This window comes from Streptomyces prunicolor NBRC 13075 (assembly GCF_000367365.1).
In the GTDB taxonomy this organism is placed as follows: Bacteria; Actinomycetota; Actinomycetes; order Streptomycetales; family Streptomycetaceae; genus Streptomyces; species Streptomyces prunicolor.
Window position 1 is genome coordinate 1 of sequence record NZ_BARF01000050.1, and the last position, 230686, is coordinate 230686.

General features: G+C 69.6%; 177 protein-coding genes, 3 pseudogenes and 1 riboswitch (1 of these 181 cut by a window edge). Of the genes and pseudogenes, 67 read left to right on the forward strand and 113 right to left on the reverse strand.

The genetic code is table 11. The features are described from left to right. Positions 1–160 precede the first annotated feature (160 nt). From SPR02S_RS22060 to SPR02S_RS22070, 3 genes are all read left to right on the forward strand, one after another. Positions 161–457 (forward strand): hypothetical protein, encoded by a 297-nt coding sequence (locus tag SPR02S_RS22060; RefSeq protein ID WP_019059172.1) that lies wholly within the window; start codon positions 161–163, stop codon positions 455–457. 179 nt (positions 458–636) lie between these two features. Then, positions 637–1785, forward strand: a complete 1149-nt coding sequence (locus SPR02S_RS22065; protein ID WP_019059173.1) for a phosphotransferase family protein — start codon at positions 637–639, stop codon at positions 1783–1785. Between the two features lie 6 nt (positions 1786–1791). Continuing rightward, positions 1792–3006 carry an acyl-CoA dehydrogenase family protein gene (locus SPR02S_RS22070; protein WP_019059174.1) on the forward strand — a complete coding sequence of 405 codons (1215 nt, stop codon included), beginning with the start codon at positions 1792–1794 and terminating at the stop codon, positions 3004–3006. 109 nt (positions 3007–3115) lie between these two features. On the opposite strand, the gene SPR02S_RS22075 is transcribed toward SPR02S_RS22070, so the two are convergent. After that, the gene (locus SPR02S_RS22075; protein ID WP_019059175.1) at positions 3116–3682 is read right to left on the reverse strand and encodes a hypothetical protein; all 567 of its coding nucleotides are present in this window, start codon (positions 3680–3682) and stop codon (positions 3116–3118) included. Positions 3683–3892: 210 nt separating this feature from the next. On the opposite strand from SPR02S_RS22075, the gene SPR02S_RS22080 reads away from it, so the two are divergent. Both SPR02S_RS22080 and SPR02S_RS22085 read left to right on the forward strand, forming a co-directional pair. Continuing rightward, positions 3893–5887: a sensor histidine kinase gene (locus SPR02S_RS22080; protein WP_019059176.1), complete on the forward strand. Its 1995-nt coding sequence runs from the start codon at positions 3893–3895 to the stop codon at positions 5885–5887. Next, the gene (locus SPR02S_RS22085) at positions 5887–6582 is read left to right on the forward strand and encodes a response regulator transcription factor (protein WP_019059177.1); all 696 of its coding nucleotides are present in this window, start codon (positions 5887–5889) and stop codon (positions 6580–6582) included. The genes SPR02S_RS22080 and SPR02S_RS22085 overlap by 1 nt, the downstream gene beginning before the upstream one ends. Before the next feature lie 21 nt (positions 6583–6603). Here SPR02S_RS22085 and SPR02S_RS22090 read toward each other — a convergent pair whose 3' ends face one another. Genes SPR02S_RS22090 through SPR02S_RS22100 form a run of 3 tightly spaced genes read right to left on the reverse strand, consistent with a single transcriptional unit; the run spans position 6604 to position 9667 of the window. Then, the gene (locus SPR02S_RS22090) at positions 6604–7197 is read right to left on the reverse strand and encodes a TetR/AcrR family transcriptional regulator (RefSeq protein ID WP_019059178.1); all 594 of its coding nucleotides are present in this window, start codon (positions 7195–7197) and stop codon (positions 6604–6606) included. 26 nt (positions 7198–7223) lie between these two features. Next, positions 7224–8906: a class I adenylate-forming enzyme family protein gene (locus tag SPR02S_RS22095; protein WP_019059179.1), complete on the reverse strand. Its 1683-nt coding sequence runs from the start codon at positions 8904–8906 to the stop codon at positions 7224–7226. After that, positions 8903–9667 carry an SDR family oxidoreductase gene (locus tag SPR02S_RS22100; protein ID WP_019059180.1) on the reverse strand — a complete coding sequence of 255 codons (765 nt, stop codon included), beginning with the start codon at positions 9665–9667 and terminating at the stop codon, positions 8903–8905. The genes SPR02S_RS22095 and SPR02S_RS22100 overlap by 4 nt, the downstream gene beginning before the upstream one ends. A 160-nt stretch (positions 9668–9827) precedes the next feature. Between SPR02S_RS22100 and SPR02S_RS22105 the strand changes: the two genes are divergently transcribed. Both SPR02S_RS22105 and SPR02S_RS22110 read left to right on the forward strand, forming a co-directional pair. Further along, entirely contained in the window at positions 9828–11048 is a 1221-nt protein-coding gene (locus SPR02S_RS22105) for an exo-beta-N-acetylmuramidase NamZ family protein (protein ID WP_019059181.1), read from the forward strand. A gap of 81 nt (positions 11049–11129) precedes the next feature. Then, the gene (locus tag SPR02S_RS22110; RefSeq protein WP_019059182.1) at positions 11130–12494 is read left to right on the forward strand and encodes a lipase family protein; all 1365 of its coding nucleotides are present in this window, start codon (positions 11130–11132) and stop codon (positions 12492–12494) included. Here the strand turns inward: SPR02S_RS22110 and SPR02S_RS22115 are convergent. Beyond that, positions 12483–15266, reverse strand: a complete 2784-nt coding sequence (locus tag SPR02S_RS22115; protein ID WP_026150763.1) for a penicillin acylase family protein — start codon at positions 15264–15266, stop codon at positions 12483–12485. The genes SPR02S_RS22110 and SPR02S_RS22115 overlap by 12 nt on opposite strands. 221 nt (positions 15267–15487) lie before the next feature. On the opposite strand from SPR02S_RS22115, the gene SPR02S_RS22120 reads away from it, so the two are divergent. After that, positions 15488–16090 carry a hypothetical protein gene (locus SPR02S_RS22120; protein WP_020684195.1) on the forward strand — a complete coding sequence of 201 codons (603 nt, stop codon included), beginning with the start codon at positions 15488–15490 and terminating at the stop codon, positions 16088–16090. Positions 16091–16235: 145 nt separating this feature from the next. Here SPR02S_RS22120 and SPR02S_RS22125 read toward each other — a convergent pair whose 3' ends face one another. Continuing rightward, positions 16236–17027 (reverse strand): G1 family glutamic endopeptidase, encoded by a 792-nt coding sequence (locus tag SPR02S_RS22125; RefSeq protein ID WP_019059185.1) that lies wholly within the window; start codon positions 17025–17027, stop codon positions 16236–16238. 239 nt (positions 17028–17266) lie between these two features. Between SPR02S_RS22125 and SPR02S_RS22130 the strand changes: the two genes are divergently transcribed. Both SPR02S_RS22130 and SPR02S_RS22135 read left to right on the forward strand, forming a co-directional pair. Beyond that, a complete protein-coding gene (locus SPR02S_RS22130) occupies positions 17267–18205 on the forward strand; it encodes a hypothetical protein (RefSeq protein WP_019059186.1) in 939 nt (312 codons plus the stop codon). Positions 18206–18255: 50 nt separating this feature from the next. Beyond that, on the forward strand, positions 18256–18984 hold the full coding sequence (locus SPR02S_RS22135) for a 3-keto-5-aminohexanoate cleavage protein (RefSeq protein ID WP_019059187.1): 729 nt from the start codon (positions 18256–18258) through the stop codon (positions 18982–18984). On the opposite strand, the gene SPR02S_RS22140 is transcribed toward SPR02S_RS22135, so the two are convergent. Beyond that, the gene (locus SPR02S_RS22140) at positions 18930–19667 is read right to left on the reverse strand and encodes a hypothetical protein (RefSeq protein ID WP_019059188.1); all 738 of its coding nucleotides are present in this window, start codon (positions 19665–19667) and stop codon (positions 18930–18932) included. The genes SPR02S_RS22135 and SPR02S_RS22140 overlap by 55 nt on opposite strands. A 100-nt stretch (positions 19668–19767) precedes the next feature. On the opposite strand from SPR02S_RS22140, the gene SPR02S_RS22145 reads away from it, so the two are divergent. Beyond that, on the forward strand, positions 19768–20859 hold the full coding sequence (locus SPR02S_RS22145; RefSeq protein WP_019059189.1) for an RNA ligase (ATP): 1092 nt from the start codon (positions 19768–19770) through the stop codon (positions 20857–20859). Positions 20860–20929: 70 nt separating this feature from the next. Here the strand turns inward: SPR02S_RS22145 and soxR are convergent, their stop codons facing one another. Next, positions 20930–21403, reverse strand: a complete 474-nt coding sequence (gene soxR, locus SPR02S_RS22150; protein WP_019059190.1) for a redox-sensitive transcriptional activator SoxR — start codon at positions 21401–21403, stop codon at positions 20930–20932. Between the two features lie 123 nt (positions 21404–21526). Here soxR and SPR02S_RS22155 point away from each other — a divergent pair, with 123 nt between their 5' ends. Continuing rightward, positions 21527–21988 carry a MaoC family dehydratase gene (locus tag SPR02S_RS22155; protein ID WP_019059191.1) on the forward strand — a complete coding sequence of 154 codons (462 nt, stop codon included), beginning with the start codon at positions 21527–21529 and terminating at the stop codon, positions 21986–21988. A 21-nt stretch (positions 21989–22009) separates the two neighbouring features. Here SPR02S_RS22155 and SPR02S_RS22160 read toward each other — a convergent pair whose 3' ends face one another. From SPR02S_RS22160 to SPR02S_RS22170, 3 genes are all read right to left on the reverse strand, one after another. Next, a complete protein-coding gene (locus tag SPR02S_RS22160; RefSeq protein WP_019059192.1) occupies positions 22010–22633 on the reverse strand; it encodes a TetR/AcrR family transcriptional regulator in 624 nt (207 codons plus the stop codon). 83 nt (positions 22634–22716) lie between these two features. Beyond that, on the reverse strand, positions 22717–22962 hold the full coding sequence (locus SPR02S_RS22165) for a YiaA/YiaB family inner membrane protein (protein ID WP_019059193.1): 246 nt from the start codon (positions 22960–22962) through the stop codon (positions 22717–22719). A 60-nt stretch (positions 22963–23022) separates the two neighbouring features. Beyond that, entirely contained in the window at positions 23023–24174 is a 1152-nt protein-coding gene (locus tag SPR02S_RS22170) for an acyl-CoA dehydrogenase family protein (RefSeq protein ID WP_019059194.1), read from the reverse strand. Between the two features lie 93 nt (positions 24175–24267). Between SPR02S_RS22170 and SPR02S_RS22175 the strand changes: the two genes are divergently transcribed. Continuing rightward, on the forward strand, positions 24268–24906 hold the full coding sequence (locus SPR02S_RS22175) for a TetR/AcrR family transcriptional regulator (protein ID WP_019059195.1): 639 nt from the start codon (positions 24268–24270) through the stop codon (positions 24904–24906). A gap of 104 nt (positions 24907–25010) precedes the next feature. Here SPR02S_RS22175 and SPR02S_RS22180 read toward each other — a convergent pair whose 3' ends face one another. After that, positions 25011–25943 (reverse strand): acetamidase/formamidase family protein, encoded by a 933-nt coding sequence (locus SPR02S_RS22180; RefSeq protein ID WP_019059196.1) that lies wholly within the window; start codon positions 25941–25943, stop codon positions 25011–25013. Positions 25944–26144: 201 nt separating this feature from the next. Between SPR02S_RS22180 and SPR02S_RS22185 the strand changes: the two genes are divergently transcribed. Beyond that, positions 26145–27092 carry a DMT family transporter gene (locus SPR02S_RS22185; RefSeq protein WP_019059197.1) on the forward strand — a complete coding sequence of 316 codons (948 nt, stop codon included), beginning with the start codon at positions 26145–26147 and terminating at the stop codon, positions 27090–27092. Between the two features lie 77 nt (positions 27093–27169). Here the strand turns inward: SPR02S_RS22185 and SPR02S_RS22190 are convergent, their stop codons facing one another. The 11 genes from SPR02S_RS22190 to SPR02S_RS22240 all read right to left on the reverse strand — a co-directional run bounded on the left by SPR02S_RS22190 (position 27170) and on the right by SPR02S_RS22240 (position 40714). Then, positions 27170–28252 (reverse strand): Zn-dependent alcohol dehydrogenase, encoded by a 1083-nt coding sequence (locus SPR02S_RS22190; protein ID WP_019059198.1) that lies wholly within the window; start codon positions 28250–28252, stop codon positions 27170–27172. 19 nt (positions 28253–28271) lie between these two features. After that, positions 28272–29660 (reverse strand): aldehyde dehydrogenase family protein, encoded by a 1389-nt coding sequence (locus tag SPR02S_RS22195; RefSeq protein ID WP_019059199.1) that lies wholly within the window; start codon positions 29658–29660, stop codon positions 28272–28274. A 121-nt stretch (positions 29661–29781) separates the two neighbouring features. Continuing rightward, on the reverse strand, positions 29782–30234 hold the full coding sequence (locus tag SPR02S_RS22200) for a DUF3574 domain-containing protein (RefSeq protein ID WP_019059200.1): 453 nt from the start codon (positions 30232–30234) through the stop codon (positions 29782–29784). 20 nt (positions 30235–30254) lie between these two features. After that, complete coding sequence (locus SPR02S_RS22205; RefSeq protein WP_019059201.1) at positions 30255–31589, reverse strand: ABC transporter ATP-binding protein; 1335 nt, start codon at positions 31587–31589, stop codon at positions 30255–30257. A gap of 174 nt (positions 31590–31763) precedes the next feature. Then, positions 31764–32558 (reverse strand): class F sortase, encoded by a 795-nt coding sequence (locus SPR02S_RS22210; protein WP_245607599.1) that lies wholly within the window; start codon positions 32556–32558, stop codon positions 31764–31766. Positions 32559–32771: 213 nt separating this feature from the next. Further along, positions 32772–33404, reverse strand: coding sequence for a hypothetical protein (locus SPR02S_RS22215; RefSeq protein ID WP_019059203.1), 633 nt, complete (start codon positions 33402–33404; stop codon positions 32772–32774). A 112-nt stretch (positions 33405–33516) separates the two neighbouring features. Further along, positions 33517–34755, reverse strand: coding sequence for an MFS transporter (locus SPR02S_RS22220; RefSeq protein ID WP_019059204.1), 1239 nt, complete (start codon positions 34753–34755; stop codon positions 33517–33519). Between the two features lie 53 nt (positions 34756–34808). Further along, positions 34809–36251: a CitMHS family transporter gene (locus SPR02S_RS22225; RefSeq protein ID WP_019059205.1), complete on the reverse strand. Its 1443-nt coding sequence runs from the start codon at positions 36249–36251 to the stop codon at positions 34809–34811. Between the two features lie 122 nt (positions 36252–36373). Then, a complete protein-coding gene (locus tag SPR02S_RS22230; protein WP_019059206.1) occupies positions 36374–38614 on the reverse strand; it encodes a molybdopterin oxidoreductase family protein in 2241 nt (746 codons plus the stop codon). 851 nt (positions 38615–39465) lie between these two features. Beyond that, a complete protein-coding gene (locus SPR02S_RS22235; protein ID WP_019059207.1) occupies positions 39466–40083 on the reverse strand; it encodes a TetR/AcrR family transcriptional regulator in 618 nt (205 codons plus the stop codon). A 64-nt stretch (positions 40084–40147) separates the two neighbouring features. After that, positions 40148–40714: a hypothetical protein gene (locus SPR02S_RS22240; RefSeq protein ID WP_019059208.1), complete on the reverse strand. Its 567-nt coding sequence runs from the start codon at positions 40712–40714 to the stop codon at positions 40148–40150. A 204-nt stretch (positions 40715–40918) separates the two neighbouring features. Here SPR02S_RS22240 and hmgA point away from each other — a divergent pair, with 204 nt between their 5' ends. From hmgA to SPR02S_RS22255, 3 genes are read left to right on the forward strand one after another with little or no spacing between them, the layout of a single operon-like run. Then, positions 40919–42235 carry a homogentisate 1,2-dioxygenase gene (gene hmgA / locus SPR02S_RS22245; protein ID WP_019059209.1) on the forward strand — a complete coding sequence of 439 codons (1317 nt, stop codon included), beginning with the start codon at positions 40919–40921 and terminating at the stop codon, positions 42233–42235. A gap of 60 nt (positions 42236–42295) precedes the next feature. Further along, the gene (locus tag SPR02S_RS22250; protein ID WP_019059210.1) at positions 42296–43048 is read left to right on the forward strand and encodes a GntR family transcriptional regulator; all 753 of its coding nucleotides are present in this window, start codon (positions 42296–42298) and stop codon (positions 43046–43048) included. Between the two features lie 12 nt (positions 43049–43060). Next, positions 43061–44227 (forward strand): type ISP restriction/modification enzyme, encoded by a 1167-nt coding sequence (locus SPR02S_RS22255; protein WP_026150764.1) that lies wholly within the window; start codon positions 43061–43063, stop codon positions 44225–44227. A gap of 37 nt (positions 44228–44264) precedes the next feature. On the opposite strand, the gene SPR02S_RS22260 is transcribed toward SPR02S_RS22255, so the two are convergent. Both SPR02S_RS22260 and SPR02S_RS56080 read right to left on the reverse strand, forming a co-directional pair. Further along, on the reverse strand, positions 44265–44807 hold the full coding sequence (locus tag SPR02S_RS22260) for a type 1 periplasmic-binding domain-containing protein (protein WP_019059212.1): 543 nt from the start codon (positions 44805–44807) through the stop codon (positions 44265–44267). Positions 44808–44861: 54 nt separating this feature from the next. Next, entirely contained in the window at positions 44862–46013 is a 1152-nt protein-coding gene (locus SPR02S_RS56080; protein WP_019059213.1) for a S8 family serine peptidase, read from the reverse strand. Positions 46014–46349: 336 nt separating this feature from the next. Between SPR02S_RS56080 and SPR02S_RS65725 the strand changes: the two genes are divergently transcribed. Beyond that, positions 46350–57215 (forward strand): LamG-like jellyroll fold domain-containing protein, encoded by a 10866-nt coding sequence (locus SPR02S_RS65725; RefSeq protein ID WP_026150765.1) that lies wholly within the window; start codon positions 46350–46352, stop codon positions 57213–57215. After that, the gene (locus SPR02S_RS63175; protein ID WP_019059214.1) at positions 57212–57640 is read left to right on the forward strand and encodes a hypothetical protein; all 429 of its coding nucleotides are present in this window, start codon (positions 57212–57214) and stop codon (positions 57638–57640) included. Before SPR02S_RS65725 ends, SPR02S_RS63175 begins: the two co-directional genes overlap by 4 nt. 251 nt (positions 57641–57891) lie before the next feature. On the opposite strand, the gene SPR02S_RS22280 is transcribed toward SPR02S_RS63175, so the two are convergent. Continuing rightward, positions 57892–58608, reverse strand: a complete 717-nt coding sequence (locus SPR02S_RS22280; protein WP_019059215.1) for a TetR/AcrR family transcriptional regulator — start codon at positions 58606–58608, stop codon at positions 57892–57894. A 63-nt stretch (positions 58609–58671) separates the two neighbouring features. On the opposite strand from SPR02S_RS22280, the gene SPR02S_RS22285 reads away from it, so the two are divergent. Continuing rightward, entirely contained in the window at positions 58672–59616 is a 945-nt protein-coding gene (locus SPR02S_RS22285; RefSeq protein ID WP_043258416.1) for a daunorubicin resistance protein DrrA family ABC transporter ATP-binding protein, read from the forward strand. After that, entirely contained in the window at positions 59613–60395 is a 783-nt protein-coding gene (locus SPR02S_RS22290; RefSeq protein ID WP_019059217.1) for an ABC transporter permease, read from the forward strand. The genes SPR02S_RS22285 and SPR02S_RS22290 overlap by 4 nt, the downstream gene beginning before the upstream one ends. A 4-nt stretch (positions 60396–60399) precedes the next feature. Here the strand turns inward: SPR02S_RS22290 and SPR02S_RS22295 are convergent, their stop codons facing one another. Then, positions 60400–62046 (reverse strand): amidohydrolase, encoded by a 1647-nt coding sequence (locus SPR02S_RS22295; protein WP_245607595.1) that lies wholly within the window; start codon positions 62044–62046, stop codon positions 60400–60402. 106 nt (positions 62047–62152) lie between these two features. Between SPR02S_RS22295 and SPR02S_RS22300 the strand changes: the two genes are divergently transcribed. After that, positions 62153–63349 (forward strand): CaiB/BaiF CoA transferase family protein, encoded by a 1197-nt coding sequence (locus SPR02S_RS22300; protein WP_019059219.1) that lies wholly within the window; start codon positions 62153–62155, stop codon positions 63347–63349. Positions 63350–63391: 42 nt separating this feature from the next. On the opposite strand, the gene SPR02S_RS60350 is transcribed toward SPR02S_RS22300, so the two are convergent. The 3 genes from SPR02S_RS60350 to SPR02S_RS22310 form a co-directional block, all read right to left on the reverse strand. After that, positions 63392–63658 (reverse strand): hypothetical protein, encoded by a 267-nt coding sequence (locus SPR02S_RS60350; protein ID WP_033286328.1) that lies wholly within the window; start codon positions 63656–63658, stop codon positions 63392–63394. A gap of 126 nt (positions 63659–63784) precedes the next feature. After that, positions 63785–64624 carry an anti-sigma factor gene (locus tag SPR02S_RS22305; protein WP_019059220.1) on the reverse strand — a complete coding sequence of 280 codons (840 nt, stop codon included), beginning with the start codon at positions 64622–64624 and terminating at the stop codon, positions 63785–63787. Continuing rightward, positions 64621–65163, reverse strand: coding sequence for a sigma-70 family RNA polymerase sigma factor (locus tag SPR02S_RS22310; protein WP_019059221.1), 543 nt, complete (start codon positions 65161–65163; stop codon positions 64621–64623). The genes SPR02S_RS22305 and SPR02S_RS22310 overlap by 4 nt, the downstream gene beginning before the upstream one ends. A 230-nt stretch (positions 65164–65393) precedes the next feature. Here SPR02S_RS22310 and SPR02S_RS22315 point away from each other — a divergent pair, with 230 nt between their 5' ends. The 4 genes from SPR02S_RS22315 (at position 65394) to SPR02S_RS22330 (ending at position 72232) form a co-directional block, all read left to right on the forward strand. Beyond that, entirely contained in the window at positions 65394–66935 is a 1542-nt protein-coding gene (locus SPR02S_RS22315) for a DUF4331 domain-containing protein (RefSeq protein WP_078622961.1), read from the forward strand. Between the two features lie 186 nt (positions 66936–67121). After that, positions 67122–68855 (forward strand): tetratricopeptide repeat protein, encoded by a 1734-nt coding sequence (locus SPR02S_RS22320; protein ID WP_019059223.1) that lies wholly within the window; start codon positions 67122–67124, stop codon positions 68853–68855. Then, complete coding sequence (locus tag SPR02S_RS22325) at positions 68852–70561, forward strand: urease accessory protein UreH domain-containing protein (RefSeq protein ID WP_019059224.1); 1710 nt, start codon at positions 68852–68854, stop codon at positions 70559–70561. Before SPR02S_RS22320 ends, SPR02S_RS22325 begins: the two co-directional genes overlap by 4 nt. 45 nt (positions 70562–70606) lie before the next feature. Beyond that, positions 70607–72232, forward strand: coding sequence for a serine/threonine-protein kinase (locus tag SPR02S_RS22330; RefSeq protein ID WP_019059225.1), 1626 nt, complete (start codon positions 70607–70609; stop codon positions 72230–72232). A 4-nt stretch (positions 72233–72236) separates the two neighbouring features. Here the strand turns inward: SPR02S_RS22330 and SPR02S_RS22335 are convergent, their stop codons facing one another. Beyond that, the gene (locus tag SPR02S_RS22335) at positions 72237–73043 is read right to left on the reverse strand and encodes an SGNH/GDSL hydrolase family protein (protein ID WP_026150769.1); all 807 of its coding nucleotides are present in this window, start codon (positions 73041–73043) and stop codon (positions 72237–72239) included. A gap of 319 nt (positions 73044–73362) precedes the next feature. On the opposite strand from SPR02S_RS22335, the gene SPR02S_RS22340 reads away from it, so the two are divergent. The 6 genes from SPR02S_RS22340 to SPR02S_RS22370 all read left to right on the forward strand — a co-directional run bounded on the left by SPR02S_RS22340 (position 73363) and on the right by SPR02S_RS22370 (position 82263). Beyond that, entirely contained in the window at positions 73363–74571 is a 1209-nt protein-coding gene (locus SPR02S_RS22340; protein ID WP_019059227.1) for a S8 family peptidase, read from the forward strand. 198 nt (positions 74572–74769) lie between these two features. Next, positions 74770–75195, forward strand: coding sequence for a hypothetical protein (locus tag SPR02S_RS56090; protein ID WP_245607596.1), 426 nt, complete (start codon positions 74770–74772; stop codon positions 75193–75195). 368 nt (positions 75196–75563) lie between these two features. Continuing rightward, positions 75564–76427, forward strand: a complete 864-nt coding sequence (locus SPR02S_RS22350) for a glycosyltransferase family 2 protein (RefSeq protein ID WP_026150771.1) — start codon at positions 75564–75566, stop codon at positions 76425–76427. Further along, positions 76424–77473, forward strand: a complete 1050-nt coding sequence (locus SPR02S_RS22355; protein ID WP_026150772.1) for a glycosyltransferase family 2 protein — start codon at positions 76424–76426, stop codon at positions 77471–77473. The genes SPR02S_RS22350 and SPR02S_RS22355 overlap by 4 nt, the downstream gene beginning before the upstream one ends. Before the next feature lie 145 nt (positions 77474–77618). Next, complete coding sequence (locus SPR02S_RS22365; RefSeq protein WP_026150773.1) at positions 77619–78419, forward strand: polysaccharide deacetylase family protein; 801 nt, start codon at positions 77619–77621, stop codon at positions 78417–78419. Continuing rightward, positions 78412–82263 (forward strand): lipopolysaccharide biosynthesis protein, encoded by a 3852-nt coding sequence (locus SPR02S_RS22370; protein WP_019059233.1) that lies wholly within the window; start codon positions 78412–78414, stop codon positions 82261–82263. Before SPR02S_RS22365 ends, SPR02S_RS22370 begins: the two co-directional genes overlap by 8 nt. A 43-nt stretch (positions 82264–82306) precedes the next feature. Here SPR02S_RS22370 and SPR02S_RS22375 read toward each other — a convergent pair whose 3' ends face one another. Continuing rightward, complete coding sequence (locus tag SPR02S_RS22375) at positions 82307–83722, reverse strand: GH39 family glycosyl hydrolase (RefSeq protein ID WP_019059234.1); 1416 nt, start codon at positions 83720–83722, stop codon at positions 82307–82309. Between the two features lie 197 nt (positions 83723–83919). On the opposite strand from SPR02S_RS22375, the gene SPR02S_RS22380 reads away from it, so the two are divergent. Next, on the forward strand, positions 83920–85014 hold the full coding sequence (locus SPR02S_RS22380; protein WP_019059235.1) for a DUF5925 domain-containing protein: 1095 nt from the start codon (positions 83920–83922) through the stop codon (positions 85012–85014). A 119-nt stretch (positions 85015–85133) separates the two neighbouring features. Here SPR02S_RS22380 and SPR02S_RS22385 read toward each other — a convergent pair whose 3' ends face one another. Then, the gene (locus SPR02S_RS22385) at positions 85134–85505 is read right to left on the reverse strand and encodes a GntR family transcriptional regulator (protein ID WP_026150774.1); all 372 of its coding nucleotides are present in this window, start codon (positions 85503–85505) and stop codon (positions 85134–85136) included. 71 nt (positions 85506–85576) lie between these two features. Between SPR02S_RS22385 and SPR02S_RS22390 the strand changes: the two genes are divergently transcribed. Together SPR02S_RS22390 and SPR02S_RS22395 are read left to right on the forward strand one after the other, a co-directional pair. Then, positions 85577–86506: a GNAT family N-acetyltransferase gene (locus SPR02S_RS22390; RefSeq protein WP_019059237.1), complete on the forward strand. Its 930-nt coding sequence runs from the start codon at positions 85577–85579 to the stop codon at positions 86504–86506. Continuing rightward, complete coding sequence (locus SPR02S_RS22395; protein WP_026150802.1) at positions 86487–86987, forward strand: ribonuclease FAU-1 family protein; 501 nt, start codon at positions 86487–86489, stop codon at positions 86985–86987. Before SPR02S_RS22390 ends, SPR02S_RS22395 begins: the two co-directional genes overlap by 20 nt. Positions 86988–87027: 40 nt before the next feature. On the opposite strand, the gene SPR02S_RS22400 is transcribed toward SPR02S_RS22395, so the two are convergent. After that, a complete protein-coding gene (locus SPR02S_RS22400) occupies positions 87028–87636 on the reverse strand; it encodes a class I SAM-dependent methyltransferase (protein WP_019059239.1) in 609 nt (202 codons plus the stop codon). 136 nt (positions 87637–87772) lie between these two features. Between SPR02S_RS22400 and SPR02S_RS65730 the strand changes: the two genes are divergently transcribed. Next, a complete protein-coding gene (locus SPR02S_RS65730; RefSeq protein ID WP_019059240.1) occupies positions 87773–87907 on the forward strand; it encodes a hypothetical protein in 135 nt (44 codons plus the stop codon). Between the two features lie 27 nt (positions 87908–87934). Here the strand turns inward: SPR02S_RS65730 and SPR02S_RS22410 are convergent, their stop codons facing one another. Continuing rightward, a complete protein-coding gene (locus tag SPR02S_RS22410; RefSeq protein ID WP_026150775.1) occupies positions 87935–88387 on the reverse strand; it encodes a GNAT family N-acetyltransferase in 453 nt (150 codons plus the stop codon). 197 nt (positions 88388–88584) lie between these two features. Here SPR02S_RS22410 and SPR02S_RS22415 point away from each other — a divergent pair, with 197 nt between their 5' ends. Next, positions 88585–89637, forward strand: coding sequence for a lytic polysaccharide monooxygenase auxiliary activity family 9 protein (locus SPR02S_RS22415; RefSeq protein WP_019059242.1), 1053 nt, complete (start codon positions 88585–88587; stop codon positions 89635–89637). Positions 89638–89705: 68 nt separating this feature from the next. On the opposite strand, the gene SPR02S_RS22420 is transcribed toward SPR02S_RS22415, so the two are convergent. Continuing rightward, positions 89706–90566 (reverse strand): esterase/lipase family protein, encoded by an 861-nt coding sequence (locus tag SPR02S_RS22420; RefSeq protein ID WP_019059243.1) that lies wholly within the window; start codon positions 90564–90566, stop codon positions 89706–89708. A 146-nt stretch (positions 90567–90712) separates the two neighbouring features. Continuing rightward, positions 90713–91156 carry a MarR family winged helix-turn-helix transcriptional regulator gene (locus SPR02S_RS22425; protein WP_019059244.1) on the reverse strand — a complete coding sequence of 148 codons (444 nt, stop codon included), beginning with the start codon at positions 91154–91156 and terminating at the stop codon, positions 90713–90715. 128 nt (positions 91157–91284) lie between these two features. On the opposite strand from SPR02S_RS22425, the gene SPR02S_RS22430 reads away from it, so the two are divergent. Continuing rightward, on the forward strand, positions 91285–91659 hold the full coding sequence (locus tag SPR02S_RS22430; RefSeq protein ID WP_019059245.1) for a cupin domain-containing protein: 375 nt from the start codon (positions 91285–91287) through the stop codon (positions 91657–91659). Between the two features lie 21 nt (positions 91660–91680). Here SPR02S_RS22430 and SPR02S_RS22435 read toward each other — a convergent pair. Beyond that, positions 91681–92073 (reverse strand): annotated as a pseudogene (locus tag SPR02S_RS22435) (MFS transporter); the annotation flags it as partial. A gap of 64 nt (positions 92074–92137) precedes the next feature. Here SPR02S_RS22435 and SPR02S_RS66165 point away from each other — a divergent pair. Both SPR02S_RS66165 and SPR02S_RS22445 read left to right on the forward strand, forming a co-directional pair. Then, a pseudogene (locus SPR02S_RS66165) lies at positions 92138–92278 on the forward strand (alpha/beta fold hydrolase); the annotation flags it as partial. Positions 92279–92443: 165 nt separating this feature from the next. Continuing rightward, a complete protein-coding gene (locus SPR02S_RS22445; protein ID WP_019059248.1) occupies positions 92444–92650 on the forward strand; it encodes a hypothetical protein in 207 nt (68 codons plus the stop codon). Positions 92651–92678: 28 nt separating this feature from the next. On the opposite strand, the gene SPR02S_RS65735 is transcribed toward SPR02S_RS22445, so the two are convergent. Further along, the gene (locus tag SPR02S_RS65735; RefSeq protein WP_026150776.1) at positions 92679–93200 is read right to left on the reverse strand and encodes an IS110 family transposase; all 522 of its coding nucleotides are present in this window, start codon (positions 93198–93200) and stop codon (positions 92679–92681) included. A 246-nt stretch (positions 93201–93446) separates the two neighbouring features. Here SPR02S_RS65735 and SPR02S_RS60370 point away from each other — a divergent pair. Then, positions 93447–93713, forward strand: a pseudogene (locus SPR02S_RS60370) (transposase family protein); the annotation flags it as partial. Positions 93714–93754: 41 nt separating this feature from the next. On the opposite strand, the gene SPR02S_RS60375 reads toward SPR02S_RS60370, so the two are convergent. From SPR02S_RS60375 to SPR02S_RS22555, 21 genes are all read right to left on the reverse strand, one after another. Then, the gene (locus SPR02S_RS60375; RefSeq protein WP_078622963.1) at positions 93755–93958 is read right to left on the reverse strand and encodes an acyl-CoA carboxylase subunit epsilon; all 204 of its coding nucleotides are present in this window, start codon (positions 93956–93958) and stop codon (positions 93755–93757) included. 130 nt (positions 93959–94088) lie between these two features. Then, positions 94089–94769: a sulfotransferase family protein gene (locus tag SPR02S_RS56100; RefSeq protein WP_158697851.1), complete on the reverse strand. Its 681-nt coding sequence runs from the start codon at positions 94767–94769 to the stop codon at positions 94089–94091. Positions 94770–94978: 209 nt separating this feature from the next. After that, a complete protein-coding gene (locus SPR02S_RS22465; RefSeq protein WP_026150777.1) occupies positions 94979–96208 on the reverse strand; it encodes a cytochrome P450 in 1230 nt (409 codons plus the stop codon). 396 nt (positions 96209–96604) lie between these two features. Then, entirely contained in the window at positions 96605–97759 is a 1155-nt protein-coding gene (locus SPR02S_RS22470; protein WP_026150778.1) for a phosphoribosylaminoimidazolecarboxamide formyltransferase, read from the reverse strand. Between the two features lie 30 nt (positions 97760–97789). Continuing rightward, positions 97790–97879: riboswitch (ZMP/ZTP riboswitch) on the reverse strand. Positions 97880–97956: 77 nt separating this feature from the next. Beyond that, on the reverse strand, positions 97957–98709 hold the full coding sequence (locus SPR02S_RS22475; RefSeq protein ID WP_026150779.1) for a thioesterase II family protein: 753 nt from the start codon (positions 98707–98709) through the stop codon (positions 97957–97959). Positions 98710–98750: 41 nt separating this feature from the next. After that, on the reverse strand, positions 98751–101627 hold the full coding sequence (locus tag SPR02S_RS22480; RefSeq protein ID WP_019059252.1) for a beta-ketoacyl synthase N-terminal-like domain-containing protein: 2877 nt from the start codon (positions 101625–101627) through the stop codon (positions 98751–98753). Positions 101628–101641: 14 nt separating this feature from the next. After that, on the reverse strand, positions 101642–101899 hold the full coding sequence (locus tag SPR02S_RS22485) for a hypothetical protein (protein ID WP_019059253.1): 258 nt from the start codon (positions 101897–101899) through the stop codon (positions 101642–101644). 1 nt (position 101900) lies between these two features. Beyond that, a complete protein-coding gene (locus tag SPR02S_RS58975; RefSeq protein WP_019059254.1) occupies positions 101901–102698 on the reverse strand; it encodes a class I SAM-dependent methyltransferase in 798 nt (265 codons plus the stop codon). Then, complete coding sequence (locus SPR02S_RS22495; RefSeq protein WP_020684198.1) at positions 102695–104116, reverse strand: AMP-binding protein; 1422 nt, start codon at positions 104114–104116, stop codon at positions 102695–102697. Before SPR02S_RS22495 ends, SPR02S_RS58975 begins: the two co-directional genes overlap by 4 nt. Positions 104117–104138: 22 nt before the next feature. After that, on the reverse strand, positions 104139–108764 hold the full coding sequence (locus SPR02S_RS58980; RefSeq protein ID WP_052347028.1) for a type I polyketide synthase: 4626 nt from the start codon (positions 108762–108764) through the stop codon (positions 104139–104141). A 22-nt stretch (positions 108765–108786) separates the two neighbouring features. Next, the gene (locus SPR02S_RS56115; protein ID WP_019059257.1) at positions 108787–114318 is read right to left on the reverse strand and encodes a beta-ketoacyl synthase N-terminal-like domain-containing protein; all 5532 of its coding nucleotides are present in this window, start codon (positions 114316–114318) and stop codon (positions 108787–108789) included. Next, positions 114315–122009: an SDR family NAD(P)-dependent oxidoreductase gene (locus SPR02S_RS62300; RefSeq protein ID WP_052347029.1), complete on the reverse strand. Its 7695-nt coding sequence runs from the start codon at positions 122007–122009 to the stop codon at positions 114315–114317. The genes SPR02S_RS56115 and SPR02S_RS62300 overlap by 4 nt, the downstream gene beginning before the upstream one ends. Further along, positions 122006–129574 carry an SDR family NAD(P)-dependent oxidoreductase gene (locus tag SPR02S_RS22515; protein WP_019059258.1) on the reverse strand — a complete coding sequence of 2523 codons (7569 nt, stop codon included), beginning with the start codon at positions 129572–129574 and terminating at the stop codon, positions 122006–122008. Before SPR02S_RS22515 ends, SPR02S_RS62300 begins: the two co-directional genes overlap by 4 nt. A gap of 20 nt (positions 129575–129594) precedes the next feature. Then, on the reverse strand, positions 129595–130344 hold the full coding sequence (locus SPR02S_RS22520; protein ID WP_019059259.1) for a polyketide synthase: 750 nt from the start codon (positions 130342–130344) through the stop codon (positions 129595–129597). Positions 130345–130369: 25 nt separating this feature from the next. Further along, a complete protein-coding gene (locus tag SPR02S_RS22525; RefSeq protein ID WP_026150780.1) occupies positions 130370–131134 on the reverse strand; it encodes an enoyl-CoA hydratase/isomerase in 765 nt (254 codons plus the stop codon). Beyond that, on the reverse strand, positions 131131–132393 hold the full coding sequence (locus SPR02S_RS22530) for a hydroxymethylglutaryl-CoA synthase family protein (RefSeq protein ID WP_078622965.1): 1263 nt from the start codon (positions 132391–132393) through the stop codon (positions 131131–131133). The genes SPR02S_RS22525 and SPR02S_RS22530 overlap by 4 nt, the downstream gene beginning before the upstream one ends. Before the next feature lie 16 nt (positions 132394–132409). Then, positions 132410–133630, reverse strand: a complete 1221-nt coding sequence (locus SPR02S_RS22535; protein ID WP_019059262.1) for a beta-ketoacyl synthase N-terminal-like domain-containing protein — start codon at positions 133628–133630, stop codon at positions 132410–132412. Next, the gene (locus tag SPR02S_RS22540) at positions 133620–133877 is read right to left on the reverse strand and encodes an acyl carrier protein (protein ID WP_019059263.1); all 258 of its coding nucleotides are present in this window, start codon (positions 133875–133877) and stop codon (positions 133620–133622) included. The genes SPR02S_RS22535 and SPR02S_RS22540 overlap by 11 nt, the downstream gene beginning before the upstream one ends. A 70-nt stretch (positions 133878–133947) precedes the next feature. After that, the gene (locus SPR02S_RS22545) at positions 133948–135207 is read right to left on the reverse strand and encodes a hydroxymethylglutaryl-CoA synthase family protein (RefSeq protein ID WP_026150782.1); all 1260 of its coding nucleotides are present in this window, start codon (positions 135205–135207) and stop codon (positions 133948–133950) included. A gap of 65 nt (positions 135208–135272) precedes the next feature. Then, a complete protein-coding gene (gene fabD, locus SPR02S_RS22550) occupies positions 135273–136133 on the reverse strand; it encodes an ACP S-malonyltransferase (RefSeq protein ID WP_026150783.1) in 861 nt (286 codons plus the stop codon). 11 nt (positions 136134–136144) lie between these two features. Next, positions 136145–137359 carry a cytochrome P450 gene (locus SPR02S_RS22555; protein WP_019059266.1) on the reverse strand — a complete coding sequence of 405 codons (1215 nt, stop codon included), beginning with the start codon at positions 137357–137359 and terminating at the stop codon, positions 136145–136147. A 772-nt stretch (positions 137360–138131) separates the two neighbouring features. Between SPR02S_RS22555 and SPR02S_RS56125 the strand changes: the two genes are divergently transcribed. The 5 genes from SPR02S_RS56125 (at position 138132) to SPR02S_RS22580 (ending at position 143924) form a co-directional block, all read left to right on the forward strand. Further along, positions 138132–139409, forward strand: a complete 1278-nt coding sequence (locus tag SPR02S_RS56125; RefSeq protein WP_043258418.1) for a tryptophan 7-halogenase — start codon at positions 138132–138134, stop codon at positions 139407–139409. Between the two features lie 37 nt (positions 139410–139446). Further along, the gene (lipP1, locus tag SPR02S_RS22565) at positions 139447–140391 is read left to right on the forward strand and encodes a LipP1 family hormone-sensitive lipase (RefSeq protein WP_019059268.1); all 945 of its coding nucleotides are present in this window, start codon (positions 139447–139449) and stop codon (positions 140389–140391) included. 134 nt (positions 140392–140525) lie between these two features. Further along, on the forward strand, positions 140526–141791 hold the full coding sequence (locus SPR02S_RS56130) for a cation:proton antiporter (protein ID WP_019059269.1): 1266 nt from the start codon (positions 140526–140528) through the stop codon (positions 141789–141791). Between the two features lie 16 nt (positions 141792–141807). Beyond that, a complete protein-coding gene (locus tag SPR02S_RS22575; RefSeq protein WP_019059270.1) occupies positions 141808–142443 on the forward strand; it encodes a 4'-phosphopantetheinyl transferase family protein in 636 nt (211 codons plus the stop codon). A gap of 65 nt (positions 142444–142508) precedes the next feature. Then, entirely contained in the window at positions 142509–143924 is a 1416-nt protein-coding gene (locus tag SPR02S_RS22580) for an NAD(P)/FAD-dependent oxidoreductase (protein WP_019059271.1), read from the forward strand. A 415-nt stretch (positions 143925–144339) separates the two neighbouring features. Here the strand turns inward: SPR02S_RS22580 and SPR02S_RS22585 are convergent, their stop codons facing one another. The 3 genes from SPR02S_RS22585 to SPR02S_RS22595 are packed head-to-tail and all read right to left on the reverse strand — an operon-like array spanning position 144340 to position 149322. After that, positions 144340–144897, reverse strand: coding sequence for a hypothetical protein (locus SPR02S_RS22585; protein WP_019059272.1), 558 nt, complete (start codon positions 144895–144897; stop codon positions 144340–144342). Positions 144898–144928: 31 nt separating this feature from the next. Continuing rightward, entirely contained in the window at positions 144929–148234 is a 3306-nt protein-coding gene (locus tag SPR02S_RS22590) for a CHAT domain-containing protein (RefSeq protein WP_019059273.1), read from the reverse strand. After that, on the reverse strand, positions 148231–149322 hold the full coding sequence (locus tag SPR02S_RS22595) for a hypothetical protein (protein WP_019059274.1): 1092 nt from the start codon (positions 149320–149322) through the stop codon (positions 148231–148233). Before SPR02S_RS22595 ends, SPR02S_RS22590 begins: the two co-directional genes overlap by 4 nt. A gap of 458 nt (positions 149323–149780) precedes the next feature. Between SPR02S_RS22595 and SPR02S_RS56135 the strand changes: the two genes are divergently transcribed. Beyond that, positions 149781–152690, forward strand: coding sequence for an AfsR/SARP family transcriptional regulator (locus tag SPR02S_RS56135; protein WP_245607597.1), 2910 nt, complete (start codon positions 149781–149783; stop codon positions 152688–152690). 589 nt (positions 152691–153279) lie between these two features. On the opposite strand, the gene SPR02S_RS22610 is transcribed toward SPR02S_RS56135, so the two are convergent. Continuing rightward, positions 153280–154260 (reverse strand): DNA polymerase Y family protein, encoded by a 981-nt coding sequence (locus SPR02S_RS22610; protein WP_019059277.1) that lies wholly within the window; start codon positions 154258–154260, stop codon positions 153280–153282. Then, positions 154257–157745, reverse strand: coding sequence for a DNA polymerase III subunit alpha (locus SPR02S_RS22615; protein ID WP_019059278.1), 3489 nt, complete (start codon positions 157743–157745; stop codon positions 154257–154259). Before SPR02S_RS22615 ends, SPR02S_RS22610 begins: the two co-directional genes overlap by 4 nt. 278 nt (positions 157746–158023) lie before the next feature. Between SPR02S_RS22615 and SPR02S_RS22620 the strand changes: the two genes are divergently transcribed. Beyond that, a complete protein-coding gene (locus SPR02S_RS22620; protein WP_019059279.1) occupies positions 158024–159106 on the forward strand; it encodes an ABC-2 transporter permease in 1083 nt (360 codons plus the stop codon). Continuing rightward, positions 159103–160302, forward strand: coding sequence for an AAA family ATPase (locus SPR02S_RS22625; RefSeq protein WP_019059280.1), 1200 nt, complete (start codon positions 159103–159105; stop codon positions 160300–160302). Before SPR02S_RS22620 ends, SPR02S_RS22625 begins: the two co-directional genes overlap by 4 nt. A 91-nt stretch (positions 160303–160393) precedes the next feature. Here the strand turns inward: SPR02S_RS22625 and SPR02S_RS22630 are convergent, their stop codons facing one another. From SPR02S_RS22630 to SPR02S_RS22685, 12 genes are all read right to left on the reverse strand, one after another. Then, positions 160394–161476: a S1 family peptidase gene (locus tag SPR02S_RS22630; protein WP_078622968.1), complete on the reverse strand. Its 1083-nt coding sequence runs from the start codon at positions 161474–161476 to the stop codon at positions 160394–160396. Between the two features lie 230 nt (positions 161477–161706). Continuing rightward, complete coding sequence (locus SPR02S_RS22635; protein WP_026150785.1) at positions 161707–162645, reverse strand: slipin family protein; 939 nt, start codon at positions 162643–162645, stop codon at positions 161707–161709. Between the two features lie 162 nt (positions 162646–162807). Then, positions 162808–163704, reverse strand: a complete 897-nt coding sequence (locus SPR02S_RS22640; RefSeq protein ID WP_019059283.1) for a S1 family peptidase — start codon at positions 163702–163704, stop codon at positions 162808–162810. Between the two features lie 241 nt (positions 163705–163945). Continuing rightward, the gene (locus tag SPR02S_RS22645) at positions 163946–164758 is read right to left on the reverse strand and encodes a DUF1684 domain-containing protein (protein WP_019059284.1); all 813 of its coding nucleotides are present in this window, start codon (positions 164756–164758) and stop codon (positions 163946–163948) included. A gap of 44 nt (positions 164759–164802) precedes the next feature. Then, positions 164803–166113 (reverse strand): NtaA/DmoA family FMN-dependent monooxygenase, encoded by a 1311-nt coding sequence (locus SPR02S_RS22650; RefSeq protein WP_019059285.1) that lies wholly within the window; start codon positions 166111–166113, stop codon positions 164803–164805. Continuing rightward, positions 166110–167186, reverse strand: coding sequence for an LLM class flavin-dependent oxidoreductase (locus tag SPR02S_RS22655; RefSeq protein WP_019059286.1), 1077 nt, complete (start codon positions 167184–167186; stop codon positions 166110–166112). Before SPR02S_RS22655 ends, SPR02S_RS22650 begins: the two co-directional genes overlap by 4 nt. A 115-nt stretch (positions 167187–167301) precedes the next feature. Then, complete coding sequence (locus SPR02S_RS22660) at positions 167302–169110, reverse strand: FAD/NAD(P)-binding protein (RefSeq protein WP_019059287.1); 1809 nt, start codon at positions 169108–169110, stop codon at positions 167302–167304. A 401-nt stretch (positions 169111–169511) separates the two neighbouring features. Next, positions 169512–170111: a GTP-binding protein gene (locus tag SPR02S_RS22665; RefSeq protein ID WP_019059288.1), complete on the reverse strand. Its 600-nt coding sequence runs from the start codon at positions 170109–170111 to the stop codon at positions 169512–169514. Further along, positions 170095–170451 carry a DUF742 domain-containing protein gene (locus SPR02S_RS22670; RefSeq protein ID WP_019059289.1) on the reverse strand — a complete coding sequence of 119 codons (357 nt, stop codon included), beginning with the start codon at positions 170449–170451 and terminating at the stop codon, positions 170095–170097. The genes SPR02S_RS22665 and SPR02S_RS22670 overlap by 17 nt, the downstream gene beginning before the upstream one ends. After that, a complete protein-coding gene (locus tag SPR02S_RS22675) occupies positions 170448–170876 on the reverse strand; it encodes a roadblock/LC7 domain-containing protein (protein ID WP_019059290.1) in 429 nt (142 codons plus the stop codon). The genes SPR02S_RS22670 and SPR02S_RS22675 overlap by 4 nt, the downstream gene beginning before the upstream one ends. Further along, the gene (locus SPR02S_RS56140) at positions 170873–173137 is read right to left on the reverse strand and encodes a sensor histidine kinase (RefSeq protein WP_052347030.1); all 2265 of its coding nucleotides are present in this window, start codon (positions 173135–173137) and stop codon (positions 170873–170875) included. The genes SPR02S_RS22675 and SPR02S_RS56140 overlap by 4 nt, the downstream gene beginning before the upstream one ends. Before the next feature lie 251 nt (positions 173138–173388). Then, a complete protein-coding gene (locus tag SPR02S_RS22685; protein ID WP_078622972.1) occupies positions 173389–174618 on the reverse strand; it encodes a DUF5685 family protein in 1230 nt (409 codons plus the stop codon). Between the two features lie 333 nt (positions 174619–174951). Here SPR02S_RS22685 and SPR02S_RS22690 point away from each other — a divergent pair, with 333 nt between their 5' ends. Then, positions 174952–175392, forward strand: a complete 441-nt coding sequence (locus SPR02S_RS22690) for a cell division protein SepF (protein ID WP_019059292.1) — start codon at positions 174952–174954, stop codon at positions 175390–175392. Between the two features lie 70 nt (positions 175393–175462). Here the strand turns inward: SPR02S_RS22690 and SPR02S_RS22695 are convergent, their stop codons facing one another. Together SPR02S_RS22695 and SPR02S_RS22700 are read right to left on the reverse strand one after the other, a co-directional pair. Beyond that, a complete protein-coding gene (locus tag SPR02S_RS22695; protein ID WP_019059293.1) occupies positions 175463–176653 on the reverse strand; it encodes an acyl-CoA dehydrogenase family protein in 1191 nt (396 codons plus the stop codon). Positions 176654–176956: 303 nt separating this feature from the next. Next, positions 176957–178564 carry an MFS transporter gene (locus tag SPR02S_RS22700; RefSeq protein WP_019059294.1) on the reverse strand — a complete coding sequence of 536 codons (1608 nt, stop codon included), beginning with the start codon at positions 178562–178564 and terminating at the stop codon, positions 176957–176959. Positions 178565–178824: 260 nt separating this feature from the next. Here SPR02S_RS22700 and SPR02S_RS22705 point away from each other — a divergent pair, with 260 nt between their 5' ends. Next, a complete protein-coding gene (locus tag SPR02S_RS22705; RefSeq protein WP_019059295.1) occupies positions 178825–180000 on the forward strand; it encodes a putative hexosyltransferase in 1176 nt (391 codons plus the stop codon). Between the two features lie 278 nt (positions 180001–180278). Beyond that, positions 180279–181319, forward strand: a complete 1041-nt coding sequence (locus SPR02S_RS22710; protein ID WP_026150788.1) for a phosphatase PAP2 family protein — start codon at positions 180279–180281, stop codon at positions 181317–181319. Between the two features lie 139 nt (positions 181320–181458). Here the strand turns inward: SPR02S_RS22710 and SPR02S_RS22715 are convergent, their stop codons facing one another. From SPR02S_RS22715 to SPR02S_RS22730, 4 genes are all read right to left on the reverse strand, one after another. Next, positions 181459–181674 (reverse strand): I78 family peptidase inhibitor, encoded by a 216-nt coding sequence (locus tag SPR02S_RS22715; RefSeq protein WP_026150789.1) that lies wholly within the window; start codon positions 181672–181674, stop codon positions 181459–181461. Between the two features lie 263 nt (positions 181675–181937). Beyond that, positions 181938–182939, reverse strand: coding sequence for a helix-turn-helix transcriptional regulator (locus SPR02S_RS22720; RefSeq protein ID WP_019059298.1), 1002 nt, complete (start codon positions 182937–182939; stop codon positions 181938–181940). A gap of 63 nt (positions 182940–183002) precedes the next feature. After that, a complete protein-coding gene (locus tag SPR02S_RS22725; protein ID WP_026150790.1) occupies positions 183003–184313 on the reverse strand; it encodes an ABC transporter substrate-binding protein in 1311 nt (436 codons plus the stop codon). Continuing rightward, complete coding sequence (locus tag SPR02S_RS22730; RefSeq protein WP_026150791.1) at positions 184282–184836, reverse strand: MTB12 C-terminal domain-containing protein; 555 nt, start codon at positions 184834–184836, stop codon at positions 184282–184284. The genes SPR02S_RS22725 and SPR02S_RS22730 overlap by 32 nt, the downstream gene beginning before the upstream one ends. A gap of 122 nt (positions 184837–184958) precedes the next feature. On the opposite strand from SPR02S_RS22730, the gene SPR02S_RS22735 reads away from it, so the two are divergent. The 3 genes from SPR02S_RS22735 to SPR02S_RS22745 are packed head-to-tail and all read left to right on the forward strand — an operon-like array spanning position 184959 to position 188949. Next, the gene (locus SPR02S_RS22735; protein WP_019059301.1) at positions 184959–185435 is read left to right on the forward strand and encodes a hypothetical protein; all 477 of its coding nucleotides are present in this window, start codon (positions 184959–184961) and stop codon (positions 185433–185435) included. An 8-nt stretch (positions 185436–185443) separates the two neighbouring features. Beyond that, a complete protein-coding gene (locus SPR02S_RS22740; RefSeq protein ID WP_019059302.1) occupies positions 185444–188317 on the forward strand; it encodes an ABC transporter permease subunit in 2874 nt (957 codons plus the stop codon). Further along, positions 188314–188949 (forward strand): ATP-binding cassette domain-containing protein, encoded by a 636-nt coding sequence (locus tag SPR02S_RS22745; protein WP_019059303.1) that lies wholly within the window; start codon positions 188314–188316, stop codon positions 188947–188949. Before SPR02S_RS22740 ends, SPR02S_RS22745 begins: the two co-directional genes overlap by 4 nt. 105 nt (positions 188950–189054) lie before the next feature. Here the strand turns inward: SPR02S_RS22745 and SPR02S_RS22750 are convergent, their stop codons facing one another. Further along, positions 189055–189783 carry a LysM peptidoglycan-binding domain-containing protein gene (locus SPR02S_RS22750; protein WP_019059304.1) on the reverse strand — a complete coding sequence of 243 codons (729 nt, stop codon included), beginning with the start codon at positions 189781–189783 and terminating at the stop codon, positions 189055–189057. Between the two features lie 502 nt (positions 189784–190285). On the opposite strand from SPR02S_RS22750, the gene SPR02S_RS22755 reads away from it, so the two are divergent. Both SPR02S_RS22755 and SPR02S_RS22760 read left to right on the forward strand, forming a co-directional pair. Further along, the gene (locus tag SPR02S_RS22755) at positions 190286–191074 is read left to right on the forward strand and encodes a DUF8842 C-terminal domain-containing protein (RefSeq protein ID WP_020684199.1); all 789 of its coding nucleotides are present in this window, start codon (positions 190286–190288) and stop codon (positions 191072–191074) included. A 37-nt stretch (positions 191075–191111) separates the two neighbouring features. Then, a complete protein-coding gene (locus SPR02S_RS22760) occupies positions 191112–191537 on the forward strand; it encodes a hypothetical protein (protein WP_019059306.1) in 426 nt (141 codons plus the stop codon). Positions 191538–191673: 136 nt separating this feature from the next. Here SPR02S_RS22760 and der read toward each other — a convergent pair whose 3' ends face one another. The 6 genes from der to SPR02S_RS22790 all read right to left on the reverse strand — a co-directional run bounded on the left by der (position 191674) and on the right by SPR02S_RS22790 (position 196821). Then, on the reverse strand, positions 191674–193149 hold the full coding sequence (gene der, locus SPR02S_RS22765) for a ribosome biogenesis GTPase Der (RefSeq protein WP_026150792.1): 1476 nt from the start codon (positions 193147–193149) through the stop codon (positions 191674–191676). Positions 193150–193224: 75 nt separating this feature from the next. Beyond that, a complete protein-coding gene (locus tag SPR02S_RS22770; RefSeq protein ID WP_078622973.1) occupies positions 193225–193812 on the reverse strand; it encodes a lysophospholipid acyltransferase family protein in 588 nt (195 codons plus the stop codon). Positions 193813–193865: 53 nt separating this feature from the next. Then, the gene (gene cmk / locus SPR02S_RS22775; protein WP_019059309.1) at positions 193866–194561 is read right to left on the reverse strand and encodes a (d)CMP kinase; all 696 of its coding nucleotides are present in this window, start codon (positions 194559–194561) and stop codon (positions 193866–193868) included. Positions 194562–194844: 283 nt separating this feature from the next. Beyond that, positions 194845–195939: a prephenate dehydrogenase gene (locus SPR02S_RS22780; protein WP_019059310.1), complete on the reverse strand. Its 1095-nt coding sequence runs from the start codon at positions 195937–195939 to the stop codon at positions 194845–194847. Then, positions 195936–196304: a chorismate mutase gene (aroH, locus tag SPR02S_RS22785; protein WP_019059311.1), complete on the reverse strand. Its 369-nt coding sequence runs from the start codon at positions 196302–196304 to the stop codon at positions 195936–195938. Before aroH ends, SPR02S_RS22780 begins: the two co-directional genes overlap by 4 nt. 97 nt (positions 196305–196401) lie before the next feature. Continuing rightward, positions 196402–196821, reverse strand: a complete 420-nt coding sequence (locus SPR02S_RS22790; RefSeq protein WP_019059312.1) for a YidB family protein — start codon at positions 196819–196821, stop codon at positions 196402–196404. A 195-nt stretch (positions 196822–197016) separates the two neighbouring features. Here SPR02S_RS22790 and SPR02S_RS22795 point away from each other — a divergent pair, with 195 nt between their 5' ends. From SPR02S_RS22795 to SPR02S_RS22810, 4 genes are read left to right on the forward strand one after another with little or no spacing between them, the layout of a single operon-like run. Next, positions 197017–197670 (forward strand): hypothetical protein, encoded by a 654-nt coding sequence (locus SPR02S_RS22795; RefSeq protein ID WP_019059313.1) that lies wholly within the window; start codon positions 197017–197019, stop codon positions 197668–197670. A 27-nt stretch (positions 197671–197697) separates the two neighbouring features. Beyond that, entirely contained in the window at positions 197698–198282 is a 585-nt protein-coding gene (locus tag SPR02S_RS22800; RefSeq protein WP_019059314.1) for a DUF6529 family protein, read from the forward strand. A gap of 56 nt (positions 198283–198338) precedes the next feature. Beyond that, positions 198339–198752, forward strand: a complete 414-nt coding sequence (locus SPR02S_RS22805; RefSeq protein ID WP_019059315.1) for a Rieske (2Fe-2S) protein — start codon at positions 198339–198341, stop codon at positions 198750–198752. A gap of 21 nt (positions 198753–198773) precedes the next feature. Further along, complete coding sequence (locus SPR02S_RS22810; RefSeq protein WP_019059316.1) at positions 198774–199466, forward strand: nucleotidyltransferase domain-containing protein; 693 nt, start codon at positions 198774–198776, stop codon at positions 199464–199466. On the opposite strand, the gene SPR02S_RS22815 is transcribed toward SPR02S_RS22810, so the two are convergent. The 13 genes from SPR02S_RS22815 to pyrG all read right to left on the reverse strand — a co-directional run bounded on the left by SPR02S_RS22815 (position 199455) and on the right by pyrG (position 213132). Next, a complete protein-coding gene (locus SPR02S_RS22815) occupies positions 199455–199865 on the reverse strand; it encodes a type II toxin-antitoxin system VapC family toxin (RefSeq protein ID WP_019059317.1) in 411 nt (136 codons plus the stop codon). The two genes, SPR02S_RS22810 and SPR02S_RS22815, sit on opposite strands and share 12 nt — an antisense overlap. After that, on the reverse strand, positions 199862–200185 hold the full coding sequence (locus SPR02S_RS56145) for a type II toxin-antitoxin system Phd/YefM family antitoxin (protein ID WP_078622970.1): 324 nt from the start codon (positions 200183–200185) through the stop codon (positions 199862–199864). The genes SPR02S_RS22815 and SPR02S_RS56145 overlap by 4 nt, the downstream gene beginning before the upstream one ends. A 62-nt stretch (positions 200186–200247) precedes the next feature. Continuing rightward, positions 200248–201270: an ADP-ribosylglycohydrolase family protein gene (locus SPR02S_RS22825; protein WP_026150795.1), complete on the reverse strand. Its 1023-nt coding sequence runs from the start codon at positions 201268–201270 to the stop codon at positions 200248–200250. Further along, a complete protein-coding gene (locus tag SPR02S_RS22830) occupies positions 201267–201995 on the reverse strand; it encodes an NUDIX hydrolase (RefSeq protein WP_019059320.1) in 729 nt (242 codons plus the stop codon). Before SPR02S_RS22830 ends, SPR02S_RS22825 begins: the two co-directional genes overlap by 4 nt. A gap of 163 nt (positions 201996–202158) precedes the next feature. Then, positions 202159–203358: a pseudouridine synthase gene (locus SPR02S_RS22835; RefSeq protein ID WP_019059321.1), complete on the reverse strand. Its 1200-nt coding sequence runs from the start codon at positions 203356–203358 to the stop codon at positions 202159–202161. After that, positions 203358–204014, reverse strand: a complete 657-nt coding sequence (gene scpB, locus SPR02S_RS22840; RefSeq protein WP_019059322.1) for an SMC-Scp complex subunit ScpB — start codon at positions 204012–204014, stop codon at positions 203358–203360. Before scpB ends, SPR02S_RS22835 begins: the two co-directional genes overlap by 1 nt. Further along, a complete protein-coding gene (locus tag SPR02S_RS22845; protein ID WP_019059323.1) occupies positions 204011–205054 on the reverse strand; it encodes a segregation and condensation protein A in 1044 nt (347 codons plus the stop codon). The genes scpB and SPR02S_RS22845 overlap by 4 nt, the downstream gene beginning before the upstream one ends. Positions 205055–205072: 18 nt before the next feature. Then, positions 205073–205624 carry a hypothetical protein gene (locus tag SPR02S_RS22850; protein ID WP_043258420.1) on the reverse strand — a complete coding sequence of 184 codons (552 nt, stop codon included), beginning with the start codon at positions 205622–205624 and terminating at the stop codon, positions 205073–205075. Next, positions 205609–206745, reverse strand: a complete 1137-nt coding sequence (locus SPR02S_RS22855) for a ParA family protein (protein ID WP_078622971.1) — start codon at positions 206743–206745, stop codon at positions 205609–205611. The genes SPR02S_RS22850 and SPR02S_RS22855 overlap by 16 nt, the downstream gene beginning before the upstream one ends. Before the next feature lie 401 nt (positions 206746–207146). Further along, positions 207147–208262, reverse strand: a complete 1116-nt coding sequence (gene ald / locus SPR02S_RS22860; RefSeq protein WP_026150797.1) for an alanine dehydrogenase — start codon at positions 208260–208262, stop codon at positions 207147–207149. A gap of 142 nt (positions 208263–208404) precedes the next feature. Then, entirely contained in the window at positions 208405–210492 is a 2088-nt protein-coding gene (locus tag SPR02S_RS22865; RefSeq protein WP_019059327.1) for a tetratricopeptide repeat protein, read from the reverse strand. Between the two features lie 204 nt (positions 210493–210696). After that, on the reverse strand, positions 210697–211323 hold the full coding sequence (locus SPR02S_RS22870; protein WP_019059328.1) for an NUDIX domain-containing protein: 627 nt from the start codon (positions 211321–211323) through the stop codon (positions 210697–210699). Positions 211324–211449: 126 nt separating this feature from the next. After that, the gene (gene pyrG, locus SPR02S_RS22875) at positions 211450–213132 is read right to left on the reverse strand and encodes a CTP synthase (protein ID WP_019059329.1); all 1683 of its coding nucleotides are present in this window, start codon (positions 213130–213132) and stop codon (positions 211450–211452) included. Between the two features lie 533 nt (positions 213133–213665). On the opposite strand from pyrG, the gene SPR02S_RS22880 reads away from it, so the two are divergent. From SPR02S_RS22880 to SPR02S_RS22895, 4 genes are all read left to right on the forward strand, one after another. Then, entirely contained in the window at positions 213666–215468 is a 1803-nt protein-coding gene (locus SPR02S_RS22880) for a glycoside hydrolase family 15 protein (protein ID WP_019059330.1), read from the forward strand. Between the two features lie 56 nt (positions 215469–215524). Then, positions 215525–215734, forward strand: coding sequence for a DUF6243 family protein (locus tag SPR02S_RS22885; RefSeq protein WP_019059331.1), 210 nt, complete (start codon positions 215525–215527; stop codon positions 215732–215734). A 113-nt stretch (positions 215735–215847) separates the two neighbouring features. After that, positions 215848–217230 carry an FAD-binding oxidoreductase gene (locus SPR02S_RS22890; RefSeq protein ID WP_019059332.1) on the forward strand — a complete coding sequence of 461 codons (1383 nt, stop codon included), beginning with the start codon at positions 215848–215850 and terminating at the stop codon, positions 217228–217230. A gap of 43 nt (positions 217231–217273) precedes the next feature. Beyond that, a complete protein-coding gene (locus SPR02S_RS22895; RefSeq protein WP_019059333.1) occupies positions 217274–218920 on the forward strand; it encodes a PucR family transcriptional regulator in 1647 nt (548 codons plus the stop codon). Positions 218921–218931: 11 nt separating this feature from the next. Here the strand turns inward: SPR02S_RS22895 and SPR02S_RS22900 are convergent, their stop codons facing one another. The 6 genes from SPR02S_RS22900 to SPR02S_RS22925 all read right to left on the reverse strand — a co-directional run bounded on the left by SPR02S_RS22900 (position 218932) and on the right by SPR02S_RS22925 (position 225323). Further along, positions 218932–220071 carry a glycosyltransferase family 4 protein gene (locus SPR02S_RS22900; protein ID WP_019059334.1) on the reverse strand — a complete coding sequence of 380 codons (1140 nt, stop codon included), beginning with the start codon at positions 220069–220071 and terminating at the stop codon, positions 218932–218934. Between the two features lie 438 nt (positions 220072–220509). After that, positions 220510–221259, reverse strand: a complete 750-nt coding sequence (locus tag SPR02S_RS22905; RefSeq protein ID WP_019059335.1) for a hypothetical protein — start codon at positions 221257–221259, stop codon at positions 220510–220512. A gap of 177 nt (positions 221260–221436) precedes the next feature. Next, positions 221437–223155, reverse strand: a complete 1719-nt coding sequence (gene recN / locus SPR02S_RS22910; protein WP_043258436.1) for a DNA repair protein RecN — start codon at positions 223153–223155, stop codon at positions 221437–221439. Positions 223156–223279: 124 nt separating this feature from the next. Beyond that, the gene (locus SPR02S_RS22915) at positions 223280–224185 is read right to left on the reverse strand and encodes an NAD kinase (RefSeq protein ID WP_019059337.1); all 906 of its coding nucleotides are present in this window, start codon (positions 224183–224185) and stop codon (positions 223280–223282) included. Beyond that, on the reverse strand, positions 224182–224997 hold the full coding sequence (locus SPR02S_RS22920) for a TlyA family RNA methyltransferase (RefSeq protein ID WP_026150798.1): 816 nt from the start codon (positions 224995–224997) through the stop codon (positions 224182–224184). The genes SPR02S_RS22915 and SPR02S_RS22920 overlap by 4 nt, the downstream gene beginning before the upstream one ends. Positions 224998–225011: 14 nt before the next feature. Further along, positions 225012–225323: a hypothetical protein gene (locus SPR02S_RS22925; protein WP_026150799.1), complete on the reverse strand. Its 312-nt coding sequence runs from the start codon at positions 225321–225323 to the stop codon at positions 225012–225014. Between the two features lie 42 nt (positions 225324–225365). Between SPR02S_RS22925 and SPR02S_RS22930 the strand changes: the two genes are divergently transcribed. Next, positions 225366–225713, forward strand: a complete 348-nt coding sequence (locus SPR02S_RS22930; protein WP_019059340.1) for an SCP2 sterol-binding domain-containing protein — start codon at positions 225366–225368, stop codon at positions 225711–225713. Between the two features lie 5 nt (positions 225714–225718). On the opposite strand, the gene SPR02S_RS22935 is transcribed toward SPR02S_RS22930, so the two are convergent. Genes SPR02S_RS22935 through SPR02S_RS22950 form a run of 4 tightly spaced genes read right to left on the reverse strand, consistent with a single transcriptional unit; the run spans position 225719 to position 229807 of the window. After that, positions 225719–226627 (reverse strand): ABC transporter ATP-binding protein, encoded by a 909-nt coding sequence (locus SPR02S_RS22935; protein WP_019059341.1) that lies wholly within the window; start codon positions 226625–226627, stop codon positions 225719–225721. Further along, positions 226624–227679, reverse strand: a complete 1056-nt coding sequence (locus SPR02S_RS22940) for a FecCD family ABC transporter permease (protein WP_019059342.1) — start codon at positions 227677–227679, stop codon at positions 226624–226626. The genes SPR02S_RS22935 and SPR02S_RS22940 overlap by 4 nt, the downstream gene beginning before the upstream one ends. Beyond that, positions 227676–228719 (reverse strand): FecCD family ABC transporter permease, encoded by a 1044-nt coding sequence (locus SPR02S_RS22945; protein WP_026150800.1) that lies wholly within the window; start codon positions 228717–228719, stop codon positions 227676–227678. The genes SPR02S_RS22940 and SPR02S_RS22945 overlap by 4 nt, the downstream gene beginning before the upstream one ends. A gap of 59 nt (positions 228720–228778) precedes the next feature. Next, complete coding sequence (locus tag SPR02S_RS22950; RefSeq protein WP_019059344.1) at positions 228779–229807, reverse strand: HAD hydrolase-like protein; 1029 nt, start codon at positions 229805–229807, stop codon at positions 228779–228781. A gap of 72 nt (positions 229808–229879) precedes the next feature. On the opposite strand from SPR02S_RS22950, the gene SPR02S_RS22955 reads away from it, so the two are divergent. Next, positions 229880–230686: the 5' portion of a DUF1015 domain-containing protein gene (locus SPR02S_RS22955; RefSeq protein ID WP_019059345.1), read on the forward strand. It continues 486 nt past the right edge of the window; only the first 807 of its 1293 coding nucleotides appear in the window; its start codon is at positions 229880–229882; its stop codon lies off the right edge, out of view.

The window sequence follows — 230686 nt, forward strand, 5'->3', positions numbered from 1 at the left end:
GCCGTACCGCCACGCCCCCGACCCCACCACGCACCTGCGGGCGCCCCCACCCACCACCCCCGCGCGGGCGCCACGCACCCCGGATCACCCGATATGGGCGATTCCCGTGGCAGCCTGTCCGTCGTCACAGTCACAGCCCGCACTTCCGAAGGTGAGCACCATGACCACCCTTCACCTGGAGCACTCCGCCCACACCCACGCGCACGGCCCGGACTGCGGCCACGCCACGGTGCCGCACGGCGACCACGTCGACTACGCGCACGACGGCCACCTGCACCGCGAGCACGGCGGCCACTGGGACGAGTGCGAGCCCGGCGGCCACGTCGCCCACCAGGAGCACGCGCACCAGCACGGCCAGGACTGCGGATACGAGAGCGTCCTGCACGGCGACCACATCGACTACGTGCACGACGGCCACCGCCACGCCCAGCACGACGGCCACTGGGACGACCACTGAGCCGACGCCCGCGGCCCGCAACGGCCCGGAACCACCAACCCACACAGCTCCCCGTCGCCCGGCGCGGGGAGCTGTCGGCATATCGTGGCCCCGGTCACGTTTCACTCACCCACTGGACGACATACCGACCGGTCGGCATGATGGGTGGAGACCTGTTCCTCTGCTCGTAGGAGTGATGTATGAGCCCCGACCACCCGCCCGGACTCGATCTCGACCGGCTGCGCGGTCTGCTCGACCGCGAGCGGCCCGGCCTGGTGACCGGTGCCCTGTCCGGCCGGCTGATCGAGGGCGGACGGTCGAACCTCACCTACGCGGTCACCGACGACACCGCGAAGTGGGTCGTACGGCGCCCCCCGCTCGGCCACGTGCTGGCCACCGCGCACGACATGAAGCGCGAGCACCGCGTGATCAGCGCCCTGCACCCGACGAACGTGCCGGTGCCGAAACCCATCCTCCTGTGCGAGGACGACGAGGTGCTCGGGGCGCCGTTCTACGTCATGGAGTTCGTGGAGGGCACCCCGTACCGCACCGCAGACGACCTCGCCCCGCTCGGCGCGGACCGCACCCGGGGCGCGGTACTCGAACTGGTCGACACCCTGGTCGAGTTGCACGCGGTGGACCCCGCACAAGTAGGCCTCGCGGACTTCGGCCGCCCCGAGGGCTTCCTGGACCGCCAACTGCGCCGCTGGGGCAAGCAGTTGGACGCTTCTCGCAACCGGGACCTGGCCGGGGTCGAAGAGCTCCACGCGGCCCTCGGCCACCGCCTCCCCAACTCCCCCGCACCAGCGGTGGTCCACGGCGACTACCGCCTCGACAACGTCCTGATCGGCACAGCGAGTGAGCCGGAGGGGCGCGCCGGTGTCGAGAGTCCGAACGCGCGGAGGCCCGAAGGGCTGAGCACGATCGGGCTCTCGACACCGGCTTCGGCGCCCCGGAGGGGAGCGGAGCCAAAAAAGGGCGTCGACAAGATCAAGGCGATCCTCGACTGGGAGATGTCCACCCTCGGCGACCCGCTCACCGACCTGGGCCTGCTGGTGATGTACAGCATCCCGCTGGACCTCCCCAACTCCCCCATTTCCACGACCGCTTCGGCCCCCGGCCACCCCACCCCGGCCGAGCTGATCGAGCGATACGCCGCGCGCTCGGGGCGCGACGTGTCGTCGGTCGCCTGGTACACGGCCTTCGCGTGGTTCAAGCTCGCCGTGATCCTGGAGGGCATCCACTACCGCTACACCCTGGGCCAGACGGTCGGCCGCGGCTTCGACCGCATCGGCGAGCTGGTCCCCGTCTTCATCGAGCACGGCCTGACCACCCTTCAGGAGGGCTGATCCACCATGGACTTCGCGTTCGACGCACACACCGAGGAACTGCGCGCCAAGCTCCTGGCCTTCATGGACGAGTACGTCTACCCGGCCGAGCCGGTCGCCGAGGAACAGCGCGCACAACTCGCCTCCCCCTGGGACACCCCCGCGATCGTTGGGGAGTTGAAGGCGGAGGCACGCAAGCAGGGCCTGTGGAACCTCTTCCTTCCCGACGCCGAGTACGGCGGCGGGCTCACCAACCTCCAGTACGCCCCCCTCGCCGAAATCACCGGCCGCTCCCCCCACTTGGCGCCCACCGCGCTGAACTGCGCGGCACCGGACACCGGCAACATGGAGGTGCTGTACCAGTTCGGCGACGAGCAGCAGAAGAAGCAATGGCTGGAGCCACTGCTCGCAGGCGAGATCCGCTCGGCATTCGCGATGACAGAACCAGAGGTGGCCTCCTCGGACGCCACCAACATCACGACCCTCATCGAGCGGGACGGCGACGACTACGTCATCACGGGCCGCAAGTGGTACATCTCCGGGGCGATGAACCCGGACTGCAAGATCTTCATCGTGATGGGCAAGACGGACCCGGACGGCGCGGACATCCGCCGCCAGCAGTCCATGATCCTGGTCCCGCGGGACACCCCGGGCGTCACGGTCAAGCGCGCGATGCAGGTCTTCGGCTACGAGGACCACTCCCACGGCGGCCACGCCGAGGTGATCTTCGACCACGCGCGCGTGCCGGCGACGAACCTGATCGGCGAGGAGGGCGGCGGCTTCGCCATCGCCCAGGCGCGGCTCGGCCCGGGCCGTATCCACCACTGCATGCGGCTGATCGGCATGGCCGAGCGGGCGATCGAGCTGATGTGCCAACGCGCCGTCTCCCGCGTCGCGTTCGGCAAGGCGCTGGCCCAACAGGGCGTCGTCCACAACTGGATCGCGGACGCGCGGGTGGCCGTGGAGCAACTGCGGCTGCTGGTCCTGAAGACGGCCTGGATGATGGACACGGTCGGCAACAAGGGCGCCCACGCGGAGATCCAGGCCATCAAGATCGCCACCCCGCGTACGGTCGTCGGCATCCTCGACAAGGCGATCCAGCTGCACGGCGCGGGCGGCGTGAGCCAGGACTTCCCGCTGGCCGAGCTGTACGCGAGCGCCCGCACCCTGATGCTGGCCGACGGCCCGGACGAGGTGCACCAACGGTCGCTGGCACGCCGGGAGTTGAAGAAGTACCTGTAGCACGCGAGGAGTTGGAGGGGCGCGCACCCGGTGTGCGCACCCCTCCAGCCCTGTTCCCCCGAGGTAGCCCCGTCCCCCCGAGGCCGCCCCGTTCCCCCGAGGTGGATGGTCAGTTGGGCGTGCTCGCCTTCAGCGTCCAGCCCTGTCGGCAGGTGTGGCCGAAGGTGCCGATGTCACAGCCCTCGACGGTGAAGACGTAGGCGCCGGTGTTCCGCTCCAGCACCCGGATCCGGCCGGCGGTCCCGCCCCCGAACTCCCGCTGGGTGCCCCCGGGGTCGGAGGCACTGGTCCAGCGGACCAGGAACCTGTCGTAGCGGTGCTCCGGGGCCGTCGTACCCCAGTTGAAGTAGGCGTAGCCGCGGTCCTCCCACGCGGCGACGACCATGTTCGAGCCCTGGCGCGGCGACCAGGTGGCGGTGCCGTAGGTGAAGTACTGGCGCTTCCCGGCGTACACATTGTTCAGGTAGACGTCCCTGGTGCCACTGGTCGGGCAGCCCAGCCAGCCACCGGCCCCGCCGAGCGCGCTCCAACGCTGGTAGATGTGCGGCTCGTTCACCGCGGTACCGCACGCGGCCCGGGCGGGCGTCTGCGCCGCGGCCGGTACGGCCGCCGTGCCGCCGAGCGCGAGCAGGGAGCCCAGGACAACGCCGGTGAAGCGCCGCTTCGTTGACAGCATGATGTTTCCCCCGTTGATTCTTGCGTCGGTTCCTGCGGTGGTTCCTGTCGACCGGTCCTGCGGTGTGCCCGCCGTCCCGCTGCTACGAGCATCACGGCACCGACGGCCGGGAGTTGAGGGGAAGCCCTCGGGCGGCGCCGGGGACCTCTCCCGGGTGGACCGGGAAGCGTTCCCGGGACACCCGGGCGCCGCGCCCCCACGATGGGACGCATGGACGACCGCGACGGGCGCACCCGGCCACGTACGGCGACGGCGTACGTGCTGCTGGGGCTGGCGGCCCTCCAAGTGGCGGTCGGGGCGGTCGCGTTGGCGGCGGCCGGGGTCTCCGCCGCGGACGTGATCCGCTACGACATGGTCGTCGACCTGGCGGTCGGTCTCACCTACCCGGTCTGCGGCACGGTGATCGCGCTGCACCGGCCGCGCAATCCCATCGGCTGGCTGCTGATCGCGTACGGTCTCGGCCACGCGTTCACGGGTCTGTCGATCGGGCTGGCCGTCGAGGGCCTACGGCTGGGCTGGTCACCGGAGTTGCTGCACGCGCTGACCACCATCGGCCGCCACACCTGGATCCTGGGCAGCTCCACGGCGTTCGTGCTCGTGTTCTTCCTGTTCCCCGACGGCCGGCTGCCCGACCGCCGCTGGCGCTGGGCCCTGGTCGCCCAACTCCTGTCCTCCCCGCTCGACTTCGCGATCTGGGCGCGCGACGACTGGGGGCTGTACCACGGCACGCCGGCCCAGCCGTCGTACCTCCCGGTGCCGGACGGCTGGATGCCCGTCCTGCGGGACATCGAGACCGCGAAGGCCTGCCTGGTGCTGGCCGCCGTGTTCGCCGTCTTGGCCGTGCGTCACCGGCGCGGCGGCGAACAGGACCGCCGCCGACTCCTGTGGCTGATCGCGGGGTTGCTGCCGCTGGCGTTGAGCGTGGCCCTCCAGATCATCGGCTTCCCGGCGGTCTACACGTCCTGCTGCACCCTGTTCCTGCCGACCGCCATCATGATCGCCGTGGTCCGCGAGGAACTCCTCGACATCCGCCTGGTCGTCTCCCGCAGCCTGCTCTACGGCGCGCTCACGGTCGGCGTGATCGTCACCTACGTCGGCCTGGTCACCTCGGTCCAGTCCCTCCTCAACCCCGACCCCGCGCTGCTCGGTCCGGCCCTGATCACCGTCACCCTCGCCGTCGCCTTCGAACCCGCCCGCCGTCTGGTCCAACGCATGGTCGGCCACGCCCTGTACGGCGACCGGCACGACCCGGTGCGCGCGGTCTCCCGCATCGGCGAACGGCTGGCCGGCACCGGCGTCGGCGCGGTCCCGGAGGCGGTGGGCGAGGCGCTGCGGCTGCCGTACGTGTGCGTGGAGTCGAAGTCCGGGGTGACGGACGGGAGTTGGGGCGAGCCCGGGGAACACATCCACGCCATACCGCTCGACTACGACGGCCGCACGGTCGGCGCGCTGGTGATCGGGCTGCGCCCCGGCGAACAGCAGCCCGACACCGCCGACTTGGCGGTCCTGGAGCTGCTCGCGGTACCGCTGGCCGCAGCACTGCACGCCACCGACCTCACCCGCCAGCTCCAGCACTCCCGCGAACGGATCGTCGCCGCCCGTGAGGAGGAACGGCGCCGGATCCGCCGCGACCTGCACGACGGGCTCGGCCCGACCCTCGCCGGAGCCGCCTTCCAGGCCGACGCCGTACGCAATCTGCTCACGTTCGATCCGGAGCGGGCGGCGGAGCTGCTCACCGAGTTGCGGTCCGAGGTCGGGGGCGCGGTCGCGGAGGTGCGGCGCCTCGTGGACGGGCTACGGCCGCCGGATCTGGACCAGTTGGGGCTGCTGGGCGCGTTGCGGGAGCGGGCGGTGCGGCTGTCCTGGCGGGCGGACGGCACCCCGGTCCAGGTGCGGGTCCGGGCGCCGGAGCGGTTGCCTGCGCTGCCCGCCGCCGTCGAGGTGGCCGCGTACCGCATCGCGATCGAGGCGCTGACCAACGCGGCCCGGCACGCCCGGGCCTCCCGCGTGGACCTGCACATCGAGATCGGCGACGGGCTGCGCCTGGAGGTGTGCGACGACGGTTCGCCGGTGGACGAGGAGACCGCGTGGACGCCGGGCGTGGGCATCACGTCGATGCAGGAGCGCGCGGCGGAGTTGGGCGGCCGGTGTGTGGCGGGGCGGGGGCGGGTGGTGGCGACGCTGCCGTTGGGAGAAGTGACGTGATGGAACGAGAACCCGGCGGCGAGGACGACGAGGACGCGCTGCGGGTCGTCCTAGCCGACGACCATCCCGTGGTCCGTACCGGGCTGGCCGCGCTCCTTGAGTCCGTGCGGGACGGCACCCCGCGCGTGCGGGTCGTCGGGGTCGCCGCGAGCGGGCGGGAGGCGGTACGGGCGGCGGTGACCCTGCGCCCGCACGTGGTGGTGATGGACATCCGGATGCCCGACCTGAACGGCATCGAGGCGACCCGGGAGATCGGCCGGGTGGCGCCCCGGGTGGCCGTGCTGATGCTCACCATGGTCGAGGAGGACGACTCGGTGTTCGCCGCGATGCGGGCGGGCGCCCTGGGCTATGTCCTCAAGGGCGCGGGCCAGGACGAGATCGTCCGGGCGATCCGGGCGGTGGCCGCGGGCGAGGCGATCTTCGGCCCCGGTGTCGCGAGGCGCGTGCTCGGCCAGCTCAGCCGGCCCCCGGACCGCCCCGACCCCTGCCCGACACTCACCCCGCGCGAACGGGACGTACTCGCGCTGATCGCCGACGGCCAGCCGAACTCGGCGGTGGCCACCCGCCTGGGTCTGTCACCGAAGACGGTCAGCAACCACATGTCGGCGGTCCTGGCCAAGCTGGGCGTCACCGACCGCGCGCAGGCGGCGGCCTGGGCCCGGGAGGCGGGGCTCACCCACCCACCGGAAGCGTGAGGACGTACTCGTGCGGGCGTACTACGGCCGCAGCGCCCGCATCAGCAGGTCCGCCAGGTGGTCGGCGACCTCCTGGGGCGTCAGCGGGCCGCCGGGGCGGTACCAGGTCGACAGGTGGTGGACCGAGCCGAAGTGGTAGTCGACGACGAGGTCGGCCGGGGTCGCCGTGGAGAAGACGCCCTCGCGCTGGCCCTCCTCGACCAGCCCGCGGAAGCGCTCGTGGTAGCGCCGGCGCTCGGCACGCACCTGCTTGTTCTTCTCCGGGCTGAGGTGGTGCATGGACCGGAAGAAGATCGACGCGTCGTCGAGGTTGTCGATCGTCGTCACGACGACGTCCGCGGCAGCGGCCCGCAGCCGCTTCTCGATCGGCTCGTCGGCGTTCGCGAACACCTCGAGGCGCTCCTGCTGGACGCGCAGCACGCGCGCGTACACCTCGTGCAGGAGGTCGTCCTTGGAGCCGAAGTAGTGGTACAGCGCCCCCTTGGTGACGCCCGCGGCCTCGACGATCTCCTGCACTGAGGTGCGGTCGTAGCCTTGTTCGGCGAAAAGCCGGGTGGCGGCGGCGAGGAGCCGCTGCGGGACAGGAGCCCCGTCTCCGTCGGTCGTCCTGGGCACTGCCGCCACCTGCCTTTTCTGGCTGTTCACTCGCTGTCGTGCGACCGGGAACGCAGTTCCCGCCGGAGGATCTTCCCACTTGCCGTCTTCGGCAGGTCGGGCAGGATCTCCACCTGGCGGGGGTATTTGTAAGCGGCCAGTCTCTCCTTGCAGTACACGGCGAATTCATCGGGGTCGGTTTCGGCGCCCGGCCGGAGACTGATGTACGCCTTCACGGTCTCGCCCCGATACCCGTCAGGGATGCCGACGACGGCCGCCTCGCGCACCGCCGGATGGGTGTACAGCACGTCCTCGACCTCGCGCGGCCACACCTTGAAGCCGGACGCGTTGATCATGTCCTTCTTGCGGTCGACGACGTACAACCAGCCCTGCGGGTCCATGAACCCGATGTCACCGGTGCGCAGCTCACCGTCCGGGAAGGTCTCGGCGGTGGCGTCGGGGCGCCGCCAGTACCCGGGCACGACCTGCGGCCCGCGCACGAGGATCTCGCCCTGCTCCCCGAACGGCACCTCCTCGCCCTGGTCGTCGACGATCCGTACGACCGTGTTCGGCCCCGGCGCTCCGACGGCCAGCGTCCCGGAGACCGGGTCGACGGGCGCCTCCAGGTCCTGCGGCACGGACGCGCAGGGCGCGGTGCACTCGGTGAGGCCGTAGCCGTTGCGGATGTACGGCCCGAAGTCGGCCCGGAACTTCTCCACCAGGGCGGGCGGCAGGGGCGCGCCGCCGGAGGAGATGTTCACGAAGGACGAGAAGTGGTCGGGTGTGACCGCCGGGTGCGCGGCCAGCGCCATGAAGGCCGTCGAGGGGCCGACGGTGTAGGCCGGCCGGTGTTCGGCGAACGCGTCGAGGACGACGCCCGACTCGAAGCGGTACGCGAGGACGAGCAGGCCCGCGCTGTTGAGGCACGCGGCGAGTTCGCAGACCATCCCGGTGATGTGGAACAGCGGAGCCATCGCGAAGTACACGGGAGCCTCGGGCAGCCGCAGGCCCGTCCGCTGCCGTTCCGCGTTGGTCATGATGTTGCCGTGGGTGTTGGTGGCCCCCTTGGGGGCGCCGCTGGTGCCCGAGGTGTAGCTGATGAGCGCGATGTCGGACGGACCGAGGTCACGGCCCTCGGGTGCCGGGTTCCCCTGCCGGGCGACGGCCACCAGGTCCTCGGCGTCCTCCGCCTGCGGGAGCCGCTCGAAGGTGAGCACGCGCGCGTCGTTGCGGGTTTGGAAATCCAACTCGCACCCGGTGAGCACGATCGGCACCGGCGAGCCGCTCTCCGCGACCGCGGCCACCGTCTCGCGCAGATACGACTCCCAGGCCCGGTCGGAGCAGATCAGCGCGGTCACCTCGCCGTCCCGCAGGACATGGGTGACCTCCCCCGACTTGTACATCGGGTTGACGGGGACGACGATCGCGCCGGCCTTCCAGGCACCGAGCAGCGCGAGCACGAAGTGCGGCGAGTTCTGCAACAGGATCGCCACCCGGTCGCCGCGCTCCAGGCCACGGGCGGCGAGATACCCGGCGACGGAGTCGCTCAGCTCGTCGACCTCGCGGTAGCTGAGCCGCCCGTCGAAGTAGGCGAGCGCGGCGCGGTCCTGGTGCTCCGCGGCGACCGCGCGGAACGCGTGCACCAGGGAGTCAGGAGGGCTGATCGGCGCCTTCTGCGCCTCGTTGAGCAGCCCCAGCCAGGGCTTGGCGGCATACAGGGAGTCGGTCACTCTCCGGCCTCCCACTTCTGCTGAATGTGGTTCATGGTGGTCAGCCAGCGATCCGGCTCGGTGGCCCGGGCCTGGTAGTACCCGGCGACCTCAGGATGCGGCAGGATCAGGAACCGCTCCTCCGCGATCCCCTTCATCAGCGCGTCGGCGACAGCATCGGGCTCAATGGCGGTCGGCTGAAGCACCAGGTCACCCGCGCTGCCGGTGGCGGCCAGCATGTCGGTACGCACACCCTGCGGACAGATCGCGTGGACCTTGATCCCCCGGTGCCGATACGTCAGCGACAGCCACTCGGCGAAGGCGTACGCACCGTGCTTGGTGACGCTGTAGGGCGCGGCCCCGATCATGGTCAGCAGCCCGGCCGCGGACACGGTCGACACGAACCGCCCACCGCCCCGCTCCAGCCACCCCGGGATCAAGGCCTCGGCGGCCCGCACATGAGCCATGACGTTGACGTCCCAGGCCAGCGCCCAGACGTCTTCCCCGGCCGCTTCCGACCCACCGGAGCCGACCCCGGCGTTGGCGCAGTAGATGTCGACGGCCCCACCGAGAGCGTCCCGGGCTTCCCCCACAACAGCCGAGGCATCCCCGGGTACGGCGATCGCCCCGATCTCATCGGCGACGGCTTTCACACGGTCGGCATCAAGGTCGTTCACCACGACCCGGGCCCCTTCGGCAGCGAACCGCCGCGCAAGCGCAGCCCCGATGCCACCCCCGGCCCCCGTGACGACTACCCCGGCACCCTGAACGGCTTCCACCATCGGTCTCCTTCGACTGCGGCTCCACTGCCCAGCCAGACTAACCGGTCGGTATGTAGCACCGGAAGGGCAGGCGCCCCGACAGGGGCGCGGGGAACGGCGCGAGCAACCACAACGGACCCGCACCCTACGAACGACATGCGGCAGCCCCTACCGTGCCCACATGCCCCTCACCAGAAGGACCCTCCTGGCAGCAACCCCGGCGGCAACCCTCACCCCAGCAACCACCAAACCCCGCGCCCTACGCACCGGCTTCGAACAACTGGCCGCACACGACTACGCCCAGCTCAACGGCCAACGAACCGGCATCGTCACCAACCCCACCGGCATCACCAGAGACGCCCACCACATCGTCGACGTCATGCACGCAAGCCCCCACGTGAACCTCACCGCGGTCTTCGGCCCAGAACACGGCTTCCGAGGCACCGCACAGGCCGGCGGCTCCGAGGGCTACTACACCGACCCGGCAACCAAACTCCCGGTCTACGACACGTACTTGAAGAGCGGCCAGCCACTCGCCGACATCTTCAAGACCGCCGCAGTGGACACCATCGTCTTCGACATCCAGGACGTAGGCGCCCGCTTCTACACCTACATCTGGACCCTCTACGACTGCATGGAGGCGGCCCAACTCGCCGGCAAACGCTTCGTCGTCCTCGACCGCCCCAACCCGGTGACCGGCCGCGCCGCCCAAGGCCCGGTCCTGCACAGGGAGTTCGCGACCTTCGTAGGCCGACAGCCGATCGCACAGGCACACGGCATGACGGTCGCCGAGCTGGCGCGGCTGTTCAACGGGGAGTTCCTGACAAAGCCCGTCCCCCTGGAGACCGTACTGATGACGGGCTGGAAGCGTTCGGAGTTCTACGACGCCTGGTCGCTACCGTGGGTACCACCGAGCCCCAACATGCCGACGCCGGACACCGCGCTCGTGTACTCGGGGACGTGTCTCTTCGAGGGCACGAACCTGTCCGAGGGCCGCGGCACCACCCGCCCCTTCGAACTGCTCGGCGCGGAGGGCATCGACGGGCGTTGGGCGGCTGCGGCGAATCAACTCGGGCTGCCCGGCGTGCACTTCAGGGAGGCCTACTTCGCGCCGACCTTCTCCAAGTTCCAGGGCAAGACGGTCGGCGGAGTCCAGACCCACATCCACGACCGGGCCGCGTACGACCCCGTCCGCACCGGCATCGCGCTGCTGGTGACCGCCAAGAAGGTCTGGAGCGGGTTCAGTTGGCGCTCGGACAACTGGATCGACAAGCTCACCGGGTCCGCCCGGGTGCGCACGGCGATCGACGCGGGGGCCGGTACCGACGAGGTGGTGGCGGGCTGGCAGGCGGAGTTGAAGGCCTTTCGGCGGGTTCGAACTGAATACCTCCTCTACAAGTGAGTCGTGACGTATGGCCAATCTTCACCGGTAGCGGGACGATGCGCCCACATCGCACCACTACGGGGAACGAGGAGGCCGGTCATGGCGGATCCGGCGATGAGTGTGAGCCCTTACTGGGAGTTGACCTTCGACGCCGACGGGGACGTCGACCAGGGAGAACGCGACCGGCTGCTGAGCGAGGTGCGGCAGCGCGGGGTGAGTGACCTGATCGTCTTCTCGCACGGGTGGAACAGCCGACGCGCCGGCGCGACCCGGCTCTACAGCCGCTTCTTCGCCCCGATTCCCCGCCTCGCGCCGAAGGCGAGGATCGGGTACGTGGGCGTCATCTGGCCATCCATGGAGTTCCCGGACCAGCCGATTCCGGATTTCCCGCGATCGACCGTGGCCGCGACCGAGCCCACCGCGGCTCCGGCGCTCGACGCCGACACCCGGCACGCGCTCCTCGACACCTTCCCCGGCAAGGCGCCGGTGATCGACCAGATCGCCCGGATGCTGGACCAACAGCCGTCGCAGGACGCCGAGTTGGAGGAGTTCGGGCGGCTGGTGCGGACGCTGGTGGACGTGGTGGTGCCGGGGCCGCAGGCGTTGTTCGGCGCGGACACGCTGGCGGAGGGGGTGCCGCAGTGCGAGCCGCGGATGTTCGCGGTCGGGTGTACGGCCGAGGTGTGCGAGCAGTTCGCGCAGGCGCTGGCTCACCTCGCGGCCCCTCAATCCCCGGGCCCGGTAACGGAGTTCGCGCTGCCGAACCCGTGGAAGGGGGCACGGGAGCTGCTGCGGCAGGCGGCGTACTTCGCGATGAAGAGACGCGCGGGCACGGTCGGTGAGCGGGGGCTCGGTCCGGCGATCGGACGACTCTCGGCGGTGGCGCCGGAGGTGCGGGTGCATCTCGTGGGGCACAGTTTCGGCGGGCGTCTGGTGTCGTTCGCGCTACGGGGTCTGCCCGAGGGAGTGCACTCGGTCAAGTCGGTGACGTTGCTCCAAGGAGCCTTCTCCCACTACGCGTTCGCAGCCCGGCTGCCGGACGACCCGCGTACCGGCGGTGTGCTCCAAGGCCAGCAGAACCGTGTCGACGGACCCCTCGTGTGCTGTTACTCGCACTGCGACTCGGCGCTCGGCACGATCTATCCGCTGGCCTCGCGGATGGCGGACGACGACTGTTCGTTCGCCGCCGTGGACATCGGCCGGGTGCTGGGCGACAAGTGGGGCGCGATGGGCCACGACGGGGTGCAGGCGGTGCCGGGCACCCGTTCGCTGAGTCTGGCCGAGGCACTCAACTCGCCGCTGCCCGCGTCGGGTTGTGTGAACGTCGACGCCTGCGCGGTGGTGTGCCACGGCGAGCCGCCGACCGGGGCGCACAGCGACATCGTGCACCCCGAACTCGCCTGGGTGGTGCTGGCGGCGGGCCGGATAGACCGGCCCGCCGCCGCTACGGCGTCACCGGTGTGAGGTGAACTCCACCACTTGCTGGAAGGTGGGCCGGTTCTGCCAACTGATGTTGTAGTGCTTGATGCCGCCGAGCGTCCGCTGGACGATCGAGTCGGCACACCACTGGTCGCCCGCCGAGCACAGGGTGTCCCCGGGGTAGACCGTGGCCGCGGTGGCACCGGCCGCCGTCTTCAGCGTGCTGATGAGGATGTCCCGGCAGGCGCTGAGGCTGCCGCCGCCGCAGTACTGCGCGGCGAGCGGCCCGGACACGGTCTGCCCGAGCACCGACCGGAGGTCCTTGTCGACATAGCTCCACCAGCCGTACTGGAAGGAGCTTCCGGCATGCGACCCGGTCGGGCCGTGCGCGGCCGACGGGGTCTCGTCGATGTACAGGTTGTTGGTGAGCGCGGTGTACAGGGTGTCACCGAGGCCGGGTTGGAACTCGGCCTTCACCAGTGCGGGCCACCAGGCGTCCAGGATCCGGATGGCGTCGGCGTTGGCGTAGGTCTTGGAGCCTGCCGAGGTCTCGGTGCGTTTGCCGCCGGCGGTGAGCCAGGTCTGCAGCTTGGTGACGGCCGCGGCGGCGGTGGTGTCGGTGACCGTACTGCTGTTGATCACCTTCAGCATGTCGGGCAGGACGTCCTCGGCGCGCAGGTCGGTGAGCGAGGCGTCGGACATGGCCTTCACCAGCGAGGATCTGGTGACCCCGTCGGCCGCGACGAGTTTCTTCACCCGGTCGTCGATGAGATTGCCGCGATGGACGGACCCGTCGCCCCAACTGGCCGTCGTGTAGTTGAGGGCCTGTTTGTTGTTCCAGGAGATGTAGTAGTCCTGGTCGATGGAGTTGGGGTGCGCGGAGGCCGGGGTGTAGTCGGACGTGTTGGTGGTCGGGTCCCAGTTCTGCCACTCGTAGGCGGCCTGGCCCCAGATCGGGAACTCGGGGTCGACACCGCTGGCCCGCACCGGGTTGTTGCCGCTGTTGTAGTACGCGGTGTGCGAGGAGTCGGCGTAGAACCAGTTGAACGTGAAGTTGATGTGCTGCGCGGCGCTCTGGAAGGTCTGCGGACTCTTCACGTAGTCCGGGTCGTTGAGCATCTGGAAGCCGATGATCGAGTCGGCCTCATGCATGTAGGACGAGCGCAGGGTGGTGTAGGCGACCTTCTTCCCGCCGACGGTCGCCCGGTACTCGACGGGTCCGTACTCGGTCTTCCACACTCTCATCGTGTACGACCCCGCGGCGGTGCCGTCGGCTGTGGTGGGCGTCCAGGAGTTCTTCTGCTCGATCTCCTCCATCGGCGTGCAGGTGCCGTGGAAGAGGTAGTGGTAGTCGTCCTGGCAGAGTTCGACGGCGTAGGTGTCGATGATGTCCTGGCCGGAGGTCGTGGCGGACCACGAGTAGTCCTGGCCGCGGCCGAGTTCGACGTACATGCTCAGGCCCGCGAAGGAGGCGCCGCGGGCGCTGATGCCCGGGCCCTGGATCTCCTGGAGCATGAGCAACTGGGGTGCGAAGTAACCGGTCTGTGGTCCGAAGACGGCGATCGGGTGGCCGCTCGCGGTGTATTTGCCGCTCACCACAAGGGCGTTGGACATACCGCGCTTGGCGGAGCTGAGGGCGGTCGCGGTCGCCGCGGCGGAGGCGGCGTCGGCGCTCTGGTTGGCGCCGGTGCCGGTAGCGTCGTAGATGAGTGGCTCGGTCGTCACCGAACCGGCGTCCGGGAGCGCCTCGCCCTGGGCGGTGGTGGGCTTGGTGCCGTACGGGAAGCTCTCGCCGTTGTGGAGGGTGAGCGCGGCTTCCGGGTCGTTGCGTTCGCGGAAGGACTCCCAGACCTTGGTGCCCTGTTCCACGCCGTACTTCTCCTGGGCGGCGAGCAGGGAGATCGCGTTGTTGACCTCGCCGCCACCGCCGGAGCCGAAGAGGGTTCCGATGACGGAGGCCAGCGCGACCAGGTCGGTGATCTTGAAGTGGTCGATCGTGCCGGCGTTGGTGATCGAGTCCTTGTGGCCGGTGAGGACGTACTCGCCGGGGAAGTAACGACCGCTGTCCGAGGCGTCGATGTAGGCGTTGATGCCGGCCAGATAGGCGTTGGCGTCGGTGAGTGCCTGCTGGCCGCGGGTGCCGTTGTTGTTGACGGCGTTGTCGATCTGGGACTGCAACTCGGCCTCGGTGTACGGGGCGTTGCGGTAGAACTCCTGCTCAAGTCCCTGGTTGGAGGCCGCGCCGCCGGCGAAGGTGGTCAGCTGGCCGCGTCCCACGTGCCGGAAGACGTCCATCAGCCACAGCCGGTCCTCGGCCGCCGCGTAACCGGCGCCGTACTCGGTGCCGTAGCGCGTTGTGCCTGTGATGTGCGGCACACCGGTCGCCTTGTCGCGGACGATCGTCACGTCGGTGCGGCCGCTGGGGTTCTCGGTCGAGGCGACGTTGGCGGCGGGGACCCCGAACGACGCGTCGTTGAAGAAGGTGTTGATCTTCGCGTCGGTCAGCGTGGAGGCGCCCGTGGCCAGGTTGGCATAGGGCCCGAGCTGGTCTTCGGCATGGCTGGGCTGGGTGCCGAAGACCTGGTTGAGGAGGATCTGGGCGAGGGTGGCGTTGCCGTTCTCGCCGGCCGGGAGGATGTCCGAGCACTGGCCGCCGCAGTAGTCGTTCGAGGCGGTCGCCGCCACGGCCGTCCCCTGAGCGAGGGGAGACAAAAGGGCGGCAATGAGGGCACATACGGATGCGGCCTTCAGGAACCCGGGGAATCCCCCGGGAGTTCTCAGTCTGTCGAGCAAGTTACGCGGGGTGCGCCGTGGCATCGCAGCTCCTACCGACGGGGGTGGTGCGGGACGTTACCGCCGGTATCCCCGAGATTGAAGATGAACATGCGTCAAGTTTTGGATCCGGGCAAGTGGCTTATGGAGGCCATCGGAAATCGGATGGAGCCAAATCGCTTGTCGATACGTCTATTCAGCGACGTCCGTTCGACGACGCCGAGGTGACCGAAGTACAGGTGCAGGTGTGACGGAGGTGCAGGGCGATGGCCGGTTTCCGGAGTCTGGCGAGACAGGTGCGAGACCCTCGATGCGATCTGGCGCTACGGCGCTACTCGCTGCGCAAGTGCCTTGAGCGGTTCGCCCCTTACGGGCACAGGGCGACCTGGGACCACTTGAGCTCCCGGGCCGGGTTCGGACCCGAGGACCGCTCCCCCGACCCGGCGCGGCTCGTGGCCGCACTGGACGAGCTGGAGGAAGCGCGCAAGGTCTGGCTCGCCTACGAGGTCGGGTTCGCCGAACGCCGCAAGAAGGAGAAGCACGACGGGCTCCGCCGCCCGGGCACCGTGGACGACTGGCACCGGCTGACCTGGGGCGGCTTCGGTGTCGCCTGGTGCGACGACCCACGACTCCATCCCCATGAACCACTGGCCGAGGTGCTGCGACGGCTGATCGCCGCCCTGGAGCGCGAACCGGGTTCCGTGTGCCCGGTGTGCGCCGGGGAGCGCCTCCTGTGGAAGTACGACCTGGCCCACGAACCCTCCTCGGGCCCGGTCTGCACGGACTGCGGCATCGTCGTACCGCGTCCGGTGCTCACGCCCGAGGCCCTGGCATACGCCAGGCGGGGACGGCTGCTGATGTCGGCCTGAACCGGGTCAATCGAAGAAGGGCGCCAGGGGTGCGCCGGGGATGCCGCACCCCCTTTTTGACCCAGCCGGTTTGCGCTTGCCGGTGCAACGGCCAAGGCTGCCGACGGCGTTCCGTCGACAGCCCCGAACTGGTGTGCCGCAGGCGTCAGTTGGCCTTCCAGGCGTCGGAGAAGCTGCCGCCGGAGATCGAGCCCGGCTGCGCCCGCACGGCCGAGCTGCTGCTCTTCGTCATGACGATCTCGTTCGGCGAGTACGTGTCCAGGTTGCTGCCGTTGGCCTTGGCGCCGGTGAAGGTCACGGTGCCGAAGTTGGCGAGGCTCGCGACCGAGCCGCCGACCTCGGGGGCCTCGGCGATGACCTCGGCGGAGGCGTTCTTGAAGCCGGACGAGCCCGCGTGCGTGGTCGTCTTCGTCCAGCCCTCGGTGGAGTCGGCGAGGGTCATGGTGAAGGTGGAGCCGGTGTAGGTCACGGTCGCGGTGAACTTGTCGCCGCCCTTGACGGTGACACCGGAGTACGCGCTCTCGGACGCGGGCAGCACCTCCCACCAGGCGCCGTAGGTCGCCTTGCCGCCGATGCAGTCGGCTTCCGTACCGGTCTGCTCCAGCGCGGAGTTGCTGTAGCCGTCGAGGCCTACCCAGAACGAGGAGTACGTGGTGGCCGAGGAGCAGCTGACGCTCGGCTGGGTCCAGGACGAGGTGACCGAGGTGTACGCGCCGGTCGAGCCGGTGGCCGCGTAGCCGGACCAGTTGGTGGACGAGACGGTGGCGTTGACCTTGCCGGGCTGCGCGAGCCCGTGCAGCGTGTGACTCTCGTGGCTGGCTATGGCCTGGGTGAGCTGGGCGGGGGTGTTCGATGCGGCCAGTGAAGGCGTGGCCAGGGCGGCGGTGAGGGCGGCGGCGGTGACGAGAACGAACCCGGCGGAAGATCTCGGGGACATGACTCTCCGTCATTCGAGAGGGGTGGGGGGCTGCCGTGACGGCAGTGGACAGCAGCTTCCGCGAGGCTTCATGGGCATGGCAAGACAGACAAGAGCGTTCAGTCTTGCGGGAATTGAGGGCGCAACAACTGAGAAATCTGACAGGTTCATTCAAATTTGATCAATCGCCGGGCAAGACTGACCAAACTTCAGGGCAACGCTCTTCCGCCCCACGGCAGCCCTGACTTGAGCTGGAGTACGTGACTTCCAGACCGGGGTACCTGACGTCCGGCACCGAGTCGATGCCGTTCCACGAGGCGCTGCGCGCGGCCATCGCGGCCAGCGGGCTGAGCCTGGACCGGCTCCAGGACCGGCTGCTCCGACGGGGCACCCCGGTGGCGTCCGCGACGCTCAGTTCCTGGCAGTCCGGGCGCTACCAGCCCGAACGGCAACGGTCGTTGGCCGCCCTCGCCGTACTGGAGGACGTCCTACGGCTGCCGCCCGGCGCGCTGACCGGACTGCTCGGGCCGCCTCGGCCGCGCGGTCGCTGGCTGCCGCCGGACGGGGACCACCCCGATCTCGCCCGGGCCTGGTCGGACCACCACGACCTCACCGCCACCCTCGCCGTGCTCGACACCCGCTGGGACGACAGCCTGACCCGGCTCAGCTGTCACAACCGCCTGGACGTGGACGCCGACCGACGCGTGCGGTCGATGACCAGCCGGCGCCTGCTGCGCGCCGAGGCGGACGGTGCGGACCGCTGGATCGCCCTGTACCGCCTGGACGCGCCCGGGCCGTTGCCGCGCTTCCGCCCGGCGGCACCGGCCCGGCTCGGCACGGTCGTCGAACTCCCCGAAGAGGGGCTGGTGGCGGCCGAGTTGCTCTTCGACAGCCCCTTGGCGCGCGGCGGGACGGTGATCGTCGACTACACCGTCGAGCACCGTGATCCACGCCCGTACTCCCAGCGCGTGGAGACCACGATCCACGTCCCGATGCGCGAGCACCTCCTGGAGGTCCGCTTCGCGAAGTCGTGTCTGCCGCGCGCGTGTTACTCGTTCCGCACGAACGGGCTCGACGCCTTTCCGGATGCCGCGCGCCCCAGGGAACAACGGCTTCGGATGGACGCTTCGGGGGCGGTGCACGCGGTGGCGTTGGCGGCGGGGCCCGGTCGGGTGGGGATCAGGTGGGTGTGGGGATGAGGAGGATGGGGTCGGGGGCGGTTGTCAGTGGCGGGTGACACCATCGAGGCATGGTGCAGGTCTGTCTCAACGGGGCCCGTGGGGTCGCCGACGGCTGGATGGTGCCGGTCTCGCCCGGGGCGTTGGCCGATGCCGCGGTCGAAGCTGTCGCGGCGGGGGCCACGGATGTCCACCTCCATCCCAAGTCCCCTTGCGGGCACGACACGTTGTCGCCGCGCGTCCTCGCCGTGACGCTGGACGCGATACGGGCGCGGGTGTCCGTGCCGGTCGGCGTGACCACGGGCGCCTGGGCCGAACCGGACCCTGCGGCACGGGTGGAGCGAGTGCGCGGGTGGACGGTGCTGCCCGACCACGCCTCGGTGAACTGGCACGAGCCCGGTGCCGAGGAGGTCGCGGCGGCGCTGCTGGACCGGGGTGTCGGAGTGGAGGCGGGCATCTGGTCGGGGACGGAGGGCGCCGCCCGGTTCGCCGTCTCACCGCTGCGCGCGAAGGTGCTGCGCGTCCTGGCGGAGGTGACGGACCCGGACGCGGACACCGCCGAGGCGACCGCGCGTGCGCTGCTTTCCGACCTCGGCGAGGCTCATGGCCGCCCAGTGCTGCTGCACGGTGAGGACGGCAGCGCCTGGCCGGTGCTCCGGCTGGCGGGGCGGCTGGGGCTCGCGACGCGCATCGGCCTGGAGGACACGTTGCTCCTGCCGGACGGGGAACGGGCTTTGTCCAACGCTCAGTTGGTCGCCGAGGGGTTGGTCCAGTACGGGTGGGCCCAGCGCTCGTCGTAGGGCAGGGCGAGGAGTTCGGCGCGCGTGGCGAGGTCGGGCTGGCCGTGCGTGCGGAGGCGGGCGGCGCCGGGGCCGGCCAGCCAGGTGCGCAGGTCCGCCAGACCGGCGTCCTCGCTGTCGTCGTACCACCAGGTGAACGGGGAGGCGTCGGACAGCAGGTCGTCGAGCCAGGTGTCGGTGCAGGCGGCGAGGTGCGTGTCGGCGACCGGACCCTGGACCCATCCCTCCAGGAAGGGGGTCACGGTTCGAGCGATCGTGGCGCAGGTCTCAAAGGTGTCGTCGATGCCGTAGGGCGGCTCGGGCGTCGTCAGGGTGTCCTGCCACCAGGCGTGCAGGAAGGCATCGATCGCGGTGACCTGCTCGGCCGGCCAGGAACGCCAGTCCACCCGGCTCAACCCATGGGCGCCGTAGCCGACCGTCCCCAGAGTGCCCTCCGCCATCGCCCGTGCGGCCTGCGGCAGCAGGCGTCGCATCGCGGCCGGGTGGTCGTCGAAGTGGTCGGGCACCTCGAAGAGGTAGTACCGCACCACGTCCAGCGGCACGCGGGTGTACGGCGTGCGCAGATACGCGGTCTCCTCGGGCACGTGACAGAAGCCGCAGCCGGTCTCGCCCGGACTCGCGAAACCGTTGAAGACCGTCTCGATGTCCGCGAGGGCAGTGATGAGTGCTGGCGACAGGGGCATGGATCCTGAAGCTAGCAGCCGCATAATCGGTCGCTCCACCCCTTTCCGATCAGGACAGTTGAGGGCGATGAAACCCAACTGAGGAACCCGAGGAGTCCCGATGTCGACGCTGCGCGTCACCGCCGAAGTGCTGACCGTCCATGAACACCCGAACGCCGACGCCCTCGAACTGGCCCAGGTCGGCCTGTACCGAGCCGTTGTCGCCAAGGGCGCGTACCGCACCGGTGAGACCGCCGTCTACATCCCCGAGCAGTCCGTGCTCCCGGCCGACCTGATCGAGGAGTTGGGGCTCACCGGACGCCTCGCGGGGAGCAACGCCGACCGGGTCAGGGCGGTGCGGCTGCGCGGTGAGCTGTCGCAGGGCATCGTGTGCCGGCCGAAGGCCCTCGCCGACGTGGATCTGGCGCGGGCCGCCCTGGACGGCACCGACTTCGCGGAGCGGCTCGGCATCGTCAAGTGGGTACCGCCGATCCCGCCCACCATGAACGGTGACGTCGAGTCCGCGCCCGATCTGCTGCCCTGGGTCGACATCGAGAACATCCAGCGGTTTCCCGGGATATTCGAACCGGGCGAGGCTGTGGTCCTGACCGAGAAACTCCACGGCTCCGCCTGCCTGTTGACCTACTTCACGGAGAACGGGGACGGGGACGAGGACGGGCACGGTCGCGTACAGGTCTCCTCCAAGGGCTTCGGCGCCAAGTCCCTTGCCCTGAAGGAGGATCCGCGCAATCTGTATTGGCGAGCCGTCCGCGGCCACGGCGTCCCCGAGGCCGCCGCCCTCCTCGCCGAACGGCTCGGTGCGCGCCGAGTGGGGATCTTCGGCGAGGTGTTCGGCGCGGGAGTGCAGGACCTGACGTACGGCGCCGACGGGCGCCGCGAGACGCTCGGGTACGCCGTGTTCGACGTGTCCGCCGAGATCGACGGGACCGTGCGGTGGCTGGACCCGGCCGAACTGCTCGACGGGGAGCTGCCGTTGGTGCCACGGCTGTACGAGGGGCCGTACGACATCGAGCGGGTGCTGGAGGTCGCGAGCGGGCGGGAGACCGTGTCCGGGCGGGGGATGCATCTGCGGGAGGGGGTCGTGATCCGTCCGGCGACGGAGCGGTACAGCGCGGTGACCGGTGGACGGGCGATCGCCAAGGCCGTCAGCCCGGCGTATCTGACGCGGAAGGGCGGCACCGAGTACGAGTGAACAGGCTGTCCGGCGGCAGCGGCACGTGTGCCGCCGGACAGACCGGCTAGTCCTGCCCCTGCCCCTGCCTCTATCCCTTTCCGTTTCCGCCCCGTTCGACCATCAGGCGTGAACCCGCGCCCCGTTCGCCGACCACGTCGTCCGGGTTGGACAGGACGCAGTTCGCCAGGGACAGGCAGCCGCAGCCGATGCAGTCGGTGAGGTGGTCGCGGAGCCGGTTGAGCTGCTTGATGCGCTCGTCGAGTTCGGAGCGCCAGGCCTCGGAGAGGCGGGCCCAGTCCTCGCGGGTCGGGGTGCGCTCCTCGGGGAGTTCGGCGAGCGCCTCGCGGATGGTGGCCAGCGGGATACCGACGCGCTGGGCGGCCCGCACGAAGGCGACCCGGCGCAGGGTGTCACGGGTGTACCGGCGCTGGTTGCCCGTGGTGCGGCGGCTGCTGATCAGGCCCTTGGCCTCGTAGAAGTGCAGGGCGGAGACGGCGGCGCCGCTGCGTGCGGAGAGTTGGCCGACGGTCAGCTCGTGGATCTTCTCGGGGATCTGAGGCACCTGTCAGAGCCTACCCACCGCGTCACACCCGCGGTCCGTTGACAGCGGCCCCGCATCCGACCATGCTAAGCAGTTGCTTAGGTATGCGATGACGCTGGATGACGTGAGAGGCCGGGACAGGACATGGCAGAGCCGAGGATCTTCACCTCCGTCGACGACCTGCGGGCGGCGGTCGGTGAGCAGTTGGGGCACACCGACTGGCTGGAGATCGACCAGAAGCGGATCGATCTGTTCGCGGACGCGACGGGCGACCACCAGTGGATCCACATCGACCCGGAGAAGGCGGCGGCCGGACCCTTCAAGACGACCATCGCGCACGGCTACCTCACCCTGTCGCTGCTCCCGCTCTTCGGACCGCAGCTGATCAAGGTCGAGGGCGTGAAGATGGGCGTCAACTACGGGACGAACAAGGTCCGTTTCCCCGCCCCGGTACCGGTCGACTCCCGGCTGCGCGCCACCGCGAAGATCACCGGCGTCGACGACGTACCGGGCGGCGTCCAGGTGACCGTCGCGTTCACCGTGGAGCGCGAGGGCGGCGACAAGCCGGTGTGCGTGGCCGAGTCGGTGTCCCGCTACTACCTCTGACCAACGCCCTTGGCAGGGCGGCTACTTGGACCCCACCATCCGCAGCACGAGGTCGGCGTACAGCGCGCCGACCTCGTCGGGTGTCCGGGGGCCGTCGAGGCTGAACCAGCGGGCCACGTCGATGCACAGCGACAGGATCGCGAGGGTCGTGCCCTTCACGTCCGGCACGTCGAAGGAGCCGTCCGCCACCCCGTCCTCGACGATCCCGCGCACTTCCGCGTCGACCTGTCGGCGCAGCGCGAGGATCTCGGCGCGGGCGTCCGGGCCGAGCGAGTCGAGTTCGTACTGCACGACCCGCGCGGTGGTACGCCCGCCCGCGTGCCAGCGCACGAAGGAGCTCACGGCGTCGGCGAGCCGCTCGGCGGCACTGCCCTCGCGCCCCGCCGCCGTACGCAGGATCTCCAGGGCCTTCTCGTGGCCGATCCTGCTGATGCGGTGGAGCAGCTCTTCCTTGGTCTTGTAGTGGATGTAGAGCGCGGCCGGGCTCATCCCGGCGCGGCCCGCGATGTCCCGGGTGGTCGTCGCGTGGTAGCCGCGCTCGGCGAAGGCCTCCACGGCGGCGATCAGCAGTCGCCGGGCCGCGTCGGGCGTGACCTCCGCCCAGGCCTGCGGGTCGCCCGCGGTGGTCTCCTCCGCCGTACTCATCGCTCGTGAACCCCTCTCGATGCCCCTCGATGGCATGGGCTCCACCATACCGCCGAACCTGAGCGAGCGCTTAGTCTGCCCGCTCAGAGCTTTTCGAACGGGTTGTAGGTGGTGCGCGCCGCGTCCTGCCGGTCCCGGATCACCTTGGCGAGGGTGAAGGAGGAGGTGACCAGGTACAGGACGGCGATCGCGAGGAAGGCCCGTACCCAGGCGTCGGCGTGCAGCTTGAAGATGCCGATGGCGGTCGCCGCGATGGCGACGGAGAAGGAGGCGACTGCCTGGCCGTAGAAGGCGGCCGTGTTCTGCGGTTTGCCCGATGCTTCGCTCATGGGTCAAGCGTCGGCGGCCACGGCCCGCGGAGTATCCGCTCAGATACTCAACTCACGTACTCAGAACGCCGAAACGCCCGTCAGCGCTCGCCCGATGAGCAGTTTCTGGATCTGGCTCGTGCCCTCGTAGAGGGTCATCACGCGGGCGTCGCGCAGCAGCTTTCCGGCCGGGTACTCGTCGATGTAGCCGTAGCCGCCGAAGACCTGGAGCGCGTTGTTCGCGGCGCGGACGGCCGCCTCCGAGGCGAAGAGCTTGGCCTGGGAGGACTCGGTGGCGAAGGGCAGGCCCCGGTCGATCAGGTCGGCGACCCGCCAGGTCAGCAGGCGGGCCGCGTCCACGTCGACGGCGATGTCGCTGATCAGCTCCTGGACGAGCTGGTGCTGGGCGATGGGCTTGCCGAACTGCTCGCGCTCACCGGCGTAGCGGAGCGCCACGTCCAGTGCGGCCTGGGCGATGCCGACGCAGCCCGCCGCGACCGACATACGCCCCTTCGCCAGCGCCGACATGGCGACCGAGAAGCCCTTGCCCTCGGGGGCGAGCATCGTGGAGGCGGGGACGCGGACGTCTTCGAGGACGAGTTCGGCGGTGGCCTGGCCGCGCAGGCCGAGCTTGCCGTGGATGGCGCGGCGGGTGAGGCCGGGGGTGTCGGTCGGCACGAGGAAGGCGGAGACGCCCTGGTGTCCCGGGGCGTCGGTCGAGCGCGCGAAGAGGAGGACGACGTCGGCCCAAGTCCCGTTCGTGATGAACATCTTGGTGCCGTTGATGACGTAGTCGTCGCCGTCGCGGACCGCCCTGGTGGTGAGGTTGCCCGCGTCCGATCCCGTGCCGGGTTCGGTGAGGCCGAAGCAGCCGACGTACTCGCCGGAGGTGAGCCCGGGCAGCCAGCGGCGCTTCTGCTCCTCGCTCCCCCAGCCCGCGATCGACTTGGCGACGAGGCCCAGCGACACGGACACGATCCCGCGCACGGAGGAGTCGCCGCGGCCCAGTTCCTCGGTGACCAGGCAGTACGCGAGGTGGTCGCCGCCCGAGCCGCCGTACTCCTCGTCGATCGTCAGCCCCAGGAAGCCGACGCCGCCGAGCTTCTTGACGATCGAGCGGTCGACCTCCTCCGCGCGGTCCCAGGCGATGACGTGCGGGGCGATCTCGCGGTCCACGAAGTCCTTGGCGAGCCGCCGTACGGCCTCCTGCTCCTCGCTGAGCTCCAGGTTCATTGCGCGTCACCCCAAGTGAAAGGCCGTACATCGACTGCTGCACATTTAAATTAGCACTGCTAGTTTTACTCTCGCAGCCCTACTATGTGCGCCATGGCCCGACCGCGCAAGCCCCTCCTCAGCACCGACCGGATCGTCGAGACGGCGCGGGTGCTGGTGGACGCGGAGGGGTTGGCGGCGGTCTCCACGCGGCGGCTCGCGGCCGAGTTGGGGGTGAGTGGGCCCTCGCTGTACAACCACTTCCGCACGAAGGATCAGATTCTGGAGGCGGTCGCCGACTCGGTGAGCGCACAGGTCGATCTGTCGATGTTCTCGGACGGGCGGGACTGGCGTACGGCGCTGCATGACTGGGCCGTGTCGTATCGGTCCGCGTTGCGTGACCATCCGAACATCGTGCCCGTGCTGGCCACCGGGCCTGGGCGGCGGCCGGCGGGGTTGCGGCTTGCGGACGCGGTGTATGGGGGGATGGTCGATGCGGGGTGGCCTGCGGCGCAGGCCACGTCCATCGGGGCGTTGATGCGGTACTTCATCATGGGGTCTGCGTTGGGGTCGTTCGCTGGGGGTTTTGTGGACGACGAGAGTGCGTACGACCCTGCGGACTATCCGCATCTTGGGCAGGCGCATCTTCTTGCTGAGCAGCAGGAGAAGATCGACGAGCGGGCTTTCGAGACGGGGTTGGCTGCGCTGCTGGATGGGTTGGCGCGGCAGTTCTCGGAAGTGGTCGGTCGTTAGGGGCGGCTTCGGGGGTGGGGGCTTCTGTGGTTTGCCGAGTGCGCGTGCATTGGGGCTGGTCGCGCAGTTCCCCGGCCCCTAAAAAAACCAGCGCCTCCCTTGTTTCATCGTGCCCGGAGGATCGCCTTTGGTAGGTGGGCCGTGACTATCCAGTTGGGGGCGTCCACTACCTCTGTGATTCTCAGGTCTACGGCGACGCTGCACAGGACGTAGGCGTCGATCGGGGCGAGGCCGTAGTGGGTGCCCAGGTGGTCGATCATGGCTCGGGTGGCGTCCTGGGCGGCACGCATGAGGTCGGGGGCCACGCCCATCGTGGCGTAGTGGCCGGCTCGGGCGGTGTCTGTGTGGAGGGGGCCCGTTGTCTCGAATTGGGGGGCCGGGATTCGGCGGCCCTTGTGCAGGCGGATGCGGGCCGCGCCCGACAGGGACGCCTCGATCGCGCTGACGCACAACTCGCCGTCGCCCTGGGCCGCGTGGGGATCGCCGAGGCTGAGGCGGGCGCCGGGGACCTGGACCGGGAGGTAGAGCTTGGTGCCGACGACCAGGTCCTTGCAGTCGACGTTGCCGCCGAAGTGGCCCGGGGGCAGGACGCTTTGGGGTTCGGTGACGTCCGGGCAGACTCCAACTACCCCACAGAAAGGGCGGATTGGGATGTCGGCCACGTCGAGGAAGTTGGCCGTGTCTCCGGCGGTCAGGTCCCAGAGGTGGAGGTGCGCTTCGGGGAAGTCCTCGGTGAGCAGGCCGAGTCCGGGGAGTACGGCCGTCCAGCCCCAGTCGACCGACCTCAGCTCCAGGAACTCCACCTCCAGGACGTCGCCCGGCTCGGCGTCCTTGACCATGATCGGTCCGGCGAGCGGATAGACCCGGTCCCAGTCGAAACCGGCTACCGCCTCGACCGTCGACGTCGGGTCGAACTGTCCGTCCGTTGCCTCGGTGAGGTCGAACGACACCGTGTCGCCGTCCTCGACCTCCAGCACGGGCTCGTGGTCCGGCGACCACAGGCGATGCACTTGCTTCGGTACGGAGTGGTGGCTCATCGGACCCGTCCTCACCTGTCGGTACGTGTCGGCGCGTGGCGGCGCGTGGCGGCGCGTGGTTCGGACTCTGCCCCTCGGCCGGGTCCGCCGTCAAGCCTCATAGGCAATAAAAACGACCCCATAGGCATCGCACACGTCCCCCGACGATCACGTCCGATTTCCGCCAGCGGTGTGGTCCTGTCGCCGCCTAGTCTCGGACGCATGACCACACCCCCGCGCCGTACCGAACGGGCAGCCGCCGCGGCCGCTGTCGTCACCGTCGTGCTGTGGGCCTCCGCCTTCGTGTCCATCCGGAGCGCCGGGTCCGCCTACTCGCCGGGCGCGCTGGCGCTGGGGCGGCTGGCGAGCGGGGCGTTGGCGCTGGGGGTGATCTCACTCGTACGACGGGAAGGGGTGCCGCCGCGGTCCGCGTGGCGGGGCATCGCGATCTCGGGCGTGCTGTGGTTCGGGTTCTACATGGTCGTCCTGAACTGGGGCGAGCAGCAGGTCGACGCCGGTACCGCCGCACTCGTCGTGAACATCGGGCCGATCCTCATCGCCCTGCTCGGCTCGCGGCTGCTCGGTGACGCGATGCCGCCGCGGCTGCTGGCGGGGATGGCGGTGTCGTTCGCGGGTGCGGTGACCGTGGGTCTTTCGATGTCGGGCGACGGGGGTTCGTCCGTGCTCGGTGTGGTGCTGTGTCTGCTCGCCGCGGTCGCGTACGCCGGTGGGGTCGTCGCCCAGAAGCCGGCCCTGGCCCGGGCGAGCGCGCTCCAGGTGACGACGTTCGGGTGTCTCGTCGGGGCGGTGATGTGTCTGCCGTTCGCCGGGCAGCTGGTCGGGCAGGCCGGCGACGCGCCCCTCTCCGCCACCCTCAACATGGTCTACCTGGGCGTCTTCCCGACCGCCCTCGCCTTCACCACCTGGGCGTACGCCCTCGCCCGGACGACCGCCAGCAAGATGGGCGCGACCACGTACGCGGTGCCCGCGCTGGTCGTCCTGATGTCGTGGCTGGCGCTCGGCGAGGTACCGGGGCTGCTCACGCTGGCGGGCGGGGTGCTGTGTCTGGCGGGCGTGGCGGTGTCGCGGTCCCGGCCGGGCGCGAAGGCGAGGGCCAGGGCGAAGCGGGCTGCGGCCACGGATGAGCCGCAGCCCGAACAGGTGCCGTAGGCAAGGGAGTTCAGCCCGAACAGGTGCCGTAGGCGAGGGCGTTCAGCCTGAGCCGACGGTGCTGCGGACAAGGGCGGTCAGAAGATGACCAGCGCCCGTCCACCCTTCCCCGCCACCATGTTGTCGAACGCCGCCGGGATCCCCTCCAGCGCGATCCGTTCCGTCACCAGCGCGCCCAGGTCCAGGCGTCCGGCCCGGACGTGTTCGGCGAGTACCGGCAGGTCCTTCGCCGGGTCGGAGTTGCCGTAGACGCAGCCGCTCAACGTCCGTCCCCAGTGGAAGAGTTCGAGGGCGTTGAAGGTGACCTGTTGGTCCTTGCCGCCGATGCCTACGACTGTCGTACGTCCACCTCTGCGGGTGGACTCCCAGGCGGTGCGGATGGTGACCGCGCGGCCGACGCACTCCACGGCGACGTCGACGCCCTGCTTGCCGGTGAGGGCGCGGATCTCTCGGGCCGTGTTCTCGGAGGCGACCACATAGTCCGTCGCCCCGGCCGCGCGCGCCAACTCCTCCTTCTCCGGGGAGACATCGACGGCGACGATCGTCGTGGCGCCCGCGATCCGGGCCGACTGGAGGGTCGACAGGCCCACCCCGCCGACGCCGAACACCGCTACCGTCTCGCCCTCCCGGACCCGCGCCGAGTGGTGGATCGCGCCGTAGCCGGTGAGGACCGCGCAGCCGAGGAGGGCCGCGTCGGTGAGGGGGATTCCCTCCGGGAGGGGCAGGACGCAGGACGCCGATACGACCGTCTCCTCGGCGAACGCGGCCACATTCAGGCCGGGGTGCAGGTCTCTGCCGTCGGAGCTGCGGTGGGCGTAGACGTCGGCGGCACCGTTGAGCGCGTTGGCACAGAGCCAGACCTCGCCGAGGGTGCAGGCGTGGCAAGTCCCGCAGGACGGGGCCCAGTTGAGGATGACCGGGGCGCCCGGTGAGACGTGCGTGACACCCTCGCCCACGGCTACGACCGTGCCCGCGCCCTCGTGGCCCAGGACCGCCGGGACCGGCACGCGCATGGTGCCGTTGCTGAGTGACAGGTCGGAGTGGCAGACCCCGGCGGCTGCGAGGCGGATGCGGACCTGGCCGGGGCCGGGGTCCGGGAGGTCGATCTCGGCGATCTCCAACGGAGCGCCCACTGCGGGCAGTACGGCGGCGCGGACCATGTGAGTCCTCCTAAGGGGTCTAGAACTGAAGGGACTTGGTCTGGAGGTACTCGGACAGCCCGTGCGCGCCCAGTTCCCTGCCGACACCCGACTGCTTGTAACCCCCGAACGGGGCACGGGGGTTGAAGCGCCCGCCGTTGATGTCCACCTGCCCGGTCTCCAACCTCCGTGCGAACGCGACCGCTTCGGCCTCCTCGCCGGCCCACACCGCGCCCGCGAGGCCGTAGACCGTGCCGTTGGCGATACGGACGGCGTCGTCCTCGTCGTCGTAGCGGAGGATGGAGAGGACCGGGCCGAAGATCTCCTCCTGGGCGATCGTCATGTCGGGGGTGACGTCGGCGAAGACCGTCGGGCTGATGAAGTAGCCCTGCGGGGACGGGGATTCGAGGCCGCCCGCCACCAGTCGCGCGCCCTCCGCGACACCCTTCTCGATGTAACTGCGCACCCTGGCCTGCTGCTTGGCGTTCACCACCGGGCCGATGCGGGCGCCGTACTTGGCGGCGGCCGTCGCGGCCAGTTCCACCGCCTCGTCGTACTGGTCGCGGTGGACCAGCATGCGGGTCCAAGCGCTGCATGTCTGGCCGGAGTTGGACATCACGTTGGCGACGCCGACGTTGACGGCCTTGGCGAGGTCGGCGCTCGGGAGGATGACGTTGGCGGACTTGCCGCCGAGTTCGAGGGCGACCTTCTTCACCGCGGCACCCGCCGTCGCGCCGATCCGGCGGCCCACCGCCGTGGAGCCGGTGAAGGAGACCAGGTCGACGCCCGGGTGCTCGGCGAGGGCCTGTCCGGCGATCGGGCCGAGGCCGGTGACGAGGTTGAAGACACCGGCCGGGATGCCCGCCTCGTCGACCGCCTCGGCGAACAACTGGGCGGTGAGCGGGGTGTCTTCGGCGGGCTTGAGCACCACCGTGCAGCCTGCGGCGAGGGCGGGGGCGACCTTGGCGACGATCTGGTGGAGAGGGTAGTTCCACGGGGTGATCGCGCCGACCACGCCGATGGGCTCCTGGTAGACCGTCGAGTTGCCGACCTTCTCCTCGAAGGCGTGGGTCGCGGCGAGTTCGGCGTACGAGCCCGCGACCGCGATCGGCACGCCCGCGTGGACGGCCTGCGAGAAGGCGAGCGGTGAGCCGAGTTCGGCGGTGACCGTCTCGGCGATCTCGTCCTTGCGGGTCACCAACACGTCCCGCAGTGCGGCGAGTCGGGCGGCTCGTTCAGCGGGCGGGGTCGCGGCCCAGCCCGGGAGGGCGGCACGGGCGGCTCGTACGGCGGTGTCGACATCGGCCGCGGTACCGGCCGGGACGCGGTCGATCACCTGCTCGTCGACCGGGTTCACCACGTCGATGGTCTCCCCGCTCGCGGCGGGGCGCCAGGCGCCGTCGATGTACATGCCGTCGTGTGCCTTCATCGTGCTGCCTCCCGGGCGTGACGTCGTCGTCCGCCTCACAAACTAGCGGTGTTAGTTTTCCGGCGCCAGAGACCCCGGGTCACAGACGCGCGGAGACCGCGGAAGCCGGGGTGCGGTTACCTCAGAAATCGACCCGGGTCCGGCCATCCACCCGGGCCACCGCCTCCTGCCCGAACGCCTTCTCGTACGCCCGCCGGACCTCCTCGATCTTCCGGTCGCTCGCGCCCGCCGCCGCCACCGGATACAGCAGGATCAACTCGTACGACCGCTCCTTCTCGATCTTCCCGTTCGCGTCCCGCCACTGCCCGCGCCCGTTCTGCACGGTCAGCCCGTTCGGGAAGTCCGGCGTGACCTCCTTGTCCACGAAGGCCATGAACTGCCGGTCGGTGACGGCCGGTCCACCGTCCGGCCGCTCGGTGCCGAAGAAGAGCTGCGTCTCGATGTACGGCGTTCCGCGCGTCGGCGCGGGAGCGGCCTCTGTGTCGAGGCCGGCGTAGGCGGTGGGAGCCGCGGCGGCCAGGAGGAGGCCGGCGGTCGCGAGGGCTGCCCGGTTTCGGGTGAAGTGCAGGGTCATGCACCTATCCGTACCGGGCGTCACTCGTCCAGGTCGGGCAGCCGCGCCGGAGCCGGGGAGATCCGTTCGCCGTGCTGGTCGAAGACGAACAGGTGGGCGATGTCGACGAGGAGCGGGACCTGCATGCCGTGCCGGAGTTCGATGTCGGGGGTGGTGCGGACGACGAGGTCGCCGGGGAGGCGGCCCTCGGGCGGTACGAGGTCGGGTCCGGCGCCGGCCGTGTGGTCCAGGGTGTCGACCGGTCCGGCGCGCAGGACGCCCGCGCGTTCCCGTAGCCGGTTGATGACACTGCCCTCGCGTCGGCGGCGTCTGACCGGGCGGGCGGGGCGCGGGGCCTCCAACTCCGGTACGACGGCGGGTCGGGAGCCGGTGTTGAAGTGGACGAGGACCTCGTGGCCCTGGAACTCCACGTGCTCGACGAGGCCGCTGATCACCACCTCGCCGGGGCGTGCCGCGGCCGGCTTGGCGATGCGGATGGCCTCGGAGCGCAGGCCGACGATGACCTCGCGGCCCTGCTGGACGCGGAGCAACTGGTGGTCCAGGCACAGGGGTTCGGGCAGCCGTAGGTACTGCTTGCCGAGGCTGATGGTCATCGCGCCGTCCAACGGGGCCCGGACCAGGCCGCGCAGGAGGTTGATGCGCGGGGTGCCGATGAAGGCGGCGACGAAGACGTTGCGGGGCAGGGCGTACACCGAGCGCGGGGTGCCGACCTGCTGGAGGACTCCGCCGCGCAGGACGGCGACCCGGTCGCCGAGGGACATGGCCTCGGCCTGGTCGTGGGTGACGTAGACCGTGGTGACGCCCAACTTGCGGGTGAGGGAGGAGATTTCGGCGCGCAGGTGGTTGCGGAGTTTGGCGTCGAGGTTGGAGAGCGGTTCGTCCATCAGGAACGCGGAAGGGTGGCGGGCGATGGCCCGGCCCATGGCCACGCGCTGGCGTTCGCCGCCGGAGAGCTGGCTGGGGAAGCGTTCCAGGAGGTCCTCGATGCCCAGCATGCGGGCGGTGGCGTCCACACGGGGGCGGGGGTCCTCGCCGGGGGTCTCGATGCGCAGCGGGAAGCCGATGTTGTCGCGGCTGGTCATGCTCGGGTAGAGGGCGAAGTTCTGGAAGACCATCGCCATGTCCCGTTCGGAGGGGGCGAGTTCGTTGGCGTACTCGCCGTCGAGTCTCAACTCGCCCTCGTCGATCTGCTCCAGGCCGGCGATCATTCTCAGCACGGTCGACTTGCCGCACCCGGACGGTCCGAGCAGGACGAGGAACTCCCCCGGCGCGATGTCCAGCGACAGCCGGTCCACCACGCGGGGGCCTCGCGCGTAGGCCTTGCTCACGTCGTGCAGGGAGATGGCGCGTGTCATGACGAGTGCCCCCGGGGGCTCACTTGGGCGACGGTGCTCCGCGGTCCGGACACCTCGCACGGGTCGTACGAGGCTTGTGAGTCACGGAAGCTAACGGAATGTGCGCACCCGGGGGAAGAGACGGGACGGGATCGGGCGGTTCGGTCCGGGTGGTGAGAAAACGGACGGTCATCTTCAGCCAGTTCGGGCGCGCTCCCGGATCGCGGTGAGATGCGCGAAGACGACGGTGTTGCTCGCGTAGCCGGTCCTGCGGTCGTAGCTGCCACCGCAGGTGATGAGCCGCAACTCGGGGCGGCCCCGGGCCCCGTACACCTCCCGGTCGGGGAAGTGCGCCTTCTCGTACGTCTTCACCGCGTCGACCGCGTAGACGGCGGTCCGGCCGTCGGCACGCCGGACCTCGATCAGGCGGCCGGGCTTCAGTTCGTCGAGGCCGGCGAAGACGGCGGGACCGGTCATGGTGTCGAGGTGGCCGACGGCGACGGCGGTGCCCTGCTCGCCCGGGGACGGCCCGTCCGCGTACCAGCCCACCCGCTTCGGGTCGTCGTCCGGCGGCGCGGACATCCGGCGGTCGTGGCCGAGACGGAGGGGCATGACCGGGGCGTCGACGTCGAGGTAGGGGATGGCGAGGGCGGTCGCACGGGAGCCTGGGAGGGGGCGGGGCGAAGGTGCCGGGCGAGCGGGGCCGGCCACTGGGTGTGCGGGGCGGCCAGGGGGAACCACGGGGCGTGCGGGGCGGCCCGGAGGAACCACGGGGTGTGCGGGGGACGGCCGTTGGCCGCCGCGCGCGTCGGTGCGGTTGTCCGGGGTCGCCGGAGCCGCCCGGGTCGGACCGGAGGTGCCCTTGGCCGACGGAGCCGCCCGGACCGGGCCGGGGGCGCCCTTGGCCGACGATGCCGCCCGGACCGGGTCGGTGGTGTCCGTGCCGCCGGCGCAGCGGGCACCGCCGACCATCACCACGACGGTCAGCACGAGGGTCCGGATGAGCCGGTAGGCGCGCGTCCGGTACCAGGGCGGGCGGCGCCGCGCTGTGCGCGTGGTGGTGCGGCCGGGTGCCTCGCGGGAGGTGCGACCGGCGGGCCGCCGACCGTCCGTGGCCGGTCGCGGCCCGGGGCGCGGGCGCGTGGGGTCAGCGCTCCGCGCCCCGGTGGGGCGCGGAGCGGTGCTGGAGTTCATCGCATCCGCTCAGGACGCGCCGTGGGGACGGCGACGCAGCCGGAACCAGACCACCCCGCCGACCGCGGTCAGGCCCACCGCGGCGGCACCCGCGAGCGGGGACAGGGCCGCGTCCCGGGCCAGCCCGCCGCCGCCTGCGGGCGGACCCCCGTTGGGACCGCCCGTGCCGCCGCCGGTCCCGCCGCCGGTGCTGCCACCAGTGCTGCCACCAGTGCTGCCGCCGGGCGGCGGCGACGGGCAGTCGACCTGGAAGACCTTGTGCTTGCCCGCGCCGTTCTCGCCGACGAAGTTCCAGGTCAGCTTGTACATGCCGTTCGGCAGCTGCGCGACGGGCATGGTGTGGCCGGTGCCGGTCGTGAGCGTGATGGAGCCGGAACGGGTCGCGCCGCCCGGGATCGACGGCTGGGTCTCGATGGACCAGGTGACCTCTTGGACCGTGTCGAAGTTGAACGCGTCGAGGTAGAAGTCGCAGACCTTGGGCTGGTTGCGCTGGTCGGTGAAGGGCGTGCCCACCTCGTGGATCTTGACGTCTCCGTTGTCACCGGGGGCGGCGACGGCGGCGGGCGCACCGCAGACGACGGTTGCCGCGGCGGCGAGAACCGCCCAGGCGGCGGCTCTACGGGGCAGGAATGAGGTCGGCATGAACAGCCCTCCGAATCAGGTGATTATCGTACGAATTACTCCTTAACCTGATTCCCTTTCACGTCCGGCCCGGCGAACGTGTGCGCAACGCCGTACACACCGTCAGATATCGCTAGATATCGCTCTTCCGGCTCAAGGACGGACCGGCCCGCCGCATCCCGCCGGAAGCCGCACGCCCCTCGGACGATCTGCCTGGTGAGCGCAGCGCGACCCCCGCCGACAGCACCAGCAGCGCGCCGAGCATCACGAACGGCGCGGCCACGCCCGCGACTCCGGCGACGAGACCGGCGCCGGCGGGCGCGGCGACCTGGCCGAGGCGGTTGCCGGTGAGGCGTAGGGCGAGGGCGGTGGAGCGGGCGTCGTCGGGGGCGGCCTGGACGACCGTCGTCATGGAGAGAGGCTGGCCGACTCCCAGGCAGAAGCCCAGGATCGCGAGCATCAGGCCGATGGCCCAGACCGGGATCGGCAGGGCGATGCCCGCGCACAGGACGCCCGCCAGGAGGCAGGTCGCGGTCAACAGCACTGCCCGGCCCAGTAGTTGGAGCAGCGGGGTCAGGACCAGTCGGCACGCGATGGTGGCCGCCGCGCGGATGCTGAGCAGGACGCCGATCACGGAGGGCGCGATGCCCCGGTGCTCGCCGACCACCGGGAGGTAGGCGGTGAGGATGTCGGTCGCGGAGAGCACGGAGAGGCTGATGAAGATGCCCGCGGGTACGCCCCGGGCGCCCAGGATGCTGCGCATGGGCACGCGGTCGCCTTGCTCCGTACGGGACTTGACGGTCGTACGGTCCTCGATGCGCCACAGGGACGTGAACGACACGGCGGCGCCCGCGCCCGCGACGAGGAGGGCGAGCGCGCTGCTGCCGGCCATGTCGGAGCCGCCGATCAGGGCGCCCGCGGCGATGGGGCCGATGAGTTGGCCGAGGGAGGCGCCGATGGTGAAGTGGCCGAAGTTGCGGTCCTGTTCGTGCGGGGCGGACTGGCGGGCCACGAGCGACTGGGCGCCGATCACGAAGCAGAGGTGACCCAGACCCATCACGCCGCTCCACATCGCCATCACCCAGAGGGAGTTGGCGAGTCCGCTGAGCGCGCAGCCGCCGGAGATGAGGACCACGCCGACGGGCAGCAGGGGTGCGCAGCGGCCGTGGTCGGTGCGGCGGCCGAGCGGTACGGCGGCGAACAGCGGGAGCAACGCGTACACGCCCGCGATGACGCCGATCGCCCGCTCGTCGGCGCCGAGCGCGAGGGCCCGGTAGGAGACGGCGGGGCGGGCCATCGACACCGCCCCCTGCGTGAAGCTGAAGGCGATGACGAGGCGGAGCAGCCAGCCGCGGTTCCTGCCGGGCGTCATGACGAAGTCCCTTGTCCCGTGGGTCGGATGATGCCGAGTCAGATGACTCCGGGTCAGATGATGCCGAAGAGGATTCCTGCCCCGAGGACGACGAGCGATGTCAGGGCGGCCCACTTGACGACGAACCTGGTGTGGTCGCCGAACTCGACCTTGGCCATGCCGACCAGGACGTACACAGCGGGCACCAACGGGCTGGACATGTGCAGCGGTTGACCGACGAGGGAGGCGCGGGCGATCTCCAGGGTCGAGACGCCGTGGGCGTTTCCGGCCTCGGCGAGCACCGGGACGATGCCGAAGTAGAAGCCGTCGTTCGACATGAAGTACGTGAGCGGGATGCTGAGCACGCCGGTGACGAAGGCCATGTGCGGGCCCATGCCGTCGGGGATGTTGTCGACCAGCCAGGTCGCCATGTGGTCGACCATGCCGGTGCCTTGGAGGACACCGGTGAAGACGGCGGCGGCGAAGACCATGCCGGAGACGTTGAGGACGTTCTCCGCGTGGGCGCCGAGGCGGGCCTTCTGGTCGGGCATGTGGGGGAAGTTGACGGTCAGGGCGAGGGCGGCGCCGAGCAGGAAGAGGACCGGGATCGGCAGCCACTCCATGATCATGGCGACGAGCAGAGTGACGGTGAGCAGCGCGTTGAACCAGTAGAGCTTGGGACGCAGGGTCGCGCGGTTGGGGTCGAGGCCCTGGAAACCATCGTCCTCGTCGGGGAGTTCGGCGTCCGCGTCGGTGCCGGAGCCCGAACTGCCGGTGGCCTTGGGGTCGTTGCCGACGCCCGGACCGCCGGTGCCCTTCTCGGCGCTCTTGCCCGTGCCGGCGCCCACGAGGACCGTCTCCGACTCGGCGGACTCCTCGACGAGCACCTCGTCCAGCGTGAGCACGCCGAGCCGCTTGCGCTCGCGGCGGCCGAGGACGTACGAGAGGACGAGGACGGCCAGCATGCCCACGGCGAGCGCCGGGATCATCGGGACGAAGATGTCACTGGCGCTGACCTTGAGGGCGGTGGCGGCGCGGGCGGTGGGGCCGCCCCAGGGGAGCGTGTTCATCACGCCGTTGGCCATCGCGGCGACACCGGTCATCACGACGAGGCTCATCTTCAGGCGTTTGTACAGCGGGTACATCGCCGAGACCGTGATCATGAAGGTGGTCGAGCCGTCGCCGTCCAGGGAGACGATCGCGGCGAGGACCGCCGTACCGACCACGATGCGCAGCGGATCCGCCTTGCAGAACTTGAGGATCCCTCGCACGATCGGGTCGAAGAGACCCACGTCGATCATCACGCCGAAGTAGACGATCGCGAACATGAGCATCGCCGCGGTGGGCGCGAGGCTGGTGACGCCGTCGATGACGTAGTCGCCGAGCTTGCCGCCCTTTCCGACGAAGACGCAGAACAGCGCCGGTATCAGCACGAGCGCCGCGATCGGCGACATCTTCTTCAGCATGATCAGGACCAGGAAGGTCGCGATCATGGTGAAGCCGAGGATGGTCAGCATGAGTGGAACACCTAACGTTCGCCTTTGAACTCCCACCAGGGGCGGCGGTCCGACGACGTTAGGTCGCGCAAAGCTCCGTTAACAAGATGTTGACGCGCGAGCAATAAGCGCAAAAGTCCAGGTCACAGCGGTGTGGTGAGCGCGGCGACCTCCACGGGCACTCCGTTGAGCACCGCGTTGCCCGACAGCGGGTCGAGTTGACTGCCGTCGAGCAGCTGGTTCACGTTGACGCCCGGATCGGCGGCGGCGTGGCTGAGCCGGGTGCCGGGACGGTCGTGGCCCCAGCCGTGCGGAAGGCTCACCACACCCCGGCGCAGGGCGTCCGTGATCTCGGCGGGGGCGGTCACCTCTCCCCCGGCGCCCTTGACACGGACCGGCGCCCCGTCGACCACGCCGAGGCGCTCGGCGTCCTCGGGGTGGATGTGCAGGGTGCAGCGGTTGGTGCCGCCGGTGAGGGCGGGCACGTTGTGCATCCAGCTGTTGTTGGAGCGGAGGTGGCGGCGGCCGACGAGGACCAGCCCGTCGGCACGGTCGCTCATCGCCTGCCGGAGCCGGGGCAGGTCGTCGACGATCGGCTGCGGCAGCAGTTCGACCTTGCCGCTGCGGGTCTTGAGCGGCTGCGGCAGGCGGGAGGCGAGCGGGCCCAGGTCGATGCCGTGCGGGTGCGCGAGGAGTTGTCGGAGGGTGAGCCCGTCGGGCCGTACGCCGAAGCCGTCGCCGTAGGGGCCGAGGCGCAGCATCATGTCCAGTCGGCGCTCGGGGCCGGTGTCGCCGGTGAGTCGGTCGGCGACCTCGTGCGGATCGCGGCCGTGGACGGGCGAGTTGGGGTCCATGACGGCCTTGCCGAGGGTCTGGTCGATGACCATCGTGTCGACGGCGGCCGGGTCGGCGCCGGGCATGCCGGTCGCGGCGAGGATCAGCCGGGCGAAGATCTCGGTCTCGGCCATCCGGCCGGGCTCCAGCGGGATCGCGGGGCGGGTGTAGCGGACCTGGTTGCGGACGGCGAGGGTGTTGAACGCGAAGTCGTGGTGCGGGCTTTGGGAGGGCGGGGGCGGCGGCAGTACGACGTCGGCGTGGCGCGCGGTCTCGTTGAGGTACGGGTCGACGCTCACCATGAAGTCCAGTGAGCCGAGGGCCTTGTCGAGGCGGGCGCCGTCCGGTGCGGAGAGCACGGGGTTGGCGGCGGAAACGATGAGGGCGCGGATCGGTTCGCCCTCGGCGGTCGCGGTGTCGATCTCCTCGGCGAGCGCGGAGAGCGGCAACTCCCCTTTCGCCTCCGGGTATTGACTCACCCGTGAGTGCCAGCGCCCGAGCGCGAAGCCGCGGCCCGGTCCGGCGGGCCGGGGTGTCCGGTCGGTGGCGGCCTGCGGGAAGAGGGCGCCGCCGGGACGGTCGAGGTTGCCGGTGAGGATGTTGAGGACGTCGACGAGCCAGCTGGCCAGGGTGCCGTGCGGGACGGTGCAGCTGCCGATACGGCCGTACACGGCGGCGGTTGGCGCTGCGGCGAGTTCGCGGGCGAGGGCGCGGATCTCGTCGGCGTCCACGTCGCAGGAGCCGGCCACGGCTTCCGGGGTGAAGTCCCGTACGGCGGAACGGAGTTCGTCAACACCCTCCACACGTGGGGCCAACTCGCCCAGTTCCACGAGGTGTTCGTCGAAGAGGACGTAGGTCATCGCGGCGAGCAGCAGGGCGTCGGTGCCAGGGCGGACCGCGATGTGGCGGTCGGCGAGCTTGGCGGTGCGGGTGCGGCGCGGGTCGATGACGGTGAGGGTGCCGCCGCGGGCCTTGAGCGCCTTGAGCTTGCCGGGGAAGTCGGGTGCGGTGCACAGACTCCCGTTGGACTCAAGGGGGTTGGCGCCGATGAGGAGGAGGTGGTCGGTGTGGTCGAGGTCCGGTACCGGGATCGCGTTGGCGTCGCCGTAGAGCAGACCGCAGGAGACGTGTTTGGGCATCTGGTCGACCGTGGACGCGGTGAAGACGCTGCGGGTGCCGAGGGCGCCGAGCAGGACCTGGGGGTAGAGGGCGCCGGCCATCGTGTGCACGTTGGGGTTGCCGAGGACGACACCGACGGCGTGCGGGCCGTACCGCTCGACGACCGGGCGCAGGCCGGCGGCGACCGCGTCGAACGCCTCCGTCCAGGTGGCCTCGCGCAACTCGCCGTCCCGCCGGACGAGGGGGCCGCGCAGCCGGTCGGGGTCACCGTCGACGGCCCCGAAGGAAGCGCCCTTGGGGCAGATGAACCCCCGGCTGAACACATCGTCGCGATCACCTCGGGCACCGGTCACCCGGGTGCCCTCGATGGTGAGCGTCAGCCCGCAGGTGGCTTCACACAGGGGGCAGATGCGCAGGGCAGTGCGGGACACGGGGCCTCCAAGGGCGTCGTTGCCTCTTGGCGGCGAGCATACCGAGCGGTATGGGCGGTGGCGAGGGGGTGAGGGGGGTGAGGTCGGAAACCTGCGGGGGTGGGGCGGGGGGCGCGGGCTCGGCCGGAGGGGCGGATGGGTGCCCGGGCGGATGGGTGCTTGGCCGGAGGGGCGGGCGAGCGCTTGGCCGGAGGAGCGGGCGGGCGTTCAGCCGCGAGGCGGGCGAGCCTTCGGGCGTTCGGCCGGAGGCCGATCCGGCTGCCCTCGCCCGGCCCAGGAACCTCCGGCACCCGCTGCTGGGCAGGTGCGCGGCCCGAAGCCCGCCCGGTCGCCGCCGAGAGCCGGTCACCCGGACCGGAGGTCAATCCAACACCCGCCGCGGGACAAGTGCGCGGCGAAGCCCGACCAGTCACCGCCGAGAGCCGGCCGCCCGACCGGAGGCCAATCCAACACTCGCCGTGCGGGGGCAAGCGCACCGCCCGAAGTCCGACCGGTCGCCGCCCAGAGCCGGCCACCCGGACCAGAGGTCACCCCAAGACCCGCTGCTGGACAAGCGCACGACCCGAGGCCCATCCGGTAGCCGCCGAAAACCGGCCGCCCGACCGGAGGCCAATCCAACACCCGGTGCGCGAGGCAAGCCGCACGCCCCGAAGCCCATCCGGGACCCGCCGAAAGCCGGCCGCCCGACCGGAGGTCGATCCAACACCCACCGTGCGGGGGCAAGTACACGGCCGGAAGCCCATCCCGTAGCCGCCCAGAGCCGGCCACCCGGACCGGAGGTCGATCCAACAGCGCGCGCCCCTATGCCCGCCCGGTACCCGCGGAGCGCTACGCGGTGCCCGGACCGGAGGTCAGTCCAGTACCCGTGCCAGATACGCCCGCAGCAACTCCCGCGTCTCCCCGATGACCTTCTCGTCGCCCTCCGGAGCGACCCGGAACGCCAGGTGGACGAGGGCGTCGGCGGTCTCCACGGCGATCAGGAAGGTGCGGCGGAGATCCTCGTCGGGTTCGCGGGCGAGGTAGCCGGAGAGGAGGTCGGTGAGGCGGTCGGCGACGCGGATGTTGGGTTCCGCATGGCCCGAGCCGATGGGGATCTGGTTGCCGAAGTCGACGAGGGAGAAGCCGGGCGCGGTGCGCTTCATCGCGAGGTACTCGTCCAGGACGGCGTCCACCGCCGTCCGCCAGCCCTCGGCGCCCGACTCCTTGAGGCGCTCGGTGACCCGCTCCGTGTAGCGCTCCAGGTTGCGCTGGGCGAGCGCGTCGGCCATCGCGCGCTTGTTCCCGAAGAAGCGGTAGACCGAGCCGATGGGGACACCGGCGCGCAGCGCCACCGCCCGGGTGCTCAGCGCGTCGTAGCCGACCTCGTCGAGCAGGTCGGCGCAGGCGTCGAGAATCCTGGTCAGCCGTTCGGCGCTCCGCCGCTGCACGGGCGCACGCCGGAGCGATGTCGTGTGGGGCACGGGCTTCATCATGCCTTTCCGTCGCGGTCAGGTGAAGCTCGTACCTGAGTACGGAATTGGGTGTCCGTAGCACTCATTTCGATCCCTGCGCCGACGTGGAGCCGGAGCTGGGGACCTTGCTGCCATCGGGCGTGGCCTGCGCCACGGACGCCGTGATGTCCGCCGTACTCTCCACCGGTTTGCCGTGTACGGCCCACACGGTGCCGTCGTCGGCGTAGAGGCGCGCGGTGACGTGGTGGGTGCCGTGCGGGACGAGGTCGGCGGCGAGGCGGTACTCGGGGACGCGGAGGCGCGCGACGGTGCGGCCGTCCACCAGGAGGCGGACGGTTCCCCGGCCGGCGACCGCGACCGACTTCGCGCCGGCGGGCGAGAAGTGGAAGTCGTGGAACGTCAGCGTCACGTCCCAGCTGTCCTCGGCCGCGTCGGGCTCCACCTCGATACCGACCTCCGGCGCGCCCTTCTTGCCCACCTCGCGGTAGTGCCGGCCCTGCTCGTCGGTGTCGTCGAGGACCTTGCCCACCGGCGACGGCGACACCCTCGCGCCCTTCCGCCCCTGGGTATCACCGGAGCCGCAGCCCGCCGATCCGGCCAGCAGCAGGGCACAGACCGCGAGCGCGGTGAGTGCGCGCGACCACGACATGCGGGGGAGAGTAGAACACCGGTCCGACAGCCGGATCCCCCTGGAGGCTGGTTCTTGGTCTCCGTGAGTCGGATTTTCCGGCCGCACCCCTCATTCTTTCCGGCCGCGCCCCTCTTCTTTCCGGCCGACCCCTCCCCGTCCTCTTGCGCCCGCGAAACCGCAATCCTACGGTGATGCATAGGAATCAGACGGCAGGGAGCAGGCATGAGCGGGGACGCACGCAAGACCGCCGAGGGGCTGACCCACCTCACCGGTTTCGGCAACGAACACAGCTCGGAGGCGGTGCCGGGCGCCCTGCCCGAGGGCCGCAACGCCCCGCAGCGCGCCCCGCTCGGCCTCTACGCCGAGCAGCTCAGCGGTACGGCGTTCACCGAACCGAGGGCGCACAACCGCCGCTCGTGGCTGTATCGCGTCCGCCCCTCGGCCGCGCACCCGGCGTTCACCCGGGCCGACAACGGCTCGATCCTTACGGCGCCCTTCACGGAGACGGTGCCCGACCCGAACCGCCTGCGCTGGAACCCGCTCCCCGACCCCGCACCCGGCACCGACTTCCTGGCCGGCCTGTGGACCCTGGGCGGCAACGGCGACGCGACCCAGCGCACCGGCATGGCCGTGCACCTCTACCACGCCGACTCCTCGATGGACCGTGTCTTCAGCGACGCGGACGGCGAGCTGCTGATCGTCCCGGAGCACGGCGGGCTGCTGCTGCGCACGGAGTTCGGGCTCCTCCATGTGGAGCCGGGACATGTCGCGTTGATCCCTCGTGGGGTGCGCTTCCGTGTGGAGCTACTGGATGCTTCAGCCCGCGGATATGTGTGCGAGAACTATGGGGCGCCCTTCCAACTCCCCGACCTCGGCCCGATCGGCGCCAACGGCCTCGCCAACGCCCGGGACTTCCGCGCGCCGGTCGCCGCGTACGAGGACGTCGAGGGCCCGGTCGAGGTGGTGAACAAGTTCTGCGGCAACCTCTGGACGGCGACCTACGACCACTCGCCCCTCGATGTCGTCGCCTGGCACGGCAACCATGTGCCGTACGCCTATGACCTGCGCCGGTTCAATGTGCTCGGCTCCATCTCCTACGACCACCCCGACCCGTCGATCTTCACGGTGCTGACGTCCCCGTCGGACACCCCGGGTCTGGCCGGTGTGGACTTCGTGGTCTTCGCGCCGCGCTGGCTGGTGGGCGAGGACACGTTCCGGCCGCCGTACTTCCACCGGAACGTGATGAGCGAGTACATGGGGCTCATCGAGGGCGCCTACGACGCGAAGGCCGAGGGTTTCGTGCCGGGCGGTGGCTCACTGCACAACATGATGTCGGCGCACGGCCCGGACCGGGAGACCTTCGACCGCGCCAGCGCCGCCGAACTGCGACCGCAGAAGATCGACGACGGCCTGGCGTTCATGTTCGAGACCCGCTGGCCGGTGACGGCGACGGCCCAGGCGGCGCACGCCGATCACCTCCAGCAGGGCTACGACGAGGTGTGGCAGGGCCTTCAACGTCACTTCCGCCCCTTGCCCTGACAAATCCCCACCGGTTCACGTCCCTTGCACCGATGCCCCCCTACCGGTACGGATGGCCCCGTGACCTCCTTCGCTCCGGACTCGATCGTCCTGAACCGCAAGCTGCCGCTCTGGTACCAGGTGTCGCAGTCGCTGCGCGCCTCGATACTCGGCCGCTCACCCCGGGACCCGTTGCGGCTGCCCACGGAGGAGCAACTCGCGGGGCACTACGGCGTCAGCGTGCTCACCATGCGGCAGGCACTGAAGGAGCTGGAGGACGAGGGCCTGATCACCCGGCACCGCCGCCGGGGCACGTTCATCGAGCCGGACGTCCAGCGGGCCACTCCCGTACGGCTGTTGGGCTCGGTGGACGCGATCGTCGCCCAGCAGTCCGGCATGACGACCGAACTCCTCGACCACGGCAAGGCGCCCGTACCGCCCGAACTCGCCGAGTACTTCCCGGACTTGCCCGAGGTGGCGACGTACCACCGTCTCCGCAGCGACGAGAAGACCGGCGAGCCCACCAACCACGCCCGCAACCACATCCGCCCCGAACTCGCCGCCCGCCTCGTCTTGGACGACCTGATCCGCTGGCCGATGACCAAGGTGCTGCGGGACGTCGTCGGCGCGGACATCAGCCGCATCACGGACACGGTGGAGGCCCGCCTCGCCGACCCGGAGACCGCCCGCCTCCTCCAAGTCCCGCTCCTCAGCCCGATCCTGCACTACACGGGCATCACCTACGACACACAGGGCAGAGTCCTGGACGTGGCAGTCATCCACTACCGGGGCGACCGTTTCTCCTTCTCGGTCACGCTCGACTCCGCGAACTGACGTCGTCGTACGATGCCAGGCGTGACGCACGACGACGCTCCGCTGCTCGCGGACCTCATGCCGTGGTCCGTCGCACCGATCCGGCTCGGCCGGGGGTGGCCGACGGCACCTGACCCGGCAACCCTGAAAGCCCGCTGGGACGCCCTGGTGAAGGCCGAAGTCCCCGACCGGGAAACCCTGTTCGAGCCGACCCGCTCACGCACCCTGCACTCGGCGGTGTCCCAACTCCCCGGCCAGCCCAGCGGCACGGAGAAACTCATCCGGGCCACAGGCCCCTCCCCGGACCCGATCCGCGTCCTGCACGCCCCCTTCGACGAGCAGTGGCTGATCCCCGACCACCGCCTGATCGACGTGGCCCGGCCGGAGTTGTGGCGGGTGGCGGACGAACGCCAGATCTTCGTGGTGGAGACACCGGGCGTCCCCGGCACCTCCGGCCCCCTCCTGCTCGCGTCCACGATCCTCCCCCTGGTCCGCCCCGGCCGTGTTCACCCGCTCTACCGACGCCCCAACGCCGAGGAACCGAACCTCGCCCCGGGCCTGCTGCCCCACCTCGCAACCCACCTCGGCCACTCCCCCACCCCGGCGGACGTCCTCGCCTGGACGGTGACGACAGCCCGCCCCGGCCCGGCCGTACCCCTGACCCGGGACCCCGAACTCTGGGCACGTGGCGTCGAGTTGGGCCACCGCATCCTCTGGCTGATGCGCCGCAACGGCGACCGCCCCAAACTCCCCGGCGGCCGACGCCCGTACGTCCGCGCCCCGTTGCCGCCCCTCCCCCTCACCCTTCACTACGACCGCGACGAGGAGACCCTGCACCTCGATGAGGGCCGCATCTCCCCGGTACCGCCCGAGTCCTGGGACTTCGAGGTGAGCGGGGTACGGGTACTGGAGCAGTGGTTCAACTCCCGGACGGCGGAGGCCGATCCGGGCACGCTTGCGGCGATCCGTCCCCCCACCTGGCAACAGACGTGGACGTCGGAACTGCTGGAGCTGATCACAGTGTTGGCGCTGCTGGCGGAACTGCGCCCACAGCAGCAGGAGTTGGAGGTGACGGACCAGATCACGGCGGCCGAGCTGCGCAAGGCAGGCGTCCTCCCGGCACCGGAGTGGACCCGCCACCCCGCATCGGTCCTCGACCACCACGAGGAGGGCCCGGAGGGCCAGTTCGCACTGCTCTAGCCCCAAAGCCGTACAAACAGGGCTGGAGGTGTGGTTGTCAGGCGTCGGGTGGGGTGAGCCTCGCGATGAGGCTTTCGACTTTCGCCGACAGGCCCTTGCTGTCGTCCGTCGCCGCGACGGACGCGATGCGCGGGTGGCTGGAGGCGCCACCGACCAGGGCGAACCGCTGGTGCGGGTTGGCGGTGGCGGCGGCCTCGGTGGCTGGTTTCATACCGGTGCCGACGGCGATGATCAGACCGCAGTGCTGCTGAACGGCACCGTTGATGTACGGCAGTGCGGCCTTGGCGTCGATGGTCGGCGTGGGGAATCGCTGGGCGTTGACGTGACCGGCCCGGGCGGCCTGCTGCATGCCCTGCCAGGCGGCCCGGGCGAGCCCGGCGTCGGTGGCGTTGGTGGGCGAGACGAGCAGGCAGGCGCGGAAGTTGCGGGAGACGTTGTCCGCCCGGGGGCTCGGGGCGTCGTTCCCGGTCAGGAGTATGGAGAGCGTCACGACGACGACGGCGGTCACGGCGCCACCGCCGACGAGGACCGGGCGTCTGCGGACACCGCCGACGAGGCGCGCGATGGTCGGAACCGGCATGGCGATGATCCTTGCTGCTGGTCGGTGGCGGGGTCGGGAGCTGGGGCACCGGGCTCAGGAGGTGCGGCGGCGGCGCCGGAACACCGCGAGCCCACCCGCGGCGATCGCCACCGACGCGGCGGCGATGCCGCCGACGGCCCAGGGCAAGGCGGCGCTCTGCCGTGCGGACTGGGCCGCCGTGCCGCCGACGGCAGCGATCAGCGGGTTGGTACGGGCGGCCGGGGCCGGGGCCCGCAGGGCCTTCAGCGGGTTGACGACGCCGTATCCGAGCTGGTCGTCGCGGCCGTGGACGCCTCCCGCGCCGGTCGGCCGGTCGGCGGTGGTGATGAGCCGGGCGATGATCTGCCCGGCGCTCTCCGAAGGAAACGCGGCGCGTAGCAGTGCGGCGGTGGCGGAGACATAAGGAGCGGAATAGCTTGTTCCGTCCTTGGTGAGATAGCCGCCGCTGTTGTTCGTCGAATAGATGCCGACTGCCGGGGCGGCCAAGGATATGTACGAGCCCGATTCGCTGGTCGGCCAGAATGCGCTGTCCTGAGTTGTTCCGGAAACGGCGACGACCCCGGGGAACGCGGCCGGATAACTGACCTGGTTCCCCGCCCGCCCGTCGTTGCCCGCTGCCGCCACCACGACGATGTCGTGCGCGACCGCGTAGCCGACGGCGTCGCGGAGCTGCGGGTCGGCCACGTCGGTGGTCATCGAGATATTGATGACCTTGGCTCCGTGCCGGGCGGCGTAGACGATGCCCTCGGCGAGCGCGAGCGGATCCGCGGCGCCGTCGGTGCTGATCCGGACGGGCAGGATCGACGAAGCGGGGGCCAGCCCTGCCATGCCGTGCCCAGTGCCGCCGGTTGCCGCGATGACTCCGGCGACCGATGTGCCGTGCGAGTCGTCGGAGACATCGATCTGGCCGTTGGCCGCCTGGCGGGTGATGTCCGTACCCGGCAGCACCCGCCCGGCGAGGTCGGGGTGACTGGCACCGACGCCACTGTCGACCACCGCCACGGTGACACCGGCTCCCCGGCTGCGCCCCCAGACCTTCACCGCGTCGAAGTGCTGTGCGTCCAGCGGCCATTCGGCACTGAGCGGCGTCACACCCGCCAACGGCGCGGCGGACGCGCCGGTCGCGGACAACGCCGACAGGACGAGCAGCGGCAGCAGAACGCCGTACGACAACGCCCGTAGGGTGCCGGTCCGTTGTGGTCCCATCCCCGCCGACCGTCCTCTGTCCGCCATTCAGCCCCGGCCCCCCGCCGGGGGAGTCAGCTTCTCCCGCGAACGGGTCGTCACATCCCTCGAAATAGCAAAGAAATGCTCGCGGAATGATCAATGCCGGGTCGGTGTTGAGGAAATTTGGACGATATGGCACGAGATGAATGACTGTCCGGATTCGGTTCCGTACTGATAGAAGGTCCCCCAACCGGCCTGGCACCCAAGGGGCTTGTGGTTCTTCTGGGGGGTAGAACAACGGTGGGTCATTTCTGGATATCCGCTCGTCGTGCGCCGGGTTCGTTAAGGGCGACGGCGTTTTTGGCGGTTACCGCGTTGGTCGTCACCTATGGCGGGCAGTCGGCGGTGGCGTTGCCGGTTTCGGCGGCGGCGCCTGTCACGCCGGTGCAGCAGGGTGGTTCGGCGGCGGGCAAGAAGCACGCGGTTTCCGCGTCGGCCACGGCGAGCAAGGCGAAGTCGAAGGTCGGCGCCTCGGCGACCGGTCCGGTCAAGGGTGCCGTGCCGGCCTACAAGCCCCATGCCGAGCAGGGTGATCCGGCCGGCTCGGGCAGCCGGGTGCACAAGGCACCCAAGCCGGTTGCCGACGTACCGGCACCGGCGCGCAAGAAGCCGCAGGGCTTCAGTGCGTCCACCAGCGTCGAGCAGCCCAAGCTGGACACCGCGACCACCACCGTGTTCAAGAACGCCGACGGTACGTACACCGCCCAGATCCACACCCATACCGTCAACGAGCGTCGCTCCGACGGCAGTTGGGCCCGCATCGCACCTTCCACGACCGACTCCGCTCCCGCGACCGGCTCAGCGACGCCGAGCGCTGCCGCGTCGCCCGGTGCATCGGACGCATCCGACGCGTCGTACCGGACGCTGACGCCCGCCGCCGCCAACCCGACCGGCCAGGGCGCTACTTCGGCCACGACCTACGTCGAGTCCGGGGTGACGCAGAACTTCAACGGCAACGGGCAGTTGTACGTGGGCCAGTACCTCAGCCACACCTACAACTCCTACCTGCAGTTCAGTGGTTTCAAGACGCAGTTCGCGAACGACTACATCGTCAACTCCACGCTCTGGCTCGACACCGAGTTCTCGGGCAAGGACACCAGCGGCACCTGTTCGGTCCAGCCGGTGAACGTCGCCGCGGTAGGCGCCACTTGGGATCCGACGAAGATCAATACCTATCCGGGTCCGGCGGCCGGTGCGCAGATCGGCAGTGCCTCTTTCGCCGCCGGGACCGACTGTGCCAACGGCCGCCAGTGGGAGGGCGTCAGCCTGAACACCGCGACGGCGATGAACTGGGCGCACGGCTGGGCGGCCAACTACGGGCTGCAACTCAGCGCCCCCAACACCGCTGCCGGGGCGAAGGAGTTCTACGCGGACGACGCCTACCTCGCGGTGGAATACACGCCGAACGGCGCCGGAGCCTCGTACTCCGAGGTCAGCTACGCCTCGCCGTGGAACAACCAGCCCGGCTGGGGCAAGGTCACCGTGCAGAACCGGGGCACCGCGACCTGGACCCCGACCAACGGCTACAAGCTCTCCTACCAGCTCTACACCGTCTCCGGCACCACCCGCACGCTGCTCACCACCCCGGCCTCGACCCCCGCCGTGATGCCGTCGACGGTCGCGCCGAACCAGCCGGTCACCGTCACCGCCGCCGTCCCCGCGCTCACCGCGGGGGTGACGTATCTGATCTGCTGGGACATGGCGTACAACGGTGTGCTGTTCTCCACCTACGGCGTCCCGCAGACCTGTTACTCGCTGCCGGTGGTCAACAACCCGCCGATCATCGACACCTTCACCCCGGGCAACAACGGTTCTGTCTTCAGCCTCACCCCCACCCTCGGTGTCACCGGGCACGACCCGGACAACTACCCGGGTACCGCGCTCAGTTACTCCTTCGCGGTCTACGCCAACGGTTCGACCACCGCGCTGGCGACCTCGGGGGCGATCGCCACCTCGACCTGGGTGGTGCCGGCGGCCAAACTCGCCTGGGGCGGCACGTACTACTGGACCGCGCTGGTCAGCGACGGCAACGCGACTTCCCTGTGGTCCGCACCGGACTACTTCAACATCCCTTCCGCGCCACAGCCGTTGGTGACCGCGCACCTGGGCGTCGCCCCGTACGACACGACCGTCAAGGGCGTCGACCCCCAGATGGGCGACTACTCCACCCAGGCGACCGACCTGTCGGTGGGCGCGGTGGCCGACGGCCCGGCGCTGAACATCGAGCGGACCTACAACAGCCTTGACCCGGGCGTCTTCAAGGCGTTCGGTGCGGGCTGGTCGTCGATGCTGGACATGCGGGCGACGCCGGACTCCGACGGTTCCGGCAGCATGGTGATCACGCTCGCCGACGGCCGGCAGGAGCGCTTCGGTGCCAACGGTGACGGCACCTACAGCCCCCCGGCCGGTGACTACGCGGTCCTGACGGTCCCACCGGACGGCTACGGCGTCTCGGGTTTCGCGCTGACCGAGAAGTCCGGCATGCGCTACATCTTCACCGTCGGGGCCACCGACCCGGTCACCGGTCAGCCGTACTGGGGCCTGTCCGAGTTCGGCAACCGCAACGGCCACGGAGTGGACTTCGACTGGAAGACGGTCACCCTCACCCTGCCCGGCGGCACCACCACCGCCGTCAAGGAACCGGTCCAGGCCGGATACGGCTTCAACCAGGACAACGGTTACAACGACGGCGCCACCAACAGTGCGCCCGACACGGACATCCTTCTCGAACTGACCTGGGGTGTACAGCAGTTGACGGCGACGGACGGCGCTGTCAAGAACGTCCCGCATGTCGTCTCGGTGACCGACCGCACGGTCGCCGGGGTCACCCACCCCTGGACGTACGCCTACAACGCCGCGAACTACCTCACGGGTGTGTGCCCGCCGGCGACCAGCACCACCACGTCCACGGCCTGCACCGGCTACACGTACACCTCGGGCACCAGTTCCGGATCGCACTTCGCCTCGATGGTCCAGGACTCCAACCCGACCGACTACTGGCGGTTCGGTGACGCCACCGGTTCCACGACCGCCGCCGACAGTGTCGTGGTCAACCAGGGCACCACCAACGCCACGCTGGCCAATGTCACCCTCGGTCAGCCCGGCCCGCTGGCCGGATCGCCCGCCACCGCCGCGTCGTTCAACGGCACCAGTTCCTATGCCGCGCTGCCGGACAACCTGGTGGCGGCCGGCAGCAACCTCGCGGTCGGCATGTGGTTCAACACCACCCAGGCCGGGGGCACGCTGTTCTCGTACCAGAGCGGGAAGCCGGGCACGGCCGTCACCTCCGGTTACGTCCCGTCGATCTACATCGGCAGCGACGGCAAGCTCCGCGCCGAGTTCTGGAACGGGCATGCCGCACCGATGACCTCACCGACCGCGGTCAACGACGGCAAATGGCACTACCTGGTGCTCTCCGGCGCCCGGACCGACCAGACTCTCTTCCTCGACGGTGCGCAGGTCGCCACCCTCACCGGCGCCACCATCACCTTCGGCGCCTGGCCGTACACCACGGTCGGCGCGGGTGAACTCACCGGCTCCTGGCCGGCCAGCCCGACCGCCAACGCGCTGGGCTTCTTCAACGGCAAGATCCAGGACGTCTCCTTCCTGCAGCACCCGCTCGGTCTCCCCGCCGTCCAGCAGGAGTACGCCTCCGGGACGCTCGCCGCCGACGAGCTCACCGGCACCCAACTGCCTTCCGGCAAGACCGCGTTGGCCGTCACCTACAACGCGCTCACCGACCGCGCGGCGACCGTCACCGACGCCGACGGCGGTACCTACCGGCTCGCCTCCCCGGTCACCACGGGCAGCAGCGCCGCCTACTACGGCGCCGTCCGCGGCACCCGGCCCTCGTACGACTACCCGATGACCGAGCAGGCCGGTCTCACCGCGGTCAACCAGTACGGCATCGACAAGGCGGCCGACAGCGCCACCGACGGCATCTACAACGACGTCATGCTGGGCGAACCCGGTATCTTCGGCCCCGGCGGGGACACCGCCGCAGGTTTCAACGGCACCTCCTCGTACCTCTCGCTGCCCTCCGGCGCCCTGGACGACAGCACCGGGAACGCCACCGTCGCCCTGTGGTTCAACACCAAGCAGGCCGGCGGGGTGCTCTTCTCGTACCAGAACGGCCGGACCGGCTCGGTGCCCACCAGCTACACCCCGGCCCTCTACATCGGCTCGGACGGTCTGCTGCACGGCCAGTTCTGGGACGGCACCACTTCCCCGATGGCGTCCAAGGCCGTTGTCAACGACGGCAATTGGCACCTGGTCGAACTCAGCGCCACCGGCACCACCCAGACCCTGTGGCTCGACGGCCAGAGCCAGGCCACCCGCGCGGGCAAGTCCATCGCGGGCCAGGCGGCGACCTGGGGCGAGACGACGGTGACCGTCGGCGCCGGGTACATCGCAGGATCCTGGCCCAAGCTCCCCACCGCCAACGCCCAGGGCTACTTCAACGGTGAGATCGGTCAGGTCGGGGTCTACAAGACCGACCTCGACCTGACCGGAGTCGAGGCCGCGCTCGGCCTGTACCAGGCCAAGGGCTCCGCCACCACCCTGATGCCGTCGACCACGGTCACCGTCACCGATCCCACCCAGGGCACCGAGAAGTACGCCTTCGACCCGGCCAGCGGCAACCGCACCACCTCCGTGACCGACGCGCTCGGCGGCACCACCAGTTACGCCTACGACTCCCTCGGCTTCCAGGACGCGAGCACCGACCCCGACGGGCACACCGTCACCCGCCGGCACGACGTGTACGGCAACGTACTGACCACCACCACCTGCCGTGCGGCCAACTCCTGCCAGACCTCGTACTTCAGCTACCACACCAACGCCGCCAACCCGATGGACCCGCTCAACGGCAAGGTCCTCTACGCCGCCGACGCCCGCTCCGGAGCCACCGGGACCGCCGACCCGGCCTACCGCACGGCCTACACGTACACCCCGTTCGGCGCCATCGCCTCGGTGACCACGCCCCCGACCTCGGACTACCCGAGCGGACGGACCGTCAAGTACAGGTACTACAACAACAACGAGACGTTCACCAACACCCTCGGCGTCGTCACCAACGAGCCCTACGGGATGCTCGCAACGGTCACCGACCCCAGGGGCCAGGTCACCAGGTTCACCTACTGCTACGGACAGGTCTGCAGCGAGACCGACCCCTCCGGCGAGACCACCTACTCCAGCCACGACGTGTTCGGCCGGCTGACCACCAAGGCGGTCAGCTCCGACACCTACCCGGTGACCTTCACCTACTACGGGGCGCCGGTCGGCGGTGTGCAGACCCATTACACCTACGACGCCCTCGACCGGGTCTCCACCGTCACCGACCAGGCCACCACCGACGCCGTCACCAGCACCGTCCACACCCCGAAAACCACCTACAGCTACGACGCCGACGGTGACCTGACCGGCAGTTCGACCGCCGACACCACCGGCCTCGACGCCACCCGCAGCACCGGCTACGTCTACGACGACCAGAACCGGGTCATCACCGCCACCGACCCGGCGAACCTGGCGACCCACTACACGTACGACACCTCCGGCCGGACCACCACCCGCACCGACCCCGGCGGGACCACCTACAGCTACGGCTACTCGGCGACCGGGCAGCTGCTCACCACCACCCTGAACGGCTGGACCGGCGACCCGACCGCGCCCTCCGGCGCGCAGGACCTCGTACTGGAGTCGCGGGCCTACGACCCGGCCGGGCGGCTGGCCTCCGTCACCGACTCCATGGGCCGCACCACCGGCTACAGCTACTTCGACGACGACCGGCTGCAGTCCGAGACCGTCGCCTCCGGCACCGCGTCCGCCGTCACCGACAAGGCGTACGACTACGACGCGGCCGGCAACCGCACCTGGGAATGCGACGTCTGGACCGGCACCTCCTGCACCCGGCAGACCACGTACTCCGTCGACGCCGCGGACCGCACCACCAGCACCGCCGTCGACCCCACAGGCGTCAACCGGGTCACCGCCAACACCTTCGACCCGGACGACAACGTCCTGTCCCAACTCCTCACCGGCGACGGCCAGACCCGCCAGGTCGGCTACTCCTACGACGCCGCGGGCAACACCACCTCGCAGTCCGTACGCACCGACGCCACCGGGCCGACCGGCTACTGGCCGCTGACCGACGGCGCGGTCAACGCCGCCGACTCCTCCGGCAACGGCTTCACCGGCGTCCCGGCCACCGGGGCGACCTGGGCGCCGCCCGGTGGCAACTACGCGCAGTTCAACGGCACGTCGGGTGCCGTCCTGACCAGCGGAACCCCGGTGGTGGACACCTCCAAGGCCTTCAGTGTCTCCGCGTGGGCGTACCTCAGCGCCACCAGCACCACCAAGGACTTCACGGTCGTCAGTCAGCAGGGCGCCCAGAACAGTGCCTTCCAGCTGGAGTACAACCACACCACCAAGTCCTGGGCGTTCGTCCGAGCCGCCAACGACACCGCCACCTCGGCCAGTTACACCGCCGCGGCGAGCGCTCCGGCAACGGCCGGGGTATGGACCCACCTGGTGGGCGTGGAGGACGGGCTCGGCGGGATGAGCCTCTACGTCAACGCCGCCGAGGTCAGCGGGATCTGCACAGGCTGCACCGGCCCGGTGTCGGATCCGACCCCGATGGCCAGCACCGTCGGTGTCGCGATCGGCCGGGGCAAGGCGGCCACCGCGTCCGTCAACTACTTCGCCGGCCGGATCCGCGACGTCCAGCTGTACGGACGCCAGCTCACCCAGAACGAGATCGGCGAGCTGTACACCTCCGCCACCACCAGCGGCCAGTCCGCCGTCTCCGTCGGCGCCGCCGGCTGGTGGAAGCTCGACGACGGCGAGAGCCCGACCGCCGCCGACTTCTCCGGCACCGGCAACGTCGGCACGGTCAACGCATCCACCAACTGGTCGTCCGACAACGGCGGTTCGGCCGTCTTCGCCGGAGCCGGGCAGATCGCCACCGCCGGCAATGTCGTCAACACCGCCAAGAGCTTCTCGGTGGCCGCCTGGGCGAAGATCACCAGCACGCCCACCGGCAGCTGGCAGACCGTCATCTCCCAGCAGGGTTCCAAGGCCGCCGGTTTCTCGCTGGACTACAACCCCACCGCCGGCCGCTGGGCCTTCGACCGGGCGACCACCGACGTGGCCGCGCCCACCCTGGCAGGCGCCAACTCCACCGCGGCGCCCGCCCTCAACACCTGGACCCACCTGCTCGGCACATACGACGCGAGCACCGGCAAGATGACGCTCTACGTCAACGGCGTCGCCCAGGGCACCGCGACCGACACCACCCCCATCGCCAGCACCGGCGCACTGGCCATCGGCCGCGGCTACGCCGCCGGGGCCGCCGCCCAGTACTTCAACGGCTCGATCAGCAAGGCGCAGGTCTACAACCGCGTCCTCACCGCCGCCGAGGCGAGCTCGCTCTACAGCGGCGGCGGCACCGCCGGATCCGCACCGCTCACCACCACCTGGACGTACGACCAGCGCGGCCTGCCCACGACCGAGACGGACCCGCGCGGCAACGCGGCCGGGGCGGTCGCCGCGGCCTACACCACCACCGCCGCCTACGACGAGGCCGGCCGGCTCACCACCACCTCCTCGCCCCCGGTCAGCACCGAGACCGGCGGCGGCGCCGCCCAGCAGACCGTGGCCGTCACCAGCGACGGCTACAACACCTTCGGCGACCAGGTGGAGTCCAACGACCCCGACGGCCGGATCGTCACCACCACCTACGACGCCGACAGCCGGGTACTCGCGGTGTCCCAGCCCGCGTACACCGCGCCCGACGGGTCCGGCGGCGTCACCCCGACCACGTCCTACACCTATGACGCGCTCGGCGAGGTCCTGACCGAGACCGATCCGCTGCACAACCAGGCGTCGTACACCTACGACCAGCTCGGTGACCAGGTGCGGCAGACCCTGCCCGGCGGTCGCGTCACCCATACCGGCTACGACACCGACGGCGAACCGCTCAACACCACCGACCCGACCGGCGCCAGGACCGAGGCCACCTACGACCCGCTCGGCCGGCAGATCACCGCCACCCAGGTGGAGCGCACCCCCACCACCGCGGCCTACACCACCACCTACGGCTACGACGCACTCGGCGACCTCACCTCGGTCGAGGACCCGCTGCACAACGTGACCACCACGGGCTACGACGCGGTCGGCGAACCGGTCACCACCAAGGACCCGGTGGGCAATGTCACCGGCTACACCTACGACGCCACCGGCCAGGGCCTCACGACGACCGCCGCCGACGGCGCCAGGACCACCCAGGGCTACGACCTCGCCGGGCGGCTCACCTCGACCACCAAACTGGACGCCTCCGGCGCGGCGCTCAGCTCCACCGCCTACGCCTACGACGGCGCGGGCAACGAGACCTCGGCCACCGACGCCCGGCAGCACACCAGCACCGCCACCTTCGACGCGCTGAACCGGATGCTGAGCCAGAGCCAGCCCGCCGACGCCACCACCTCCATCAAGACGTCCTTCGGCTACGACGCGGCGGGCGGCCGCACCCGCTACACCGACGCGGACAACAACGTCACCCTCTACACCTACAACTCCCTCGGCCTGCCGGAGAGCAACATCCTGCCCAGCGTCACCGGGCTCACCTCCGCCGCCGACCGGACCACCACCACCGCCTACGACGCCGACGGCAGAATGCACACCGCCACCCGCCCCGGCGGGGTGGTCGTCACCGAGGGGTACGACGCCAACGGCGAGCTGACCTCGCAGACCGGCGCCGGCGCGGAGGCCGCCACCACGACCCGCTCCTACGGCTACGACGCGGCCGGCCGCCCCAACTCGGTCTCCGCGCCCGGGGGTTCGGACACCTTCAGCTACGACGACCGCGGGCTCATCGTCGCCATGGCCGGACCTTCCGGCACCGCGAGTTACACCTACGACGGCAACGGCCAGATCGCCTCACGTACCGACAAGGCCGGTACCGCGGCCTTCGGCTACGACGCCGACCAGCGGGTCAACAGCGAGACCGACCCGCTCACCGGCACCACAGCGACCCTGAGCTACAACACCGTCGGCCAGGTCAAGACAATCGGCTACGGCACCGGCGGAGCCACCCGCGCCTACGACTACACCGCGCTCCACCAGCTCAAGTCCGATGTCCTGACCTCCCCGTCCGGCAGCACCGAGGCGTCGGCCGCGTACACCTACAACCCCGACGGCCAGGTCGCCACCGTGACCACCGCCGGCACCGCGGGATCGGGCACCAGCACCTACGACTACGACTACGCGGGCCGCCTGAAGTCCGCGACCACCGGCTCCGGCACCACCGGTTACGGCTACGACGGCAACGGCAACCGCACCGCCGCCGGCTCCGCCACGGCCACCTTCAACGCCCGCAACCAGCTGACCTCCGTCGCCGCCGGCTCCGCCACCACCACCTACGGCTACACCGCGCGCGGCACCACCGCGAGCGTCAACTCCTCGGGCAGTACGACCAGTTACAGCTCCGACGCCTTCGACGACGTCACCGGCTCAAGCACCGGCGCCGCCTACTCCTACGACAGCTTCGGTCGGCTCGCCACCGCCTCCTCCGGCGGCCGCAACGCCACCTTCAGCTACGACAACGGAACCAACACCCCGGTCTCCGACGGTTCCCAGAACTTCGGCCGGGACCCCTACGGCGGCCTGCTCTCCACCTCCACCGCCGCCGGCACCGGCGCCGCCTTCGCCCTGTCCGACAGCCACGGCGACATCACCGGCACCTTCACCGGTACCGGCAGTGCCCTGACCGGCTCCACCGCCTACGACGCCTACGGAAACCGCACCGCCTCCAGCGGCAACCAGACCGACCTCGGCTACCAGGGCGGCTGGACCGACTCCGCCACCGGCCAGGTCAACACCGCGACCCGCTGGTACGACCCCGCCAACGGCGCCTTCACCAGCGCGGACTCCGCCACCAACGCGCCCACCCCGGCGGTCAACGCCAACCCGTACGCCTACGGCAACGACGACCCACTGGACAACACCGACACCAGCGGCAACGACGCCTGCGCCAGCGACGACATCAAGGCCCAGGAGGAGGCCTACGAGCAGATGCAGGCCTGGCTCAAGAACTACCAGGCGGGCCAGATGGGCCGGATGCTCGAATGGTCGCAGGAGCAGTGGGCGATCGGGGCGGCGAAGGCCAACGCCGAGCGGGCCAAGAACGCCGCCGACGAACGGGCGCTGCACCAGCAACAGGACGCGTGGGAGAAGCAGTTCAACAAAGACTTCGACGACGCGATGAACCAGGACTACTCCAACGCCGGCTCGCACTCACCGGGGTCGCACGACACGGGCTCGAGTCCCAAAAACAATGTGACTGTCACCCTCGGCGACGGCAAGCTGCACACCGTGGGCAACGGCGGGGCCCTGTTCTCCGGCTCGTCCGGCTCGCACAGCACCGCGTACATGGTCGGCGGAGCGGTCGTCCTGGCGGGCCTCGCGATCGCCGCCGGCTTCTTCTTCGCCCCCGAGGCGGCGGTCGCCGGCGCGGTCTTCGTCCTGGCGGCCTCGGTCAGCGACGACTGCGGCGCCAACGGCATCCCCACCCGCCCCAAGAACCAGAACCTCGGCGGCACCAACTCCACCCCGATCCTCGGCACCACCCCCGCCGAGGACGCCGCGGCGGCAGCCGGCCACGACGCCACCAGCTCGACGGCGGCGGACGACGACGGCGTGACAACCACGCAGACCGCCGCCGGTGGCGCCGGTGCCGGCAGTGGCGATCCGGGTTCGACCGCCCAGTGCAGCCCGGAACCGGACGACGGGGGCGACTGGGTCGATCCGAATACCATCAACTTCTCGCAGCGGACGGTGAACCCGAACGACTACGTATCATCGATGCTGGACGGAAGCTGGGACTGGAACCGGCCCGGCACGGCCCTGCGGGTGATCGAGCGGGGCGGGCAACTGGTCAGCTACGACAACCGGCGTCTGGACGCGGCTCGGGACGCCCGTGCGCAGAACCCCGACTACCGGGTCAAGGTGGAACGTGTCGATCCATCAGCGGCGAACCCTGAGAAGACGAGCGGCAAGACGTGGGACTGGAGTTTCGAGGACCGTATGAAGAAGCCGTACAACAGGGACGAGAACGGCTGTCGTGTGCCATGGCAGGGGCTGAACGAGCAACCCGAACACGTAGCGAACCCGACGCGCAAGCGATGAAGGGGATCACGGAGTTGTGGCGAGCGGGAGAGGCACCCGCCTGGGACGGCCTGTTCCGCGCGGACGGCTCCGCTCGCGCGGTGGAGGTGGACAGCGCGGCGCTGTCATGGTTCGAACTCGGTGCCCCGCTGGACTTCGAGACGTGGCTGGCCGAAAACCCCGAGACCCTGACCTCGATCGACATCCACCCTCAGGGCCTCGCCGAAATCCCGGACGGATCCGGCTATGTCTGCTGCGGCGACGGTTCGCACGGCTCGGAGGGGTTCTTCGCCCGACTCGACCGGGACAAGAATCCCGTGTGGGTGGTCTCGCTGGGCGACTCCAACCCCTTCGTCCGTGCCACGGTCGAAGGGTCCATGGCCACCTTCACCAACAACCTGGGCAACTCGATCACGGTGGATCTCGCCGATCCGGATTTCGCGTGACCGAATCCGATCCCGCCGGACGCTCGACAACCACACCTCCAGCCCAGTCCATACGGCTTTGGCGCTAGGGCCTGTCCGGCGGATCCTGTCGCAGACGCGGGGTGTGGTGCGCACATCTGCGGCGTTGTCGTCGGTTGCCAACGCTCCGCGTTGCCGCCCTCCTCCGCCTTGCAGCTGCACGCACCACACCCCGCTCACCGGCACTGATCAAGCCCCGCCGATTTCCTGCGACCTGATCCGCCGGACAGGCCCTAGCCCCGCTCGGGATCGAAGGCGTCCAGGACCTTCGCCAACGCCATGTCGAACACCGCGTCCAGATCAATCGGCCCCGGATCCTCCATGAACGCCGCAGCCATCCGCGGATACGCCCCACCGGCGATCTGACTCCCCAAGTACGCGATCCGCACCGCGTTCTCCTGATCCTCCGACCACGGCAACGACCGCGACCGCTCAGCAGTCGCCAACTCATTCGTCACGTACATCGTCACGACCCCGTTGAGCAGCCCGACGAGTTGCATCTTCATGCCGTAAGTCGCCTCGACCGGATCAAGACAGGCGAGGCAATGCTCCAGGTACCGCAGCGCATTGGGGCTGAAGCCGTACACCGGTGACATCAACCGCGGCAGCCAGGGATGCCGATGCATCAGCGTCCGCGCCTGATGAGCGACCCGGATCATGTCCGCCCGCCAGTCCCCCGACGGCGCCCACTCCTCGTGCTCGCCGCTGACCGCGTCAACCATCAGCTCGTACAGGTCCTCCTTGCGGGGGACGTAGTTGTACAGCGACATCGTGCCGCAGCCCAACTCGGCCGCGACGTGCCGCATGGAGACCGCGTCCAGCCCCCCACCGTCGGCGATCCGCACCGCCGCCGCCGCGATGTCCGCGCGGCGGAACGCCGGCTTCGGCCCCCGCCCCGCACGCTCGGGGCGCGCCCAGATCACTTCGGGTACGGCCGCTCGGTCCGCCATTGATCATCACCTCACTCACCATCGTAGTTACGTACACCGTACGTAGTGCGCTATGGTCGACCCATGACTACTACGTACGCTGTACTTAGTGAAGGTCTGGAGAAGCGCTTCGGCGCTGTGCACGCCGTGCGCGGGCTGGACCTGGCGGTGGCGCAGGGCACGGTCTGCGGAGTCCTCGGGCCCAACGGCGCGGGCAAGACCACGGCCGTACGGCTGCTCACCACGCTGCTGCGGCCGGACGCGGGTTCCGCGCGGATCGCCGGGCACGATCTCGTCCGGGAGGCTTCGGCCGTACGGCGTCGGATCGGCGTCACCGGGCAGTACGCGTCGGTCGACGGCGACCTCACCGGCCGGCAGAACCTGCGCCTGTTCGCGCGGCTGCACCGGGTGCGGGGTCCGGCGGACCGGGCCGGTGAGCTGCTGGACCGCTTCGGCCTGACCGAGTCCGCCGACCGGCCCGCGTCCACCTACTCGGGCGGGATGCGCCGCCGCCTCGACCTGGCGGCGAGTCTCATACGACGCCCCGACGTGCTGTTCCTCGACGAACCGACGACCGGGCTCGACCCGGCCAGCCGGAACCAGATCTGGGACGCCGTACGGGACCTGAAGAGGGAGGGTACGACCGTGCTGCTGACCACGCAGTACCTGGAGGAGGCCGACCAACTCGCCGACGACATCGCCCTGGTGGACCGGGGGCGGATCGCGCACAGCGGTTCACCCGCTCAACTCAAGGCGCTCATCGGGACGTACGCCGAAGTCGTCGTCGCGCACGCGGACGCTCTCGCGAAGGCGGCCGGTGTCCTCGACCAACTCACCGGCGTCCAGCCGTCGTTCGACCACGAGCGGAACGCCGTCGGCGCGGTCACCGGCGATCCGACACTCACCCTCCCCCGGCTGGTCCGCGAACTCGACGCGGCGGGCGTGCCGTTGCTCGACGCGAGCATGCGACCGCCGACCCTCGACGACGTGTTCCTCCGCCTGACGGACAGCAAGGAGCCCGTGGGATGAGCGCCTTGGCGTACGACGGCACCGCGATGCTCGGCCGGCAGTTGCGGCGGGTGCGGAACAACCCGGCGCTGGTGATCCTCACCCAGTCCATGCCGATCACGATGCTGCTGTTCTTCGGGTACGTCTTCGGCAGCGCGCTCGCGATGCCGGGTGACGCGTACCGCTCCTACCTCGTCCCCGGGTTGCTGGTCGCGACCGCCGCCAACGGGATCATGACGGGCATGTTCCAGGCCGCCCAGGACTCGCACCGGGGCGTGACGGACCGCCTCCGCACCCTGCCGATGAGCAGGGCGGCCGTGCCTCTCGGGCAGGCGACCGCCGACCTGGTCGTCACGGCCGCCGGTACCGTGCCGTTCCTGCTGGTCGGTCTCGCGGTGGGCTGGCGGATCGAGGGGTCGGCGCTCCAAGCCGTCGCTGCCGTGGGCCTGTTGCTGCTGTTCCGGTTCGCCTGCGCCTGGGTCGGCATCCTGCTCGGGCTGGCCTCCCGCAGCGAGGAGGCGGCCGGTCAGCTCGGCAGCGCGACCTTCATGCTGCCGCTGCTGTCCAACGCGTACATCCCGACGGACCGGCTGCCGGGCTGGCTGCGCACCCTGGCCGAGTGGAACCCGATCAGCGCGGTGACGACGGCCCTGCGGTACCTGTTCGGCAACTCCCCCGTCCCCGAGGGCGCCGCCTGGCCGGTGGCCCATCCGATCGCCGGGTCGCTGGCTTGGTGCGCCGCGCTGATCGCGGTGTTCGCACCGCTCGCGGTGCGCCGGTACGCGCACAACGACCGGTGAACCGCTAGTACTGAGGCGGCAGTTCGGGCCCCAGAGACGAGAACTTCTCCTGGGACACCACCCGTTGGGGCGGCCAGGTGATGTTGCCCGGTGGCCAGCTCTGGCCGGTCTTCTCCAGGAACCACTCCGGCGGTTCGTACATGGGCGGTTCGTAGCCGTCGGGCAGGGCGGTCCGCCATGCGACGCCCTCCGTGCGCTGCTTGAACTCGTCCTTGATCGCCCTGAGTTGTTCCGGCTGGGTGAGCAGGTCGATCGCCGTCGCCGTGAGATAGCGGGCGGCGGCGATGACGACTGCCCGGCCGGGGGCCGCCGCCGCGCAGGACGTGAGGGCCCAGGTGTGCAGCTTGGTGCCGATCGGGGCGAGGGCGGCGCCCATGGAGACGGTCGGTACGTTCCAGCTGATGTCGGCGACGTCCGTCGAGCCGCCGCCGAGGAACACCGGGTTGGGCGGGGCGAGTTCGGCGATCTCGGTGTGCATGCCCTGCTGGGGCAGCCCGAGCGACTCCTGGAGGTCCCGCGCCAACTGCTGTGCCTCGTCGGTGAATTCGGGTGGGCCGAGCTGTCGCATGTTGTCGTACATCAGCTCCGCGAAGGCCCTGGAGGGGAGTTGGTTCCAGCAGGCGGCGGTGATGCGGTGCCGTACCGAGGTCTGCGAGGCCTTCGCCGCCGCCTCGGAGACGGCGATCACCTTGTCGAGGAGGACTTGGACCCGGGCGGGGCTGCCCTCACGGACGTAGTAGCTGATCTCCGCGATCTCGGGCGTGACGTTCGGGATGTCACCGCCGTTGTTGATCACCCAGTGGAGGCGTCCGCTCGGCGCCAGGTTCTCCTCGCGCAGGAACTCGGAGAGGGTCGCCATCATCACGGCCGCGTCCAACGCGCTCTTGTTGCCCAGGGGATGGCCGCCGTGCCCGGCCACGCCCAGGAAGGTGAACGTCACCGCCGTCATCGCGGTGCTGGTGCGCCAGCCGGTGGCGTTGGAGGTCGAGGGGTGCCAGTCGAGGAAGGCGTCGAGGCCGTCGTAGACGCCCTGGCTGACCGCGTAGGTCTTGCCGATCAGGTTCTCCTCGGCGGTCGAGCCGAAGAACCTGACGGTGACGGGGAGTTGGTGTCGCTGCGCGGCCTGCGCCACGGCCGCCGCGGCCGCTGCCGCCGCCGTACCGAGGACGCAGTGGCCGCAGCCGTGGCCGGGGCCGTAGCCCGGCGCGAAGGGGTCGTGGACGTACTCGCGCGGGTCGTGGTGGCCGACGCCGCTGTGCTGGGAGAGGCCGGGCAGGGCGTCGTACTCGCCGCTGAAGCCGAGGACCGGGCCGCCGGTGCCGTGGGAGTAGGTGGCCGTGAAGGCGGTGGGGAAGCCGGCCGTGCCGAACTCGACCTGGAATCCGGCCCGTTCGAGGAAGGCGGCCTGGGCGAGGGACGACTTCCATTCGCGCAGGCTGAGTTCGGCGTTGTCCCAGATCTCGGAGTTGAGCCCGGTGATGCGGTCCGTGTGCTCCCTGATCCAGTCCAGTGCGGTCGCCTTGGCGGGGCTGTCCCGGGCGAGGCCCGTGGGTGGGACGTAGGTGGGCGCGGTGGTGTGGGCGGAGGCCGCCATCACCGGGTCGGTGGCGGTCGTCGTCTCGTGGTCGTGCTGATCGTGCAGGTCACACACGGGCACCTCCGGCGGCGCGGACGGATACACCGGCCGATCGGTGCACCGGCCACAGGAATCATCCTTCCCGCATGACAAAGCTGTCACCCCGGGACATGATCCCCGCATGAACGCCCTCCCGCCGCCCCTAGCGGGCATCACCGTCGTCGCCGTCGAGCAGGCCGTCGCCGCGCCCTTCGCCACCCGGCAGCTCGCCGATCTCGGCGCCCGGGTGATCAAGGTCGAGCGGATCGACGGGGGTGACTTCGCGCGCGGTTACGACACGGCGGCCGGCGGTCTCGCCTCACACTTCGTGTGGTGCAACCGCGGCAAGGAGTCCATCGCCCTGGATCTGAAGGATCCGCGTGGGCTGGACGTCGTACGCCAACTCGTCGCGGGTGCGGACGTGTTCGTGCAGAACCTCGCGCACGGGGCCGCGGCCCGGCTCGGGCTCGACGCAGCGACGCTGTGTGCGGCGCAGCCGCGGCTGGTCGCCGTGGACATCTCCGGGTACGGCCCGAGCGGCCCGTACGCCGACAAGCGGGCCTACGACATGCTCGTGCAGTGCGAGGCGGGGCTGGTGTCGGTGACCGGGACGCCGGAGCAGCCGGTGAAGGCGGGGATTCCGGCCGCCGATATCGCGGCGGCCATGTACGCCTTCTCGGGGGTGCTCGCGGCGCTCGTGCGCCGGGGTGCGACCGGGCGCGGTGGGCCGGTGGAAGTGTCGATGCTGGACGCGCTCGCGGAGTGGATGGGACATCCGCTGCATCACGCGATGCACGGCGGAACTCCCCCGGCGCGCACGGGTCTTGCGCACGCCGTCATCGCGCCGTACGACGCCTATGCCACGGCGGACGGCGGACGGGTGCTGTTGTCGGTGCAGAACGACCGGGAGTGGCGGCGGCTCGCCGAACAGGTCATCGGGAGACCGGAGTTGGGGACCGATGCCGACTTCGCGACGAACGCGGCGCGGGTCGTGAACCGGGAGCGCACCGACGCCCTCGTCGGTGCGGCGCTGGGTGGGCTCGGCGCCGACGAGGCCGTGGGGCTGCTGGAGCGCGCGGGTGTGGCCTGCGCGCGACTGAGGGACGTACAACAGCTGGCGGAGCACCCGCAGTTGGCGGCCAGGGAGCGGTGGCGGGAGGTGGGTTCGCCGGTCGGGCCGCTGCGGGCGCTGCTGCCGCCGATCACCTTGCCGGGCGGAGGTGAGGCGCGGGTGGGCGATGTGCCCGCGCTCGGGGAGCACACCGAGGCGCTGCTGCGTGCCGTGGGGATGGCGGACGTAGAGATCGCAGCACTGCGCCGGGACGGTGTGGTGGCCTGAGCGCGGGCCCCCGGCAACTCCCCGGGGACACCGAGGAGTTGCTCAGCGACCGCCGAACAGTGAACGGCGCAGTCTGCGCAGTGGCGCGAAAAGCTTGACGCGGCTCACTCGGGTACCTGTGGCGCTGCGTTCCTGCGTGGTGTCACGTGAGGTGAGCTCACGCATCAACGAGGTCGCCTCTGCCGTCTCGCGCTGCGGGACGACAGGGCCGCCCAGCACCGAGAGATGGCGGTCGAGGCGCGAACTCGTCGCGCTGCTCCCGCACGTGATCGCAGGGACCCTTGCCCTGCTGCGCACTATCTGTTCCATGTCACTCCCCACCCGTACGAGTCCACCCGGCCCGGGCAGGGTAACCCTATCGCCCCAACCGAGCACTCGTGTATCGAGGTCTCAGGATTCACCTTCCCCGTAAGGGTGTTGACGACCCCTCCTTGATTACTCTCCGAATCCAACCGATTTCAGGGCGAGTTGGACAACTGGCTGCGTTGTGGGCTGTGCTGAGCCTCCGTCGGGCTCCACGGTCACTGCGAGTGATGTTGCAGTTTTGTCGAGTCCGGTGGTGACCAAGGGCGTGTCGTCCTTGAAGAGCCCGAGGGAGCGCGGTTGCACATCGGGGCGCATCAGCCACAGTTGGCGCACGCGCCCGCTCGGCGGTGCGCCGTATCCGCTCAGGGTGACGACCGCGCGCCCCTCCGACGCGGACGCGATCACGCCGATGCTCCGGCCCGCGCTGTCCGCGCCGGTGGTCGCGCGGGCGTCGGGAGCTGCGAGAACGTGGGCGATCTCACGTGACTGCGCCTGCTCGGCGTTCAGCTTGTCCTGGGTCTGGTTGGCCTGCACGGCGAACAGCGAGGCAACGACGAGCGCGGCGGTGGCCGTCGCGGTGGCGAACGGCACGAAGAACGGCCGCCGTTGGGGCGCGCGGGCGCGCGAGGTCTGCGGCTGTGTGCCCCACACATGTGCCGGCAGCCGGGGTGTGTACTCCCGCGCCTGTGGTTCGCGCACATGTTCCCGCAGCGGCCCGGGCTCCTGCGGGGTCTGCCGTACGGCGGCCAGCACGCGGTCGCGCATGGCGAGCGGCGGCTGGGCCACGGTGGACCAGGCGAGGCGGACCGCGTCCTCGGTCATGGCCCGCACCTCCTCGGCGCAGCGGTCGCAGCCCCTGAGGTGCTTCTCGAACTGGCGGCGCTCGTCGGGTTCGAGGGCGTCCAGAGCGTAGGGGGCGGCGAGCGAGTGGGGATCCCCCCGGCCGAACAGTCGGGCGAGGATGCTCATGCGACACCTCCCAGGCAATCGCGCAGCCGGGTGAGTCCGTCACGCATGCGGGTCTTGACCGTGCCGAGCGGCAGCGAGAGCCGCTCGGCCACTTCACGGTACGTATAGCCGTCGTAATAGGCGAGGGTGACGGACTGCCGTTGCAGGGCGGTGAGCCGGTCCAGGCAGCGGCGCACCAACTGCCGTTCCAGGCCTGCCTCGACCTCCTCGGTCACCTGGTCGAAGGCGGGGTGGTGGGAGCGGCGGGCCTCGCGCTGCTCGCGTTCGCCGGCCGCGCGGGCGCTGCGCACCCGGTCGACGGCCCGGCGGTGGGCGAGGGTGAGGACCCAGGACAGGGCGCTGCCCCGGCCGGGGTCGAAGCGGGCGGCGGACCGCCACATCTCCAACAGCACCTCCTGGGACACCTCTTCGGACTGCGCCGGGTCGCGCACCACCCGGCGCACCAGTCCGAACACCGGCCCGGACACCAGTCCGTACAGCTCCTCGAAGGCCCGCTGATCACCTGCCGCGACCTGCACCAGGAGCTCGTCGGCCTCCACCCGTCCCCCACTCTTCGACCGCACGCGGCCCATCCCCTCATCACATCCCGTCACACGAGGCGTTCGTAGCGAACACCTCTACGGATGGGTTACGGATCAGCTTGCCCAAAACGCGGGTCAAGGGACGGATTGGAAGGCGCCAAAAAAAACTTTTCAGGTTTGACCAATCCGCCCCGGCACCTGCTCCGAATCCCCGAGCGTCAGGCAAGTTGGCACTGAGGACGGACGGCATGACACCTATCTCCAGGAGCGGTGCGGGGCGCAGGAACATCGCGGCCCTCATATGCGGCGCGCTGGCCGCTGGCGGGCTCGCGGCCGCCGGTGTGGCCGCGCTGGAACCGGGAGTGGCCGCGGCCTCCTCCCACCGGGAGGCTCCCCTCATCTCGGGGACCCCGCAGTACGACAACACGGACCTGTACGCGTTCGTCAGCCCGGACAAGCCGGACACCACGACGATCGTGGCGAACTGGATCCCGTTCGAGGAGCCCGCCGGCGGCCCGAACTTCTACCAGTTCGCGGACGACGCCCAGTACGACCTGCACATCGACAACAACGGTGACGCGCTGGACGACTTCATCTTCCGCTACACCTTCAGCACGCAGATCAAGAACAAGAAGACGTTCCTGTACAACACGGGTCCGGTGACCAGCCTCACCGACCCGGACCTCAACATCACGCAGTCGTACGACATCGAGCTCATCAAGCTCAAGAAGGGCAAGAAGGTCTCCGAGACGAAGGTCGCCGACGACATCCCGGCGGCGCCCTCGGACGTCGGCGACGCGTCGATGCCGGACTACGCCAAGCTGCGCTCGCAGGCGATCTACAAGACGTCGAACGGCGGCGCGACCTTCGCGGGTCAGGCCGACGACCCGTTCTTCGCGGACCTGCGCGTCTTCGACCTGCTGTACGGCGGCAACCTGAGCGAGGTCGGCAACGACACCCTCAAGGGCTACAACGTCAACACGATCGCCCTCCAGGTGCCGAACGACCTGATCCGGCAGTCCAAGTCCCGGCCGACCGTGGGTATTTACTCCACGACCCAGCGCAAGAACGCCAAGGGCTACTACACGCAGGTCTCGCGCCTGGGCAACCCGTTGGTCAACGAGGTCGTCAACCCGCAGAAGGACAAGGACAAGTTCAACGCGTCGGAGCCCAAGGACGACGCGCAGTTCCTGAAGAACGTGACCGAGCCGGAGATCCCGAAGCTCATCGAGTCGATCTACAAGATCAAGGCGCCGGCCGAGCCGCGCAACGACCTCGTCAGCGTGTTCCTCACGGGCGTCAAGGACCTCAACACGCTCCAGCCGTACGCGACTCCGTCGGAGATGCTGCGCCTCAACACGTCGATCAAGCCGGCCGCGCACCCCAAGCGCCTCGGTGTCCTGGACGGCGACACCGCGGGCTTCCCGAACGGGCGTCGGCTCACCGACGACGTGATCGACGAGGCGCTCCAGGTCATGGAGGGTGAACTGGTCGGTTCCAAGAACGACTTGGGCGACGCCGTCGACAAGAACGACAAGGGCTTCGAGAAGTACTTCCCGTACGTCGCCGAGCCGACCTCGGGTTCACGCGGCCCGCTCGCCAAGGGCACGACCAGCGGCAGCGACGTCAAGAACCAGCTGGGCGACGCGTTGCAGCCGGCGGGTTCGTCCTCCGGCACGGACAACATGATGCTGATCGTCGCCTCGGCGGCCTCCGGTGTCGCCGGTGTCCTGCTGATCGGCGCGGGCGTCGCGTGGTGGCGCCGCCGGATGACCCACCGCCCGTACTAAACCCCCCGACTGGCGCGGCCCGCACTTCACCTTCCCCCACGGTGCGGGCCGCGCCACCCCGTGTCGCGACTTCCCTGAGCGGTACGGCACGCGACTTCCTTGAGCAGTACGGCACTTGACCCACGTATCCCCACGTATCCACCGATCCGCAGATCCACGGAACCACCCAGGCGATGGAGGAACGGCATGGCCCCGCGCGAGAACGACAACAAGCCGCCGAAGGACGAGCAGCCGGCGGCGACCCAGCGGGAGTGGGAGCGACTGTGGGAACAGGGCGACGACTCGGGGGGCGAGGGCGGGGGCAGCACGAAGGAGGACGTCGGGCCGGAGGGTGAGCGGGACGCGGACACAGAGGCAGACACCGAGGCCTCCGAGGATGCGGTCGACGACACGGACCAGGCCTCAACCCCCGTGCACGGCAACGCCGATGAGCCGGGCCACTCCCACGACCACGATCATGACCATCACCACAATCACGATCACGATCACGATCACGCCGATGGATCCACCACCCCCCACAGCCACACACCCCCCGCGCTCCCCCACCTCGACGACGAACGCATCGCCGCCGTACGTCGAATAGCCGCCGCGGGCCGCCGCTGGCGGACTGTCCAACTGGCCGGTTGTGCCGCGCTGTTGGCCGTGGCGATGACCGCCGGGGCCATTGCGATGGGGGCGGCCAAGGACAGTGGGGCCACCGGGGTCGCCGCCGCGTCGAGTGCCGTGTCACCGGAGTTGCTGGCCAGCGGGAGTCTGGACGCGAGTATCACCGCGCTGCAGGCCCATCTCAGGACGCAGCCGAAGGACTTCGACGGGTGGGCGACGCTCGGGCTGGCGTATGTCGAGCAGGCCAGGACGAAGGGCGACCCGTCCCGGTACCCGCAGGCGCAGGCCGCCTTCCAACGGTCGTTGAAGATCTCGCCCGACAACGAGAACGCCCTTGAGGGCCGTGCCGCGCTCGCGGCAGCCCGGCACGAGTTCAAGGAAGCCTTGGCCTACGCGGACCAGGTGCTGAAGGAGAACCCCTACAGCGAGCGCGCCCTGTGCTCCCGTATCGACGCGCTCGTCGAACTCGGCCGCTACGCCGACGCGTCGAAGGCCGCCGACCTCGCCGACGCCCGCAAGCCCGGCGTCCCGGTCTTCACCCGGTACGCGTACGTGCACGAACTGCGCGGCGATGTCACCACGGCCCGCCGGGTCCTGGAGCAGGCTCTTGCAGCCGCGACCTCCCCCGGCGACATCTCGTACGTGGCCGGCACGCTCGGCCAACTCGCCTGGAACCAGGGCGACTACAAGACCGCCCTGAACGACTACGGCCGTGCCCTCGCCGCCGACGAGAACTACCTCCCCGCGCTGGAGGGCCGCGCCCGCACCCAGGCCGCCCTGGGCGACCGCGCCGACGCCATCAAGGGCATGGAACTGGTCGTCTCCCGCTACCCGCTGCCCCAACCCCTGGTGGAACTCGGCGAGTTGTACGAGAGCCGGGGCGCCGAGGGCGACAAGGCCAAGGCCGACGACCAGTACGCCCTCGTCGACGCCTGGATCGCCCTCGCCCGCGCCAACGGCGTCAACGCCGACCTGGACACCGCACTCGCCGCCGCCGACCACGGCGACGTCAAGTCGGCCCTGAAGGCCGCCCGCGCCGAGTGGGCCCGCCGCCACACCGTGCACACCGCGGACGCCCTTGCCTGGGCCCTGCACGTCAACGGCCTCGACAAGGAGGCCCTCCCCTACGCCCGCCAGGCCACCGCCACGAACTACCACAACGCCTCGTTCATCTACCACCTCGGCATCATCGAGCTCGCCACCGGCCACAAGGCGGACGGCCGCGCCCACCTGACCAAGGCCCTGAAGCTGAACCCGGGCTTCTCACCGCTGGGCGCGAGCAAGGCCCGTAAGGCGTTGGAGGCAACCAAGTGACGCCGGTCCGCCGCCTCCAGGTGACGCCCGCCCGACGGCCCCAAGTGCGGGCCCTCCGCCGCCTGTTCGCCTCCGCCGCGGCCGTCCTCACCGCCGCCGGCGCGCTCCTGCTCGTCCCCACGGCGAGCGCGAGCGCGCACCCTCTCGGCAACTTCACCGTCAACCGCTACGACGGTCTCGTCGTCGCCCCGGGCGAGCTGCGCGTCACGCACATCGAGGACCTCGCCGAGATCCCGGCGACCCAAGTCAAGCCGGAGATCAAGCGGTTGGGCATGACCGAGTGGGCCCGGCAGCGCTGCGACAAGGCCGCCGAGGGCAGCAAGGTCACCGTCGACGGCCGTACCGTCGCCCTCACGCCGGGCAGCAGTACCGCGCGGCTGCGGCCGGGGCAGGCCGGGCTCAACACCCTGCGGGTGGAGTGCAGTTCGAACGCCGCGCTGCCCAAGGGGAGCACGGTCACCCTGGGCTTCCACAGTGCGGGGCTGACCACCGGCCCGGGCTGGCGGGAGATCACCGCGCGCGCCGACCGGATGACGCTCACCAAGTCGGACGTGGCGAAGAAGTCGATCTCGCACGAACTCACCAGCTACCCCAAGGACTTGCTCTCCTCCCCCGCCGACACCACGACCGCGTCCCTGCACGCGCGCCCCGGCGGCCCGGCCCTCACCGACGCCGACCAGTCCACGTCGGAACCGCCCGCCGCCTCCGTGCTGCCGCGCGGCGCCGACCGCTGGACGGAGGCCCTGAACAACCTGGTGGCCCGCCACCACCTCACCGTCGGCTTCGCCGCCCTCGCCCTGCTCATCGCGATCGCCCTGGGCGCGATGCACGCGCTCGCCCCCGGTCACGGCAAGACCCTGATGGCGGCCACGGCAGCCGCGCGAGGCGGTCGCGCCCGCCTCAAGGACGTCCTCCCGCTCGCCGCCTCGGTCACCGTCACCCACACCCTCGGCGTGGTCGCCCTGGGCCTCCTGGTCACGGCCGGCTCCGCCGCGACCCCCTCGGTGATCGCCTGGCTGGGCATCGCGAGCGGCGTCCTGGTCCTCTTCGCGGGCGCCAACCTCGTACGCCGGGCATGGCGCAACCGCCCACGCCCGCAAGCCCATTCACACCCGCACCCCCATCCCCACGACCACCCGCACGAAACCGCCGAGACCCCCGAGCGCGCTCTCGTCCTGGTCTCCGCCCACACCGAAGCCGCGTCCTCGGCCCCCCACGCGCACCCCCACCCGCACAGCCACGACGATGACCACACCCACGGTCACAGTCATGACCACGACCACGGCCATGACCACCCCCATCCCCACGACCACGCCGTGGAACACACGCACGGCGGCTTCACCCACACCCACGAGACCGCCCCCACCGTCCGCGGCACGATCCTGCTCGGTTTCGCCGGTGGGCTGGTGCCCAGCCCCTCCGCGGTGGTCGTCCTCGTGGGCGCCGCGGCGCTCGGTCAGGCCTGGTTCGGGCTGCTGCTCGTCGTCGCGTACGGCGTCGGTCTCGCGCTCACCCTCACCGCCGCCGGATTCGCCGTCGTCAAGCTGGGTACAGGGATGAACCGAGTGCTGGACCGGCGTCCCCGCTGGACCACCAGCCCCATCGCGGTGCTGGTCCGCCGGACCCTGCCGCTGGGATCGGCGTTCGTCGTCGTGGCCCTCGGGGTCGGACTGGTGCTCAAGGGGGCGGCATCAGCGCTCGGCTGAGTTACGTTTGGCGAGAATTCGCCCGGCTGCGAATGGGGGGAGCCCATGTCCGAAGATCCGGGCACTGAACGTGTGATCGCGGGCCGCTACCGGCTCCTGTCCCCCCTCGGTGAGGGTGGGATGGGCACCGTGTGGCGGGCCCGCGACGAAGTGCTGCAACGCGAGGTCGCCGTCAAGGAGGTGCGCGCGCCCGGCGGACTGGCCTCCGACGACGTGGAGCGGATGTACGCCCGCCTTGAGCGCGAGGCGTGGGCGGCGGCCCGGGTCGCCAACCGCAACGTCGTGACGGTGTACGACGTGGCGACGGAGGACGGCCGCCCGTGGATCGTCATGGAGCTGGTGCGGGGCGTGTCCCTGGCCGATCTCCTGGACGCCGAGGGGCCGTTGACGCCGCAGCGGACCGCGCACATCGGTGCCGAGGTGCTGGCCGCGCTGCGGGCCGCGCACGACGCCGGGGTACTGCACCGGGACGTGAAGCCGGCCAACGTGCTGATGTCGAACGACGGTCGGGTCGTACTGACCGACTTCGGTATCGCGATGGTCGAGGGCAGTTCGGCGCTCACCATGACCGGCGAGGTCATCGGTTCGCCCGAATTCCTCGCCCCGGAGCGGGCGTTGGGCCGCACACCGGGCCCCGAGTCCGATCTGTGGGCGCTCGGTGTACTGCTGTACGCGGCGGTCGAGGGCCACTCGCCGTTCCGCCAGAACACCCCGCTGAGCACCCTGCGCGCGATCGTCGACGAGGAGCTGCCGACCCCGCAGCTGGCGGGACCGCTCACCCCGGTCATCGAGGGCCTGCTGCGCAAGGACCCGGCCGAGCGGCTCTCCGCCGAGCAGGCGGAGCGGGATCTACGGCTGGTCGCGGCGGGCGGCACTCCTCGCGCGTCCACGGCGCCGACGACGCCGTACACACCGACGATGGCGGGGTATCCGCAGGACGGTTACTCCCAGCAGGACTCGCGGACGCCGCCGCAGCCGGTGCAGGGCTTCGGGCCGCCGCCCGACTCCTACCCGACGCCGACGGCCGCGGCCGAACCGCATCAGAACCGGCGGGCGGCCGTCGTGATCATCGCGGGTGTGCTCGCGCTGGCCCTGGCGATCGGTGGGCTGACGTACGCGCTGCTGAACCGGAACAACGACGCGGACACGAACGCGGGCAAGGGCACCAGCACGCCCAAGAGCCAGCCCTCGGACAAGACTTCGCCCACTGCGAGCAGCCAGACCACGGCCGCGAGCGATACGCCGAGCCCGAGTGCCAGCAAGTCGTCCTCGGCGCCGCAGTCGGTGAAGGTGTCGGTGGAGGGCGCCAACACCGAGTACTCCGGCAGCTGTCCGCCGCCGAACGCGAAGGCGCCGACCTTCACGGCGAGCATCACGGTGGGGAAGCTGCCGGCCCAGGTGTCCTACCGGTGGGTGACGAAGACCGGTTCGGTCTCCGACCCCGGCTGGAAGACGCTGTCGTTCCCGTCGGGCGGCGGGAAGACCAAGCAGGACCGGGTGTTCCTGACGACGTACTCGAACAGCGGGACCTTCAGGAACGAGATCAGTGTCGAGATCCGCAGCCCGGTGAAAGAGGAGTCCAACTCGGTGCCGTTCTCGGTGACTTGCGTGGCGGAGACCCCGTCGGACGGGGCCTCCCCCTCGGATTCGGTATCACCCTCTGACGAGTGAGACGTCAGACCGCGCCGGTCAGGACCGGCAGATAGCCGCCGGACTGGCCGGCCGCGGTCGGGTGGTACGACTCGGTGATGCTCAGCAGGTTGAGGCTGTGCAGCCAGGAGCTGCCGGAGCAGATCTCGTGGCCGGTGAACTTGGTGCGTACGTCGCCGAAGGTGAAGCCGTGGTCGGCGGCGCGCTTGGCGAGGGCGGCGTCGAGGTAGTCGGCCGCGCCGTTGATGCCGGAGCGCTTGGTCGCGGAGAGGCCGAGGCAGGTGGTGCCGAGTTTGTAGAAGCGCGGGTAGCCGAGCACGACCACGTGCGCGGCGGGGGATTTGGCGCTGATCGCCGAGTAGACCTTGTCGAGGAGGCCGGGCAGCGTCGAGTCGACGTACGCCTTCGCGGTGGCGATCCGGCTGAGACAGGCGCTGTCGGACTGCAGGACACAGGTCGTCATGACGTCGCTGAAGCCGGCGTCGTTGCCGCCGACGCTGATCGAGACGAGGGCGGTCGAGGTGCTGAGGGTGCCGAGCTGGTTGGCGAGAACATCACCCGTACGAGCGCCCGAGCAAGCCTTGAAGTCGAACGTCGAGGGTGAATGCGCGGCCGCCCAGAGGTAGGGGTACGCCTTGGTGCTGCGGTCGCAGGACCCGCTGGAGCTGATCTTGCTGCCCGCGCCGACCCCGGAGGAGTAGGAGTCGCCGAGGGCCACATAGCCGCCGGTGGCGGCGAGTTGGGACGCCTGCGCCATCGTCGCCCCGGTGAGGGCGCATGCGGTGGCGAGGAGGAGCGAGGTCACGTATGCCGTAAATCGGGAACGTCTCATGGAACCTCCCTTAGCAGGATCTCTGCCACAACTGTCGTACCAACTACGCGCATTGACGGGAAGTGTCCATGCCAACACAGAAGCTGACAGAGAAGTCGACGGGAGACCGAGGGAGGGTCCGACGAGCGTTTGATTACGTGCTCATGACAGCTCTGTGACAGGCCGTCAACTCCCTTGAACCACACCGGTTCATGACCCAGGCTTTGCTCAGCCTTGGTGCGGAACGCAACGCTCCACGGCCGTGCGCGCGTCAACGCGCGCATCCCCACAGTCGCGCGCCGACCCGGGCGCGCACCGCCTGGAGGAGGACTCCCTCGTAATGGCACTCCTGCGTAGCAACAAGCTCCGGCTCGCCGCGATCACCGGCGCCGCCACCGCCGCTCTCGTCGGCGGGCTCACCGCACTCCCCGCCCAGGCCGCCCCGGCCACGGGCACGGTACTGGCCGCCGGCTCCCCCACAGCCGTCGACGGCAGCTACATCGTCACCCTCAAGAAGAGCGCCGGCCTCAAGGCGTCCTCGGCCGCGGGCAAGGGCCTGGTCAAGGAGTACGGCGGCACGGTCACCAAGACGTTCGGCACGGTGCTGAACGGCTACTCGGCGAGCCTCAGCGCGACCGAGGCGAAGAGACTCGCCGCCGACCCGGCGGTCGCCGCGGTGGAGCAGAACCAGCGCGTCCACCTGACCGATACCACCCAGTCCAGCGCGCCCTGGGGCCTGGACCGCATCGACCAGGCCGCACTGCCGCTCTCGGGGACGTACACCTACCCGGACAGCGCGGGCACCGGCGTGACCGTGTACGTCATCGACACCGGCGTCCGGATCACCCACACCCAGATCAGCGGCCGTGCCGCGTACGGCTACGACGCGGTCGACGGCGACACCACCGCCTCCGACGGCAACGGCCACGGCACGCATGTGGCGACGACGATCGCGGGTTCGACGTACGGCGTCGCCAAGAAGGCGAACATCGTGGCGGTCCGGGTGCTCGACAACAGCGGCTCGGGTACGACGGCCGGGGTGATCGCGGGCATCGACTGGGTGACCTCGAACCACACCACGCCGGCGGTCGCCAACATGTCGCTCGGCGGCTCCGCCTCCACCTCGCTCGACACGGCGGTCGCCAACTCCATATCCAGCGGCGTGACTTACGCGGTCGCGGCGGGCAACAGCGCCGCCAACGCCTCCTCGTACTCCCCCGCCCGGGTCTCCACCGCGATCACGGTCGGCGCCACCACCAGCACGGACGCCAAGGCCAGTTACTCCAACTACGGTTCGATACTGGACATCTTCGCGCCCGGCTCGTCGATCCTGGCGGGCTACAACACCAGCGACACCGCCACCGCCACCCTGTCGGGCACCTCGATGGCGACCCCGCACGTGGCGGGCGCGGCGGCCGTCTATCTCTCGGGCCACACCTCGTCGACTCCTGCCCAGGTCGCCACGGCCCTGGTGAACGGCGCCACTTCGGGTGTCGTGACCAGCGCGGGCACGGGTTCACCGAACAAGCTGCTGAAGCTCGTCCCGTAACACCCGGCCGCACCACGTTCACCCGCTCCACCGCTCCGCCCGAACAACCGTTTCCCCGGAGGCAGCACACGCCTCCGGGGAACATCCATTCGGGGATGCGCGAGAACCGGTGCAAGCGGCTTCCGCACCTTGACGTGCCCGGTCGGGCTGCGCGACATTGAAGTCCGGCATCCGGCGCGCTGGGGGGCAAAGTCGCCAATGCAGACCTTACGTATCAAGATGCCATCCGTCGCTGACACCGAGCGGGCACGGCCAGGACCGGGGAGGGATCTGGCACCGCTGCTCGCGGGCGCGGCAGTCGCCGTGGGCGGGGTCGGGGCGCTGCTCGCGCTCGTCGACTCGGGATCACCGTTGCGCGGTCCGTTCGCGCTGTTCTTCCTGTTCGCGGCGCCGGCCTCGGCAATTGCCGCGGTGTTGCGCGGACTTGATCCCTTCGGCCGTGTTCTCACCTCGGTGGCGGGCGCGGCGGTCGTCGACATGCTGGTGGCCCAGGGAATGCTGGCCGTGCACCGGTGGTCGGTCGACGGCGGAATCATCACGGTGGCGGTGATCAGTGGCCTGATATCGCTATCGGTATTCATACGGCATATGCCGGGCCGTACAACGGCTGACAAAGTTGTGTAACGGTCAAACCAACAAAAACGTGAGGCCTCGTTCCAGGCCTTGCCATACAGGTTCAATTGTCAATACCGTCGTACATCTCACCCGCACTGGTTCATCATCTAGCGGCTCTAGGGGAGGGCTCAAGGACCGCGATGGATCCGGGGCGGGGCGCGGTAGGGGGGTGCCGTGCTCGGTGACCGTATTTGTGACCGAGTCGTCCGCGCGGCCGGCTTTCATGTTTTCCGGGGGTCGACCAGTTTTGCCAGCTCACCATGCGTGCACGGAGATCCATTTCTCCGTGGCGCCCGTGAGAACCCCCCTTTCGAACCGGAGCACAGAGCCGGGCCGCCCAGGGGCGGGCGGTCCGCCGGACGAGAGGGACCAGACTCGTGAGTTCTGTTCTGCGCCCAGCTGCATCGGGCCAAGATCCATTAATGTCGGCCATTTACCGGCCCATCTCCTCTCACCTGGCGATCACACCGCCGGTGAGTGTGGTGATTCCCGCCATGAATGAGGCGGAGAATCTCCCCTACGTCTTCAAGACACTGCCCGCGTGGATTCACGAAGTGGTTCTTGTGGACGGCAATTCCACCGACAACACCGTCGAGGTGGCCCGCGAGCTGTGGCCCGGGGTCAAGGTCGTCGAACAGCAGGGCAAGGGCAAGGGGGATGCCCTGATCACCGGATTCGAGGCGTGCAGCGGCGACATCATCGTGATGGTCGACGCGGACGGCTCGGCCGACGGCCACGAGATCGTCAGCTATGTCTCCGCCCTCGTCTCGGGCGCGGACTTCGCCAAGGGCTCCCGCTTCGCCAACGGCGGCGGCACGGACGACATGACGTTCATCCGCAAGCTCGGCAACTGGGCGCTGTGCACGATCGTCAACCGCAAGTTCGGCGCCCGCTACACCGATCTCTGCTACGGATACAACGCGTTCTGGCGGCACTGCCTCGACAAGATCGACCTCGACTGCACCGGCTTCGAGATCGAGACCCTGATCAACATCCGGGTGGTCAAGGCCGGCCTCAAAGTGCAGGAGATCCCCAGCCACGAGTACCTCCGTATCCACGGCACGAGCAATCTGCGTGCCGTGCGGGACGGGATCCGGGTGCTCAAGGTGATCCTCAAGGAGCGCTCCAACCGGCGTGCGCTGCGCCGTCGTTCGCACTCCACGATGATCGACACGCTCGACCCGCAACGCGATCCTCAACTCGACGCCCAGCTCAACTCGGTCCGGGGAGAGGTGTCTTGAGCAGTCCCGACATCTCTGTCGTGATCTGCGTCTACACCGAGGACCGCTGGGAGGACATCCTCGCGGCGGTCTCCTCGGTGCGGGCGCAGTCACGGCCCGCGCTGGAGACGTTGCTGGTCGTCGACCACAACCCCGCTCTCCTGGACCGACTCACCAGGGAGTACAAGGACGTCGAGGAGACCGGTGAGGTCCGCGTGCTGGCGAACGCGGGCCCGCGCGGGCTGTCCGCGGGCCGCAACACCGGTATCGCCGTCTCGCGCGGCGAGGTCATCGCCTTCCTCGACGACGACGCCGTGGCCGAGCGGGAGTGGCTGCGGTACTTCGCCGAGGCGTACACCGATCCGAAGGTGATGGCCGTCGGCGGTCGCACGATGCCGATCTGGGCGTCGGGCCGCCGACCCGCCTGGTTCCCCGAGGAGTTCGACTGGGTGGTGGGCTGCACGTACAAGGGCCTGCCGCCGGGCCGGGTCCGGGTGCGCAACGTCCTCGGTGGCAACGCCTCGTTCCGGCGTACGGCGTTCGACGCGGCCGACGGTTTCGCGACCGGCATCGGACGCGACGGCGACAAGCGTCCGCTGGGCGGCGAGGAGACGGAGCTCTGCATCCGGCTCACGCGGGCCATACCGGACGCGGTGCTGCTGATCGACGACCGGGCGGTGATCCACCACCGGGTGCCCGCGGTGCGCGAACACTTCGGATACTTCCGCACGCGTACGTACGCCGAGGGTCTCTCCAAGGCGCTGGTGGCCCGAAGTGTCGGCGCCGACAAGGGACTTGAGTCGGAACGCCGGTACACGACCCGGGTCCTGCCGGCCGGGGTCGCGCGCGGCCTGCGCGACGCCGTGCTCGCCCGACCGGGCGGCGCGGGCCGGGCGGGCGCGATCGTCGCCGGGGTGTTCACGGCGGCGGGCGGGTATGTCGTCGGCAGCGTCCGGGCCCGGCGCGGCGGAGCGACCTACGCGGTGGTGGAGATCGAGGGGGACGCACGCGAGCGCGGGGGCCGGCGTGGGCGTGGAGGCGGTAATGAGCGCGGGGGTCGGACATGAGCGTGTGGGTCGGACATGAGCGCGGGGAGGCACGCGGACGCGGGGACGCACCCGGACGCGGGGAGGCACCCGAGCATGGGGACGCACCCGAACACGCGGACGCGCCCGGGCGCGGTGGCCGCAACGAGCGCGGCGGGGGGCGACCATGAGTGACACACCGGTGCCGATCCTGATGTACCACTCGATCGCCGCCGCCCCGAATGACGCCACCCGCGAACTGTCCGTCGCGCCCGAGGCATTCGCCGAGCAGCTGGCACTTCTCGGCGACCTGCACTTCACTCCTGTCAACACGGCTGATCTGGCCGCGAGTTGGCGCTCCGGCAAACCGCTGCCCGAGCGGCCGGTGCTGATCACCTTCGACGACGGCTACGAGGGTGTGCACCGGCACGCGCTGCCCGCGCTGGCCCAACACGGCTTCGCGTCCACCCTGTTCGTCTCCACCGGCTGGATCCGGGGCGCCCACGACACCGGCGGCGGCCTGGACACCATGCTCGACTGGGACCAGGTGCGTGAACTCGCGGGCGCGGACGTCGAGATCGGCGGCCACAGTCACACCCACCCGCAGCTCGACCAGCTCGACGACGACACCCTGCGCACGGAACTGGTCCGCTGCAAGGAGATCGTCGCCGACGAACTCGGCGCCGTACCCGTCTCGTTCGCGTATCCGTACGGCTACTCCAGCCGCCGGGTGCGCCAGGCGGTACGGGAGACCGGGTTCGCGCAGGCGCTCGCCGTCGGCAACGACCTCGCCCGGCGCCGACAGGGACCGTACGCGCTGCGGCGGGTAACCGTGCGCCGCAGTACGGGAGTCGAGGAGTTCGAGCGGCTCGTCGAGGGCCGTGCGATCGCCCGCAACTTCGCCAGGGACCGTGCCCTCACCCAGGGGTACGCCATGGTCCGCAGAGCTCGACAGGTCCGCCGGAAGGCCATCCGTTCCCGTGTCTGACACGACCACCACCCAGGACGCGGCGCCCGAGACCGAGGCGCCCCAGCAGACGGGGCGCCGACTGCGCCTGCCGGGAAGGAGCAAGTCCCCCGGCGGCAGCCCGCTGTTCCGCAACGCCTACGCCCTGATGCTCAACACCGGGATCTCCGCGGTGCTGGGGCTGGGCTACTGGCTGATCGCCGCCCACTACTACTCCCCGTCCGCGGTCGGCCAGGGTTCGGCGGCGATCGCCGCGATGAAGCTGCTGGCCGGGCTCACGGCGGTCACGCTCACCGGCGCCCTGGCCCGCTTCATCCCGGTCGCCGGACGCGCCACCGGGCGCCTCATCTTCCGTACATACGCGGGCAGTTCGATCGTCGTCGCGTGCGGGGCCGGGATCTTCCTGCTGACGCTGGACGACTGGGGACCCTCGTACCGCTTCCTGCACGGGCCGATCCCCGCGCTCGGCTTCGTCGTCGCGGTCGTCGCCTGGAACGTGCTCACACTCCAGGACGGGGTACTGACCGGGCTGCGCAACGCGCCCTGGGTGCCGGTGGGCAACACGGTGTTCTCCGCGGTGAAGTTGGCGCTGCTCGTCGCGCTGGCGTCGGTGCTCGCCGCGAGCGGTGTCTTCGTGTCCTGGGTCGCCGCGATCGCGTTCTCCGTGGTGCCGCTCGGCTGGCTGGTGTTCCGGCGGCTGGTGCCCCGGCACATCAAGGCGACCGAGGAGCACGCGAAGCCGCCGACTCTGCGGGAGATCGGCAGGTTCCTCGCCGGGGACTACACCGGCTCGCTGTTCTCGCTCGCCGTGGTCTATCTCGTGCCGGTGATCATCGCCTCGCAGGTCAGCTCCGAGGACAACGCGTACTTCTACATCACCACGACGATAGGCGGCACGGTCAACCTGCTCGCCATCAACATGGGCGCCTCGCTGACCGTCGAGGGCTCCCACGATCCGGCACGCCTGGCCGCCAACACCCGTGCGGCGATCAAGCGGATGGCCCGGATCATGCTGCCGATCTGCGGGCTGCTGTTCATCGGAGCGCCGTGGATCCTGGGCGTGTTCGGCGCGGGCTACGCGGACGCGGCGACGCCGCTGCTGCGCTGGTTCGCGGTGGGCGCGCTGCTGCGGGTCCTCATGGAGACGTACTTCGCGGTGCTGCGCGCGCAGAGCCGTACCGGTGGACTCGCCTGGCTGCAGGGCCTGTTGTGCGTCCTGGTGCTCGGTCTGACGCTGCTGCTGCTGCCCCGCATGGGCCTGACCGGCGCGGGCGTCGCCGAGATCTCCAGCCTCGCGGTGATCGTGGCGATCGCCGCGCCCAAGCTGTTCAAGACGCTCCGGGCGGCGCCGGCCGCGGAGTTGCCCGAGGACGCGGCACCGGACGGCGACCTCGCCGACCTGGGCGCGCGCGAGGTCCCGGCCACCGCATCGCGCCGTCGTGGCCCGGCCTGGGCGCTCGACTCCGACACCCTCGCGCTCGGCATCCACGTCGACTTCGACCACCTGGAACGCCGGCCCGACGTACGCCCGGGCCCCGGCACCCCGCCCACCGGCACGCCCATCGTGTCCGGCGAGCAGCGGCCGACCTGGGCGCTCGGCATCAAGCGGTCCGAGATCGTGGGCCTCCCGGTGGAGGAACGGGAACCCGGTTCGGAGTCCTCGGTGAGCCCGTCCGCCGAACCGGAGGTGGACGCGCCGTTCGAGCCCGCCAACGGCTCCGACCGGGTGGTCGTACCGGAGGAATCGCTCGTACGGGAACAGGCCCGGGAGGACGCGGCGGCGAAGGAGCGGAAGGCGCAGGAGTCCGAAGTGCCGCCGCCCGCACGGCCGTTGTCCCTGCGTGAGCGTCTGATGCCCACGCGCCCCGGTGTCGTCCTCGGCTGTCTGCTGGTCGCCGCGCTGCTCCTGTACTGGGTGCCCGCGGCGCGGCTCGGCGAGTCCGACCTGGACCGCATGGGCGGGCTGGGCCTGATCTCGGTGCTGCCGCTGCCCACGCTGGTCGGCGCCGCGCTGTTGATCGTGGTATTCGCCGCGCTGCTGTGGCTGGGCCGCGAGCACAAGGCGCTGCTGCTGATCACCCTGCTCGCGACGGTGGTCTCGCTGCACGCGCTGCCCGCGGTGATCGAGCCCGAGCCGCGTTTCCCGACGGCGTGGCAGCACCTCGGGTTCATCGACTACATCGACCGCACCGGGTCGGCCGTACCCGACCTGGACGCGCGCTGGAGCTGGCCGGGCTTCTTCGCGGTGGCCGCGTTCGTCGGCAAGGCGTGCGGGATCACCGACTGGACCGAGGTCATCCGCTGGTGGCCCACTGCCATCCAACTCGCCTATCTGGCACCGATGTTCCTGCTCGTGCGCTCGCTGCGGGCGAGCTGGCGGGCGAAGTGGACCGGCATCTGGATCTTCGTGCTCAGCGGCTGGGTCGGCCAGGACTACTTCTCCCCGCAGGGCTTCACGTTCCTCCTCTATCTGGCCTTCGTGGCGATCCTGTTGGTCTGGTTCCGGGCACCGCACGTCCTGTGGACGAGGATCCGGCCCGGCGAGGCGGAGGTCGAACCCACCGACCGGCGCCAACAGGCCGTCCTGCTCCTGGTGTTGATCGGTCTGTTCGCGGCGAGCGTCCCGGCCCACCAGCTCACGCCGTTCGTGATGCTGGGCGTGCTCACGGTCCTTGTCCTGATCGGCCGCTCCGAACTCCGCGGCCTGCCCATCCTGTTCGGGGTGCTGGTCGCGGTCTGGCTCGGCTTCATGGCGGAGCCGTACTGGTCCGGACACTTCAACGACCTGTTCGGCGGGGTCGGCGGCGTCGGCAGCAATGTCTCGACCTCCGTCTCCGGCCGTATCCAGGGCGGCAGTTCGACCCACAAGCTGGTCCTCTACACCCGCGTCCTGCTGGCCGGCGGCGTCATGGCCTTCGCCTGCTGGGGCTGGTGGCGCCGCCGCGACCACAAGTACCGCGAACGCTCCCTGCTCGTCCTCACCTTCGTCCCGTTCCTGGGCTTCGGCATGCAGTCCTACGGCGGCGAGATGGCGCTGCGCGTCTTCATGTTCGCGGTGCCGGGCGCGGCCCTGCTCGCGGGCCTCGCCCTCTTCCCGCGCACCGGCGCCACCGCCAAGGAGCGCGAGAAGGACCGGATGAGCCTCGCCCCGCTGGCCGCCCTGCTCGCCGGGCTGCTGCTCATGAGCGGCTTCCTGGTGGCCCGTTGGGGCAACGAGGGCTTCGAACGGGTGCGGCCCGGCGAGGTCGCCGCCATGAACTACGTGTACGCCCACGACAAGCCGACGGTACGGCTGCTGTGGCTGAGCGACGACACGGTCAACGACGTGACGCCGGCGATGCCGTGGGGCGCGAAGGACATGGAGCGGGTCAACTACGTTCCCACGCTGGCCCCTTCGGACCCCGTACTGGTGTCCGGTCTGGTCAAGGCGCTCAAGGACGCGGGCCCGAACTCGTATCTGATGCTCAACAAGAGCCAGGTCGTCTCGCTCCAGCTGGACGCGGGCTACTCGGCGGCCTGGGAGTCCCGGCTCATCCAGAACCTGGACAACCGGCAGGAGTTGAAGAAGGTCCTCGTCAACGCCGACGTGACCATGTACGCGCTGCGCGAGCAGCCGCCCGGCGCGGTCCCCAAGCCCGATCCCGGGCCGATCGGACCGCAGATCACCTGGACGCCGTGGTCGGTGGTCGGCGCGCTCGCCGCGCTCGCCCTGATCCTGATGCTGACGGCCCGCGAGGTCGTCCGGGTCGCGGTGCGGCCGAGTGTGCGTCAACTGCGATGGATGCAGAGCAGTTTCTGGTTCTCACTGCCCCTGCTGGCGGTGGTGCTGGCCTCGCTGGTGCAGCGGTTCCTGACGATGAAGTGACCGTGCGGCAGCGGAGTTCCGGGGTTCTACGGGGTCAAGTGGCTTATCGCGTAAGCCACTTGACCCCGTAGGCCGCCATGTCGAACCCCTTGCCGTCGACCTTCGCGCTGATCTGCCGGTCCAGGGTGTTCACGACCAGGATCGTCTTGTCGGTGGCGAGGACCCGAACGTTGGGCACGTCGTCGGCGGCGACCGACACGGTCTCGTACGTCGTGCCCGGCCCGAAGGCCGCGTCGAAGCGGGAGACCAGGTCGTACATGGGGAGTTGCTTCCCGCCGTCGGAGCTGTCGGTCGGCGTCCACAGGCAGCCCGCGCACTCCGTGCCCTTCTCCTCCTCCGGGTTCCAGTAGAAGGCGGAGGTGGCGCCGCCCTTGGCCATGGCGATCATGCCGGTGGCCTGGACGGCGACACGGTGGGTCTCGGACCAGCCCTTGCGGTCGTCGTTGCCGTCGGCGGGCTCTACGTAGTACTCGGCCCACCACAGCGGCAGATCGTGCGTCTGCTCACGGACCCACTTGCTGACAGCGGTGAGTTTGTCGGTGGCCCCGAACTCGTTCGGCAGCAGGTCGTCGTCGTTGGTGTAGCTGGAGCCGTCGACGACCACGAAGTCCGCGCCGACCTTGTTCTTGTTCCAGTAGTCGAAGGCGTCGATGATCCGCTGGTCCATCGCGCCCCAACTGCCCTTGAAGGTGCTGGAGGCGTTCGCGTCGCGCGGGTCCACGCTGTCCATCACGAGGTACGGACCGCCGACCATGATCTTCGGGTTGACCTTCTTCAGCGCCTTGTAGACCAGGTTGTAGAGCTGGGTGTAACCCTCGTAGTCCCAGCGCTGTTCGGCGTCGTTCCAGAAGCCCTTGAACTCGTTCCACACGATGAAGTGGGTGACGTCCGGATACCGCTTGGCGACCGTCGCGGCGAGCGCCGCGTAGTCCGCGTAGTGCTCGGGCTTCGGCGCCGTCTCCAACGAGGCCTGGCTCCAATTGGTGTTGTCGACACCGGACTTGCCGCCCTTCATCCAGTCCGGGGAGCAGCACAAAGTGATGACGGGGGTGCCGCCCGACTTGCGCATGAAGTCGACGCGGCGGTCCAGGGCGCCGAAGTCGTAACGCCCCTTCACCGGCTCGGGGTTGTCGGCGCCCCAGCCCATGATGGCCTGGTCCTGCGGAAGTTGGGACTTCGCCAGCAGCCCCTCGACGCGCTCGGTCGCGGTGTCGCTGCCCTCGTCGGCGCTGTACTGGGTGTGGGTGAAGCCCCAGCCGACCTCCGGCCGGTCCTCGTCGGGCGGGCTCGCCGGAGTGCCGTGCACCTTGTCGCCGTCGCGCGAGGTGCCCGTGGTGCTGCCGCCGCCGGGCAGCGTGTTGATCAGGGTCACGATCAGGGCCAGTGCGGCCACACCCACGCCGAGCAGCGCGGTGAGCCGCCACCGCAGTGCCCCCGAATTCCACCCATGACGTCCCATCAAGGGCAACAGTAACGTCGGTTCCGGGCGGTGGGGCAGGTCTCCGCGTGCACAGCCTTGTAACAGGAAGGAGGGGACACGCGGCGGACACAAGCAGGACACATCGGATGCATCGGGCGCACCTGACGGAGCCGACACTCGGGGGCGCACTGCGGAAAGCGGGTGCACGGGGCGTCCGTGTGCCGGATCATGGCCCCATGTCCGCTAACCCACACGACGCTCTGCCGATCAGGCTCAACGTCGACGACTCCGACTCCCCGTCCGACGTCGTCGACGCGCTGTTCCTCGGCCGCTTCGCGACGGGCGAGCAGCCGTACTCGCACGCGGCGAACATCGACCGCGTACGGTCCGGGGCGACCCTGCTCCCGCCGGGCGCCCGTGTGCTGCGCGCCGCCCGCGACGACGACCGCAGCGCGACGCTGGCCGAGGGCGACGGCTGGACCCTGCTGATCTCCCGCTGGAACCGGGGCGCCGACGTCACGGTCACGGCGACGACCGAGGAGCTCGCCGAGAAGGTCCTCGACCAGGCGACCGACGGCGCGGCCGACGAGCCCGAACCGCAGCCGGAGAACGTGACGATGGGGTTCTGGTACGTCTCCCCCAGGCGCGGCCCGCACCGGACGACCCGGCAGATCTCGGCGGGCACATGGGACGAGGTGCGCGCCAATTACACGCGTCCGGTGGCCGATGCGATGGACACCCTGATGAAGACGACCCCGGAGGACATCGCGGGCCGGCTGCTGTTGCTGCACGGCCCGCCGGGCACCGGCAAGACCTCGGCGCTGCGCACGCTGGCCCGTTCCTGGCGGGACTGGTGCCAGGTGGACTGTGTGCTGGACCCGGAGCGGCTGTTCAGCGACGTCGGCTATCTGATGGACATCGCGATCGGTGAGGACGACACGACAGGGAAAGGGCGTTGGCGGCTCCTCCTCCTTGAGGACTGCGACGAGTTGATCCGCGGCGAGGCGAAGCACACGGCGGGCCAGGCCCTGTCCCGCCTCCTGAACCTCACGGACGGCCTCCTCGGTCAGGGCCGCAACGTCCTGGTGGGCGTCACCACCAACGAGGACCTGGAGCGCCTCCACCCCGCCGTGGTCCGCCCCGGCCGCTGCCTGGCCCGTATCGAGGTCGGCGCGCTCACCCGCAAGGAGGCGGTGGACTGGCTCGGCACGGAGGAGGGCGTGGGCCGCGAGGGCGCGACCCTGGCGGAGCTGTACGCGCTGCGCCGGGGCACCCAGCCGACGTCGGTACCGGACCAACGGGAGGGCGCGGACGCGGGGTTGTACTTGTGACGCCACCGGCTGCGCTACGCCTCCTAGCCCGCCGGCAACCCATCCAATACGGCTGCCATTCATTTCCGCCGCAGCGGCGCTCAGCCGCAACGGCGCACAACGGCGGTGCCGAACTCCCCTCACCCCTCCCCGTAAGCCGCCCGCAGGGCATCCCGCACAGCCGCCACCGCATCCCCCTCCGCAAGCCCCAACCGCCGCGCCTTCTCCGCATATGCCTGCGCAGCCAACGACGCTTCACGCTCAGCCGCCGAGCCCGCGGCAGCGACAAACGTTCCGTTGCGTCCGCGCGTCTCGATCACTCCGTCCGCCTCCAGGGCCCGGTACGCCTTGGCGACGGTGTTGGCGGCGAGGCCGAGCGACTCGGCCAGCCCTCGTACGGTGGGCAGCCTGTAGCCGACCGGCAGTGCTCCGGACCGGGCCTGCTTCGAGATCTGGGCGCGGATCTGCTCGTACGGCGCCGCACTGTCATCGATGTGGATCTTCAAAGTCACGGCCCGATTGTCCCGCACTCCCCGGAAAATGAGAGGCACTCCGGCTCGGCTCCGCCGTAGCGTGCGACCCCATGACCGTGATCGTGCGCGACCTTCGCCCCGACGTCCGAGCCGACCTGGACAGCTTCGTCCAGGTCCGCCGCGTCGTCCTGCCCTTCATGGTGTTCACCCCGGAGTCCGTCGCCTTCGACATCGCCCACGCCCATCCGGAGGCCGCGCTGCGCAGGCTGGTCGCGGAGGAGGACGGCGAGATCATCGGCACGGCCCAGGTGGGCATCGCCTACGACAGCCCGGAGCCGGGCCAGGGCTTCGTCAACGTGCATGTGCACCCGGAGCACACCCGCCGGGGCGCGGGCGGACTCCTGGTCCGCACCGCCGAGGAACACCTGGCCGGCGCGAACGCCACCCGGCTCCACGCCTGGGTCCTGGACGACCCGGCCAACCGCGCCATCGCCGAACACTTCGGCTATACGGCGAGCCGTTCCGCGCGCTTCCTCCGCCTGGACCTGACGCACGGCACGCTGCCCCCGCTCCAGGATCCACCGCCGGACGTGGAGATCCGCCCGGGCTCGGACTTCGCCGCCGACCCGCGCCCCCTGTTCGCCCTGGACGCGGAGGCGTCGCGGGACGAACCCAGCGACATCGACACCGAGTTCAGCGACTACGAGGCCTGGCTGGACGAGACCTGGCGACACCCCCTGTTCAGCGCCGAGTTGACGTCCGTGGCCGTCGTCGACGGACGCCCGGCGGCCTTCAGCGCGGTCCGCGCGGACGGCGGCACGCGCTACTTCACCGCCATGACCGGCACCGCCCGCGCCCATCGCGGCCGGGGCCTCGCCAAGCTCGCCAAGAACGACTCCCTGCACCGCGCCCGCGCCGCCGGATACAAGGAGGCGTTCACGGGCAACGACGCCGGCAACGAGCCGATGCTCGCGATCAACAGATGGTTCGGCTACGAAATCTGCGCCGCGGAGGTGCGCTATGTCCGTGAACTCACCTGATCCCACCCGCCAGTTGGACGTCGTCCTCGTCAAGGCGGGCCGTACGAAGATCCGTTACGCGGCGGAACTGCTCTTCGACGACGGCGTCCGCCTCGCCGTCCGCGCCCCGTGGGCCGGTGACGGCGTCCGCGACTTCGGCTTCGTCCGGTTCGAGCGAGGCGACGTGTTCACCGAGTACTACTGGCGGGACCGGTGGTACGCGGTGAAGGAAGTCCGGGACAGCGCCGGGCAATTGAAGGGCTGGTACTGCGACATCACCCGCCCCCCCACGCTCTCCGGCGCCGAACTCGTCGTAGAGGACCTCGATCTGGACCTGTGGGTCTCCGCCGACGGGAGCGACGTACTGCGGCTGGACGAGGACGAGTTCGAGGAGAGCGGGCTGGCCGGGTCGGACCCCACGGCCGCGGCGGCAGCCGTGGGGGCGCTCGACGAGTTGGAGAGGCTGGCCCGTGCGGGCGGGTTCGACGCGCTGCTGGCATGACGTCCGGCGCGCTGTCGGTGTGACGGCGGGGCGGGCCGGGCTACGGCACGGCCACCACCGCGTACCGCTCGTCATCCACGGCCCTGCCCCACAGCAGCGGGTCGTCCGAGAGCCGCTCCACCCGCACGTGCCCGGCGTCGGACACCAGGGGTGCCAGGAGCTCCGTGAGACGGTCCGCGGGTATACCGGCCGGGCTGACCGTGCCCCACACACCCTCGACCAGCACGAGCCGCCCGCCGGGGCGCAGCAGCCCGCGCCAGTGCCGCAGGACCCGGGCCGGGTCGGGCAGGCTCCACAGCACATGCCGTACGAGGACGACGTCGAAGCGCTGCTCGCCCACCGGCGGCGCCGCCGCGTCACCGATGAGGAACGCCGCGTCACGGCCGGCCAGCTTCGCGCGGGCGAGGTCGATCATCGCCGGGGAGAGGTCGACGCCGGTGACGTGGTGCCCCTGCTCGGCCGCGAGGAGCGAGAGGCTGCCGGTGCCGCAGCCGAGGTCGAGGATGTCGGCGGGGCCGGCGGGCAGCCAGCCGCGCAGCCGGTCGGCCCAGGCCCGCCGGATCTCCGGGTCGCGCAGGCCGTGATCAGGCTCTTCGTCGAAGGCGGCGGCCTCCGCGTCCCAGTCGTAGTTCGCTACAGGTTCACTCATGCGCCCAGCGTGACACCCGCCACTGACAGTCCCATCGTGACAGCGACCACAGACAGATCCCCGCCGATGAGTCACCCTCCCGGGAACGGTCCACCCCGCGAGAACACGAACCCCGGGTGGACACAAGGAGGCAGCCATGCGCCGCGTGACCGTGCAGAAGCCCCTGAGGAAGTCGGACACCCGTCGGGTACGGGACGAGACCGACGAGCGCCCTGTAGAGCGCCCCGAGGTCCGAAAGGACATCGCCCGCACGTGGTGGCCGGACGGCTGAGCCCGACCTGCCGCCTGTCTGCCGCGGTCAGTGCAGCCGCTTCCGGTAGTGGACGCGGTCGTACGGCCCGTCCGTGCGCCGCTCCACGACCTCGTACCCGAGCCTCGGGTAGATCTCCTGGTTCTCCCACATCAGCGCGTTGGTGTAGAGCCTGACTTCCGGCAGGCCGAGCGCACGCGCGCGTGCGTCCACGAAATCCAGGAGCAGCCGCCCCACGCCCCTGCCGTGCGCCTCGGGGTGGACGGCGATGCTGTCGAGGAACAGGTGATCCTCACGCTCCTCGATCACCACCAGCCCGATCACGGGCTCCCCCGTGACGTACACGCGCCCGGCGACCACATTCGCCATGTGGTCCGCCTCCATGGGCTGCGGCACCACACCGATGCGCGGAATGTAGTGGCGGTACGCCATGTCGGTCACGGCCTTCACGGCGGGCACATCAGCGACGACGGCGACGCGAACCCCGTCCCGTCCACCCATCTGCACCACATCCCTCTCCGCGCTCACCGAACCATCCCTCCCTGAGCCCTCAGTTAGCCCTGCCTTAACGCCACCATAAGGATCTCCCTCCCCCGTCTCCAGCAGGCGATTTCGCGGTTTCCAGGGGCTAGCTTCTGATCACCCCCACGGGATCCGTCCCCCGCGCCGCGCACCGTCCGAGGAGTTGGAGTTCCGCCATGCCCGCACGCCGTAAGGCCGCCGCTGTCGCCGTCCTCGGTCTGACCCCGCTCGCGCTGACCGCGCTCGGCGCGGCGCCCGCGGTGGCGCACGGTTCGATGGGCGACCCGGTCAGCAGGGTCGCGCAGTGCTACGCGGAGGGGCCGGAGAGCCCGAAGTCGGACGCGTGCAAGGCGGCGGTCGCGGCCGGGGGCACGCAGGCGCTCTACGACTGGAACGGCATCCGGATCGGCGACGCGAGCGGACAGCACCAGACGCTGATCCCGGACGGCAAGCTGTGCAGCGCGAACAACGAGGAGTTCAAGGGCCTCGACCTGGCCCGCGCCGACTGGCCGGCGACGAGCGTGAGCAGCGGCTCGTACACCTTCAAGTACCGCGTGACCGCCCCGCACAAGGGCACCTTCAAGGTGTACATCACCAAGTCCGGCTACGACCCCGCGCAGCCGCTCGCCTGGGCGGACCTGGACCTGGAGCACCCGGTCGCGACCTCCACCGACCCGGTCGCCTCGGGCGGTTTCTACACCTTCTCCGGCACCCTGCCGCAACGCTCCGGCAAACAACTCCTGTACGCGATCTGGCAGCGCTCGGACAGCCCGGAGGCGTTCTACTCCTGCTCGGACGTCAGCTTCGGCGGCAGCGGTAACGCCGGCGGCAGCGGCACGGGGGCCAACGGCGGTGGTACGGCGGGGAGTTCGAGGGGCAGTTCAACGCCCACCCCGGCCGCTCCGACGACTCCGGCACCCACCGCCTCCGCGCCCTCCAGCCAACAGATCGCGGCCGGCGCCGACAAGTCGACCGTCGAGCACCACGGCCACGGGGACGCGGACGCGAGCACCTCGGCGGAGCCGGTCGCCGCGACGAACCAGCCGATCACCGAGGCCAACGAGCCGCAGACGGCGGGGAGTTCGAAGAACCTCGCCGAGACCGGCGCCAACAACAGCTCGCCGTATCTCATCGTGGGCGGCGCCGCCTCCCTGGCGCTCGGCGCCGCGGCCCTGTTCGCCTCGGTCCGCCGGCGCGCGACCAACGGCGGTGGACGGCACGGCCGTTAGTACGGCTGTGCAGGGGGCGGGGCCTGTCCGGCGGCTCAGGTCGGACAGGCCCCGCGGTGTGCGTACGGTCAACTGAGCGCCGACAGGCAGTTGGTGGTAGTGGCGTGTGCCGGATCGAGGGCGTTGGCGACCTCGTGGAAGGCGATCCGGTCGGTGAGCCCGAGCAGGGCGTGCTCGGAGAGATCGACTGAACACAGGTTCTGGATCAGCACGTTGTGCACGTCGGACCCACTCAGGAACTGACTCGTGTAGGACGTGACGACCTCGTCGTACCTGGTGGCGATGACCGTGTAGTGGACGCCGGGGACGGTGTCGCCGCCCGCGTTCAGCTTGGTGAGGAAGGCCGAGCCGGCGACCTGGTCGGCGAGGGCGGGAGCGGCCGAGGCGATCACGTCCTCGGCGCCCGGGAAGTACGGCAGGAGTTTGGTGAGGCCGTCCAGGGTGGTGCCGTGGTTGTCGGGCGCGATACCGACGAAGGTGTCCACCTTGGCGGCGCCGCCGAGGAACTTGAGGTAGTAGCGGGGCATCATGCCGCCCTGCGAGTGCCCGACGAGGTCGACCTTGGCGGCGCCGGTCGCGGCGAGCACCTTGTCGACGTAGACCTGGAGCTGTGCCGCCGACTCGTCGATGGGGCCGAGGCCGTATACGAGGGGGACGCCGGGGAGTTGGCCGTAGTCGAGGGAGAAGACGCAGTAGCCGCGGGCCTCCAGGTAGGGCGCGAGGGCCAGCCAGTTGTCGGTGCCGTTGGCGAAGGTGCCGTGTACGAGGACGACGGGGTCGGGGTGGGCGGCGGAGGGCTCACAGCTGTAGTCGTTCCAACCGGTGCTGGACGCGGTCGACGCCTGGGCGGTGGCGGCGGGTACGGCGACGGCCGCGGCGGTCAGCAGCAGTGCGGTCAGGGGTCTGAGCACTCGTTTCCAGGGCAGCATCGTGTGATCTCCTTGCGGCTCAAGGGAGTTGCGACGGCCTTACGCCCTGTGATCCGGATCACAAGAATGCTGTTCACTCGTCAAGTTACGAGCGAGTAGGTGAAGTGTGAAGTTACGCGTCAGTAAAAACTTCCAGCGATAGCCAGTCACCAGGCGGGCCTGAAGGGACCGTAGGGCGCAATTCGCCGCAAACGGTCACACAACACGCGCACTTCACCCTCACCCAGCAGTTCGATCCAGGGCTGCACGGCCTCCAGCGCCGCTTCCTCCGCGGCTCGCGTGCAGGCCCAGCCCAACTCCGTGAGCACGACCAGCCGAGCGCGCGCGTCACCGGGGTGCGGACGGCGCTCGACGTACCCCTTGCGCACGAGTTCGTCGACGAGCTGACTCGCGGCCTGCTTGGTGATGCCGAGGTGCGCGGCGAGATCGGTAGCCGTCGCACCGTCCGGCGCGAGCCGCGCGAACGCGAAGCCGTACGCCGGACGCCCCTCGAACCCACGGGCCACGACCCCGTCGTTGATGCGCTTCGTCAGGTCACCCGCGGCGGCGAGCAGGGCGGCGGTCAGGGCGATGGCCTCGGAGTTCTCCACGACGGCATTGAAACACCCTTGACGAACCGGTCAAGCTGCTTGACCATGTTGGCTCATATGGTCAAGCAGCTTGACCATCCAAGCGTCCGGCCACCCGGCCGTCCGGCCGTCCATTTCTGGAGGCAGCCATGCCCGTCGTCCACCCGTCCGACGCCGTCGTCCACGAGATCCACGGCGCCCGCTTCGTCTCGTACGCCCACCCCTCCACCGGCAGCAAGGAACTGTGCGCCTGGCGCGGCGAGATCCCCGCCGGCACCAAAGCCACCCTGCACACCGTCAACCGCGAGGAGATCCTGCACATCCTCGAAGGCGAGCTGGTGATCACGCTCGACGGCCGCACCGAGCGGGTCGGCGCGGGTGACACGCTGATCATCAACCCCGGCGCGACCTTCGGCGCCGAGAACCCCACCGACCGGACCGCGGTCACCTGGGTCACCACGACCATCGGCCTGGAGGCGGAGCTGGCGGACGGCACGCGCGTCGTCGCACCGTGGGCCAACTGACGTACGGACAAGGGGCCTTGGTCACATGCGGACGAGAGGCGCGCTCGGTTCGCCGCTCTCGGGGCGGCCCTTGTGGAACGTGAGGGCCGCGATCACGGCGCCGGTGACGAAGAGGCCGGCCGACCACCAGTAGGCGGTGGAGTAGCTGTGCAGCTGGGCCTGGGCCACGGTGGCCCGGGTGGATGACCTGCCGACGAGGTAGGCGGTCGCGGCGCTCGCGGCGAGGGTGTTGAGCAGGGCGGTGCCGATGGCGCCGCCGACCTGCTGCATCGTGTTGACCGCCGCGGAGGCGACCCCCGCGTCCTCGACCCCGACCCCGTGGATGGACAAGCTCATGGCGGGCGGCAGTGACAGGCCGATGCCGGAACCGATCAGGAGCAGTCCGGGCAGCACACCGGCGGCGTAGCCGCCGCCCACCACGAGCGTCGCCGCCTGGCACCGGAAGCCGTCCTGGTACGCGGTCTCGAAGGACGACCGCACCATCGACCCCGACCTGGAGCGCTTCATGGCCCACCGTATGAACGCCACGACCATCGAGGTCGACTCCGGCCACCTGTCGCTCGTGACGCACCCGGAAGCGATCACCGGGCTCATCCTGCGCGCCGCGGCGAACAGTTGACGCCCCTGCGCCCCTGCGCCCATGCCCCCAACACCCCGGTCGGCACGACGTTCCCGTTCCGTAAGGTTTTCGACCGCCCCAGCCGCACCGAACGGGACGAAGCTGAGCGATGAACGCGGACGGGTGCCGTCCGCGTGACGTATCGGTGCGGGGAATGGAGTGACCATGGTGGTCCGTGGTGTCGGCGGGATCATCCTCGTCGTGCTCGGCGCGGTCTGGATCGCGCAGGGTGTCGGCGCGATGAACGGCTCGGCCATGTCCGGCCACGGCCAGTACGCGGTACTGGGCGTGGTGGTCGTGCTGATCGGGCTCTTCCTGCTGCTGCGGGCCTGGCGGGTGCGGAAGAACCCCGACCTGCACCAACGCCCTTGAGCGCAGGGACGGTTGTGGCCGGAAGAGGTCAGTCGGCCAGCTCCGCCGGGCGTACCGCCTCCGGTCCGAAGCGTCGCCGGGCACGGTCCGCGGCGGCTTCGACCGCGCGGGCGCGCGCGTCTGCCGGATCCATGGAGAGCTGACGGTAGGCACTGCCGGCCGACCGCAGCTCGTCGGCACGGAGCACGAAGGCGCGGACACGGGCGCGTTGCAGTCCGAGGGAGGTCAACAGGCCCAGGGCGGTGGCGTCGCCGACGCGCAAGGGGCACAGGTCTCGGCGGATGCGGACCTGGTCGGCGATGACGGCGGTATCCTCGGCGTCCGGTTTTGTCTTCGCCGTGGTAGCTCTCGGAGGCGCGCGGTGGATGGCCCGGCCGGATATGCAGTGCACCGGCTGGCCATGGTTGAGGAGGGTCGCGATGGCCAGCGCGGCTCCGCCGTCGGCCAAGTCCATTACGTCGGCGAGGAGTTCGAGGAGTTCGGGTTCGTCGTTGGCGACGCAGTGGTGATGGGTCTTGCCTGCGTCGATGCCGGCCCATATCGCGGCCATGTGGTGCCTCCGTGCAGGGGTGTTGCTGGTGCCGGCCACGGACGGCCTCGCTGTCGATTCCCTACCGAGCGATCATTCGCAATTCCCAATTGGCAGCCGAGTCGTCGTGGGGCGCCGAACGGCCAATCACTGAGCTTCTTCGAGTTGACCACCGATCAGGTGACGGTCCACGAAGCGCGACGAGCGAGGCCCCCGGGCTGTTGATCGAGGTGTCTGACGTCTCAACCACGCTGCTCGGGGGCCTCGTTGGTCATCCGTCCTGCCGCACTCGACCTGCCTCATGCGCTCGTGGAGTGGGGCACCATGCTCATCGTCACCCGGCGAGGTGACCGCCGCTGTTACTTCCCACCGCACCATCGTGCCCTGGTCGCACCGGTCCAGCTGCTCCGGCACACCACCCTCACGCAGATCGCGGTCGGCTTCGGCATCTCCGTCGGCACCGCCCACGCCTGCACCACGGCCGTCATCGACCTGTTCGCCGACCGTGCGCCCGGGCTGCTGCGCGCCCTGCGCCGTCCCCCTGCGAAGCCGCGAAGGAAAAGCCCCAGGGCACATCAATTCTGCCAGCTGTGTGGGGCGCAGAAGCCCAGATTTCGATCCAGACGGCGCCAACTGGCCTTGGTGGACCGAGGATTGGCCGGGGCTCGTATGAACTGTCGGGCTGCACAAGCGATCAAGACCGTGGTGATCGCCGCAAGCTCCTCGGGTTGAGCGTGGCCCTTCTCAACACGAAAGAAGTGGCCCTCAGAAAGTGGCATGAAGATCGGCCTCCGCCTTCTTCGCCTGACTCTTCAAGGGAATGAAGTGCCGCAGCGGGTTGCCGTGCATTCGCGGAATTACCGGCCTCCACCGGGTCCCACCAATCCTGTTCGGCAACCCGCCATGGAGTCATCGATTCTCGGTGCCTCGATCCTCAGTTCCCCTGTTCGGCCCACCGAGACCGCTGCCGGAGCCGGCAGAGAATGCCTTTCGGTCGTTCAGCCGAGGGAAGGGTTCATCGGGGACAGGCACGTCGAGAAAGTCGCACAACGGACCCCATCCCTGACTGATTTCGAAGACGAGCAATCGACTGGCCGATATTTCCCGGCATACCGCATCATTGTGCTCGGCAAATACTTTCTTGGCGTGCTCTTCGTCGGCGAACCGGCCATCGAAGATTCCCTCCCAGACGACCGAATTCGTCAGATTCTTGATCCGTGTGAGCCGAACGTCTTCCTGGGCCTTACGGGGCGGCTGGGCCAACACGCCTTGATAGATGCTGTTGAAAACGCTTTCGTACCAGCGTTGCGGGTCACGGGTGGTGAGGATGACCTTGGCCGACGGGTAGAAGTCGGCAAGTTCCCGCCAGAACCGAGATCCCGGCCAATCCACCGTGGACCTGTACGGGCCGTAGATCTCTTGCCAGTCGACGCCCTCCCCGCGGGCAGCACGCTCCCAATGCGAGATGGTCTCTTGGTGACTGAATACCTCCTGCATGTGATGACAAGGTCCACAGCCGAGACGCTCAAGTGCAGCTTTAAGGGAAAGCGTTCCCGTGCGGCCGAATCCAGCACCGATGATTTCGAGCATCTATACCTCACAGGTAGGAACAACAGAAGGCGGGCGACACAGAGGAAATCGAGCCGAATGAGGTCGCATCCCGACGAATACTTCAGACGCGATTACGACGGAAGGAACAGATCGTGGGTCAGATTCAGGAACTCACCGACCAGATGGATCTGACACACCCTCAGGCACGGCGCCTACGGCATAGCACCGTCGACCTGAAATGACGCACCTTACCAACTCACTGGGATTTCGTTAATTCCGTAGATCCCTGCGTCTTTCTTGAAAGAGAGCTCTGAGACCGGAGCAGCAAGCCGCAGGTCAGGAATCCGGGCGAAGAGAGTGTTGAGCACGATCTCCAACTCCGCTCGGGCGAGGTTGTGCCCGAGGCACTGGTGAACTCCATAACCGAACGCGACGTGGTTCCGGTCGCCACGACGCAGATCCATCACGTCCGGGTTCTCGAATACCTCGTCGTCGCGGTTGGCCGCGCCGAACCCGAGCAGCACACCCTCGCCGGCACGAATGACGCAGTCTCCGATTTCGATGTCGGCCAGCGCTACCCGAGGCATGGTGTCGAACACGCTGAAGTACCGCAGCAGCTCTTCGAGTGCAGTGTTGGTTGCAGCGGGGTCGGCCTTGATCACTTCGAGCTGCTGGGGGTGCTCCAATAGCCACGTCACACTGAGCGAGATCATGCTGGCCGTGGTCTCGTACCCACCCATCAGGAGCAGGAGAGCCACACCTATGAGGGTCTCGTGTGTGAAGACCCTCGTCTTCTCGTTTCGGGCCATCAAACGACCGAAGAGATCGTCACCCGGCGTTTTCTCTTTAGCGGTGACCAACTCGTCAATATACTGCCGCAGTTCCTCCACCGCACGGTGTCGCTCACTGGGAGGCGTTGAACGACTCACCATTACCGCGGTGCAGCCCTGGAAGAACTCACGGTCACTGTAGGGCACACCAAGCAACTCACAGATCACCTTGGATGGCACCGGCAGGGACAGCGCCTGGACCAGATCGACAGGGCGGGGGCCGGCCAGAAGATCGTCGATGCACTCGTCGACTATCTCCTGAATACGTGGGCGCATTGAGCGCACTCGCTGAAGAGTGAACTCGGAAGCGAGCATCCTGCGGCTGTGCGTGTGCTCTGGCGGATCCAGCCCTATAAGGGCTTTACCGAAGACGTCGAACACTCGCCTTGTGCGCTCGGGTATCGGAAACATAACCGGCGTGCCCTCATGATCCCGGTTGGAACTCATCCTGGGATCCATGAGCAGCGTGCGCACGTACTCATGGCGTGTGACGAACCAGGCCAATCGTCCGGTCGGAAGAGTGACACGAGTGATCGGCTGTTCTTTGCGCAGTTCGGCGTACCGCCCCGGAGGTGCAAACGGACAGCCCCTGTTCATGGGAAAAGCGGGGGGTCCAGCGGTAACCTGGCCGGACTTAGCGTCGTTCATGACCACCCTCACATTTGTCTGTGCCTCAGGATCGGAGTCGCAGCATCCAGCAAATGGAACCACTGCCATATCGGCAGACAAGCAATGTGTTGGATCTAGAGCCCAAATAGCGCCACACATACACGCAGACGGTCAGCGTCGATGAAAATGATGCCGCTATCAAATTCCGGCATGTTGCGTCATGCGATACGCGCGCCAGGAAATAGGTGAAATCGATGAACCGCGACTGACTCAGCGGCCGGATCAGTGTATCCGAAATTCTATTCCTGTGTACAGGCTTCCCGCATTGACTCTCGGAAACATGTTCCCGACATCGGCAGCCGACTTCTACGCGACGCTTTGGGCGCGTTGCAGAAGTCGGCCAACAAGACGCTCCCTGTGAGTTCTGGGAACTTCTTAGTGATGGAACAACCTCAGCCCCGTGCGTGTCAGAACAATCTGGTGCTCGCGGCAGGCGTCCTCGACATCTCCGGACCTGACCGACCCTCCAGGTTCAGCGATGTATGCCACGCCGTGCCGATGCGCGTGGTCGACGTTGTCACGGAAAGGGAGCGCTCCATCAGATGCGAAGGCCACACCGGAGAGGCGCTGCGTCCACTGCGCCCGCTGATCGGCGGTCAGCTCTCCCCCCGGTTCGAACAGCGCCTGCTCCAACCGCTTGTTCTCATCCGGCGTCAGGTCTCCCTCGATGAAGCGGGTCTGCCAGTTGATCTGATCCTGGCGCCGGACGCCCGGCCGGAACGTCAGGGACCGTACGGTCGGATGCCGCCGCAGCCACCACGTGTCCACCTTGGCGCCGGCCAGCCGCGTGCAGTCGACCCTGGACTGTTGGCCCGCCCCGACTCCCAGCGTCATACCGTCACGCACGTAACACACTGAATTGGACTGGGTATATCGCAGCACCGCCAGCCCCAACAGCAGGTCCTCCGCGGCCTGCGCGGGAAGCGAACCGCCCACGACGGGCGCAAGCAGATCCGTAGACAGGCGAACCTGATCCCGGTCCTGCTCCAGGCGCATACCGAAGACTTCCCGCGCCTCCCGTCGCGGAGGCACGAAAGACTCGCTCGCCTCCATGACCAGGAAGCGGCCCTTCTTCTTCTTGCTGAGCCGCTCCACCGTGCCGGGTTCATAGCCGGGAGCAACGATGCCATCACACACCACACTCGCCAGCAGCTCAGCGAGTTCGGCGTCGACCGGGTGTGACACAGCCGCGAAGTCGCCGTAGGACGACTTCGGATCAGCATCCCGCGCACGCAGATACGCGCTGGTCACGCTACCGACGCCGTCAGTGATCCCATGCAGACCGGCGATGACTTCGTCGATCGGCCCAGATACGGCCGCTCCTGCGGGCGAGACGTGCTTGAAGGACGCGGCCGCGGGCTTGCCGAGCGCCTGGCCCGCCTCGTGCACGAGCTGCCAAGCATTCAGTGCATCCAGCACGTTGATGAAGGACGGTTCGCCGTGCAGCAGCCTGATCGGTTGGCTGTCCGGCGCCAAAGGCGTCGCTTGCGCCGCCGACTGTTGCGGGTTGATCCCATAACGCAATTTCATGTCAGAGCCTCCACAGCGGGACATCGCTGAAAGAGGCGCCCAGGCGGTCGACGCTCACACCAAATCTCGTCTCGGACGCTCCCCGGTGGTGCTCCACCTACGCCAGTCGCGACCGGCCGCAAGTCTAGCCGTAGTTGCTGCGCCGGAGCCATCCAGGCTGCCGCTGCGGACCTCATCAGCTCCCCTTCCCGATCTGTTCACAGCTTCGCGAGATACTTCGACACGATCTCGATGACCGCAGGTGCCTGTTCGTTCAGGTAAAAGTGCCCGCCGGGAAACTCCGTCAGTTCGAAGCGACTCACGGTATGAGTGCGCCAAGCCCGCACTTCTTCGAGGGTGGCGCCCGTGTCGCGGTCGCCGAAGAACGCATAGATCGGGCATTTGATCACCGAACCCGACTGATGCACGTAGGTCTCAATTGCCTTGTAATCGCTGCGAATTGCAGGCAGGAACAAACGCAGTACGGAGCTGTCCTCCAGAAGTTGAGAATCTGTTCCGTTCAGCTTTTTGAGCTCTGCCATCAACTCGTCGTCGCTGTACAGGTGCACTGTGCCGGTGCGGTGTCGCGACGGGGCACGGCGTCCAGAGGCGAAGAGCGCGAGAAGAGGCACCGCATCGCCTTCAAGGCGCCTGGCGACTTCGAATGCCAGTGTTGCCCCCATGCTGTGTCCGAACAGAGCCAGGGGAAGGTCCCGCCACGGTTCGAGCGCATCGACGATGCAGTCGGCGAGCGTTTCCATGTTGTCTACGCTGCTCTCCCGAATACGGTCTCCCCTGCCCGGATACTGGACCGCGAGCACATCCACGGAAGGAAAGAGTTCCGCCGATATCGGAAAGTAGTAGTTGGCGGAACCACCGGCATGTGGCAGACAGATCAAGCGCGTACGGGCTTCGGGCGCCGGATGAAAACGCCGTATCCACGCGTTCTGCCCTGTTGCAGCGGATGACATGTGATTCACCACATCCTCGGCTTGCTTCGCTGCGTGCCCAGTCACAACTGCAGCATCCGTTCGGCTTGTTCGAGATCCAAGTGTCCGCTCTGCACCTGACGAAGCACGTCATCAACGTCGAAGTCGGAGGTTTGCGCATCGCTCGACTTCTGGCCGGTGCCCCTCTGCGCCAAGTGAACGGCGAATTCACGGATGGTGGAGTGCTCGTAGACGGCTGCCACCGGCAGACTCGTTCCGTAGCGTGTGTTGACCGTGTTCATCCACTCGACAGCGATGATCGAATCGAGGCCTATATCCACGAACTTGCTGTCGACCGCCACATCTGCCTTCGCCATATAAAGCGCCTCCGCGAGGCTCTCCGTGAGTTCCGCCTCCAGCGAGGCCGTGTCCGACGCCGGGTGACGGACCGAAACGTCGCGTACCGCTTCCTCGGCAGGCAACAGCACCGCCTGGGGCGCTACGGCGGTCCCGGTCGACGGGTCGTACACCCCGGTCAGCTCGCCGGCCAAAGCACGAACCGACGGGAAGTCATAGACATGGCTCGTCGACAGAGCGGCACCGAATCGGTCATTGACTGCGCGGATCCATTCCACGGCGATGACGGAATCCAGTCCAACGTCGATGAACTTCTGATCGACGCCGACCTCGTTGGGCTCCATGTACAGCACCTCAGCCAAGCTCTGCACCAACTGCCGCTCCAGCTCCGCCCGGCCTCCCCGATCCGGTGCCGCCTTGCGCGTGCGCTGCCTTGTCGGCGTCGCAACCGGTATCCCACGCGATGCCAGGCGCGAGATGTCCCGCACCTCGTCCTTCTCCCTGTCGCCGTCGGCCTCCGCCAGGGACAGCAATTGAACGCCTCGCGGTTTTTCCGCGGTGAACCCGCGCTTCGAGGCGGATACCACAGCCGCCGGAGGCTGCAGGGCGGTGCCGTTGGTCACGGCAGTACTCATAACGGGCCCACTCGGACGCGGCTCCGGGCGCTCGCCACTCGCGGCGGTTGCGTCCCGAGACCGCAGAGGCCGCTCGCTGCCGGCGGAAGAGCCCGGAATCCAGTGCTTCCGCCGCTGAAAGGGGTATGCCGGCAGATGCAACCGCCGCGGTGCCTCGTCGGCGTAGAGCAGGTTCCAGTCGATGTCGCAGCCCAGCGTCCACAGCTCGGCGACCTTGGCCAGCTTCCTCTTCTCGATCCAGGACCGAAACATCGCAGTGGCGTCCTCGTCTCCTGCGAGGAGGCTCAGCCGCTGGTCCTGCCCCACCACTCCCTGCCAGATGTCGGGGGCCTGCCGGTCATGCACGAACGCGTCCAGTCGCGCCATCAGGTCGGTGCGATCGGCCGCGAGGAAGACCGCTCGATGTGCCATGGCCTCACGTCCGACCTGCAGGGTGTACGCGATGTCCCGGAGCACACCGGGCCCCGCTCGGTCCTGACCGGCCGGCACCAGCCCTGCCCCTTCGGGGCCACGCAGGTCATTGAGCAGGTTTCGGGCCATCAGGCGCAGTTGCTCGCCGTCCTTGGCCGACAGCGGTACCAGGCGGAGCACGTCGGCTGCTTCGTCCACCGGCGCACTCGTCTCCGGCTCCCCGCTGCCGGACCGCGGTTCGTACGCCTCCAGCAGCACATGGGCATTGGTGCCGCCGAACCCGAATGAGCTGACTCCCGCCCGCAGCGGAAGCGGTTCACCGTCCGTTCCCCGGCCGGGCTCCCACGGCTGGGTGCGTTCGACGATGTAGAACGGGCTGTCGTCCAGTTTGATCAGCGGGTTGAGCCGGTCGAAGTGGAGTGTGGCCGGCAGCGTCCGGTGCTCCATCGCCGCGATGACCTTCAGCATGCCGGCGATCCCGGCCGCGGACTCCAGGTGTCCGAGGTTGGTCTTGACCGATCCCAGTCCGCACGACGAAGGCTTCGCCGTTCCCCCCTCTTCCCTCTCGGTCAAACGGCTGAAGGCGGTCTTGAGGCCATGGATCTCAATGGGGTCGCCCAAGGGAGTGCCTGGGCCATGGGTCTCGATGTAGCTGATCGAACTCGCCGCGACACCGGCCTCCGCGTAGACCGAGCAGATCAGATCCGCGTGGGCCTGCGGATTGGTGATGGTCAGGGAGTTGGTTCGTCCACCATGGTTGGTGCCGATTCCCTTGATGACGGCGTGGATGGCATCGCCGTCCGCGAGCGCGGTGGCCAGCGGTTTCAGCATGATGACAGCGCCGCCCTCGGCACGCACATATCCGTCGGCCGACGCGTCGAACGCTCTGCAAAGACCGTTGTCGGACAGCATGCCATTGCGCCTGAGTGCCGCGAATCGCCGTCCGGACCAGCACAGGTTCACGCCGCCCGCCAGGGCGTGGTCGCAGTCGCCGCGCTCAAGCGCGCGCACGGCCTGGTGGACGGCCACCAGCGAACTGGCACAGGCCGTGTCGACCGTGAGGCTGGGACCGTGGAAGTCGAACCAGTAGGAGATGCGGTTCGCGATAATGGCCGACGACGTCCCCGTCGGTACACAGGCGTCGGATACGTCGGCCTGTTTTTCCAGCAGCTCCGTGTAGTCGGTGTTGGCGACTCCCATGAAGACCCCGGTCCTGGAGCCTTGCAACGCGGCGGCCTGATATCCGGCGTCTTCAACGGATTTCCAGGCAAGCTCCAGGGCGAAGCGCTGCTGGGGGTCCATGTACATGGCCTCCCTCGGCGAGATGCCGAAGAAAGAGGCGTCGAACGCGTCCGCGTCCGCGAGGAATCCCCCTCTGATACGGCTCGCTTCACCGTCGGAGGCCGAGAACGACTCGTCGCTGTCTCTGCGAGCTGCGGGCAGATCGCTGATCACGCACTGCTCGTCCACCAACTGACGCCAGAGATCGGCCAGGGACTCGGCCCCAGGAAACCGGAGACTTACCCCGACGATGGCAATGCCTTTGTTCTCGGTCATGTCTTTCATGCCACTCATATGCCGACCTGCTTCTTCCGTACGAAGTCGACGATCCCGGAGAGCGACACAAGTACGTTCATGAACAGATCTTCGTCTGTCATCGCCGCACCGATATCCTCCTGCAGAAACTTGATGATCCGCAGGTAGTCCCGCGACTCGACGACGCCTTCCCTGAAGAGGTCTGTATCCGCGGTGACCGTGTCGTCGAACGTCACCAGTAGTTCCTCCTGCATGAACGTACGGATCCGCTGCTCCAGCACATCGGAATGCATATCAGTTCCCCTCGCCGCGCGACTTCCGTGACTGCACGATCTTTCTGCCCTTGATGGTGCAGACTCGTCTCTTCCAGAGAAGCCTTCCGTCCTTTTCGACGAAGGAGGAGGCGATATCAGGGTCCGCCAGGCCTTCGTCGAGGAGCCGTGCAGTCTCACGCCGGATCTCGCTGGTTTGCGCGACATGGCCGACGTAGTCATGGAAATCCAGCAGCGATTCCGACTCGAAGAGGGCTTCCAGCTTCATACCGCTGTCCCGATACAGATCGAAGAAGTCACGCTTTGTGTATGTACGGTGGTGACTTCGGTCCACGAGAATTTCCATCCGCTCGAAGAACCGGTCCGTCTTCTCCTCGTCGTAGGCCATGATGTCCTGGATGCAGACGACGCCGCCGGGCCGGCAGCACCGGACCATTCCGGCGAACACCTCCCGGTGGCGAGCCATGTGGTGGAAGGCCGACCGCGATACCACCATGGAGAAGGTGTCGTCCTCGAAGCCGAGGTTCTCCACGTTCCGGTGCACAAACCTGGCGTTGTCCAGTCCTCGCTCGGACGCGTTCTTCCTGGCCACGGCGATCATCCCGGCCGAGATGTCCACGCCGGTCACCGAGCGGGCCAGCGTGGCCGCGTGGAGGGCGAAGGCGCCCGTCCCACAGGCGACATCCAGCAGTTCGTCCTCCTGCGTGACACCGCAGAACTCCGCGAGCCCGCGCAGCATCTTCTCGTCGCGTGTGACCGACCAGGAGTCGAAGTGCTCCGCTCCTTCGTCGAACTGTGCGATGACGAGCCTGGTGTTCATCGCGAATCCCCTTCGTCCGCCGACCCGAACATCTGCGCGTAGGCGGTCTTTCCATGGGCGGTTTTCGGTATCGCCGCCACCTCGATGAGGCGGACCTGTCCGGGATCGATGTGAAACATCCTGCGGAGCAGTTGCTTGACGGAACGCGCTGCGGAGATGTCCTCGAGCGCGATCGACAGCTCCTCGTCCTTGCCTCCGCAGACGCAGGTGAATCCCGCCTGCTGCAGTTGACGCTCGATCTGGTCGAGATCCGTCCGTACCCCGGACATTTTGACGAAGCGACTGCGTCGGCCGACGATGTAGTAATCGCCGTCTTGGTCGAAGTAGGCGATGTCTCCGGTATCGAGGCAGCCGCCCAAATCGTCACCCTTGGACAAGTCGGCACGGTTACGGGCGTAACCCAGCATCACGTTGGCACCCTCGTAGTGAAGGTTTCCATGCGTGTGCGGTTCCGAAACCGCGAGCCCGTTCGTGTCCCTGAGATAAAGCTTTCCGTCGGGAATCGCGGCTCCGATGCTCTCGCTCTTGTCCGGGTGCAGGTCGGCACGCAGATAGGCGATACGGGCGGTGGCCTCTGTCTGTCCGTACATGACGTAGAAGCCGGCAGACCGTTTCTTTGCTTCCGCCGCGTAACGCTCGACGGTCTCCGCCCGCAGCTTTCCGCCGGCCTGGGTGAAACTACGCAGACTCGGCAACTCCATGTGGGCGAATCGCAGGGTGTCGAGCATGTCATATGTGTAGGGGACGCCGGAGAACGACGTGGCTCTGTGCTCGCGGAAGAAATCCCAGAATTCCCGCTTTACCAGGGAGTCGTCCGTCAGCAGCAGGGTGCCGCCCGCCCACAGATGGCTATTGATGACGGACAGGCCGTACGAGTAACTCATCGGCAGACTGGTGATGGCCCGTTCCGACGCGTCCAGTGTCAGGTATTCCGCGATGGAGCTCGCGTTGGCGTTGAGACTGCGCCTCGACAGCCGTACACCTTTCGGTGAGCCGGTCGACCCGGAGGTCAGGAGCACGGCGCTCAGCCGCTCGTGCAGATCCGCACCGCCCGGCGCGTGGTCGGTCCTTACGAGTCGGTAGGAACCCGCGGTGAAAAGCGGTACGCCGTCGCTCGGGCTCTCCTCCCACACGTACTCGGGCCGGTACGCCTCCCTCACCTGGCGCACCAGATCGTCGCCCACGGAACGGTCGACCGGCAGCACGACGTGGTTCGCCGCGATGCCCCCCAGATATCCGACGAGCGACTCGATGCGGTTCCTGGTCCGCAGCAGGATCAAGGCCCGTCCGACCGACGGCAGGGCGGCTCCGAAGGCGGTCACCATGTCGTGCAGTTCGCGGTACGAATACCGCGTGCCGCAGGCGTCGACGACCGCCGTTCGGTCTCCGTACCGGTGCAGATCCTGGTAGATGTCCATCTGTACCTCCTCGGCCATGGGCCTAGACCAGTCCCAGACCGTGCTGGATGTGGTGTAGCAGCAGGCGCTGGTCCTGGTCCTCGCCGAGGAAGAGGTGGTCGCCCGAGAGCAGGTGGAATGTGAAGGCGCCGTCCGTGATCTCACGCCATGCCGTCATGTGTGTCTGGTCGACCCTGTCGTCCCGCAGACCGTGAAATGCCGTGACGGGCACGTCGAACCGAGCCCCGTCGAACTGGAAGCTCTGGACCAGCTTCAGCTCCGCGAGCCGCGACGGCAGCAGCAACTCGGCCAGCTCACCGCTGAGGTCCGCCTCCGACGTCAGGACCTGCAGGATCTTCTGCTTTTGCGCCGCGGTGGCCGAGAGCAGATCGTCCGGCGCCGGAATGTCGTCGAACCCGATCTCCTTGAAGAGGTTCCGCGTCAAGGTGATCATCGGGTTCGGGTAGACCGGCGGCGCCGAGTACGCGCCGACGAACAGGTGGTGCGGTGTGTTCTCGTGGGTCTGCCACAGCCGGTACGCCAGCCGGTACGCCAGGAGCCCGCCGGCACTGTGGCCGTAGAGGGCATAGGGCCGGTCCAGTTCCGGCGACAGCACCTCGGCCAGGGTGTCGATGGCCGTGTCGACGTCCTCGAAAGCCCGTTCCTTGATCCGGGACTCCTTGCCGGGAAGCTGGACCGGGCACACCTCCACCTCGTCCGGCAGCAGTCGCTGCCAGTCGCGGAAGACGGAAGCGCCCCGCCCCCGCCCGTACGGGAAGCAGAACAGCTTGAACCGCGCCGACGGGTTCGGCTTTCGCAGGGCGATCCAGCGTGTGCTGCGCGCTGCCCTGCCGACGGACTCCGAAGCGGTCCTGGACCCGTCGGTACCATCGGCCGGCCGCTCGCGCGGGCGCTCGACGATCCGGACCATCGGCAGAACCGTCCTGGTCAGATCGTGCACGCTCGGCCCCTCGATCAACAGCGCCAGCGGCAGCTGGATACGAAGTTCGGTGTCCAGCGTTTTCTTCGCGCCCACTCCGACCAGCGAATCCATCCCCAGGTCGGCAAGCGGCTCCTCCGCGTCGAGCTCGCCCTGCTCCATCTTCATGAGGTCCGCGAAACACCGGCGCAGGTAGTCCTCCAGCACACGGGGCCGGTCGGCGACCGCGGCGTCCCCGAGGCTCAGCATGATCTCCGAGAGCTCGTCGTCGAAGGCTGATGCCTCGGAGGGCTGTTCGGACAGCTGCTGGAACATCTGGTCGTGCCGGGCACTCAGGCCCTTCATGGTGCCGCTTTCGATCCGCCCCACGACCATGCCGTCCTGGTCCAGCAGATCGAAGCGCCCGTGCAGCTCACCGGACCCGGAGTCGTAGCGCTCGACGGTGGCGTGGCACCACAGCTCCCGGGAGGCGTCCGCGGCGTGCCAGGCGATGTCACGCCACTCGGTGACCATGAACCGCGTGTCCGCCTCGACGTTGTCCGGCAGTGCGGCGTGGAAGAGTTGTGCGCACGCGTCGTAGACCCCCGGATGTGCGCCGATCGTGAAGGTGCGCGGCGTCCGGGCGGTGTGCGGCGTCGCAAGCCGTGCCAGGGCCTCACCGTCCCCCTGCCAGAGGTCGGCTATCCACTGCACCCCCTCACCCAGTTCGAGGCGCCTGGTGCGAGCGACCTCCGCGTAGAACTCGGAGCCCGGCCGTCGTTCTGCAAGATCCGCTGTGCGCGCTTCGATGGACCGGGAGCCACCGAGCACCGGTTCGTCCTCGTGCAGCCGAACGGTGCCTTGCGCGTGCTTGCTCCAGTTCCCCAGGGTGCCGGTGCGGCAGTAGAAGACGAATGACGCCTCGTCCTGCTGCTGCTCCAGGACGAGCATGATCTTGTTCTCGCTCTCCTCCTGCAGGAGGAGAGCACTGATGAACGCGAGCGAGCGCACCGTGCAGGCCCGGTCGAAGGTCTGTCGAACCGCCCGGCTGAGCATCTCCAGGTAGTAGCCGACGTGCAGCACCCCGTGCGTGGCGCGCACATCCGGTACGGCGTCCATCGGCAATGTGAACTCGACCTGGGTCTCCTTGAGGGGAGACGGAAGGACACGCCCGTCCAAGACGTCCTGGTCCCGCTCGGCCACGACCGGGGCCGCGGGGTGGGCAGGAGCCGTCTCGATCCAGTAGCGCTTGCGCTGGAAGGGGTAGGTAGGGACGGCGACCCTGGTCCGCCGGTAACCCCGGTCGAACCCCTTCCAGTCGACGTCGAGGCCGGCCTCGTACAGCTCGGCGAGCGCGTGCGCGAGGACGTCCCACGGGTCGGACGAGGAGGGGAACGGGAGGTGGAGACGATCCGACGAGACGAGGCGGGCGGCCATCGCGTCATCGGTGGCCTCCGCGCCGATCCCGAGGTAACCGTCGTACCCCTGGGCCATGAGCTCGTCGATGCCCGCCTCGGGCCGCGTCCCCGCCGGCACCACGCTCGCCCAGTGGGCGGCGGAGAGCGCGTCCTGCTTCGTCAGGGCCTGTCCCGTCGTCGCGGTCAGCACCCGGAGCTGCGGAACGTGGAGGGTGGCCTCGGACCCGGTACGCGCGAGCTCGGTTCCAGCGACGAGGAATCCGAGAGCGGTGGGCATGTCCATCACCCCCGCCGCGCAGGCGGCGACGAGTTCACCGGTCCCCCGGCCCAGCACCGCGCGAGGGCGCACACCCCAGCTCTGCCACATGGTCAACAAGGCGTACTGGAGGGCGAAGGACTCGATGTCCCTGCTGCCGCGGTCCTCCGGGGCGACGGCCGGCGCACCGGGGGCCGAGCCGTTCGGCTTCGCCGACCAGTGCTCGACGAAGCCGGTCCCGGTGAGTTTCCTGACCGCCTCATCGCAGGCCTGCGCTGCGGCCCGGAACTCTGGTTGGCTGTGGAACAGGTGACTCGCCAGGCGCCTGTCGCCACGCCCGTTGAACAGGACGGCCAGTTTCGGTGCCTGCCTGCGGTTCCTGCTGCCCTCGTCCCCCGCCGCGCCGTCGCGTACGGCGTCGGACACCCGCTGCTTCAGCTCTCGCGTATCCGCGGCGACGAAGGAGAGGCGGTGCGGGAAGTGGCTGCGACCCACGTTCGCCGTGTGACAGATGTCTGCCAGGGCCGGCTTGTCATCGGCGTCCAGCAGCGGCTCGTACGCGGTGGCGAGGTCGAGCAGGGCGCCCTTGTTCTTGGCCGAGAGGGTCAGGATGTGCAGCGGACGCTCCCCCGTGGCCCCGGACGGGCCGGCTTGGCCAAGCGCGTCGTCGGCCGCTCCGGCGACGGTCTCGGGCGCCTCCTCGAGGATCGCGTGCGCATTGGTCCCGCTGAATCCGAAAGAGCTGATCGCGGCGATTCTGGGGCGGTCCTCCGCTTCCCAGGGGACACACGTCCGAGGCACGTTCGCAGGGATGTCCGGCAGCCGTATTTTCGGGTTGAGAGTGTTCAGATGCAGATTGGGGGGAATCTCCCGATGCTGCAGACACAGCACCAGTTTGATCAGACCCGCGACGCCGGCAGCGCCTTCGAGATGGCCGATGTTGCTCTTCACCGAGCCCACCTGCAGCGGTGCCTTCCGCAAGGGGTCGCCACCGAACACATCGGTCATCGCCTGGAACTCGATCGGGTCCCCCAGGGCCGTACCGGTACCGTGCGCCTCGAAGTAGCCGACCTCGCTGGGCAGCACGTCGGCCCGGGTCAGGGTGGCGCGCATGAGCTCCCGCTGCGCCGATCCGTTCGGCACGGTGAGACCGCTGCCGGGCCCGTCCTGGTTGACGCCGCTTCCCCTGATGACGGCCAGCACCGGATCCCCGTCCCGGATGGCGTCGGAGAGCCGTTTCAGCACGACAACACCGCAGCCTTCGCCGCGCCCGTAACCGTCGCCGTCCGCATCGAAGGTCTTGCAGCGTCCGTCCCTGGAGAGCGCCCCCATGTCACAGAGGGAGGAAAAGCCCTGGGACGCCAGCAGCAGGTTCGCTCCGCCCGCGAGGGCAAGGTCGGACTCACCGCTGTTCAGGCTCGCGCACGCCAGATGGACGGAGACGAGCGAGGACGAGCACGCCGTGTCGATCGAGATCGACGGACCGTGCACCCCCAGCACATAGGAGATGCGCCCGGAGGTGATGTTGGACATCGACCCGGTCAGCGTGTACGGGTTGCCGAACTGCTGGGCTCGAGGCAGGCCGGCGTACTCCGAACCGATCTGTCCGACAAAGACGCCGGTCTGGCTTCCCCTGATCCCCTCCGGGGAGATTCCCGCCCGTTCCAGCGCCTCCCAGGCGACTTCGAGCAGAAGCCGCTGCTGCGGATCCATCTCGATCGCCTCGCGGGGCGAGATGCCGAAGAAGTGCGCGTCGAACCGGGTCACGTCCTCGCGCAGGAACCCGGCTTCCTTGAGATAGATCTTGCCCGGTGTCTCCGAGTCGGGCTCATAGACGTCCTCAAGACGCCAGCGGTCCGCGGGGACTTCGACGACGCCGTCTCCCCCGTCCCGCAGGAACTTCCAGAAGGTGTCCGGGTCACTGCACCCACCGGGCAGCCGGAAGCCCATGCCGAGGATGGCGATGGGTTCCCTCGGCGGCGTCTTCGTTTCCAGCTCTGCCGTCAATCGCTTGATCGTCTCCAGCGACCGCGACAGAAGTGCCCTGTAGTCATCGGGCTTCACCTCAACAGCCATGTCCGTGTCCCCTCGCAGTCCGCTATCGGATGTCGCCCAGCTGCATGAGCAGCTCCCTCAGTTCCCCTGCCACCTCCTCGAGTCCGGGTTCCTCCGGAGGCGTGTCCGCCGACGTCGTCTCCGACGGGCTGACCGGAGCCGGGTTCGTCCGGTGCGCCGCACCTGCTTCAAGGTCTGTCCAGGGGACGAGCCCCAGCAGGTACTCGGTCAGCGAGGCGACAGACGGGTGGTCGAAGATCGCGGTGTCGGGAATCGTGAGAGCCAGCTGCTCCTCGATCAAGGACCGGAACTTCTCGACCATGACGGATTCCATGCCCATGTCGAAGAAGCCCTGGTTCATCTCGGGCACCTCGGCGGGCGGGTAGTCGAGCAGGTCCGCAAGCCGCTCCTGCATGAACTGACTCAGGATTTCCTCGCGTTCGACGACCACTGCCTCGACGAGCTCCGACAGCAGCTCCGAAGTCTCCTGCTCGGCCGACAGCGATGACTGCTCCGGTGGCCGCGGGGCTGTCGGGGCCGTCTGCGCGGGAGCCGCCGCCACCTGTACCGGAGGCTCGGTCACCGCTGCCGAGGCCACCGGCGTTGCCGGAGCGGCCGTCGCACCTGCCGGCCAGTAGCGGTCGCCCGCGAAGGGATAGGTGGGCAGAGGCACTCGGCCGGGCTTGGGACCGCGGTAGTAGGTGTCCCACTCGATCTCCGCGCCCTGGACCCACAGCCGCGCGACCCGCTCCATCGCCGACGGCGAGTCGAGCGACTCGGGCACGGCCGGGTGGATGTTCTGCCCGGTGTCACCGGCGAGGACATCCACCCGGCCGGTGTGCACCAAGGTCTCGCCGTCGACGGTGTGGTCCTTGAGGAACAGTTCCAGCTTGCGCGCAATGTCGTCCCGGTCAGCGGCGACAAAAGCCAGCCGGAACGGATGCGGGTCACGCCCCGTCTGCAACGTGTAGGCGATGTCCGTCACACTCGTGGCCCGATCCGACGTCCGCAGGACATGCGTCCTCAGCGCTTCGGAGTACGCCCTGAGCCGGTCCGCCCGCTGGGCGGAGAGCACGATGACGGCCGGTCCGCTCTCCGGTGCGTCCTTGTTTCCGGCCCGGTGGCGGTCGGCGTCGTACTCCTCGACGATCACGTGAACGTTCACCCCGCCCGCGCCGAACGAGCTGATCCCGGCGCGGCGTGGAACGACCGTTTCGCTGTCCTCGATGTCGACGACCGGCCGCTTCCAGTCGGCCGTCACCCGCTGAACATGGAACGGCGACCCGACGAAGTCGATGCCGGGGTTCAGCTCCTCCGCGTGGATGAGCGAGGCGGCGAGCTTCTTGTGCTTCATCTGGAGGAGCACCTTCGTCAGCTGGGCGATGCCGGCCGCGGCCTCCAGGTGCCCGATGTTCGACTTCGTCGATCCGATGGCGCAGAACTGCCGGTCGGCCGTGTCCCTGCGGTACGCCTCCGTGAGGCCGCTGATCTCGACCGGATCGCCCAGCTTGGTCCCGGTGCCGTGCGCCTCGACGTAGCTGATCGTCCGGGCATCGACGCCCGCCCGGTCCAGCGCTTCCCGGATCACCTCGGCCTGCGCCGTCGGGTTCGGCACGCTGTAGCCGAACGTCCTGCCGTCGTTGTTCACGGCGGTGCCCTTGATGACGGCGTAGATGTGGTCGCCGTCGGCCTCGGCGCGCGCCAGAGGCTTCAGCAGCACCGCGCCGACACCCTCGCCGGGCACGTAGCCGTCCCCGTCCTTGCCGAAGGCACGGCAGTGCCCGTCGGTCGACGCGAACTGCGCCGCGCACAACGACACGTACTTGCTCGGATGCAGGGAGAGGTTGACGCCGCCGGCGATCGCCATCGCGCTCTCGCCCCGGCTGACGCTTTCACACGCGAGGTGCAGCGCGACGAGCGAGGACGAACAAGCGGTGTCGACGCACATGCTCGGGCCACGCAGGTTGAGGACGTACGAGACACGATTGGCGATCGAGTAGGTCTGCGAGTTGACCGGGGGACCCGCGTCCGTCGCGAAGCCCTGGATCTGGTGCAGTTGGTAGTTGTTGTACGTCGCGCCGACGAACACGCCGACGGAGGCCCGGCCGTCTCCGGCCCGGCTGTCGCTCAGCCGCTCACGGGAGTAGCCGGCATCCTCGAAACAGGCGGCCGCGGTCTGCAAGAACAGCCGTTCCTGTGGATCCATGAACTTGGCCTCGCGCGGCGATATCCGGAAGAACGCCGCATCGAACCTGTCCACGTCCTGCAAGAACCCACCCCACTTGCAGTACATGTCTCCGCTCTTGCCGTGCGATGCGCCGCCGGAACGGTCGTAGTCGCGGGGGTCCCAGCGCTCTTTGGGAATCTCCACCACGCAGTCCCGGGCGAATTCCAGATTGACCCAGTACTCCTCCAGCGTCTCCGCCTTCGGGAACCGCCCGCTGACCCCGATGACCGCGACGTCGTGGGACGTCGGCGCGGCAACGGGCGCGGGCCGCTCCTCGACGGAGGGCTGCGGAACTACGATCACCTCCTGGTGATCGCTGATGTACCGCGCGAGGTCTCCGATGTTCTTGTACTTGAAGAACGCCTCGGCCGGGATGGTGCCGCAGAATTCCTCAAGGCGTTCGAGCAGCCGGTGGACGACGAGCGAGTCGACGCCGATGTCGGCGAAGGCGGTGCGCGTTGCCAGCCGCCGGCGTGGGATGCGCAGCAGCTCGGAGAGCTCGGCGATCAGCAGCTCGACCACCTGGGACAGCCGGTCTGCGGCGTCGGTTGACGCCGCGGGAGCGGATTCCCGGGGTTCCGCCGCCGGCGGAGCGGGTTCCGGCCGGGCGCCCGGCGCCTCGGCAGTACGCAGGGACCGGCGAAAGGCCGGCAGCCAGTACCGCTCCTCCGCGAAGGGGTACACCGGCAGATGAATACGACGGGGTACCGCATCGCCGTACAGCCGGTTCCACTCGGGCCGCTCACCGGCGAGCCAGCGCTCGGCGGGGTGGACGAGTTCCTGGCCGCCCGGGTTCGCCGTCCGCAACCCGGGTGTCCTGCCCTCCAGGTATCCGGTGAGCGCGTCCAGCAACTCCTCACGAGTGCGTGCCACCAGCGCGAGCCTGCGCTCCATCGTCTCTCGCCCTGCCTGCAGGGTGTAGGCCAGTTCGGCGAGGTCGAGCGAGGGGGAGTTCTCCAGCGTCCTCGCGACGGCGCTCGCGTAGCGCCGTAGTTGCTCGTCCGTCTGCGCGGAGAGAACCAGCAGGACCGGGGTGTCACAACCGGCCCGGTCGCGTGCCTCGGTGCTCGCGGCCCGCGGTTCGTACTCCTCGATGACGAGGTGGGCGTTGGTCCCGCTGAAACCGAAGGAACTCACGGCGGCACGCCGCGGTGCGCCGCCGGGCGGTTCCCACGGCTCCAGAGACGTGTTCATGTAGAACGGGCTGTTCTCCATGCGGATGTGCTCATTCACCGTCGACAGATGGATCGTCGGCGGGCGCATCCGGTGTTCCATCGCCAGCAGGACCTTGATGACGCCGGCGACACCGGCGGCTGTGAGCAGGTGCCCGATGTTGCTCTTCACCGAGCCCAGGGAGCAGAAGCCCTCCTTGTCGGTGTAGGAGCGGAAGGTATCGGTCAGCGCCTCGACCTCGATCGGGTCGCCCAGCTTGGTGCCGGTACCGTGCGCCTCGACCATGGTGATCGATTCCGGGTCGATGCCGAAGCGGTCGTAGACGTCCTTCTCCAGGAGGGTCTGCGAACTGCCGCTGGGGGCAGTGATCCCGTTCGTCTTTCCGTCCTGGTTGACGCCCCAGCCGCGGATGACGCCGCGTATGGGGTCACCGTCCCGGACGGCGTCGTCCAGACGCTTGAGGAGCAGGACGCCGACGCCTTCACCCGGCACGAAGCCGTTGGCCCGGCTGTCGAAGGTGAAGCAGCGGCCGTCCTCGGACAGCATGCCTGCCTTGCTCGCCATGACGTGCGTCGACGGCCCGGACAGTACACAGACGCCGCCGGCCAGGGCAAGATCGCTCGTGCCCAACACGAGGCTGTTGCATGCCTCGGCCAGCGCCACACCCGAGGAGGAACAGGACGTGTCGATGGCCAGGCACGGCCCGTTGAGGTTGAGGAAGTACGCGATGCGCGAGCTGAGAATCGCGCAGGAGGCTCCCGTGAACCCCTGGGGGTTCTCGCCCTGCGTCATGAGGAACTGGCCGTAGTCACTGGGCCCGCATCCGACGAAGACCCCGCAGCGGCTGCCGGAGAGGGACGACGGAAGGATGCCGGCGTCCTCGATGCAGTGCCAGCCGGCGGCGAGGAACACCCGCTGCTGCGGGTCCATCTGTTCCGCCTCGGCCGGGGAGATGTTGAAGAACAGGGGATCGAAGCAGTCGGCCTTCTCCAGGACCCCCATCCACGTGCTGTGCGTCTTGCCGGGCGTCTTCGGGTCGGGGTCGAAATAGGCCGCCTGCGACCAGCGTGTCTCGGGGATCTCCGAAACACAGTCCCGGCCGGTCGCCAGATTGGTCCAGAAGGTGTCCAGATCCTCGGCCATCGGGAACCGGCCCGACATGCCTATGACCGCGATGGCCGGAGCGCTCTCCGGTCCCGTCGGCCGAGTTGACGGCACTGTGGAGGACAGGGCGGGCTGCTTCGGGTGCGGCCGGGCCGCCGGGGCGACCGGCTGAGTCCGAGGCGTGCTCACACCGTCGAACAGGGCGTCGATCCTGCTTCTGACCTCCGGCTGGTCGACGAAGGTCAGGTCGTGCATGCGAAGTTCACGCTCGAGCGTGTCGGCCAGTCGCTCCCGCAGAGGCGCTGCCATGAGGCTCTTCAGCCCGATCAGCGCGTCTCGCGGTGCCTCGGCCAGTTCCCCGGCCAGGTCCAGCGCGGTCGGCAGCACCTCGTTCCTCGGCACCACCGGGAACGGTACGCCACGCGCCTGGAGCTCCGCGCCGCGGAACTTCCGGCCCGTGAAAAGGATCTCCCGGGCCAGGGCGGCCCCGAACCGTTCGGGAAAGACCAGTGTCGCGCCGGCTCCCGGCGTGAAGCCGTACTTCATGTAGTTGCTGGTGTAGTAGCTCTGGCTGCCGAGGACGGCGAAGTCGCAGAACATCCCCATCGCCCAGCCCGCGCCGACGGCATGTCCCTGCATCGCCGCGACGACCGGCAGAGGGCAGTCCAGAGCCAGGGTGTAGACATCGCTGTCGGTGAACCGGACCCGGCCTTCCTGGATGGCCAGCAGGCCCTCCTTCGTGCCGCCGGACGCGAAGTAGCCGTCGTATCCGGTCAGGACCACGACACGGCAGCGCTCGTCCGCCTGGACCTCGCCGAACACCCGGCCCAGGCCGGACAGCAGGGATTGGGAGAAGCTGTTCTTGTGCTCCCGGTCCTCCATGGTCACGAGCGCGACACCGGGCCGGACCAGACGCCAGTGCACGGCCTCCTCGCCGCTCGCTTCCGGGTTGGCGGGCACCTGCCGAGGCTGTTGACCGGTGCCCGCCAGGAGGGCCCGTAGCTCGTGCTCGGCCGTCTCCGGGCTGATCTCGCCGGCCCGCAGGGCGTGAAAGATGTCCTCGGCGGTCATCGGGCCCCCTTGCTGACCAGGCTCTCGAAGAGCTCGCCGGCGACGTCGATCTCCACTCCGCCATGCCGCACCCGTTCGATGAGCGTGCGCAGGGAGTCCTCACCGCCGGGATCCTGCTGCCGGTCCGGTGAGGCGGCGCCACGTGCTGCCGGCGCCGCGGACACCTGCTTCCACAGGAAGCCGGTGAACTCCCGGATCGTGGGATAGCTGTAGATCCTGGACGCCGTGATCTCCAGCCCGTACCGCTTGTTGAGCTCCTGGATCCACTCCACGCCGATGATCGAGTCGAGTCCCAGGTCGACGAAGTTCTTGTCGGGGTCGATCTCGCCGCGCTTGACCACCAGGATCTCGGAGAGGCTGGACGTGAGTTCGTCCTCCAGTTGCTCCGCGGAGATCTCCGGCACGCTCGGCGCCACGAGCGTCGGCTCGGGGGCGACAGTGACCGGGGAGCGCGGGGGCGCGGGTGCGGGAGCGGGAGCGGGCGCGGGCGCGGGAGCCGGGGCGGGAGCCGGGGCGGGAGCCGGGACCGGGGCGGTGGCATCGGGGCGCGGTCGCTCCTGTGCCGGCTCGGGTGCGGAGCGGGTGGGCAGCGGGGAGAGCCGGACGCGCGGACGGTGCGGTGACGCTGCCTTGTCGGGCTCCGCCGTTACGGACACCGGCTCGGCCGGCACGGGAGCCGTCTCCTCCGGTACGTCCCGCCGTGTGTCCTGATCGGCCGTGGCCTCCCCCGCACCGGGTGCGTCCCGGACCCAGTAACGCTCCTTGGCGAACGGGTAGGTCGGCATGCTCATGCGATAGGGCAGGTCGTCGCCGTACAGCTCGGTCCAGTCCAGCTTCAGGCCGATGGCCCACAGGGCAAGCACCTTGCCGTACCTGCCCTTCGCGAGCATCGCGTCCACAGCGGGGCTGAGGTCGTCGTCCGCCAACAGCGCGCGCAGCTCCTGGTGCCGCTTGGTCTGTCCCTGATACAGGCCCTCGATGGCTTTCTCGCCATTCAGGTATGCCTGGAGCCGCGTCTCCAGCACCGCGACGCCGTCCACAGTCGTGGCCAGCCGGTATTCCATCTCCTCGCGTCCGATCTGCAACGTGTACGCGGCGTCGACCAGGCAGTCGTCGGTCACCGCTCCCTCGCGGACCGCCTCCAGCAACTGGACTGCGCCGGCCCGGAGCTGCTCTTCGTTGCGTGCCGAGAGGACGATCAGCGCGGGGTGTTCCCGCGTGGCCCGGGTGCGGGACGGCCGTGCGGAGCCGGTGTACTCCTCGATGAGGACGTGCGCGTTGGCCCCGCCGGCACCGAAGGACGACACGCCCGCGACCCGGGGCCCCTCCGTCGCCTCGCCGTCGCGGACGACTGCCGGCCGCCGCCACTCGCCGAGCTGCCGCTGCACCGTGAACGGCGTCTGCTCGAAGCGGATGTTGGGATTCGTCTGCTCGGCGTGGAGGCTCGGCACCAGTACTCCGTGCTGCATCTGCAGCACGACCTTCATGAGACCCGCGATACCGGCGGCGGCCTCCAGGTGGCCGATGTTCGACTTCACCGAGCCGATCGCGCAGAACGCGTTGTCCTCGGTGTCACCCCGGAACGCCTGGGTGAGGCCGACCACCTCGATCGGGTCTCCGAGGTCGGTGCCGGTCCCGTGCGCTTCGATGTAGCTGACCGAGCGGGCATCGATGCCCGCCTTGTTCAGCGTTCTGCGAATGAGGTCGCGCTGGGCCGTCGGGCTGGGCACCGTGTAACCGTGCGTCTGCCCTCCGTGGTTCACCCCGGTGGCCGGGATGACCGCGTAGATGTGGTCGTGGTCGGCGATCGCGTCGGACAGGCGCTTCAGGACGACGGCCCCGACGCCCTCTCCTGGCACGTAGCCGTTCGCGGAACTGCCGAAGCTCTTGCAGCGTCCGTCGACGGACAGCATGCGGTGCGAGCAGAGGCCGACGTAGTTGGACGGGTGGAGGTACAGGTTCACACCGCCCGCGATCGCCATCTCGCAGTCGCCGCGGTGGATGTTCTCGCATGCCTCGTGCACGGCGACCAGTGAGGAGGAGCACATCGTGTCGATGGGCATGCTCGGTCCGCGCAGATCGAGCAGATACGACACGCGGTTGGCCGCGGAGGCGAACGACGTGTGCAGTTCCCCTCGCCTGCCCTCGTTCGCGAACTCGGGTCCGTACAGATTGAAGCCGGTCTTCGTGATGCCCGCGAAGACACCGACGTTGCGGTCGTAGCGCTGTGCCAGCTGCTCCTTCGTGTAGCCGGCGTCCTCCATGGCCTCCCAGGACGTGGAGATGAAAAGCCGCTCCTGCGGGTCCATGCCGAAGGCCTCGCGCGGTGACATCCGGAAGAACAGGGGGTCGAACTCGGCGAAGCTTTCGACGAAGCCACCCCACTTGCCGTAGCTCTTGCGCTGCTCGACCGCCTCTGCCGGATCCGGGTGGTAGAAGCCCTCCAGCTCCCACCGGTCGCCCGGAATCTCCGTGATGCAGTCCCGGCCGGCCTCCAGGTTCTCCCAGTACTTCTTCAGGCTGTCCGCCTGCGGGTAGCGCCCGGACATACCGATGATGGCGATGGGCTCCCGGACCTCCTTCGTACGCCGGGCGGACGACTGCCGCGCCGACGGCCCGGCCGCCATGGGCGTGGTCTCCACCGGCGCGGCCGTCACCGTTCGCGTCGTCAGCGGCCCGGACGTGACTCGGGGGTCCGCCGACGGTCCGTCGGTGGGCGTCACGGCGGACGTGCCCGTCCAGGCCCGGCAGGCGGCGGGATACTCGGCGAGCAGGTAGTCGGCGGCCTGGGCGATGGTTCGCCGCTCGAAGAACAGCGTCTTGGGCAGATCGCCGAACCCGTCCTCCAGCGCCCGGTTCCATCGGGTGATCATGACGGAGTCGATGCCGTACGACTCCAGCGGCTCGTAGTGGTCGATGGCATCACCGGCCAGCTTGGCGATCCTGGCCAGCTGACTCTTCAGCCGGTCGACGACCTTCTCCCGGACCGCGTCCTCGTCGAAGGCGGTTGCTCGGACAGGTTCGGACCGCAGGTGGGTGCCGGCCGCGGAGTTCACATATTCCATGATCTTTTCCCGGGATCCCGCGAAGACGGCCAGCCGGTCGCAGCCCATGGCGAGGCCACAGTCCAACGCCTGCATGGCGGCCTTCGTCTCCAGTGCTACCGTGCCGGTCTTCTCCCGCAGCCACTCCTCGCTCTCCTCGTCCACGCCCATCCCGCCGTCGCGCCAGAGCGGCCAGTTCACGGACAGGGTGTGACCGCTGCGCCGGCCCGAGGCCACGAGGCGGTTGCGGTAAGGGGCGTAGGCGTCCATGAATCCGTTGGCCGCCGCGTAGTCGGCTTGGCCGACGTTGCCGAAGGCGGACGACACCGAGGAGAAGAGCACGAAGAAGTCGAGTTCCAGCGCCCGGCTCGCCTCGTCCAGGTTCACCACCCCCCTGACCTTTGGCGCCAGTACTCGGCGCACGTCGTCGGCGGTCTTGCTCAGCAGGAATCCGTCGCTCAGCACACCCGCGCAGTGGACGATGCCGTCGAGTCGGCCGAAACGGCTGCGCAAGCCCGTCATGAGCTCCTCGACGTCCGGGCGGCAGGCGACGTCGAGCGTGCGGTAGTCGACCCGGGCCCCATGGGCTCTCAGCGCCTCCAAGGCCTCCAGCCTGCGCGGGTCCGGATCGGAGCGTCCGGTCAGGACGAGTCGCGCGCGGGGCTCCCGGCGCACGATCTCCTCGGCGACAAGCAGCCCCAGGGCTCCCGCCCCACCGGTGATCAGATAGACGCCGTCCGGTTTCCACCGGGGCTCTGCCGTACCGGGCCGGGCGGGCTCGGCCTCGCGGTGGGCGGCGACGAGGCGGCGCCCCTGCTCGTAGCGGACATGGCGAGCGTCAGGGAGCGCCGCGTTCTCTTCGAGGACGGCCGCCAGGCGGTCCGACTCCGCGCCGGTCTCGATCAGCTGGCCGACCAGCTTCGGGTTCTCCAGAGTCGCCGTTCTGACCGCTCCGGCCAGACCGGACAGACACGCGTCGGGGCCGACTCCGGGCACGACGATCTGCACCAGAACGCGCCCGGTCACGCCTCCCCGCAGAAGCTCCTGCAGTTCCTCGGTCAACCGCAGCGCGTAGTCCTCGAACCGCCCGTCCATGGAGCGCTCGGACGACTGCAGGACCTTGACCCGCCGGGTGCCGTCCGCAGCCGGCATCAGCCGTGAGGGCGCCGCCGGGTCGTCCCCACACAGGATGACGAGGTGATCCGTCCAGCGGACGCCGGCATCCGGAGCGGTCGCCGGTGCTTCCCTCCAGTGCGGCAGCAGGAGCAGCGGAGGCTCCTGCGGCGCCGCGGGCTCGCGCACGCTCACCGGCTGCGGCGCCGCGGGCCGGTCCGTGTGCCGGGGCAGCCAGTACCGCTCCTTGGCAAACGGGTAGGTCGGGAGCGGAACGCGGCGCGGGCGACGGCCGTCGTAGAGGCGCGACCAGGGGATTGCGCCCCCCTTCACCCACAGCTCCAGGATCTCGGCGTACCGGTGGCTCCGGAGGCACTCCTCGATGGCCTCCGGTCGTGCCCCTTCCACACCGGAGACGTCGGTGGTGGGTGCGTCGCGTTGTACGGACCCTCGGTACAGCGCCGGATCCTCGTCTCCGTCGAGATGCCGCTGGAGCGCGGAGACGAGCTCGCTCCGGGAGCGGGCCACGAAAGCCAGCCGCGCCTTCATCGCCTCCCTGCCGGTCTGCAGGGTGTACGCGAGGTCCGCCGTGTCGTAGTCGTCGAGCGAGCCGTCCCGCAGTGCGGTCAGCAGCCTGTCTGCCCCCAGGCGCAGCCGTTCCTCGTTCCTGGCGGACAGGACGAAGACCGATGCCGCCGCAGGCGCCTCCCCCGGGGTGCGGTCGCGCGGCTCGTGGGCCCGGTACTCCTCGATGACAAGATGGGCGTTGGCACCCCCGGCGCCGAAGGACGAGACTCCCGCGATCCGCGGATACTCGCGTTCTTCGCCGTCGACGGTGAGCCTCGGCCGGATCCAGGGCGCCGGTTCCTGCTGCACCGTGAACGGTGTGTCCGCGAAGTCGATCTCGGGGTTGGGCGTGCGCGCGTGCAGGGAGGGCGCCAGCTCGCCGTGCTTCATCTGCAGCAGCACCTTGGTGACACCGGCTATCCCGGCCGCGCTCTCGCAGTGCCCGATGTTGGTCTTGACCGAACCGATCGCACAGAACTGGTTGTCCGGGGTGTGCCGCCGAAATGCCCTGGCGAGAGCGGCGACCTCGATCGGGTCGCCCAGTGCCGTCCCTGTCCCGTGGGCCTCGACATAGCTGACGGTGCGCGCGTCGCAGCCCGCGGCCTGCAGGCTCTCGGAGACCAGCTCCAGCTGTGCCTTGAGGTTCGGCACGGTGTAGCCGTTGGTCCTTCCGCCCGCGTTCAGCCGGCTGCCCTTGATGACGCCGTAGATGGTGTCGCCGTCGGCCACCGCCTGAGCGAGCGGCTTCAGCACCACCGAGCCGACGCCCTCGCCGTCGACGAATCCGTCGGCCTTGTCACCGAACGCCTTGCAGCGGTCGTCCGGCGACAGCATGGTCATCGACGTGAGGCGCAGATAGTGCACCGGATCCACGATCAGATTGACCCCGCCCGCGATCGCGCATTCGCAACTGCCGTTGTTCAGGCTCTCGACCGCCAGGTGGATCGCCGTCAGCGACGACGAGCAGGCCGTGTCGACGGCAAGGCTGGGGCCGTGGAAGTCCAGCGAGTACGACACCCGGTTCGCGATGGACCAGTAGTTCGCCCCCGAGGGGTAGTTGCCGTTCATCACCCCGACGAAGACGCCGACCCGACGGGTGCCGGAGAGCGCCGCCGGGGTGTAGCCGGCGTCCTCGACGGAGGCGTAGGCGGTCTGCAGGAACAGGCGTTCCTGCGGGTCCATCATCTCGGCCTCGGCCGGGGAGATACGGAAGAACAAGGGGTCGAACGTGTCGATGTCCGTGAGGAAGCCGCCCCACTTGGTGTACATCGCGTCGGGGTCGCCCGGCGCGTCCCGGTAGTACGTCCGCCAGTCCCAGCGGTCGGCCGGGATCTCCGTGACGCAGTTCCTGCCCTCCCGGATGTTCGTCCAGAACTGGTGCACGTCCTCCGCGCCCGCGTACCGTCCTGCGAGCCCTATGACGGCGATCGCCTGCGAACCCGTTGGGGGCTCCGAGGTCCGTGTGCTGCCGGATGGGCCGGTGGCGGGCGTCTCGCGGGCCGGCTCCCGGGGGGCGGGCACGGTGCCGGGCTGTGCCGGCTCCTGCGCCGCGAACATCTCGGCGAGAGCGTCCGCACGGAACTCAGCGAAGTACTCAGCGAGTTCGTCGATCGTCTGGTACTCGAAGAACAAGGTGCTGCTCACCTTGCCGAGCGTCCTGCGCAGCCGGTTCGTCAGCTGCACCACCACCAGCGAGTCGATCCCGTACGTCTGCAGTGGCTCGGCCGCGTCGATCCTGTGTGCCGGCCGCTTCAGCGTTTCGGCGACGAGCGTGGTGAGGTACTCCACGCACCGGCTCTTCAGGGTGTCCTTGGCGACGGAGACTCCGACGGGTGCGCCGGCCGATGCCGCGGCGCGGATGGAGGCGTCCGGGGCAGTGCTGCCGGAGGGGGTGTGCACGGTGACGCGCCGCCGCACCACGCCGTCGCTCACGGCGCAGATCAGCTGCTGTCCCGCGTCCGCCTCCGGAACCTCGGGGAACGAGGCGGGGTGCAGCCCCTCCTCGCGCAGCACCCGCTTCCAGGTCTCCGGCGCGAGTCCCGGGCAGCCCGGAAGGCGCAGTTCCGGGTCCTCCGCGCGCCACCAGCCCTCCAGCAGGCCGAAGGTCAGGTGGGCGAAGAGCGAGTTGCCCACGAGTTCGTTGGCCACGAGTACGCCGCCGGGCTGCAGGAGTGCCTTGGCCTGCCGCAGTGTGTCGCGGATGGACCGGGTGGCGTGCAGCACGTTGGCCGCGATCACCACGTCGTAGCCACCGGCCTCCAGGCCCTGTTCCTCGGGTGCCGCCTCGACGTCGAACAGGCGGCAGGCGACGTAGGGATGTCCGGGGACGAACTCCCGCTCGGCGTGCAGGAGGAAGGCCTGTGACACGTCGGTGTACGTGTACTCCCGCATCCGGTCGCGCAGGGGGTGCAGCGCGCGAAGCACGGCACTGCTGGTCGCGCCGGTACCCGCTCCGATCTCGATGACACGGAAGGTGGCGCCGGGATCGTCGCGCAGCCGGCGTGTCAGGTGCGCCAGAACCTGGTCGGCCAGTGCTTCCCGCCCGGCGTCGGCCTCTGGGTTGTCCCGGTAGACCGCCTCCACCAGTTTCAGGGAGGAATCGGGGAAGAGGACCTCCACCGCCGGGGTGTCACCGGTCAGGACCGACCGCAGCGCGCGCACGGTGCGGTCCACCAGGGCGACCTTGCCCCGCAGATGGGGAACCTCCAGCCATTCGTCCCGGCCGCACTCCCACTCGTGCCACAGGGCGTCCACGTCCGTGGTGGTGCCGCCGTCGAGAAGGCTCTCGCGGCGCAGCACCCGGAGAGTCTCCTCGGTCCAGCCCCGGTGGGCCCCCGATATCCCGGCATCGCCCATGACCACGACGGGGTCGGCGTCCGGCCCGAGTCGGGCACCCATGGCGGACAGTTCGGCTCGCACCAGCCGTGCGAGCAGGCGCTCGAGGCGCCCTTCGTATCGTTCGGTCATGATTGACACCGCCCCGCTCCGGCTCCGTTGCGCATCGACGCGCTCGCCGACGCGGCGATGAAGCCGGCCAAGTCGGCAAGGGTCGGGTAGTCGATGAAGATCGCTTGCGGCAGATTGATCCGGAACTCGTCACCCACCCGCGTGGCCAGCGTGGTGAGTGCCGCCGGACTGAACCCGTAGTCGCTCAACTGCCGCTCCTCGTCGGATGGTTGAATGCCGCCGCCGATCTGGGTGTTCGCCAGGTCCCGCAGCCGTCCGAGCACATCCGGCGGTGTCGGGCCCCGGTCGTCGGATTCACCCACGCCCGGGTACACCGTCACCGTCTCGGAGATGTCGATCGCATCGACGCGGTGCGGCGCCGCCTTCAGCAGGGCAAGCTGGTCGAAGGGCGAGGAAAGCAGCAGCTCCAGTGCCCGCATGGCCTCATCGGGCTCGATCGAGCCGATGCCCTCACGCTCCATGCGCTCCCGGTACGCCGTCGAGGCCACCGCTCCGACGCTCCCCCAGTAACCCCAGTTCATGACTTTGACAGGGCACGCCCATTCCCGGGCGAGACGGTCGGCGAAGGCATCCTTGAACATGCAGCCGGCCGCGTAGTTGGCCTGCCCCGCGGCCTTCGTGAAAGAGATCACCGAGGAGAAGAACAGGACGAAGTCCAGCTCCGCGTCGGCGAACACCTGGGCCATGCGGACGCTGACGTCGAGCTTGCCCGCGTAACCGGCACGGAAGCGTTCCTCGGTCATCTGCGCCAGGCTCTGGTCCCGCAACGACAGGGCCGAGTGCACAACGCCGTGAATCGTGCCGAAACGCCATCTGACCGTTTCACAGGCACGCCGCAGCTCTGCCTCGTCGGTGCCGTCCGCCCGCAGATAGAGGGGGGCAGGTCCGAAGGACGCCAGCCGGTCGATCTTCCGCTCGATCACGGGATCACTGTCGCGACGCCCGATCCACACGACCTGGGCCCGATACGTTCTGATCATGTACTCGGTCCAGGCCTCGCCGATCCCGCCGGCGCCGCCGATCACGACATACACACCGCCGTGGCGATAGCCCGTGCGCCGACCGGGTGCCGCGCCCTGGAGCGGGATCAGTTTCCGCCTGCGCCACTGCTTCCCGCGCCACGCGTACACGTCCGAGCCGGTGCTCCGAAGGTGCCGGAGCTCCTCGGCCGGCCACTCCTCGTGCAGGGGCAGGTCGACGGCTCGGACACGCCAATCCGGGTACTCCTTGACCAGCGAACCGACCAGGCCGTGGACTCCGGCATGCGTCGGGTCGACGGCTTCCGCGCGATCGGTCGCCTGCGCCTGTTCCGTGACCACCGTCCAGAGCAGGTCGCGGTGGCCGTAGTCGAGTGCGAGCACGGCCTTGACGATCCGGAACAGCTGGATGACGCCAATCTCCTGGTCCTTCGGCATGGTGTCCCAGCCGGCCGCCGGGGCCGCGGGGCCGGGTGCGGTCCACAGCAGGTGAGCGATCGGGCCGCAGGCCCGCAACTGCGCGCTGATCCGGTCGACGGTGGCGTCCTCGGCAAGCACCAGCGGCTGCGCTTCCGGGAACGCCCGCGCCAGCCTTCGTACGGCCGTCGGGTCCCCGCCCGCGACGACCGTCCGCCCCGGGCCCGGCAGGTCGTGGACCTCGCTCGCCGGCCTGACGGTGTCCCACATGGGGACGGCCGTGATCGTTTCGATGTCCCGTGCGCCCGCCTCGGAAAACCCGTCCTTCCAGGCTCGGGAGGAGGCACCTGTGATCCGTACGCACACGGTGCCGTCCGCGTCGCACAGGTCCACGTCGAACTTCCGCAGCCTGCTTGTGGCAGTCGTACCCTCGCTGAGCCGTACCCGGGCCCACATCGACGGCCGGCACCGGCTGAGGATGTCCACCGACTCGAACGCGAACGGCATGACGGGTTCCCCGAACCCGGCAAGGTCCGTCCGGAGCCCGACAGTGGCCTGCAGCGCGGAGTCGAGCAGGCTCGGATGGAGGACATACGCGTCCCCGGTCTCGCGTACGGACGGCGGCAGTCCCACCTTCGCAAGTGCCTGCGTCTCGCCCCCGAGGACGTATTCGATCCCCTGGAAGGCCGGGCCGTACTCCATCTCCGCCGCACGGAACATCCCGTAGCACTGGTCCGCCGTCAGTCGGCCGGCGTCGCAACCGGTCCGGACGGCGTCCAGGTCCAGGCGCGCCGAGCCGCCGCCGTCACCGGTCAGCGGGACGGCACTGCCCTGGCAGTGCAGTACGGCCTGCTCACCGGGTTGCCCGGTGAGGGTGTACACAGCGAAGTCGAGCCTGTCCGTCCGGCCGGTGTCCGCGAGCGTGAGAGCCACCTCGACGTGCGTACCGGGGCCGGACGCCTCGATAGGCGTCAGCCATACGACGTCCTCCAGCCGTAGGCCTTCACCGGACGGGCCGGACGCCTGGCCGCTGCGCCGCACGGCCTCCCGGACCATTTCCAGGTACGCCGCGCCGGGCAGGATCCGCCGCCCCTTGACCTCGTGCTCGGCGAGGAAGAACTCCTCCCCCGTGAACATCGCCCGGAACCTGGGCCCTTCGTCGTCGGACACATCCGTGTGCAGCAGGGGATGGTGAACCGGCAAGTCCGTGGGCGGCAGGGGACGAGCAGGTTCGTCCGTGACGGGACCGGTGGCTTCGGCCGGAATCCAGTACCGGTCCTTGGCGAAGGGGTAGGCGGGCAGGGAGACGATGGCCGGCCGGGTGTCGTAGAGCGCCTCCCAGTCGATGCCGTCACCGCCGACCCAGCCTGCCACCAACCGGGCACAGTGCTCGCGCGCCGACTCCCCCGGTCCTGCCGACGCCTGGCCGACGCTGACGCCCGCAGGCCGGCCGGCCGCGCCGACCCGGCCCCGGTGGACCCACTCGTCGTCGTGGCCGGCTCCGAAGGCGCGCAGCACCGTCTCGAGTTCGCTCACCGAGCGGACGACGACGCCCATCCGGTCCCGCAGCGCCTCGCGCCCGGTCTGCAGCGTGTAAGCGATGGCGGGCAGGTCCTCGTCGCCGAACGCCGCGTCCCGGAGTGCGTCGGCGAGCCGCCGCGCGTGCTCCCGCAGCCGGTCCTCGTCCCTGGCGGACAACACGACCGCCACCGGCTGCCCACCGCGGACGACCGCAGGTGCCTCACCGCTGCCGGGTATGTACTCCTCGACGACCACGTGGGCGTAGGCACCCGATATTCCGAAGGAGCTGATGCCCGCCCTCCTCGGGACGCCCTCGGGGCTGGCCCACTCCGCGTTCTCCGACGCCGCGCGCAGCGCCGTGCCCTCCCACTTGATGAGTTCGTTGGGGGTCTTCAGGCCCGGCAGTGCGGGAATCCGGCGGTGCCGCATCTGCAGCACGACCTTCAGCAGGCCCGCAAAGCCCGCGGCGCCCTCGGTGTGGCCGATGTTGGCCTTCGCCGATCCCACGGCGCAGAATCCCTCACGCGAGGTGAAACGGCCGAACGCCTGGCCCAGGGCCTTCATCTCGATCGGATCGCCGAGCTTGGTGCCCGTGCCGTGCGCCTCGACGTAGGTGATGGTCTCCGGATCGATCCCGGCGTCCTGCCACGCCTTGACGACGACGTTCTCCTCCCCCGCCACGCTCGGTGCGGTGAACGAAGGCGTGTAGCCGCCGTGCAGGCTGGCCGAGCCCTTGATCACGGCGTGGACTCGGTCGCCGTCCTCCTGGGCGCGACGCAGCGGCTTCAGCAGCACGCTGCCGACGAACTCTCCCGGTACATAACCGTCCGCCGACGCGTCGAACGTATGGCACCGACCGGTCGGTGACAGCGCGCCCACACTGCTGAAGAACCGGTAGTGCTGTGACGAGAGCAGGAGGTTCACGCCCCCGACGAACGCCATGTCGCAGTCGCCGCCGCGCAAGGCCTGGCGGGCTTGGTGCAGTGCGACGAGCGAGGAGGAGCAGGCCGTGTCCACCGCCACGCTGGGACCCCTCAGGTCCAGCGCGAAGGAGATCCGGTTCGCCAGGACCGTGTGGTTGTTGCCCAGGCCGACATAGGGATCGACAGGCAGTCCGAGCTCGTTGATCCGGTCGAGGTAGTCGTGGCAGCACACGCCGACGAACACGCCCGTATTGGTGCCGCGGAGTCGGCTCATGGCGCCCGCGTCCTCGCCCGTCGCGTAGACGCTCTGCAGGAGCAGGCGCAGCTGCGGGTCCATCCACTCCGCCTCACGCGGCGAGATGTGGAAGAAATCGGCGTCGAACGTGTCCACGTCGGTGAGGAAGCCGCCCCACTTGCAGTACGTCCTGTCCCGTGCCTCGGGATCGGTGTCGTACCACGGGCGGTAGTCCCAGCGGTCCGCGGGGATCTCGGTGATGACGTCCTTCTCGTCGATCAGGTTGCGCCAGAACTCGTCCAGGTCCGACGCACCCGGGGCCATGCCATGCATACCGATGACGGCGATGTCATGCGCTCCGGCGTCGAGCGTCGCACTGTGCGCGGGCCGAGGCCGCGGCTGCGTACCCTGGGCCGACGGCTCCGTATCGGGTGCCGACAACGCGGTGGCAGCACCCACGCGGGCGGCGAAGACGTCGCCGTGGGCCCGCTGGAAGTGGGCGGCGAGTTCCTTCACGTTGGGGTACTCGAAGAGCAGTGCGGGACTCAGGTCGAGGCCCGTCTCCTGCTCGATCTCCTGGGTGAGCGAGACCAACTGCGCGGACGTCGCGCCCAGATCCATCAGATTGACGTGCGGCTGCACTTCTTCTGCCGTGCTGCCCAGCAACGCCGCCAGCTTCGTCGTCACATACCGCTCGATGTCCGCGTCCGGTCCTGCCGACGAGCCGGCCTTGCGCGGCGCGTTGTGATCAGGCACGGGCGGGCGGGGCCGGGGCTCCCGCTCACGGACGCGCTTCATCGAACAGCCGTTCAGTGACGCGACGACCTGGGAGGCACTGTCGACGAGGTCGGCGTCGAACACGATGAGCTCGCCGGAGTTCCTCTTCAGCCGTACGGACAACCGCACCTGCCCGGGGACCGTGTCGCGGCGCACCCACAAGTCCTCCAGGCCGAAAGGCAGATAGCCGACGGCACCGTCGCCCGCCGTGAAGTGGAGGGCGGCCTGGAACGCGCTGTAGACCAACAGCGGGTGCAACAGATGGCCGCGGTGGTCCTGCCCGGTGGCCCGCGCGAGGTCGAGCACAGCGACGACTCTGTCGTCACTCGCGTGCACCGCGGTGAGCGTCTTGAACGTGTCTCCGATGGAAATGGCCGGGTTACGGCCGTACAGCACCTCCGGATCGAGCGGGGACAGCCCCTCCGACAACCGGTCCGGATCGATCACCGCGGGCGTGGACCCGTCGTCCTGCGCTGTGCCCTCTGCGGCTGCGAGCCATTCCTGGCCGGGCCGGTGGCGGTAGAGGGCCCTGAAGGACACGGTGGTCGCCTCGGAGGCACCGGGCTCGATGCGCACCTCGACCCGGTCGCCCTCCTCGAGGGTGACCGGCCGCAGGAACCTCAGCTTGCGCAGGCGTACCTGGTCCAGGTGCGGCGACCTGCCGAGATACCAGTCGACGGCCAGGCTGAGGTGCGTCATGCCGATGAGCGTGGGGACGCCCTCCACCTTGTGGTCGCTGACGTACGGCTCGTCGGAGTGGAAGAAGGTGCTGGGCGGGCCGACTTCGGCGACCGTGGCATCCGGCTCGGGCACGGTGACCGGTCCGGCGGGCAGCTCCGGAACCCAGTACTTCTGCGTGGCGAACACGTAGGTCGGCAGGTGGACGCGGCGCGGGGTGTCGGCGCCGTACAACAGCCGCCAGTCGTCGTGGGTGAACGAAGCGCCGTTCACCCACGCCTGCGCCACCTGCGCCAGGTCGCCGTCGCGCAGCCAGTGACGCGTCCGGTCCTGCCCCGTGTCCCGGACCGCCTCGCGGCCGGCCTCGGAGGGGTGGATCCCGCTGCTCCTCGTTCCGCGATCGAGGTAGTCCTCCAGTGAGGCGAGCAGCGCTTGAACCGAGTCCGCCGGAAACGCGACCCGGACCTCCATCGCCTCACGCCCCGATTGGAGTGTGTACGCGAGCGAAGCCGGATCGGGTACCGGGCCGCGATGGATGCGTTGGAGCAACTCGCGTGCCATAACGTCGAGTTGCTCCCGTGTGGCCGCAGACAGGACGAAGAGATACGGGTTCCGGGTGGTGTCCGGCCGGGCGGTGTGCGCGGCTCGCGGGACGTACTCCTCGACGACGAGGTGAGCGTTGCTCCCGCTGAATCCGAAAGCGCTCACGGCGGCCCGGCGCGGCCTGCCGCCGGCCGGCCAGGGCGTGGCCTCGGTGGCGACGTAGAACGGCGAGGACGCGAAGTCGAAGTACGCGTTGGGTTCTGCCTGGTGAGGCGTGGGCACCAGCGTGCGGTTCTGTAGGCACAACAGCACCTTGTGCAGGCCTGCCACGCCCGCCGCCGCCGTCGTGTGGCCGATGTTGCCCTTGACCGAACCGACCGCACAGACCTGTTTGTCCTCCACGCTCTCCGCGAAGACGGCCGAGAGGGCGTCGAGTTCGATGTAGTCGCCCAGCACGGTGCCGGTGGCGTGGCACTCGACGTAGCCGATGCCGGCGGGATCGATACGGCGCCGCGTGTACAGGTCCGACACCAGTTTGGTCTGGCTCTTGCGGCTCGGAGCCGTGATGCCGTTCGTGCTGCCGTTCTGGTTGATCGCGGAGCCGATGACGACCGCGTGGATCGCGTCCCCGTCGCGCTCGGCGTCGGCGAGGCGCTTGAGCACCACCGCCCCCACGCCTTCACCTGGGACGAATCCGTCCGCGTTGTTGTCGAAGGGGCGGCACGCTCCTGTGCGCGAGAGCATCCCCGCGGCGCTCATGCTCAGATAGCGGCCCACTCCGAGGTGGAGGCTGACCCCGCCGGCCAGCGCCATGTCGATCTCGCCCCTGCGCAGCGCCTCGCAAGCCAGGTGCACCGCTACCAGTGAGGAGGTGCAGGCCGTGTCGACAGCGAGGGCCGGACCCGTCAGGTTGAAGTGGTAGGCGATACGTGCCGCCGCGATCGCCGCGTTGTTGCCGGTCGCGTCCACAGCGTCCGGGCTGTGCCGGGCCAGGAGCTCGCCGTATTCGTTCCCGGCGATGCCTAGGTAGACGCCACAGCTGCTGGCGTCCAGGAGGTCGCGGCTGTAGCCCGCATCGCCGAATGCCAGGAACGCTTCCTGAAGGAACAGGCGCTGCTGCGGGTCCATCGCGCGCGCCTGCTGTGGCGTGATGTGGAAGAAGTCCGCGTCGAAGAAGTCCACGCCATCGAGCGGGCCGAGCCATTTGCAGTCCGTCGTGCCGCGTCGTTGCGGTCGCGGGTCGTAGGTGGCAGCGATGTCCCATCGGGAGGCGGGCACCTCCTGGACGGACGTCCTGCCCAGGCGGAGGTTGTCCCAGTACTCGCCGAGGTTCGCGGCTCCTGGATACCTGCCCGCCGCGCCGACGATCGCGATGCCGGCCTGTTCCTCGTCCTTGGGCGACGGCGGGCCGTCTCCGGCCGTCAACGCGGCCCTGGCCTCGTCGAATCCGATCCGGCCCGCGCGAAGAGAACGCAGTATCTCTTTGGTTTGCATGAATCACATCACCCCCATTCTCAAGCTCCGAACAAATCGGATACTCGCTGCTTCACTTCGGCGCGATGAAAAGTCATTTCATGCATCGCGAGTTCCTGCTCGATGGCTTGTGGCAGCGCCTCCCGAAGGGGCCGCACCAGATGGGCTTTGAGCGCCTTCAACGACACGGCCGGCTTCTGCGCCAGCTCCCTGGCCAACTGAAGTGCCTGCGGCAGGACTTCGCCACGGGGAAGGACACGGAACGGAACCCCCCTGACAGCGAGTTCGGCTCCCCGGTAGTTCCCGCCGTTCAACAGCATTTCTTGGCCGAGGCCGAGTCCGAGTTTCCTGGGGAGGATCATCGTGGCCCCCATTCCGGGCGTGAAGCCGTAGCGCATGAAGTTCGCGGTGTACAGACTCTCGCGGCCGAGTATGACGAAATCCGCGTACAGCCCCAGCACGAATCCGCCGCCGATTCCGTGACCCTGCATGGCGGCGATGACCGGGACTTCGCACTCCAGCGCAAGACTGTACAGATTCAGGTCCGTGAATCGGCTCCTGCCTTCGTGGATCGCAAGCAGGCCGTCTTGTGTGCCACCGGAGGAGAAGTAGTTTCCGAAGCCTGTCAGGACGACCACTTTGCCGGTCCGATGCGCCTGGATCTCCGAGAAGGCGTTGATCAGCCCGTCCACCAGCTCGGCGGAGAACGAGTTCTTGCTGCGGCGATCCTGCATGGTTACCTGGAGGACGCCCGGTTCGACCTCGCAGAGGTCCACGGCGGTTGTCGTCACGCCTGCACACCTCCGGTCCGGCGCTTCACTGCTGCCACGGCAGTATTCCCTCCTCGACGTAGCGCCGAATGCGCGTCAGATTGCCCTCGTCGGTGAAGACCTCGATATTCCCCGCCACCGCGAGCGGCTTGGCCGTGGTCAGTGATTCGTTCAGCTGGTTCATATAGCGCTTGTACCGGGCGATGCCCGTCTTCGGCAGACACTTCAGCCGCGCGAGCTGTTTGCGCAGCAGGGCCTCGCTGTCCGGTCCGGCCAGGTCTGCGAGGTGGAGCCGGACCGCCTCTTCGGCGGTGAACGGCCTGGTGATCAGTGTCATATAGTGCGCGTTCTGGAATCCGCAGCGTCGAAGGAGAAAGGGCAGGACACAGGCCGGATACAAGCCGAACAGCAACTCGGAGAGGCTGAATTGGGCCTCGCTTCCGGCGACAACGATATCGCTGGCCGCAACGAGTCCGATGCCGCCGGCGTTCGCCTTTCCTCGTACGTGCGCGACAGATACGTAAGATCCGGTGGCCAGCTTCAGAAACAATTCGTACAAGGAGTCGGGATGCTGCCCGAAAGTCTCCTCGTCGACATCCCGAGTGTTCACGTCATTAAAGTCGGCGCCGAAACAGAAGTAATCAGGAAGCCCCTCCAGAACGAGGACGGTGGCGACTTCCTCACATTGCGTCAGAACATCTGTGCATTCGGCGATCAGGCGGTCGTTGATCGTGTTCCGGTCCGTCGGCCGGTGCAGCTGAAGATGACATATGGAGTCGCGCCAGGTCACCTGTATGGTTTCGTAGTTCATGCCACCCACCGGTACTCACGGTGGAATTCCCGGATCTCCTCAAGAACCAGTCGCTCGGAACTCTCGCCGGAACCGGAACGCGCCGCCTCGTCAGCCCCTTCGATCTTCACGTTGCGTGTGCCGAACCTCACGCCGTCGTTGGCCTGGAGCGCGGCTTCGTACTGATCCATGGTGAGCCGGCGGCGTGCGCCCAGCTGCTCCTCGATCCCGAGCCCGCGCAGCCGATCGCTGCCGGTACGGCTCACCACACCGCTGTAGAACTCGGCGCAGCAACCCGACCCGTACGAGAAACAGCCGATGCGCTTGGGCGTGTCGAAGCTGCCGTGATCGATGATGCCGGCCAGTGACGAGAAGACACTGCCGCCCATGATGTTCCCGGTGTGCTGGGCGTAGCGAATCCCGGGCCGGACACGCCGCTCGAAGTCCGACTCGATGTCCGCGGCCTTCGCTTTCTTCAGCTTCCGCATCATGGTGCGATGCGCGCCCCTGACCATGCCGCCGAACGGCGTGTGGAACGCCAGGTAGTCGAAGGAGGTGTGGTAATCGGCGTCCGGGATCCTGCGCCGGTACTCCTGAAAGGTCTGCTCGCAGCAGTCCAGGTAGGACAGCAGGCCCAGGTCCGAGTCACCGGCCTCACCGTCCGGCGTGGGCCGACAGGTGTCCATGACCTCGTATCCGTAGTAACCGTTGGCCCCGACGTCGAGCTGGAACACCTCGGGCATCTCGCTCACGAGCATCGCGGCGGCACCGGCCCCCGAGCTGGGCTCCACGAACGCCCAGTCCATCGTCAGCGAGTCCCCTCCGTCATCGACCGTGTAGCGGGAGACGTCCGTGGCGACCACCAGTGCCTTCGCACCGGGGGACACCTGCGACAGAACGAAGTTGACCGCCATTTGCAGCCCGGCAGTCCCCGCGTAGCAGGCGTTCTTCACCTCGAAGATCCTGCAGTTGCGGTTCAGCCCGAGCCACTCGTGGAGATAACTGCCGACCGACTTCCCGAAGTCGATGCCCGATTCGGTGCAGCTGATCAGCAGTTCGATACGGTTCCTTTCCGCATCGGACAACGCGTCGAGAATCGGTCTGGCCGCGTTGACGCCGAACGTCACCGGGTCCTCACTCGGCAGCGCCACGGTCTTCCGGCTCATCAGCAGCTGTTCGAACCGTGAGGTGTCCAGTTGCCGATGCTCCATCAGTTCCCGGACGTCCACATAGGCGCTGCCGCCGAAGACGTTCATCGCCTCGATGCCAACGGGTCTCACCTGTCCCCCCTCCTTGTCAGGATTCCGTCGCGCTGAGGCACAACGCCGTGTTCACGCCGCCGAATCCGACGCTCAGCGTCAGCGCGTGGCCGATCTCCTGCGTGACGGCCTTGTCCCTCACCCAGTTCATTTCCGGGTCGAGGGGCTGCTCCAGGTTTCGCGTCGGGTGCAGCCGGGATGCCTTCATCTGCAGGAGCGTGGCGACGACTTCGACGGTGCCGGCCGCAGCCAGCCCGTGTCCGGTGATCGACTTGGTGGCGTTGATGGCCGCCCGGTCGAGCCCACAGCCACGGATGGCGGCCAGCTCGACCGGATCGCCGACACCTGAGCCGGTGCCGTGCGGATTGACGTAGTCGATCTGCGGCGCCGTCAACCGGGCGCGTGTCAGGGCCTGTTCGATGGCCCGTGTCTCACCCGCGGCTGACGGATCGGGGTTGCGGTTGCCGTCCAGCGCCATCGCCCAGCCGGCGAGCTTCGCATACGGTTCCACCCCGCGCTCGGCGGCGGTGGCCCTCCGCTCGACGACGACCGCGCCGCACGCTTCGCCGAAGATGAATCCGTCCCGCCGCTCGTCGAAGGGGCGGCAGGCGAGCGCGGGTTCGCCGGCGAAGCGGTCGGAACCCATCGCGCCCAGCGACCGCAACCCCTGGAGCTCCCAATAGGACAGGTCCGTCAGCGCGCCGACGGCGATACAGATGTCGGCCTCCCCCGACCGCACCAGGCGCGCCGCCTCGATGACGGCGACCTGACCGCTGGCGGAGGCGCCGCCGACAGTGTGGGCCAGACCTCGGATGCCGAACTGCTCACTGCACAGACCGCACAGGTCACTGTCCATGAAGGACAGTCCGTAGGTCGGTGGGAGGTAGTCCAAGCGCCCCTGATAGGTCTCGTGCTTGAGCGCCAGCTCGCGCTGCTGGATGTTCGACCCGCCGACGACAAGCCCGATACGCAGCGGGTCCGCGTCCAGCAGCCGGGCTTCCTCCCATGCCTCGTGGAGCGTCAGGAGCGCCGCCCGGCCCGAGAGCCCGACAGTCCGCAGCAGTTTCCCGGGGAACCGCTCCGGCATGTCCAGGGCGGAGAGCTCGGCCCCCAGGAAAGCGGTCCCGTTGTTCCGTCCGGGCCGTTCCATGACACCGAAGGCCTGGTCACCGGCGAGCAGTGCGGCCAGGAAGGCGTCCTTCCCCTGCCCCACGGCGCTGAGCACACCGCAGCCGGTCACGAACAGGTCACTGTCCATGCGACTTGGCATAGAGGGCATCGACCAGTTCCCCCACATTCTTGACTCCGGAGAGTTCGACCCGCTGGATGTGCAGGGACAGGGCCTCCATCGCCAGCATCACGATCTCCGCGCGATCCACGGAGTTGGCTCCGAGGTCCGTGAGCCGATCGCCGGGCTTGATCTCCCGCCCCTCGACATCCGGAAGCACCTCGTAGATGTTGTTCTGCACCAGGGCGAAGATCTCTGCGTGTCGCTGTGCTGTCATTCCCTCACTCCTTGACCCAGGCGTATGCGGTACGGGGCTTCTCCCTGTCGGGGCAGTTCGGTGCCGCGCCCTAGTTCCAGCGGTATTCGCGGTGAAACTCGTGGATCCGTTCCAGGATCAGGCGCCCCTTCGGCCCGGAGGCCTGGACCTGCCCCGGGACATGCGACTCGTCGAGCTTCCAGTTCCGGGTGCCGAAGGCGACGGCCCCCTTCCCGGTCAGCAGTCGCTCGTACTCCTCGATGGACAGGGAGTGCCGATCGTCGAGGTGCCGGGAGATCTCCATCGCGCGCAGCCGCCGCTGCCCATCTGGCGTGGCGACGCCGCTGTAGAACTCGGAACAGCAACCGGAACCGTACGAGAACACGCCGATGCGCTGGGCCGTGTCGAAGCGGGCGTTGTCGATCGTGCCGGCGAGCGACAGGAACACGGTGCCGCCCATGATGTTCCCGGTGCGCTGGCAGTACCGGAGCCCCGGTGACACCCTGCGTTCGAAGTCCGCTTCGATGTCTTCCCGGCGGGACTTGGTCGTCTTCCGCATCATCGTCCGATGAGCGCCCTTGACCATGCCGCCGAAGGGGGTGTGGAACGCCAGGTACTGGAACGAGTCCCGGTAGTCGACGTCGGCCACCCGGCGCTGGTACTCCAGGAACGTCTGCTCGCAGCAGTCCAGGTAGGACATCAGGGACAGGTCGGCGTCCCCGGCCTCGCTCTCCGCGGTGGGCCGGCAGGTGTCCATGACTTCGTGGCCGTAGTAGCCATTGGCGCCAACGTCCACCTGGAAGATGTGCGGTGTGTCGCTGATCAGCATGGCCGTCGCTCCGGCACCCGAACTCGGCTCGGCGAACGACCAGTCCTCCGTCAGCGCGTCGCCGCCCTCCACGACGGTGAACCGGGAAATGTCGGTCGTCACGACGAGGGCTTTGGCCCCGGGAGAAGCCTGTGACAGGACGAAGTTGACCGCCATCTGGAACCCGGCGGTGCCGGAGTAGCAGGCGTTCTTGATCTCCAGCAGCCGACAGTTCCGGCTCAGCCCGAGGTAGTGGTGGACATACGTGCTGAGGGACTTCCCGAAGTCGATGCCCGACTCCGTGCAGGTGATCAGGAGTTCGATGCGGTCCTTCTCCGCCTCGGGCAGCGCGTCCACAATCGGCTTGGCCGCGTTGACGCCGAACGTCACCGGATCCTCGCAGGGCAGAGCCACCGCCTTCTGCCTCATCAGCAGGTTCTCAAAGCGGGCGCTGTCCAGTCGGCGATGGCTGATCAGCTGCATGACGTCCAGAAATGCGCTGCCGCCGAAGACGTTCATCGCTTCGATTCCGACAGAAAGCACACGCTCCCCCTCAGTTGACATTGCCTTGGGTGGCGGCCCGGGCCGGCTGAACAAGCTGCCGCCGGTCAGCCGGACGCGGATCGGATGCGCTCCAGTAGCGCCGTCAGGATCCTTCCGGTGCCGATCTCGGTGAACTCCTCCTGACCGAGTTCGGTCAGATGAAGGATGGTGTCCGTCCAGCGCACTGGCTGAGTGATCTGCTCGATGAGGTTCGTTTCGATCCGAGACCTGTCGTACGGCTTGGCATCGACATTGGCGATCACCGGGAAGGACGGTTCGGCGAACCGGAAGTCGTTCCCCTGGAGATAGGCGGCGAACTGCCGCTGCGCCTCTGCCATGTACTTGCTGTGAAAGGCCCCGCTGGTCTTCAGCAGCGTGTACCCGACGCCTTCCGCCCAGTCTTCGAAGATCGGCTGTGCCGCGACGATCGCCGGCTTCGGCCCGGACACCACCACCTGGGTGGGGGCGTTGTCGTTGGCGACCTCGACATCCGTCAGACCGCTGCCCTCAAGCACCCGCAGGACCTGGGTCCTGTTCATGCCGGTGATCGCGGCCATGGCGCCGCCTTCGATACGCCCCATGGCCTCGCCGCGCTTCTTCACGAGCTTGAGCCCTGTTTCGAAGTCGAAGACACCGGCCGCGTGGAGGGCGTTGTACTCACCCAGGCTGTGCCCGGCGGCGTAGCCCGGGACCATGCCGGTCTCCCGCGTGCTCCGCATGTAGTGCAGTGCGTTCACCACATAGACGGCGGGCTGGGTGTACTGCGTCTCGTTCAGCAACTGGTTCGGGTTCTCACGGCAGAGTTTCTCGACCGAGTAGCCGAGAGTTTCACTGGCACGGGCGGTGACGTCCGGAAACTCGTCGAACAGCCCACGCCCCATTCCTTTGCGATGTGATCCCTGTCCGGGAAACATGTACACCGGCATGGCATGTCCCCTCAGACGGCGATGTCCAGAGCCTTGAAGGAGCGGACCGCCATCAGGCCGCGCCGTTCGGGTTCCGCCACCAGCCGCATCCCGGGGAAGCGCTGCGGCAGCCGTGCGAAGAGGGCCTCGCTCTCCATCTTCGAGAGCGCCGCGCCGATGCAGTAGTGGATGCCGGCGCCGAAGGACACGGGCTGGCAGTCCGGTCGGCCGATGTCGAAGCGGTGCGGATCCTTGAATCGCTCCGGGTCCCGGTTCGCGGCTCCGACCAGGCCCATCACGATGTCGCCCGGCCTCAGTTGCCTGTCACCGACCTTGGTGTCGGCCGTCGCTCTGCGGCCGAAGTACTGCACCGGTGCGTCCCAGCGCAACATCTCGGACACCGCTTCGGGGGCCAGCCCCGGGTCCTCGGCGAGCGCCGCGTACTGGTCCGGGTGGGTGAGCAGGGCGTACAAGCCGTTGCCGAGCAGGCTCGACGTGGTCTCGTGGCCTGCCGAGAACAGGAAGATGATGTTGTTGATCAGTTCGTGCCGCGCCAGCTCGCCCTCGCCCTCGGCCGGCAGCAAGGCCGACAGGAGATCGTCCTTCGGGTCTCGGCGGCGCTGTTCGGCCAGCTCGCCGAAGTACTCGAGGAACCACGCACACGCTTCTTCGGCACGCTGCTGCTGAGCCTCGCTGATCACCGGGTCGAGCAGGGGCAGCAGTGCGGAGGAGTGGTCTCGGCAGATCTCGTGCCGCTCTTCGGGAACACCGAGCATCATGCAGATCAGGGCCACCGGCAGCGGCTGCGCGACAGAGGACACGAACTCGCATCCGCCGTCCGCCGCGATGCGGTCGAGGAGCACGTCGACCTTCTGCTCGACATACGGTCGCAGGGACTCCACGCGCTGGCGGGTGAAGGCCTTGCCGAACTGCCGGCGAATGCGCGTGTGGTCCGGCGGGTCCATGTTCAACAGCCAGGACCGGGAGGCCAGATCGATCGAGCCCCCCTCGTCGAAGTGGCCGAAGAACCGCCGCTGTCCGGCCCGCCCCATCGCGCTGTCCCGCAGCAGGGCATCGACGTCCGCGTAGCGGCTGACCAGCCATCCGTTCAGCCGGGCGTCGAAATGCACCGGGTCCAGGGACCTGAGCCGGTCGTATCGGCTGTAGGGATCCCGGATGAAACTCTCCGACCGCGGATTGAACAGTTCGTCGCCATCCGGGCGTGGAGAAGGTGTCTCGGCTTCCATGGTCTGGATCACTCCTGTGAGTAAAGACCTGCGCGGCGAGAGCGCAGCGTGGGCTGCGGATTGATGCTGAACGAGCGGCAAACGGAATCCCGCTTCACGCGGGCTGCCTGCGGCAGCATCACAGAACAGGAATCGGCGTCAGGTCGACTGAACTCGGAAATGTGACGCACGCAGGCCGCAGACGACGGAACGTTGCACAGCTGCCCGGCGACAGTAGGTCCCCGGCGATATTGCCAATAGCTCGATTCGAACGCAAGAGCCTTTGGCCGATCTCGATCGATGCCATTAAAGAGTTGGCAATATACGCGCGTAGATAGAATAAGATAAATGCAACTATTTCGCGGACGCGCGCCCACGACCATGTCAGGATGATGTCTACCAATCCAAGGCCACCGCAAACCTTGCCTCCCCACCAATGCCGGAGAGAGCTCCACGTGGCAGCCGCCGACGAGCCGTGGATCATGGCCGAATCGGATCTGCACTCTGACCGAATTCCCACCCCACCGGGGTCCGGAATCACGACGCATTGCGCCTGGAATCATTGCTTCAAACTCTCATTGCAAACACTTTACAATTGCTTTGTCTTCATCTTCCCGTCACGCGCCAACACGCCCTCATCGCCACAGCTCACAGGCCTGCCGCGGAAAATTTGACGATGCATCAAACCTCTTTACCGAGACCATCTCGAGGGTTAAGACGGGCCCTTGCGCCCCGCCGCAGGTCCGGAGAGCATCACTCCGGCGAACCGTGATTGACACCGAGGGGGAGTCAAGTGATCGATCCGCACAGCGACTACGACGTCGTAGTAATCGGAGGCGGGCCAGGAGGATCGGCCACGGCGGGATTGCTGGCACAACGCGGACACAGCGTTCTCATAGTGGAACGTGAAAAGTTTCCGCGATACCACATCGGTGAATCCCTGATAACCGGAGCGCTTCCCACCGTTGACGCTCTCGGCCTTCGCGAACGCCTGGACCGGTTGGGATTCACCAGGAAGAACGGCGGGACCCTCTTGTGGGGCAAGAACACCCCGCCGTCGACCGATACCGGGACCGCCGAACCGGAAGAAGGCGCTCCGGGAAAGGGCACCTGGGGCTTTCGGTTCCGTGAGGCTTCGGAATACGAGCACTCCTACCAGGTACGACGCGCCGACTTCGACGCCCTCCTGCTCGGACGTGCGAGAGAACTCGGTGTCCATGTCCTGGAGGAAGCCACCGTCCAGGAGCCGGTGCTCGACGGAGACCGGGCCGTCGGCCTCACCTACAGCCTCAAGGGCGATGCGACGAAACGTACCGTCCGGAGCCGGATGATGGTGGACGCCTCCGGACAGGCACACCTGCTGGCCCGTCACTTCGACCTCGTCGAGTGGCAGGAGGACCTTCGCAACATCGCCGTATGGAGCTACCTCCAGGGCTGCACCCTGTACAAGGGCGACCATGCCGGCGACATCCTGACCGAGAACCGGCCCGACGGATGGTTCTGGTTCATCCCGTTGTCCGACGGCACTGTCAGCGTGGGGTACGTCACGCCCATCGAGAAGTACAAGAAGTCCGGGAAGAGCCTCGAAGACCTGTACACGTCCGAGCTTGCCGAGACGGTGGAAGTGAGCAAGCTCACAAGCACCGCCTTCCGCGCCAGCGGCTTCCGCACCATCCGCGACTGGTCCTACACCTCCAGCCGCTTCCACGGGCCCGGTTGGGCCCTGGTCGGCGACGCCGCCGCGTTCGTGGACCCGTTGTTGTCGACCGGCGTGACGCTCGCCATGCGCGGCGCCCACGGCCTGGCCGACGCGGTGGACACCGTCCTGCGGGACCCGCAGTCGGAGTCGCATGTGCTCAACGCGTACGAGAAGAGCTATCGCCAGTTCCTGGACTCCCTCTTCGACTTCGTGCGCTTCTTCTACAACCGGTCCTTCGGCAAGGAGGACTACTGGGACAAGGCGCAGGCAACCATCGATCCGGAGAAGGTCCGCACCCGACGTGAGGACTTCGCGACCATCCTGTCCGGTCTGACCGGGATGCGGGAGATCTTCGAGAACCCGAGCCCGTGACACCCCGCCGTTCGGCCAGGAACCGGAGGAAGCCGGGATGCCCGTCGATCCACAGGTCAGGGCTCTGCTCGGCGCACTCGCCGAGGCGGGCACCCAACCCGTCGAGAACCTGACGGTTGCCGAGGCCCGGCTCGCCTCCAAGGACTTTCTGCTGCTGCAGGGCGATCCCGAACAGGTCGCCTGGGTCGAGGATCGCGTGGTGCCCGGACCGACGGCAGACGTCCCGGTGCGCCTCTACTATCCGGCGGGCGACGGTCCCTTTCCCTGCCTCGTCTACTTTCACGGCGGTGGATGGGTGACTCTGGACATCGACGTCTGCGATCCGACTACGCGAGCCCTGGCCAACGACACCGGCTGTGTGGTCGTGTCCGTCGACTACCGCAAGGCCCCGGAACACCGGTTCCCCGCGGCAGTCGACGACGCTTGGGCCAGCACCGCGTGGGTGACCGAGAACGCCGCCGAACTGAACATCGATCCCGCCAGGATCGGGGTGTTCGGCGACTCCAGCGGCGGGAATCTCGCGGCTGTGACCGCCCTCCGTGCCCGGGACGTCGGTGGGCCGGCGCTGGCGTGCCAAATCCTGATCCACCCACCGACCGACCACAACACGGACAAGCGGTCCTACCTCGACAACGCCGAGGGCTACCTGCTGCAGCGGCACTCCATGCGGTGGTTCTACGGCCACTACCTCAACGACCCGTCAGAGGGCGCGAATCCCTGGGTCTCGCCGCTGCGCGCGCAGGATCTGTCAGGGCTGCCGCGGGCCCTTGTCGTCACCGCGCAATACGACCCGCTGCGGGACGACGGCCGGCTCTACGCGGAAAGGCTGGCCGCTGCGGGCACGCCCACCAAGCACAACGACTATTCCGGCGTCACCCACGCGTTCTACCTGATGTGGGGGGTCCTCGACGCCAGCAGGCAGCTGCACCGAGAGATCGCGGCCGAAGTACGCGACGTCCTGCGGGTCGGTTCACCAGCGTGACCCGCAGGCGCTGCTTCCGGGTCAGACACGTCGAAAGGCATTCATGAAGAGACACACAGGCATTGACGCGCGTACGACAGTGATGCGCGGGCATCGTGGCACCCCCGCCACCGGACGAGTCGGTTGATCCCGCCATGACCAGCCATCAGATCGCCTTCCTGTTACTCGACCTCGCGCTCGTCCTCTCCGGATGTGCCCTGCTCGGCGCGCTGGCCACCCGGATGGGGCAGCCGGCTGTGATCGGCGAAATCCTCGGCGGCATCCTGCTCGGCCCGACTGTGCTCGGTTCGTGGTCCCACACCGTGGTTCCGGACGGGATACGGCCGGTCCTCACCGGAATCGGCAACGTCGGCGTAGCGCTGTTCATGTTCGGGCTCGGTCTGGAATTCCACCGCAGCGCGCTGCGCGGCGGCGGAAGAAGACCAGCCGGTATCGCGATCGGCTCGATGCTGCTGCCGTTCGTGCTCGGCTCATTGCTGGGCGTCGTGCTGGTGGCGACGCACTACCGGCATCCGCCGGACTCCACGGCCTTCGTGCTGTTCCTCGGTATCGCCATGTCGGTCACGGCCTTCCCGGTGCTCTCGCGGATCCTTACGGACCGCCGGATGGCAGACACCGAAGTCGGCATGCTCGCCATGGCTGTCGCCGCGGCCGGTGACATTCTGGCCTGGTCCGGGCTCGCCGGGGTGATCGCCCTGGTGGGGCGTACCAGCGGCGCGCCATGGCTGGTGGCACTGGTGGTGCCGTTTGCGTTGTTCCTGGTCTGCGTCGTACAGCCACTGCTCCGCGTACTGCTCCCGGTCGACTCGCCGACCGCCGTCGCGTATCTGTCCGGCGGTGCCCTGGCATGCGGTGCGGTCACCGAACTGCTCGGACTGCACTTCATCTTCGGCACGTTCCTGTTCGGACTGATCACCCCGCGCATCCCGGCCACCGAGCGTCTGGCGGAGAAGGTGTTCGGGATCAGCAGGCTTCTCCTGCCAACGTACTTCGTGGTTGCGGGACTGCAGGTGAACCTGGGACTCACGTCCTCGGCGCTGGGGCTGCTCGCGATCATCGTGCTGGTCGCGGTGGTCGGCAAGGTCGCGGGGACCTATGGCGCCGCCCGCATGAGCAAACTGCCTCCGGAGACTTCCACGGTGCTGGCCGTGCTGATGAACACCCGGGGCCTGACCGAGCTCATCGTGCTCACCACCGGCCTGAAACTCGGCCTCATCGACCAGGAACTCTATTCGGCGATGGTCATCATGGCGCTGCTCACCACCGCGGCGACCGGACCGCTGCTGACGCTGTACAACCGCCGGCTGGGCGCCGCGACTCCTGCCACCGTGACCGGCACCCCCCGTTCGGCCCCCGTGCCCGCACCACAGCACGCAGAGGAGAAGGGCCTGCACACGTGACCACGAAAGTGACGGCGTGATCGAGGAAATCCTCCCAGCGGAAGTGGCCTCGGCCGTATCGCGCCTCGACGCCCCGGAGGCAGCACTCTTTCCCACGGAACTCGCCCTGATCTCCTCGGCCGCGCCCAGGCGGCGGGCCGAGTTCACCACAGCGAGAGTGTGCGCCCGCCAGGCGCTGGCCCGGCTCGGCATCGCTGCCGCGCCCATACTCAGCGGTGCCCGGCGGGAACCGATATGGCCCGACGGAGTCGTCGGCAGTATCACGCACTGTGCGGGATACCGCGCTGCCGCGATCGGACGGTCGACATGGTTCACCACGATCGGTATCGACGCCGAGCCGAACGAACCACTTCCTGACGGCCTGTTGGAACACATCAGTCTGCCGCAGGAACGCCGACGGCGAGCACACGCGGACGGTACGCATCTGGATCGCCTGCTGTTCAGCGCCAAGGAATCCGTCTACAAGGCATGGTTTCCGCTGACGCGCCGCTGGCTCGGCTTCGAACAGGCGGCCATAACCCTGGAACCCGATGGGACGTTCGACGCCGAACTGCTCGTGGCCGGCCCGGTCAGCGGCTTTCACGGACGGTGGCTGGCGCGCGACGAACTGATCGTGACAGCCATCGCGACGCCCCGCCCAGAGACCCCGTAAAAACGCGATCCCGCATCAGATGTCAAGCACCAACAAGGCTGAGCGAGTGAGAAGAGGGAGTAGCCATGTCGGACAACGTCCTGGTAGTGGGCGGAGGCCCCGCTGGATCGGTCACCGCGACCTTCCTGGCGCAAGAAGGCTTTTCCGTCCGGTTGATCGAGAGCCAACATTTTCCGCGCTACCACATCGGGGAGTCTCTGACACCGGCCAGCCGACGCGTGCTGGACATGATCGGTGTGGCCGACCGGCTCGACGAGTTGGACTTCCAGCGCAAGCGCGGCGGCGTTTTCCTTTGGGGAGACGACACCTGGGTCATCAACTGGAGCGAGATATTCGGCGTGGACGTGCACACATGGCAGGTCGACCGAGGCCGGTTCGACGCGCTGCTGCTCGACAACGCCCGCGAGAAGGGCGTCAAGGTCGAACACGGCATCACCGCGAAGTCGGTGACGTTCGGGGACACGGGTCGACCGACAGCAGTCGACTGCAAGGCCGAGGACGGAACGGACTTCACCATCGAGGGATTCGACTTCCTCGTCGACGCGTCCGGTCGGTCGGGCCTGCTGAGCAGCAAGCACCTGCGCAACCGAAAGCCGCATGAGATCTTCCGCAACGTGGCGATCTGGGGCTACTGGGACAACGCCCGTGCGTTGCCGACCTGTCCCGAGGGCGGCATCAACGTCATCTCATCGCCCAAGGGCTGGTACTGGGTGATTCCGTTGGGCGGTGGGCGCAACAGCGTGGGGCTGGTCACCCACAAGGACATGTTCGCGGAGGACAGGCAACAGCACTCGGATGTCGAATCGCTCTATCACGCGTACCTCGACGCGAACGAGCCGGTCAAGGAACTGCTCTCGGGTGCCACGTACAACGGGCCGGTCAGGGTCGAGACGGACTACTCCTATGTCGCGGACGAGTTCTCCGGACCGGGCTACATGATGGTCGGGGACGCGGCGTGCTTCCTCGATCCTCTGTTGTCCAGCGGTATCCACTTCGCCATGTACGGCGGAATGGTGGGCGCCGCGGCCCTGGCATCCGCTCGACGCGGCGAGGTCACAGAGGCCGAGGGACTGCGCTTCTTCGAGGTCTCGTACAAGCGCGCGTACACCAGAATGCTGACGCTGGTGAGCAACATGTACCAGGGATATCGCGGAAAGAACGACTTCTTCTGGACCGCCGATCGGCTCGTCGGCAAGGACCGGACGGGGAAGGAAGAGGCGTTCGGCGAGGTCATCGGTGGCCTGTCGGACATCCGGGAGGCCACCGACGCGTCGACGAGGATCGGCACCGCGAAGTTGGAGGAGGAAGCCAGGCGGGTCCAGCAACCGGAACTCAACCCGAATCGCCCGCTGTTCGGCGCCCAGCACAAGATGGGGCAGGAGGAGGACCCGATCGACGGTCTTCAGTTGGTCACATCGCCCCGACTCGGCCTGCAACGGGTATCCGAGACGAGTGAAGCAGACTCGGAATCATCACCGTGACAGTAAGCGGCAGGCGGCTCGTGGCGTGTGGAGAAGCAGGGTCTGCCACGAGACGGGCGTGCCTTAAGCACTGACGGACGTTTCGGTAGAGCGAGGATCGAGACGCATGTGTGGGATCGACGGCGGACGGCAGCGAGGCCACCGGAAGGAGCCCGCTCACCCGCTTCTCTCTGCTGCTGTCTGCAGTCGAGACCACCCTGCCCGACACGTATTTCCGGACGATGCGCGGATGGTGGCCTGGTCCGAAGTCACACTTGCTCGCAGGAGCGATAGCAACCTTTCACGCGAAGGCGGAACACTTGGGCAGCCTCCAACAGACCTGGAGCGGCTCGGCGTCGAGCTCCTGATGCTCCGGAGCAGCATGCTTGGCTGAATCGCTGGGACTCACCCGCGACGCGTTTTCTCACAACGGCCACTACGCGGCGGGCGGCGTATCGGCGGGCCCCTGGCCGGGAGCGAGCGTGCCCGGGTCGGCGGGGGGAGTCGCGCCCTGCCCCAGGACGCGCTGGTACAGCTCGGCGAGCTGCATCAGCGTCACCCCCTTCGTGGCTTCCTTGGTCAGCTCGAAGCTGACCTTGCCCTTGGAGGTCTTGCGCTCCATCTTCACGCTGACTTTCGCCTGCAGGAAGGCCACCAGCGCGACGAGCACCACCATCCCGGCCGACACCTCGACGACTGCCAGTTGATCGTCCACGGGCGGCTCGAGAAGCAGTGGCTCGGTCAGCGGACGGGTCCTCGGGTCCTGGGCCAGCACGTCCAGGAGCCGCCGCCCGGCGTCCAGGGCCTGGGCCTCGTCGTCCAGCAGCCAAGCGGCGGACGTCGGCGTGCCGGCCTGCGCGAGCAATGCCTCGACGATCTGCAGCGCCTCCTCGTCGTTCTCCGCCGCTAGCCCGTGCTCGGCGGCCAGATCCTCCGTGATCTCCTGAAGCGCCAAGACAACGGAACGGCGGGCCATCGGCGGGGAAGTGGTCATTCGGGCTCCTCGATGATGTCGTACGGAGGGATCAGCGCCAGTCCCCGGTCAGGGTGAATGCACCCCAGTGGAAGACATGGCCAAGCCAGGGGCGGGACGGGTCGTCGGCCAGTTCACGCTGTGCCTCCCACAGGGCCCGCCAAGCGGGGGCGCCTGTGCCGAGGCGCCTGTAGAACGCGGCCAGCAGCTCGCGGGAACTCTCCTGGTTCACATCCCAGCGTGGCGCGATGACGGCACGGCTGCCTGAGCGCAGGAACGCCCAGGTCAGTCCGGTGAGATCGGCGCCGGGATGGTCGGCCTCGCCCCAGCCGGCCGAGCAGGCGCGCAGCACCAGGCGACGGGGGGCCGCGTCCGTGACGATGACGTCCCGTACGCGGAGCAGATAGGGGGCGTGCGCGGGCACGTCGTGCGGTTCCCAGTTGCGACTCGGGCGTGACACCCCGTCGGAGAACAACAGGGCCCCTTCCAACGGGTCATGGGTGTCGGTGAAGCCGTGGCACGTGACGTGGGCGAGATCGGCCGAGCCGAGGGCGGTGCGCACGGCGGCCGGGGTGGCGGCGAGTCCGGCCAGCCGTCGTACGGACCACCAGGGGCCCTCGCTCAGAAGTGTGTCGTCGTCCTCGAACAGCGCCGTGTCGTCCTCCCGCCCGGCACAGCCCACGGCGACCGCCGTGCGGGGCGGTGTGGCCGGGTGGGCCAGGAAGTAGCGCAGACTGCTGACCCCGGGGACACCGACCACGGCGTTCGACTCCCCGAGCAGGATGCCCGAGGGGAGCGGTAGCGCGGCGAACGGTAGGCGGGCCAAGGGGCCGTGACCCGAGACAGCCACGAGCTGCCGGTCGGCGAGGAGATCGGCGAAGGGTTCCAGCAGCGGTGTCAGCTCGGCGAGGAAGGACGTGTCGCGCTTGTCCGGCCGTCGGGCCGGCAGTGGGCGGAGCAGGACACCTGAGGAGGGGTCCCGGCCGCCGTTGAAGACGATGCGTGATCGGCGGATGAGGGCTTCGATTCGGGCCCGGCCGAGCGGGATACGGCGCATGCGCAGGGGCTCGCCGTCGGACGTGAGTACAAAGCAGTACGTGTTGCGTTCGCCGCAGAAGTAGGTGGCGAGGAGCATGCCTTCGGGCGGGGCGTGCTGGGTGAGCAGGGTCTGGACCTCGCCAAGGCGGGCCGGGGCACCCTGGCGCAGGCGGGCATACTCCGGGGAGTCGGCGCCGATCTGCGTGTGGAGGGCGGACAGTTGCTCGGTGAGTCGCTCGGCTGCCCCCTCGGACAGGGGGCCCGGAGTGCCCAGCGCCGACCGGATCAGATCGTGCCGACGGGAGGCCAGAAGCTGTCGTTCGTCGGTGATCAACCGCTCGGGGGCCTCCGGGGGTTCTGGAATCTCTCCGAGGGCCAGGTCGGCCAGCAGGTCGCGGGCCTTCACCTCCTCGTGGAGGTCGAAGCACCACTCGGGCATGGATCGGTCGTCGAGCAGGGGGAGTTCGCCATCGTGCTCGTACAGCAGACCAAGCAGACGCTCGTATTTGCTGAGAGCCTGTCCGCTCTCCTCTGCGCGCAGGACCGGCCACGGGGTCTGCTCGATGCGGCGCAGCAACATGTCCCGGCACCACATCAGAAGGTCGAAACACTCCGCGAGGTGCTCGGGCCGATGATGGAACATCGCGACGAACGTCATGCGCTGCTTGATGCTTTCGTCGTCCGCGGCGTCGGCGCTGTCGTTGACGAGGTTGGCGGCACGTTGGTCAGCCTCGCCGATGAGCCGCCGGGACAGGTCGGCGGCCTCCGTCCAGCGCTCCATGCGGGTGAGGCAGGTGATGAGTGCCTGTCCGGTCGAAAACACGCTCGCGGAGTCGCCCCGCCTGCTGGCTTCGTGATGAAGTTCGGTGAGGCGGCTGTGCAGTTCCCGTGCCGCTGCGGGGCCCGGGTCCCGCGCGATGCGGCGCTGGAGCGCATTGGCCAGGAACACGGTGCCCTCGATCGGGCAGTGGCACTCCAAGGCGGCCTGGTGGCTCTCCTCGTACCGGGCCAAGGCCGTGCCGTGATCGCCGCGGTCCTCGGCGATGTTTCCGAGCCCGGCCAGGCAAGCAATTTCGTTCCTGGTCCTGGTGAACGAGCTCTGGCGCATCTCCGCCAGGGCTTCTCGGTACTGTTCTTCCGCCTCGTCCAGGTATCCCATGCTGTACAGCTGTTGCGCCAGGGCGCCTCGGAACCCGTGGAGCGCCACATTGCCGTGGCGCAGCGCCACGGAGACGTTCTCCTCAAAGACGCGCAGCGCCTGCCTGTCGCGTCCCCTGGCCTGCAACGAACTGGCCCACATCGCCCGGGCTCTGAGCGCCGGTCGGATCCGATGCAGAGCTTCGGCAGTCTCGATGGCCTGTCGAAAGTCCGCTGTCGCTGCCGCCGGCGCCCCGAGCTGCAACCGGGTTCTGCCACGTTCAATCAGCAGATCGAACTGGTCCGGGTCCGGACGGTCACCGGACATCTCGCGGATGGTGTCGAGCGCCCGGTCGAAGTGTTGCAGCGCGCCTCGGCGATGCCCCAACGCCGACATCTCGTTGGCCACGACTCGGTCGAACTTCAGCCAGCGCTGCCGGTCGTCGTCCACATGTCGGAGCTCCCGCTGGCAGTCCAGGAGGACCTTCAGCCCCTGGCGGGTATCGCCCAAACTGCGGTGCGCCTGCGCCAGCATCGAGTACGCCCAGTAGGCGTCCTCCGGATTCTCACCGACTCGTCCGCTGCCGTGCAGCGCGACGACGGCCCGACCGGCGTGGAACAGAGCGTGCCGACGGTCACGCATCGCTCGAACATCGCCCAGCCCGAGCCTCTCCTCGCGGCGGGCACGTTCCATCAGACCGAATGCCCACCACGTCCGCGCGCGCACCACGGACTTGGGCGAGTGCGGGGCAGCCATGGCGACCGCGGCCAGCACGGCGGCGTGCCGATCCAAGTCGAGGCCCTTGTAGGAGCCGAGCAAGTGTCGGGCCACCGGCACCGGATCGTCGGGCAGTGCTTGGGGCAGAGCACGGAAAAGGAGGAAGGACTCGAGTAGGCCGTGGCGGGTTGCCCAGTCGACCAGGCCCATAAAGTCGGGGTGCCCTTGGCCGTTCCGCTTGCGCTGCCACCTCTCGCGGGCCTGTGCGGCCAGAAACTCCAGCAGTTCGGCCTCGGCGGGCAGGCCCGCTGTCGCCGCCTTTTCCGCCCGCTCCCGAAGTATGCGGAGAAGGGCGGGCCGCAGGTGCTCAGGAGCCTTGTCCAGCTGGAGCAGCAGGGCTTCGTGGTCCGTCGAACAGGTCACCAGGAAGTCGACGAAGGACTCCACGAGACCGGGATCGGTCATCGCGCCGTCTTCCGCACGCGTGCGGAAGGGGCGACGGTGAGCCCGCGGGACGTGAGGTATGTGCAGTCGCCGTCTCCCAGCGGGCCGCCCGTGAAGTCCAGTGCCGCCTGGGCCTTTGCGTGTTCGCCCCGGTCCAGGTGGGCCAAGGCTGCGGCCATCGCACAGATGGGCTGGTCCGGGTTGGCCCGGGCCAGGAGAAAAAGATGATTGAGGCACGCCTGGGACATGGCCGCGTCAGGGACCTCGTCAGCCAGGAATCGTAGAACGACCGTGGCCTTCCGCATCTCCATGTCGTGCAGCATGCGACGGCCGTCTTCAGGGTGCGCTCCCTTCTGGAGCACAGCCGAGTTGGGGCGCACGCGATGAAGCCTCTTACGGGCCCGTTCCCGGAGCTCCCGGTCGCGGGCACCTGCCCGCAGGTGCACCCCCACCAGGAGCTCCAGAGCAGCGACACCGTATTCCTCGTCGTCGCCCAGAGAGACCAGTACGTCCTCCCCGGCGTCGTAGTGGGCCATCGCGTGGTCGAGGTCTCCGAGTGCCAGCAAGGACTTGGCATGCTCCAGCCGGTGCAGGGAACCGGCCTCCCCGCGCTTGGTCAGCTCAGCGAAGCGAGCGGCCCGTAGCAGGTGCAGTGAGCGTTCCTGATCCCGCTTGTGGAGGGCATTGGTCAGCTCCTGGCCGCGCCGATTGATCTCCGCCCATTCGTCCTCCGGGCCTTGGCGGCACTGGATCGCCTGAGTCAACTGCCTCAGGGCCAAGTCGCCCAAACCGCAGCGGGCCGACGCGGTGGCGAAGTCGGCACGTATCGCGCGCACCATCGGGTCGTCGCGCTGACCGCCCGACGCACGGGACGCGTCGTTCTCGGCTGTCCAAAGCTCGTCCCACGCGGTGAACGGCAGTCCCGCCGCGAGCAGGGCCACCGCGTACATGTGGCGGTGCCTCGGTCCCTTGTCGGCATCCTGTTCGACCACTCTGAGCGCGAGCCACGCGTCATGCTGGTTCTGGGTGATCCACCTCGCCGCCTTCGCGCTCGCCGGGAACGCCCGTGCCGAGAACGGAACGCGCCAAGCCGCCGACGGATCCTTCATGCGCGCCCCCTAGCTTCAGACCCGGTGACTTGCGAGGCCGGCCGACACCGTAGCCCCACTCTTGCCGGATTCACTTTGCGAACGGACCAACCCGCGCGCTTCCTCCTCGGCCTTGTGGGCAACTGTGCCTCCGCCATGCCCACACCACATCGGGACTGCTCAAGAAGTGCACGAAGCGTCCAGAGAAGAGACACACTTGTACTGTTCATGGCGTCCAGCCGGGCTCTGGTGTCGTTGCGACGCTCGGGCTCCATGGCTCCAGGTCCGGTGTCTGTGAGTCCGGGCGCCGCTCCTGTGGCCAACGCGGCGGCCATCAACTCCACTTCGGTCACTGGGCGATGCCCCCTTCACTTGTGCGGGTTGTGCGATGTCGTGCCCGTCACCATGGCCGGGGGTGCTGCAATTCTGATGAAATTCCGCCGATGTGCGGGACCCGGTGAGGAAGCGGAGGCTTCGCGGTGGACGGGGGAACTCCTCGGCGGCTTCGGATCGCGTTGCTCGGCCCGCTCCGGGCCTGGCGGGACGGAACTCCGCTGGATCTGGGGCCGGTTCGACGGCAGGCCGTACTCGCCGCGTTGGTGTTGCGTGCGGACACGCAGGTGAGCCACGAGGGGTTGCTCGACGATCTGTGGGACGGCCGGGTACCGGCGTCGGGCCACAAGGTGCTGCCCAGCCATGTCCATCCGCTGCGCAAGGCACTCGACCTGGCGGACGCCGGGCCGAAGGAGTCGGTGATCCACAGCGGCAAGGGCTGGTACCGCTTTGTCAGCGACGAGGTCCGACTCGATGTGACCGAGCTGGACGAACGGGTCGCCGAGGCACGGGACGCCAAGGTGTCCGGCGACGTGAGTGCCGCGCTGGACCGGTTCGCCGAGGCGCTGGCCCTGTTCCGTGGCGAGCGCCTGGCCGGCCTGCCGGGGCACCGCGCGGAGGCGGCGCGGCGGCGGCTGCTGGAACGCCGGCTCGCGCTCCGGCTGGAGCGACTCGGCTGTCTGGTGCTGCTCGGCCGGGCCGCCGAGACGCTGGACGAACTCGCCGACCTGTCCGCGTCCGAGCCCCTCAACGAGTCGGTGCTGGCCCTGCGGATGCGCGCGCTGTACGCCGGCGGACGCCAGGCGGAAGCCCTCAACTCCTATCAGGACATGCGGAGTCGGCTGAGCGAGGAACTCGGTATCGATCCCGGCGAGGAACTCCGCCGGACGTACGACGCGGTACTGCGGCAGGACGCCGCACGGCTCCTCGGTGCCGCCGCGCCGCCCGCCCAGCCGCCGCACCGCGGCACGGTCAATGACCTGCCGGGCGACGCCGGCCACCTGATCGGCCGGGAGGCCGAGCTGGACCGGCTGATCGCGCCCACCGCCCCCGGAGCCGTGTCGATCATGACGGTGGACGGTACGGCCGGAGCCGGCAAGACCGCGCTCGTCGTCCGTGCGGCCCGTGAGCTCAGCGACCGGTACCCGGACGGCTGCCTGTTCGTGGACCTGCGCGCGCACAGCACGCAGCGGCGACAGTCGCCGGAGCAGGCGCTGCAGCGACTGCTGCGCTCGCTCGACCCGACCATCGGCAAGCTGCCGAGCGACCTCGAAGAACTCAGCCGTGTCTGGCGCGCGACGACCAGCGCGCTACGACTGCTCCTCGTACTGGACGACGCCCTGGACGCCGATCAGATACGGCCGCTGCTGCCCGCGGGGGCGGGCAGCAGGGTGCTGATCGCCGGCCGACGGCGGCTCGCCGAACTGGACGCCGACCGGCGGATCACTCTGGAGCCGCTGGCAAGCGGTGCTGCGGTGTCCCTGCTCGGACACATCATCGGCGAGGAGCGCGCGGGACGGGAACCGGAGGCGACGCATCGGCTGGCCGGCCTGTGCGACGGGCTGCCGCTGGCCCTGCGCATCGCCGGGTCGCGGCTGCAGAACCGCGGTGCCTGGACGGTTGAGTACCTGGTGGGCCGCATGGCGGGCGACGAGCACCGGCTCGGCGAACTGAGCGTCGGGAACCGCAGCGTGGAGGCGGCCTTCCGGCTGTCGTACGACCAGCTCGGGCCCGAACAGCAGCGTGGCTTCCGGGCGTTGGGGCTGGCGCCGACGGTCGAGTTCGACGTGCTGACACCGGCGACCATGCTCGACCGGCCGTCGTACGACACCGAGCGGCTCCTGGAGAGTCTGGTCGACACGAGTCTCCTGCAGGAGCCGCGGCCGGGGCGGTACCGGTTGCACGATCTGGTGCGAATGCATGCGCGACGCGTCGCGGAGGGCGCGCCCGAGGAGGCCGTAGCCGCCCGCAGAGCCGCCTTCCGTCTCTATCTGGACGCGGGACGGATCGCCAGTGACTGGGGTTCCGGCGGTTTTCCCACCGGGCCGGGGCCCACGGGAGCACCGTTCACGGACTGGCGGGACGCGGAGACCTGGCTGGAGGCGGCCGGTGGCGAACTGGTCGACGTCGTCGGACACGCCGCGGCCCTCGGCGAAGCCGACTACGCCTGCTGGCTCGCCGAGGCGTTGTGCGACTACCTCGTACGGCATGGCCGCTACCACGAGAGCCAGACAGCTCTGGAGATCGCGCTCGCACACGTGGACCAGGCCACCGACCAGCGGATGTCGGCCGCCCTGCGCAGTTGCATGGCGTACACCGCCGTGCACCAACGCCGGTACCGGCAGGCCGGCATCTACGCCACCGAGGCGCTGGACCTCAGCCGGCGCCGCGCCGACCCCGGCGAAGAGGCCCGGGCGCAACTCGGCCTGGGGGCCGGTGCCCTGAGTGTGGGCGAGGGCGACCGGGCGATGTCCCATGCCGCCAAAGCGGCGGACCTGGCCCGGCAGTTGCGCAACGACTGGGTCGCCTGGATGGCCCTCGTCATCCTGGGCCTCGCGCACCAGTTCCAGGGACGGAACGAGGAGGCGCTGGGCTTCTTCGCCGACGCCCTCGCCCACGCCCAGAAGGAGGGCAGACCGCACATGCTCGGCAGGGTCCTGAGCTGCGCCGCCGACGCCCATCTCCGCCTCGGCCGCTACGGTGCGGCCAGGAGCCGGTTCCGTGAGGCGATCGACCTGGCGGAGCAGGTGGGAGACGTCTTCCTGTGCGCACGCAGCCTCACCCGGCTGGGCACGGCCGAGCAGGGTGGAGGAGACCCGGGCGCGGCCATCGCCCTCCACCACCAGGCCCTTCTCCAGCACCAGTTGCTCAACCCGCTCACCGAGCCGAGCTACGACTGGCTGGAGATGGACATCCGCAGCCGCCTGGCCTACGCCTACCTGGCGACAGGCCGCGTCCGCGAGGCACACGAGCAGTTCCAGGCCGTGCTCGACGTGCACCGCGCCCGTGCGCACCGCGCCGACCGTGTACTCAGCGACTGGGGTCTTCACCCGTGAGGGGGGGGGCAGGGGTTCGTGTGTCATGCGGCGGGTACCGACGGGCGGTGGTTGTATTGACGACTTCTGTCAGCGAGCCTCGAAGCCGCGCATCGTCACCGCGTCGGTGAACTCACCGCACGGCGCCTCGATCTCGACGCGATCCGCGATGGCCCGAAAGTCACTCACCGATTTCCTCCTTGCCACCTTGAACTCGGTGCACGAACGACACCGGGCCACGCGGGGAGGAGCCCCCACGACGGCGGTACAGCCGGTCCCACCGAGCCTCCCTGGGTCTCCTACTCGCTGAATGGTGTGCCGACGGCCTCGATAACGAAGCACTGACCGTATCGGCCCCGCCCTGCAGCGCGAACTCCCGCTGATGAACACACGAGGCACAGGCCGCGACTCCAACGACCACGAGAGCACACAGAGACCACCCCGCCCCAGTGCACAATGCGTGCGCACTTCCACGGGAACTCCCGGGAACTCGCAGGTGGAAGCAGGAAGCCCCCAGACCCGGGACAGGGCCCTGACCGGCCCATGAGACCAGTTCAGAGCCCTGTCCACAGACGAGCCAGGCTGTACGCCGGGTTCTTGACGCGAGTGGTCAGTCCGCCAGAGTTGCTGGACGTACAGCTTCCGGCCCAAAGCGTCGGCGGGCGCGGTCCGCGGCGGCTTCGGCGACGCGGGCACGGGTATCACCAGGATCCAGAGAGAGCTGGCGGTAGGCACTTCGGGCCGGCGCCAAGCGGTCGGCACGGAGGGCGAAGGCCCGGACTCGTGCCCGCTGCAGCCCCAGGGAGGTCAGCAAGCCGAGGGCAGTTGCGGTAAGAGCTGGTGAGTGGTCAGTGGGTTCCGGCAGCGCACGCGTACGTGTGGTGGAGCTGCGGTCGGCGTACCGCACGGTGAGCGTGAGCCGGCCGGTGGTCTGGCTTTCACCACGCAGGCGTTGACCGATCCGGTCGGCAAGTCCCAGGACGGCTCGATGGTGTTGGGCCGGGTCGAGACAGTCCTGCTCCAACATGAGATCGGCAACCAGGTGCGCTGCCGGTTCCGGCGGGGTGACCGGGCGAGGATCGTGACCGCGGGCGCGCTCGGCCAGCAGCCGGGCCGAACCGACTCCGAGGAGGCGCTGCAGGGTTGCCGCAGGTATGTCGGCGATCTGGCCGATGGTGTGCAGCCCGTACTTGTTGAGCGTTTCCGTTGTTGCGCGCCCGATCCCCGGCAGGGCGGTGACCGGGCGGGGGTACAGCCAGTCGGCCGCTTCGCCGGTGGGCACCCAGGTGGTGTCCCCCGGGGCGGACGCGTCAGCCGCCATCGCCGCCAGCATGCGGTTGCCCGCGAGACCGGCGCTGCTGTCGATGCCGTAGTGGGCCTTCAGTCTCATCTTCACCGTCTGGACCGCGTCGTAGGCGGACATGTCGAAGTACCGGAGCGCCGAAGTCAGGTCCACCTGAAGGGCGTTGGGCGGGATGGCCTGGACGTGAGGCGTGATTCCGGACACCAGTTCGATTACATCGTGGTATTGGGTCTCGGTCAGCGCGGTGTGCAGGTGAAGGTGGGCGATGTGCCGCTGCCGCACGCTCATCCCGCACTCCCCGGGCTGCGGTGGCCGAACTTCTTCAGGTCGGCGGAACGGGTGCCCGCGGGCTGGAGGTCGGCGTACGGATGCAGCCGTGCGCCGGCCGTGCCGTCGGCCAGGGTGCGCCGCGGCCGGGCGGGGGCGGGTTGCGACTGTCCCGGAGCCGGCTGAGCGGGGGTCGGATGCGGGCGGGCGGCGCCCAGGAGGGCGAGCGCCGCCTCGGGGCCGTCGTCCCGGCGGGCCGCCGCGATCTCGTCCAGGTCCCAGGCCATGGAGCCGACGACGGTACGCCGGGTGCCGCGCACCTGGACCGTGCCGCGCACCAGCAGCAGCCCGCTGTGGAAGACGGTGTACGCGCAGGCCGGGTGGGAGTCCTCGAAGAAGGCGAGGTCGACCAGGCCCGAGCCGTCCTCCAGGGTGACGAAGATGATCCGCTTGCCGCTCGCGATCGGCGGGGTCTGCGTCGAGGCCCGCACCCCGGCGACCAACACCTGTTGCCCCGCCCGCAGTTCGGCCAGATGCGCCGCGTCCGTCGCGCCGATCTCGCGCAGCAGCCGGTGGTGATGCTCCATCAGATGCCGGGAGACGTCGATGCCGAGCGTGCCCAACTCGGCGCTCAGCGCCTCACGTCCGGTCATCTCCGGCAGCCCGCTCGGCTCCACTCCCCCAACGGCACCCGTGTCCATGGGCAGTTGACCGGCTCCCGCGGTCCGGTTGCGGGACTGCCGGTGCAACTCGGCGATCTGGAGCAGGAGATCACGGCGCGTGAGGCGACCGTCGTGCAGACAGGTCAACGCACCGATCTCCGCGAGGCGTTCGGCGACCGGTCTGCTGGGACGGGCCCGCTGCCAGAAGTCCGACAGCGATCCGTACGGCTGCCCCTCCTCGATCCGCGCGCACTCCTCCTCGCTGATACCGCGCACCCCGGACAGCGCGAGCCGCACGCCCCACTCCTCCTTCTCGGTCATCTCCACCGTGTGCTTCACCCTGGAGCGGTTGACGTCGACGGGCAGCACCGGCACACCCCGGCGCCGGGCGTCGGACACCAGGACGCGCTTGGGCCACATCCCGGGGTCGTGTTCGAGCAGCCCGGCCAGCAGGAACGCCGGATGGTGCGCCTTCAACCAGGCGCTCTGCAGGGCCGGTACGGCGAAGGCGACCGCGTGGGCGCGGCAGAAGCCGTAGGCACCGAAGGCCTCGACGGTCCTCCAGACCTCGTCCCGGACGGCCGCGCTGTAGCCACGCGCGTGTGCCTTCTCGTGGAACCAGTCCTTGATCCGGGGCAGTTGGTCCTTGTCGCCGAGGGCCCGCCGGGTGATCTCCGCGAAGGCCCGTGCGCAGCCGGTCAGTACATGCAGGGTCTCGATGATCTGCTCGTGCCAGATGGTCACGCCGTAGGTGTCGGCGAGCACGGGTTCGAGGTCCCGGTGCGCGTACACCGGCGTACCGCCGTGACGCGCGGCGATGTACCGCTCGGGCATGCCCCCGGCGACCGGGCCGGGGCGGAAGAGGCTGATGTCGGCGATGACGTCCTGCACGTCACGGGGTTGGAGCCGGGACAACAGGTCCTGCTGGCCCGGGGATTCCAGCTGGAACAGGCCCAGCGTCTGGCTCTCCTGGATGAGCTTGAAGGCGAACACGTCGTCGAGCGGCACCTGTTGGGGGTTGTCGAGGTCGATGCGGTTGCCGGTGGCGCGTTCGATCTCTGTGACGGCGTGGGCCATCGCGGACTGCATGCGGACGCCCAGGACGTCGAGTTTGATGTTGCCCAGCGCCTCGATCTCCTCCTTCGCGGCCATCGCCATCGGGTAGTCGCCCTGCGGGGTGGGCTGCACCGGCAACCGGTCCAGGAGCGTCGCGTCGCTGATGACCACGCCACAGGGGTGCATGGCCATGCCGTGGACCAGGGAGTCGAGCCCTTCGGCCAGCTCCCACAGCGGCCCGAACCGACCTGCCTCGCCTGCCAGTTGGCGTAGTTCGGGCAGCTCGGCGAGCGCGCTCCTGATGTCGGAGGCACGTAGATGCGGGAAGCTCTTGGCGATCCGGTCGACGTCGGCCGGGGCGATGCCGAGCGCGAGGCCGGTGTCGCGCAGCGCCCTGCGCGCGCGGTAGGTCTCGGGCATCGCGGTGACCGCCACCCGCTCCTTCCCGAACCGTTCGAAGATCGTGTCGTAGCACTCCAGGCGGCGGGCGGACTCCACGTCGATGTCGATGTCGGGCAGCGATTCGCGGCGGGTGCTCAGGAAGCGTTCGAACAGCAGGCTGTGGTCGAGCGGGTTGGCGGTGGCGATGTCCAGCGCGTGGCAGACCAGCGAACCGGCGCCGGAGCCGCGGGCGGCGACCCGGATGCCCTTGGCCCGGATGTCGGCGACGACCTGGCCGACGGCGAGGAAGTACGCGTCGTAGTTCCAGTGGGAGATGACGGCGAGCTCCTCCTCCAGCCGGTCGAGTGCCGCCCGGTCACGGTCGAGGCCGCATCGGGCCAGGCCCTCCTCACACCTCAGGCGCAGCAGCCCGGCCGCGCCGCCCGTCTCCGGTCCGGCGCCGAAGAGCGAGGGCTCCGGGAAGTGCGGGGTGCCGAGGCCTAGGTCGGCCGCCGGGTCGACGGCGCACTCGGCCGCGGTGTGCACGGTGTCCGCCATCAGTCGGCGGGCCCGGTGGGCGTCCGCTCCGGCGCACTCGGCGATCATCCGTGCCACGACCGTCATCTCCTTCTCGTCCTTGAGCCAGCGCTGTCCGCTGTCCAGGCGGCGCCGGTCGATCGGGCGCAGCAGGCGTGCCGCGTCCAGGACGTCGGCGAGGCGGTGTTGGTCCGGGTCGGCGTAGCGGACGGCGTTGGAGAGCACGGCGGTCGTCCCACTACGGTCGGCCAGGGCGAGGGTGCGGGCGGCCAGGCGGAGGGAGCCCGGAGCTGTGCCGAAACGATTCTGCGCTACGGCCTCCAACCGGACCCCCTTCCCGAAGATCTCCCGCCAGGGCGCCAGCAGCTTCATCGCGACGTCCTCCCGGCCCACCGACAGCGCCCGCACCGGCTCCGAGAGCGGCCCGAGCAGCACGGTCAGCCCGGGGCCGCCGTACTCGCGCAGCGCCTCCCACGGCACCACCGGCGCCGTACCGGACAGGGCGCCCTCGTGGGCCGCCGACGTGATGCGGCACAGCCGTGCCCAGCCCGCCCGGTCCTGGGCGAGCAGGACGAACCGCAGCGGCGGCTCGACCACGTGCGCGCCGCCGCGTGCGGGGGTGCGCGGGCGCCGTGCGGGCGGCGGGGGTGCGAGGGCCTCCACCGCGAGGTCGATGCCGAAGATCGGCCGGACGCCGTCCTTCGCGCAGGCCTGCGCGAAGCGGACGGCGCCGGTGACCGTGTCCCGGTCGGTGAGCGCGAGCGCCGCCATGCCCTGCTCGGCCGCCCGGCCGACGAGCTGCTCAGGGTGGGAGGCGCCGTAGCGGGCGGAGTAACCGGACGCGACGTGCAGATGGGCGAAGCCCGCCATGCCGCACCTCCATCACTCCACCCCTTTTCGGCCATCCGCCCGATATGTTCATCGCACGCCCGTTCGATTACTCTAGCCCCATCAGCCCCGGTCAGCGACCTCATTCGAACACGTAAACGATTCCCTGGGGAGGTGTGCGGTGGCCGAAACAGACACCACTCCGTCAGCTCCCCGCGCGGGCCGGGAAGTTGGCGGAGAAATGTTTTCCGAACACATGTACGGCATCCGTTCGGCCCCTTCCCGCTGCGTGAAGACCCGGCCGCCGAGACCGTGGGGCCATGACAGAGACCCCGGGTGCCGGTACGTCCCGTACGTCCTTCTTCGGTGAGGTGAAGGACGCGGTCACCCTGCGGGCCGGTCTGCTCGTCGTCGGTGTGGTCGCCCTTCAGCTGCTCTTCATCGCCTCCTACGTAGGGGCGCTGCACAATCCGAAGCCCAGGGACGTGGCTTTCGGGGTCGTCGCTCCCCAGGTCACCGCCGAGCAGACGGTGGCCCGGCTGAAGCAGCTGCCCGGCTCACCGCTCGCCCCGCGCGCGGTGTCCGACGCGGCGACCGCGCGGAGGCAGATCCTGGACCGGGACATCGACGGCGCTCTCGTCATCGACACGCGCGGCACCAAGGACACGCTCCTGGTCGCCACCGGCGGCGGCACCGTCCTCGCGACCACCCTGGAAACCATCACCACCGGCCTGGAGAGGACCGAGCAGCGCACGGTCCGGACGGTGGACGTGGCGCCGGCCTCGTCCCAGGACTTCGACGGGCTGTCGTCGTTCTACCTGGTCGTCGGCTGGTGTGTCGGCGGCTATCTGTGCGCCTCGATCCTGGCGATCAGCACTGGTGCCCGGCCCGCCAACCCGCGCCGCGCGGTGATCCGGCTGGTCACCATGGCGCTGGTCGCGATCGTCGGCGGTCTCGGCGGCGCGGTGATCGTCGGGCCGATCCTGGGCGCGCTGCCGGGCAGTGTCCTGGCGTTCTGGGGGCTCGGCGCGCTGATCACGTTCGCCGTGGGGGCCGCGACTCTCGGGCTTCAGGGGATCTTCGGGGTCGTGGGCATCGGTCTGGCGATCCTGCTGGTGGTGATCGCGGGCAACCCGAGCGCGGGCGGTGCCTTCCCGCTGCCGCTGCTGCCGCCGTTCTGGAACGCGATCGGGCCCGCGCTGCCACCGGGCGCCGGGACCTGGGTGGCGCGCTCGATCGCCTACTTCAAGGGCAACGCCGTGACCGGCCCGCTGCTGGTCCTGTCGGCCTGGGCGCTCGCCGGGATCGTCGTCACCCTGCTGGCGGCGACGCTGCGCCGGAAACACGAGGATCTCCTGGACCGACCCACGTTGTCAGACCCGTCTGCAACCCTGGACGCATGATCAGCACCCTCGCCGTCGAGAACTACCGCTCCCTGCGCCGCCTGATCGTCCCGCTGACGCGACTGAACGTGATCACGGGGGCGAACGGCACGGGCAAGTCGAGCCTCTACCGCTCGCTGCGCCTGCTCGCCGCGTCCGCGCGCGGGGGCGCCGTCGCCGCGCTCGCGCAGGAGGGCGGACTGCCGTCGGTGCTGTGGGCGGGCCCGGAGAAGATCAGCCGCGCGGTGCGCGAGGGCACGCATCCCGTGCAGGGCACGGTCCGCTCGGGCCCGGTCAGTCTGCAACTGGGCTTCGCGGGCGACGAGTTCGGGTACGCGGTCGACTTCGGGCATCCCAGCCCCGCCCCCGGTGCGGGCAGCGCCCCCTCCATGTTCAACCTCGACCCGGAGATCAAACGCGAGTCCATCTGGAGCGGCCCCGTCCTGCGCCCGGCCTCCGTCCTCTCCGACCGCGCGGGAGCCGCCGTCAAACTCCGCGGCGCGGGTGGCGGTTGGTCCCGGGCCCACGGCACCCTGCGCCCGTACGACAGCATGCTCGGCGAACTGGCCGACCCGCAGCACGCCCCCGACGTCCTGGCGGTGCGGGAGTTCATCAGGTCCTGGCGGTTCTACGACCATGTCCGCACCGACGCGGACGCCCCGGCCCGGGCCGACCGGATCGGCACCCGGACACCCGTGCTCAGCGGTGACGGCTCCGACCTGGCCGCCGCCCTCCAGACGATCCGGGAGATCGGTGACGCCGAGGCGCTGGACGCCGCCGTGGACGCGGCCTTCCCCGGCAGCCGGGTCCACATCGCCGACCTCGGCGGACGCTTCCAGCTCGCCCTGCGCCAGCACGGGTTGCTGCGCGTACTCACCGCCACCGAACTGTCGGACGGCACCCTGCGCTATCTCCTGTGGGCGGCTGCGCTGTTGACACCCCGGCCACCGTCGCTGCTGGTGTTGAACGAGCCGGAGACGAGCCTCCACCCGGATCTGATCCCGCCGCTCGCCGATCTGATCCTCACCGCCACCAAGGACACCCAGATCATCGTGGTCACCCACGCCCGACCGCTCGCGGACGCCCTCCAGAAGGGCGCGATACGGCACCGTCTCGACGTCAACTCCATAGAGCTGGTGAAGGAGTTCGGGCAGACGACGGTGGCAGGTCGCGAGGGCCCGCTCGACGAACCGCTGTGGTACTGGCCCAAGCGCTGAGCCAACCCCCGGTCCGTAGGCGAAAGTCCCGCCCCCTCGCGCGCGGGGGCGGGACCTCACCGTCGTACTACAACCGTCGTACTACCGCTGCTCAGCCGATCTGCGCGCCGAACGTCGACAGCGCCTCGGTGACCGGCTGGAAGAAGGTCTCGCCGCCCGAGGTGCAGTCGCCGCTGCCGCCGGAGGTGAGGCCGATCGCCGCGTCGCCGTCGAACAGCGAGCCGCCGCTGTCACCGGGCTCGGCGCAGACGTCGGTCTGGATGAGGCCGTTGACGATGTCGCCGTTGCCGTAGTTCACGGTGGCGTCCAGGCCGGTGACCGTGCCGGTGTGGACCTGGGTCGTCGAGCCACTCCGGGTCACCTTCTCGCCGACCGTCGCGGCGGCGGCGTGGGTGATGGCCTGCGAGGAGCCGTTGTAGAGGTCGACCGCGCTCGGGTGGGCGACATCCGAGGTGTACTTGACCAGGCCGAAGTCGTTGTCCGGGAAGCTGGACTGCTCGTTCGTGCCGATCTCGTTGCCGCTGGAGTCGGACCAGGTGGAGATGGCCTCGGTGCAGTGCCCGGCGGTGATGAAGTACGGCGCGCCGCCCTTGACCACGTTGAAGCCGAGCGAACACCGCCCGCCCGAGCCGGAGATGGCGTCACCGCCCGCGATGAAGGGCTTGAACTCCCCCTTGGTGCGCTGGAGTTCGGCCTTGCCGCCGAGCCCGTCGACGACCTTGCTGAGCTTGGTCCACTCGGCGTCGGAGACCGTGCGGTCCGCAGTGACGACGACCTTGTTGGTGGTGGGGTCGGTCGCCCACGAGGTGCCGGGGATCGTCGCGTCCTGCTTGAGGGTCGTCCGGGCGCTCGTCAGCTCGGCGAGGGAGTTCTCGACGATTCTCGCCTTGGCGCCGGCCGCCTCGACGGTGTCGGCCGCGTTCTCGTCGAGCACGTTGACCACGAGGCTCTTGGTCTTCGCGTCGTAGAACGTGCCGGCCGCGTCGGTGCCGAGGCTCTCGCCGATCGTCGAGGCGAGCTTTCCGGCCGCGAGGGCCGAGAGGGTGTGGGGTGCGGCCGCCGGCGTGGTCTCGCTGGCGTTCGCACTCTGCAAGGTGACTCCCGCGACGACCAGTGCGGCTATGCCCGCGCCTGCCACGGCCACCCGTCGCCTGGGTATGCGTCGGTGCTTCAACTCGTGTCCTCCTGTGGGGGGTCGGCCCGCCAGGTTATGGGGACCCGACCGGCCGAAAGGTAGGTTGACGAGCACCTACTCTTCCTAATCTCACAGGGAGCGCACAAGGTCGACTTCAGGTCGTGCGGGGAACGCGGTTGCACGCCCCCTCGACTTGAATGTTCACGGTCATCCCAGGCCGTTCGCACTGCAAACACTGGGTGCGAGCGCCGCTCATCAGCCGGTGAGGTCTAGTCCTGTCTTGAAATCGCCCCATCGGAGTCCGGATCCGACTGAGGCTCGGCGGGCGGAAGTTGCTCCTGCACCGGTTGCGGCGCCACAGCGGCAACCGGCGCCGCGGGAGCAACGGACGCTGCGGGCACGGCAGGTGCGGGCGCGGCAGGTGCGGGCGCGACAGGTGCGGCCGGAGCCGGGGCCGCGCGTTCCAGGAAGCGCAGCAGCTCGACCGGGAAGGGCAGGACGAGCGTCGAGTTCTTCTCGGCCGCGACCGCCACCACCGTTTGCAGCAGCCGGAGTTGGAGTGCGGCGGGCTGCTCCGACATCTGCTCGGCGGCCTCGGCGAGTTTCTTGGAGGCCTGCAACTCGGCGTCCGCGTTGATGATCCGGGCCCGGCGTTCACGGTCGGCCTCGGCCTGCCGGGCCATCGAGCGCTTCATCGTCTCCGGCAGTGACACGTCCTTGATCTCGACCCGGTCGATCTGCACGCCCCAGCCGATGGACGGGCTGTCGATCATCAACTCCAGTCCCTGGTTGAGCTTTTCGCGGTTGGAGAGCAGATCGTCGAGGTCGCTCTTGCCGATGATGGACCGCAGCGAGGTCTGCGCCATCTGCGAGACGGCGAACCGGTAGTCCTCGACCTGCACCAACGCGTCCGCCGCGTCGACGACCTTGAAATAGACGACCGCGTCGACGCGCACGGTCACGTTGTCGCGGGTGATGCCCTCCTGCGCGGGCACGGGCATCGTCACGATCTGCATGTTGACCTTGCGGAGCTTGTCCACGAACGGGACGACCATCGTGAAGCCGGCCCCGCGCACTTCGGGCCGCAGCCTGCCGAGCCGGAACACCACACCCCGCTCGTACTGTTTGACGACCCGCGCCGCCGCCATCGTGTACACCACTCCGACGGACGCGAGCGTCACTCCCGCCGCCACCAGCTCCTCGACCATCACGGCCCCCCAGGGTCCGACGTGGTGCATCAGGTGCCTTCTCCGATACCCACGACGGTAACTCCGTGTGCCGCACAAGAGCGAGCCCCCGCACGCCAGTTGCGTACGGGGACTCGCTTCGCCGCCGGCTGCAGTCCGGAGCGGAAGTGATTCAGGCGGGCGTCAGCCGACGCTCACGCCGTAGTAGCTCAGCGCCTCGGTGACCGGCTGGAAGAAGGTCGTGCCGCCGGAGGTGCAGTTGCCGCTGCCGCCCGAGGTCAGACCGTAGGCCACGGTGCCGGAGTACAGGGGCCCGCCACTGTCGCCGCCCTCGGCGCAGACGGTGGTCTGGATCATCTGGTACACCACGTCGCCGCTGCCGTAGTTGACGGTGGCGTTCAGTGCCGTGACCCGGCCGCTGTGCGTGCCGGTGGTGGAGCCACGACGGTAGACGGTCGTGCCCACGCTCGGCGTGGCCGCGCTGGAGATGGTCTGGGTGCCGACCGAGCTCGGGTGCGCGGCCGAGCCGGTGTAGCGCACCAGCGCGAAGTCGTTGGTCGGGAAGCTGTAGCCGACGTTGGTGCCCAGCACCGTGCTCTGCCCGGAGTTGGAGTACCAGGTGGAGGCGACCTCACCGCAGTGGCCGGCGGTCAGGAAGTAGTACGTGCTCCCGCTGTGCACGTTGAAGCCGAGCGAGCAGCGGTAGCCGCCGCCGTAGATGGCGTCGCCACCGGTGATCAGCCGCTTGAACTGACCCGCCGTGTGCTTGATGGTGAGCGCGCCGGCGGAACTGCCCGCCTGCGACTTGATCTTCGCGATCTCGGCCTGGGAGACCGTGCTGTCGACGGTGACGACGACACGGTTCGTCTTGCTGTCGACCGCCCAGGCGGTGCCCGGGACATCGGCCTTGAGCACGGACGAGTTGGCCGCGGAGAGCTGCGTCGCGCTGAACGTCTGCGCATCGCTGGCGCTCGCGGTGGGGACGGCGAACGCGGCAGCGGCGGCGAATCCGGTGGCCACGGCGATCAGCCTGGTCCGTCTCGCGATTCCGCTGCGGGGGGTGGTGCGCTTGATCCTCACGTTTCGTTCCCTCCTAGGGGAATTCGGGGGCCCGCGTGGGGTCGGGGCCCGTGAGGCGCAGTCAGGGTCGGCCGTCCGGTTTTCGAACACGCCGTGCTCCTGACAAGCGCTGTGGGGGAGTATTCGGCCGCCCGCCCGATGGGCGCAAGGGCGCCTTTCGGCCGTACGACCTTCAACTGGCCCACGATCTACGCGAGTTGATCACCCGGACGCGGTGGGCCGAAACCCGGCCCGCCGCAGGTCAGCGCCCCACCTGCCGAAGGATGCGCTCCCCCGCCTCGATCGCGAGGCCCAGCGTATTCCCGGGCGGCGGGAAAGGGCAGATGAAATGTTCGGCGAACGCGCACGGCGGGAGCACGGACCGGTTGAAGTCGACCGTCGTGCGCCCCTCGTCATCGGGCGCCGCCGGGTACAGGAACCGGAACCGGTAACTGCCGTCCCCACTCGTGGAGTCGGCGAACACCGCCCACAACTTCCCGTCGGCCTGCACCGCCACCTGCAAGGTCACCTCCAACCCGTCGAGCCGGAAGGCGAGTTCACCCGCGAGCCCGAGCCCGCGTTCGACACCGTCCGCCGCGTCGACCCGCACGGTGCGCCGTGTGTCGTACGGCGTGAAGCGCCCCGGCACCGACCAGCGCGGCCGGTACGGCGTGACCTCGACACCCCGGAACGCGCGGTGCGCCGCCGAGCCGGGGTCGTAGTCGCGCACGCACCAGGCACCCTCACGGATCAGGACGGTCAGTCGGCGCTCGCCGAGGCCGACGCGGGCCGTGCTCACCGGGCCGGTGTCCACGCCGAGGCGGACCGAGCCGGTGAAGGGTTCCCCGTCGAGGGTCAGTCCGTCGGCCGCCGTCGCGGTGAGGACCACCAGACCGGCATCGGCATCGACGTCACCGTCGAGGACCCATACACCGGGGATGCCCGGAAGGTGACCGTCCGGATGGTCCTCCAGCCAGTGCGTGCCGGTGAGGGCTAGGGGCCCGTAGGGGGCCGACACGGTCTCCATCCGCCGCTCGTGCCACTGCTGCCACTCGTCGGCCGCGTCCGAGGTCATGCCGTCAGCTCCATCGTCGTGCGCTCAGCCCTGTCGTCGTACGGTCACCCCTCCCCCGCCGGGTCGGGGAGCCCGAGATGTGAGCGCAGGGTGGTACCCCGGTATTCCGTGCGGAACGCGCCGCGTTCCTGGAGCAGCGGCACCACCCGGTCCACGAACTCGTCGAGGCCGCCCGGGGTGAGATGCGGGACGAGGATGAAGCCGTCGGCGGCGTCCTGGCGTACGAAGGTCTCCAGCTCGGCGGCGACCGCCTCCGGGGTACCGATGAAGGACTGCCGGCCGCTCGCCTCGATCACGGTCTGCCGGATGGACAGCCCCTTCTCGCGGGACAGCGCCCGCCATTTCTCGGCCATCGCGACGGTGTCGCCGCGCCGGGTCCGCCCCTGGGTGAGCGACGCGTTCGGCACCGGGTCGAAGTCGGGGAACGGGCCGTCGGGGTCGTAGGAGGAGAGGTCCGTGCCCCAGATCTGTTCCAGGGCGAGGATCGCGTTCTGCGGGGAGACCTGCTGCCGCCGGATCTCGGCGGCCCGCTCCTGCGCCTCGGCCGCCGTGTCACCGAGGACGACGCTGACGCCGGGCATGATCTTGAGATCGTCCACGCTACGGCCGTACTTGGCGAGGCGTCCCTTCACGTCGGCGTAGAAGGCGCGGCCGTCCTCCAACGTGCCGTGTCTGGTGAAGATGACGTCGGCGGTCCGCGCCGCGAACTCCCGCCCCTCCCCCGAGTCCCCGGCCTGGATGACGACCGGGTGCCCCTGCGGTGAGCGCGGCACGGTGAACTCGCCCGCGATGTCGAAGTGTTGGCCTCGGTGGGCGAAGGGGCGGGAGAGTCCGTCGGAGGTCCAGGAGTCCCACAACTCCCTTGCTACGGCGACGAATTCGGCCGCCCGCGCGTAGCGGTCCGCACGATCCAGGTATCCCCCGCGCCGGAAGTTCTCGCCGGTGAAGGCGTCGGAGGAGGTCACCACGTTCCAGGCGGCCCGGCCGCCGCTGAGGTGGTCCAACGTGGCGAGTCTGCGGGCGAGTTCGTAGGGCTCGTTGAAGGTCGCGTTGACCGTGGCGGCCAGCCCGATGCGTGAGGTGACGGCGGCGAGCGCGTTGAGGACGGTGAGGGCCTCCGGGCGTCCGACGACGTCCAAGTCGTGGATACGGCCCTTGTGTTCGCGCAGTCGCAGCCCCTCGGCGAGGAAGAAGAAGTCGAAGAGGCCGCGTTCGGCGGTGCGGGCGAGATGCTCGAAGGAGGAGAAGCCGATCTGGGACTTCGACCGCGGATCGGCCCACACGGTGGTGCTGTTGACGCCGGGGAAGTGCGCGGCCAGGTGGATCCGCTTGCGAGAAGGCCTCGGTACGGTCATGACGCTCCCCCTGTCACGGCGTACTGGTTGGCGGGCCGGGCCAGACCCAGGTGCTCTCTGAGCGTGCTGCCCGGGTAGAACGTGCGGAACAGGCCCCGGTGTTGGAGCAACGCCACCGTGCCGTTGACGAGCCGCTCCAGATCGCGGCGGGGTTCGACGGGGGTGAGGTGGAAGCCGTCGACGGTGCGGTCGCCGTGCCAGCCGGCGATCAACTCCGCGAGGTCGACCGGACCGCCCCGGTACAACGGGCCGTGCGCGGTCTGCCGGGGGCCGCCCCCGCCGTGACCCGGCTCGGCCGCGTGCTCGCCGTCGCCGAGGTCGACGACGAGACTCACCAGGACCCGCAGGGTGTCGGGATCCCGGCCGAACTTCTCGGCGAACGCCCGCAGTTCGGCCCGTACGGCGCCGGCCTGCGCGGAACTCGCCGCGCGGACGAGCGCCACATCGGCGTACCGGGCGGCCGTCCGCCGGGCCTGGCCCTCGGTGGCGTCGACCACGCGGACCGGATGGCCCTGCGGCGGTCTGGGCACGATCGAGGGGCCCTTGACAGAGAACTCCGAGCCCTCGAAGTCGACGTGATGCAGCTTTTCGCGGTCGACGAAACGGCCGGTGACGGTGTCCCGTATCTCGGCGTCGTCCTCCCAGCTGTCCCACAACTGGGCGGCCACCTCGGCGACTTCACCGGCTTCCTGCCACAACGCGTCGGCGGGCGCGGCGTGCCGGCGGCCGAAGAGGCGGGCCTCGCCCTCGGTGGTCGACACATCGAGCCGCCAGCCGGCCCGGCCCCGGCTGACCCAGTCGAGGGTCGCGACCGCGGCCTGCACATGGAAGGGCTCGGTGTGCGTGACGGTCACCGTGGGCACCAGGCCGATCCGGCTGGTCACCGGGGCGACCCGGGACAGGACGGCGAGGGCGTCGGGTCCTGGGCGCGCGAAGGTGTCGTCGAGCGTCACGAAGTCGAGGCCGCCGCTCTCGGCGAGCCGCGCCAACGCGACGTAGGAGTCGGCGTCGTAGGCCGACCGCTGGTCGACGGCGGCGGCCAGATGCAGGCCCCGGCCGTGCGAGGAGGTCATGGGAGGGAAGCCTTCCTGTCGTTCGGGAGCGCCTCGGAGAGGGCCAAGTCCTCGATGAGGCCCGGGACTTCACAAGCCTGGGACTTCACAAGCTCGGGACTTCACAAGCTCGGGGCTACGCGGAGGCCTGACACGCGAGGTCGCGCAGGAACGCCAGCACGGCCCGTGCGGTGGCGTCGTTCTGCCGGAAGGCGGGGCCGCCGGTGCGCGGCCGGGTGAACGCGCCGGGCGTCCGTACGTCGGTGTAGGGCCCGAGCGCGAACCGCCGGGGGTGCGGCTGTCCGTCCCGGTCGAGGATCCGCCCGTCGGTGCGGTCCACCCGCAGCAGCCCTTCGGGAGTCTCCACCACGGCCCCGTCGGCGTGCAGTTGACGCAGCAGCGGATCGACGGACCGCCCCACCGTGGGCTCGGGCAGCCGCGCCTCGACCAGCGCCCGCGCCTCGATCGTCACGCCCGGCACGGTCGCGCTCGACGCGCGGAACACCCCGTCCTCGGCGGTGACGGCCATGTCCGCACCGACGAACCGCACGAGGCCGGCCCGGGACAGCGCGAGCAGTTGACGCAGCCGGGGTCCGGGCGGCCCGGAGGCGAGATAGCTGAAGAAGCCGTGCCACCAGGGCCCGACGTCGCCGAGCCGGATCAACTGCACGTAGACGGAGAGCAGTCCGAGGAAGACCGCCAAGTCCGGGCTGTTGGAGGGATCGTGACGGCGACTCAGATCGCCCTCGATGTAGGCCCGTAGCCCGTCCTGGAACTCCTCCTCCGACGCGTACCGCACCCCGTCCAGCGGCCGGTCGAGCGCCGCGAGGTCGAGCCGGTCGGCGGGGTCGGGCACCGCGGACGCCACGAGGGCCTCGCGCTCGGCCGCCTCCCCGGCCGCGTACTTCTCCTCGAAGTCGGTCCAGGCGATCGCCGTCCGCTCGGGGTGCACACCGAACAGCCGGTGGTAGTGCGCGAACCCCAACTCCTTCTCGATCAGCGGCCATACGTCCCGCCGGAAGTCGAAGCCCCCCGGCAGCGCGAGTATCGCGTCGACCTCGGCGGGCCCGAAGAACCGTGGCAGCGGCGGCCGTTCACCGCTCCACTCGTAACCGATCTTCGAGTGGTACGGCACTCCGCGCCGCGACCCGACGTACAGCACCGGCTCCTGCCCCGAGGGGACGTAGGTGTCACCGTCGTAGCGTCCGCCACGGCCCTCCGTCAGCAGCACCATCAGGTCGACGAAGGCGAGGCCGAAGCCGCGGACGAGGACGGGTTCGCCGGGGGCGAGGGAGGTCAGGTCGCTGTCGGCGGTGAAGTCGGGCGGCAGATGGACGAGGTCGTGGGCGCGGGCGTACGCCGCCAACTCGCGCTGGTCCTCGTCGAGTTCGGCGTCGAGGTGACCGAGGGCGAGGACGACGAGGTCGGCGAGGAGCGGGTCCGGGCTGCCCTCCAGCCACACCTGCTGGCGTCCTTCGCGCGGCCCGCTCACCCGGAGGGCGCGTCGCGGGTGGTGGTGGACGGTGACGCCCGGCGGCAGGGCGGCGACGGCTTCCTCGTGCACCCAGCGCAGGTAGGAGCCCTGGAGCTGGCGGTCGGCGAAGGTGCTGCCCTCGATGGCGGCCCATTCGTGCAGCGTGGGACCGGGGCGCACGGGACCCGCCATGACCACCGTCTCGTCGGTGAACATGGTGACGTCCTCGGCGTGCGAGTTCATCCACAGCAGCGGGGACTGGGCCGCGCGCCAGATACGGCCGGCGCCCGGCGGATGGGGGTCGACCAGGTGGATGTCGAGGCCTTCGACGCCCGAACTGGCGTACAGATCAGGCGCGTTGGCCGCGATGCGCTCGATGAGGCCGGTCCCCCGCGGCCCGGCCCCGACGATCACGAGTGAGAGCCTTGTGCTCGGGGCGGCGGATACGGGGGTGGGAAGGTCGGAAGACATGCGAAGACTCCGTGACGTGAGCAACACGGGCGAATGCCTTCACACAGGGCGCCTTGCGGCACCGTACGGCCGAGCCCCTCAGCAGGACCGTCCACCGACTGTACGGCGCCGTTTCCCCTCGGTGTCAAGGAAGTCCACACTGTGAGCAGTACGTCTCATCTCGGTTGACGCCCCACCGGATGCCTGTTCCACTTATCCCATGTATTCGCAGCAGTGGCTGGTCAAGCGCTCCCACATCGACCTCGGTCGAGTGTGGTCCTCTTCCTGTTGAGCTGACCCACTGCGCGTCCCGGTCGCCTGAATCTCCCTCTGACCGTGCGCTTCACGTGTTCTCCCGCTCCACCCGTTCCGCCTTCACACACCCCTCCCCTCGGGTTCCGTCCGCACTTCCTCCACCACGCCTACCGCGTCAGGGCGGCCGTACGCCGTCGTGGTGCCGCCCGGACCCCGATCACCCGGTCCATCAGCGCCCCCAGCACGTCCCGTACGGAATCGCGGTTCCGCGCGTCGCACTCCAGCACGGGCACATCGGCACCCAGTCCCAGCGCCTCCCGGACCTCGTCCACGTCGAACCGGTCCGCGCCGTCGAAGCGGTTCACCGCGAGGACGAACGGCGCGCCCTGCGACTCGAAGTAGTCGACCGCCGGGAAGCAGTCCTCGATCCGCCGGGTGTCCACGAGGACCACCGTGCCGAGCGCGCCCTCCACCAGGTCGTCCCAGAGGAAGGAGAACCGGTCCTGCCCGGGCGTCCCGAACAGATACAGCGCGATCGTCGGGTCGAGCGTGATCCGCCCGAAGTCGAGGGCGACGGTCGTGGTGGTCTTCGCCTCGACCCCCACCAACGAGTCGACGCCAACGGAGACTTCGGTGATCGCCGCCTCCGTGTCGAGGGGTTCGATCTCCGAAATGGCCCCGATGAACGTGGTCTTGCCGACCCCGAGGCCGCCGCTGACCACGATCTTCACGGCCAGCGGCACGATCTTGTCAGAGCGCCCGGACATGGTCCCTGATCCTTTCGAGCATCGGGAGCGGCAGCTCCGCGGGTTGCCGACAGGCGAGTTGCCCGGCGACGACGAGGTCGGAGATGAGCACCTTGGCCACTCCGAGGGGTACGCCGACCCGGTGCGCCACCTCGGCGACGGTCGTCGGCTGTTCGCACACCGCGACGATGTGGCGCCGCTCGAACGTGAGCGACGGATCCGGCACGCCGACGGCGACGACCAGCGTCTCCAGCCGCAAGTCGGCCTGGAGAGGCTCGGACCGGCCGCCGGTGATGATGAACGGCCGGACGAACGTCGCGTCCTCGTCAGGTTCTACGTCCCTGGGCTGTTCACCGTTCACCGTGGCAACGCCTGCCGCAGATCGGCGATGAGCGTCGGGGTGAGCAGATCACCCGCCCGCTCCGCGAGCACCGCCATCTCGTAGCCGACGAGGCCCAGTTCACCGCTGCTGTCGGCGAGGACGCCGAGACAGCTGCCGTCCCGGATCGCCGAGACGAGCAGGAAGCCCCGGCCCATCTCGATCATGATGAGCTTGACCCCGTCGAAGCTGTACCGCTTGGACGCGCTGCGCGCCAGGCTGCTCAATCCCGAGACGATCGCGGCGAGATGGTCGGCCTCGGTGCGGCCGAGCCCGTCCGACACGGCGATCAGCAGCCCGTCGGAGGAGACGGCGACCGCGTCGCGTACGCCGTCGGTGCTCTTGACGAAGTTGGCGAGCAGCCAGTTGAAGGTCCGCGAGTCGTGCGGGGTGTCGACGGTGGTCACTTGGCATCACCCTCGCTGTGTCCGGCGGACTTCTTGGCCCGCTCCTTCTCCTTCTCCACGCTGATGCCGCCGCGCATGTGCGCGCTGCGCAGGATGGAGAGCATTCCGGAGACTTCCTCGGGGCTGCGGTCAGTGGTCGGTCCGGTGGGCGCCGGGCGGCTGGGCCGGTCCGTCTCGGTGACGGCCTCCGAGATCGCGCTGCGCTGGGGCCGCTTGACGAGTCCGTTGCGGGTACGGGAGGCGGAGGTGCCGCCCTTGGCGCCGGAGGCCTTGTTCTCGACGGGCTTCGACCCGGCCGTGACGGTCACCGGCTCCACGGCGTCCTCCTCGTTGCGCGGCGCCGGCAGCACCGGCTTGTCCGCGGCCTTGCCCTGTGGGGCCTCCGTCAACAGCCCCGCGGGGATCAGCACCCGGGCGACCACACCGGCCGCCGGTGCCTCGCCGAGCCGTACCTCGATGCCGCACTTGCGGGCGAGCGCGCCGACCACGAAGTGGCCCAGGAAACGGGTGGGTTCGGCCATGAAGCTGGCGGTGCCGGAGAGCCGTACGTTGGCCTCGGCGAGGGCCTGGTTGTCCATGCCGAAGCCGTGGTCGACGATCGCGACGAGATAGCCGGCGCTGGTGCGCCGCCCCTCGATCTCCACATCGGAGTCCGGCGGCGAGAAGCTCAGCGCGTTCTCCACCAACTCGGCGAGCAGATGGGCGATTTCGACCACGACGGAGCCGGTGACGAACGCGGGCTCGATCCGGCGCAGGGTGACCCGGCGGTACTCCTCGACCTCGGACAGCGCGGCGCGCAGCACGTCGTTGACGGCCAGCGGCGTGGACCAGGGGCGGGGGCTGGACTCTCCGGCGAGCACGAGGAGGCTTTCGGCGTTGCGGCGCATACGGGTGGCCAGGTGGTCGAGTTCGAAGAGGTTGGCGAGGGTCGCGGGGTCGGCGTCCTCGTGCTCCAGCTTGTTGATGAAGCTGATCTGACGGCGTACCAGGTTCTGGTTGCGACGCCCCAGGCTCACCAGCGAGTCGGTGGCGTTGCGCCGCAACACGGCCTGTTCGGTGGCGAGTTCGAAGGCGGACCGCTGCACCCGGTCGAACGCGTCGGCCACCTCCCGCACTTCGGCCCCGGCCCGGTCGGCGACGACCAGCGGAGCGGGCGGCTGCGGCGCCGCCCCGGACGACCCGTCCTGTACGGCGGCCACGGCCTGCGGCAGCCGGCTGCCGGCCACCTCCCGTGCCTGCCGGGCGAGTTCGACGAGCGGCGAGGAGACGGACCGTACGCAGTCGAGGGCCAGCGCGCCGAGCGCGACGACCGTGGCGAGGGCGAGCAGCAGGAACAGCAGCAGGTCGCGCTGGGCCGAACTCTCCAACTGGGCGGCGCGGTTCTCGACATCGGTGCCGAGGGTGATCTGGACGTTCCGCATCCCGTTGATGGTGGAGGTCATCGAGTCCCACCAGGCCATGGGCGGGATCGCGCTCGACTTCAGCTTCCCGGTGCCGTGCACCGCCTTGCTCTCGTACGCCAGCGCGCGCTCGGCGTCGGGCGTGGTCAGGGCGGTGTTCAGGCGCCGTTCCTGCACGGCGGTGGCCGAGCGCGGGAAGACGTCGAGGGCGGCGAGCCGTCCGGCGCGGATTTCCATGAACCGGCTGTAGTCGTCGCCGCGGAACTTCCCGGCACGTACCGAGCCGAGCACGATGGCGCGCTCCTCGCCGGTGAACTCCTTGGCGTTGCCGAGGACTTGGAGCGCCTGGTAGGCGTCGCGCAGCTTGCCGTCGTGGACGTCTTCGAGGCCGAGGTCGAGCCGGTCGAGGACGGTGATGGTGTTGGTGAAGTAGTCGAAGGTGTCCTTCACCACGCCGCTGCCGTCGTCGGCGTCCTTGCGGATCCCGGCGAGCCCGTCGAGCCGGCCGAGGGACTCGCGCACGGAACCGGCGGCGGAGTCCTCACGCCCCTTCAGGGCCACGTCCAGTTGCTCGCGCGCGGCGTCGGTCGCCTTGCGCTGCGTGGGCAGCTTGGCGCTGAACTGCCGTACGCCACCGACGTATCCGGTGGTGAGTCCGCGCTCCTTCTGCAGTTCGTGGACGAGTCCCTGGAGGGTGATTTCCAGGCGGGCGTTGTCGGCGGTCGCGGAGGCGTTGCGATAGGCGGAGATCTGGTCGGCGGCCGCGATACCGAGCAGGGCGAGCAGGACCGCGAGGGCGAGGATCAGAATCCTCAGCAGCCTGGTGCGGATGCTCGTGGTCGCTTTTGTTGTGACGTCCACTGAAGTGCCTTAAGTGGGTGGCGAGTTGATCGGGTTCGAGCAAGCTCGATCGGGGATCGAACCCGGGGCAGAAATGGTTCTGCTCCCGCCCAACGACACGCACGGCACACCGGTCACCGGATCATGTTTTTGTTTTACCACCCTGAAACAGGGACGGCCCGACCTCGCAGGTCATCCAAGATCCCCAAGTGCCGCGTATACAACGGCGATGACGACCCGTCACGGTCAACAGATCACGGCGCCTGGCATATTCAGCAGTCGCAGCACGACAGACATTCACAACATTCGCAGCATTCGCACGCGTCGCAGCACGAGCAATCACAGCTGGAGCAGCACCCCTCGCGCCGCCGCCCCGACCACGGCCCCTCGAACTCGTCGGCGCAGCACACCTTGCAGGTGCAGCACAGCCCGAGGGCTACGGCGCACCCGGCCCAGAACCCGCGCCTGTCGGGCCGCGGGGGCTCACCGCCGTAGGGATTGCCGTCGTGCCGCGGATCGCCCGGCAGATACGGAGTCTGCGGCGGTCCGAAGGCACCCTGCGACTCCGGCACACGCCCATGCCCGACCCCCGTGCCATGCCCGACCCCCGTGCCGTGCCCGACCCCGGTGCCGTGCCCGCACGACTGTGTCCCGAAGGCCCGGTCCACCGAGCGCCCCAGTTCGTGCGCGAGGAGCAGGTGCGCCAGCTTGCCGTCGGTGAAGGACGTCTCCCGCAGCGCGAGCCGTATCCCGTGCAGCGCGTCGTCGGCGAGCCGCCGGGCCTCGGCGAGCGGGGTGCCGGTCGCGGTGAGGGGATTCCAGGCACCGGCCGTCGCATCCGCCTCCCTGTCCTCCACGGCGTCCAGGAGATGCGCGAGCCGCCCGAAGAGGCGTCCGGCCTCGGCGAGCGGTACGGCGTTGCCGGGCCGTCCGGCCAGGATCGCGGTGTGCGCGAAGGCGGCGGCGGTGGCGGTCTCGGTCGGTTCGGTGACGGTGAGGATCGGGGTACCGGGCCCGGCGAGCGTCTCGATGCCGAGTTGCCGGTCCACGGCGTCGACGAGGACACCGGCGTCGAACCCGACGGCGGAGCCGGTACGCGCCCCGGCCCGCCCCCAGCTCCCGGCGACCCGCCGCGCGGCCAGCGCCACCGGCCTACGGGCCAGCAGCCCGTCCCGGTCGGCGACATGGTCACGCACCTTGGCGGAGGCGAGCACCAGCGATACGGCTGCCGCGAGCCGCGCCCCCTCGCCCTGCGCGACGGACGCGGTCCGCATCCCGCGCAGGGGGCAGGGCCCGGCCGTACGACGCCATCCGCCGCCCGCACGCTCGACCTGAGCCTCCGTCAGGACCGAGAGGAGCAGACCGTCGTAGTTCGTGACAATCCTCGCGAACTGCCCGTGGTCCCCGCGCAGCGCGAGACACAGCCCGCACAAATGCGCCATCCACTGGGACTTGAGGTTCTCACCGAGCCGATGACTACAAGGCCGGACCATTCCGAACACGACAACCCCCCGTGGCGTGAACGACATCTGACTGGGCATCTGGAGATCGACAGGGCAGCTGACCGGGCGTTGAGCAGCCGCATCGCATCGACCACCCCGTTCACCCGTACGCACCAGCCATCACCCGGACGCCGTGAAGAATCATATTTCACTCTCAGTCAGCAGCCCTGTCCAGCAACACCCTTGATACACAGGGGCTCTCGACGTATTGGCTGTGCACCAGTAGCGTCACAAACCCCCCGCGCGGCGTCTATCCACTTGGCGCGCGATCCGCATCATGGATGACCATAGGGATGTGGAAAGCAAGTAAGACCGCTGTGAGAGGAGGCGTCCATGGGATCGGTACGCAAGGCGAGTGCCTGGCTTGGGCTCGTTGACGACAACGATGACGAGCGTTATTACGACGACGACTACTCCGAAGGGACCGAGCAGCCCGGGGATGCCTGGGTCACGGATCCGCGGGTGAAGGTGGCCGAGGACGTCGCCGAGGTGAAGGGCCGACGGATCGGCACGGTCACCCCGGACAGCTTCCGCGACGCCCGCGCCATCGGTGAGCTCTTCCGGGAAGGGGTTCCGGTGATCGTGAACCTCACGGCGATGGAGGCGACCGACGCCAAGCGCGTGGTCGACTTCGCCGCCGGTCTCACCTTCGGCCTGCGCGGCACGATCGAGCGGGTCGCGAACCGAGTCTTCCTGCTGACCCCCGCCAACACGGAGATCGTCAGCGGCGACCCCGCCGTGCGCCGTGAGGACGGTTTCTTCAACCAGAGCTGAGGCAGGGCCGCTTACCGGCCCTGCCTCCCGCAGGGTTGAACAGGGCTTCGAGACTTCCTGTCGGTACTTCCTACCGGAAGGCGTCGAGTCCGGTGAGCGCCTTGCCCAGCACGAGCTGGTGCATCTCGACGGTGCCCTCGTACGTGAGCACCGACTCCAGATTCGTCGCGTGCCGCATCACGGGGTACTCCAGTGAGATCCCGTTGGCACCGAGGATCGTCCGTGCCGTACGACAGATCTCGATGGCCTCTCGTACGTTGTTCAGCTTGCCGAAGCTGACCTGCTCGGGACGCAGGCACCCGGCGTCCATGCGCCGCCCCAGATGGTGGGCGAGCAGAATCCCCTTGTGCAGTTCGACCGCCATGTCGGCGAGCTTGGCCTGGGTGAGCTGGAAGCCGCCGATGGGCCGCCCGAACTGCTCCCGGGTCTTCGCGTACGCGAGCGCGGACTCGAAGGAAGCGCGCGCCGCGCCCATCGCACCCCACACGATTCCGTAACGAGCGTGCGACAAACAGCCGAGCGGCCCCTTCAGTCCCACGACTTCCGGCAACACCGCGTCAGCGGGCAACCGCACGTCGTCGAGGACGAGTTCGCTGGTGACGGATGCGCGGAGTGACCATTTGTGCTTGATCTCCGGAGCGGAGAATCCATCGCTGTCGGTGGGTACGACGAAGCCGCGAATCCCGTCATCGGTCTGCGCCCACACGACGGCGACGCCGGCCACGGACCCGTTGGTGATCCACATCTTCCGCCCGTTGAGGACCCAGTCGCCGCCGTCGCGCTTGGCGTAGGTGCGCATGGCGCCGGGGTCGGAACCGTGGTCGGGTTCGGTGAGCCCGAAGCACCCGATGACGTCACCGGAGGCCATACGCGGCAACCACGCCTGCTTCTGCTCCTCGCTCCCGAAGCGATGAATGGCATACATCGCGAGGGACCCCTGCACCGACACGAGCGACCGGATCCCGGAGTCGGCGGCCTCCAACTCCAGGCAGGCGAGCCCGTATTGGACGGCGGAGGCCCCGGCACACCCGTACCCGTCGAGCGACATCCCGAGCGCCCCGATGCCACCGAGTTCGCGGGCAAGCTCCCGGATCCCGGGCAACTCCCCCTTCTCGTACCACTCCGCGACGTACGGCAGCACCCGGTCGCCGGCCCACGTACGGACGGTGTCCCGGATCGCGAGGTCCTCGGGGTCGAGCAGATCGTCGATGCCGAGGGGGTCGGCGGGGTCGAAGGGGGGCAACTTCGGGGACGCAGCCATGACAGAGCCTCCGGCACTAAAACTATCACCGCTAGTTACGACAACGGGCTCGACGTTACGACGACGGGTCGAGCGCGTCCAGCACAGCCACAAACCTCTCCCACCCGCCCACTCGTTTACCGGCATGTCAGGGGGAACCGTCTCCGGCGGGGGCGGAGCACCGCGGGCGACCGCGCCCACGATCACCGCCACGTCCGAGCATCCGGGGCCCGCAGCCGCCAACGGCGAAGCACCCCCCACAAGACACGTCCACCCCTCAATTGCCCGTAAACGGGTGGTGCGTGGGTGGGAGAGCGTCTTTGGTCAGGCTGAGATGCGGGACTCTGCTACTTCCCTGGGGGCAGGGACCCCCACCGCAGCCGCAGGCACCTCGCACTGCATGATCCGGGGCAACCGCAATGCCATCACCGCGCCCAGGAGCAGCAACCCCGCACTGACAAGCAACGTGACATGCAGCCCGTGCACGAAAGCGTGCCGAGCCGCGTCGCGCAGGGCCGCTCCACGCTCCCCGCCGAGACGCCCGGCGACGTCGTACGCCTCGCCCAGCGAATGCCCCGCCGAGGCCGACGCGGACGCCGGTACACCGGGAACGGACGACAACCCGGGCGCGTACGCCGCGTTCATCACGCTGCCGAGGAGCGCGATGCCGATACCCGCGCCGAGTTGGTACGAGGTCTCGCCTATCGCCGCCGCGCCACCCGCCTGGGCCGGCGGCGCCTCGCTCAGCATCGACTCGTACGCCCCGAAAAGCGTCATCTCCAGCCCGAACCCGAGCAACAGGAACCCGAAGAGCAGCAGCCCGGTGTTGTCCCGCTCGCCCATCGCGGTCAGCGTCAGCACCGAGAACGCGGTCAGGCAGAACCCGAAGCACACCATCCGGCGCGGGCCGAACCGCCGGAGCATCCGCGCCCCGAACAACCCCGCCGCCATCGCCGCGAACGTCAGCGGCAGCAGCCGTAGACCCGTCTGGAGGGGTGACAACCTCAGCACCAGTTGCAGGTACTGCGCCGCGATCAGCTCCAGGCCGACCAGTGCCAGCATCGCCAGCACGATGCAGCCCACGGACGTGCTGAACGCCGGCCTGCGGAACATCTTCAGGTCCACCAGCGGATGCGTACGGCGCCGTTGCCGTCGTACGAAAAGAACCAGCAGCACCGCGCCCACGAGCAGCGGGGCCACGGTCCACCCGCTCTCCACGGGCTCCCCGCCACCGAGCCGCTTCACGCCGAAGACGACACCGAAGAGACCGCCCGCGGCCATGAGCGCGCCGACGACGTCCCACGGGCCGTTGCGATCGCCGCGGGACTCGGGGAGGAGGAGCCGGCCGATCGGGAGGCTGATCAGCATCAGGGGGATGTTGACGAGGAAGACCGAGCCCCACCAGAAGTGTTCGAGGAGGAAGCCGCCGAGCAGCGGGCCCACCGCCGCGCCGACCGCGGCCACCGCGCTCCACACGCCGATCGCCACCGCCCGCTCACGCCGGTCGGGGAAGACCTGGCGGAGGATCGAGAGCGTGGCCGGCATGATCATCGCGCCGCCGACGCCGAGCAGCGCCCGCGCGAGGATCAGGACCTGGGCGTCATGGGCGAGGGCCGCGAGGCCGGAGGCGACGCCGAAGAGGCCGTAGCCGAGAAGGAGAATCCGCCTGCGGCCCACTCTGTCGCCGAGGGTGCCGAAGAGGATGAGGAGCGAGGCGCAGACCAGCGGATAGACGTCGACGATCCAGAGCAGCTCTATCGCGCCGGGTTTGAGGTCCTCGGTGACGGCCGGCACCGCGACATGCAGCACGGTGGCGTCGAGCGCGACGAGCAGCAGGCTGACGCAGAGGACGACGAGGACGACCCAGCGGTTGGCACCGGCCCCGGCCGCCCGACGGCGCAGCGCTGCGGCGGCCGTGGTCGTCCCGGACATGAACTACCTCCCAGATGTTCCCTCGCGTTCGGCGGGTTCACGGGGTGGGGACTCCCTGTGACTGCGGCCGGAGAGGAGCGGTGTCTCCGACCCGCGCAACGAAGGCGAGTGAGCCGTCAGCGTACGCGAGTTCACGCCAATGCCACGTGGCGGACCTCTCACACTCTCCGGAGAACACGTGTGGCGTACACCACTCACCCTTCTGTGGACCACGCCCCCGCCGGGCCTGCCGGTTCCGCACCCCCTCGATAATCGGGTCCGTGAACGATCTCGCAGCACCTCTGCGCCGGGCGGCCCCGGCCCTCCTCGGGTACGCCGCCGTCCGCGCCCTGGGCCTGGTGGTGCTCGCGGTGTGGAGCGCGGCGCGCGGCAAGAGCGCCCACACCTTGCTGACAGCGCGGTGGGACGCCCTCTGGTACACCCGGGTCGCCGACCTCGGTTACGGATACGAGGTCCGCCTCCCGAACGGCGACGTCCACTCGAACCTCGCCTTCTTCCCCCTGCTGCCCTGGCTGGAAAGGCTCATACACGCGATTTCCCCGCTGTCGTACGCCGACGGCGGTCTCATGGTGAGCGTGCTCGCCTCGCTGGCTGCGGCCTGGGGGATCTTCGCCGTCGTTGAGCTCGTCTACGGCGGTCGCGTGGCCGTGTGTGCCGTACTCCTGTGGGCCGTACTCCCCGTCGGGATCGTGCAGTCGATGGCGTACAGCGAGTCGCTCTTCACCGCGCTCGCCGCCTGGTCCCTGTACGCCGTGCTGACGGGCCGCTGGGTGACGGCGGGCACGCTCGCCCTGCTGGCCGGGCTGACGCGGCCCGTGGGGCTCGCGGTCGTCGCCGCGGTGTGGGTCGCGGGCATCACCTCGTTCACCGGATTCACCCCGCGCGCGGAGGCCTCTTTCGTGCGGGACCGCAGCCCGGCGCCCGCGCCCGGCGCGCGGATCTGGCCGCGCGCCCTCGGGATGGCGATCGCACCCCTGGGCGCCGCCGGGTACGTCCTGTGGGTCGGACACCGTACCGGCAAGGGCCCGTTCGGCTATCTGGACGTGCAGGCGGGCTGGCGCAACGGTTTCGACGGGGGCGCCGCCTTCGCCCGTTTCGTCGGCGACAAGTTCACGTCGTTCCCCTCGGCCCTGGCCGGGGTGGGGCTGATCGTCGGGGTCGGGCTGGTGCTCTGGCTGTACGTCGTGGGCGTCCGGCAGGGCCAGCCGCTGCCCCTGCTGGTGTACACGGGGGTCGTCACCGCGCTCGCGCTGTGCGCGTCGAGCTACTTCGGCTCGAAGCCGCGCCTGCTGATGCCCGCCTTCCCCCTGCTGCTCCCCCTCGCACTCGCCCTGGCGCGGCTGCGTACCTCCAGGTCAGCATGGGTGGTGGGCGGTGTCGCGGCGGCATCGGCGGTGTACGGGGCGTTCTGGCTGAACGGATCCGGCCCGCCCTGATCCACTCGGCGCGCCCATGATCCACTCGCCATGCCCCATGATCCACTCGTCACGCTCCATGAGCGCCCGGCCAATTTCACCCCAGCATTTGGTGAACTAATTCATAAGGGCCATAAAACTCGACCCGGCATGATCAAAGGAATTGAAGGACGGAGCCGACCGGGATTGCGGAATCCTCGGAAATAAACCTGCCGCTGAGAGCTTTCCCACATCACATCGTCATCACAAAGCCGCTGTTTCGACGGGGATCCACACTCACTCGCTGTAACGTCGATTGGGTGCGTACCGAAGGAAACCTCACCCGTCTGGACCGGGTGTTCGCGAGGCTGGACCGTGAACCTGAACGGCCGGCCAACATCGATGTGCCGAAGATGAGCCGGCACAGGGCCGTGCTCTTTGTGGCGACCCTGGCCTTCTATCTGGCCATCGTGTGGCTCGTCGTGACCACGTCCTGGCTGGTCCGGTTCGACTGGCAGGTCATGTTCTTCCGGCCGTACCAGCAGTGGGCCGGCATCCACTGGTTCGTCGACTACTACGTGGTCCTGGGCCAGCGCGGCCCGACCGCGGTGATGGTCGCGGCCTGGCTGGGCTGGCGCTCCTGGCGGCAGCACACGCTGCGCCCGCTGCTGACCCTGGGCACCTTGCTGCTGCTGCTGAACATCACGGTCGGCGCCGCGAAGCTCGGCATGGGCCGCCTCGGCCCGCACTACGCCACCGTCATCGGCTCGAACGAGATGGGCCTCGGCGGCGATATATTCCCCAGCGGCCACACCGCCAACGCGGTCGTGACCTGGGGAATTCTGGCGTATCTGGCCTCCACGCCGGCCGCCCGCCGCTGGCTGTCCGCCGCCTCCGCGGTGACCTCCCTCGGCGTCGGTCTCGCCACGGTCTACCTCGGTACGCACTGGCTGAGCGATGTGCTGCTCGGGTGGGCCGCCGGTCTGCTGGTCCTGCTCGCCCTCCCCTGGTGCGAGCCGCTGATCGCCCTGGCCGAGACCCGGATCTTCGACCTGCGCGACCGCTGGCGCGCCCGTCGCGGCCGTACGGCACCCGCCCCCGTGCCCGCCTCGCCGGTCACCGCACCGGTGCTGCTCAAGCCACGCGCCTCCTCGGGCGACGAGGTCCCGGCGGCCCGCGAGACGGTCACCGCGAGCCGTTCGGCCCGGCCGCCCGCCCATCTCGCCCCGGGCCCGCACACGACCCGCTCGGAGCGCACCCCGGTCACCCCGATCGGCAGCCGCCGCCCGCCGCACCCGGACCGTGTGGCGCGCGGCACCACCCCGGCCACGGCCGCCGCCCGTCCGGCGACGGGCGGCTGACCCCGCCCCGGACCGCGGGGCCGGTACGCACAACCATCCCCGCGCATCAAGAAGGCCCCCGTTCCTCCAGCGGAACCGGGGCCTTCGTCGCATCTGCGCTCAACGTGTACGGCCAACGTGTGCGGCCAACGTGGTGCGCTCAGCCCTTCCAGGCGCGCGTCACCGTGCCGTTCTCGACCTCGAAGTTGAGCCGTCCCACGCGGAACTCCATGGTGATGATCGCCCCCGGCGGCAGCGACCGCACGCTCGACCACCCGCGCTCCCGCGCGAGCCGCTCGGCCTCTGTCCCGTCGAGGCCCACATAGCTGTTCGGACTGTCCTGGGGCTCTGCCGGTGGAGTCGGAATGGATGCCATGCCCGCCACGCTAGCCCCTCTTCTCCTCTCTCCGTCCCTCTCCGGTCACACTTCTGTCACAGGATCAGGACGTGTGTTTTGTGCTGCATCCCTCACACGTATGAGCGGTTCCGTACGTCTTCCGCAGGCATTCGAACGTAATTCCCGCCTGTCGGTCCGGCTCACCGAATAGCCCAACGGAAAGGTGCCGCGAGAACCGGCCGGGCGCCCCATTCCTTTCCGATTCCGTGCCGTACGGCGGAAGCTGACGCCGCATAAGAGTTTCACCGTTTCAGCACAGAATCGCCGTCGGCTCCCCGGCCGTGCCGGTCCAGCGCCCGGGACAGCCGGTCCCGGGCCGTCCTGATCGTCTCGGTCAGCCCGACGGGCTCCAGGACCTCGAAGTCGAAGCCCATCATCATCACGTGGATCACCATCAGGTCGAGGTTCGGGGCCCCGGTCCGCAGCAGACAGGCGTCCGGTCCGTCGGCCTCCAGCGTCCCGGCGGACGGTGAGATCCGCTCGGCGGCCTCCTGGAGGGGCACGAGCAACCGTACGACGGCGTGGGAGGCGTACGCGCGCGTGGAGACCCCTTTCGAGACGTACGCGGCGAGGTCCTCCGCCGGTGGTGTGCGCGGGGTGAAGCGCGGCCCGTGCGGCGGCCGGGGCGTGACGCGGTCGACGCGGAAGGTGCGCCAGTCCTCGCGGTCCAGGTCCCAGGCAACGAGATACCAGCGGCGCTCGGTGCACACCAGGCGGTGCGGTTCGACGCTGCGGCGGGTGGGTGTGCTGTCGTGGCTCTCGTAGTCGAAGCGCACCCGCTCGGCGTCCCGGCACAGGGCGGCCAGCTCGGTCAGCACGGCCGGGTCGACGGCGGACGGCAGCGTGCTGTGCAGCATCGGCACGGTGAACGCGTTGAGGGCGCCCACCCGGCGGCGCAGCCGGTTCGGCAGCACCTGTTCGAGCTTGGTCAGGGCGCGTACGGAGGTCTCGCCGATGCCCTCGATGCCCTGCCCGGCGGCGGTGCGCAGCCCGACCGCCACGGCGACCGCCTCGTCGTCGTCCAGCAGCAGCGGCGGCAACTCGGCGCCCGCGCCCAGCTGGTAGCCGCCACCCGTGCCGGGACTGGCGTTGACGGGATACCCCAGTTCCCGCAGCCGGTCCACGTCCCGGCGCACGGTACGCGGGGTGACCCCGAGCCGGTCGGCCAGGTCGGCGCCGGACCACTCGCGGTGGGCCTGGAGCAGCGAGAGCAGGCGCAGGAGTCGTGCCGAGGTCTCCAACATGGTCGAAGTGTCTATCAAGGACGGTCTGGATCAAGGGCGCCCCTGTGTCGGCGGCGATCTGCATCAAGGGCTGTACGGCAGTTGTGGCACATCGAAACAGGTGCTGTTCATGTCCCCTTGCGGGACCCACCCCTTGCCGTCCTGCCACCGGGCCACCGACAGGCACGTCCTGCGTGTCTTCGGCGGCTCGGCAAACCGCTCGAAGGAGACCGGAACCAACAGCCCGTCCGCGGTGTAGTTCTCGCTCCGGTTCATGAAGCCGTCGACGCACGCGCGCGTGGCGCCCGTTTTCGTCTTCGCGCACGCCTTTGCCGCGTCCGTGAACCACATCGCCGCCGCCCACCCCTCCAACTGCCACTGGGAATGCGCCTTCAGCCCCTTCGTCGCGTCCCGGAACTCCCGTACGGCCGCCTGGGAGGTGTCGTCGAAGTCTCGGCTGGACCCGGTCGCCCACAGCGCGTTGCGGCAGCGCGGGGAGTTCTTGTAGTCCTCGGGGACGGTGGACGTCCAGTTCTGTACGTTCGTCACCTTGGCGATGACCTTCGCGCCGACCTGGTCCATCGCCTCGCACAACTGGGCGTTCCCGTGCGTGTCGATGGCGTCGAAGACGAGGTCGGCGCCCTGCTGCTTCAGGTCCGCCGCCGCGGCACGGAAGTTGGGCAGCGCGAAGTCCACCTGCTCGCTGACGACCTTGTAGCCCTCGGCCTTCAGCCCCTGCTCGACGAGGCGGGCGTAGGCGGCGGACGCGGCCTGGTTGTACGACACGACGGCGGCGGTACGGGCGCCCTGCTCGCGCTTGAAGTACCGGTAGACCTCCGTGCCGCCGTACAACTTCCCGCCCCAGCCCGGAGTCCCGGCGCGGGGCGCGAGGCTGCCGTAGATGCCGTACAGGTGCGGGTACGTGTCGTAGGCCGCGCCGATGGGCTGGCCGCCGATGTCGGGCACGCGCGCGTGGGAGACGCGGGAGGCGCCCGCGTAGTCGAGGGCGGTGGTGGCGACCAGGGCGACGACGGCGTCCCCATCGGCCCCGTCGACGAGTTGATGCACGCACGCGTTGTTGCCGACACCGCTGCCGCCGTCGTCGCACAGGCGCACCTGGACCGGGTGCCCGGCGATGCCCCCGCGCGCGTTGAGGCGGTCGAAGTACGCCTGGGCGCCGTCGCGGGGGCCGGTGAAGGTGTCGCCGCCGACCGGGCTCGTCGCGCTGGTGATGATGCCGACGCGGATCGGTGTGCCGCTACTGGGCACGGGCGTACGGGAGTTGCCGTGCTCGAAGTCGCTCTCCGGGAGGCGGCTGCCGCAGGCCGTGCCCGCGAGGAGCAGCAGCACCGCGGCAGCGGCCTCAGCAGCCCGCCCCGGGCGACTGCGAGGCATCGCCGCTCAACGCCACCAGCGCGCACAGGGTGTTGACGGACACCTTCCAAGTGCCGCCCTGTTGCACGGCCGTCCCGGAGGCGTTCGGGAGGGCGGTGGCGCCGTTCAGGGTGAGGCTGTAGGTCACGGTCGCCTTGGTCGCCGCGGTGAACTCGACCTTCTGGACGTCCGCTTGGACCTGCCCGCCGCGCTTGTCGCCGCTGAAGGCCTTCAGGACCGGGCCCATCTGCTCGCCGTTCTCCAGGACGGCCTGTTTGTCCGCGCTGGAGCTGGCCGGGTCGAAGAACGTCTTCCAGTTGGCCTTGATCTGGGTCGTCGCGGCGGCCGGGTCGGCGGGCGCGGTCGCCGGTGCGCTCGTCGGCTGCTCGACGGACGGGGTGGGCGGTGGTGCGCTGCCGCCGCCCCCGCTGTCGTCGCTGCAGGCCGCGAGGGCCGGGCCGAGCACGAGGACCAGGGCGGCGGCAACTACCGTGCCCCGCACGCGCCTTGTGTTCCTTCGCCTGAGGTCGCTCCCGAGAACCATCTGGCTCACCGCCGGGTGTCGTTCCGGGCCGTGCTCGCCCGGTGTTTTCAGGTCAGGTGTCAGAAGGCATAGTGCAAGCCATTGGCCGGCATGGACAGACACCCGACGTGTGGGGGCCGTAAATGCGGACAGCCCGACTGCGGACCGTGCACCCCGCCCTGTGGGCCGGCTGGGCCGTGCTCGCCGCCGGCGCGGTCCTGTGCGTGATCGGCTGGTACGGCGTCTCCGGCGAGCGCTACGCGGAACGCCAACTCCCCTACCTGGCCTCCTGTACGATCCCCGGCGCCGCGCTGATCGTCGCCGCCGCGATCCTCCTCACGCACGGCCGCAGCGCCCTCGCCGCCGCGCGCGTGGAGGAGCTGTACGGCCTTCTCGTGGCCGCCGAACCCGTCGACGCCGAGGAGTCCGATCAGACCGCCGCGGCGCCCATAGCCATCAGCGGAGACCTGCTGATGGTGCCGGGCGGCACGCTGTGGCACCGCGCGGACTGCCCGTTGGTCGCCGGGAAGCCCGAAGCGGTGCCGGTGGACGCGAAGTTGGTGGCGAACGGCGAGCTGAGCCCCTGCCCGATCTGCGAACCCGCCGAAGCCGACGACTGACGCCCCCGATGTCCACCTTCACCTACGACCTCACCCTCGCCGGTCTCTCGGTCGGCAGCGCCGCCGCGCTCACCGGGATCGGCCTGATCGTGACGTACCGGGCGACCGGCGTCCTCAACTTCGCGCACGGCGCGATCGCGATGGTGTGCGCGTACGCGCTGCGGCAGTGCGTGGTCGGGTGGGGCTGGCCGCTGTGGCTGGGCGCGATGGTGACCCTGCTCTTCCTGGCGCCGGGTATCGGGGTCGTGCTGGAACGGTTCGTCTTCCGGCCGCTGTCGGTCCTCGGCGGTGATCCGGCGCAGACGCTGGTCGCGTCCATCGGGGTGTTCGTGCTGCTGGTCGGCGGGGCCGCGTTGCTCTGGGGCCAGGGGGCGCGGGACGACGCGCCGGAGCTGGTGTCGGCCGATCCCTGGGGGCAGTTGGCGGTGGTGCTCGTGCTGGCCACCGGAGTCGGGGCGGTGATCCGCTGGACGCGTTTCGGGCGGGAGCTGCGGGCCGTCGTGGACGACCGCCAACTCGCGGTCCTGGGTGGCGTGGACGCGGACCGGGTGGCCGCGGCGGGCTGGGCGTTCGGTTCCTTCACGGCGGGCCTGACGGGCGTACTCCTCGCGCCGTACGTGCGCCTGGACCCGTACGGTCTGCCGCTGCTCGTCATGGAGGTGGTGGCGGTCGCGGTGGCCGCGCGGATGCGGAGCCTGCCGGTGGCCGTGGTGGTGGCGCTTGGGATCGGGGTCGGGCAGAGCCAGTTGACGCGGCTACATCCGGCGGACTGGCGTGGGCAGTTGGTGCAGGCGGTGGGCGCGAACCTGTTCGTGGTCGCCCTGTTGGTAGCGGCGTTGGTGCTGCCCGGACTCGGCTCCCGTGACGCCCTCCCACGTACGACGACGGCCCGCATCGCAACGCCTCCGGCTGCCTGGATCGTAGCCGGGGTGCTGTTCCTCCTCCCCCTCGGCTTCGCGGGCTCGGACCTGCACACCTCGGTCCAAGTCCCGGCACTGGGCGTGGTGTTGCTGTCCCTGGTGGTGGTCACAGGGCGCGGCGGTCAGCTCTCGCTGGGGCAGGCGACGTACGCGGGCCTGGGCGCCCTGTTCACGGCACTGCTGGCGGCGGGCCGCTTCCCGCTCCTCCCCCGCCTCCCCGAACTGGCCGCGCTGGCACTGGCGGTACTCCTGGTGGCTCCCCTGGGCCTGCTGACCGGCTGGCCCGCGATCAGCCGCCACGGCCTGTCCCTCGCCCTCGCGACCTTCGCGGTCGGCGTCGGGGTCAGCCGCTTCGTCTTCGCCCAGCCGTACGCCACGTCGGGCCTGTCGCTCGACCGCCCGTCCGGTTTCGACGGCGACCGCGCCTACTACGCCCTCGAACTCACCCTCCTGGCAGCCGCGTTGCTGACGACCCACACCCTGCGCAGGGGCCGCACCGGCCGCGCCCTCGCCGCCCTGCGCGACCACGAACAGGGCGCGTCCGCGGCGGGCGTCCAGGTCCCGCCCCTGAAACTCCTGGCCTTCGTCACGGGCGCCGCGTTGGCCGCCCTCGGCGGCGGCATGCTCGGCATGGGCGTACGCGCCTTCGACCCCTCTGCCTACGACCCCGTACGGGGGCTGCTGTGGTTCGCCGCGGTGGTCGTCCTGGGCGCCGACAGCACCCTGGGCGCGCTGGCCGCCGCGGCCCTGCTGGTCGGGCTGGACGCGGGGGCACGTGGCGGGGTGGCGGCGGCGCTGATCGGGGTGTTGGCGGTGGGCGTGGGGCGGTTCCCCGGGGGGCCGTACGAGGCGTTGCGGGTGGCGGCGGGGCGGCTGCGGCCTCAACGGAGGGTGCGGCTCACGGTGTTGGGGGTGGGGGTGCGAAGAAGGCTGCGGCCCGTGTATGTACGCGCAGGGTCAACGGAGGCTGCCGGGCCGTGTGTTGTGCGCGAAGCGGAGAGCGACGCGGGGCGAGCGTCTGGGGCGCGGAGTCTTCAGGGGCACGCTGCCGGGGCCGGGCAGCGGGGTGGATCGGGCGCAATCACACCTGCCCATGCGGGTGTTGCACATCCTGCCCAGCCCGACACCGGGTCGGGACACGCCACCGAACCCGGGCAGCGGGGCCAGGCGAGCGCAACGCCGGCTGATCACACGGACGTTGCGCGCCCGGCCCGGCACGACACCGGGTGGAAACACGCCCCCGCCCCCAGACGGACACCCACCCCACCCGTCCTCACCGCCCACACCCTCCACGCCCGCTACGGCGGTTTCACCGCGCTCGACGGAGTCGATCTCGTCGTGCGGGCCGGGCAGGTCACCGCTGTGGTCGGACCCAACGGGGCGGGAAAGAGCACGCTGTTCCACTGTCTGGCCGGGACCGTGCGGCCCGCGCGGGGGCAGGTGCGGTTCGGTGGGCGGGACATCACCCGGCTGCCCGCGCATGCACGCACGCGGCTCGGGATCGGCCGGACCTTTCAACAGCTCGCGGTGTTCCCCTCGTTGACCGTCGCCGAGAACGTGCGCGTGGGGGCCGAGCAGGGCCGGGTCGCCGAACCGGGTTCCGTGGAGCGGGCGTTGCGGCTGTTCGGGCTCGACGGGGACGTACGGTCGCTGCCCGCCGCCGGGCTGCCCACCGGGACGCTGCGCCGGGTGGAGCTGGCGCGGGCGTTCGCCGGAAGTCCCAGTGTGCTGCTGCTCGACGAACCCGCCGCCGGACTCGACACCGCCGAAGTGGCCGCGCTGAACCTGGTGTTGCGGGCCCTGGCCGCCGAGGGCACCGCCCTGCTCGTCGTGGAGCACGACCTCGATCTGGTCGCCGGCCTCGCCGACGTGGTCCATGTGATGTCCGCGGGTCGCATCGTCTCCTCCGGCCCGCCCGATCGCGTCCTTGACGCACCGGGTCCCCAGGAGACCCCCGCATGACCATCTCCCTGCGCCACGCGCGCGTGCGCTACGGCCCCCTCGAAGCCCTGCACGGCATCACCCTCGCCGCCCCCACCCAGGGGCTCACCGTCCTGCTGGGCCGCAACGGCTCCGGCCGTACAACCGCCCTGCGCGCCCTCGCCGGGACGATCGCGCTGTCGGGCGGTGCGGTGGTGTGGGACGGCGCCGAGGTGACCCGTATGCCCGCGTACGAACGGGCTCGCCGGGGACTGTGTCTGGTGCCGGAGCGTCGGGCCGTGTTCGGGTCCCTCACCGTGCACGAGAATCTCGAACTCGCCGCGCGGGACTATGCCGTTGCCCTCGACGCGTATCCGCAACTGGGCCCCCTGCTCCCCCGCCGGGCCGGCACCCTCTCCGGTGGCGAGCAGCGGATGCTCGCCCTCTCCCGGGCCCTGCTGGCACGCGCGCGCGTGGTGCTCGTCGACGAACCGGCGCAGGGCATGTCACCCGCGGTCGCGGCGCACACGTACGAACTGCTGGGCGGGTTGGAGGCGTGTGTGGTCGTGGCCGAGCAGCGGTTGCCGCCGGTGCTGCGCGGCCGGGCGGCGATCGTGTACGAACTGCGGCGCGGGACGGTCGTGTTCGGCGGCGAGGCGGCCGAACTGGAGTGACGAGCGCGCCCCCGCCCGGTCGGAGGACCGGGCGGGGGCGGCACGGGAGCGGCTCGGCTCAGAGGTCGTTCATCTCAAAGGCCGTCCGCCTCACAGGCGTTCGGCTCAGAGATCGAGCTGCTGGCCGGGGACGATCAGATCGGGGTCGGTGCCGATGACGGACTCGTTGGCGGCGTAGATCTTCCGCCAGGTGGTCCCGTGCTCGGCCGCGATGCCGCTGAGGGTGTCACCCTCGCGGACGGTGTAGTCGCCGCGGGACGTGCCGCGCGAGGCGTTGTTCGTCCCGCGAGCCGGCGTCTCCGCGGGCTTCGACGGGGTCGCCTTCTTGGTCGACTTCTTGGTCGTCGACTCGGACGTCGACTCGGTGGTCGACTTCTTCGTGTTCTTCGTGTTCCTCGTCGACTTCTCGCTCACCGTGCCGGAGGAGGCCGCGGGTGCGCTGCCGCTCGCTCCTGCCCGTGCCGAGCAGACCGGCCAGGCGCCCCATCCCTGGGCGTGCTGGACCTTGGTGGCCACGGCGATCTGCGCGGACCTGGAGGCCTGGTCGGCGGTGGCCGCGTAGGCCGAACCACCGTAGGCGCGCCAGGTGCCGGCGGAGAACTGGAGTCCTCCGTAGTAGCCGTTACCGGTGTTGATGTGCCAGTTGCCGCCGCTCTCGCACTGGGCGATGCGGTCCCACACTCCACTGTCGGCCGCCGCGGCGTTGCCGCTTGCGGCCAGCAGTCCGAGGGGGGCGAGCAGAGCCGCCCCGGCGAGGACCGCCGTCGTACGCGCATGGCCCTTGTGCTGGGCCTTAGGAGCGTTCTCGCGAGTGGTATCGGCACATTCGGACATGTAGTTCCCTCTCCAACAACCCGGTTCCCCCAAGGCGGTTCGCGGCTCCCACGCATCCACGCGGTCCTCGCGCTCCTCCCCGTCCGCCGGAAGTGGTGCTGCTTGCTGGCTTGTTCGGCCGGCGGACGTACCCGAGCGGTGCTCGTTGCACACAGCCGAGGAATGTACGGAGGTGGACGAGCCGATGTCGACCAACTCCCCGTCCCCGCAGGCCAGTTCACTGTTACCGCGGGTATCGGCATTTTTCGGCCACTCGTTAAATTCTCTTATTTCGTGATTTCTCGACCAGTTGCCGACAAGCGCTGTGACCCGCATCACGCAGCCAACTCCCTTGACCTTTCACAGAGTTGACATGGAGTGTCCATTTCCGTACCGACTGTGACCATCCGCTTCGGTCGGTTCGATTCGGTTCGGTCCGGGGCGTGACTCCCGCCACAGGTCCTCCGTTGTCTTCTTCATGAGCCCGGGACCCACCGGGCACCGCATTCCGAGGGAGCCACCCGTGCCGCGCATGCTCGACGTCAGCGACGACGTACGCGCCGAGATCGGCGACGAAGAAGCCGACCGGCTGCTCGCCGGAGACAACGCCCCGGGCAGTTACGACTGCACGTCGTGCCGCACCCAGGGCGACTCCGATCAGGAGCGCACCAGCACCGTCCTGTTCATCGGCGACGAGACCGCCGTCCTCGCCTTCGCCCACGCCACCTGCCTGCCCTCCCAGATCGTCCAGGTCACCGAGGAGCAGCTGCAGGGCGCCGTCCGCTCCATCAGCGGCAACACGCACGCCCCGGCCGGCGCACCGGAGAAGGCCGTACCCGAGCAGGCCGTGCTCGGGGTGACCAGCGGACTCGTGCTGATCTCGGGGGAGTTGCACCCCGCCCTGGTGGTCGAGCCGACCGCGCCCATCGTGCGGCCCGGCTCGGCCGACACCGGGGACGACTTCCTGCCGCTGCTGATCGAGCAGGGCTTCATGCCGCTCAGCGAGATCACCACCGTGCCGCCCGTGCTGCACGGCTGGTCGGTGCTGCTCGCCGCGGGCCAGCTGCACGCGGTGCTCCAGCCGAGCTCCAACGGCGGTTCCCCGGTGGCCTGGTGGCAGGCGCACCAGGCGCTCCAGGTCACCGACAGCTGGCGGGCCGCCGCCAACAAGCACCAGCAGGTGCTGATGTTCGCGGCACCGGTCGGCTCGATCGGCCGCCAGCCCCGCGAGGACCTGCTGCGCGGCGCGCTCGACAAGGCCGCGGCGAACGGCCAGTTGGTCGGCTCCGCACTGCCGCTCGCGGGCACCTGAGCCGCATCCCTTCAGGTCACGCGTCGTTTGGACATACGTGCACGCATACGACGTTCCCCGCAGCCGGCCCTACCAGTCGATCCCGTCCTCGCGATCGGACCGGGACAGCACCGGCGGTCCATCGGCCACGCCGATCTACGACCGGCTCTACTCGGAGTGGGTCAAGACCTTCCGTTCGCTGCCGGGTGACCGCAGCGGCGAGGAGGAGCTGGGCTTCACCGCCTTCGGGCACAGCCCGCACAGCACGGGCTCGTTCAGCGGAGGCTCGTTCGGCGGGGGTTCACTCGGCGGGGGTTCGTACAGCGCGTACAGCGCGGGGGCCTACAGCGCCCGGCAGCAGTCGCAGTGGCAGCGCGTCGGGCAGCTCGGCCACGCCGGGCAGCAGCAACAGCAACAGCACGGCCACACCGGGATGCACCACATCCCGGCGGCCCTGCCACCCGGCCCGCGCCGAGGCATCTGAGCGGCACGGCACGCACACGAAGAGGGCGGCCCCTGTATCAACAGGGGCCGCCCTCTTCGTCGTAGAACAGCCCGGCCTTCAGAACAGTCGGCCGTCAGAACAGCCGTACGGCTACGGCCACTTCTTCCGACTACGGCTACTTCTTCTTGCCGCGCTTCTCGCGGACCCGGACCGAGATGTGGATCGGGGTGCCCTCGAAGGCGAACTCCTCGCGCAGGCGGCGCTCGATGAAGCGGCGGTAGCCCGCCTCGATGAAGCCGGAGGCGAAGAGCACGAAGCGCGGGGGCTTGGTGCCGGCCTGGGTGCCGAAGAGGATGCGGGGCTGCTTGCCGCCGCGGACCGGGTGCGGGTGGGCGGCGACCAACTCGCCGAGGAACGCGTTCAGTCGGCCCGTCGGGACGCGGGTCTCCCAGCCGGCCAGCGCGGTCTCGATGCCCGGGACCAGCTTCTCCATGTGGCGGCCGGTGCGCGCCGAGACGTTCACCCGGGGCGCCCACGCGACCTGGGCGAGCTCGGTCTCGATCTCGCGCTCCAGGTAGTAGCGGCGCTCCTCGTCGAGGGTGTCCCACTTGTTGAAGGCGAGGACGATCGCGCGGCCCGCCTCGACGGCCATGGTGACGATCCGCTGGTCCTGCACCGAGATGGACTCGGAGGCGTCGATCAGGATGACCGCGACCTCCGCCTTCTCGACGGCGGCGGCGGTACGCAGCGAGGCGTAGTAGTCGGCGCCCTGCTGGAGGTGGACGCGCTTGCGGATGCCCGCCGTGTCGACGAACTTCCAGGTGATACCGCCGAGTTCGATCAGTTCGTCGACCGGGTCGCGGGTGGTGCCCGCGATCTCGTTGACGACGACGCGCTCCTCGCCGGCCACCTTGTTCAGCAGCGAGGACTTGCCAACGTTCGGGCGGCCGATCAGCGCGATACGGCGGGGCCCGCCGACCGCGGTGCCGAAGGTCTGCTCGGGCGCCTCCGGAAGGGCCTCCAGGACGGCGTCCAGCATGTCGCCGGTGCCGCGCCCGTGCAGCGCGGAGACGGGGTGCGGCTCGCCGAGCCCCAGGGACCACAGGTAGGAGGCGTCGGACTCGCCGCTCAGACCGTCGACCTTGTTGGCCGCCAGCACGACGGGCTTGCCGGCCTTGCGCAGCAGTCGTACGACCGCCTCGTCGGTGTCGGTGGCGCCGACCTTGGCGTCGACGACGAAGACGACCGCGTCGGCGGCCTCGATCGCGTACTCGGCCTGCGCGGCCACGGAGGCGTCGATCCCGAGGACGTCCTGCTCCCACCCACCGGTGTCGACGACCTTGAACCGACGCCCGGCCCACTCGGCCTCGTACGTCACACGGTCGCGCGTGACACCGGGCTTGTCCTCCACGACGGCTTCGCGCCGCCCGATGATGCGGTTGACGAGAGTCGACTTGCCGACGTTCGGCCGGCCGACGACGGCGAGGACGGGCAGCGGCCCGTGTCCCGCCTCGCCGATGGCGCCCTCGACGTCCTCGATGTCGAAGCCCTCTACGGCGGCGAGCTCCATGAACTCCGCGTACTCGGCGTCGCCGAGCGCCCCGTGCTCGTGCTCCTCGCCGGAGCCGTCGGGCTGGATCTGGTCGTTCATGAAGATCGGTACCTCGTTCATCGTGGTGATCGGTGGAACCCCCGGATTTCGGGTGATCCACTACTCAAGTGTCTCTTAGCGCCCGGTGAGGCGCCTGGCGTCGTCCAGGTGGGCGGCCAGCTGCTTCTGGATGCGCTCGGTGGCCTCGTCCAAGGCCTTGCGCGTACGGCGGCCGGAGCCGTCGCCCGCGTCGAACGGGTCGCCGAAGACGACGTCGACGCGGGAGCGCAGCGGGGGCAGCGCCTTTATCAGTCGTCCGCTCTTCTCCGAGCTGCCCAGCACGGCCACCGGCACGATCGGGGCGCCGCTGCGGACCGCGAAGTAGGCGAGCCCGGCGCGCAGCGCGGCGAAGTCGCCCTCGCCGCGGCTACCCTCGGGGAAGATCCCGAGGACCCCGCCGCCCTTCAGGATGTCGAGCGCGCGGGTGACGGCCGTACGGTCGGCGGTCGAACGGTCGACCTCCACCTGCCCGACGGCACGCATGAAGGGCCCGAGCGGCCCCACGAACGCCTCTTTCTTGACCAGGAAATGCGAAGCGCGAGGCGCCACACCGATGACCATCGGGCCGTCGATGTTGTGCGAGTGGTTGACGGCGAGGATCACCGGGCCGGTGGCGGGAACCTTCCAGGAACCCAGCACACGCGGCTTCCACAGCCCGTACATCAGGCCGACGCCGATGCGCCGCCCGATCTCGGCGCCGCGCTCCGTAGGTGCGGTCACTTCGCGGCCCGCTTCTCCCCGACGAGGGTGACGACGCACTCGATGACCTGCTGGAGCGTGAGGTCGGAGGTGTCCACCTCGACCGCGTCGTCCGCCTTCGCGAGCGGCGAGGTCTTGCGCGAGGAGTCGGCCGCGTCCCGCTTCAGCAGCGCCTCGCGCGTGGCCTGTACGTCGGCGCCCTTCAGCTCACCACTCCGCCGGGCGGCACGCGCCTCGGGGGATGCGGTGAGGAAGATCTTCAGATCGGCGTCGGGCAGCACGGTCGTACCGATGTCCCGCCCTTCCACCACGATCCCGTGCTCGGCCTCGGCGGCCAGCGACCGCTGCAGCTCGGTGATCCTGGCCCGCACCTCGGGCACCGCGCTGACCGCGCTGACCTTGGAGGTGACCTCCTGCGTACGGATCGGACCTGCCACGTCCACGCCGTCGACGCTGATGGTCGGGTTCGCCGGGTCGGTGCCCGAGACGATCTCCGCCTTGCCCGCCGAGTCCGCGATGGCGGTGGGGTCGGTGAGGTCGATCCCGTTGTTCACCATCCACCAGGTGATCGCCCGGTACTGGGCCCCGGTGTCCAGGTAGCTCAGCCCGAGCTGCGAGGCGACGGCCTTCGACGTGCTCGACTTGCCCGTGCCGGAGGGGCCGTCGATGGCGACAATCACTGCCGGGGCGGTCCGGGCGGCGCCGTTTTCCACGGGAGGACACCTTCCTGGTGCGGGGTGGTGAGCGGGGCGGGGTCGCGAGTGCGCCCCGGACAAGGTTACTGGGTTCGCGTCACTCGTCCGGCCGCGCCTTGTCGACACCGGTCCGGCGCCCTTTCAACGCAGGCCACGCATACCCACCCCTCCGGCACCCCTACAACCCAGGCCGGCGAAATCCAGCGCGTCCGGCATTTGAGGACGAGGCCCCTTCAGGGCCGACGGGGGTCTGGGGGCGCAGCCCCCAGAAGACGCCCGCCCCCACACACCCCGCACCTACCTACTGCCGGATCGCCCAGCCCCGCTCCCGCAACCCCGCCGTCAACACCGGCGCAGCCTTCGGCTCCACCATCAACTGCACAAGCCCCGCCTGCTGCCCGGTCGCGTGCTCGATCCGCACATCCTCGATATTGACCCCCGCCATCCCCGCGTCCGCGAAGATCCGGGCCAACTGACCGGGCTGGTCGTCGATCAGCACAGCCACAACCTCGTAGACCCGCGGGGCGGACCCGTGCTTGCCCGGGACCCGGACCTGCCCCGCGTTCCCCCGCCGCAGCACGTCCTCGATCCCGCCCGCACCCTCCCGCCGCTTGGAGTCGTCGGCGGACTGCAACGCCCGCAGCGCCCGCACCGTCTCCTCCAAGTCCCCGGCGACATCGGTGAGCAGGTCGGCAACCGGCCCCGGGTTCGCGGACAGAATGTCGATCCACATCCGGGGATCGGACGCGGCGATCCGGGTCACATCCCGAATCCCCTGCCCACACAGCCGTACGGCGGCCTCTTCCGCGTTCTCCAACCGCGCGGCGACCATGCTGGACACCAGATGCGGCATGTGCGACACAAGAGCCACCGCCCGGTCATGGGCATCGGCATCCATGACGACCGGCACCGCACGGCAGTGCGAGACCAGCTCCAGGGCGAGGTTCAACACCTCGGTGTCCGTGTCGCGCGTAGGCGTCAGCACCCAGGGACGGCCCTCGAAGAGGTCACCGGTAGCCGCCAGCGGACCCGACTTCTCGCGCCCGGACATGGGATGCGAGCCGATGTACCTGGACATCACCGACGGGTCGAGGCCCAGCGCCTCCAACTCCCGACGCGGACCGCCCTTGACGCTGGCCACGTCGAGGTAACCCCGGGCCACCCCCCGCCGCATCGCGTCGGCGAGCACCCCGGCCACCAGCGCGGGCGGCGCGGCGACGATCGCGAGGTCGACGGGCCCGTCCGGCGCCTCGTCGGTACCGGCGCCGAGCGCGGCGGCCGTACGGGCCTGCTCGGGGTCGTGGTCAGCGAGGTGGACGACGACGCCCCGGGAGACGAGGGCGAGCGCGGCGGACGTACCGATGAGGCCGGTGCCGATGACGAGCGCGGTCCTCACTGCGCGATGTCCTTGCGCAGGGCCGCCGCGGCACCGAGGTACACATGCGTGATGTCGGCGCGGGGCTTGTCGGACTCGATGTGCGCGAGGATGCGGACCACGCGGGGCATGGCGCCCGCGATGTCGAGTTCCTGCGCGCAGATCAGCGGTACGTCCGCGAAGGCGCTGCCGAGCTTGCGGGCGGCGGCGGCCGGGAAGTCGCTGTGCAGATCGGGCGTGGCCGTGAACCAGACGCTGATCAGATCGTCGGCGGTGAGGCCGTTCCGCTCCAGGACGGCGGTGAGCAGCGCTCCGACCTGCTCGTCCATGTGGCCGGCGTCGTCCCTGTCCAGTTGGACGGCGCCCCGGACCGCTCGTACCGCCACGGCTCTGCTCCTCGCTGATGTACAACCCGGCTCTCTGTACGACCAGCCTAGTCAGCCCGTCCCGTACGGGTGCCCGGCGCCCGCCCACCGAGACGGGTCACAGGGACTGTTGCCGGACCAGTTCCTCCAGCGAGGCGGCCTGCGGCAACTGCCCCTCCGGAGTGAGCTTGTCGACGGCCTGGGGCAACGTCCGCGCGAGGTCGCTCGCGGCCTCCTCCGGGGTGACACCGGCCTGCTCGGCGACCTTCCGCAGGGTCTCGTCGGGCAGCGCCTGCTGGATCTGGGCGCCGGTGACGGACTGGTTCTGCCCGGTGCCGACCCAGGAATCCTTCTGGTCGACGAGACCGGACTTGGTGAGCATGTCGAGCAGCCCGCCCAACGGATTGCCACCGCTACCGCTGCCCGAGCCACTGCCGAGGGCCCCGAGCAACGCGCCCAGGATGTTGCCGCTATCGGAACCACTCCTGCCTCCCCCCAGAAGACCGCCGAGAAGACTGCCGAGATCGTTGCCCGCCATGGCTCGCACCTTTCGAGAGCGGCCGGCCGCTGATCGGGGCCCGGCCTCGAACCCTGCCAATGTCACCCGAATCACCCCGTTCCGCTACTTGCGGTGAGATCATCCCGGTATGCCTCTTTACCCACGGCCCCGAGTCCGCTCTCATGGGCTGGAAGCACGCCTCGGGGGAGGGCCACAGTGAAGCGTCCTGGACCATTGCTCACACTTCTGGCGGGTCTGGTGCTCGGCCTGTTCATGCTGACGCTCAACGTGACGTCGGGGACGAAGACCGTGTCGTCGTCCACGCAGCGCGAGGCATCACCGTCGGCGTCGCCGAAGAAATCGGCGAACCCGTCACCGACGCCGACCGTCACACCCAGCCCGACACCGTCGAAGTCGCCTGTCGCGAACGCCAGTTACGCCGGCCGCACAGGCGACGACACCGCGTCGGTCGCCGTGACCGTCCGGGACGGCAAGGCGGTCGCGTACTTCTGCGACGGCCGCTACAAGGAGGCCTGGCTGCGGGGCCCCGTCAAGGACGACGGGAGCATGAAGCTCACCGCCCCGAACGGCGCCGTACTCGACGGCAAGATCGAGCAGGGCAAGAAGATCCGCGGCACGGTCAAGGACGAGGGCCGGAAGTACGCGTTCACCGCGGACAAGGCCGTCAAGCCGTCCGGCCTGTGGCGCGCGACGGCCAAGGTGCGCGGCGCCAAGATCGACGGCGGCTGGATCGTGCTGCCGAACGGCCGCCAGACCGGCATCGTCACCCGCGACGGCAAGGCCGCCTCCGCACCCCGTATCGACCCGGAGACCGGCGCGGTCACGGTCGACGGCCAGCAACTCACGGCACAGCCCGTCACCCCCTGACCCACCATCCGCCTCAGGGAGCCGATCATGACCGCCGACCCGAACGCCGCCACCCAGTCCTACCCCTCGCGACCACCCACACCCCACCACGACAGCCCCGCCCGCTACCTGGTCCCGGCCCTCGTGGCCGCGGCCGTGGCGGTCGGACTCGGCGTCTACGGCAAGGTCCACGACCCGGCGGGCACCGCCTTCAACCTCGCCGGCTTCAGCAGCACGGGCGCGGTGAAGTCCTGGCTCGCGACCACCGCGTTCTTCTTCGCCCTCGTCCAGGTCGTCTCGGCCTTCATGGTCTACGGCAGGCTGCCGGGCCCGAGTTGGTCGGCGACCCTGCACCGCTGGTCGGGGCGGATCGCGTTCCTGGTCGCGGTGCCGGTCGCGGTGCACTGCCTCTACGCGTTCGGCTACCAGACGTACTCGACACGCGTGATGTGGCATTCCCTCCTGGGGTGCGCGTTCTTCGGCGCCTTCAGTGCCAAGATGCTGCTGCTCCGCTCGGAGCGCCTCCCGGGCTGGCTGCTGCCGCTCGTCGGCGGACTGGTCTTCACCGCGCTCACGCTGCTCTGGCTGACCTCCGCGCTCTGGTTCTTCCGCACCGTCGGAGTGACGACCTGACCACCGTCGCAGCGACCACATAGTGACCACACGATGACCACCTTCGGAGTGACTACATGACCGACAGCTCGACGCGCCGCACGGTCCTCGTGACGGGTGCGGCCGCCGCGCTCACCGCGGGCTGCAGCAAGTACGGCGACAGCAACGACTCCTCGGGCTCGTCGTCCGTGAAAGCCTCCGGCGGCCAGGAGTTGGCGAAGACCTCCGACATCCCCGTCGGCGGCGGCAAGATCCTCAAGGCCCAGAAGATCGTGGTGACCCAGCCGAAGAAGGACGAGTTCAAGGCCTTCTCGGCGATCTGCACCCACCAGGGCTGCACGGTGAGCGCCGTCGCGAACGGCACGATCAACTGCCCGTGCCACGGCAGCAAGTTCAACATCGCGGACGGTTCGGTCGCGGGCGGCCCGGCGCCGAAGCCGTTGCCCGCCGAGCAGATCACGGTGGAGGGAAATTCGATCCGCCTGGCGTGACGTGCCACGTACGCTCCCGGAATGCACCCCGAGTCCCTGGTCCGCGACCACACGATCTACGCCTGCGTGATGGGTTCACGCGCCTTCGGCCTGGCGACGGACACGAGTGACACGGACCGCAGGGGCGTGTTCCTCGCCCCCACTCCCCTCTTCTGGCGCTTCGACAAGCCGCCGACGCACATCGAGGGCCCGGCGGAGGAGCAGTTCAGCTGGGAGCTGGAGCGCTTCTGCGAACTGGCCCTGCGCGCCAACCCCAACATCCTGGAGTGCCTCCACTCCCCCCTCGTCGAGCACGTCGACGACACGGGCCGTGAACTCCTGGCCCTGCGCGGCGTGTTCCTCTCCCGTCAGGTCCACGAGACGTTCACGCGCTACGCGTTGGGCCAGCGCAAGAAGCTGGAGGCCGACCTCCGCACGCACGGCGCCCCGCGCTGGAAACACGCGATGCACCTGCTCCGCCTGCTGATGAGCGCCCGCGACACGCTCCGCACGGGCACTTTGACGATCGACGTCGGAGACGAGCGCGAGCCACTGCTGTCCGTCAAACTCGGCGAACTCCCTTGGCCGGAGGTCGAGTCCTGGATGACCCGCCTGGCAACGGAGACGGACGAGGCGGCCACCCGCACCCCGCTCCCGGCGGAGCCGGACCGGCGCCGCGTGGAGGACTTCCTGATCGGGGTCCGGCGCGCGTCGGCCGACGCCCTAGCGGGGTGACGCCACCGCAAGCCCGGCGTCGGCGACGGCTTCACCCTGGCGCTTGTCGTACGTCACGAACCAACTGACCCCGTGACCGAGCTTGAGGGCCGCCACGGCGTGGATCGCGTCGAGGCTGCGCAGCGCGGTGCTCGGCGCCAACTCCCCTGCCTCCTGCATCAGTTCAGGCGTGAGGCGAATGCGCGCGATGGCGTTCAGCAGAGCATCAGCGGCCGCCCGCTCGACCTCGTCCGCGCCGAGCCGGTGCAGCAGCCGCCGCACCTCGGTCTGCGCCAGGTCGCAGGTGACGACACGACGCATTCCGCCGTGCTGTCCGATCCACTGCTCCAGCGCAACGGTCTCCGCCTCGGTCCGCAGCAGTTTGGCGATGGCCGACGCGTCGAGGTAGAGCAGCGTCACCGCGTCTCCTCCTCGCGCTGCGCGAGCAGTTCCGCGGTGGGACCGCACCCCGCCGCGTCCCGTCTCACCGCGCGCAGCCGCTCCAGCGCGTCCGCGGCCTCGGCGCCGTGCCCCTCATCCATGACCGAGGCGTCGAGCAGGCCGATGGCGATCGCGGCCCGGATGTCCCGCTCGGCCGGCTCCAGTGGAGACAGTATGGCGACCGGCACGCCGTCCCGAGTGACCTCGATCGACTCACCGGCCGCCACCGCGTCCAACAGTGCCGCGGTGTGTCGGGACAGCTCCCGGACCGGCACACGCCTGCGCTTCAACTTACCCATGCCTGACACAATACGCCCATCGCCTGACACTGTCCATCGATGTCAGACACCGCCATGACACGTCACGCATCCCAAAGCTCCCCGAGCCCCAACAGCTCCCCCCGATACTCGATCCGCTCCGCCCACTCCCCCGGCCAGGCATCCACCCCCAGATGCGCCCCCGCGAACGCCCCCGCAAGACAAGCGATCGAGTCCGAGTCACCGTACGTACAAGCCGCTCGCCGCAACGCGGTCACCGGTTCCTCCACGAAGAGCAGGAAGCACAACAGCCCGGTGGCCAGCGCCTCTTCGGCGATCCAGCCCGCGCCGGTGGCCAGACACGGGTCGGTCTCCGGGGACACGGTCCGCACGGCGTCCTCAAGCCGGCCGAGCACCTCCAGGCACTCGTCCCAGCCGCGCGCGATGAAGTGCTCGGGCGTCGGGTCCTGGCTCCGCGTCCACAGGTCACCGAGCCAACGGTGGTTGTACCGGGTGCGGTTCTCGACGGCGTACGACCGCAGCAGCCCGACCAGCCCGGTCGGTTCGGCGCCCTGCGCGAGCAGTCGTACGGCGTGCGCGGTGAGGTCGGACGCGGCGAGGGCGGTCGGGTGGCCGTGGGTCAGCGCGGACTGCAACTGGGCGGCGCCGGAACGCTGTTCGTCGTCCAGACCGGGGACGAGCCCGATCGGCGCGACCCGCATGTTGGCCCCGCAGCCCTTCGAACCGATCTGGCTGGCGTCCTGCCATGCCCGTCCCTCGCTCTTCAGCAGGTTGCAGGCGACGAGGCAAGTCCGGCCGGGGGCACGGTTGTTGTCCGGCGACTGGTACCAGTCCACGAACTCCTCGCGCACCGGCCGTTCCATCCGCTTGGGCCCAAGCACCCCCCGTTCCATGGCAGTTCGCAGCCCGCGTCCCAACGCCAGCGTCATCTGCGTGTCGTCGGTGACGATCGCGGGCCTCGGCAACTCCATCTCCCGCCAAGGACCGCACTTGGCAAGGATGTCGGGCACGGCGTTGAACTCGGTAGGGAAACCGAGCGCGTCCCCGAGGGCGAGCCCCACCAGGGCTCCCGTGGCGGCACGCTTACGGACAGTCGAGGTAGTCATGCGGAACGTCCTTCCCGGGTCGGCCGAAGCAGCGGTGGGTACAGGGCAGTTGCGTCCCCGGTGCGGTACAGCGCGGCCGGCTTCCCCCGACCACCCGTCAACTTGGCACCACCAGGCACCGGTTCGACGAAACCCGGCGTGGCGAGCACCTTGCGGCGGAAGTTGGGGCGGTCCAACTCGGCGCCCCACACGGTCTCGTAGACCTGTTGCAGCTCCCCGAGCGTGAACTCGGGCGGACAGAACGCGGTGGCGAGGCAGCTGTACTCCAGCTTGGCGCCCACCCGTTCGTGCGCGTCGGCCAGAATCCGGTCGTGGTCGAAGGCGAGCGGCCCGAGCGAGTCGTACGGCAGCCAGCGGGCCTGCGCCGCGTCGCTGCCCGCGTGCGGCTCGGGCGGGTCGGGCAGCAGCGCGGCGAAGGCGACGGTGACGACCCGCATCCGGGGGTCGCGGTCGGGCTCGCTGTAGGTGCGCAGTTGCTCCAGGTGCAGCCCGGAGACGTCCGACAGGCCGGTCTCCTCGGCGAGTTCACGCCGGGCGGCGCTCTCCGCGGACTCGTCGGGCTGCACGAAGCCGCCGGGCAACGCCCAGTGTCCGGCGTACGGCTCCTGGCCGCGCTCGACGAGCAGCACATGCAGGGCGCCGGCGCGGATCGTGAGGACGGCGAGGTCGGCGGTGACGGCGAAAGGTTCGAAGGCGTACTTGTCGTAGCCCGGTGTTGTGGTCACGTGCACCCACTCCCTTAATGGTCAGTTAGACCATAAAGAGCGGCCGTACTGCCGCGCAACCCCCCGCAACCGATGAATGCGACCCGACGAAGGCGAAACGACGAAAACGAAGCGGCCGGCCCCGGAGAAACCCGGAACCGGCCGCCACGAACAGAACTCAGACCTAGAGATCGACTTCCTGCATCAACATCCCGACCTCGGTGTTCGACAGCCGCCGCAGCCAGCCCGACTTCTGGTCGCCCAGGGTGATCGGGCCGAAGGAGACACGCACCAGCTTGTCGACCGGGAACCCGGCCTCCGCGAGCATGCGCCGCACGATGTGCTTGCGGCCCTCGTGGAGGGTCACCTCGACCAGGTAGTTCTTGCCGGTCTGCTCGACGACACGGAAGTGGTCCGCACGTGCGTACCCGTCCTCCAGCTGGATGCCGTCCTTGAGCTGCTTGCCCAGATCGCGCGGGATCGGGCCCACGATGTGCGCGAGGTAGGTCTTCTTCACGCCGTACTTGGGGTGGGTCAGCCGGTGCGCCAGCTCGCCGTGGTTGGTGAGCAGGATCACACCCTCGGTCTCGGTGTCGAGCCGCCCGACGTGGAAAAGGCGCGTCTCGCGGTTGGTGACGTAGTCGCCGAGGCACTGCCGGCCCTCGGGGTCCTCCATCGTCGCGACGACACCGGCGGGCTTGTTCAGCGAGAAGAACTGGTACGACTGCGTCGCCACCGTCAGCCCGTCGACCTTGATCTCGTCGTGCTCGGGGTCGACGCGCAGCCCCTGCTCGACGACGATCTCGCCGTTGACCTCGACCCTGGACTGCTCGATCAGCTCCTCGCAGGAGCGCCGGGAGCCGTAGCCCGCGCGCGCGAGGACCTTCTGCAGCCGCTCGCCCTCCTGCTCGGCGCCCGGGAAGGTCTTGGGCGGCTTGATGTCCTTCTTGCCCGCGTACCGCTCCCGGTTGCGCTCCTCGGCCCGCGCGTCGTATTCCCGCGAGGTCGCCGGCGCCCAGCGCCCGCGCCCGGTGCCCGCGCCCTGCTTGGGGCCGCCCTTGGCACCGCCGCGCGCCGCTGCACCGCGCCCTGACTTGGGACCTTCGTGGGATCCCGTGGGGCCTACGTCGTAGCGCCGCTCCTCGGGACGCGGCTTTCCGGCGCGCTTCGGCTTGTCGTCGCGCCCTCCCGCGCCACCCGCGCCCCTCGGCTGGGAGCCGCCCCCGCCGGCACCCCGGGAGTTGCCGCCCGCGCCGGACCCACGGGGGTTGCCGCCTCCGCCGGCCCCGCGAGGACCGCCGCCCCCGCCGGAACCGCGGGGGTTGCCGCGCCCGCCGCTCCTACCGCTGCCGCCACCACTGCTGCCACTGCCACTGCTTCGCATCAAAGTTCCGTCGTCGTCGTTTCGTCTGCATCTGCATCCGGTGCATCCGGATCGAACGACGGGACCCCTTCCAGCGTCTCCGCCTCGATCGCCTCAGCCTCAGGGAGGAAGGGCGCGAGCTCCGGGAGCTCGTCCAGGCCTCGCAGGCCCATCCGCTCCAGAAAGTAGTTCGTCGTCACGTACAGGATCGCACCTGTTTCGGGTTCCGTGCCCGCCTCCTCGACCAGACCCCGCTGCAAGAGGGTGCGCATCACACCGTCGCAGTTGACTCCGCGGACCATCGAGACCCTGCTACGGCTGACCGGCTGGCGGTACGCGACGACCGCCAGGGTCTCCAGCGCCGCCTGCGTGAGCCGGGCCTGCTGCCCGTCCAGGACGAAGCCCTCGACGGCCGGCGCGTACTCGGGCCGCGAGTAGAACCGCCACCCGCCGGCGATCAGCCGCAGCTCGAAACCACGCCCCTGGACGGTGTACTCGTCGGCCAGCTCGCGCAGCGCGTCCGCGATCCGCCGTTTGGGCCGCTGGAGTATTTTCGCGAGGTGTTCCACGGTCGCGGGCTCGTCCACGACCATCAGGACGGCCTCCAAGGCGGGCTTGAGGGCGAGCTCCGCGACGGCGGACGGGCTCGCCGGTACGCCCGTGCTCTCCTCGCTCACGCCGACTCCTCCTTGATCTCCTTGGGCGGCTCGGGCGGCCGGTCGAACTCGTCCGTCACCACCGGCTCGCCTTCCCCCTCCCCACCGGTCCAGCGCACGATCAGATCCCCGAGCGCGGTCTCCTGGTCCAGCGCGACGGCCTTCTCCCGGTACAGCTCCAGCAGGGCCAGGAACCTCGCCACGACGGTCAGGGTGTCGTCGGTGTCGTCCACGAGCACGCTGAAGCTGGCCTCGCCGAGCTCCCGCAGCCGCGCGACCATGATCCCGGCCTGCTCCTGCACGCTGACGAGCGGCGCGTGGATGTGATCGACGTAGACCTGCGGCTTGGGCCTGGGCTGCATCGCCTTCACAGCAAGCCTGGCGAAGCCCTCGGGCCCGATCCGGATGACGACCTCGGGCAGCAGCTCGGCGTGGTGCGGTTCGAGTCCGACGGTACGGGGATAGCGCCGGGCTTCTTCGTCGAGACGCCGGTTGAAGATGTCGGCGATCTGCTTGTAAGCGCGGTACTGCAACAGCCGCGCGAACAGCAGGTCCCGGGCCTCCAGCAACGCGAGATCGGCCTCGTCCTCGACCTCGGCGGAGGGCAACAGCCGCGCCGCCTTCAGATCCAGCAGGGTCGCCGCGACGACGAGAAACTCGGTCGTCTGGTCCAGGTCCCAGTCGGGCCCCATCGCCCTGATGTGCGCCATGAACTCGTCGGTGACCTTGGACAGCGCCACCTCGGTCACATCGAGCTTGTGCTTCGAGATCAGCTGGAGGAGAAGGTCGAAGGGCCCCTCGAAGTTGGCGAGCCGAACCTTGAAGACCCCGTCATCGGGTTCTTCGGCCGAGGGCTCCTCAACAGCCGCCTCAGGCTCCTCAACAGCCGCCTCAGGCTCCTCAGCAACCGCCTCAGACTCTTCTACGACGGCCTCGGGCTCCGGCACCGCCACGACGACCGCGCTCTCGGCCTCGGGCTCCGGAGCCGTCCCCGGCCCCTTGCCCAGTGCACGCCGACGGCCGGCGGGGGCGCCGGATGCGGGAGCGTCGTTCGAGGTCATGGCCCCCGCAGGCTACCGCTACCGCCCGCGAAGCCGGCGGACGAGAATGCTCGCGTCCCCGCGGGACTCCAGATCGGCCAGGACGACGGCGACCGCCTCGCGCACGATCCGGCCGCGGTCGACCGCGAGGCCGTGCTCGCCCCGGAGCATCAGGCGTGCGTGCTCCAGGTCGATGAGTTCCTCGGCGGAGACGTACACGGTGATCTTCTCGTCGTGCCGCTCGCGCCCGGTGGGCCGGCGCTGGGCCTGCGCCCCCTGACGCTGCTTCCGAGGCTGGGCAGAACCTTCCTGCGCCCCCTGACGTCGTCCTGAGCCGTCCGCGGACCGGCTGCGGGACTCGCCGCCGTCCGAGTCCGCCGCCACGTGCTCGGCGCCCTCGCCGTCACCGCCCTGGGCGGGTACGGACTGCGGGGCGTCCTCCCCGGCGGCGGCAGCGTCGCTCTCCCCCGCCGGAGCCGGTACCCGGGCCTCGCCGTTGGCCCGGCTCCTGGGGGTGGACGACTGAAGCGCCATCCCCCCTGTCGTACGGAACAGTTCGTCGGCCCCCGGCAGACTCACTCGGCGTGACACCGGGCGAGCACCTCCCTGGCGAGCTGGCGATAGGCGGCGGCACCGACGGAGTTGGAGGCGTACGTGGTGATCGGCTCACCGGCGACCGTGGTCTCCGGGAAGCGCACCGTGCGCCCGATGACCGTGTGGTAGACGTGATCGTCGAACGCCTCGACCACGCGCGCGAGCACCTCACGGCTGTGCACGGTGCGGGAGTCGTACATCGTGGCGAGGATCCCGTCGAGCTCCAACTCGGGGTTGAGGCGCTCCTGGACCTTCTCGATGGTCTCCGTCAGCAGCGCGACTCCGCGCAGCGCGAAGAACTCGCACTCCAGCGGCACGATCACCTTGTGAGCCGCCGTCAGGGCGTTCACGGTGAGCAGGCCGAGGGAGGGCTGACAGTCGATCACGATGTAGTCGTAGTCGGCCATCAGCGGCTTCAACGCCCGCTGCAGGGTGGACTCGCGCGCGACCTCGCTCACCAACTGCACTTCGGCGGCCGACAAGTCGATGTTGCTGGGCAGCAAGTCCATGTTCGGGACTGCTGTCTTGAGAAGCACCTCGTCGGCCGACATGCCCCGCTCCATGAGCAGGTTGTAGACGGTGAGGTCCAACTCCATGGGATTGACGCCCAGTCCGACCGACAGCGCGCCCTGCGGGTCGAAGTCGACGAGCAGTACGCGTCGGCCGTACTCCGCGAGCGCGGCACCCAGGTTGATGGTCGACGTCGTCTTGCCGACGCCGCCCTTCTGGTTGCACATCGCGACGATCGTGGCGGGGCCGTGACTGGTCAGCGGACCCGGGATCGGGAAGTAGGGCAGCGGGCGTCCGGTCGGGCCCACGCGCTCACGGCGCTGACGGGCGGCGTCGGGCGCGAGTGTGGCCGCGTACTCGGGATCGGGCTCGTACTCGGCGTCGGGGTCGTAGAAGTGCCCGTCGGGCAGTTCGTCGAAGTCGGCGAACTGGTTGCGGGGCGCGCCCCTTCCGTCGCCGGCCATGGCGTTCACGTGATGGCCATCCATGCTCTGGTGTGCTGGCTGGGTCGCCCCTGGCTTGTGGTGACCCCGGTGGGCTGCGAAGGTACGCACCGCGACGGAGCCGACAGCCTCGAACCCCGCGGGCTCCTGGCCCTTTGCAGGCATTCCTGGTTGACCACCCCCGGGAGAAAATGTCGACTCATTCACAAGTCGTCTTACCTCCTTGGTGACCAGGGAATTTCTCGATAGGTCAGCGTGGCACCATGCCGACGTTCGGCGACTCTATGGCGTGTCGGGTGTTCGCAGCAACACAATCCGCCTTACCCGGCCCGATGTGTCGGCAATGAAACATCCCTCTGTCAAGGGCGTACGGCAGTCGCACGGCAGGTTCCACCGGTGCACGAATCGGTTCAAGGGTTACGTTCGGGGCGAGTTGGCCGAGTGCCGCAAAGTGACCATACACACACCCGGCCGGACCTTGTCGGGCAAGGTCCGGCCGGGCGTGCGGTGTTGACGACCTGTGTTGACGTATCGCCTTTTACTGAACGGTGACTTAGTCGACAGAGTCAGCCGAGCAGCGATTCCAGCTCGACGTGCTCCAGCCCGTGCGCCTCGGCGACCTCGCGGTAAATCACCTTGCCGTCATGGGTGTTGAGACCCTTGGCGAGAGCAGGATCACGTCGCAGCGCGTCGGCCCAACCCCGGTTCGCGAGCTCCACGATGTACGGGAGCGTCGCGTTGGTGAGCGCGTAGGTCGACGTGTTCGGCACCGCGCCGGGCATGTTGGCGACGCAGTAGAAGACCGAGTTGTGGACCGGGAAGGTCGGCTCGGCGTGGGTCGTGGGACGCGAGTCCTCGAAGCAGCCGCCCTGGTCGATCGCGATGTCGACAAGAACACTTCCGGGCTTCATCCGCGACACGAGTTCGTTGGTGACCAGCTTCGGTGCCTTCGCGCCCGGGATGAGCACCGCACCGATGACGAGGTCGGCGTCCAGGACGGCCTTCTCCAGCTCGAAGGCGTTGGACATGATCGCCCGGACCTTGGTGCCGAAGACCTTGTCGGCCTCGCGGAGCTTGTTGATGTCGCGGTCGAGCAGCGTGACGTGGAAGCCCATGCCGACGGCGATCTGCGTGGCATTCCAGCCGGAGACACCGCCGCCGATGACGACGGCCCGCGCGGGCTGGGTGCCGGGGACGCCGCCGGGGAGGACACCCCGGCCGCCGACCGAGCGCATCAGGTGGTAGGCACCGACCTGCGGGGCCAGCCGGCCCGCGACCTCGGACATCGGGGCGAGCAACGGCAGGGCGCGGCCCGGCAGTTCGACGGTCTCGTAGGCGATCGCCGTGGTGCCGGACGCGACGAGCGCGTCGGTGCACTCCTTGGAGGCGGCCAGGTGCAGGTAGGTGAAGAGCGTCTGGTCCTTGCGGAGGCGGTGGTACTCCTCGGCGATGGGCTCCTTGACCTTGAGCAGCAGGTCGGTGGTGGCCCAGACCTCGTCGGCGGTGGCCAGGATCTGCGCGCCTGCGGAGACGTACTCGTCGTCCGTGATCGAGGAGCCGACGCCGGCGTTCTGCTCGATGAAGACCTGGTGGCCGTGGCGCACCAGCTCGTGCACACCGGCGGGGGTGATGGCCACCCGGAACTCGTTGTTCTTGACCTCGCGGGGGATGCCGACCTTCACGTCGATCACGGTCCTTGGCTCAGAGGGTGTGGGGCAATACATCTCATACCCGGACATGCATGAGCGCACCGGGAGACCGCAGGAGAAGGTGCGGCAGAGCCAGTCTAATGAAGGTGTTCTCGGTGTCTAGCCTTTCAATGCATCAATCTTCTGCGGATGTACTACGGATTTCGCAGGCGTTAGCGTCTTGTTCCAGAGGTTCGGAGGCGGATTCCGGGGTTTCGGGGGCGGAATCGCCCTCCAGAAGCTCCTCGCCCAGCATCCGCTCGGCCGTCCCGCGGTGCAGCGCGGCGGACGCCGGATCGCCGAGCCGGTCGAGGGTGTCGGCCAGCCGCAGCTGCAGTGCCGCCTGCAGCCGTACGTCCTCGGCGCGGCGCGCCCACTCGACGGCCTCGTGGCACGTGGCGAGCGACTCCTCGGGGCGGCCCGCGTACTCCTGGACCCGCGCCAATTCGCTCAACGCCCTTGCCTGGGCGGCCACATCACCGTTCTTGCGGTACCCGGCGACGGCCGCCCGCCAGTTCCTCAGCGCCTCGCCGTAGCGGCCCGCGTAGGTGTGCGCGGCGCCGATCCGGCCGTAGAGCCGGGCGGCCTCCGCACGCTCGTCCCGGGCGAGCCGCTGGGCCAGCGCGCGGCCGAACCAGTCGGCGGCCCGGTCGTGGTCCCCGAGCTCCTGGTGCGCGCCGCCTACGGATTCCATCGCGCGACCGGTCGCATACGGGTCGTTCGCTTCGCGTCCGGCGTCCAGCGCGGCCCGGTAGCGGGCCAGTGCCTCGGTCGTCCGGCCGGTCTGCGCGTCCAGATCGGCGAGGTTGAGCAGCGCGGCGGCCTTCTCGCGGGGCAGGTCGCGCCGCTCGGCCACGTCGAGGACGAGGCGGTGGATGCCGTAGAGCTCGGGGGCGGCGGCCTGGGTGCCGAAGTGGGCGACCATCGCGCGCACCAGCTGGGACATCAACCGGCGGGCCAGCGTGTCGAGTTCGCCGTCGGCGACCGCGAGGCGGGCGGAGGCGAGCAGGGCGGGCTGGCGGACGCGCAGCCAGTCGGCGGCGGCCCGGGGGGTCGGGAAGCGCAGCGCGCGGGGCGTGCCGAGGAGTTTCTCGCGGGCCTGGGGGCTGTCGGTCTCGGTGATGGCGCGGCAGGACTGGAGCAGCCGCACGGTGCGCTCCAGCATGCGGGCGCGGGCCAGCTGGAGTTCGGCCGGGCGGTCCTGGGTCTCGGCGAGGGCGTGCAGGAGGGGCTGGAGGCAGCCGGGGACCTCGTACTGCGGCAGCGGGGAGTCCAGGGTCCGCAGCAGGCCGGCGGCGACGAAGTCGTCCAGGGTGGTGCGGGCGCCGTTGACGGAGCAGCCGGCGAGCGCGGAGGCGGTCTGCGGGTCGACCAGGCCGGCCGGAGCGAGGGAGAGCAGTCGCAGTATCCGGGCGGCGGGGCTCGGCAGCGAACCGTAGACGAGCCGGAAGACGCGACTCAGCGGGGTGCCCTCGTCGCTCTCGGCGTGCAGGTGCTTGGCGAGGTCGGCGACGGCGGTCTGCGGGCGGGCGGCGAGCCAGCCGCCGGCCAGGGTCAGCGCGGCGGGCTGGGACCCGCAGACCTCGACGAGGCCCTCGGCGGCGACCGGGTCGACGGTGATGCGGACCGCGCCCGTGTAGCGGGTGAGGAGTTCCAGTGCGGACTTGGTGTCGAGGCCGCCCAGGGTGCACGGGCGGACGTCGGCGATGCCGGTGAGCGGGCCGCCGGAGACGGCGACGACCAGGCAGTCCGGGGAGTCCGGCAGCAGCGCGTCGACCTGCTCGGCATCGGCCGCGTCGTCGAGCAGGAGCAGCGCCCGGCGGTCGGTGAGGGCTTCGCGCAGGATGTCCGAGAGGTCGTCCTCGGAGGCGCCGGCCGGGGTCGGCAGTTCCAGGGCGGTGAGGAGTTCGCGGGCGGTGCGCTCGGTGGGGACGGGGGTGCCGTCGGGCTCGCTGAGCCGCGCGCGGAACACACCGGCGTCGTAACGGTCAGCGACCTGTCGGACGAGTTCCTCGGCCAGCGCGCTGCGGCCGGAGCCGGGCTTGCCCGCGATGAGGAGGACCCGCGCGCGGGGGGCCTTGCGGCCCGCGATGGTGTCCAGGCCCGCGCGCTCGATGTCGGCCCGGAGCTCCTTCAACTCTCTTGCGCGGCCCAGGAATTGACCCTCGGGAGAAGTGTCCTCGGACAGCCTCACGCCGCCGGTGTCCACCGCCTGATCCGTCACGGGCCACACTCCCGTCCCACTGCACGCGCATAGCCCGCCGGGACTCCGGATCGGGTGATTCCAGAGCCTAGTTCACGCTCTGCGACGAACCGTGCGGAGCGCGGCGGGCACGTCCCCCGATCGGATCAGCCGATCGTCACACCGGAAGACGCCGAAAGAGACGGAAAGGATGAGGTGTGGGTGAGGTGCAGGTGAGGTGTGGGTTCAGGACTCGAAGGGACGCGCGGGCCACGGCGCCTCCGCGGGGCGCAGCGCGTCGACGCCGTCGCCGTGCCGGGCGGCGACCAGCGCGAGGACGCCGACGGCGAGGCAGTTGTTGTGCAGCTCGCCGGCGAGGACCCCGCGGACCAGGTCGTCGAGGGGCACACGCGCGTGCTCCATGTCGGCCTCCTCGTCCTCGACCTCGAAGCGCCGTCCCTCGGCCTCGGACAGGTTCCGGGCCAGGAAGATGCGGATGGCCTCGGAGCAGCCGCCGGGCGTGGTGTAGACGTCGGTCAGCACCCGCCAGTCCTCGGCCTTGACGTGCGCCTCCTCGTACAGCTCGCGCTGGGCGGCGTGCAGCGGGTTCTCGCCCGGGATGTCGAGCAGTCCGGCCGGGATCTCCCACAGCTTCTGCCGTACGGGGTGGCGGTACTGCTTGATGAGCAGGACCCGGTCCTGCTCGTCGAGGGCGAGGATCGCCACGGAGCCGGGGTGGACCTGGTAGTCGCGGTGCACGACCGTGCCGTCGGGCATGACCACGTCGTCGGTGCGCACGGAGGTCTTGTTGCCGACGAAGGGGGTCACGGTCGCCCGGATCTCCCACTCCTCCGGGGTGTCCTTGATCGTCATGCGATGTCCCTCCACACGTACACGAAACACGTACCCGAAACACACGTACACGGACGTCACTTGAGAAAACGGCCGGGGTGCACACCTTTTGAAGGCGCGCACCCCGGTCACCGTACAACCTTCGTACTACTTGCCCGTCTTGCGTTCCACAGCCGCCTTGACCAGGCCCGCGAAGAGCGGGTGCGGCCGGGTCGGGCGGGAGCGCAGCTCGGGGTGGGCCTGGGTCGCGACGAGGTAGGGGTGCGTCTCGCGCGGGTACTCCACGTACTCCACGAGCTTGCCGTCCGGAGACGTGCCGGAGAACTGCAGTCCGGCCTTCTTCTCCAGCTCCGCGCGGTAGGCGTTGTTCACCTCGTAGCGGTGGCGGTGGCGCTCCTCGACGTACTCCTTGCCGTCGTAGACCTCGCGCACGATGGAGCCCTCGGCGAGCTTGGCCGGGTACATGCCCAGGCGCATGGTGCCGCCCATGTCGCCCTCGCCGGCGACGATGTCGAGCTGCTCGGCCATGGTGGAGATGACCGGGTGGCCGGTGGCCGGGTCGAACTCGGTGGAGTTGGCGTCCGCGATGTCGGCGAGGTTGCGCGCGGCCTCGATCACGATGCACTGGAGGCCCAGGCAGAGGCCGAGCAGCGGGATCTTGTGCTCGCGGGCGTACTGGATGGCGCCGACCTTGCCGGAGACACCGCGGTCGCCGAAGCCGCCGGGGATGCAGATCGCGTCCACGTCACCGAGCTGCTTGGCGGCGCCCGCCGGGGTCTTGCAGTCGTCCGAGGTGACCCACTTGATCTTCACGCGGGCCTTGTTGGCGAACCCGCCGGCGCGCAGCGCCTCGGTGACCGAGAGGTAGGCGTCGGGCAGGTCGATGTACTTGCCGACCAGCGCGAGGTTGATCTCGTGCAGCGGGTTGTGGACCCGGTCGAGCAGGTCGTCCCAGGTCGTCCAGTCCACGTCCCGGAACGGGAGGTCCAGCTTGCGGACGACATAGGCGTCCAGGCCCTCGCTGTGCACGGTCTTGGGGATGTCGTAGATCGAGCGGGCGTCGGGGCAGGCCACCACGGCGGCCTCGTCGACGTCGCACATCAGCGAGATCTTGCGCTTGATCGCGGTCGGCACCTCGCGGTCGGAGCGCAGCACGATGGCGTCGGGCTGGATGCCGATGTTGCGCAGGGCCGCGACCGAGTGCTGGGTCGGCTTGGTCTTCAACTCGCCCGAGGGGCCGATGTACGGCAGGAGCGAGATGTGGACCACGAACACGTTGTCCCGGCCGACCTCGTGGCGGACCTGGCGGACCGTCTCCAGGAAGGGCAGCGACTCGATGTCGCCGACCGTGCCGCCGACCTCGGTGATGACGACGTCGACCTCGTCGGTCGCCATCCGCCGGATGCGGTGCTTGATCTCGTTGGTGATGTGCGGGATGACCTGCACGGTGTCGCCCAGGTACTCGCCGCGCCGCTCCTTGGCGATCACCGTCGAGTAGACCTGGCCGGTGGTGACGTTGGCGCTGCCGTCCAGGTCGCGGTCGAGGAAGCGCTCGTAGTGGCCGATGTCGAGGTCGGTCTCGGCGCCGTCGTTGGTGACGAACACCTCACCGTGCTGGAAGGGGTTCATCGTGCCGGGGTCGACGTTCAGGTACGGGTCGAGCTTCTGCATCACGACGCGCAGGCCCCGCGCCTTGAGGAGCATGCCGAGGCTGGAGGCGGTGAGGCCCTTGCCGAGTGAGGAGGCGACACCCCCGGTGACGAAGATGTGCTTGGTCGTCGTGGTGCTGCTGTTTCGGGCTGTGCTATTTCGAAACGTAGCGGGCGGCATGGCCAAGAGGGGGCTCCCGTGGTCGCGGTCTGGGGTGCGGTGCGGCTGCCCGCCCGGAGAACCCGGGTTTTTCTGGAGGCGCCGTCGCTGCGGTTCGGGGGTTTCTTGCCCACCGGTCCACGGGCTACCAGGGTATCAGCGCCCGGAGGGGATGGCTTCCGGCCACGCTCCGCGCCCGCCTCGACACGGACGCGACCTGCATCGACATGAACAGGCCTCCCGTCGACACAGACGCGCCCTGGTTACCTGCTTCTCACCGGGTGCTCACCCGTTCGGCCCAGGTCCGTTGGCGAGAGCGGCACACAGATCATCTACGTGCGTCGTATCCTGCTCGGACACTCGCTGCCGAGCCGGTCCGGAACACGGCACCACCCCCGCCCGTATATCCCGGAACAACGAGAGCTCGTCAGTTCGTTGAGCAACGACCGTCATTTGCTTCATGCCTCAACGACGCACTACAAACGATCCCTTGACCGCACACAGCGACCGCCCCTTTTTCGTGGGGCGACGTGGCCGTTCGACTGGAGTTGCACGTGGCCGGGCGCATCGAAGATTACGCACTCATCGGAGACATGCAGACCGCTGCCCTGGTCTGCCGGGACGGGACGGTGGACTGGCTCTGCCTGCCCCGATTCGACTCCCATGCCATCTTCGCCGGTCTGCTCGGCACCGAGGAACACGGCTTCTGGCGGCTGGGCCCGGCCCATGCCGCCGACGCGCCGCCGCCCATGGCGGCCCGGCGCGGCTACCGCGGCGACTCGCTGATCCTGGAATCCGAGTGGGACACCCCGCGAGGCACGGTCCGCGTGACCGATTTCATGCCCCCTCGCGACGGCGCCCCCCAGCTGATCCGCATCGTGGAGGGCATCTCCGGCCGCGTCCCGATGCGCTCGGCCCTCCGGATGCGTTTCTCCTACGGCCGGGTCGTCCCCTGGGTGCACAAGCACGAGGGCCGCACGGTCGCCGTCGCGGGCCCCGACTCCGTGTGGTTCGACACATCGGCGGAGACCTACGGCAAGCAGCTCACGACGTACGCCGACTTCACGGTCGCGCCGGGTGACCGCATCGCGTTCACGATCTCGTGGGAGCCCTCGCACAAGCAGCCGCCCGCGCTCCCCGAGCCGGAGCAGTCGCTGGAGGCCACGGAGGACTTCTGGCGCGACTGGGTCGACCAGTGCACGTACCACGGCCCGTACCGCGAGGCGGTGGTCCGCTCCCTGATCACGCTGAAGGCGCTGACCTACGCCCCCACGGGCGGCATCGTCGCCGCACCCACCACCTCCCTCCCGGAGGAGATCGGCGGCGTCCGCAACTGGGACTACCGCTACACCTGGCTCCGCGACGCGGCCATCACCCTCTCCTCGCTCCTGCGCACCGGCTACCGCGAGGAGGCCCGCGCCTGGCGCGAGTGGCTCCTGCGCGCCGTCGCCGGCGACCCGGAGAACCTGCAGATCATGTACGGCATCGCCGGCGAGCGCGAGCTCGGCGAGGCGGAGCTGGACTGGCTGCCGGGCTACGAGAACTCGGGCCCGGTCCGGGTCGGCAACGGCGCCGCGCACCAGCTCCAGCTGGACGTCTACGGCGAGGTCACCGAGGCCCTGCACCTGGCCCACATGACGGGCCTGGCCCGCAACGACTACGCCTCCCTCCTCCAGCTGAAGCTGATCCGCTACCTGGAGAAGCACTGGGACGAGCCCGACGAGGGCATCTGGGAGGTGCGCGGCCCGCGCCGCCACTTCGTGCACTCGAAGGTGATGGCCTGGGTCGCGGTCGACCGCACGATCAAGCTGATCGAGTCGGGCGACGCGGACGGCCCGCTGGAGAAGTGGCGCGAACTGCGCGACGACATCCACCGGGACGTGTGCGAGCGCGGCTACGACAAGGAGCGCAACACCTTCACGCAGTCGTACGGCTCGAAGGAGCTGGATGCCTCGCTGCTGCTCATCCCGCAGATGGGCTTCCTGCCCCCGGACGACAAGCGCGTGATCGGCACGATCGAGGCGATCCAGCGCGAGCTGTCCACGCCGGACGGCTTCATCCTGCGCTACCCCACCTCGGGCACGGACGAGGGCGTCGACGGCCTCCCCGGCGACGAGGGCGCGTTCCTGGCCTGCTCGTTCTGGATGGCGGACGACCTCGCGATGATCGGCCGGGTCGACGAGGCCCGCAAGCTCTTCGAGAAGCTCCTGTCGCTCCGCAACGACCTGGGCCTCCTCGCCGAGGAGTGGGACCCGCGCCTGCAACGCCAGGTCGGCAACTTCCCGCAGGCCTTCAGCCACGTCCCCCTGATCGACACGGCGCTGCGGCTGACGGCTTCAGGGGCCTACGGCGGCTGACACCGGCGCCGGGGTGATGAATCCGCGGACCACTTGACATCACTACCGGGAGAATCATGACCGTCAGCAAGAACATCAACAACCCCGTGGGCCAGGGCGGCGGCAAGCGCAAGAAGCAGTCCCGCGCCGAACGGCAGAACCACGGTCCGCACCGCAACCTCGACCGCCAGGGCGCGGCCGACCAGAAGGCGGAACTCGTGCGCAAGATGCGCGAGAAGGCAGCCGAGGCCGCCGGGCAGACGGGCGACGACACCGCGAAGAGCTGACGCCCGGCCGATCCTTACGGCTTGGTGACGTGCGGCGGCCCAGCGCGACCGCCGTACGTCACCGGCCTAGGCTGGGAGCGGACAAAAGCCCCTTTTCTGAAAGGGGGGCGGCCATGGCTTCCCTCTCGACGGCGAGCGCGGCTCTGACCGCGTTGCGCGAGGATCTGGTCGGCGACGTGTTCGCCCCGGGGGATCAGGGTTACGACGACGCCCGAGTCGTCTACAACGCGATGATCGACCGGCGTCCCGCCGTGATCGCCCAGTGCGTGGACGAGGCCGATGTCGTACGGGCCGTGCGCTTCGGGCGCGAACTGGACCTGCCGATCGCGGTGCGCGGCGGCGGCCACAGCGTCGCGGGCATGGCACTGGGCGACGGGGCGCTCGTCGTGGACCTGCGCCACATGCGCGAGGTCACGGTCCATCCCGCGGCCCGGGCCGTACGGATCGCCGGCGGGGCCACCATGAGTGAACTGGACGGCGCGACCCAGGAACACGGTCTCGCCACCACCGGCGGCCGGGTCTCCACCACCGGTGTCGGCGGCTTCGTCCTGGGCGGCGGCACCGGCTGGCTGGACCGCGCCTTCGGTCTCGCCGCCGACAACCTGCTCGGCGTCGACCTGGTGACCGCCGATGCGACCGTGGTCCACGCGAGCGCCGAGGAGAACCCGGAACTCTTCTGGGCCCTGCACGGCGGCGGCGGAAACTTCGGCATCGCCACCGCGCTCACCCTGAGACTGCACGAGCTGCCCGAATTCTCCATCGCCATGGTGATGTACGAGCCCGAGCACGGCCCCGACGTCGTCCGCACCTACCGCGAGATCATCGGGACCTGCCCGCAGGAGGCGAGCGGCGGAGTCATCTATCTGACCGCCCCGCCCGAGGAGTTCGTCCCCGAGCACCTGGTCGGCAAGCGGCTGTGCGGCGCGCTGATCACCTACGTCGGCGCCGAGGAGGACATGCGCAAGCTCGCCCAGCCGCTGCTGGCCCTGCCGCACGAGATCGAGATCGTCACCGCCCTGCCCTACGCCATGTTCCAGACGATGTTCGACGATCCGCCGGGTATGCGGAACTACTGGTCGGCCGAGTATCTGACGGGCGCGCCCGACGAGTTCACGGACGTCTTCTGCGCCCTCGGCGAGAGCATGCCGGTCCCCACAGGCACCCAGCACGTGCTGTTCCCGCAGGGCGGCGCGATCGCGTCCGGACCCGCCGAGTACCCGCTGCCGTTCCGGAACGCGCCCTGGGCCGTGCACCCCTTCGGCATGTGGGAGGACCCGGCGGACGACGAACGCTGTATCGCGTGGGTCAGGGACGTCCAAGCCCGGGTCCAGCCATGGAGCACCGGCGCGGCCTACCTCAACTTCATCGGCGACGAGGGCACCGACCGGGTGACGGCGGGCCTGGGCGCCGAGAACACCCGGCGGCTCGCGGCGGTGAAGCGGGAGTACGACCCCGACAACGTTTTCCGCTTCAACCACAACATCGGGCCGGCCTAGGCCGAGATGTGCAGAGGGCATCCGCGCAGGTACCGTCCGCTGCATGGACAGCCGTACGGACAGCACATTCGACAGCCAGGGCGCCGGCATCACCGTTCAGCGGGCGCTGGAGCTGCCCGGGCTGCGCAGTGGGCTGCCGGAGATCCTGGCGGGCGCCGACCGGCTCCAGCGGACCGTGCGCTGGGTGCACGCGGGCGAGGTCCCGAACATCGCCTCCCTCCTCAAGGGCGGCGAACTCCTCCTGACCACGGGCTACGGCCTCGGCACGCGCCCGGCGGAGCAACGCGCGTTCGTCCGCACCCTCGCCGAGCGAGGCATCGCGGCCCTGGTCGTCGAACTCGGCCCGCGCTTCGACCGTCTCCCCGCCACCTTGGTCGAGACGGCTCGCGCGACCGGCCTCCCCCTCGTCCAGCTGCACCGCGAGGTGCCGTTCGTCGCGGTCACCGAGGAGATCCACACCGAGATCGTCAACGGCCACTACGCGCTGCTCCAGCAGGCCGAGGAGGTCCACCGCCGCTGCACGGAGGCCTTGCTCGGCGGCGGCGGGATCCCCCAAGTCCTGGGCATCCTGGCCGACTTCAGCGGCAACCCGGTCTTCCTGGAGACCCCGGACGGCCAACTCCTGTACGCGGCAGGGTCAGGACCTGAGGGCGCCGACCCGCTCCAGGTGTGGGAGGGGCTGCGCGGCCAGCACAAGGACGCCTCGCCGCCCGCCGGTTCGGTGATCGTGGAGGTGCCCGGCGGCGGTCCCGGTACGGGTTCGGTGCGGGCGCGGATCGTCCTGCTTCCCGTACGGGGGCCGCTCGCCCCCGTGCACCGCATCGCCGCCGAACGGGCCGCCGACATCCTGGCCGTGGTGCTGATGCAGGCCCGCCAGGAGGAGGAGCTGGCGGCACGCGGACGCGGCGACTTCCTCACCGACCTCGCCGAGGGCCGCATCGCCGCCGAGGACGCCCCGGCACAGGCCCGCGTACTGGGCTTCAAGCCCGGCACCAGCCCGCTGCTGCCCGTGGTGATGCGGCTGGGCGACGCCCTGGCCGCCCCCGGCGGCGGCTGGGCGGTCCTGGCCCGCGCGGTCGCCGAGGAACTGGCCTCGGTGGGCGTCCCGGTCCTGCTGGGCGTACGACCGGTCGAGGGCCGCGTCCCACTCCTCCTCGGCCTGCGCTCGGAGTCGGAGCGATCGGCGGTCGCGGATCGAGTGGCGGCGGCGCTGCGAGCGGGAGTCGAGCGGGCCGGCATGCAACGCCCGGGCGCACAGCCGCCGATCGTGGTCGTCGGGGTGGCCGGCGGCTGGGCGGCGGCGTCGGCGGGGCTGCGACACGCGGCCGATACGGCGACGGCTGCACAGGGCCTGACCGACCAACCCTGGTACGACGCCCGGCGCCTGGACATCGAGCTGCTGCTGTGGCGCCTGCGCGACCATCCCGACCTGGCGGCCTTCGTGGACCGCGCGATCGGCCCGCTCCGCGACCACGACAACCGCTCCAAGCCGCCGCTACTGCCCACCCTGGAAACGTACTTGGCCCATGCGGGCCGCAAGGCGGAGACCGCCCGCGAGCTGCACCTCAACCGGCAGACCCTCTACAACAGGCTCGCCCGCATCGGGGAGTTGCTCGGCACGGACCTCGAAGACCCGCAGACGGTACTGGCGTTGAGCCTGGCGCTACGGGCCCGCAGGCTCGTCCCCTGAGGAGCCGTTTCTCAGGTGAACGGCAGCGGCTGGGTCAACTCGTCGTAGACGCTCAGCACTTGGGCGACGGTCTCGTCCTCGGTGGGCCAAGTGGCCGCCTGTCGGGCGCCCTTCTCCCGCAGCAGTTCCCGGCGTTCGGGGTCGCGCAGCAGTCCGGTGACGGCGTCGGCGAGGGCCTTGGCGTCGCCGTAGGGCACGAGTTCGGCGGCGTCGCCGACGAGTTCGGGGATGCCGCCGACGGCGGTCGCGACGAGCGGCACGCGGGCGTGGAGGGCTTCCTGGGCGATCACCGAGCGGGACTCCCAACTGCTGGGCAGGAGTGCGAGATCGGCGGCGGCGAGCAGGTCGCCGACATCGTCGCGCCGTCCGATGAGCCGCACCGGCAGTTCCTCGTCCTCGATCCGGCGCTGCAACTCGCCCCGCAGCGGCCCCTCCCCCGCGATCACGAGCAACGGCGCCGGATCGAGACGGCACCAGCCGCGCGAGGCGTCCAGGAGCGTGTCGTAGCCCCGCTGCCGGTCGAGCGAGCCGACGGCGAGGAGCAACGGGCGGTCGGTGGCGCCGAGTTCGGCCCGGAGCTTGGGGCTCAGCGGATCGAGATCTTCATGGTCCGCGACGGCCCGGCGCGGCCCCGGCAGTGCGACGGCGGCGAGACGGGCGTCCCGGGCGCCGGTCCGCCGAGCCCTGTCGACCAGATCGGACGTGGTCCCGAGGACGACGACGGCGGCCTTCACGACCCGCCGCTCCAGCAGCCGCAGCAGGTGTGCCCGGGCCCCTTCGGCATGGGCGCGGTTGTGCCACGTCACGACGAGCGGGGTACGGCGACCACTGAGCGCGAGGACGGCGCGGAAGGAGGCGTGCAGGCCGTGCGCGTGGACCAGGTCGGCGTCGGCGCAGGCCGCCCGCAGCGCGGCGACGGAGGCCGGGTCGCTGCTGCGCGGCACGTGCACGTGTTCGGCACCGGCGCCCGTGAAGTCGTAGGTGTGATCGGCTTCGACGGGGGCGCACACCGTCACCCGCACGCCCCGTGCGACGAGCCCGGAGGCCAGGGAGCGCACATGCGCGCTACTGGCGGCGTTGCCTCCGCCGAGCACCTGCACGGTGCGCAGCGGCGACTGGCCGTGCGGTGAGTGGCTGCTCACGGGGGTCACGTGGCCGGGGCTCCTGGTTCGGCGACGGGCGGTCACGAAGAAAAGTACAGAAGGATCGGGCGGAGGGGGTGTACCGCACGCTTCCTACGCGTTCCGTCTCAAGGATGCCAGCACGTACGGGTGTTCCGGCAACGCCGGAAGGTGTGGGGGCTGTGCGGAAGGGCAACAGGGGCGCGGGGATCACCCGTACGAGTGAGGGGGAGGGGGGTCTGTGGTGGATGAGGCGGGAGGGGTGCAGCGGGCCGCGTCCCAGGGAGCACGCTCACAGACCACCCAAGCCTGCCCCGTCCAAGAAGGCCCGCTCACAGACCACCCAAGCCCGCCCCGTCCAAGAAGGCCCGCTCACAGACCACCCAAGCCCGCCCCGTCCAAGAAGGCCCGCTCACACACCACCCGAGCCCGCCGCCCACCCACAGCTCACCTCACCTCACCGCCCCCTCACAACGCCCGCGCCAGCGCGCTCACCCGGTCTCCGTAGACCGCCGCAGCCACCACAGCGGCGGCATGCGCCACCAGCCCCGCCCGCCCGTTGCCGGCGACGACGGCCGCGCCGAGTGCCGCGCCCAAGGCGTGTGCCCCCGTGTCGCCGAGCATCGTCCGCTCGCCGAGGTCGTCCGGGAGCACCGCACCGGCGGCACCGATCGTGGCGGCGGCCAGTTCCGCGCCGGGACCCTGGCGCACCAACCCCGGTGCGGCGAGGGCGAGTACGGTACCGGCGGCCCGACCGGGGCGTAGGTCCACGAGGTTGACGAAGTGCGCCGCACCGGCGATCACGACCCCCGCGAGCACCTTGTCGAGAGGCCGCTCCTTGAGCAGCGCCCCGGCGACGAGTCCAGCGGCCGAAATGCCGAACAACTTGACCGCCCCGCTGGTGACTTCACCCTCCCGGAGCGCGGAGAGATGTGCCCGGAACCCGCGCCGGGGATCGCCCGCGCCGACGACATCGTCGTAACCACCGCAGACGCCCGCCACGAGAACCGCGAACCCGGCGGCCGGGCGGACGCGCGCGGCGGCGAGGGCGGCTCCGGCGACGGTGGCCGGGGCCGCGTACAGGTCGACGGTCCGGCCGGCGTGGTTCTTCCGCTCCCAACCATCACCAAGTCCCTTGGCGCGCAAGGCGACCAGGGTCGAGCGGGTGACGGCCGCGGCGAGGCCGAAGGAGGCGGTGCGAGAGGTGCGTACGGTCATCCGGCCACTCTACGGAGCACCACCCCGCACCCCTACGGAACGGCCCGTCAGTCGTCCGCCCGGGCCGTCTCCGAGCCCTCCGGGCCGGCCGGCATCCGGGACAACTCCCGTACACCGTCCTCGCCTTCGAGAACCCTCATACCGGAACGGGCAACGGCACCCCTACGAAGCGGCCTGCTATCCGTCCGCCCGCGCCGTCGCCAGCAACTCCTCCGCATGCGCCCGCGCCGTCTCCGAGTCCTCCTGGCCGGCCAGCATCCGGGACAACTCCCGTACGCGGTCCTCGCCTTCGAGGACCTTCACGCCGGAGCGGGTGACGGACCCGTCGTTGGTCTTCTCGACCAGCAACTGCCGGTCGGCGAAGGCGGCGACCTGGGGCAGGTGCGTGACGACGACGACCTGCGCGGTCTTCGCGAGCTTCGCGAGGCGCCGGCCGATCTCGACCGCCGCCTTGCCGCCGACGCCGGCGTCGACCTCGTCGAAGAGGTAGGTCGGGACGGGGTCGGTCCCGGCGAACACGACCTCCACGGCGAGCATCACGCGCGACAGCTCACCGCCGGACGCGCCCTTGGCGATGGGCCGCGGCGGAGCGCCGGGGTGCGGGGCGAGGAGCAACTCGACCTCGTCGACGCCCGAGGGGCCGTAGGCGACCGCGCGCCCGCCGACCTCGACGCCCTCCGGGTCCTCGGTCTGCCGGATCTCGAACGACACGCGCGCGTGCGGCATCGCGAGGGAGGCCAACTCCGCGGTCACCGCCGCGGCGAAGCGCTCGGCGGCCTCCGTCCGCGCGTCGGTCAACGCCTGGGCGAGGCCGCCCAGTTCACCGCGCAGCGCGTCCCGCTCGGCGGTCAGTTCGTCGATGCGCTCGTCGTCGCCGTCGAGTTCGGTGAGCCGGGAGGCACCCTGCTCGGCGTACGCGAGCACGGCGGTGATGTCAGCGCCGTACTTCCGGGTGAGCGCGTTGAGGGCGGCCCGGCGCTCCTCGACCGCGGCCAGCCGCAGCGGATCGGCGTCCAGGTCGTCGGCGTACCCCGCCAACTCCCCCGCCACATCGCCCAGAAGGATGCCGATCTCACCGATCCGGTCGGTGAGCGAGGCCAGTTCGGAGTCGTGCGACCGTACGGCCTCCAGGGCCCGCTGCGCACCCGCGACGAGGGTCGCCGCGTCGATGCCCTCGGGGTCCTCGGGGTTGCCGGCGAGCGCGGCGTGCGCGACCGTGGCGGCGGACGCCAACGCCTCGGCGTGGCCGAGCCGTTCGGCCTCGGCGGCGAGTTCGACGTCCTCACCGGGACGCGGCTCGACGCCCGCGATCTCGTCCAGGCCGTAGCGCAACATGTCGGCTTCCTGGGCCCGTTCACGCGCGCGCGTGGTGATCTCGTCCAGCTCGACGGCGACCGCGCGCAGCCGCCGGTAAGCCTCCGCGTACTTGGTGAGCGGCCCGGTGACGGCGTCCCCGGCATACCGGTCGAGCGCCTGCCGCTGCCGGGACTGCTTCAACAGCCCCTGTTGGTCGGTCTGCCCGTGCACGGCGACCAGCTCGTCGGCCAGCTCCGCGAGCACCCCCACAGGCACGGACCGCCCGCCCAGGTGCGCCCGGGAGCGCCCTTCGGCGGAAACGGTACGGCTGATGAGCAGCGTCCCGTCCTCCAGCTCGGCACCGGCCTCCTCGGCGCGCAGCACGGCGGAGCCGCCGGGAGGCACGGAGATCCGCCCCTCCACGACCGCGTTCTTCGCCCCGATCCGCACCAACGCCGGGTCAGCCCGCCCACCCAGCAACAGCCCAAGGCTGGTGACGACCATGGTCTTACCCGCACCGGTCTCACCCGTGACAGCGGTGAACCCCGGCGACAGTTCGACGACAGCATCGTCGATGACTCCGAGCGACCGTATCCGCATCTCTTCCAGCACGGTGAAGACCTTACGAGGTAGGGAGGGAGAAGCGCGAGGCGCCCTGTCACCCGGGGGAGTGTCCCCACCTGTTTTTAGGGGCGTGGGGGCTGGTCGCCCCCACGCACCCGCACTACTGAGGAGCCCCCCGCCACCCCGAAACAGGCAGAGCGAACTTCGCAACAAGCCGATCCGTGAACGACGCATGGTGCAGCCGAGCCAGCCGCACAGGCACAGCCCCTCGCCGAACCTCAACCCGAGCCCCGGCAGGCAACTCAACAGTCCGCCGCCCGTCACACCACAAAACCCCCGGGGGGATATGCGGCAACACCTCAACGGCCAGCACAGAATCCGGCGACGTAACCAACGGCTTCGCGAACAACGCATGCGCACTGATCGGCACCATCAGCAACGCCTCGACCTCAGGCCACACCACAGGCCCACCCGCGGAGAAGGCGTACGCGGTAGACCCGGTGGGCGTCGCACAAACGATCCCGTCACACCCGAACCCCGTGACCGGCCGCCCGTCGATCTCCAGCACGACTTCGAGCAACTTCTCCGCGCCGGCCTTCTGCACCGCCGCCTCGTTCAGCGCCCAGTCCGTATGCACGATGTTGCCGTTCTTGTGCACGACGACATCGACGGTCATCCGCTCCTCGACCTCGTACGCCCGCGTGACCACCCGGTCCACGACCTTGTCGAGATCGTCCCGCTCCGCCTCCGCGAGGAACCCCACGCTGCCGAGGTTGACGCCGAGCATCGGCACCCCGGACGCCCGCGCGAACTCCGCGCCGCGCAGCAGCGTGCCGTCGCCACCGAGGACGATGAGCAGCTCGCAGCCCTCAAGGCACTGCGGGGTGGCCTCGGTGACCGTCTCCACCTCGTCCGGGAGCGGCAGGTCGCGTGCCTCGTACTCCAGGACACGCACTCCGATACCGGACTGGAGCAGCCCCTTGACGACCAGCTCGGCACTCCGGATGGCCGCAGGGCGACCCGTGTGCGCGAGCAGGAAAACAGTACGAGCTCGGTTCTGTGTCAACGCGGCCCCTCCGCCACTGCACGGTCAACATCGGCCGGGTCAAGTTCGGGTGCGCCGGCCCGCAGCCACAGAAAGTACTCGACATTCCCGGAGGGCCCGGGCAGCGGGCTGGCGGTGACGCCCTCCACCCCGAGCCCCAGTTCCGCGGCCCGCCGGGCGACACCGCGTACGGCCTCGGCCCGGAGTTCGGGGCTGCGTACGACACCGCCGCTCCCCAGCCGTTCCTTCCCCACCTCGAACTGCGGCTTGACCATCATCACCAGGTCCGCGTCCGGCTTCGTGCACCGCGCCAGGGCGGGCAGCACCAGCCCGAGCGGGATGAAGGACAGATCCCCCACGACTAGATCCACAGGCTCCCCATCGATCGCTTCAAGCGTCAACTCGCGTACGTTCGTACGGTCCTTGACGGTGACGCGTTCATCGCTCTGAAGAGACCACGCGAGTTGTCCGTACCCGACGTCGACCGCCACGACCTGCGTGGCACCCGCCCGCAGCAGCACATCGGTGAAGCCTCCGGTGGACGCGCCGGCGTCCAGCGCCCGCCGTCCCTCGACGACGAGACCCTGCGGTACGAAGACCTCCAGCGCGCCCGCGAGCTTGTGGCCGCCCCGCGAGACGTAGTCGGGGTCGTCGTCATCCGCTACGACGACGATGGCCGCCGCCGTCTCCACCTGGGTGGCGGGCTTGGTCGCGACGGTCTTGCCGACGGTGACCCGGCCGGCGGCGATCAACTGGCTCGCGTGCTCCCGCGACCGCGCGAGCTTCCGTCGGACCAGCTCGGCGTCGAGACGTCGGCGTGCCACTCCTGCCACGTTCGGTTCAGCTCCTAGTTTCCGTACGGCGATGGGGGCGCCGGAGGTCCCGGGCGGGCGTCGAGCGCGGTGAGCGCGTCGCGCAGCCCCCGGTGTACATCCTCGTACACCTCGACATGCCCGTCCGTGGCGAGGTGGTCGGTGTCGGCAAGCCGCCCGAGCTGGGCGTCGACGTCGGCGTTGCCGCTCGGCGTGCGGTCCACGTTCAGGGGCGCGGGGGCGGCCGGGTCGTCCGTGGGCTCCGCCTCCACGACGGCCTCCGGAACGCCCGCCGGAACACCCTCCGCTACGGCCCCGACCTCGGCCTCGGGCAATGAGTCGCTCATGCCCAGACGCTACCTCGTAGGCCTGGGGTACCGTCGATCACGATGGCAACGATCGAAGAGTGCCGCGTCGCACTCGAGAAGCTCTCGGACAACATGCAGAAGGCCGATGGGGATGTCCGCGCCGCCGCGGCCATGGACCGTTCGGTCAGCTGCCGGATCACCGACCTCGACGTCACCTTCGTCGGCCGGCTCACCGGCGGCCGCATCGTGGTGGACGAGACCGTGCAGGGCCTTCCGGCGGAGAAGGCCCAGATCAGGCTGATCATGGCGGGCGACGACCTGGTCGCCATGGTCGACGGCGGCCTGAACTTCGCGAAGGCCTGGGGCTCGGGCCGGGTGAAGCTGGAGGCCAACGTGTTCGACCTGTTCCGCCTCAGGAAGCTTCTGTAGTCGCCTCAGGGAGCTTTTGTGGCGGCCACCTTCCGGTGGTCGGTCCGCGCCTGTGCCGTACGTGCCTTGCGCGCCGCCGGCACCACCAGCGGCGTCCCCGTCTCCGGGTCGTCGATGACCTGGCAGCGCAGCCCGAAGACCTCCTCGACCAGTTCGGCCGTGACGATGTCGCTCGGCGCGCCCTGCGCGATGACCGCGCCCTCCCGCAGCGCGATGAGGTGGGTGGCGTACCGGGCGGCGTGGTTGAGGTCGTGCAGCACCGCGACCAGCGTGCGGCCCTGCTCCTCGTGCAGCTCGGCGCAGAGGTCGAGGACGTCGATCTGGTGCTGGATGTCCAGGTAGGTGGTCGGCTCGTCGAGCAGCAGCAGGGGCGTCTGCTGGGCGAGCGCCATCGCGATCCACACGCGCTGCCGCTGTCCGCCGGACAGTTCGTCGACATAGCGATCGGCGAGCTCGGCGACTCCGGTCTGCGCCATCGACTCCTGTACGACCCGCTCGTCCTCCTGGGACCACTGGCGCAGGATGCCCTGGTGCGGGTACCGGCCGCGGCCCACGAGGTCGCCGACCGTGATCCCGTCGGGCGCGATGGACGACTGCGGGAGCAGGCCCAGGGTGCGGGCGACCTTCTTCGCCGGCATCGACTGGATGACCTGGCCGTCGAGCAGCACCCGGCCCTCGTTCGGCTTCAGCATCCGCGACAGGGCGCGCAGCAGCGTGGACTTGCCGCACGCGTTCGGGCCGACGATCACCGTGAAGGAGTTGTCGGGTATCTCCACCGACAGCTCGCGTGCGATGACGCGCTGGTCGTAGGCGAGGGTGACGTTCTCGGCGGACAGGCGGTTCACGGTGCTCCTTCGATTGTTCAGCCCGCTGCTGAGGCCGCTCTGGTCGTTCTGGTTGCCCTGGTCGCTCATATCCGGCCCGCCTTGCGCTCGGTGACCAGGAGCCACAGCAGGTAGACCCCGCCGAGGACTCCGGTGACCACGCCCACGGGCAACTGGTCGGCGCCGAACGCCCGTTGGGAGGCCCAGTCGGCGGTGACCAGCAGAGTGGCGCCCATGCACAGCGAGGGCACCAGGTTCGGACCCGGCGAACGGGTCAGGCGCCGGGCGAGCTGCGGCGCCGTGAGCGCCACGAAGCCGACCGGTCCGGCGGCGGCGGTCGCGGCCGAGGTGAGCAGTACGGCGGCCACCATCAGCAGTAGCCGTACGCGCTCGACGCGCACTCCGAGGGCGTACGACACGTCGTCGCCCATCTCCATCATCCGCAGCCCGCGCGCGTTGGCGAGGACCAGCGGCAGCAGTACGGCGCAGAGCGCGAGGAGCGGCCAGACCTGGGTCCAGTCACGGCCGTTGAGGGAGCCGGTCATCCAGACGACCGCGCGGGCCGCGTCGACGAGGTCGGCCTTGGTGATCAGATAGCCGTTGACGGCGGTGACGACGGCGGAGACGCCGATGCCGACGAGGACGAGCCGGTACCCGTGCACCCCCTGCTTCCAGGCGAGCAGATAGATCGCGAGCCCGGTGACCAGACCGCCGACGAGCGCCCCGAGGGTGACGGCGGTCGCGCTGCCGGAGAACAGCACGATCATGACGAGCGCCCCGGCCGTCGACCCCTGCGAGAGGCCGAGCACGTCCGGACTGCCCAGCGGATTGCGGGAGATGGACTGGAACAGCGCTCCGCCGAGCCCGAGCGCGGCACCGACAAGCAACCCGACGAGGACGCGCGGCAGCCGCAGCTCGTTGACGATGAACTCCTGACCCGCGTCACCGCCCCCGAACAGCGTCTTGAGCACATCACCGGCCGGGATCGGGAAGTCCCCGGTACCGATCAGCACGACGCTCGCGGCGAGCGCGCAGACCAGGAGAAGGACGACGACCGTGAAGGCACGGAGGTCGAGGCGGAGGGAGAGGCCGCCGGTCCGTACAGCTCGCGTACGGAGAGCCTGAGTTGATGTGGCCGTCACAGCTGGGCCGTCCTCCGCCGTCGTACGAGATAAATGAAGACCGGACCGCCGATGACCGCGGTGACGATGCCGACCTGGAGCTCCGCGGGCCGCGCGATCATCCGCCCGAGAACGTCCGCGCCGAGCAGCAGCACGGGCGACAGGATCGTGGCGTACGGCAGGATCCAGCGCAGGTCGGGCCCGGTGAACGAGCGCACCACGTGCGGCACCATCAGGCCGACGAAGACGATCGGCCCACAGGCGGCGGTCGCCGCCCCGCACAGCACGGTCGCGGAGAGCATGGCGAGCGCGCGGGTCCGGTTGAGGTTGGCGCCGAGGGCGCGGGCGGTGTCGTCGCCCATCGCGACCGCGTTCAGCGGCCGGGCGAGCAGCAGGGCGACGACCGTGCCGACCGCGAAGAACGGCGCGACCTGCGTGATCGTCGATCCGGTGGCCGAGGCGAGCGAACCGACCGTCCAGAAGCGCATCTTGGAGAGCGCCGCGTCGTCCATGATCATGACGGCCTGGAGATAGCCGTAGAGCGCGGCGCTGATCGCGGTACCGGCGAGTGCGAGGCGCACGGGTGTGGCACCCCGGCTGCCGCCGAGGAACCAGACCAGCGCCCCGACGACGGCGGCGCCCGCGAAGGCGAACCAGACGTAGCCGCTCAGAGACGTGACACCGAAGTAGGTGATGGCGGTGACGACAGCGGCGGAGGCGCCGGCGTTGATGCCGAGCAGGCCGGGGTCCGCGAGGGGGTTGCGGGTGAGCGCCTGGAGGACGGCTCCGGAGAGGCCGAGCGCGGCACCGGCGAGCAACCCGAGGACCGTACGGGAGATCCGGTCGTCGACCACGACGTCCGCGTACGTCCCCGAGTCATGGAACAGGCCGTGCCACACATCCCCCAACGGCAGCGATTTCGCGCCGATCGCGATGCTCGCCAGGGCCACGAGCACCAGGAGCGCCACGGAGGCGAAGAGCCCAAGGACACGTATCGCCCGGCGGGTTGGGGGCGCGGGGGCGGTCTCCGCGCGCTGTTCTGGGGGACTGTCGACCAACACGTAGTTAGGTTAGCCTACCCTCGCATGCGATCTGGAGGCCGCGTCCCGGCTCCCTCAGGTCACAGACCCAGTCGCGCCAGCGCCTTCTCCCCGTCCAGCGCGCAGGAACCGTCCCCCGCCGCCGTCCAGGCCGCCGCGCAGAGCGCCCGGAGCCCGTCCAAGGGCTCACCCTCACCGTCGAGTTCCAGCCGGTCGCGGCCCGCCGTCGCGGTCCAGCCACCGCACCGGAAGCCGTCTCCGGCCTCGGTGACCTCGGGCTGCCCGGTGAGCATGCCCCGCAGATCGGCGTCGACGTACGTCGGCCGGTGCTGCGGCGGCGCGGCGAGGAGCTGCGCGCCGTCGGTCACACCGGTCAGGACGAGCAGCGAATCGACCTCCCCGTTGAACGCCCCCTCGATGTCCGTGTCCAGCCGGTCCCCCACGACCAACGGCCGCTCGGCGCCGGTCCGCAGAATCGTCTCCTTGTGCATGGGCGGCAACGGCTTCCCCGCCACCTGCGGCTCGGCCCCGGTCGCTATCCGTACGACCTCGACCGCCGCGCCGTTGCCCGGTGCGATGCCGCGCGCGCTCGGGATGGTGAGGTCGGTGTTGGACGCGAACCACGGCACCCCGCGCGCGATGGCGTAACAGGCCTCCGCGAACCGCCCCCACGCCAGGTCCGGGCCGCCGTACCCCTGCACGACCGCCACCGGTTCGTCCTCCGCCGAGTCGACAGGCTCAAGTCCGCGCTCGCGCAGCGCGACCCGCAGCCCCTCCCCGCCGATCACCAGCACCCGGGAGCCCGCCGGCACCTGCTCGCTGATCAGCCGGGCGACGGCCTGCGCGGAGGTGATGACGTCGTCGGCACCGGTCGGTATCCCCAGCTCGGTGAGATGCTCGGCCACCGCGTCCGGCGTCCGCAGCGCGTTGTTGGTGACGTAGGCGAGCCGCATCCCGCCCGCGCGGGCGGTGGCGAGCGAGTCGACCGCGTGAGCGATCGCGTTGCCCCCCGCGTACACCACCCCGTCGAGGTCGAGCAGCGCCGTGTCGTACGCCTCGCTCAGGGCCCGGGCACTGCCGTCGGGGCTCGTCCTGACGCTCTGGCTCATTCCACATCGCTCCTCGTTCGATCGCTTTCACCCGATCATCCCGCATGCCACTGACACACGTACGATGCCGGGATGAACACCGCAGGTCACTCGGAAGCAACGGAGCGCCGAGGCCTGGAACTCACCCCGTTCCGAGGCCTTCGCTACGACCCCGACCTGGTCGGCAGCCTGGCCGCCGTGACGTCCCCACCGTACGACGTGGTCGTACGCCCCGACGGCCTGCACCACCTCCAGGACTCCGACCCGCACAACATCGTCCGGCTGATCCTCCCGCAGGCCGTCACCCCGAGCGCCCGCAACGAACAGGCCGCGGACACCCTGCGCCGCTGGCTCTCCGAGGGAGTCCTCACCACCGACCCCGAGCCCGGCCTGTACGTCTACGAACAGCGCGACGGCAACGGCCTGTTGCAGCGCGGCGTCATCGGCGCCCTGCGCCTGTCGGACCCCTCGGAGGGCGTGGTCCTGCCGCACGAGGACGTCATGCCGCATGTGGTCGCGGACCGCGCGGCCCTCATGCGCGCCACCTCCGCGAACCTGGAACCCCTGCTCCTGACGTACCGGGGCAACGGCTCACCGGCCGACACGACGACGGTGGTCGAGCGCATCGCCGAGCACCCCGCGCTCCTGTCGACGACTACGGAGGACGGCTACAGCCACCGCCTCTGGTCGGTCACCGACCCCACCGACCTGGCCCGCATCCAGTCGGACCTCGCCCAGCACCAGGCCCTGATCGCCGACGGCCACCACCGCTGGGCGACGTACCGACGTCTACGCGCGGAGCACCCCTCCCCCAGCCCCTGGGACTACGGCCTGGTCCTCCTCGTCGACACGGCCCGCTACCCACTCCGCGTCCGCGCGATCCACCGCCTCCTGCACGGC

Excerpts from the sequence above, each read along its gene's own strand:
- SPR02S_RS22100 (WP_019059180.1), bottom strand. The coding sequence starts at position 9,667 with ATGGTGGAAGCCGTTCAGGGTGCCGGGGTAGTCGTCACGGGGGCCGGG.
- SPR02S_RS22470 (WP_026150778.1), bottom strand. The coding sequence starts at position 97,759 with ATGAAATTGCGTTATGGGATCAACCCGCAACAGTCGGCGGCGCAAGCG.
- SPR02S_RS22480 (WP_019059252.1), bottom strand. The coding sequence starts at position 101,627 with ATGACCGAGAACAAAGGCATTGCCATCGTCGGGGTAAGTCTCCGGTTT.
- lipP1 (WP_019059268.1), top strand. The coding sequence starts at position 139,447 with ATGCCCGTCGATCCACAGGTCAGGGCTCTGCTCGGCGCACTCGCCGAG.
- pyrG (WP_019059329.1), bottom strand. The coding sequence starts at position 213,132 with ATGCCGCCCGCTACGTTTCGAAATAGCACAGCCCGAAACAGCAGCACC.
- SPR02S_RS22635 (WP_026150785.1), bottom strand. The coding sequence starts at position 162,645 with ATGGTCGAGGAGCTGGTGGCGGCGGGAGTGACGCTCGCGTCCGTCGGA.
- SPR02S_RS22740 (WP_019059302.1), top strand. The coding sequence starts at position 185,444 with ATGTCCACCTTCACCTACGACCTCACCCTCGCCGGTCTCTCGGTCGGC.
- SPR02S_RS22595 (WP_019059274.1), bottom strand. The coding sequence starts at position 149,322 with ATGAAGGATCCGTCGGCGGCTTGGCGCGTTCCGTTCTCGGCACGGGCG.
- hmgA (WP_019059209.1), top strand. The coding sequence starts at position 40,919 with ATGAGCGGGGACGCACGCAAGACCGCCGAGGGGCTGACCCACCTCACC.
- SPR02S_RS22220 (WP_019059204.1), bottom strand. The coding sequence starts at position 34,755 with ATGACGCCCGGCAGGAACCGCGGCTGGCTGCTCCGCCTCGTCATCGCC.
- SPR02S_RS22555 (WP_019059266.1), bottom strand. The coding sequence starts at position 137,359 with ATGGAAGCCGAGACACCTTCTCCACGCCCGGATGGCGACGAACTGTTC.
- SPR02S_RS22215 (WP_019059203.1), bottom strand. The coding sequence starts at position 33,404 with ATGCCGACCTCATTCCTGCCCCGTAGAGCCGCCGCCTGGGCGGTTCTC.
- SPR02S_RS58980 (WP_052347028.1), bottom strand. The coding sequence starts at position 108,764 with ATGGCTGTTGAGGTGAAGCCCGATGACTACAGGGCACTTCTGTCGCGG.
- SPR02S_RS22725 (WP_026150790.1), bottom strand. The coding sequence starts at position 184,313 with ATGCCTCGCAGTCGCCCGGGGCGGGCTGCTGAGGCCGCTGCCGCGGTG.
- SPR02S_RS22120 (WP_020684195.1), top strand. The coding sequence starts at position 15,488 with ATGGCCGGTTTCCGGAGTCTGGCGAGACAGGTGCGAGACCCTCGATGC.
- SPR02S_RS22540 (WP_019059263.1), bottom strand. The coding sequence starts at position 133,877 with ATGACAGCACAGCGACACGCAGAGATCTTCGCCCTGGTGCAGAACAAC.
- SPR02S_RS22495 (WP_020684198.1), bottom strand. The coding sequence starts at position 104,116 with ATGGACATCTACCAGGATCTGCACCGGTACGGAGACCGAACGGCGGTC.
- SPR02S_RS22825 (WP_026150795.1), bottom strand. The coding sequence starts at position 201,270 with ATGACTACCTCGACTGTCCGTAAGCGTGCCGCCACGGGAGCCCTGGTG.
- SPR02S_RS62300 (WP_052347029.1), bottom strand. The coding sequence starts at position 122,009 with ATGACCGAACGATACGAAGGGCGCCTCGAGCGCCTGCTCGCACGGCTG.
- SPR02S_RS22615 (WP_019059278.1), bottom strand. The coding sequence starts at position 157,745 with ATGGCGGGCTTCGCCCATCTGCACGTCGCGTCCGGTTACTCCGCCCGC.
- SPR02S_RS22330 (WP_019059225.1), top strand. The coding sequence starts at position 70,607 with ATGTCCGAAGATCCGGGCACTGAACGTGTGATCGCGGGCCGCTACCGG.
- SPR02S_RS22115 (WP_026150763.1), bottom strand. The coding sequence starts at position 15,266 with ATGCCACGGCGCACCCCGCGTAACTTGCTCGACAGACTGAGAACTCCC.
- SPR02S_RS22625 (WP_019059280.1), top strand. The coding sequence starts at position 159,103 with ATGATCAGCACCCTCGCCGTCGAGAACTACCGCTCCCTGCGCCGCCTG.
- SPR02S_RS60375 (WP_078622963.1), bottom strand. The coding sequence starts at position 93,958 with ATGCCACTTTCTGAGGGCCACTTCTTTCGTGTTGAGAAGGGCCACGCT.
- SPR02S_RS22365 (WP_026150773.1), top strand. The coding sequence starts at position 77,619 with ATGAGTGACACACCGGTGCCGATCCTGATGTACCACTCGATCGCCGCC.
- recN (WP_043258436.1), bottom strand. The coding sequence starts at position 223,155 with ATGCGGATACGGTCGCTCGGAGTCATCGACGATGCTGTCGTCGAACTG.
- SPR02S_RS22240 (WP_019059208.1), bottom strand. The coding sequence starts at position 40,714 with ATGTCGTGGTCGCGCGCACTCACCGCGCTCGCGGTCTGTGCCCTGCTG.
- SPR02S_RS63175 (WP_019059214.1), top strand. The coding sequence starts at position 57,212 with ATGAAGGGGATCACGGAGTTGTGGCGAGCGGGAGAGGCACCCGCCTGG.
- SPR02S_RS22580 (WP_019059271.1), top strand. The coding sequence starts at position 142,509 with ATGTCGGACAACGTCCTGGTAGTGGGCGGAGGCCCCGCTGGATCGGTC.
- SPR02S_RS22895 (WP_019059333.1), top strand. The coding sequence starts at position 217,274 with ATGGACAGCCGTACGGACAGCACATTCGACAGCCAGGGCGCCGGCATC.
- SPR02S_RS22175 (WP_019059195.1), top strand. The coding sequence starts at position 24,268 with ATGGCCCGACCGCGCAAGCCCCTCCTCAGCACCGACCGGATCGTCGAG.
- SPR02S_RS22380 (WP_019059235.1), top strand. The coding sequence starts at position 83,920 with ATGTCCGCTAACCCACACGACGCTCTGCCGATCAGGCTCAACGTCGAC.
- SPR02S_RS22885 (WP_019059331.1), top strand. The coding sequence starts at position 215,525 with ATGACCGTCAGCAAGAACATCAACAACCCCGTGGGCCAGGGCGGCGGC.
- SPR02S_RS22525 (WP_026150780.1), bottom strand. The coding sequence starts at position 131,134 with ATGAACTACGAAACCATACAGGTGACCTGGCGCGACTCCATATGTCAT.
- SPR02S_RS22085 (WP_019059177.1), top strand. The coding sequence starts at position 5,887 with ATGGAACGAGAACCCGGCGGCGAGGACGACGAGGACGCGCTGCGGGTC.
- SPR02S_RS56130 (WP_019059269.1), top strand. The coding sequence starts at position 140,526 with ATGACCAGCCATCAGATCGCCTTCCTGTTACTCGACCTCGCGCTCGTC.
- SPR02S_RS22315 (WP_078622961.1), top strand. The coding sequence starts at position 65,394 with ATGACACCTATCTCCAGGAGCGGTGCGGGGCGCAGGAACATCGCGGCC.
- SPR02S_RS22690 (WP_019059292.1), top strand. The coding sequence starts at position 174,952 with ATGGGATCGGTACGCAAGGCGAGTGCCTGGCTTGGGCTCGTTGACGAC.
- SPR02S_RS22415 (WP_019059242.1), top strand. The coding sequence starts at position 88,585 with ATGCCCGCACGCCGTAAGGCCGCCGCTGTCGCCGTCCTCGGTCTGACC.
- SPR02S_RS22135 (WP_019059187.1), top strand. The coding sequence starts at position 18,256 with ATGGTGCAGGTCTGTCTCAACGGGGCCCGTGGGGTCGCCGACGGCTGG.
- der (WP_026150792.1), bottom strand. The coding sequence starts at position 193,149 with ATGAACGACCAGATCCAGCCCGACGGCTCCGGCGAGGAGCACGAGCAC.
- SPR02S_RS22125 (WP_019059185.1), bottom strand. The coding sequence starts at position 17,027 with ATGTCCCCGAGATCTTCCGCCGGGTTCGTTCTCGTCACCGCCGCCGCC.
- SPR02S_RS22080 (WP_019059176.1), top strand. The coding sequence starts at position 3,893 with ATGGACGACCGCGACGGGCGCACCCGGCCACGTACGGCGACGGCGTAC.
- SPR02S_RS22400 (WP_019059239.1), bottom strand. The coding sequence starts at position 87,636 with ATGAGTGAACCTGTAGCGAACTACGACTGGGACGCGGAGGCCGCCGCC.
- SPR02S_RS22430 (WP_019059245.1), top strand. The coding sequence starts at position 91,285 with ATGCCCGTCGTCCACCCGTCCGACGCCGTCGTCCACGAGATCCACGGC.
- SPR02S_RS22610 (WP_019059277.1), bottom strand. The coding sequence starts at position 154,260 with ATGAGCGTGCGGCAGCGGCACATCGCCCACCTTCACCTGCACACCGCG.
- SPR02S_RS22340 (WP_019059227.1), top strand. The coding sequence starts at position 73,363 with ATGGCACTCCTGCGTAGCAACAAGCTCCGGCTCGCCGCGATCACCGGC.
- SPR02S_RS22140 (WP_019059188.1), bottom strand. The coding sequence starts at position 19,667 with ATGCCCCTGTCGCCAGCACTCATCACTGCCCTCGCGGACATCGAGACG.
- SPR02S_RS22260 (WP_019059212.1), bottom strand. The coding sequence starts at position 44,807 with ATGCCGGTTCCGACCATCGCGCGCCTCGTCGGCGGTGTCCGCAGACGC.
- SPR02S_RS22285 (WP_043258416.1), top strand. The coding sequence starts at position 58,672 with ATGACTACTACGTACGCTGTACTTAGTGAAGGTCTGGAGAAGCGCTTC.
- SPR02S_RS22390 (WP_019059237.1), top strand. The coding sequence starts at position 85,577 with ATGACCGTGATCGTGCGCGACCTTCGCCCCGACGTCCGAGCCGACCTG.
- SPR02S_RS22195 (WP_019059199.1), bottom strand. The coding sequence starts at position 29,660 with ATGAAGGCACACGACGGCATGTACATCGACGGCGCCTGGCGCCCCGCC.
- SPR02S_RS56100 (WP_158697851.1), bottom strand. The coding sequence starts at position 94,769 with ATGCTCGAAATCATCGGTGCTGGATTCGGCCGCACGGGAACGCTTTCC.
- SPR02S_RS22060 (WP_019059172.1), top strand. The coding sequence starts at position 161 with ATGACCACCCTTCACCTGGAGCACTCCGCCCACACCCACGCGCACGGC.
- SPR02S_RS65730 (WP_019059240.1), top strand. The coding sequence starts at position 87,773 with ATGCGCCGCGTGACCGTGCAGAAGCCCCTGAGGAAGTCGGACACCCGT.
- SPR02S_RS22375 (WP_019059234.1), bottom strand. The coding sequence starts at position 83,722 with ATGGGACGTCATGGGTGGAATTCGGGGGCACTGCGGTGGCGGCTCACC.
- SPR02S_RS22835 (WP_019059321.1), bottom strand. The coding sequence starts at position 203,358 with ATGCGAAGCAGTGGCAGTGGCAGCAGTGGTGGCGGCAGCGGTAGGAGC.
- SPR02S_RS22930 (WP_019059340.1), top strand. The coding sequence starts at position 225,366 with ATGGCAACGATCGAAGAGTGCCGCGTCGCACTCGAGAAGCTCTCGGAC.
- SPR02S_RS22290 (WP_019059217.1), top strand. The coding sequence starts at position 59,613 with ATGAGCGCCTTGGCGTACGACGGCACCGCGATGCTCGGCCGGCAGTTG.
- SPR02S_RS22465 (WP_026150777.1), bottom strand. The coding sequence starts at position 96,208 with ATGAACGACGCTAAGTCCGGCCAGGTTACCGCTGGACCCCCCGCTTTT.
- SPR02S_RS22305 (WP_019059220.1), bottom strand. The coding sequence starts at position 64,624 with ATGAGCATCCTCGCCCGACTGTTCGGCCGGGGGGATCCCCACTCGCTC.
- SPR02S_RS56145 (WP_078622970.1), bottom strand. The coding sequence starts at position 200,185 with ATGGGTAAGTTGAAGCGCAGGCGTGTGCCGGTCCGGGAGCTGTCCCGA.
- fabD (WP_026150783.1), bottom strand. The coding sequence starts at position 136,133 with ATGCCGGTGTACATGTTTCCCGGACAGGGATCACATCGCAAAGGAATG.
- SPR02S_RS22395 (WP_026150802.1), top strand. The coding sequence starts at position 86,487 with ATGTCCGTGAACTCACCTGATCCCACCCGCCAGTTGGACGTCGTCCTC.
- SPR02S_RS22145 (WP_019059189.1), top strand. The coding sequence starts at position 19,768 with ATGTCGACGCTGCGCGTCACCGCCGAAGTGCTGACCGTCCATGAACAC.
- SPR02S_RS22170 (WP_019059194.1), bottom strand. The coding sequence starts at position 24,174 with ATGAACCTGGAGCTCAGCGAGGAGCAGGAGGCCGTACGGCGGCTCGCC.
- SPR02S_RS22200 (WP_019059200.1), bottom strand. The coding sequence starts at position 30,234 with ATGACCCTGCACTTCACCCGAAACCGGGCAGCCCTCGCGACCGCCGGC.
- SPR02S_RS22800 (WP_019059314.1), top strand. The coding sequence starts at position 197,698 with ATGACCGCCGACCCGAACGCCGCCACCCAGTCCTACCCCTCGCGACCA.
- SPR02S_RS22655 (WP_019059286.1), bottom strand. The coding sequence starts at position 167,186 with ATGACCTCCTCGCACGGCCGGGGCCTGCATCTGGCCGCCGCCGTCGAC.
- SPR02S_RS22645 (WP_019059284.1), bottom strand. The coding sequence starts at position 164,758 with ATGACCTCGGACGCGGCCGACGAGTGGCAGCAGTGGCACGAGCGGCGG.
- SPR02S_RS22790 (WP_019059312.1), bottom strand. The coding sequence starts at position 196,821 with ATGGCGGGCAACGATCTCGGCAGTCTTCTCGGCGGTCTTCTGGGGGGA.
- SPR02S_RS22535 (WP_019059262.1), bottom strand. The coding sequence starts at position 133,630 with ATGGACAGTGACCTGTTCGTGACCGGCTGCGGTGTGCTCAGCGCCGTG.
- SPR02S_RS56090 (WP_245607596.1), top strand. The coding sequence starts at position 74,770 with ATGCAGACCTTACGTATCAAGATGCCATCCGTCGCTGACACCGAGCGG.
- SPR02S_RS22065 (WP_019059173.1), top strand. The coding sequence starts at position 637 with ATGAGCCCCGACCACCCGCCCGGACTCGATCTCGACCGGCTGCGCGGT.
- SPR02S_RS22745 (WP_019059303.1), top strand. The coding sequence starts at position 188,314 with ATGACCATCTCCCTGCGCCACGCGCGCGTGCGCTACGGCCCCCTCGAA.
- SPR02S_RS22935 (WP_019059341.1), bottom strand. The coding sequence starts at position 226,627 with ATGAGCGACCAGGGCAACCAGAACGACCAGAGCGGCCTCAGCAGCGGG.
- SPR02S_RS22235 (WP_019059207.1), bottom strand. The coding sequence starts at position 40,083 with ATGAAGCCCGTGCCCCACACGACATCGCTCCGGCGTGCGCCCGTGCAG.
- SPR02S_RS22730 (WP_026150791.1), bottom strand. The coding sequence starts at position 184,836 with ATGGTTCTCGGGAGCGACCTCAGGCGAAGGAACACAAGGCGCGTGCGG.
- SPR02S_RS22950 (WP_019059344.1), bottom strand. The coding sequence starts at position 229,807 with ATGAGCCAGAGCGTCAGGACGAGCCCCGACGGCAGTGCCCGGGCCCTG.
- SPR02S_RS22700 (WP_019059294.1), bottom strand. The coding sequence starts at position 178,564 with ATGTCCGGGACGACCACGGCCGCCGCAGCGCTGCGCCGTCGGGCGGCC.
- SPR02S_RS22805 (WP_019059315.1), top strand. The coding sequence starts at position 198,339 with ATGACCGACAGCTCGACGCGCCGCACGGTCCTCGTGACGGGTGCGGCC.
- SPR02S_RS56115 (WP_019059257.1), bottom strand. The coding sequence starts at position 114,318 with ATGACCGCCGAGGACATCTTTCACGCCCTGCGGGCCGGCGAGATCAGC.
- SPR02S_RS22810 (WP_019059316.1), top strand. The coding sequence starts at position 198,774 with ATGCACCCCGAGTCCCTGGTCCGCGACCACACGATCTACGCCTGCGTG.
- SPR02S_RS22695 (WP_019059293.1), bottom strand. The coding sequence starts at position 176,653 with ATGGCTGCGTCCCCGAAGTTGCCCCCCTTCGACCCCGCCGACCCCCTC.
- SPR02S_RS22335 (WP_026150769.1), bottom strand. The coding sequence starts at position 73,043 with ATGAGACGTTCCCGATTTACGGCATACGTGACCTCGCTCCTCCTCGCC.
- SPR02S_RS22855 (WP_078622971.1), bottom strand. The coding sequence starts at position 206,745 with ATGCCTGCAAAGGGCCAGGAGCCCGCGGGGTTCGAGGCTGTCGGCTCC.
- SPR02S_RS22225 (WP_019059205.1), bottom strand. The coding sequence starts at position 36,251 with ATGCTGACCATCCTCGGCTTCACCATGATCGCGACCTTCCTGGTCCTG.
- SPR02S_RS22650 (WP_019059285.1), bottom strand. The coding sequence starts at position 166,113 with ATGACCGTACCGAGGCCTTCTCGCAAGCGGATCCACCTGGCCGCGCAC.
- SPR02S_RS60350 (WP_033286328.1), bottom strand. The coding sequence starts at position 63,658 with ATGGAACAGATAGTGCGCAGCAGGGCAAGGGTCCCTGCGATCACGTGC.
- SPR02S_RS22300 (WP_019059219.1), top strand. The coding sequence starts at position 62,153 with ATGAACGCCCTCCCGCCGCCCCTAGCGGGCATCACCGTCGTCGCCGTC.
- SPR02S_RS22165 (WP_019059193.1), bottom strand. The coding sequence starts at position 22,962 with ATGAGCGAAGCATCGGGCAAACCGCAGAACACGGCCGCCTTCTACGGC.
- SPR02S_RS22590 (WP_019059273.1), bottom strand. The coding sequence starts at position 148,234 with ATGACCGATCCCGGTCTCGTGGAGTCCTTCGTCGACTTCCTGGTGACC.
- SPR02S_RS22420 (WP_019059243.1), bottom strand. The coding sequence starts at position 90,566 with ATGCTGCCCTGGAAACGAGTGCTCAGACCCCTGACCGCACTGCTGCTG.
- SPR02S_RS22720 (WP_019059298.1), bottom strand. The coding sequence starts at position 182,939 with ATGTTGGAGACCTCGGCACGACTCCTGCGCCTGCTCTCGCTGCTCCAG.
- SPR02S_RS22475 (WP_026150779.1), bottom strand. The coding sequence starts at position 98,709 with ATGTCATCCGCTGCAACAGGGCAGAACGCGTGGATACGGCGTTTTCAT.
- SPR02S_RS56080 (WP_019059213.1), bottom strand. The coding sequence starts at position 46,013 with ATGGGACCACAACGGACCGGCACCCTACGGGCGTTGTCGTACGGCGTT.
- SPR02S_RS22180 (WP_019059196.1), bottom strand. The coding sequence starts at position 25,943 with ATGAGCCACCACTCCGTACCGAAGCAAGTGCATCGCCTGTGGTCGCCG.
- SPR02S_RS22445 (WP_019059248.1), top strand. The coding sequence starts at position 92,444 with ATGGTGGTCCGTGGTGTCGGCGGGATCATCCTCGTCGTGCTCGGCGCG.
- SPR02S_RS22845 (WP_019059323.1), bottom strand. The coding sequence starts at position 205,054 with ATGACCTCGAACGACGCTCCCGCATCCGGCGCCCCCGCCGGCCGTCGG.
- SPR02S_RS22620 (WP_019059279.1), top strand. The coding sequence starts at position 158,024 with ATGACAGAGACCCCGGGTGCCGGTACGTCCCGTACGTCCTTCTTCGGT.
- SPR02S_RS22255 (WP_026150764.1), top strand. The coding sequence starts at position 43,061 with ATGCCAGGCGTGACGCACGACGACGCTCCGCTGCTCGCGGACCTCATG.
- SPR02S_RS22870 (WP_019059328.1), bottom strand. The coding sequence starts at position 211,323 with ATGACGATCAAGGACACCCCGGAGGAGTGGGAGATCCGGGCGACCGTG.
- SPR02S_RS22075 (WP_019059175.1), bottom strand. The coding sequence starts at position 3,682 with ATGCTGTCAACGAAGCGGCGCTTCACCGGCGTTGTCCTGGGCTCCCTG.
- SPR02S_RS22770 (WP_078622973.1), bottom strand. The coding sequence starts at position 193,812 with ATGTACGGGCTGTGGAAGCCGCGTGTGCTGGGTTCCTGGAAGGTTCCC.
- SPR02S_RS22515 (WP_019059258.1), bottom strand. The coding sequence starts at position 129,574 with ATGCAAACCAAAGAGATACTGCGTTCTCTTCGCGCGGGCCGGATCGGA.
- SPR02S_RS22185 (WP_019059197.1), top strand. The coding sequence starts at position 26,145 with ATGACCACACCCCCGCGCCGTACCGAACGGGCAGCCGCCGCGGCCGCT.
- SPR02S_RS22905 (WP_019059335.1), bottom strand. The coding sequence starts at position 221,259 with ATGACCGTACGCACCTCTCGCACCGCCTCCTTCGGCCTCGCCGCGGCC.
- SPR02S_RS22205 (WP_019059201.1), bottom strand. The coding sequence starts at position 31,589 with ATGACACGCGCCATCTCCCTGCACGACGTGAGCAAGGCCTACGCGCGA.
- SPR02S_RS22320 (WP_019059223.1), top strand. The coding sequence starts at position 67,122 with ATGGCCCCGCGCGAGAACGACAACAAGCCGCCGAAGGACGAGCAGCCG.
- SPR02S_RS58975 (WP_019059254.1), bottom strand. The coding sequence starts at position 102,698 with ATGAACACCAGGCTCGTCATCGCACAGTTCGACGAAGGAGCGGAGCAC.
- SPR02S_RS22485 (WP_019059253.1), bottom strand. The coding sequence starts at position 101,899 with ATGCATTCCGATGTGCTGGAGCAGCGGATCCGTACGTTCATGCAGGAG.
- SPR02S_RS22660 (WP_019059287.1), bottom strand. The coding sequence starts at position 169,110 with ATGTCTTCCGACCTTCCCACCCCCGTATCCGCCGCCCCGAGCACAAGG.
- SPR02S_RS22110 (WP_019059182.1), top strand. The coding sequence starts at position 11,130 with ATGGCGGATCCGGCGATGAGTGTGAGCCCTTACTGGGAGTTGACCTTC.
- SPR02S_RS22070 (WP_019059174.1), top strand. The coding sequence starts at position 1,792 with ATGGACTTCGCGTTCGACGCACACACCGAGGAACTGCGCGCCAAGCTC.
- SPR02S_RS22735 (WP_019059301.1), top strand. The coding sequence starts at position 184,959 with ATGCGGACAGCCCGACTGCGGACCGTGCACCCCGCCCTGTGGGCCGGC.
- SPR02S_RS22585 (WP_019059272.1), bottom strand. The coding sequence starts at position 144,897 with ATGACCACTTCCCCGCCGATGGCCCGCCGTTCCGTTGTCTTGGCGCTT.
- SPR02S_RS22665 (WP_019059288.1), bottom strand. The coding sequence starts at position 170,111 with ATGTCCGGGCGCTCTGACAAGATCGTGCCGCTGGCCGTGAAGATCGTG.
- SPR02S_RS22410 (WP_026150775.1), bottom strand. The coding sequence starts at position 88,387 with ATGGGTGGACGGGACGGGGTTCGCGTCGCCGTCGTCGCTGATGTGCCC.
- SPR02S_RS22190 (WP_019059198.1), bottom strand. The coding sequence starts at position 28,252 with ATGGTCCGCGCCGCCGTACTGCCCGCAGTGGGCGCTCCGTTGGAGATC.
- SPR02S_RS22155 (WP_019059191.1), top strand. The coding sequence starts at position 21,527 with ATGGCAGAGCCGAGGATCTTCACCTCCGTCGACGACCTGCGGGCGGCG.
- SPR02S_RS22750 (WP_019059304.1), bottom strand. The coding sequence starts at position 189,783 with ATGTCCGAATGTGCCGATACCACTCGCGAGAACGCTCCTAAGGCCCAG.
- SPR02S_RS22925 (WP_026150799.1), bottom strand. The coding sequence starts at position 225,323 with ATGAGCGACTCATTGCCCGAGGCCGAGGTCGGGGCCGTAGCGGAGGGT.
- SPR02S_RS22105 (WP_019059181.1), top strand. The coding sequence starts at position 9,828 with ATGCCCCTCACCAGAAGGACCCTCCTGGCAGCAACCCCGGCGGCAACC.
- SPR02S_RS22160 (WP_019059192.1), bottom strand. The coding sequence starts at position 22,633 with ATGAGTACGGCGGAGGAGACCACCGCGGGCGACCCGCAGGCCTGGGCG.
- SPR02S_RS22715 (WP_026150789.1), bottom strand. The coding sequence starts at position 181,674 with ATGGCATCCATTCCGACTCCACCGGCAGAGCCCCAGGACAGTCCGAAC.
- SPR02S_RS22280 (WP_019059215.1), bottom strand. The coding sequence starts at position 58,608 with ATGGCGGACCGAGCGGCCGTACCCGAAGTGATCTGGGCGCGCCCCGAG.
- SPR02S_RS22890 (WP_019059332.1), top strand. The coding sequence starts at position 215,848 with ATGGCTTCCCTCTCGACGGCGAGCGCGGCTCTGACCGCGTTGCGCGAG.
- SPR02S_RS65735 (WP_026150776.1), bottom strand. The coding sequence starts at position 93,200 with ATGGCCGCGATATGGGCCGGCATCGACGCAGGCAAGACCCATCACCAC.